Source organism: Pseudomonas sp. 05N432 (assembly GCF_056396945.1).
In genome coordinates this window covers 1-225,037 of sequence record NZ_JBFTMM010000004.1, presented here as the reverse complement: position 1 = coordinate 225,037, position 225,037 = coordinate 1, and the positions used below count along the sequence as shown (strand labels likewise).

General features: G+C 59.1%; 211 protein-coding genes and 1 pseudogene (1 of these 212 cut by a window edge). 95 read left to right on the top strand and 117 right to left on the bottom strand.

Annotated elements, in window-relative coordinates; all coding sequences use genetic code 11:
• Together AC1DHT_RS06690 and AC1DHT_RS06685 are read left to right on the top strand one after the other, a co-directional pair.
• Positions 1-35, top strand: partial view of an acyl-CoA thioesterase gene (locus AC1DHT_RS06690; protein WP_019694314.1) — the 3' portion only. 370 nt of this gene lie to the left of the window's left edge; only the last 35 of its 405 coding nucleotides appear in the window; its start codon lies beyond the left edge, outside the window; it ends in the stop codon at positions 33-35.
• A 73-nt stretch (positions 36-108) separates the two neighbouring features.
• Complete coding sequence (locus tag AC1DHT_RS06685; protein WP_427541221.1) at positions 109-1,008, top strand: D-hexose-6-phosphate mutarotase; 900 nt, start codon at positions 109-111, stop codon at positions 1,006-1,008.
• 132 nt (positions 1,009-1,140) lie between these two features.
• Here AC1DHT_RS06685 and AC1DHT_RS06680 read toward each other — a convergent pair whose 3' ends face one another.
• The 5 genes from AC1DHT_RS06680 to AC1DHT_RS06660 form a co-directional block, all read right to left on the bottom strand.
• Positions 1,141-1,677, bottom strand: coding sequence for a DUF3299 domain-containing protein (locus AC1DHT_RS06680; protein WP_216740919.1), 537 nt, complete (start codon positions 1,675-1,677; stop codon positions 1,141-1,143).
• Positions 1,678-1,766: 89 nt separating this feature from the next.
• Positions 1,767-2,015: a GlsB/YeaQ/YmgE family stress response membrane protein gene (locus AC1DHT_RS06675; protein WP_103314795.1), complete on the bottom strand. Its 249-nt coding sequence runs from the start codon at positions 2,013-2,015 to the stop codon at positions 1,767-1,769.
• Between the two features lie 106 nt (positions 2,016-2,121).
• Positions 2,122-3,204, bottom strand: coding sequence for a 5-(carboxyamino)imidazole ribonucleotide synthase (locus tag AC1DHT_RS06670; protein ID WP_123584419.1), 1,083 nt, complete (start codon positions 3,202-3,204; stop codon positions 2,122-2,124).
• A gap of 11 nt (positions 3,205-3,215) precedes the next feature.
• Positions 3,216-3,707, bottom strand: a complete 492-nt coding sequence (gene purE, locus AC1DHT_RS06665) for a 5-(carboxyamino)imidazole ribonucleotide mutase (protein WP_019694319.1) — start codon at positions 3,705-3,707, stop codon at positions 3,216-3,218.
• A 319-nt stretch (positions 3,708-4,026) separates the two neighbouring features.
• Positions 4,027-4,953 (bottom strand): LysR substrate-binding domain-containing protein, encoded by a 927-nt coding sequence (locus tag AC1DHT_RS06660; RefSeq protein ID WP_427541228.1) that lies wholly within the window; start codon positions 4,951-4,953, stop codon positions 4,027-4,029.
• A 180-nt stretch (positions 4,954-5,133) separates the two neighbouring features.
• On the opposite strand from AC1DHT_RS06660, the gene AC1DHT_RS06655 reads away from it, so the two are divergent.
• The 7 genes from AC1DHT_RS06655 (at position 5,134) to AC1DHT_RS06625 (ending at position 18,068) form a co-directional block, all read left to right on the top strand.
• A complete protein-coding gene (locus AC1DHT_RS06655; RefSeq protein WP_427541231.1) occupies positions 5,134-6,558 on the top strand; it encodes an aspartate ammonia-lyase in 1,425 nt (474 codons plus the stop codon).
• Between the two features lie 484 nt (positions 6,559-7,042).
• Positions 7,043-8,494, top strand: coding sequence for an alanine/glycine:cation symporter family protein (locus AC1DHT_RS06650; protein WP_347928416.1), 1,452 nt, complete (start codon positions 7,043-7,045; stop codon positions 8,492-8,494).
• 164 nt (positions 8,495-8,658) lie between these two features.
• Positions 8,659-9,663, top strand: coding sequence for an asparaginase (locus AC1DHT_RS06645; protein ID WP_427541234.1), 1,005 nt, complete (start codon positions 8,659-8,661; stop codon positions 9,661-9,663).
• 164 nt (positions 9,664-9,827) lie between these two features.
• A complete protein-coding gene (locus AC1DHT_RS06640) occupies positions 9,828-10,820 on the top strand; it encodes an AraC family transcriptional regulator (protein ID WP_427541237.1) in 993 nt (330 codons plus the stop codon).
• A gap of 302 nt (positions 10,821-11,122) precedes the next feature.
• Positions 11,123-12,154 (top strand): histone deacetylase family protein, encoded by a 1,032-nt coding sequence (locus tag AC1DHT_RS06635; protein ID WP_427541240.1) that lies wholly within the window; start codon positions 11,123-11,125, stop codon positions 12,152-12,154.
• Positions 12,155-12,166: 12 nt separating this feature from the next.
• A complete protein-coding gene (locus tag AC1DHT_RS06630; RefSeq protein ID WP_427541243.1) occupies positions 12,167-13,282 on the top strand; it encodes a polyamine ABC transporter substrate-binding protein in 1,116 nt (371 codons plus the stop codon).
• A gap of 160 nt (positions 13,283-13,442) precedes the next feature.
• Entirely contained in the window at positions 13,443-18,068 is a 4,626-nt protein-coding gene (locus AC1DHT_RS06625) for a dermonecrotic toxin domain-containing protein (RefSeq protein ID WP_442114749.1), read from the top strand.
• A 120-nt stretch (positions 18,069-18,188) separates the two neighbouring features.
• Here the strand turns inward: AC1DHT_RS06625 and pdxR are convergent, their stop codons facing one another.
• Entirely contained in the window at positions 18,189-19,739 is a 1,551-nt protein-coding gene (gene pdxR, locus AC1DHT_RS06620) for a MocR-like pyridoxine biosynthesis transcription factor PdxR (protein WP_427541249.1), read from the bottom strand.
• Positions 19,740-19,843: 104 nt separating this feature from the next.
• Here pdxR and AC1DHT_RS06615 point away from each other — a divergent pair, with 104 nt between their 5' ends.
• The 3 genes from AC1DHT_RS06615 to AC1DHT_RS06605 are packed head-to-tail and all read left to right on the top strand — an operon-like array spanning position 19,844 to position 21,620.
• Positions 19,844-20,473: an FMN-binding negative transcriptional regulator gene (locus tag AC1DHT_RS06615; protein WP_427541252.1), complete on the top strand. Its 630-nt coding sequence runs from the start codon at positions 19,844-19,846 to the stop codon at positions 20,471-20,473.
• Positions 20,474-20,475: 2 nt separating this feature from the next.
• The gene (locus AC1DHT_RS06610) at positions 20,476-20,922 is read left to right on the top strand and encodes a GNAT family N-acetyltransferase (RefSeq protein ID WP_427541255.1); all 447 of its coding nucleotides are present in this window, start codon (positions 20,476-20,478) and stop codon (positions 20,920-20,922) included.
• Between the two features lie 17 nt (positions 20,923-20,939).
• Complete coding sequence (locus AC1DHT_RS06605; protein ID WP_427541258.1) at positions 20,940-21,620, top strand: GNAT family N-acetyltransferase; 681 nt, start codon at positions 20,940-20,942, stop codon at positions 21,618-21,620.
• A 39-nt stretch (positions 21,621-21,659) separates the two neighbouring features.
• Here the strand turns inward: AC1DHT_RS06605 and AC1DHT_RS06600 are convergent, their stop codons facing one another.
• On the bottom strand, positions 21,660-22,559 hold the full coding sequence (locus AC1DHT_RS06600; protein ID WP_347928430.1) for a homocysteine S-methyltransferase family protein: 900 nt from the start codon (positions 22,557-22,559) through the stop codon (positions 21,660-21,662).
• Between the two features lie 113 nt (positions 22,560-22,672).
• On the opposite strand from AC1DHT_RS06600, the gene AC1DHT_RS06595 reads away from it, so the two are divergent.
• Together AC1DHT_RS06595 and AC1DHT_RS06590 are read left to right on the top strand one after the other, a co-directional pair.
• Positions 22,673-23,494 (top strand): ABC transporter substrate-binding protein, encoded by an 822-nt coding sequence (locus AC1DHT_RS06595; RefSeq protein ID WP_103314807.1) that lies wholly within the window; start codon positions 22,673-22,675, stop codon positions 23,492-23,494.
• The gene (locus AC1DHT_RS06590) at positions 23,491-24,327 is read left to right on the top strand and encodes an amino acid ABC transporter permease (protein WP_427541261.1); all 837 of its coding nucleotides are present in this window, start codon (positions 23,491-23,493) and stop codon (positions 24,325-24,327) included. The genes AC1DHT_RS06595 and AC1DHT_RS06590 overlap by 4 nt, the downstream gene beginning before the upstream one ends.
• A 4-nt stretch (positions 24,328-24,331) precedes the next feature.
• Here AC1DHT_RS06590 and AC1DHT_RS06585 read toward each other — a convergent pair whose 3' ends face one another.
• Together AC1DHT_RS06585 and AC1DHT_RS06580 are read right to left on the bottom strand one after the other, a co-directional pair.
• Positions 24,332-24,610 carry a helix-turn-helix domain-containing protein gene (locus AC1DHT_RS06585; protein ID WP_429539566.1) on the bottom strand — a complete coding sequence of 93 codons (279 nt, stop codon included), beginning with the start codon at positions 24,608-24,610 and terminating at the stop codon, positions 24,332-24,334.
• Complete coding sequence (locus AC1DHT_RS06580) at positions 24,607-25,932, bottom strand: type II toxin-antitoxin system HipA family toxin (RefSeq protein WP_427541267.1); 1,326 nt, start codon at positions 25,930-25,932, stop codon at positions 24,607-24,609. The genes AC1DHT_RS06585 and AC1DHT_RS06580 overlap by 4 nt, the downstream gene beginning before the upstream one ends.
• 442 nt (positions 25,933-26,374) lie before the next feature.
• Between AC1DHT_RS06580 and AC1DHT_RS06575 the strand changes: the two genes are divergently transcribed.
• Complete coding sequence (locus tag AC1DHT_RS06575) at positions 26,375-27,847, top strand: autotransporter outer membrane beta-barrel domain-containing protein (protein ID WP_427541270.1); 1,473 nt, start codon at positions 26,375-26,377, stop codon at positions 27,845-27,847.
• 77 nt (positions 27,848-27,924) lie between these two features.
• On the opposite strand, the gene oadA is transcribed toward AC1DHT_RS06575, so the two are convergent.
• Both oadA and AC1DHT_RS06565 read right to left on the bottom strand, forming a co-directional pair.
• Positions 27,925-29,733, bottom strand: a complete 1,809-nt coding sequence (gene oadA / locus AC1DHT_RS06570) for a sodium-extruding oxaloacetate decarboxylase subunit alpha (protein WP_427541273.1) — start codon at positions 29,731-29,733, stop codon at positions 27,925-27,927.
• Positions 29,734-29,744: 11 nt separating this feature from the next.
• Positions 29,745-31,160 (bottom strand): acetyl-CoA carboxylase biotin carboxylase subunit, encoded by a 1,416-nt coding sequence (locus tag AC1DHT_RS06565; protein ID WP_427532881.1) that lies wholly within the window; start codon positions 31,158-31,160, stop codon positions 29,745-29,747.
• 189 nt (positions 31,161-31,349) lie between these two features.
• Here AC1DHT_RS06565 and AC1DHT_RS06560 point away from each other — a divergent pair, with 189 nt between their 5' ends.
• Positions 31,350-32,312, top strand: a complete 963-nt coding sequence (locus AC1DHT_RS06560) for a LysR family transcriptional regulator (RefSeq protein WP_427541276.1) — start codon at positions 31,350-31,352, stop codon at positions 32,310-32,312.
• Here AC1DHT_RS06560 and AC1DHT_RS06555 read toward each other — a convergent pair.
• Positions 32,254-32,463, bottom strand: a complete 210-nt coding sequence (locus AC1DHT_RS06555) for a PA3496 family putative envelope integrity protein (RefSeq protein WP_427541279.1) — start codon at positions 32,461-32,463, stop codon at positions 32,254-32,256. The two genes, AC1DHT_RS06560 and AC1DHT_RS06555, sit on opposite strands and share 59 nt — an antisense overlap.
• A gap of 234 nt (positions 32,464-32,697) precedes the next feature.
• Positions 32,698-33,564, bottom strand: a complete 867-nt coding sequence (gene hexR / locus AC1DHT_RS06550; RefSeq protein WP_007954250.1) for a transcriptional regulator HexR — start codon at positions 33,562-33,564, stop codon at positions 32,698-32,700.
• A 429-nt stretch (positions 33,565-33,993) separates the two neighbouring features.
• On the opposite strand from hexR, the gene AC1DHT_RS06545 reads away from it, so the two are divergent.
• The gene (locus tag AC1DHT_RS06545; protein ID WP_427541282.1) at positions 33,994-34,308 is read left to right on the top strand and encodes a hypothetical protein; all 315 of its coding nucleotides are present in this window, start codon (positions 33,994-33,996) and stop codon (positions 34,306-34,308) included.
• A 90-nt stretch (positions 34,309-34,398) separates the two neighbouring features.
• On the opposite strand, the gene AC1DHT_RS06540 is transcribed toward AC1DHT_RS06545, so the two are convergent.
• Positions 34,399-37,266: a putative bifunctional diguanylate cyclase/phosphodiesterase gene (locus AC1DHT_RS06540; protein ID WP_427541285.1), complete on the bottom strand. Its 2,868-nt coding sequence runs from the start codon at positions 37,264-37,266 to the stop codon at positions 34,399-34,401.
• Between the two features lie 261 nt (positions 37,267-37,527).
• Between AC1DHT_RS06540 and uvrD the strand changes: the two genes are divergently transcribed.
• From uvrD to AC1DHT_RS06520, 4 genes are all read left to right on the top strand, one after another.
• Entirely contained in the window at positions 37,528-39,711 is a 2,184-nt protein-coding gene (gene uvrD / locus AC1DHT_RS06535; protein ID WP_427532878.1) for a DNA helicase II, read from the top strand.
• Between the two features lie 173 nt (positions 39,712-39,884).
• Positions 39,885-40,325, top strand: a complete 441-nt coding sequence (locus AC1DHT_RS06530) for an EamA family transporter (RefSeq protein ID WP_019694338.1) — start codon at positions 39,885-39,887, stop codon at positions 40,323-40,325.
• A 178-nt stretch (positions 40,326-40,503) separates the two neighbouring features.
• Positions 40,504-41,376, top strand: coding sequence for a Tim44 domain-containing protein (locus AC1DHT_RS06525; RefSeq protein ID WP_123584394.1), 873 nt, complete (start codon positions 40,504-40,506; stop codon positions 41,374-41,376).
• A gap of 136 nt (positions 41,377-41,512) precedes the next feature.
• Entirely contained in the window at positions 41,513-41,920 is a 408-nt protein-coding gene (locus AC1DHT_RS06520; protein WP_019694340.1) for an SMI1/KNR4 family protein, read from the top strand.
• Between the two features lie 160 nt (positions 41,921-42,080).
• Here AC1DHT_RS06520 and AC1DHT_RS06515 read toward each other — a convergent pair whose 3' ends face one another.
• Entirely contained in the window at positions 42,081-43,844 is a 1,764-nt protein-coding gene (locus tag AC1DHT_RS06515) for a cation:proton antiporter (RefSeq protein ID WP_427541289.1), read from the bottom strand.
• A 259-nt stretch (positions 43,845-44,103) separates the two neighbouring features.
• Here AC1DHT_RS06515 and AC1DHT_RS06510 point away from each other — a divergent pair, with 259 nt between their 5' ends.
• Positions 44,104-44,586: an acyl-CoA thioesterase gene (locus AC1DHT_RS06510; RefSeq protein WP_019694342.1), complete on the top strand. Its 483-nt coding sequence runs from the start codon at positions 44,104-44,106 to the stop codon at positions 44,584-44,586.
• Positions 44,587-44,651: 65 nt separating this feature from the next.
• On the opposite strand, the gene pdxY is transcribed toward AC1DHT_RS06510, so the two are convergent.
• Entirely contained in the window at positions 44,652-45,524 is an 873-nt protein-coding gene (gene pdxY, locus AC1DHT_RS06505; protein WP_427541292.1) for a pyridoxal kinase PdxY, read from the bottom strand.
• Positions 45,525-45,639: 115 nt separating this feature from the next.
• On the opposite strand from pdxY, the gene AC1DHT_RS06500 reads away from it, so the two are divergent.
• Positions 45,640-46,038 carry a DUF3301 domain-containing protein gene (locus tag AC1DHT_RS06500; protein ID WP_427541295.1) on the top strand — a complete coding sequence of 133 codons (399 nt, stop codon included), beginning with the start codon at positions 45,640-45,642 and terminating at the stop codon, positions 46,036-46,038.
• A 13-nt stretch (positions 46,039-46,051) separates the two neighbouring features.
• Here the strand turns inward: AC1DHT_RS06500 and AC1DHT_RS06495 are convergent, their stop codons facing one another.
• The gene (locus AC1DHT_RS06495) at positions 46,052-47,023 is read right to left on the bottom strand and encodes a CobW family GTP-binding protein (protein WP_427541298.1); all 972 of its coding nucleotides are present in this window, start codon (positions 47,021-47,023) and stop codon (positions 46,052-46,054) included.
• A 27-nt stretch (positions 47,024-47,050) separates the two neighbouring features.
• On the opposite strand from AC1DHT_RS06495, the gene AC1DHT_RS06490 reads away from it, so the two are divergent.
• Positions 47,051-47,407, top strand: coding sequence for an NADH:ubiquinone oxidoreductase (locus AC1DHT_RS06490; RefSeq protein ID WP_427541300.1), 357 nt, complete (start codon positions 47,051-47,053; stop codon positions 47,405-47,407).
• A gap of 1 nt (position 47,408) precedes the next feature.
• Here the strand turns inward: AC1DHT_RS06490 and AC1DHT_RS06485 are convergent, their stop codons facing one another.
• A complete protein-coding gene (locus AC1DHT_RS06485; RefSeq protein WP_427541303.1) occupies positions 47,409-48,050 on the bottom strand; it encodes a DUF1826 domain-containing protein in 642 nt (213 codons plus the stop codon).
• Positions 48,050-49,258, bottom strand: a complete 1,209-nt coding sequence (gene zigA / locus AC1DHT_RS06480; RefSeq protein WP_427541306.1) for a zinc metallochaperone GTPase ZigA — start codon at positions 49,256-49,258, stop codon at positions 48,050-48,052. Before zigA ends, AC1DHT_RS06485 begins: the two co-directional genes overlap by 1 nt.
• Before the next feature lie 137 nt (positions 49,259-49,395).
• On the opposite strand from zigA, the gene AC1DHT_RS06475 reads away from it, so the two are divergent.
• Positions 49,396-49,773, top strand: coding sequence for a glutamine synthetase (locus AC1DHT_RS06475; protein ID WP_103314824.1), 378 nt, complete (start codon positions 49,396-49,398; stop codon positions 49,771-49,773).
• Here the strand turns inward: AC1DHT_RS06475 and AC1DHT_RS06470 are convergent.
• Positions 49,770-50,981 (bottom strand): N-acetylmuramoyl-L-alanine amidase, encoded by a 1,212-nt coding sequence (locus AC1DHT_RS06470; RefSeq protein ID WP_427541309.1) that lies wholly within the window; start codon positions 50,979-50,981, stop codon positions 49,770-49,772. The two genes, AC1DHT_RS06475 and AC1DHT_RS06470, sit on opposite strands and share 4 nt — an antisense overlap.
• An 86-nt stretch (positions 50,982-51,067) precedes the next feature.
• Here AC1DHT_RS06470 and folE2 point away from each other — a divergent pair, with 86 nt between their 5' ends.
• From folE2 to AC1DHT_RS06435, 7 genes are read left to right on the top strand one after another with little or no spacing between them, the layout of a single operon-like run.
• The gene (folE2, locus tag AC1DHT_RS06465) at positions 51,068-51,964 is read left to right on the top strand and encodes a GTP cyclohydrolase FolE2 (RefSeq protein WP_427541312.1); all 897 of its coding nucleotides are present in this window, start codon (positions 51,068-51,070) and stop codon (positions 51,962-51,964) included.
• Entirely contained in the window at positions 51,961-52,629 is a 669-nt protein-coding gene (locus AC1DHT_RS06460; protein WP_427541315.1) for a metal ABC transporter ATP-binding protein, read from the top strand. The genes folE2 and AC1DHT_RS06460 overlap by 4 nt, the downstream gene beginning before the upstream one ends.
• Entirely contained in the window at positions 52,629-53,495 is an 867-nt protein-coding gene (locus tag AC1DHT_RS06455) for a metal ABC transporter permease (RefSeq protein WP_427541318.1), read from the top strand. The genes AC1DHT_RS06460 and AC1DHT_RS06455 overlap by 1 nt, the downstream gene beginning before the upstream one ends.
• A gap of 11 nt (positions 53,496-53,506) precedes the next feature.
• The gene (locus AC1DHT_RS06450) at positions 53,507-54,391 is read left to right on the top strand and encodes a metal ABC transporter substrate-binding protein (RefSeq protein WP_427541321.1); all 885 of its coding nucleotides are present in this window, start codon (positions 53,507-53,509) and stop codon (positions 54,389-54,391) included.
• Positions 54,388-54,948, top strand: coding sequence for a gamma carbonic anhydrase family protein (locus tag AC1DHT_RS06445; RefSeq protein WP_427541324.1), 561 nt, complete (start codon positions 54,388-54,390; stop codon positions 54,946-54,948). Before AC1DHT_RS06450 ends, AC1DHT_RS06445 begins: the two co-directional genes overlap by 4 nt.
• Positions 54,949-54,950: 2 nt before the next feature.
• On the top strand, positions 54,951-56,288 hold the full coding sequence (locus AC1DHT_RS06440) for a dihydroorotase (protein WP_427541327.1): 1,338 nt from the start codon (positions 54,951-54,953) through the stop codon (positions 56,286-56,288).
• A gap of 36 nt (positions 56,289-56,324) precedes the next feature.
• On the top strand, positions 56,325-57,245 hold the full coding sequence (locus AC1DHT_RS06435) for a His/Gly/Thr/Pro-type tRNA ligase C-terminal domain-containing protein (RefSeq protein ID WP_427541330.1): 921 nt from the start codon (positions 56,325-56,327) through the stop codon (positions 57,243-57,245).
• On the opposite strand, the gene AC1DHT_RS06430 is transcribed toward AC1DHT_RS06435, so the two are convergent.
• Positions 57,229-57,750: a DUF3617 domain-containing protein gene (locus tag AC1DHT_RS06430; protein WP_054594808.1), complete on the bottom strand. Its 522-nt coding sequence runs from the start codon at positions 57,748-57,750 to the stop codon at positions 57,229-57,231. The two genes, AC1DHT_RS06435 and AC1DHT_RS06430, sit on opposite strands and share 17 nt — an antisense overlap.
• Before the next feature lie 131 nt (positions 57,751-57,881).
• Here AC1DHT_RS06430 and cls point away from each other — a divergent pair, with 131 nt between their 5' ends.
• A complete protein-coding gene (cls, locus tag AC1DHT_RS06425; protein ID WP_427541333.1) occupies positions 57,882-59,321 on the top strand; it encodes a cardiolipin synthase in 1,440 nt (479 codons plus the stop codon).
• Here the strand turns inward: cls and cfaB are convergent.
• The 6 genes from cfaB to AC1DHT_RS06395 all read right to left on the bottom strand — a co-directional run bounded on the left by cfaB (position 59,318) and on the right by AC1DHT_RS06395 (position 67,446).
• Positions 59,318-60,505 (bottom strand): C17 cyclopropane fatty acid synthase CfaB, encoded by a 1,188-nt coding sequence (gene cfaB, locus AC1DHT_RS06420; protein WP_427541336.1) that lies wholly within the window; start codon positions 60,503-60,505, stop codon positions 59,318-59,320. The two genes, cls and cfaB, sit on opposite strands and share 4 nt — an antisense overlap.
• Before the next feature lie 315 nt (positions 60,506-60,820).
• A complete protein-coding gene (locus AC1DHT_RS06415) occupies positions 60,821-62,731 on the bottom strand; it encodes a cation-translocating P-type ATPase (RefSeq protein WP_427541339.1) in 1,911 nt (636 codons plus the stop codon).
• A complete protein-coding gene (hflK, locus tag AC1DHT_RS06410) occupies positions 62,728-63,786 on the bottom strand; it encodes a protease modulator HflK (RefSeq protein ID WP_427541342.1) in 1,059 nt (352 codons plus the stop codon). The genes AC1DHT_RS06415 and hflK (AC1DHT_RS06410) overlap by 4 nt, the downstream gene beginning before the upstream one ends.
• Positions 63,783-64,832 (bottom strand): protease modulator HflC, encoded by a 1,050-nt coding sequence (gene hflC / locus AC1DHT_RS06405; protein ID WP_427541345.1) that lies wholly within the window; start codon positions 64,830-64,832, stop codon positions 63,783-63,785. The genes hflK (AC1DHT_RS06410) and hflC overlap by 4 nt, the downstream gene beginning before the upstream one ends.
• Entirely contained in the window at positions 64,829-66,802 is a 1,974-nt protein-coding gene (gene hflK, locus AC1DHT_RS06400; protein ID WP_427541348.1) for a protease modulator HflK, read from the bottom strand. The genes hflC and hflK (AC1DHT_RS06400) overlap by 4 nt, the downstream gene beginning before the upstream one ends.
• Positions 66,803-66,972: 170 nt before the next feature.
• Complete coding sequence (locus AC1DHT_RS06395) at positions 66,973-67,446, bottom strand: Lrp/AsnC family transcriptional regulator (protein ID WP_054594814.1); 474 nt, start codon at positions 67,444-67,446, stop codon at positions 66,973-66,975.
• A 144-nt stretch (positions 67,447-67,590) separates the two neighbouring features.
• Between AC1DHT_RS06395 and AC1DHT_RS06390 the strand changes: the two genes are divergently transcribed.
• Entirely contained in the window at positions 67,591-68,220 is a 630-nt protein-coding gene (locus AC1DHT_RS06390) for a LysE family translocator (protein WP_427541351.1), read from the top strand.
• On the opposite strand, the gene AC1DHT_RS06385 is transcribed toward AC1DHT_RS06390, so the two are convergent.
• The 7 genes from AC1DHT_RS06385 to AC1DHT_RS06355 all read right to left on the bottom strand — a co-directional run bounded on the left by AC1DHT_RS06385 (position 68,208) and on the right by AC1DHT_RS06355 (position 77,352).
• Positions 68,208-70,364 (bottom strand): hypothetical protein, encoded by a 2,157-nt coding sequence (locus AC1DHT_RS06385; protein WP_427541354.1) that lies wholly within the window; start codon positions 70,362-70,364, stop codon positions 68,208-68,210. The genes AC1DHT_RS06390 and AC1DHT_RS06385 overlap by 13 nt on opposite strands.
• Positions 70,351-71,550, bottom strand: coding sequence for a DUF3142 domain-containing protein (locus AC1DHT_RS06380; protein ID WP_427541357.1), 1,200 nt, complete (start codon positions 71,548-71,550; stop codon positions 70,351-70,353). The genes AC1DHT_RS06385 and AC1DHT_RS06380 overlap by 14 nt, the downstream gene beginning before the upstream one ends.
• 73 nt (positions 71,551-71,623) lie before the next feature.
• Complete coding sequence (locus AC1DHT_RS06375) at positions 71,624-72,457, bottom strand: class I SAM-dependent methyltransferase (RefSeq protein ID WP_427541360.1); 834 nt, start codon at positions 72,455-72,457, stop codon at positions 71,624-71,626.
• A complete protein-coding gene (locus AC1DHT_RS06370; RefSeq protein ID WP_427541363.1) occupies positions 72,451-73,605 on the bottom strand; it encodes an acyltransferase family protein in 1,155 nt (384 codons plus the stop codon). The genes AC1DHT_RS06375 and AC1DHT_RS06370 overlap by 7 nt, the downstream gene beginning before the upstream one ends.
• Complete coding sequence (locus AC1DHT_RS06365; RefSeq protein ID WP_427541366.1) at positions 73,602-74,489, bottom strand: class I SAM-dependent methyltransferase; 888 nt, start codon at positions 74,487-74,489, stop codon at positions 73,602-73,604. The genes AC1DHT_RS06370 and AC1DHT_RS06365 overlap by 4 nt, the downstream gene beginning before the upstream one ends.
• Positions 74,486-75,790, bottom strand: coding sequence for a glycosyltransferase (locus tag AC1DHT_RS06360; RefSeq protein ID WP_427541369.1), 1,305 nt, complete (start codon positions 75,788-75,790; stop codon positions 74,486-74,488). The genes AC1DHT_RS06365 and AC1DHT_RS06360 overlap by 4 nt, the downstream gene beginning before the upstream one ends.
• The gene (locus tag AC1DHT_RS06355; RefSeq protein WP_427541372.1) at positions 75,784-77,352 is read right to left on the bottom strand and encodes a glycosyltransferase; all 1,569 of its coding nucleotides are present in this window, start codon (positions 77,350-77,352) and stop codon (positions 75,784-75,786) included. Before AC1DHT_RS06355 ends, AC1DHT_RS06360 begins: the two co-directional genes overlap by 7 nt.
• A 429-nt stretch (positions 77,353-77,781) precedes the next feature.
• Here AC1DHT_RS06355 and AC1DHT_RS06350 point away from each other — a divergent pair, with 429 nt between their 5' ends.
• From AC1DHT_RS06350 to AC1DHT_RS06315, 8 genes are read left to right on the top strand one after another with little or no spacing between them, the layout of a single operon-like run.
• Positions 77,782-78,696 (top strand): GDP-mannose 4,6-dehydratase, encoded by a 915-nt coding sequence (locus AC1DHT_RS06350; RefSeq protein ID WP_427541375.1) that lies wholly within the window; start codon positions 77,782-77,784, stop codon positions 78,694-78,696.
• Positions 78,693-79,664 (top strand): GDP-mannose 4,6-dehydratase, encoded by a 972-nt coding sequence (gene gmd, locus AC1DHT_RS06345; protein ID WP_427541378.1) that lies wholly within the window; start codon positions 78,693-78,695, stop codon positions 79,662-79,664. Before AC1DHT_RS06350 ends, gmd begins: the two co-directional genes overlap by 4 nt.
• Positions 79,665-79,667: 3 nt before the next feature.
• Entirely contained in the window at positions 79,668-81,110 is a 1,443-nt protein-coding gene (locus AC1DHT_RS06340; RefSeq protein ID WP_427541381.1) for a mannose-1-phosphate guanylyltransferase/mannose-6-phosphate isomerase, read from the top strand.
• Complete coding sequence (locus AC1DHT_RS06335; protein ID WP_427541384.1) at positions 81,111-81,908, top strand: ABC transporter permease; 798 nt, start codon at positions 81,111-81,113, stop codon at positions 81,906-81,908.
• On the top strand, positions 81,908-83,173 hold the full coding sequence (locus AC1DHT_RS06330; RefSeq protein WP_427541387.1) for an ABC transporter ATP-binding protein: 1,266 nt from the start codon (positions 81,908-81,910) through the stop codon (positions 83,171-83,173). The genes AC1DHT_RS06335 and AC1DHT_RS06330 overlap by 1 nt, the downstream gene beginning before the upstream one ends.
• Positions 83,170-84,546 (top strand): glycosyltransferase family 4 protein, encoded by a 1,377-nt coding sequence (locus AC1DHT_RS06325; RefSeq protein ID WP_427541390.1) that lies wholly within the window; start codon positions 83,170-83,172, stop codon positions 84,544-84,546. The genes AC1DHT_RS06330 and AC1DHT_RS06325 overlap by 4 nt, the downstream gene beginning before the upstream one ends.
• Positions 84,530-85,660, top strand: a complete 1,131-nt coding sequence (locus tag AC1DHT_RS06320) for a glycosyltransferase family 4 protein (protein ID WP_427541393.1) — start codon at positions 84,530-84,532, stop codon at positions 85,658-85,660. The genes AC1DHT_RS06325 and AC1DHT_RS06320 overlap by 17 nt, the downstream gene beginning before the upstream one ends.
• Complete coding sequence (locus tag AC1DHT_RS06315) at positions 85,661-86,791, top strand: glycosyltransferase family 4 protein (protein WP_427541396.1); 1,131 nt, start codon at positions 85,661-85,663, stop codon at positions 86,789-86,791. It begins immediately after the preceding gene.
• Positions 86,792-86,803: 12 nt separating this feature from the next.
• Here AC1DHT_RS06315 and AC1DHT_RS06310 read toward each other — a convergent pair whose 3' ends face one another.
• The 5 genes from AC1DHT_RS06310 to AC1DHT_RS06290 all read right to left on the bottom strand — a co-directional run bounded on the left by AC1DHT_RS06310 (position 86,804) and on the right by AC1DHT_RS06290 (position 93,677).
• Positions 86,804-88,834, bottom strand: coding sequence for a pyridoxamine 5'-phosphate oxidase family protein (locus tag AC1DHT_RS06310; protein WP_427541399.1), 2,031 nt, complete (start codon positions 88,832-88,834; stop codon positions 86,804-86,806).
• Between the two features lie 64 nt (positions 88,835-88,898).
• The gene (locus AC1DHT_RS06305; RefSeq protein WP_054594832.1) at positions 88,899-89,522 is read right to left on the bottom strand and encodes a glutathione S-transferase family protein; all 624 of its coding nucleotides are present in this window, start codon (positions 89,520-89,522) and stop codon (positions 88,899-88,901) included.
• Positions 89,523-89,651: 129 nt separating this feature from the next.
• Positions 89,652-90,554, bottom strand: a complete 903-nt coding sequence (locus tag AC1DHT_RS06300) for a LysR family transcriptional regulator (RefSeq protein ID WP_054594833.1) — start codon at positions 90,552-90,554, stop codon at positions 89,652-89,654.
• Positions 90,555-90,597: 43 nt separating this feature from the next.
• Positions 90,598-91,920, bottom strand: coding sequence for an ABC transporter ATP-binding protein (locus AC1DHT_RS06295; RefSeq protein WP_442114751.1), 1,323 nt, complete (start codon positions 91,918-91,920; stop codon positions 90,598-90,600).
• Positions 91,921-91,934: 14 nt separating this feature from the next.
• Positions 91,935-93,677: an ABC transporter permease gene (locus tag AC1DHT_RS06290; RefSeq protein WP_427541406.1), complete on the bottom strand. Its 1,743-nt coding sequence runs from the start codon at positions 93,675-93,677 to the stop codon at positions 91,935-91,937.
• A gap of 667 nt (positions 93,678-94,344) precedes the next feature.
• Here AC1DHT_RS06290 and AC1DHT_RS06285 point away from each other — a divergent pair.
• Positions 94,345-94,530 carry a ribbon-helix-helix protein, CopG family gene (locus tag AC1DHT_RS06285; RefSeq protein WP_427541409.1) on the top strand — a complete coding sequence of 62 codons (186 nt, stop codon included), beginning with the start codon at positions 94,345-94,347 and terminating at the stop codon, positions 94,528-94,530.
• Positions 94,531-94,594: 64 nt separating this feature from the next.
• Here the strand turns inward: AC1DHT_RS06285 and AC1DHT_RS06280 are convergent, their stop codons facing one another.
• Positions 94,595-96,253 (bottom strand): SulP family inorganic anion transporter, encoded by a 1,659-nt coding sequence (locus tag AC1DHT_RS06280; protein WP_427541412.1) that lies wholly within the window; start codon positions 96,251-96,253, stop codon positions 94,595-94,597.
• A gap of 162 nt (positions 96,254-96,415) precedes the next feature.
• On the opposite strand from AC1DHT_RS06280, the gene AC1DHT_RS06275 reads away from it, so the two are divergent.
• Complete coding sequence (locus tag AC1DHT_RS06275) at positions 96,416-96,646, top strand: hypothetical protein (protein ID WP_427541415.1); 231 nt, start codon at positions 96,416-96,418, stop codon at positions 96,644-96,646.
• A 141-nt stretch (positions 96,647-96,787) separates the two neighbouring features.
• Here AC1DHT_RS06275 and glmS read toward each other — a convergent pair whose 3' ends face one another.
• The 21 genes from glmS to rpmH all read right to left on the bottom strand — a co-directional run bounded on the left by glmS (position 96,788) and on the right by rpmH (position 117,163).
• Entirely contained in the window at positions 96,788-98,620 is a 1,833-nt protein-coding gene (gene glmS, locus AC1DHT_RS06270) for a glutamine--fructose-6-phosphate transaminase (isomerizing) (RefSeq protein ID WP_427534453.1), read from the bottom strand.
• Position 98,621: 1 nt separating this feature from the next.
• Complete coding sequence (locus tag AC1DHT_RS06265) at positions 98,622-99,398, bottom strand: DeoR/GlpR family DNA-binding transcription regulator (protein WP_427534451.1); 777 nt, start codon at positions 99,396-99,398, stop codon at positions 98,622-98,624.
• 245 nt (positions 99,399-99,643) lie between these two features.
• A complete protein-coding gene (gene glmU, locus AC1DHT_RS06260; RefSeq protein ID WP_427541418.1) occupies positions 99,644-101,011 on the bottom strand; it encodes a bifunctional UDP-N-acetylglucosamine diphosphorylase/glucosamine-1-phosphate N-acetyltransferase GlmU in 1,368 nt (455 codons plus the stop codon).
• Positions 101,012-101,128: 117 nt separating this feature from the next.
• Positions 101,129-101,554: a F0F1 ATP synthase subunit epsilon gene (locus tag AC1DHT_RS06255; RefSeq protein ID WP_216742487.1), complete on the bottom strand. Its 426-nt coding sequence runs from the start codon at positions 101,552-101,554 to the stop codon at positions 101,129-101,131.
• A 44-nt stretch (positions 101,555-101,598) separates the two neighbouring features.
• Positions 101,599-102,978: a F0F1 ATP synthase subunit beta gene (gene atpD, locus AC1DHT_RS06250; protein WP_427541421.1), complete on the bottom strand. Its 1,380-nt coding sequence runs from the start codon at positions 102,976-102,978 to the stop codon at positions 101,599-101,601.
• Between the two features lie 27 nt (positions 102,979-103,005).
• Positions 103,006-103,866, bottom strand: a complete 861-nt coding sequence (gene atpG / locus AC1DHT_RS06245) for a F0F1 ATP synthase subunit gamma (RefSeq protein WP_054594852.1) — start codon at positions 103,864-103,866, stop codon at positions 103,006-103,008.
• Between the two features lie 50 nt (positions 103,867-103,916).
• Positions 103,917-105,461 (bottom strand): F0F1 ATP synthase subunit alpha, encoded by a 1,545-nt coding sequence (gene atpA / locus AC1DHT_RS06240; RefSeq protein ID WP_054594853.1) that lies wholly within the window; start codon positions 105,459-105,461, stop codon positions 103,917-103,919.
• A 21-nt stretch (positions 105,462-105,482) separates the two neighbouring features.
• Complete coding sequence (locus tag AC1DHT_RS06235; RefSeq protein WP_054594854.1) at positions 105,483-106,019, bottom strand: F0F1 ATP synthase subunit delta; 537 nt, start codon at positions 106,017-106,019, stop codon at positions 105,483-105,485.
• Between the two features lie 12 nt (positions 106,020-106,031).
• Entirely contained in the window at positions 106,032-106,502 is a 471-nt protein-coding gene (locus tag AC1DHT_RS06230) for a F0F1 ATP synthase subunit B (protein WP_054594855.1), read from the bottom strand.
• Between the two features lie 58 nt (positions 106,503-106,560).
• Positions 106,561-106,818 carry a F0F1 ATP synthase subunit C gene (atpE, locus tag AC1DHT_RS06225; RefSeq protein ID WP_019694395.1) on the bottom strand — a complete coding sequence of 86 codons (258 nt, stop codon included), beginning with the start codon at positions 106,816-106,818 and terminating at the stop codon, positions 106,561-106,563.
• Between the two features lie 133 nt (positions 106,819-106,951).
• Entirely contained in the window at positions 106,952-107,821 is an 870-nt protein-coding gene (gene atpB, locus AC1DHT_RS06220; RefSeq protein WP_054594856.1) for a F0F1 ATP synthase subunit A, read from the bottom strand.
• A 16-nt stretch (positions 107,822-107,837) separates the two neighbouring features.
• The gene (locus AC1DHT_RS06215) at positions 107,838-108,245 is read right to left on the bottom strand and encodes a F0F1 ATP synthase subunit I (protein ID WP_123427104.1); all 408 of its coding nucleotides are present in this window, start codon (positions 108,243-108,245) and stop codon (positions 107,838-107,840) included.
• Between the two features lie 148 nt (positions 108,246-108,393).
• Positions 108,394-109,266: a ParB/RepB/Spo0J family partition protein gene (locus tag AC1DHT_RS06210; protein ID WP_054594858.1), complete on the bottom strand. Its 873-nt coding sequence runs from the start codon at positions 109,264-109,266 to the stop codon at positions 108,394-108,396.
• 9 nt (positions 109,267-109,275) lie between these two features.
• The gene (locus AC1DHT_RS06205; protein ID WP_019694399.1) at positions 109,276-110,073 is read right to left on the bottom strand and encodes a ParA family protein; all 798 of its coding nucleotides are present in this window, start codon (positions 110,071-110,073) and stop codon (positions 109,276-109,278) included.
• Positions 110,074-110,091: 18 nt separating this feature from the next.
• Positions 110,092-110,736, bottom strand: coding sequence for a 16S rRNA (guanine(527)-N(7))-methyltransferase RsmG (gene rsmG, locus AC1DHT_RS06200; protein ID WP_123584336.1), 645 nt, complete (start codon positions 110,734-110,736; stop codon positions 110,092-110,094).
• A complete protein-coding gene (gene mnmG / locus AC1DHT_RS06195; RefSeq protein WP_427534566.1) occupies positions 110,733-112,631 on the bottom strand; it encodes a tRNA uridine-5-carboxymethylaminomethyl(34) synthesis enzyme MnmG in 1,899 nt (632 codons plus the stop codon). The genes rsmG and mnmG overlap by 4 nt, the downstream gene beginning before the upstream one ends.
• Before the next feature lie 606 nt (positions 112,632-113,237).
• Complete coding sequence (gene mnmE / locus AC1DHT_RS06190; RefSeq protein WP_427546510.1) at positions 113,238-114,608, bottom strand: tRNA uridine-5-carboxymethylaminomethyl(34) synthesis GTPase MnmE; 1,371 nt, start codon at positions 114,606-114,608, stop codon at positions 113,238-113,240.
• Between the two features lie 79 nt (positions 114,609-114,687).
• Positions 114,688-116,370 carry a membrane protein insertase YidC gene (gene yidC, locus AC1DHT_RS06185; protein WP_216742483.1) on the bottom strand — a complete coding sequence of 561 codons (1,683 nt, stop codon included), beginning with the start codon at positions 116,368-116,370 and terminating at the stop codon, positions 114,688-114,690.
• 2 nt (positions 116,371-116,372) lie between these two features.
• Positions 116,373-116,618, bottom strand: a complete 246-nt coding sequence (gene yidD, locus AC1DHT_RS06180; RefSeq protein WP_052966011.1) for a membrane protein insertion efficiency factor YidD — start codon at positions 116,616-116,618, stop codon at positions 116,373-116,375.
• The gene (gene rnpA, locus AC1DHT_RS06175) at positions 116,611-117,012 is read right to left on the bottom strand and encodes a ribonuclease P protein component (protein WP_031319651.1); all 402 of its coding nucleotides are present in this window, start codon (positions 117,010-117,012) and stop codon (positions 116,611-116,613) included. Before rnpA ends, yidD begins: the two co-directional genes overlap by 8 nt.
• A gap of 16 nt (positions 117,013-117,028) precedes the next feature.
• A complete protein-coding gene (gene rpmH, locus AC1DHT_RS06170; protein WP_003213577.1) occupies positions 117,029-117,163 on the bottom strand; it encodes a 50S ribosomal protein L34 in 135 nt (44 codons plus the stop codon).
• Positions 117,164-117,728: 565 nt separating this feature from the next.
• On the opposite strand from rpmH, the gene dnaA reads away from it, so the two are divergent.
• From dnaA to gyrB, 4 genes are read left to right on the top strand one after another with little or no spacing between them, the layout of a single operon-like run.
• Positions 117,729-119,246: a chromosomal replication initiator protein DnaA gene (gene dnaA, locus AC1DHT_RS06165; protein WP_427546506.1), complete on the top strand. Its 1,518-nt coding sequence runs from the start codon at positions 117,729-117,731 to the stop codon at positions 119,244-119,246.
• A gap of 39 nt (positions 119,247-119,285) precedes the next feature.
• The gene (dnaN, locus tag AC1DHT_RS06160; protein WP_095081049.1) at positions 119,286-120,389 is read left to right on the top strand and encodes a DNA polymerase III subunit beta; all 1,104 of its coding nucleotides are present in this window, start codon (positions 119,286-119,288) and stop codon (positions 120,387-120,389) included.
• A 20-nt stretch (positions 120,390-120,409) separates the two neighbouring features.
• Positions 120,410-121,513: a DNA replication/repair protein RecF gene (gene recF / locus AC1DHT_RS06155; RefSeq protein WP_054594865.1), complete on the top strand. Its 1,104-nt coding sequence runs from the start codon at positions 120,410-120,412 to the stop codon at positions 121,511-121,513.
• Positions 121,514-121,517: 4 nt separating this feature from the next.
• Positions 121,518-123,935 (top strand): DNA topoisomerase (ATP-hydrolyzing) subunit B, encoded by a 2,418-nt coding sequence (gene gyrB / locus AC1DHT_RS06150; RefSeq protein ID WP_019694408.1) that lies wholly within the window; start codon positions 121,518-121,520, stop codon positions 123,933-123,935.
• Between the two features lie 81 nt (positions 123,936-124,016).
• Here the strand turns inward: gyrB and AC1DHT_RS06145 are convergent, their stop codons facing one another.
• A complete protein-coding gene (locus tag AC1DHT_RS06145) occupies positions 124,017-124,736 on the bottom strand; it encodes a response regulator transcription factor (RefSeq protein ID WP_216742480.1) in 720 nt (239 codons plus the stop codon).
• A gap of 180 nt (positions 124,737-124,916) precedes the next feature.
• Between AC1DHT_RS06145 and AC1DHT_RS06140 the strand changes: the two genes are divergently transcribed.
• From AC1DHT_RS06140 to AC1DHT_RS06130, 3 genes are all read left to right on the top strand, one after another.
• Positions 124,917-125,207 (top strand): hypothetical protein, encoded by a 291-nt coding sequence (locus AC1DHT_RS06140; protein WP_427546501.1) that lies wholly within the window; start codon positions 124,917-124,919, stop codon positions 125,205-125,207.
• 430 nt (positions 125,208-125,637) lie between these two features.
• Complete coding sequence (locus AC1DHT_RS06135) at positions 125,638-126,639, top strand: FecR family protein (RefSeq protein WP_427546498.1); 1,002 nt, start codon at positions 125,638-125,640, stop codon at positions 126,637-126,639.
• A gap of 18 nt (positions 126,640-126,657) precedes the next feature.
• Positions 126,658-128,964 (top strand): CHASE2 domain-containing protein, encoded by a 2,307-nt coding sequence (locus AC1DHT_RS06130; RefSeq protein ID WP_427546495.1) that lies wholly within the window; start codon positions 126,658-126,660, stop codon positions 128,962-128,964.
• Between the two features lie 381 nt (positions 128,965-129,345).
• Here the strand turns inward: AC1DHT_RS06130 and AC1DHT_RS06125 are convergent, their stop codons facing one another.
• From AC1DHT_RS06125 to glyQ, 4 genes are all read right to left on the bottom strand, one after another.
• Positions 129,346-130,116 carry a lysophospholipid acyltransferase family protein gene (locus AC1DHT_RS06125; protein ID WP_103314870.1) on the bottom strand — a complete coding sequence of 257 codons (771 nt, stop codon included), beginning with the start codon at positions 130,114-130,116 and terminating at the stop codon, positions 129,346-129,348.
• 63 nt (positions 130,117-130,179) lie between these two features.
• Positions 130,180-130,719 carry a D-glycero-beta-D-manno-heptose 1,7-bisphosphate 7-phosphatase gene (gene gmhB, locus AC1DHT_RS06120; protein WP_427534409.1) on the bottom strand — a complete coding sequence of 180 codons (540 nt, stop codon included), beginning with the start codon at positions 130,717-130,719 and terminating at the stop codon, positions 130,180-130,182.
• 4 nt (positions 130,720-130,723) lie between these two features.
• Positions 130,724-132,778: a glycine--tRNA ligase subunit beta gene (glyS, locus tag AC1DHT_RS06115; protein WP_427546492.1), complete on the bottom strand. Its 2,055-nt coding sequence runs from the start codon at positions 132,776-132,778 to the stop codon at positions 130,724-130,726.
• Positions 132,775-133,728, bottom strand: a complete 954-nt coding sequence (gene glyQ, locus AC1DHT_RS06110) for a glycine--tRNA ligase subunit alpha (RefSeq protein WP_031319418.1) — start codon at positions 133,726-133,728, stop codon at positions 132,775-132,777. The genes glyS and glyQ overlap by 4 nt, the downstream gene beginning before the upstream one ends.
• 81 nt (positions 133,729-133,809) lie before the next feature.
• On the opposite strand from glyQ, the gene tag reads away from it, so the two are divergent.
• The 3 genes from tag to AC1DHT_RS06095 all read left to right on the top strand — a co-directional run bounded on the left by tag (position 133,810) and on the right by AC1DHT_RS06095 (position 135,623).
• Positions 133,810-134,373: a DNA-3-methyladenine glycosylase I gene (gene tag / locus AC1DHT_RS06105; RefSeq protein ID WP_427542226.1), complete on the top strand. Its 564-nt coding sequence runs from the start codon at positions 133,810-133,812 to the stop codon at positions 134,371-134,373.
• A gap of 51 nt (positions 134,374-134,424) precedes the next feature.
• A complete protein-coding gene (locus AC1DHT_RS06100) occupies positions 134,425-135,312 on the top strand; it encodes a lysophospholipid acyltransferase (protein ID WP_427542223.1) in 888 nt (295 codons plus the stop codon).
• A 71-nt stretch (positions 135,313-135,383) separates the two neighbouring features.
• Complete coding sequence (locus AC1DHT_RS06095; RefSeq protein ID WP_054594888.1) at positions 135,384-135,623, top strand: PilZ domain-containing protein; 240 nt, start codon at positions 135,384-135,386, stop codon at positions 135,621-135,623.
• Between the two features lie 16 nt (positions 135,624-135,639).
• On the opposite strand, the gene AC1DHT_RS06090 is transcribed toward AC1DHT_RS06095, so the two are convergent.
• The 5 genes from AC1DHT_RS06090 to def all read right to left on the bottom strand — a co-directional run bounded on the left by AC1DHT_RS06090 (position 135,640) and on the right by def (position 140,369).
• On the bottom strand, positions 135,640-135,954 hold the full coding sequence (locus tag AC1DHT_RS06090) for a tetratricopeptide repeat protein (protein ID WP_427542220.1): 315 nt from the start codon (positions 135,952-135,954) through the stop codon (positions 135,640-135,642).
• A gap of 178 nt (positions 135,955-136,132) precedes the next feature.
• Positions 136,133-137,506, bottom strand: coding sequence for a Trk system potassium transporter TrkA (gene trkA, locus AC1DHT_RS06085; protein ID WP_054594890.1), 1,374 nt, complete (start codon positions 137,504-137,506; stop codon positions 136,133-136,135).
• A 23-nt stretch (positions 137,507-137,529) separates the two neighbouring features.
• Positions 137,530-138,840: a 16S rRNA (cytosine(967)-C(5))-methyltransferase RsmB gene (gene rsmB, locus AC1DHT_RS06080; RefSeq protein ID WP_103314872.1), complete on the bottom strand. Its 1,311-nt coding sequence runs from the start codon at positions 138,838-138,840 to the stop codon at positions 137,530-137,532.
• On the bottom strand, positions 138,837-139,796 hold the full coding sequence (gene fmt, locus AC1DHT_RS06075) for a methionyl-tRNA formyltransferase (protein ID WP_427542215.1): 960 nt from the start codon (positions 139,794-139,796) through the stop codon (positions 138,837-138,839). Before fmt ends, rsmB begins: the two co-directional genes overlap by 4 nt.
• A gap of 66 nt (positions 139,797-139,862) precedes the next feature.
• On the bottom strand, positions 139,863-140,369 hold the full coding sequence (gene def / locus AC1DHT_RS06070; protein ID WP_427542212.1) for a peptide deformylase: 507 nt from the start codon (positions 140,367-140,369) through the stop codon (positions 139,863-139,865).
• 172 nt (positions 140,370-140,541) lie between these two features.
• On the opposite strand from def, the gene AC1DHT_RS06065 reads away from it, so the two are divergent.
• From AC1DHT_RS06065 to tsaC, 3 genes are all read left to right on the top strand, one after another.
• On the top strand, positions 140,542-141,567 hold the full coding sequence (locus AC1DHT_RS06065) for a LysM peptidoglycan-binding domain-containing protein (protein ID WP_429539601.1): 1,026 nt from the start codon (positions 140,542-140,544) through the stop codon (positions 141,565-141,567).
• Positions 141,568-141,647: 80 nt separating this feature from the next.
• Entirely contained in the window at positions 141,648-142,751 is a 1,104-nt protein-coding gene (gene dprA, locus AC1DHT_RS06060; RefSeq protein ID WP_427542206.1) for a DNA-processing protein DprA, read from the top strand.
• 51 nt (positions 142,752-142,802) lie between these two features.
• Positions 142,803-143,360 (top strand): L-threonylcarbamoyladenylate synthase type 1 TsaC, encoded by a 558-nt coding sequence (gene tsaC, locus AC1DHT_RS06055; RefSeq protein ID WP_427542203.1) that lies wholly within the window; start codon positions 142,803-142,805, stop codon positions 143,358-143,360.
• 133 nt (positions 143,361-143,493) lie between these two features.
• Here tsaC and AC1DHT_RS06050 read toward each other — a convergent pair whose 3' ends face one another.
• The gene (locus AC1DHT_RS06050; RefSeq protein WP_054594897.1) at positions 143,494-144,471 is read right to left on the bottom strand and encodes an NADPH:quinone reductase; all 978 of its coding nucleotides are present in this window, start codon (positions 144,469-144,471) and stop codon (positions 143,494-143,496) included.
• A gap of 178 nt (positions 144,472-144,649) precedes the next feature.
• Here AC1DHT_RS06050 and hemF point away from each other — a divergent pair, with 178 nt between their 5' ends.
• Together hemF and aroE are read left to right on the top strand one after the other, a co-directional pair.
• Positions 144,650-145,564 carry an oxygen-dependent coproporphyrinogen oxidase gene (gene hemF, locus AC1DHT_RS06045; RefSeq protein WP_427542200.1) on the top strand — a complete coding sequence of 305 codons (915 nt, stop codon included), beginning with the start codon at positions 144,650-144,652 and terminating at the stop codon, positions 145,562-145,564.
• A 13-nt stretch (positions 145,565-145,577) separates the two neighbouring features.
• Positions 145,578-146,399: a shikimate dehydrogenase gene (aroE, locus tag AC1DHT_RS06040; RefSeq protein WP_427542197.1), complete on the top strand. Its 822-nt coding sequence runs from the start codon at positions 145,578-145,580 to the stop codon at positions 146,397-146,399.
• A gap of 66 nt (positions 146,400-146,465) precedes the next feature.
• Here the strand turns inward: aroE and AC1DHT_RS06035 are convergent, their stop codons facing one another.
• The 3 genes from AC1DHT_RS06035 to betC form a co-directional block, all read right to left on the bottom strand.
• Positions 146,466-148,034 carry a SulP family inorganic anion transporter gene (locus AC1DHT_RS06035; RefSeq protein WP_427542194.1) on the bottom strand — a complete coding sequence of 523 codons (1,569 nt, stop codon included), beginning with the start codon at positions 148,032-148,034 and terminating at the stop codon, positions 146,466-146,468.
• A gap of 155 nt (positions 148,035-148,189) precedes the next feature.
• The gene (choX, locus tag AC1DHT_RS06030) at positions 148,190-149,110 is read right to left on the bottom strand and encodes a choline ABC transporter substrate-binding protein (protein ID WP_427542191.1); all 921 of its coding nucleotides are present in this window, start codon (positions 149,108-149,110) and stop codon (positions 148,190-148,192) included.
• Positions 149,111-149,125: 15 nt separating this feature from the next.
• Positions 149,126-150,640 carry a choline-sulfatase gene (gene betC, locus AC1DHT_RS06025; protein ID WP_427542188.1) on the bottom strand — a complete coding sequence of 505 codons (1,515 nt, stop codon included), beginning with the start codon at positions 150,638-150,640 and terminating at the stop codon, positions 149,126-149,128.
• Positions 150,641-150,754: 114 nt separating this feature from the next.
• On the opposite strand from betC, the gene AC1DHT_RS06020 reads away from it, so the two are divergent.
• Together AC1DHT_RS06020 and AC1DHT_RS06015 are read left to right on the top strand one after the other, a co-directional pair.
• Positions 150,755-151,705, top strand: coding sequence for a choline sulfate utilization transcriptional regulator (locus AC1DHT_RS06020; RefSeq protein WP_427542185.1), 951 nt, complete (start codon positions 150,755-150,757; stop codon positions 151,703-151,705).
• Positions 151,706-151,745: 40 nt separating this feature from the next.
• Positions 151,746-152,072 carry a DOPA 4,5-dioxygenase family protein gene (locus AC1DHT_RS06015; protein WP_054594904.1) on the top strand — a complete coding sequence of 109 codons (327 nt, stop codon included), beginning with the start codon at positions 151,746-151,748 and terminating at the stop codon, positions 152,070-152,072.
• Between the two features lie 136 nt (positions 152,073-152,208).
• Here the strand turns inward: AC1DHT_RS06015 and AC1DHT_RS06010 are convergent, their stop codons facing one another.
• From AC1DHT_RS06010 to trpB, 3 genes are all read right to left on the bottom strand, one after another.
• Positions 152,209-152,640 (bottom strand): anti-virulence regulator CigR family protein, encoded by a 432-nt coding sequence (locus tag AC1DHT_RS06010; RefSeq protein ID WP_427542181.1) that lies wholly within the window; start codon positions 152,638-152,640, stop codon positions 152,209-152,211.
• 124 nt (positions 152,641-152,764) lie between these two features.
• Positions 152,765-153,577, bottom strand: coding sequence for a tryptophan synthase subunit alpha (trpA, locus tag AC1DHT_RS06005; RefSeq protein WP_427531086.1), 813 nt, complete (start codon positions 153,575-153,577; stop codon positions 152,765-152,767).
• A complete protein-coding gene (gene trpB / locus AC1DHT_RS06000) occupies positions 153,577-154,797 on the bottom strand; it encodes a tryptophan synthase subunit beta (RefSeq protein ID WP_054594907.1) in 1,221 nt (406 codons plus the stop codon). Before trpB ends, trpA begins: the two co-directional genes overlap by 1 nt.
• A 126-nt stretch (positions 154,798-154,923) precedes the next feature.
• Here trpB and AC1DHT_RS05995 point away from each other — a divergent pair, with 126 nt between their 5' ends.
• Complete coding sequence (locus tag AC1DHT_RS05995; protein WP_427542178.1) at positions 154,924-155,814, top strand: LysR family transcriptional regulator; 891 nt, start codon at positions 154,924-154,926, stop codon at positions 155,812-155,814.
• Here AC1DHT_RS05995 and AC1DHT_RS05990 read toward each other — a convergent pair.
• A complete protein-coding gene (locus AC1DHT_RS05990) occupies positions 155,811-156,137 on the bottom strand; it encodes an ElaB/YgaM/YqjD family protein (protein WP_427542175.1) in 327 nt (108 codons plus the stop codon). The genes AC1DHT_RS05995 and AC1DHT_RS05990 overlap by 4 nt on opposite strands.
• A gap of 142 nt (positions 156,138-156,279) precedes the next feature.
• Between AC1DHT_RS05990 and AC1DHT_RS05985 the strand changes: the two genes are divergently transcribed.
• Positions 156,280-156,495, top strand: a complete 216-nt coding sequence (locus AC1DHT_RS05985) for a dodecin (RefSeq protein WP_054594910.1) — start codon at positions 156,280-156,282, stop codon at positions 156,493-156,495.
• A 131-nt stretch (positions 156,496-156,626) separates the two neighbouring features.
• Positions 156,627-156,848, top strand: coding sequence for a DUF1161 domain-containing protein (locus AC1DHT_RS05980; protein WP_054594911.1), 222 nt, complete (start codon positions 156,627-156,629; stop codon positions 156,846-156,848).
• Positions 156,849-156,915: 67 nt separating this feature from the next.
• Here AC1DHT_RS05980 and AC1DHT_RS05975 read toward each other — a convergent pair whose 3' ends face one another.
• The gene (locus tag AC1DHT_RS05975; protein WP_427542172.1) at positions 156,916-157,917 is read right to left on the bottom strand and encodes an LLM class flavin-dependent oxidoreductase; all 1,002 of its coding nucleotides are present in this window, start codon (positions 157,915-157,917) and stop codon (positions 156,916-156,918) included.
• A 240-nt stretch (positions 157,918-158,157) separates the two neighbouring features.
• On the opposite strand from AC1DHT_RS05975, the gene AC1DHT_RS05970 reads away from it, so the two are divergent.
• Together AC1DHT_RS05970 and AC1DHT_RS05965 are read left to right on the top strand one after the other, a co-directional pair.
• Positions 158,158-158,589, top strand: coding sequence for an OsmC family protein (locus AC1DHT_RS05970; protein ID WP_427531193.1), 432 nt, complete (start codon positions 158,158-158,160; stop codon positions 158,587-158,589).
• A 127-nt stretch (positions 158,590-158,716) separates the two neighbouring features.
• Entirely contained in the window at positions 158,717-158,950 is a 234-nt protein-coding gene (locus AC1DHT_RS05965; RefSeq protein WP_054594914.1) for a DUF1161 domain-containing protein, read from the top strand.
• 6 nt (positions 158,951-158,956) lie between these two features.
• Here AC1DHT_RS05965 and AC1DHT_RS05960 read toward each other — a convergent pair whose 3' ends face one another.
• Both AC1DHT_RS05960 and AC1DHT_RS05955 read right to left on the bottom strand, forming a co-directional pair.
• Complete coding sequence (locus tag AC1DHT_RS05960) at positions 158,957-159,376, bottom strand: PA0061/PA0062 family lipoprotein (RefSeq protein WP_427542169.1); 420 nt, start codon at positions 159,374-159,376, stop codon at positions 158,957-158,959.
• Between the two features lie 40 nt (positions 159,377-159,416).
• Positions 159,417-159,833 (bottom strand): PA0061/PA0062 family lipoprotein, encoded by a 417-nt coding sequence (locus AC1DHT_RS05955; RefSeq protein ID WP_427542166.1) that lies wholly within the window; start codon positions 159,831-159,833, stop codon positions 159,417-159,419.
• A gap of 59 nt (positions 159,834-159,892) precedes the next feature.
• On the opposite strand from AC1DHT_RS05955, the gene AC1DHT_RS05950 reads away from it, so the two are divergent.
• Positions 159,893-160,969, top strand: coding sequence for an aminopeptidase (locus AC1DHT_RS05950; protein WP_427542163.1), 1,077 nt, complete (start codon positions 159,893-159,895; stop codon positions 160,967-160,969).
• Positions 160,970-161,086: 117 nt separating this feature from the next.
• Here AC1DHT_RS05950 and AC1DHT_RS05945 read toward each other — a convergent pair whose 3' ends face one another.
• Complete coding sequence (locus AC1DHT_RS05945) at positions 161,087-161,737, bottom strand: HAD family hydrolase (RefSeq protein ID WP_427542160.1); 651 nt, start codon at positions 161,735-161,737, stop codon at positions 161,087-161,089.
• Positions 161,738-161,764: 27 nt separating this feature from the next.
• Positions 161,765-162,310, bottom strand: a complete 546-nt coding sequence (locus tag AC1DHT_RS05940; protein WP_427542157.1) for a gamma carbonic anhydrase family protein — start codon at positions 162,308-162,310, stop codon at positions 161,765-161,767.
• An 89-nt stretch (positions 162,311-162,399) separates the two neighbouring features.
• Here AC1DHT_RS05940 and prlC point away from each other — a divergent pair, with 89 nt between their 5' ends.
• Both prlC and AC1DHT_RS05930 read left to right on the top strand, forming a co-directional pair.
• Positions 162,400-164,451, top strand: a complete 2,052-nt coding sequence (gene prlC / locus AC1DHT_RS05935) for an oligopeptidase A (RefSeq protein ID WP_427542154.1) — start codon at positions 162,400-162,402, stop codon at positions 164,449-164,451.
• Positions 164,448-164,738: a YheV family putative zinc ribbon protein gene (locus AC1DHT_RS05930; protein ID WP_019694456.1), complete on the top strand. Its 291-nt coding sequence runs from the start codon at positions 164,448-164,450 to the stop codon at positions 164,736-164,738. The genes prlC and AC1DHT_RS05930 overlap by 4 nt, the downstream gene beginning before the upstream one ends.
• A 134-nt stretch (positions 164,739-164,872) precedes the next feature.
• On the opposite strand, the gene AC1DHT_RS05925 is transcribed toward AC1DHT_RS05930, so the two are convergent.
• Positions 164,873-165,529: a dual specificity protein phosphatase family protein gene (locus AC1DHT_RS05925; RefSeq protein ID WP_427542151.1), complete on the bottom strand. Its 657-nt coding sequence runs from the start codon at positions 165,527-165,529 to the stop codon at positions 164,873-164,875.
• Positions 165,530-165,850: 321 nt separating this feature from the next.
• On the bottom strand, positions 165,851-166,156 hold the full coding sequence (locus AC1DHT_RS05920) for a hypothetical protein (protein WP_427542148.1): 306 nt from the start codon (positions 166,154-166,156) through the stop codon (positions 165,851-165,853).
• Positions 166,157-166,401: 245 nt separating this feature from the next.
• On the opposite strand from AC1DHT_RS05920, the gene AC1DHT_RS05915 reads away from it, so the two are divergent.
• From AC1DHT_RS05915 to AC1DHT_RS05905, 3 genes are all read left to right on the top strand, one after another.
• Positions 166,402-167,460 carry a PA0069 family radical SAM protein gene (locus AC1DHT_RS05915; protein ID WP_427542145.1) on the top strand — a complete coding sequence of 353 codons (1,059 nt, stop codon included), beginning with the start codon at positions 166,402-166,404 and terminating at the stop codon, positions 167,458-167,460.
• 244 nt (positions 167,461-167,704) lie between these two features.
• Positions 167,705-168,436 (top strand): carbonic anhydrase, encoded by a 732-nt coding sequence (locus AC1DHT_RS05910; protein ID WP_427542142.1) that lies wholly within the window; start codon positions 167,705-167,707, stop codon positions 168,434-168,436.
• An 89-nt stretch (positions 168,437-168,525) separates the two neighbouring features.
• A complete protein-coding gene (locus AC1DHT_RS05905; RefSeq protein WP_427542139.1) occupies positions 168,526-170,064 on the top strand; it encodes a SulP family inorganic anion transporter in 1,539 nt (512 codons plus the stop codon).
• A gap of 58 nt (positions 170,065-170,122) precedes the next feature.
• Here the strand turns inward: AC1DHT_RS05905 and AC1DHT_RS05900 are convergent, their stop codons facing one another.
• Entirely contained in the window at positions 170,123-170,773 is a 651-nt protein-coding gene (locus tag AC1DHT_RS05900; protein WP_427542136.1) for a hypothetical protein, read from the bottom strand.
• Between the two features lie 373 nt (positions 170,774-171,146).
• On the opposite strand from AC1DHT_RS05900, the gene coxB reads away from it, so the two are divergent.
• The 4 genes from coxB (at position 171,147) to AC1DHT_RS05880 (ending at position 175,541) form a co-directional block, all read left to right on the top strand.
• Positions 171,147-172,274, top strand: a complete 1,128-nt coding sequence (gene coxB, locus AC1DHT_RS05895) for a cytochrome c oxidase subunit II (RefSeq protein ID WP_427531115.1) — start codon at positions 171,147-171,149, stop codon at positions 172,272-172,274.
• An 82-nt stretch (positions 172,275-172,356) separates the two neighbouring features.
• Positions 172,357-173,952, top strand: coding sequence for a cytochrome c oxidase subunit I (gene ctaD, locus AC1DHT_RS05890; protein WP_427542133.1), 1,596 nt, complete (start codon positions 172,357-172,359; stop codon positions 173,950-173,952).
• A 109-nt stretch (positions 173,953-174,061) separates the two neighbouring features.
• Positions 174,062-174,619: a cytochrome c oxidase assembly protein gene (locus AC1DHT_RS05885; RefSeq protein ID WP_427542130.1), complete on the top strand. Its 558-nt coding sequence runs from the start codon at positions 174,062-174,064 to the stop codon at positions 174,617-174,619.
• Between the two features lie 34 nt (positions 174,620-174,653).
• Positions 174,654-175,541 carry a cytochrome c oxidase subunit 3 gene (locus AC1DHT_RS05880; protein WP_054594932.1) on the top strand — a complete coding sequence of 296 codons (888 nt, stop codon included), beginning with the start codon at positions 174,654-174,656 and terminating at the stop codon, positions 175,539-175,541.
• Positions 175,542-175,549: 8 nt separating this feature from the next.
• Here AC1DHT_RS05880 and AC1DHT_RS05875 read toward each other — a convergent pair whose 3' ends face one another.
• Entirely contained in the window at positions 175,550-175,753 is a 204-nt protein-coding gene (locus AC1DHT_RS05875; protein WP_019694466.1) for a twin transmembrane helix small protein, read from the bottom strand.
• A 69-nt stretch (positions 175,754-175,822) separates the two neighbouring features.
• Here AC1DHT_RS05875 and AC1DHT_RS05870 point away from each other — a divergent pair, with 69 nt between their 5' ends.
• Genes AC1DHT_RS05870 through AC1DHT_RS05850 form a run of 5 tightly spaced genes read left to right on the top strand, consistent with a single transcriptional unit; the run spans position 175,823 to position 179,728 of the window.
• Positions 175,823-176,563, top strand: a complete 741-nt coding sequence (locus AC1DHT_RS05870) for an SURF1 family protein (protein WP_427542127.1) — start codon at positions 175,823-175,825, stop codon at positions 176,561-176,563.
• Positions 176,529-177,119, top strand: a complete 591-nt coding sequence (locus AC1DHT_RS05865; RefSeq protein WP_427542124.1) for a hypothetical protein — start codon at positions 176,529-176,531, stop codon at positions 177,117-177,119. The genes AC1DHT_RS05870 and AC1DHT_RS05865 overlap by 35 nt, the downstream gene beginning before the upstream one ends.
• 10 nt (positions 177,120-177,129) lie before the next feature.
• Positions 177,130-178,209, top strand: coding sequence for a COX15/CtaA family protein (locus AC1DHT_RS05860; protein ID WP_427542121.1), 1,080 nt, complete (start codon positions 177,130-177,132; stop codon positions 178,207-178,209).
• Positions 178,197-179,096: a heme o synthase gene (cyoE, locus tag AC1DHT_RS05855; protein WP_427542118.1), complete on the top strand. Its 900-nt coding sequence runs from the start codon at positions 178,197-178,199 to the stop codon at positions 179,094-179,096. Before AC1DHT_RS05860 ends, cyoE begins: the two co-directional genes overlap by 13 nt.
• Positions 179,093-179,728 (top strand): SCO family protein, encoded by a 636-nt coding sequence (locus AC1DHT_RS05850; RefSeq protein WP_123427008.1) that lies wholly within the window; start codon positions 179,093-179,095, stop codon positions 179,726-179,728. The genes cyoE and AC1DHT_RS05850 overlap by 4 nt, the downstream gene beginning before the upstream one ends.
• A gap of 176 nt (positions 179,729-179,904) precedes the next feature.
• On the opposite strand, the gene AC1DHT_RS05845 is transcribed toward AC1DHT_RS05850, so the two are convergent.
• The 7 genes from AC1DHT_RS05845 to AC1DHT_RS05815 all read right to left on the bottom strand — a co-directional run bounded on the left by AC1DHT_RS05845 (position 179,905) and on the right by AC1DHT_RS05815 (position 185,430).
• Positions 179,905-180,678: a MetQ/NlpA family ABC transporter substrate-binding protein gene (locus AC1DHT_RS05845; protein ID WP_427542114.1), complete on the bottom strand. Its 774-nt coding sequence runs from the start codon at positions 180,676-180,678 to the stop codon at positions 179,905-179,907.
• A gap of 61 nt (positions 180,679-180,739) precedes the next feature.
• The gene (locus AC1DHT_RS05840) at positions 180,740-181,414 is read right to left on the bottom strand and encodes a methionine ABC transporter permease (protein ID WP_103314902.1); all 675 of its coding nucleotides are present in this window, start codon (positions 181,412-181,414) and stop codon (positions 180,740-180,742) included.
• Entirely contained in the window at positions 181,414-182,421 is a 1,008-nt protein-coding gene (locus AC1DHT_RS05835; RefSeq protein ID WP_427542109.1) for a methionine ABC transporter ATP-binding protein, read from the bottom strand. The genes AC1DHT_RS05840 and AC1DHT_RS05835 overlap by 1 nt, the downstream gene beginning before the upstream one ends.
• Before the next feature lie 209 nt (positions 182,422-182,630).
• Entirely contained in the window at positions 182,631-183,344 is a 714-nt protein-coding gene (locus AC1DHT_RS05830; RefSeq protein ID WP_427542107.1) for a PA5502 family lipoprotein, read from the bottom strand.
• 37 nt (positions 183,345-183,381) lie between these two features.
• Positions 183,382-184,170: a zinc ABC transporter permease subunit ZnuB gene (znuB, locus tag AC1DHT_RS05825; protein WP_054594941.1), complete on the bottom strand. Its 789-nt coding sequence runs from the start codon at positions 184,168-184,170 to the stop codon at positions 183,382-183,384.
• Entirely contained in the window at positions 184,163-184,948 is a 786-nt protein-coding gene (gene znuC, locus AC1DHT_RS05820) for a zinc ABC transporter ATP-binding protein ZnuC (protein WP_145017763.1), read from the bottom strand. The genes znuB and znuC overlap by 8 nt, the downstream gene beginning before the upstream one ends.
• Complete coding sequence (locus AC1DHT_RS05815; RefSeq protein WP_427531136.1) at positions 184,948-185,430, bottom strand: Fur family transcriptional regulator; 483 nt, start codon at positions 185,428-185,430, stop codon at positions 184,948-184,950. Before AC1DHT_RS05815 ends, znuC begins: the two co-directional genes overlap by 1 nt.
• 57 nt (positions 185,431-185,487) lie before the next feature.
• Here AC1DHT_RS05815 and AC1DHT_RS05810 point away from each other — a divergent pair, with 57 nt between their 5' ends.
• Positions 185,488-186,417: a zinc ABC transporter substrate-binding protein gene (locus tag AC1DHT_RS05810; protein ID WP_427542104.1), complete on the top strand. Its 930-nt coding sequence runs from the start codon at positions 185,488-185,490 to the stop codon at positions 186,415-186,417.
• A gap of 104 nt (positions 186,418-186,521) precedes the next feature.
• Here AC1DHT_RS05810 and AC1DHT_RS05805 read toward each other — a convergent pair whose 3' ends face one another.
• The gene (locus AC1DHT_RS05805) at positions 186,522-187,472 is read right to left on the bottom strand and encodes a homoserine kinase (protein ID WP_427542101.1); all 951 of its coding nucleotides are present in this window, start codon (positions 187,470-187,472) and stop codon (positions 186,522-186,524) included.
• A gap of 60 nt (positions 187,473-187,532) precedes the next feature.
• Positions 187,533-187,823 carry a DUF2782 domain-containing protein gene (locus tag AC1DHT_RS05800; protein ID WP_427542098.1) on the bottom strand — a complete coding sequence of 97 codons (291 nt, stop codon included), beginning with the start codon at positions 187,821-187,823 and terminating at the stop codon, positions 187,533-187,535.
• 74 nt (positions 187,824-187,897) lie between these two features.
• Here AC1DHT_RS05800 and polA point away from each other — a divergent pair, with 74 nt between their 5' ends.
• Positions 187,898-190,669: a DNA polymerase I gene (gene polA / locus AC1DHT_RS05795; RefSeq protein WP_427542095.1), complete on the top strand. Its 2,772-nt coding sequence runs from the start codon at positions 187,898-187,900 to the stop codon at positions 190,667-190,669.
• Between the two features lie 451 nt (positions 190,670-191,120).
• On the opposite strand, the gene yihA is transcribed toward polA, so the two are convergent.
• Positions 191,121-191,765 carry a ribosome biogenesis GTP-binding protein YihA/YsxC gene (gene yihA / locus AC1DHT_RS05790; protein ID WP_054594948.1) on the bottom strand — a complete coding sequence of 215 codons (645 nt, stop codon included), beginning with the start codon at positions 191,763-191,765 and terminating at the stop codon, positions 191,121-191,123.
• 191 nt (positions 191,766-191,956) lie between these two features.
• Here yihA and AC1DHT_RS05785 point away from each other — a divergent pair, with 191 nt between their 5' ends.
• From AC1DHT_RS05785 to AC1DHT_RS05755, 7 genes are all read left to right on the top strand, one after another.
• The gene (locus tag AC1DHT_RS05785; RefSeq protein WP_103314907.1) at positions 191,957-192,247 is read left to right on the top strand and encodes a c-type cytochrome; all 291 of its coding nucleotides are present in this window, start codon (positions 191,957-191,959) and stop codon (positions 192,245-192,247) included.
• 46 nt (positions 192,248-192,293) lie between these two features.
• A complete protein-coding gene (locus AC1DHT_RS05780; RefSeq protein WP_054594950.1) occupies positions 192,294-192,899 on the top strand; it encodes a c-type cytochrome in 606 nt (201 codons plus the stop codon).
• 199 nt (positions 192,900-193,098) lie between these two features.
• Positions 193,099-193,728 carry a thiol:disulfide interchange protein DsbA/DsbL gene (locus AC1DHT_RS05775; protein ID WP_427531149.1) on the top strand — a complete coding sequence of 210 codons (630 nt, stop codon included), beginning with the start codon at positions 193,099-193,101 and terminating at the stop codon, positions 193,726-193,728.
• Positions 193,729-193,740: 12 nt separating this feature from the next.
• A complete protein-coding gene (locus AC1DHT_RS05770) occupies positions 193,741-194,619 on the top strand; it encodes an endonuclease/exonuclease/phosphatase family protein (RefSeq protein WP_427542091.1) in 879 nt (292 codons plus the stop codon).
• Positions 194,616-196,757, top strand: coding sequence for a GGDEF domain-containing protein (locus AC1DHT_RS05765; protein ID WP_427542088.1), 2,142 nt, complete (start codon positions 194,616-194,618; stop codon positions 196,755-196,757). Before AC1DHT_RS05770 ends, AC1DHT_RS05765 begins: the two co-directional genes overlap by 4 nt.
• 99 nt (positions 196,758-196,856) lie before the next feature.
• Complete coding sequence (locus AC1DHT_RS05760) at positions 196,857-197,636, top strand: N-acetylmuramoyl-L-alanine amidase (protein ID WP_427542085.1); 780 nt, start codon at positions 196,857-196,859, stop codon at positions 197,634-197,636.
• Positions 197,637-197,709: 73 nt separating this feature from the next.
• Positions 197,710-199,326, top strand: a complete 1,617-nt coding sequence (locus AC1DHT_RS05755) for an EAL domain-containing protein (RefSeq protein ID WP_427542082.1) — start codon at positions 197,710-197,712, stop codon at positions 199,324-199,326.
• A gap of 7 nt (positions 199,327-199,333) precedes the next feature.
• Here the strand turns inward: AC1DHT_RS05755 and AC1DHT_RS05750 are convergent, their stop codons facing one another.
• Both AC1DHT_RS05750 and algB read right to left on the bottom strand, forming a co-directional pair.
• A complete protein-coding gene (locus AC1DHT_RS05750; protein ID WP_427542079.1) occupies positions 199,334-201,124 on the bottom strand; it encodes an ATP-binding protein in 1,791 nt (596 codons plus the stop codon).
• A 10-nt stretch (positions 201,125-201,134) separates the two neighbouring features.
• The gene (gene algB, locus AC1DHT_RS05745; protein ID WP_427542076.1) at positions 201,135-202,481 is read right to left on the bottom strand and encodes a sigma-54-dependent response regulator transcription factor AlgB; all 1,347 of its coding nucleotides are present in this window, start codon (positions 202,479-202,481) and stop codon (positions 201,135-201,137) included.
• Between the two features lie 440 nt (positions 202,482-202,921).
• On the opposite strand from algB, the gene AC1DHT_RS05740 reads away from it, so the two are divergent.
• The 4 genes from AC1DHT_RS05740 (at position 202,922) to AC1DHT_RS05725 (ending at position 206,991) form a co-directional block, all read left to right on the top strand.
• Complete coding sequence (locus AC1DHT_RS05740; RefSeq protein WP_427542073.1) at positions 202,922-203,209, top strand: hypothetical protein; 288 nt, start codon at positions 202,922-202,924, stop codon at positions 203,207-203,209.
• A gap of 73 nt (positions 203,210-203,282) precedes the next feature.
• A complete protein-coding gene (locus AC1DHT_RS05735; RefSeq protein ID WP_071552569.1) occupies positions 203,283-203,447 on the top strand; it encodes a DUF1328 domain-containing protein in 165 nt (54 codons plus the stop codon).
• Between the two features lie 772 nt (positions 203,448-204,219).
• Positions 204,220-205,551: a glutamate/aspartate:proton symporter GltP gene (gene gltP, locus AC1DHT_RS05730; RefSeq protein WP_427531165.1), complete on the top strand. Its 1,332-nt coding sequence runs from the start codon at positions 204,220-204,222 to the stop codon at positions 205,549-205,551.
• 210 nt (positions 205,552-205,761) lie between these two features.
• Positions 205,762-206,991, top strand: a complete 1,230-nt coding sequence (locus tag AC1DHT_RS05725) for a nucleoside recognition domain-containing protein (protein WP_054594959.1) — start codon at positions 205,762-205,764, stop codon at positions 206,989-206,991.
• Between the two features lie 107 nt (positions 206,992-207,098).
• Here the strand turns inward: AC1DHT_RS05725 and AC1DHT_RS05720 are convergent, their stop codons facing one another.
• From AC1DHT_RS05720 to AC1DHT_RS05680, 9 genes are all read right to left on the bottom strand, one after another.
• On the bottom strand, positions 207,099-207,737 hold the full coding sequence (locus AC1DHT_RS05720; RefSeq protein WP_442114753.1) for an ABC-type transport auxiliary lipoprotein family protein: 639 nt from the start codon (positions 207,735-207,737) through the stop codon (positions 207,099-207,101).
• On the bottom strand, positions 207,734-208,672 hold the full coding sequence (locus tag AC1DHT_RS05715; RefSeq protein WP_427542067.1) for an MlaD family protein: 939 nt from the start codon (positions 208,670-208,672) through the stop codon (positions 207,734-207,736). The genes AC1DHT_RS05720 and AC1DHT_RS05715 overlap by 4 nt, the downstream gene beginning before the upstream one ends.
• Before the next feature lies 1 nt (position 208,673).
• Positions 208,674-209,477, bottom strand: a complete 804-nt coding sequence (locus AC1DHT_RS05710; protein WP_427531171.1) for an ABC transporter ATP-binding protein — start codon at positions 209,475-209,477, stop codon at positions 208,674-208,676.
• Positions 209,474-210,619 carry an ABC transporter permease gene (locus AC1DHT_RS05705; RefSeq protein WP_427542064.1) on the bottom strand — a complete coding sequence of 382 codons (1,146 nt, stop codon included), beginning with the start codon at positions 210,617-210,619 and terminating at the stop codon, positions 209,474-209,476. Before AC1DHT_RS05705 ends, AC1DHT_RS05710 begins: the two co-directional genes overlap by 4 nt.
• Positions 210,620-210,673: 54 nt before the next feature.
• Complete coding sequence (locus AC1DHT_RS05700; RefSeq protein WP_427542061.1) at positions 210,674-211,717, bottom strand: DUF5924 family protein; 1,044 nt, start codon at positions 211,715-211,717, stop codon at positions 210,674-210,676.
• A 240-nt stretch (positions 211,718-211,957) separates the two neighbouring features.
• Positions 211,958-213,328, bottom strand: coding sequence for a M16 family metallopeptidase (locus tag AC1DHT_RS05695; protein ID WP_427542058.1), 1,371 nt, complete (start codon positions 213,326-213,328; stop codon positions 211,958-211,960).
• Between the two features lie 79 nt (positions 213,329-213,407).
• Positions 213,408-215,066, bottom strand: a complete 1,659-nt coding sequence (locus AC1DHT_RS05690) for a Na/Pi cotransporter family protein (protein WP_427542055.1) — start codon at positions 215,064-215,066, stop codon at positions 213,408-213,410.
• A gap of 209 nt (positions 215,067-215,275) precedes the next feature.
• The gene (locus AC1DHT_RS05685; RefSeq protein ID WP_427542052.1) at positions 215,276-216,043 is read right to left on the bottom strand and encodes a TerC family protein; all 768 of its coding nucleotides are present in this window, start codon (positions 216,041-216,043) and stop codon (positions 215,276-215,278) included.
• A 70-nt stretch (positions 216,044-216,113) separates the two neighbouring features.
• A complete protein-coding gene (locus AC1DHT_RS05680) occupies positions 216,114-217,421 on the bottom strand; it encodes a CitMHS family transporter (protein ID WP_427531182.1) in 1,308 nt (435 codons plus the stop codon).
• Positions 217,422-217,763: 342 nt separating this feature from the next.
• On the opposite strand from AC1DHT_RS05680, the pseudogene AC1DHT_RS05675 reads away from it, so the two are divergent.
• Positions 217,764-217,844 (top strand): annotated as a pseudogene (locus AC1DHT_RS05675) (GFA family protein); the annotation flags it as partial.
• Positions 217,845-217,877: 33 nt separating this feature from the next.
• Here AC1DHT_RS05675 and AC1DHT_RS05670 read toward each other — a convergent pair.
• The 8 genes from AC1DHT_RS05670 to AC1DHT_RS05635 all read right to left on the bottom strand — a co-directional run.
• Positions 217,878-219,839 (bottom strand): DUF7844 domain-containing protein, encoded by a 1,962-nt coding sequence (locus AC1DHT_RS05670; protein WP_427542049.1) that lies wholly within the window; start codon positions 219,837-219,839, stop codon positions 217,878-217,880.
• Positions 219,836-220,156, bottom strand: a complete 321-nt coding sequence (locus AC1DHT_RS05665) for a DUF2388 domain-containing protein (protein ID WP_054594970.1) — start codon at positions 220,154-220,156, stop codon at positions 219,836-219,838. Before AC1DHT_RS05665 ends, AC1DHT_RS05670 begins: the two co-directional genes overlap by 4 nt.
• 26 nt (positions 220,157-220,182) lie before the next feature.
• Positions 220,183-220,491 carry a DUF2388 domain-containing protein gene (locus AC1DHT_RS05660; RefSeq protein ID WP_427542046.1) on the bottom strand — a complete coding sequence of 103 codons (309 nt, stop codon included), beginning with the start codon at positions 220,489-220,491 and terminating at the stop codon, positions 220,183-220,185.
• 106 nt (positions 220,492-220,597) lie between these two features.
• Complete coding sequence (locus tag AC1DHT_RS05655) at positions 220,598-220,915, bottom strand: DUF2388 domain-containing protein (RefSeq protein WP_123427845.1); 318 nt, start codon at positions 220,913-220,915, stop codon at positions 220,598-220,600.
• A gap of 180 nt (positions 220,916-221,095) precedes the next feature.
• A complete protein-coding gene (locus AC1DHT_RS05650) occupies positions 221,096-221,305 on the bottom strand; it encodes a DUF1127 domain-containing protein (RefSeq protein WP_427542043.1) in 210 nt (69 codons plus the stop codon).
• A gap of 269 nt (positions 221,306-221,574) precedes the next feature.
• On the bottom strand, positions 221,575-221,790 hold the full coding sequence (locus AC1DHT_RS05645) for a DUF1127 domain-containing protein (RefSeq protein ID WP_427531189.1): 216 nt from the start codon (positions 221,788-221,790) through the stop codon (positions 221,575-221,577).
• Between the two features lie 319 nt (positions 221,791-222,109).
• Positions 222,110-223,603 carry an acetyl-CoA hydrolase/transferase family protein gene (locus tag AC1DHT_RS05640; RefSeq protein ID WP_442114754.1) on the bottom strand — a complete coding sequence of 498 codons (1,494 nt, stop codon included), beginning with the start codon at positions 223,601-223,603 and terminating at the stop codon, positions 222,110-222,112.
• 192 nt (positions 223,604-223,795) lie between these two features.
• The coding region (locus AC1DHT_RS05635; protein ID WP_442114822.1) for an NAD(P)(+) transhydrogenase (Re/Si-specific) subunit beta at positions 223,796-225,037 on the bottom strand (1,242 nt) is incomplete at its 5' end.

Genomic DNA, 225,037 nt, shown 5'->3' with positions numbered 1-225,037 from the left:
GCCGCACCCGCTCGGTTCCGCCCAGAGCTCGTTAAACCGGGCGAGCGTTAAACCCGGCGGCCGTTTTACGGTCCATTGACGTCATTGATCCTGAACGAGATGTGCAACATGCCGACTCCCAACGTTGAAGCCGTGAAACTGGATGAACTGAACTGCTGGCGCATCCGCCACGGTCAGGCCGAATTGCTGGTGGCCCAGCAAGGCGCGCACATCCTCAGTTATCAACTGGCCGGGCAACCGCCGTTGATCTGGCTCAACGATGAGGCGGTGTTCAAAACCGGCAAAAGCATCCGCGCCGGTGTTCCGGTGTGCTGGCCATGGTTTGGCAACCTGGACCGCAATCCGCCGAGCGTTCAGGCAATGCGCGTCAGCAACGAACCGCCGACCGCCCACGGTTTAGTACGGGCGATGGACTGGGAGCTGGGTGCGATTGAAGCCGAAGGCGAAAGCCTGAAGGTCGAGTTCGCCCTGCCCTACCTCGAAGGCGGCTTGCCGGGTTGGCCGTATGCGGTGGATCTGAAACTGAGCATTCGCCTGGATGAGCAACTGCATATCAACCTGACCAGCCAAAACCAGGGCAGTACGCCCGTCACCATCAGCCAGGCGCTGCACAGCTACTACGCCGTCAGCGATGTACGCAATGTGCACGTCGAAGGCCTGGACGGGCTGAGCTACATCGAAACCCTGGATAACTGGAAAACCGTCACTCAAACCGGCGACCTGCGTTTTGCCGGGGAGACCGACCGGATCTACCTGAATACACCAGCGCAATTGAGCATCGTCGATCCTGCCTGGGAGCGGCGCATCGAGCTGACCAGCAGCGGCTCGCGCTCGGCGGTGATCTGGAACCCGTGGATCGCACGGGCGGCGCAATTCAGTGACATGGCCGACGACGGCTGGCAGCGCATGCTGTGCATCGAAACGGCGAATGTGATGGATGACGTGGTGACCCTGGCACCAGGGGCGAGTCATACGCTGGGTGTGAGCATCGCCAGCAAAACCCTCTGACACCACAAAACCAATGTGGGAGCGGGCTTGCTCGCGATGAGGCCATAACATTCAACATCTATGTTGACTGTTACACCGCCATCGCGAGCAGGCTCGCTCCCACATTGGATTGCACAAGACTTAAGGGTGCGTTTACAGATCCGACTCTTTGACCACCCGTACTTTCGCCGCATCCAGTGCATAGGCTGCATCGGCCAGGTCATTGTTGACCTTCTCGATCTTCAGCGTGCCGGTGACCCACAGCGGTGTGTAGATATCGTCCAGCTTCAAACCCTTCGGATAGCGTACCAGCACCAATTGGTTAGGCGGCGGTGGCGGCACGTGGATGCAGGCGCCCGGGTACGGCACCAGGAAGAACAGCGTGCTGCGACCCTTGGCATCGGTTTCCAACGGCACGGGATACCCGCCGATGCGGATGTTCTTGTCGTTCATCGACGCCACGGTTTTGGTCGAATACATCACCGCCGGCAACCCCTTGCTCTGCTTCAAGCCACCCTTGTCGGTAAAGGTGCCATTGGCTTCGGGCGAGTTGTGGTCGATTTCAGGCATGGCCTCAAGGGCTTTCTGATCCGACTTGGGCATCAGTTCGAGCCAGTCGGTTTCCGGCAGTTCACCGGCATGAGCCAGGCCAGTGCCCAGCAATAGGAGAGTCAGCAGAAGACGGCGCATGAAATGTGCTCGGCAAAAGGGGAGTCAGTAAATCGTCGAGCATTCTAGCCCTCTCTGCCCGTGCGGCAGAGAGGGCTTTGTCGCTTGAATCAGGTGTTCTTCTTGATCAAACCGTAGATCACCAGCAAAACAATCGCGCCCACCAGTGCACCGATGAAACCCGCGCCTTGGCCAGCCTGATAGATACCCAGCGCCTGGCCGCCGTACGTGGCCGCCAGCGAACCGCCGATGCCGAGCAGGATGGTCATGATCCAGCCCATGCTGTCGTCACCTGGCTTCAGGAAACGAGCCAGCAGGCCAACGATCAATCCGATGAAGATGGTTCCAATTATGTGCATGGCGTTTCCCTCTGAATGATGTAGGTATGCCGAAGCCTAGTCAGGCTTTGGCATCCTGCCATCAGAGAACGACGGCGACCGAAGGTTCCGTCGTTGCCAGATGAAACTATTCGGCGATCAGCGCTTCGACCTTGAGGATCTGCTGCTCCAGCGTGGCTTTGTCGGCGCAACGCAGGTTGGCGTGACCGACCTTGCGACCGACCTTGAATGCCTTGCCGTAGTGGTGCAGATGGCAATCGGCGATAGCGATGACCTTCTCCACCGGCGGTACCACACCGATGAAGTTGAGCATCGCGCTCTCGCCGACCTTGGCGGTCGAACCCAGCGGCAGGCCGGCAACGGCGCGCAGGTGGTTTTCGAACTGGCTGCACTCGGCGCCTTCAGTAGTCCAGTGGCCAGAGTTGTGTACGCGCGGGGCGATTTCGTTGGCCTTGAGGCCACCGTCGACTTCAAAGAACTCGAATGCCATCACGCCGACGTAATCCAGCTGCTTGAGCACGCGGCTGGAGTAATCCTCGGCCAGGGCTTGCAACGGGTGGTCGGTGCTGGCCACGGACAACTTGAGAATGCCGCTGTCGTGGGTGTTGTGGACCAGCGGGTAGAACTTCGTTTCACCATCGCGAGCGCGCACGGCGATCAACGAAACTTCACCGGTGAACGGCACGAAGCCTTCCAGCAAGCAGGCCACGCTGCCCAGCTCGGCGAAGGTACCGACCACATCGGCCGGCGTACGCAGGACTTTCTGGCCCTTGCCGTCGTAACCCAGGGTGCGGGTTTTCAGCACGGCAGGCAGGCCGATGGTGGCTACCGCAGCCTCCAGGTCGGCTTGCGAGTGGATATCGGCGAAGGCCGGCGTCGGAATGCCCAGGTCCTTGAACAGGCTCTTTTCGAACCAGCGATCACGGGCAATTCGCAGCGCTTCGGCACTCGGGTAAACCGGGACGAATTGCGACAGGAAGGCCACGGTTTCGGCAGGGACGCTTTCGAACTCGAAGGTCACCAGGTCGACTTCATCGGCCAACTGACGCAGGTGATCCTGATCACCGTAATCGGCCCGCAGATGTTCACCCAGCGCCGCTGCACAGGCATCCGGCGCGGGGTCCAGAAAAGCGAAGTTCATTCCCAGCGGCGTACCTGCCAGGGCTAACATGCGACCCAACTGGCCGCCACCGATTACACCGATCTTCATCGTCAACAACCTCAGGCGATGCGTGGGTCTGGATTGTCCAGGACGCTGTCTGTCTGCTCAGCACGGAAGGTTTTCAGCACCGCGTGGAATTGCGGGTGCTTGGCGCCTAGGATACTTGCCGAAAGCAGGGCTGCGTTGATCGCGCCGGCCTTGCCGATGGCCAGGGTAGCGACCGGGATGCCCGCAGGCATCTGCACGATCGACAGCAGCGAATCGACGCCCGAAAGCATCGACGACTGCACCGGTACGCCCAGCACCGGCAGGTGGGTCTTGGCCGCACACATGCCGGGCAAGTGGGCCGCGCCGCCGGCACCGGCGATAATCACCTCGATGCCACGGGCCTCGGCCTCTTCGGCGTACTGGAACAGCAGGTCCGGGGTGCGGTGGGCAGAGACCACTTTCACCTCGTAAGGGATGCCGAGCTTTTCCAGCATATCGGCGGTGTGGCTAAGGGTGGACCAATCGGACTTGGAGCCCATGATCACGCCAACCAGTGCGCTCATCGTCGTGCCTCTTCTCTCTGGGCGCCCGCAGGCGCGTCAAAAAACAACAAGCCACGCAAATGCGTGGCTTGTTGTACGAATTATGGCCAGACGAACCGGCCGAAGGCCGCGCAGTATACCTCAATGAAGCAGATAAACAGCCCCCCGCGCGACCATCTGTCATACGGCGCAAAGCACCGGTTTTATTGACTTGAAGGTCAATCCAATACAACACGAATCCCTTGTGGGAGCGAGCCTGCTCGCGATAGCGTCAGGACATTCAATATTGATGTTGAATGTTAGTCCGTCATCGCGAGCAGGCTCGCTCCCACAGGGTTCTTCATTGTGCTCCAGAGCCAGGCGTACCCTGCGCTGCGCTGCCTTCCAGCTTGCGCCACAATAACCGTACGTTGGCCTTGCGCACCAGCGCACAGCGGTACAAACGAATTTCCAGTGGCACGTGCCATTGCGGGCCACCGCAGACCACCAGCTCGCCGCGCGCCAGTTCGGCACGCACGCTGAGCTGCGGCACCCAGGCGATGCCCAGCCCTTCCAGCGCCATGCTTTTCAGGCTGTCGGCCATGGCGGTTTCATAAATGGTGGTGAAACGCAGCGCGCGCTGGCGCAGCAGCATGTTCACCGAACGCCCGAGAAAAGCCCCGGCGCTGTAGGCCAGCAGTGGCACGCTGGACTCGCCTTCAAGGTCAAACAGCGGTTTGCCATCCGCATCGGCCGCACAAACCGGGAGCATTTCGGTGTCGCCCAAGTGCAGTGACGGAAAAATCTCCGGGTCCATTTGCATGGCCGCATCCGGGTCGTAAAACGCCAGCATCAGGTCGCAGCCGCCTTCGCGCAACGCGTGCACGGCGTCGCCAACGTTGGTTGCCACCAGCCGCGTGGCAATGTTCAGGCCTTCATTGCGCAACTGCGCGATCCAGCGCGGAAAGAAACCCAGGGCCAGGGAGTGAGCAGCAGCGACTTGCATCACTTCGCCCTGCCCGCCTTCGAGGTGATGCAAATGCCGCAGCACTTCGCCGAGCTGTTCGACCACCGTACGCGCCGTGACCAGAAACAACTGGCCCGCCGCCGTCAGCTCGATGGGTGTGCGCGAGCGATTGACCAGGGTCAGCCCCAGCGCGGCTTCCAGGCTGCGGATCCGCCGGCTGAATGCCGGCTGAGTCACAAAGCGCCGTTCGGCGGCCTGCGAAAAGCTGCGGGTGGCGGCCAAGGCACTAAAGTCCTCAAGCCATTTGCTTTCCAGATTCATCACGTCCTCCCGGACACGCACCAATTTAGGTCACACGCTCGCCGTACACACGGCGTCACACGGGCATTATGCCGAATGTGCATAGGGCAGTGCTTAACAGCATTGGCCCAAAATTTTCCACAAGCCTAGCATTCGCAGCGTTCCGGCACAGACCGGGTCCATATCGAGATGATTTCTATCATGTCTTCCGCTGCATCTTTCCGCACAGAAAAAGACCTGCTTGGCGTACTCGAAGTACCAGCTCAAGCGTATTACGGTATCCAGACCCTGCGAGCGGTGAACAACTTCCGTCTCTCCGGCGTTCCGATTTCGCATTACCCGAAGCTGGTTGTGGGTCTGGCAATGGTCAAGCAGGCTGCTGCTGACGCCAACCGCGAGCTGGGTCACCTGAGCGAAGTCAAGCACGCGGCCATCAGCGAAGCGTGTGCCCGTCTGATCCGCGGCGATTTCCACGAAGAATTCGTGGTGGACATGATTCAAGGCGGCGCGGGCACTTCAACCAACATGAATGCCAACGAAGTCATCGCCAACATCGCGCTGGAGGCCATGGGCCACAGCAAGGGCGAATACCAATACCTGCACCCGAACAACGACGTGAACATGGCGCAGTCGACCAACGACGCCTACCCGACGGCCATCCGTCTGGGCCTGCTGTTGGGTCACGACGCCCTGCTCGCCAGCCTCGACAGCCTGATCCAGTCGTTCGCTGCCAAAGGTGAAGAATTCAGCCACGTCCTGAAGATGGGTCGTACCCAGCTGCAAGACGCCGTGCCGATGACCCTTGGCCAGGAATTCCGCGCCTTCGCCACCACCCTGAGCGAAGACCTGGCACGCCTGAAGACACTGGCACCGGAACTGCTGACCGAAGTGAACCTGGGCGGCACCGCGATTGGTACCGGCATCAACGCCGACCCGCGCTACCAGCACCTGGCTGTTCAGCGCCTGGCACTGATCAGCGGTCAACCGCTGGTACCGGCCGCCGACCTGATCGAAGCGACTTCCGACATGGGCGCCTTCGTGCTGTTCTCCGGCATGCTCAAGCGTACCGCGGTCAAGCTGTCGAAGATCTGCAACGACTTGCGCCTGCTGTCCAGCGGCCCACGCACCGGCATCAACGAAATCAACCTGCCAGCGCGTCAGCCAGGCAGCTCGATCATGCCAGGCAAGGTCAACCCGGTTATTCCGGAAGCCGTTAACCAGGTGGCCTTCCAGATCATCGGTAACGACCTGGCACTGACCATCGCGGCCGAAGGCGGCCAGCTGCAACTGAACGTGATGGAGCCGTTGATCGCCTTCAAGATCTTCGACTCGATCCGCCTGCTGCAACGCGCCATGGACATGCTGCGCGAGCACTGCATCGTCGGCATCACCGCCAACGAAGCCCGCTGCCGTGAACTGGTTGAACACTCGATCGGTCTGGTCACCGCGCTGAACCCGTACATCGGCTATGAAAACGCCACCCGCATCGCCCGTGTTGCTCTTGAAAGCGGCCGCGGCGTGCTGGAACTGGTGCGCGAAGAAGGCCTGCTCGACGACGCGATGCTCGCCGACATCCTGCGCCCGGAAAACATGATTGCTCCGCGTCTGGTACCACTGAAAGCCTAACGCTGTAGTGACTGCTCACCAGGTCGAGGGACTAGACACCTCTCACCTTTTGAGGGCCTGGAGTTCATTCTCCAGGCCCTTTTTTTTAACTCTTTTGCAGGAAAAAGACTTCTGTGGAAGCGAGCCTGATCGCGATGAGCGATAACGCGGAGCCTCTGATAAACCGCGGTGTCTGCATCGCGAGCAAGCTCGCTCCTACATGAGCCTGACTCGAAAAAGTCAGGTGTTTCAAAGCTTCGTTTCGTCGCTTGCACCACAACCGTGCAGACGGACGCCGCACTGATCGGTATAGTGCCGCCCCTCTTCGCGTGAGCGGTCGTCGGTAACGAGGCCATAACCCATGCGGAACCCGAACTAATAACAAACCCGCGATTTGCATCCGGGACGAACATCGCCCCATCCGTTGTGCCGTGCACAGACCGGTGTAACGCGATGTTTCGAACCGCCAACAATCGCCTACACAAAAAACAGCGAGGAATACTCCATGCTCGAAGTCATCAACGACTTCCTCTCAGGGAAAGTACTGATCGTGCTCATTGTCGGGCTCGGTAGCTACTTCACGATCCGCTCGCGTTTCGTCCAATTGCGTCACTTCCTACACATGTTCTCGGTCTTCAAAGAGAGCCTGCGCAGCAGCAGCGAGCAACTCAGCTCGTTCCAGGCCCTGATGCTCAGCCTCGCCGGCCGCGTCGGCGCAGGCAATATCGCGGGTGTCGGCATCGCCGTGACCCTCGGTGGCCCAGGCGCAGTGTTCTGGATGTGGGTGACCGCACTGGTCGGCATGTCCAGCAGCTTCTTCGAATGCTCCCTCGGCCAGCTCTATAAGCGCTGCGACTCCGAAGGTCAGTACCGCGGCGGCCCGTCCTACTACATCCAGCACGGCCTGCAGAAGCGCTGGTTGGGCATGATCATGGCATTCCTGTTGCTGGTGACCTTCGGGTTCGCCTTCAACGGCCTGCAATCCCATGCCGTGACCCACTCGCTCAATAACGCCTTCGGCCTGAACACCACCTACACCGGCCTGGGCCTGGCGGTGCTGTTGGGCCTGGTGTTTATCGGCGGGATCAAGCGGATCGCCAAAGTGGCCGACCTGCTGGTACCGGTGAAGACCCTGGTCTACATCGGCGTGACCATCTACGTGATCGTGCTGCAATTCGACCATGTGCCGGGCATGCTGATGACCATCGTCAAGAGCGCATTCGGTCTGGACCAGGCCTTCGGTGGCCTGATCGGCAGCGCCATCGTCATGGGCGTGAAGCGCGGCGTGTTCGCCAACGAAGCCGGCCTGGGCAGTGCGCCTAACGTCGCAGCCGTGGCTTCGGTCGAGCACCCGGTCGCACAAGGCGTGGTTCAGGCGTTCAGCGTGTTCCTCGACACCTTCGTGATCTGCACCTGCACTGCATTGCTGATCTTGCTGTCGGGCTTCTACACACCAGGCTTCGAAGGCGACGGCATTGCCCTGACCCAGAACTCCCTGGCCGCCGTAGTCGGTGATTGGGGCCGGATGTTCATCAGCGTCGCGCTGGCGTTGTTCGTGTTCACCTCGATCCTCTACAACTACTACCTGGGCGAGAGCAACCTGCGCTTCCTGGTCGGTGAAAACCGCAAGGTGCTGATCGGCTACCGCGCATTGGTACTGGCGTTGATCTTCTGGGGTGCGATCGAAAACCTGAGCACCGTGTTCGCCTTCGCCGACATCACCATGACCATGCTCGCGTTTGTGAACCTGATCGCCTTGTTCCTGCTGTTCAACGTTGGCATGCGCATCCTGAATGACTACGACGCTCAACGCCGCGCCGGGATCAAGACCCCAGTGTTCGATTCGAGCAAATTCCCGGACCTGGACCTGGACCTCAAAGCCTGGCCAGCCAACCCGCCAGCCGCCGCTCCGAAAGCCGAAGCCGAGCCGCAAGGCGTGACCGCAGCGCAACGCTGATCGGTAAACGACGGGCGCATACCCTGCGCCCGTCAGCTAAAGTGAACTACCTGTGGGAGCGAGCCAGCACGCGTTATCGGCCTGACAGTCGACATAGTGGTGTCTGACATCCCGCTATCGCGAGCAGGCTCGCTCCCACAGTCATCTCTTGCGGAGACCACCTGATGATTTCCAATTCCTACCCTGCTGCGCAGCACGTCATGGTGCTCTACACCGGTGGCACCATTGGCATGCAAGCCAGCGCCAACGGTCTGGCCCCGGCGTCCGGCTTCGAAGCCCGGATGCGTGACTACCTGCATAGCCAGCCTGATCTGGTGGTGCCGAACTGGCGCTTCCGAGAAATGACCCCGCTGATCGACAGCGCCAACATGACCCCGGCCTACTGGCAGCGCCTGCGCGACGCGGTCATCGAAGCGGTCGACGTCGACGGCTGCGACAGCGTGCTGATCCTGCACGGCACCGACACCCTGGCCTACAGCGCCGCCGCCATGAGTTTCCAATTGCTCGGCCTGCCCGCACGGGTGCTGTTCACCGGCTCCATGCTGCCGGCCGGTGTGCCTGACAGCGATGCCTGGGAAAACCTCGGCGGTGCGCTTGTCGCCCTCGGCCAAGGCCTGGCACCGGGCGTGCAGTTGTACTTCCACGGCGAGCTGCTGGACCCGACCCGTTGCGCGAAGATTCGCAGCTTCGGCCGGCACCCGTTTGCTCGTTTGAAACGCCAGGGCGGAGGCGTCAAGGCACCTGTTCTGCCAGCAGCGCTTGAGTACCGTCAGAGCAAGCAACTGGCCAAGGTCGGTGTGCTGCCACTGTTTCCCGGAATCGGCGCGCAGCAGCTCGATGGTGTGCTGAATAGCGGCATCCAGGGTCTGGTGCTGGAATGCTTCGGCAGCGGCACCGGCCCGAGCGATAACCCTGAGTTCCTCGCCAGTCTCGCGCGTGCGCGGGATCAGGGGATCGTGGTGGTCGCGATCACCCAGTGCCATGAAGGCGGGGTTGAGCTGGATGTCTACGAGGCCGGCAGTCGTTTGCGCGGCGTGGGCGTGTTGTCCGGCGGCGGCATGACCCGTGAAGCGGCGCTTGGCAAATTGCACGCGCTGTTGGGTGCAGATCTGGATACCGCTGAGGTTCGGCGGCTGGTAGAACTCGACCTTTGCGGCGAACTGATCTGACACCACACAAAACCTGTGGGAGCGAGCCTGCTCGCGATAGCGGTCAACCATTCAACACTGATGTTGACTGATACACCGTCATCGCGAGCAGGCTCGCTCCCACAAGGTTCGTGGCTCGGCATATAACTTGCTCTTTTCCAGCTACCCAAAGGCCGGAATCGCCCATGCTCCACTCCCACCTCACGACCCTTAATGCCGTTTCCCTGGTGCTCAACGCCTTCAAGGCCGATGGGCTTTCAAGTGAGGCGCTGCTGGCCGGCAGCGGCATCAGCGCCGCGGATCTGAGCCGCGCCGACACGCGAATCACCACCAACCAGGAAATGCAGGTTTGCGCCAACGCGGTCGCGCTCAAGCGTGACATCGGCCTGGAACTGGGCCGGCGGATGCATGTTTCGTCCTACGGCATACTCGGTTATGCCCTGCTCACCAGTGCCACCTTCGGTGACGCTTTGCGTCTGGCGCTGCGTTATCCGGCGCTGCTGGGAACACTTTTCGAGCTAAGCCTTGAGGACGATGGCGAGCGAATCTGGTTCGCCGCCGCCGACTACCGGGAAAATCCGGCACTGGCGGTGTTCAACGCCGAGTTCTGCCTGGTCTCGCTGAAAGTCATCTGTGACGACCTGCTCGGTCATCCCCTGCCGCTGTTGGGTGCTCGCTTCGAACATTCGGCACCGGATTATCAGGCCAGCTACGCAACGCACTTTGATTGCCCCCTGCGCTTCGACTGCACCGATAACGCCTTCGCCTTTGACAAACACTGGCTTGACCAGCCCTTGCCGCTGGCCGACAGCATCACCCATCAGGCCATGGCCGAACGCTGTCGCAAGCAGAACACCGAATTCACTGGACGCCAGGCGTGGCTGGGGCGGATCCGCCAACTGCTCACCGCCCAACTCGACGCCGCGCCGGGCCTTGAAGGCCTGGCCGAACAGATGAACTGCTCGGCGCGGACTCTGCGCCGACACCTGAAGGATCTGGGGTGCAGCTATCAGGAATTGCTCGACGAACTGCGCTTCGAGCGTGCCAAGCAGATGCTGTACGAAGATCAGCTGCCGATCTATCGCATCGCCGAGGCGCTGGGCTTCAGCGAGACTGCAAGTTTCCGCCACGCGTTTGTACGCTGGAGCGGCGTGGCGCCGAGCCAGTTCAGGCCTTGAGTGCTGTGGTTTTCTGGCCACCGTCATCGCGAGCAGGCTCGCTCCCACATTGGATCTGTGATCAACGCAAATCCTCTGTGGGAGCGAGCCTGCTCGCGATAGCGCCCTCAAGAACACTCGGAATCCCGCAGACAGCTCAGCATTCCATGCCCTTGGCTGGCGCACACTCGCGCCAATAAGGGGCGAATTCCGGTCACAGGTTTTGGCCATATTTATCCCCTTTTGGCCTTTCCTGCCGTTCTCTGAAACGCTGCACGCCGCAAGACTGTGTTCAACCGAATCAGCCTGCGGAGAACAAGAAAATGCTGACGATCTACTCGGACGATCACCACCTGCACCACGGACGCTGCGAATTGATGGACGGGCAACTGATGCCCTGCTTCGAAATGCCCTCGCGGGCCGACCACGTTCTGGCGCGCGTTCAATCCCGCAGCCTGGGGCCGGTGCAAGCGCCGCAGGATTTTGGCCTGGGGCCGATCCAGCGCATCCACAGCGACGACTACCTGACCTTCTTCAAAGGCGCCTGGCAGCGCTGGACCGAGTTCGAACGCGACGGCGATTTGCTGCCCTATACCTGGCCCGCACGCACCCTGCGCACGGTCATCCCGAAAAGCCTGCACGGCCAACTCGGCTATTACAGCTTCGACGGCGGCGCACCGATCACCGCCGGCACCTGGCAAGCCGCCTATAGCGCGGCGCAAGTCGCGCTGACCGCCCAGGCTGCGATCCAACGCGGTGCGCGCAGTGCGTTTGCCCTGTGCCGTCCACCGGGACATCACGCCGCCAGCGACTTGATGGGCGGTTATTGCTACCTCAACAACGCCGCCATCGCCGCCCAGGCGTTCCTCGATCAAGGCCACCAGAAAGTCGCGATCCTCGACGTCGACTACCACCACGGCAACGGCACCCAATCGATTTTCTATCAGCGCAGCGATGTGCTGTTCACCTCGATCCACGGCCACCCGGAAGCTGAATTTCCATTCTTCCTCGGCTACGAAGACGAGCGCGGCGAAGGTGCGGGTGAAGGATTCAATTTCAACTACCCGTTGCCCGCAGGTTCCGGCTGGGACACCTGGAGCGCAGCGCTGGAACAGGCCTGCAAAGAGATCGAACGCTACGGCGCCGACATCGTGGTCGTGTCCCTGGGCGTCGACACCTTCAAGGACGATCCGATCTCCCAGTTCAAGCTCGACAGCCCGGATTACCTGGCGATGGGCGAACGCATCGGCGCCCTTGGCAAGCCGACCCTGTTCGTGATGGAAGGCGGCTACGCGGTGGAAGAAATCGGCATCAATGCCGTGAACGTTCTCGAAGGTTTCAAAAGCGCCCAATGAGGAATTAGAACAATGAACCGACTCAAGCGTTTGATCGTCCCAGCACTCTTCACCACAGTGGCATGCACCACGGTCCTCAGCGGCGCCGTACACGCCGAAGAGCGCACCTTGCGGGTCTACAACTGGTTCGACTACATCACCCCCAAGGCACTGGAAGACTTCAAGGCCGAGAACACCAAGGTCAAACTGGTCTACGACATTTTCGACACCAACGAAGCGCTGGAAGCCAAACTGCTCACCGGCAATTCCGGTTACGACGTGGTGGTGCCGTCCAACGTGTTTCTCGCCAAGCAGATCGAAGCCGGGGTATTCCAGCCACTGGACCGCAGCAAACTACCGAACTGGAACCACCTCGACCCCAAGCTGATGAAGCTGATCGAAGCCAACGACCCGGGCAACAAATTCGCCGTGCCGTACATGTACGGCACTATCCTGATCGGCTTCAACCCGGACAAGGTCAAGGCCGCGCTGGGTACCAACGCACCGGTGGACAGCTGGGACCTGATCTTCAAGGAAGAGAACATCAGCAAACTCAAGCAGTGCGGCGTGGCCTTGCTCGACTCGCCGTCGGAGATCCTGCCGCTGGCCCTGCAGCACCTGGGTCTGGACCCGAACAGCAAAAAGCCGGATGACTACATCAAGGCTGAAGCGCTGCTGATGAAGATTCGCCCGTACATCACCTACTTCCACTCGTCCAAGTACATGGCCGACATCGCCAACGGTGATATCTGCGTCGCCGTCGGTTACTCCGGCAGCTTCTCCCAGGCCGCCAACCGCGCCAAGGATGCCAAGAACGGAGTCATCGTCGACATGCGGCTGCCGAAGGAAGGCGCACCGATCTGGTTCGACATGCTCGCGATCCCGAAAGGGGCAAAAGACCCGGAAGACGCCTACACCTTCATGAACTACCTGTTGCAACCGAAAGTCATTGCGCCGGTCAGCGACTTTGTCGGTTATCCAAACCCGAACAAGGACGCCACGGAAATGGTCGACCCGGCGATCCGCAGCAACCCGAATCTGTACCCGACCGAAGCGGCCATGAGCACGCTCTACACCCTGCAACCGTTGCCGCGCGATGCGGAACGGGCGCGGACCCGGGCCTGGACCAAGATCAAGTCGGGCACCTGAAACGCTCGCCCCACTGAAACCGAAGACCCGCAACGATGCGGGTCTTTTTGTTGATGGCCCTAAATAAATACCACCAGGCCCTCCCCCCCGCCCTCTACCTTGCGATTTGCCCAATCGGCGGTGCACCCGATCGCCAGCAAAACATCATAAGGAAATGGCCATGCCCGACAGTTCAACCACCAGGCCGGTATCCGGCGCCTCGGTCCCCCTCTTCAGTGATTTGCTAAGGCAACTGTCCTCCGGCCCCTCAATCCGCGAGGTTGCCTCAACCGCACTGCGGCCGGCACTCAAAGCGCTGTACCCTCAACTGGACATCAATCCTGCTCTCGTCTTCGTCGTGACGCCGACATGGCAAATCATCGAGGGGAAAGTGGTGCCCGGCATCCGTCGGGTTGAATCACTCACAGGTACGCTGGTCAGGCACAGCCTGCGCAAAACAGCCGTGACCTATATCGATGGCGAACATTACCTCTCGCGGCAACCGAACGGTGACCCACCGATCCAGCTCCCGGTCAAAATCGATGCGATCGGACGCCTGATCAATGAGCTCGCGCCGTTGCTATTCGTGGCGTATCAAGAACAGCAACTGGACTTCTGGAACCAGACCGGCAGCGCGGCAATGCCCCGTTGGCAGGAACTGTCTCGCTCGCTGCGCAATATCTGGGATGTTCGCGGTGTCAAAGGCTGGGACGACGACCAGTGCGCAATGGCCCGCAACCTCTTCAATTACCCGGACCTGGCGGAACGGTTACCCCACGACAAGTACCTGAGCAGAACCTATCTGATCGATCTGGATATTCAGGATGGCGAGACGTCGAAACACCTGCGCCTCCTCGATATCGCGGTGCTGATTGGCGTTGTCGGGCAACGCACACTGATCCTCACGTATTCGATTGCCAACGATTTCCAGTCGTTCGACTCCCTGGAGCAGTTGGGCGAGTCATTGCTCACCTACCTCGAAACGCCAGTATCTGCCTTGCAATGGCGCCTGTTTGAGCCGAGCGGCAATTTTTTCGACATCCAGGCCTGTACCATGATTGCCCTTCAAAGCGACACAATCGGGGAGATAGACGCCTCCACGCCACTCCCCGGGTCCAACCTCGGGCATCATGTCAGCAGTGTCGCGAATGACTTCGATGGGTTGAGCGCCAAAGAGTATTTGCGCTTCAGCCGAATACACGACTTGCTACCCACCTGGCTCGCGAAGGCCTCGTCAGCGGATCTGAGCTCCTACAGCCGATACTTGATGGACCTGGCACAACTGCAAGCTGAAAACGCCGGCAGATCCTTTCAGGATGGCATCCCGTCGATCCAGGACTTCGCCCTCCAGGCCGTTTGGCGTCAGATGCTCATAGAACATCCCGACGCGGCAAAGCTGAAACTCGAAGACATCGAAATCATCGTCACCAGCCCCGTCGTCTGGGGCACCTTCGTGCTTCCCGGCAAGACCGATATCACCAGAATTCCTCTCACCGAACTCGCACTGGAAAACCTGATTGCGATCCCTCTTGGCAACAAGGTCGTGCATTGCAAAAACGCTGATGCGGTCCCGGTATGGATGACACCCACCTACCTCGAAGGACTGGTGAGTCAGGTAAACATCGGCCAGACCTACCCCGCACTCATCAAGCGCACATTGATCGACGCCACCCTGGACTCACAGCGCAGACAAAACCTCTACACCCGTCATTTGCGTCTGCAACTGCCACTGCTGGCACTGCAAAACAAAATCCGCGGCGAGGCCGGCATCGATGAGCGAGGCTATCGATACGTGGCCGCTGTCATGGCGTCTTCCAGCGAAAACCGCCAAGTGGACGGGCATGAGATCGTCATGCGCCCGCTGGCCTTCTTCCCGAGTCTCGAACCTGACGCAACGCCCGATGAGGTCGATAACATGTTCGTGATCGGCCCAAGGGCTCAGGGCACCGGACCGGTCTTGCTCTACCGGCCATTGCTCGCTCCTGCACTAATCCAGTACCCCTCTACCGAGAATCTGCTGTACGCGATCAAACATTCAAAAGAATTACGCCTGTCGGTGCTCGCCTGGTTACCTGACAGCGCCCGCACCAACTACGCCCGCTACGTTTTCCCTGGTGAGCTGCCCTCGGTCTGGAGCCTGTCGCAATTGCTGGTCGATCCACTGACGCCGCTGACGATGACAGGCCCGATTTCCTTTGGTGAAAGGGTGATCGAAGACGAGCTGATGCCAACGCTCTTCAACGCCAATGCCAGTGCGCTGATCACTCTGGCGGACCGGCAATCGGTATCAAACGCTGAAAATCGTTGGGCCACGCTCAAGCAAAGTGCCTGGATGATCTTCAATGCCGCCTTGCCTTTCCTCGGACGCACGGTGGGCACAGCCGCCTGGATCTGGCAGATCATGGATGACCTGCAACAGGCAGCCGACGCCAGGGAAAATGCCGATAGCCAGCACGAGTGGGCCGCCTTGACCGACGTTTTCCTGACCCTCGCGATGGTGCTCGTCAGTCACGCAACCACGCCACGCGAATCTGCACAGAAAACCACAACACCCCATGGCAGCAGGCCACGAGAGACAGCTCTTCCTGAAAAAGTCAGCGTGACCCGCAAACCCGATGTCGCCACTGACACCCTGCCAGCCTTACACGAAACATCGCTCCACTCAGACACAGCCCTGATCCGTTCTCGCTTGAGCCTGGGACACCTGCTCGATAGCTTCAAGATTCCAAAACCCGAAGGCCTTGGCCAACCCGTGATCGAGCAAGGTCCGCACCAACACCTCTCGGCCCTTGGGCAAAAATGGTACGCCAACGTCGGCGAGCGCTGGTTCGAGGTCACCGTGAACGATAACGACGATGTGCTGATCATTGACTCCCGACAACAAACCTTGCGCACCGGCCCGCTGTTGGTCAACAACCAGACAGGTGAATGGTTCGTCGATACCCGGCTGCGACTGCGTGGCGGCGGCTTGAAAAGTCGCAGGGAACAGATGCAGCGCGAGAACAAAGCGCGCATCGCCGAACTTCGCACACAACTGGCTGCATTCGACCTCGAGATGGACAGCAAACGCGCCGAGCTTACGAGCGCCCATGCGGCCCTGAACAATGCACCCAGTACATCCGTCGAAACCCGACGCCAGCTGTTTCTCGACAAACTGGACGCACGCCTGAAGGACTATGACGCCACGCTCGACCGGTTGAAAACGCTGAACAGGCTCGACACGGTCCCCAATTACCGTACCGCCATGGTCGAACTGCTGGGTACTCAGTTGTTCTTCAATCAAACCGGGATCGATCAACAGCATGCCACCTACACCCAGACGCTACGTCGTACTTTCGAGCTTCTTGAACAAGCGGAGACAGAAGGAAACGAGCTGGACCGCGATACGCTGCTGAAAATGACGGATCTGACCGAAGAGCTCATCAACAAGATCGATTTCGCTCAATCGCGCTTCCAGGAACTGAGCACGCTCGGAAAGAACGCCGCCGAGCTGGCCCACGAGTACAAACAGAAATTACCCACCTTTGACGTGCAGGATCTGAAAGCATTCCAGGTCACTCTGGCCAAGGAGCTGTGCTTGAAAGACGGCAATATCCCCCTCATGGCCGAGGCCAGGATTGCCATGGACAGTATCGGTGAGCATGCCGACCTGACCATTCAGGCATCCATGGAGGTGTCCCTTGAGGATAACGAACTCAACCTTGGTGAACGCATCGAGACCCTCAATACCCTGGTGAGTCAGTTCACAGCCATCGACCAGCGCCTTGAAGACTTCGCAATCGACTACCCCGAGCAACTGATCCAGCAGCAGTTTGACCGTCTGCGTAAGCGAACCAATGAGTTCCATCAGGCGACGGTCAACTACCTGGTGCAGTTGCTGCGCGAGCGAGAGGCCCTGGAGCCCAAGCCTGGTCCCTCACGAGTCGCTGCACCACCGCGCAAAAAAATCATCAAGACCCGTTACAAGGGCATAGTCGTCGGTGAAGTCCGCAAGGACACGCCGGTCGATGAGGTTCTGGTCGACGTCACCGAGCCGATGACGGGCAAAGTCATTGCTACCTTCCATGAGAAAACGCCCGGCGTCTGGCTTGAGCGAGCGACCAGAAAGCCTTCAACGGCAACCGGCCTGGTTCTGGATCTGGGCGCCCAGGTAGAGGTCGGTCAGGCGCTGCTCAATGATCTGGAAACCTTCATCAACCGCACCAGAGCGCACTCAAAACGCCCGAACCGGATTCCGGTGGAAATAGAGGATATGTTTCAGCAGCAAGCTCGAAAACTGCAGCGTGCAGCCAACGGCATTGAAGAGTCCTTGAGTACCGGCAACACCACGGACACTCAATCGGATTCAGCCAAGACCCTGAAAAAACAGCTCACCGAAGCGGTCGCGCGACTTTACTCAGAAGGTCATATGACCCGGCTGGAAATGATCAAACTGCAACCTCCCACTGCCGCACGCATCGAGTGGTTACGCAGCAAAAACGCGGTCGACATCGTCCGCAACGGCGAACGCAAACGACTCAAAGGCCCTGGGAAGGATTACCTTCAGGAATACGAAATTCTTGACCGAAAAACCCGTAAACCGCTGTGGTACGCGCACTTCCATTACGCCGGGCTCACGGGCCCTGCCGACTCGTTTACGGCGGCTCACCTGAAAACCCGTGATCAACGATTATTGAAGGGGCGCTTCGACTGGCATGCGACAACCAGCAATCACGAGCTGATTGCGGTCTATCGCAGTGAGATCAGCCCGCAACAGGCCAAAGCATTGTTCTTCACGCAGGCACCACCCTCTGCCTCAGGGTCGTGAGTCACACGCCCGACTAGAACCTGAGACCCGCGCTGATGCGGGTCTTTTTTGCACGCATATTCAGTTACCGCCTGGGGCTTTCAGTTTTCCCACCTGCCTCACGACTCAGCCCTCCAAATCTCAGCGGCACCAGACCTTTTTCAACCGCCCGAGCGCTGCCTTGATCGCCTCCTCGGGCACCGCCGCGAAACCCAGCACCAGCCCGGCGCGCTGGTCTGGCAGGGTGCATGACTCCGGCAGCCAATAGTTGCTCAGGCCATTGATCTCGACGTCAACACTCGCTGCGGCGTCGATCAATTCGCGCTCGCGGGCCTGAGTGTCGACCGCCACCGTCAAGTGCAGCCCCGCCGCGACACCTGGCAGGCTGCCAACACCCGGGATATCCACAGGCCAACCCGCCAACAGCGTGTTGCGCCGACTCAAGGCCGCGCGCCGCATACGGCGAATATGCCGCTGAAAATGCCCGGCAGCCATGAACTCGGCCATCACTGCCTGAGTGCTCACCTCGGAATGGCGCACATCCACCGCACGACGCTGGGAGAACGCGTCTACCAGGCCCATCGGTAACACCAGATACCCCAGACGCAATGCCGGAAACGCGACTTTGCCGAAGGTGCCGACGTAAAGCACTCGACCCTGTCGATCCAGCGCCGCCAAGGGCGCCAGTGGAGCGCCGCTGTAGCGATACTCGCCGTCGTAGTCATCCTCGATGATCCAGCCGTCAGTGCGTTCAGCCCAGGCGAGCAATTCCAGACGCCGCGCCAGGCTCATGATCACCCCGGTCGGATATTGATGAGACGGCGTGACGTAGGTCAATCGACAGTCGCTCAACTCAGCCAGTTCGGCACAATTGATGCCTTCGTTGTCCACCGAGACCCCATGCAAACGCGCCCCGGCTACGGCGAAGGCATGCCCAGCCGCGCGATAGCCGGGGTTTTCCACAGCCACCCCATCGCCGGGCTCCACCAGCAGCTGTGCACAAAGGCTAATCCCCTGCTGTGCGCCACTGGTGATCACAATTTGCTCAGCACTGCACTGCATGCCGCGCGAACTGCGCAAATAGGCCGCGATCAATCCGCGCAAGCGCTCGTAACCTTCGGGCGCGCCGTAACACAGTTGCTGTAAATCCGGCTTACGCCAGAAAGCCGCATTCAGCTTGGCCCAGACCTCAAACGGGAACAGATCAAAGGCCGGCACACCCACCCGAAAAGCCCTCGGCGGACCACTTGGAGGCCTGGGCAAATGGTGCTTCTCGACCCGCTCCAAAGCACCACTGTGGATAACTTTACTGGATGAAACCCCAGGTAAATCCGGCCATTTTGTGGATAACCCTGTGGGTAAGCCTGTTGGTAACCCTGTGGATACTTTTGTGGATAGTTTTTTCGTCGGTAACGCAGTCTGCGGCAATTGCGCCACGTATGTGCCGTCCCCCACCCGTCCCTCGATGAAACCTTCGGCGTAGAGTTGATCGTAGGCACGGACCACGCTATTGCGTGAAATCGACAACGCCGCAGCCAGATCGCGGCTGGCAGGCAAGCGTGTGCCACTCACCAGCCGACCGTCGAGCACACGCAGGCGCAAGGCCTGATAAAGCTGACGACTCAAGCCCTGACGGCGATCGAGTTCGATACCCGCCGGGTTGAACGACAGGGACAGCGGCGGGTTGTTCATGGCAATGGAGCCTCGCTAATGGACCTACGAAATTGGCTGTTAATGGCTCTTACAACAGACCAATAGCCTGCCTAGGATAAAGGCATTCGCCAAGGAAAATATCCATGTATACCCCCAGCGCATTTGCCATCGAAGACCTTCCCGCCCTGCATCAGCAGATCCTCGACACACGCCTGGCCATCCTCGTCACTCACGGTGAGCAGGGCTTGCAGGCCAGCCATGTGCCGCTGTTGCTCAGCCCGGAACAAGGGCCGAATGGCACCCTTTACGGCCACTTGGCCCGAGCCAATCCACAGTGGCAGGAGCTGGAAGCCGGGGCCGAGGCGCTGGTGATTTTTGCCGGGGCCGATGCTTACGTCAGCCCGTCGTACTACCCCAGCAAAGCGGACCACGGCAAAGTTGTGCCAACCTGGAACTATGTGGCGGTACACGCCTATGGCAACGCCGAAGTGTTCAGCGATGCTCATCGCCTGCGCAATGTGGTCAGCGCCCTGACCGATCGCCATGAACGCGACCGCACCCAGCCGTGGAAAGTCGACGACGCGCCGGCCCATTACATCGACGGCATGCTCAAGGCCATTGTCGGCTTCGCCCTGCCGATCCAGCGTCTGGAAGGCAAGCGCAAGCTCAGCCAGAACCGCAGTACCGCAGACATCACCGGCGTGCGCGAAGGGCTGATCGCCAGCGCCAATCCGCACGACCAGGCCCTCGCCCACCTGATGCCCAAGGAATGATCATGAGTCAGATCGAGATTCGCCGTGTTACCGCCGATGACCACGCAGCCTGGCTGCCGTTGTGGCAAGCCTACCTGCGTTTCTACAACACCGAGCTGCCGGAGGCTGTCAGCCACAGCACCTGGCAACGGTTCCTCGACCCGAGCGAGCCGACTCACGCCGCCCTCGCCTGGGCCGATGGCAAAGCGGTGGGCATGGTGCATTTCATCTATCACCGCTCGAACTGGAGCATCGAAAACTCCTGCTACCTGCAAGACTTGCTGGTGACGCCCGAAACCCGTGGCACCGGCGTCGGCCGCAAGCTGATCGAATTCGTCTACGCCACTGCCAAGGCGGACGGTTGCTGCAAGGTTCATTGGCTGACCCACGAAACCAACGGCACCGCGATCCAGCTCTACGAGCGCATTGCCGAACGTCCTGGTTTCATCCAGTTTCGCAAAGCCCTTTAAGGCTCAAGGAGAGCAACATGTCGACTTCACTCGCTGACTGGAAAGGCGCTCCAGCTCCCTCGGTTCAACTGATCGAAGGACGCTTCATTCGCCTGGAAAAACTCGACCCGGCACGCCACGCCGACGGCTTGTTCAAAGCCCTGCAAGGCCCGGGCGCCGACCCGAAGCTGTGGGATTACTTGCCTTACGGCCCGTTCCCGGAACGCAGCGCGTTCAACGACTGGCTGAACAACCACGCGGCCAACAGCGACCCGTATTTCTTCAGCGTCATCGACCGTACCAGCGGTGAAGTGCAAGGCCTTCTCAGCCTGATGTCGATCGTCCCGGCCCACGGGCGCATCGAAATCGGCCACGTCACCTTTGGCGCCCCGATGCAGCGCTCACCGAAAAGCACCGAAGCGGTGTACCTGCTGGCCAAGGAATCGTTCGCTCTGGGCTACCGTCGCCTGGAATGGAAGTGCAACAACGGCAATGCCCGCTCCAAATACGCCGCCGAACGCCTGGGCTTCAGCTTTGAAGGCGTGTTCCGCCAGCACATGGTGGTCAAGGGCCAGAACCGCGACACCGCGTGGTATTCGATCCTGGACTCGGAGTGGCCGGCGATTGGGGCGGGATTTGAGAAGTGGCTGAGCGAGGAAAATCAGACGGATTCGGGTCAGTTGAAAACGCTGGCTGAGTGCCGGGGTAATGGCGCCTGATGACCGTTCCCACGCGAAGCGTGGGAACATCTTTTGGCTTTACGCCAGCTTCTGCGCCAACACCGCAATATGCTCCGGGCCAATCCCGCAGCAACCACCGAGATGGCTCGCACCGCGTTTCTGCCAATCGGCCGCCCAATGCAGGTAACCGGGCGGATCGAGGTCCTCGCGCAACGGGTCCAGACCATCATTGGCCGTGGCCTCTTTCGGTTGCGGCGGGAAGGCGTTGGCGTATGCGCCGATGTGTACTTTCACACCCAAACGCTCAAAGGTTTCCCGCGCAGCATCAATCGCCGCACCGATTACTTCCGGCTGGCTGCAGTTGAACAGCAGCGTCTCGACCCCCAGCTCTGCGGCCACCGCAGCGGCATCGGCCACGGGTTCACCTGAACGCAAACGCGGTACTTCGTCCGTGTCTTCATCCTTCAAGGTAAACGACAGCCAGAACGGCTTGCCGTCCTTTGGCAAACCGGCATGAATAGCCCGCGCCTCGACAATCGAACTCTGGGTTTCAGCCAGCCACAGATCGACATGAGGTGCCAGCCCCGTCACCAATGGCGTCAGCAATTCAGTCACCCGGGCAGCATCAAAAAGGTCCGGACGATAGGAACCGAACAGCGGCGGCAATGAACCCGCCACACGCACGGGCTGTCTAGCCGCGTCGGCTGCACGCCGTGCCAGCTCCCCCGCCAATGCGGCGAGCGCCTGACCTTCAGCCGCAAAACGTTCTTCACCGATATGAAACGGCACCACCGCGTAGCTGTTGCTGGTGATCACGTTTGCACCGCTTTCGATATAAGCCGTATGGACGGCCTCAACCGCTTGCGGTGCTTCGCTCAACGCCAGCGCGGACCACTCAGGCTGCCTGAACGGCGCGCCTCGGCGTTGCAGTTCGCGACCCATACCGCCATCCAGAATTACCGTGCTGCCTGCGTCCATATGTTTTTTTCTCATATGCTTATGAAAATAACTCACTACCAGAGTCGTCCTTATAACTATTAAATACGCACCATTCAGTTAATAACAACTTCTTTTTTAGTCAGGAACTGCCCGTGAAACTTCAACCGCTACTGGCCCTGGGCCTGACGATTCTCGCTGCCTCTTCCCAAGCCTTTGCCGGCGCCACGCTGGATCGTATCGAGCAAAAGAAAGAGTTGGTGGGCGTGCTGATGGAAAGCTATCCGCCGTTCTCGTTCCTCAACGATCAGAACCAGCTCGACGGTTTCGACGTCGACGTGGCCAAAGCCGTGGCGGACAAACTTGGCGTCAAACTGCGTCTCGAAACGCCGTCCTGGGACGTGATCGCTGCCGGTCGCTGGAGCGGTCGTTATGACATCTGCATCTGCTCCATGACCCCGAGCAAGGCCCGCGCCGAAGTCTTCGATTTCCCGGTGGAGTACTACGCTTCGCCAGCCGTGATCGTGGTCAATGCCAAAGACGATCGCATCCATGGCGCCAAGGACCTGAGCGGCAAAAAAGTCGGCCTCACCAGCGCGTCCAGCTACGAAAGCTACCTGAACAAAAACCTGGTGATCGAAGGCGCTGAAGACACCCGATTGCAGTACCCGTTCGAGGATGTGCAGATCGCTCCGTATGACACCGACAACGTCGCCTTCCAGGACCTGAGCCTGGGCGCCGGCGTGCGACTGGATGCGGTCCTCACCAACCTTGTGACCGCACAACCGCGCCTGACCCAGGACCAGCGCTTCAAGCTCGCCGGCGAGCCGCTGTACTCGGAACCCAACTCCGTGGCCATCGAAAAGGGTGATGCCCAGTGGGATGGCAAAGTGCGCGAAGTCTTTGCCCAGTTGAAACAGGACGGCACCCTGACCCGGCTGTCACAAAAATGGATCGGCGCCGATATCAGCAAATGACTTCTTTCCCCCGCCCTCCTCAGCCACCGCAACCGGTGGCTGAGTCATTGCTCAAACGCGTCTTTGGTTTTCGTACCCGCCTGTACCTGACTTGGGCGACGATGCTGGGTTTGTTCGCGAGTTTCTTCCTGAGCTTCGACCTGAAGTTTTCGATCATTCTCGACAAGCTGCCGAACCTGATCGGCCTGCATCTGGCGCCCAACGGCTTCTTGCAAGGCGCGGCGCTGACACTGTTTTTGTGCCTGTGCTCGATTGTCGCCTCGTCGCTGCTGGGCTTCATCACCGCCCTGGCGCGGTTGTCGAAGAGTGCCGTGGCGTTCGGCATCGCAAGTTTCTACGCATCGTTTTTTCGTGGTACGCCGTTGCTGATTCAGATCCTGTTGATCTACCTCGGCCTGCCACAGCTGGGCATTGTCCCCGGCGCCATTGCCGCCGGGATCATTGCGTTATCGCTGAATTACGGGGCGTACCTGAGTGAAATTTTCCGCGCCGGCATCGTCGGTGTACCGCATGGCCAGCGCGAAGCTTCCCTCGCGCTGGGAATGCGCGAGTCGGTGATCTTCTGGCGAGTCACCCTGCCACAGGCCATGCGCACCATCATTCCGCCCACCACCAACCAATTCATCTCGATGCTCAAAGACTCATCACTGATCTCGGTGATGGGCGTCTGGGAAGTGATGTTCCTGGCGCAGTCCTATGGCCGCTCCAGTTATCGCTACATCGAAATGCTGAGCACGGCAGCGATCATTTACTGGTTGTTGTCGATTGGTCTGGAGTTGATTCAGGCACGGATGGAGCGGCATTACGGGAAGGCGTACAAGCAGCGGAGCTAAGGGTTCAGCTGATCGTACGCCGAATCTTCACCACGCCCATTTGCATCCCGAATGGGCGGAACACGGCGTTAAGTGATTTGAGCGTCTGGTTCCCTTCTCCGTGCTCGATGTGCACCAGCGTACGCACGGAGATTTTGCACATCTTTGCGAACTGGCTTTGGTGTAAACCGGTCACCTCAACTCGCAATTGGCGCACCGCTTCGCCGATAGCCAATGTGTCATTGGCTAACTCTTGCTGAATACTTTCGATCAGCAGTGTTCGCTCTGACACTGTCATGCTCATTGCAGCCCCCACTCCCTTAAACGATGCTCAAGATGTCGCAAAGCAATTCGAGGGTGATTCATCGTCACCTCAGGCAGACCGCTTTCGGTCAGTATGTCCGGCAGCGCCCGCAAGCGATTGGCTTGCTCGCGCAACCGCTCGAAGACCACCTGCGAATCGACAATCCCCGTTAACGCATTACAGACGCCACGCCAATCGACATCCCCCGCCAACTCCAAATCCCGTGGCCATTTTGTGGTCCGGGTGATGCCTTCATCGTCCATGACCATCGGTGCCAGGTCGTAGATCGGTGCTAGTTCAAACGAATTGGCGTGGCGGATGATCGCGGTGTTACGTCCATGGTTATCTGAGTTGCCGAGTATTTTGTTGAGCAGGTCACGACGCAGGTAGTCCACGACCAGATCCTCAATGTGCGCCGCTTGTCCAGTCGACCGCCAAAGGTCGGCAAGGAGCCGGATCACCTCCAAGTGATCCATGGGACTTCCCGGGGTAGTCACTCCGGCCAGTGAGTAAATCGACTCAACCGCCAGTCGCTCGAGGCCCTGCTCGTTTATACGACGGTCAAAACGCTGCATCCACAAACTGGGTTTTGTCGCCTCTTCCAAAGCCAGCCCTGCTGTGGCCACGGTGTCGATGCCAAGCATCTGCAGCGCCTTGTAGTAATGGAACTCGCTTCTGAGGATGTCTTTGTCGGTTTGTGTGCCTTGGTTACGAGCGAACTTCACAAACCAGTGCTGTGCCACTTCGGTGTCATCCAGCATTGCATCCGGATACAGCAGGCCTTCACGGTTTTCTGTCAGCAACAGCTTGGGCGCTTCACCACCTGCCCCCGTCGCACCATCAATGGCTGCACCTTGTTCGTAGGCATATTCCAGAAAGCGATTGTCGCGCGAGATCACGTCGTCACGCTGGAAGCCCACTGCCGGGCGGCTGCTCAGTGTTTCAAGCGACTCCTTGATCCGCATATTGCCAATGGGGGCCGGTGTACTGCGGGCCAGTAAAAACAGGTCGGCGCTAATGCCCTCTGGCTTGTCGCGACCAATGTGCGTCATGAGGAACCGTTTGGCTGCCCCCGCTGGCGCAATGTCGTGCAAGAACGCCGGAGCAGTCGAGGTTCGCTGCCCCTCCCAGGCTACCGGGACATTGGCGCTCACAGCCCCAGCGAAAGGACTTGGTATATCGTTGATGTTGTCGACCAGATAACCCAATTCGTAGCCAAAGTTGCACCGACTGGCGAAGCCTTGCTCCGGGTCATCAAAGCTCAGGACCATGGCATCCTGCCATTCCCCAGCCGAATGAATTTGTAGCGTTAGCGTCAGCATTGCTTGCTCCTGCAATTTAATACATTTGCAAAGGCTTAAAACATGAGGCGATTGCAATATAGTGCATAAATTAAGTTCGCACACGGCAAAAATGTGCATTTAAATGCATACAACAGATAATTCCAGACAATTAAATGCATTAAATTGCGTTTTCGCGCGATTGAACCCCACACATCAATCTGGAAAAAACTTCTGCATGCTAGAAGAATGGCCTGATTGGACAGTGGCAGACGCGTTTCCGAGCCTTCGCAAATCGACACATCCGAGAACGACGTAAGGAAAAACGTCAGCAACGGGAGGCCAATAGTCATGCGGCCTCCAAGGCGGAGCCTTTTCTACAACCGAAGCTCCCACACCTCGCACAAGAGCCGGAAATACCCGGCATCGGGGGATGTGCCCGCCCTTTTAGAGTTCGACTTCCCCAAGGAAGAGGTCGCATTCAATGCCCATTTTGCACATTCATCGTCCACACCATCTCGCCCTGGCAATTGTCCTCGCCTTCGGCTGCAACGAAATGTCCCACGCTCAGCAAACAGAGCCCGAAGTAACCGAGACCAAGCCCCGTCCGGTCAAAGCCCGAAAACCTGCGAAACCCAAACCCGCCCCTCAGGACTCTGTCGAACGGCACTTACCCGACGTCCCCGTCACCACAGCAGTGGCGTTGATCACCCCCGATAACAGACAAGCCGCTCCTGATCCTGATCCTGTTCCTGATCCGCTGCTCGTCGAGAACATGATTGCCCCCAAAGAACCCTCGGCAAGTGAAGGATTGATCGCTGCACTGGCACCTGAACTCCCGGCGGAAGTGATGACCAATGCCCCCCCGGTCGCCAACAGCCTCGACTCCGATAAACCCGGCACAACACAAACGCCGAAGACGGTTGCGAACAATGCCGCCATCAATGCCCTGCTCACCAGCGACACCGCAACGGCCGCCATAGCGCTGGAGCAACTGGCCGGCGTCAGCAACGCCAACCTCGCCTATGCCACGTTGAGCAGTGTCCGGCCGGTCAGCGCGAGCATGCTTTCCGCCATGCGCGAGCTGAGCAACGATGCAAGTCTGCAAGACCGCTCGGCAACTGGTCACGATATCAACGGCAAGGTCTGGGTCCAGGCGCTGGGCAACTCCGCAACCCTTGATGACAAACTGGACGACAGCGCCCTTCGGCAACGCACTCACGGCATTGTGGTGGGGGCCGACTGGTCACTCGACAATGAATGGCGCGCGGGCTTGCTGGGTGGCAAATCACAGACTCGCCTGGACGGGGTGTTACTGGACGGCGATCTCGACAGCTGGCACCTCGGTGCCTATGCCTTGCGTCAAAGCGGCCCGCTGGCATTGCGACTGGGTGCGACTTACAGCAGTCATGACGGAACCACCAAACGCAACATTGCCTTCAATGGTTACAGCGACCCACTCAAAGGCAGCTACGACGCCAGCAGCCAGCAGGTTTTCGCCGAAGTCGGCTACAACCTGAGCAGTGGCGCCCTGCAGGTCGAGCCTTTCGCAAGCCTGGGGTATGAACATTATCAACGTGACAGCTACCGGGAAAAAGGTGGGGATGCTGCGCTGAAAGTCGACAAACAAACCCAACGCAACTTCAACAGCATCTTTGGCCTGCGCCTGGCACACCATAGCGACCTGGAAAACGGCATGCGCCTGACCCCGCGTATGAGCGCTGGCTGGAAGCACACCTACGGCGATGTCAGCAGCCATCTACGTCAGACTTTTTTGGCGGGTAGCGAGACGTTCTACGTCGAAGGCATTCCACTGGATCGCAACAGCCTGACACTGGAAGCGGGGTTGGATCTGAGGATCTCGAAGCAGCAGTCCCTGAGCATTGCCTACAACGGTGAGATGAGCAGCAACAGCCACGAAAACGGCGTGATGGGGCAGTGGCGGATGAACTTCTAACGTCCACAAATCCGCGGTGAAAAAAAAGGGGGGCACATGCCCCCCCGAGGTAAAGCGTTGCAGTCGAGGCTGTTAAATCAGCCTTCGATCTCGATCAGGATTTCGCCCGGATTGACCCGGTCGCCCTTGGCCACGTGGATGGCGGCGACTTTGCCGGCGATGGCCGCTTGAACTTCGGTTTCCATCTTCATCGCTTCGGTGATCAGCACCGCCTGGCCGGCTTTCACGGTGTCGCCTTCCTTGACCAGCACATCGACGATGTTGCCTGGCATGGTGGTGCTGACGTGGCCCGGTGCGCTGGCTTGCTTGCGCTTGCTGCTGCCACCGCTGACGAATTCGTTGAGTGGCTCGAACACCACTTCTTCCGGCATGCCATCGATGGACAGGTAGAAGTGACGCTTGCCTTCGGACTTGACGCCCACACCGGTGATGTCGACGCGGTAGGTTTCACCGTGAACGTCAATGACGAACTCGGTCGGCACACCTTCGCCGCCCGCCGAGGTCACGCCGCCGGCTTCCGGAATCGGCAACAACACTTCCGGAGTCAGGGTGCCGGCTTCGCGTTCTTCAAGGAACTTGCGCCCGATGTCCGGGAACATCGCATAGGTCAGTACGTCTTCTTCAGACTTGGCCAACGCACCGATTTCGCCGCGCAGCTTGGTCATTTCCGGCTTGATCAAATCCGCCGGACGGACATCAATGACTTCTTCACTGCCGATCGCCTGACGGCGCAGCTGCTCGTTAACAACACCCGGCGCTTTGCCGTAGCCACCTTGCAGGTAGAGCTTCACTTCGTTGGTGATGGTCTTGTAGCGCTCACCGGCCAATACGTTGAAGAACGCCTGAGTACCGACGATCTGCGACGTCGGGGTCACCAGCGGTGGGAAGCCGAGGTCTTCGCGAACCCGCGGGATTTCGGCCAACACTTCGCTCATGCGGTTCAGTGCACCCTGCTCTTTCAACTGGTTGGCGAGGTTGGAAATCATCCCGCCCGGTACCTGGTTGACTTGCACGCGGGTGTCGACGGCGGTGAATTCACTTTCGAACTGGTGGTACTTCTTGCGCACGGCGTAGAAGTACAAACCGATTTCCTGCAGCAGCTCCAGACTCAGGCCGGTGTCGAACTCGCTGCCCTTAAGGGCGGCAACCATCGACTCGGTGCCCGGGTGGCTGGTGCCCCAGGCGAAACTGGAGATCGCGGTGTCGATATTGTCGGCACCATTTTCGATGCCCTTGAGTTGGCACATCGCGGCCAGGCCGGCGGTATCGTGAGAGTGGATGAACACGGGCAGCGACTGCTCGCTTTTCAGTGCTTTGACCAACTCGCCAGTGGCATACGGGGTCAGCAGGCCGGCCATGTCCTTGATCGCCACGGAGTCGCAACCCATGGCTTCCATTTGCTTGGCTTGCTCCACGAACGCCTCGATGGTGTGCACCGGGCTGGTGGTGTAGGCGATGGTGCCCTGGGCGTGTTTGCCGGCCGCTTTCACCGCTTCGATGGCCACCCGCAGGTTACGCACGTCGTTCATCGCATCGAAGATGCGGAACACGTCGATACCATTCACTGCCGCCTTGGCGACGAAGGCTTTGACCACGTCGTCGCTGTAGTGGCGGTAGCCCAACAGGTTCTGGCCACGCAAAAGCATTTGCAGGCGAGTGTTAGGCAGCGCCGCACGCAGTTTGCGCAAACGCTCCCACGGGTCTTCTTTCAGGAAGCGTACGCAGGCATCGAAGGTCGCGCCGCCCCAGACTTCCAGCGACCAGTAGCCGACTTTGTCGAGCTTGTCGCAGATCGGCAGCATGTCGTCGGTGCGCATGCGGGTCGCGAGCAGCGATTGGTGGGCGTCGCGCAGGATTGTGTCGGTTACGTGGATTTTCTTGGTCATTGGAATATTCCTCACAGGCCTGCGTGGGCGGCGATGGCGGCGGCGATGGCCAGGGCCAGCTCTTCGGGTTTGCGCTTGATCGAGTAGTTGGTCAGCTCAGGGTTGCTTTCAACGAAGCTGGTGTTGAACTGACCGCTACGGAATTCCGGGTTACGCAGGATTTCCTGGTAATAGGCGGCAGTGGTCTTGACTCCTTGCAGACGCATGTCATCAAGGGCACGCAAGCCACGGTCCATCGCCTCTTCCCAGGTCAACGCCCAGACCACCAGTTTCAGGCACATCGAATCGTAGAACGGTGGAATGGTGTAACCGGTATAGATCGCCGTGTCGGTACGTACGCCGGGACCGCCGGGTGCGTAGTAACGGGTGATCTTGCCGAAGCTCGGCAGGAAGTTGTTTTTCGGGTCTTCGGCGTTGATCCGGAATTGCAGCGCAAAACCACGGTGCTGGATGTCTTCCTGTTTCACCGAGAGCGGCAGGCCGGAGGCGATGCGGATTTGCTCACGGACGATGTCGATACCGGTGATTTCTTCGGTGATGGTGTGTTCCACCTGCACCCGGGTGTTCATTTCCATGAAGTACACCTCGCCCTCGGCGAGCAGGAACTCCACGGTGCCGGCGTTTTCGTAACCCACGGCCTTGGCCGCACGCACCGACAAGTCGCCAATGTAGGCGCGCTGTTCTGGCGTCAGTTGCGGGCTCGGGGCGATCTCGATCAGCTTCTGGTTGCGACGCTGGATCGAGCAATCACGCTCGAACAGGTGCACCACGCTGCCGAAACTGTCACCCAGGATCTGCGCTTCGATGTGCTTGGGATTGACGATGCATTTTTCGAGGAAGACTTCCGCCGAACCAAAGGCCTTGGTCGCTTCGGAAATCACCCGCGGGAAAGCTTGTTCGAGCTCATCGCGGCTGTTGCAGCGACGAATCCCGCGACCACCACCACCGGAGGTGGCCTTGAGCATCACCGGGTAACCGATGCGATCGCCTTCGGCCAGGGCTTCGGCGATGTCGGCGACGTTGCCTTCAGTGCCCGGAGTGACCGGCACGCCAGCCTTGATCATGCTGCGGCGGGCTTCGGTCTTGTCGCCCATGCGGCGAATGACTTCTGCCGACGGACCAATGAATTTGATACCGCGCTCGGCGCAGATATCCGCCAGCTCGGCGTTTTCCGAAAGAAAGCCGTAACCTGGGTGCAACGCGTCGCAACCGGTTTCCACCGCGAGGTTCACCAGCTTGCGCGGGTTCAGGTAACCGGCCAGTGGCTCGGCACCAATGCTGTGGGCTTCATCGGCACGTTTGACATGCAACGCATGGCGATCGGCGTCGGAATAGATCGCGACCGAACGAATGCCCATCTCGGCGCAGGCACGTACGATTCGTACGGCAATCTCACCACGGTTGGCAATCAGGATCTTTTTTATCACTTGGAGGTTCCCTTGAGCCGGTTGCTACCCACGACCTTGGACTGGGTCGGCGCGTGACTAAATGTTTCAAGCCAGTCGCGTAGTCACACTAGCCCGCTCAAGGGATTAACAAAAATCAATAATAATTGGGTTAGGCATAAGCAAAGGCTTATAGTTGAGAGACCCGCTTGTGACCAGAGTCTCTAGATTATGCGTAAGTCTTTGATGCGTATGACATTACGCCAGCTTCAGATCTTCAATGAAGTCTGCGATTTGCGTTCCTACAGCCGCGCAGCCGACGAAATGTCGCTCACACAACCGGCCGTCAGCCTACAGATTCGTCAGCTTGAAGAGCTGATTGGTCAGCCTTTGTTCGATTACGTCGGCAAAAAGCTCTACATGACCGAAGCGGCTGAAGCGTTACAGCGCGCCAGTCGGGATATTTTCGGGCGCCTGGAAAACCTCGATATGCAGCTCTCGGACATGCAAGGTTCATTGCAAGGTCAGCTGAAACTGGCAGTGGAATCCAGCGCCAAGTACTTCGTACCGCACTTGTTTGCCGCCTTCAAGCGCCAGCACCCGGAAGTGAACCTGCAGCTGACGGTGGTCAATCGGGGACAGGTGATCCGGCGCCTGTCCGACAACCGCGACGACCTGGTGATCATGTCCATGGTGCCGCAGGACATGGGCCTGGAGTTCCTGCCCTTCCTCAACAACCCGATCGTTGCCGTCGCGCCACCGGATCATCCGCTGTGCCACATGGGACCGCTGCGCTTGCAGGATCTTGAGCCCTACACACTGCTATTGCGCGAACCGGGCTCCGGGACACGGCTGGCGTGCGAGGAGTATTTCAAAGAGAAGCGCGTGCACTTCAACCAGACCCAGGAAGTCTCGTCGGCCGAAGCCCAGCGCGAATGCGTGGTGGCGGGTCTGGGCCTGGCCTTGTTGACGCGCCACGCCCTGAACCTGGAGTTGGCGACCGGCGGGCTCAAAGAGCTGCCGGTCGAAGAGCTGCCGTTGTACCGCAGCTGGTGCCTGGTGCAGGCCAAGGCCAAACGCCTGTCACCGGTAGCGCATGCGTTCCTGGCGTTTATCCGCAGTGAACGGGTGCAGATCAGCGCGCTGGTTGAGCGTTTCGACGCGAAGCTGCCGGTTTTGCCTGCCAGTAATTAAGTTCCAGATCCGGGTATTCACCGATCTCGGCCAGAAGCTGGCGGTGCTCGCAACGATCTTCAATCGCGCGGCGAAACGCCATGCGACGCTGGTCTTCTTGCTGACGGCGGGTTTTGACTGCGCTGTTGCGTTCTTCGTAGTGCTGGGCCATTTCGAGTCTCCCAAGGCGAGTACGGGAGTTTCAAGATAGGCGCGGGGGATGACGGTTTGGCGGCGCGGGGATTACAGGGATGTGAACTTTCGGCGCTTTCGAGGACGCCATCGCGAGCAGGCTCGCTCCCACAGGTTCTGTGGTGTACGCACGAATTGCGCAACACAGCCGATCTATTTGTGGGAGCGAGCCTGCTCGCGATTAAGGTCGGAACGACCTTCCAGCAATCTCGGATCAATCGTCGAGGGCTTTGACCGACTTGGGCGACAGACGCAAGCTGCGAAGGCTACGTTTGACGCTCTTGAGGTGGTTGACCAGGCTCGGCCCACGCGCCATGGCCACGCCCATGGCCAGCACGTCGATCACCACCAGGTGCGCGATACGCGAGGTCAGCGGCGTATAGATTTCGGTGTCTTCGTGCACATCGATAGCCAGGTTGACGGTCGACAGCTCGGCCAACGGGGTCTGGCTTGGGCACAACGTGATCAGCGAAGCACCGCTTTCACGCACCAGGTTGGCGGTGATCAACAGGTCCTTGGAGCGGCCGGACTGGGAAATGCAGATCGCCACGTCCGTCGGCTTCAGCGTGACCGCCGACATCGCCTGCATGTGCGGGTCAGAATAGGCCGCAGCCGTCAGCAGCAACCGGAAGAATTTATGCTGGGCATCCGCCGCCACCGCGCCGGACGCACCAAAACCATAGAACTCGACGCGCTGAGCCTGGGACATGAGGGTCACAGCCCTCTGCAACTCCAACGGGTCGAGCTTCTCGCGAACTTCCATCAGGGTGTGCAGGGTGGTGTCGAAAATTTTCAGGCTGTAGTCGGCGACCGAGTCGTCTTCGTGAATCGCGAATTGCCCGAAACTCGCCCCTGCTGCCAGGCTTTGCGCCAGTTTCAGCTTCAAGTCCTGAAAGCCCGAACAACCGATGGCCCGACAGAAGCGCACGATGGTCGGCTCGCTGATGCCGACACTGTGGGCAAGATCGGCCATGGAACTGTGCATCACAGCCGCAGGATCAAGCAGCACATGATCGGCGACCTTGAGCTCCGACTTGCGTAACAGATGGCGTGACTGGGCGATGTGCTGCAACAGGTTCAAAGGGCAGGACTCATTGTTATTGGCTGACGCCGGGGATGTAGCAATTTTGTAGTTATACTACAAGAATTCGCTTTTTGCCTGTTCAATCCGTAACTCAATGCCTGTGCTGCCCATGGTTTTGGCCATGCATACGGGATGTAGCTGCCTTCGCACGTGACCCCACCTGCAAGCAGTCACTGCCGTTTTCAACCCCCCCGAAGCGCCTTCATCCCCATCACAGCTTGAAACAAAAACTATCACCCCTCCTCGGCCTTCACTGCTGGCACCTGCACTTACACCAAACTAACAAAGTCAACCAAGACCAAACCAACCCTCGACACACGAACACACTTACAACTTGAATAGATATACCACTCCACAAATAAAACACTTCACGCTAATAATGATCGGGCAGGAAGCACTCAAACTTTAACTTATGGAATACTAAATATGACTATTAAAAACAGTGACTGGGTAGCACAAATCAACCGTATGCCGAAGGACCTCTTCTTCCGCACTTACGGGACCGTGACCGTGGCGCATCCCGGCATTATACCGACGTTGATACTGAGCCCAATGCAGGACAAGTCTTTCAATCTGAGACTTGACCTGGAACTTAAAAACTCTGGCGACATTACAACTCAGGTCGAAACAGAAAAAGCCGTCACCTATAAAAGCCTGGGTGACTCACATGTTACCGGTGTAAGCATTTTCTTCGAAGGCAAACTTCTGCACCATATCAAAGACGTCATGATCACCCATTAAGATAAAAAGACACTCATTATCCCCAAGTCTTTTCCTGCCAGGCTAATCATATTAACTGGCAGGCTTTTTCCGTACATAAAGAAATAAAACTCACTCCGGGCGCTCCCCCCTTAACAAGTTCGCAAGCTTGAACGCCTCCACCGGACGGCTGATCAGATAGCCCTGCACCTCATCGCAGGACTCAGCCTCAAGGAATGCCAGCTGCTCCGCGGTTTCCACACCTTCCGCCACCACTTTCAGCGAAAGCCCATGCGCCATGGCAATGATTGCCCGGGTGATCGCCGCGTCTTCACCGCCCTCACCCAACCCACGGATAAACGCCTGATCGATCTTCACGTAGTCCACGGGAATGCGCTTGAGGTAGCTCAGCGACGAATACCCCGTGCCAAAGTCGTCGATCGCCAGCTTCACACCCAGATCGCGCAACTGCTGGAAGGTCGCGATGATGTGTTCGACGCTGTCCAGCAATTGGCTTTCCGTCAGCTCCAGTTCGAGGTAGTGCGGCGCCAGGCCGGTTTCTTCAAGCACCTGGCGCACCAGGCTGACCAGCTTGCCCTGACGCAACTGGTGGACCGACAGATTGACCGAAACCCGAATCGGCTCCAGTCCCTGACGCTGCCACTCGCACGCTTGCCAACAGGCCTGGCGCAGCACGAATTCGCCAATGGCGCCGATCAACCCGACTTCCTCTGCCAGACCGATAAAATCCCCCGGCGGAACCCGCCCCATGGTCGGATGATCCCAGCGCACCAACGCTTCGGCGGCGTTCAGCCGGCCAGTCGCGAGGCAGAGTTTCGGTTGGTAAAACACTTTCAACTGCTTCTCTTCGATGGCCTTGCGCAGTTGGTTCTCCAGCTGCAAGCGCTCAAGGGTGCTGGCCTGCAGGCTGTCGGTGTAAAACTGGAAATTGTTCCCGCCCAGATGCTTGGCATGTTGCATGGCCATGTTTGACTGGCTGACCAGCGCGGAAATTTCCCGCGCGTTGTCCGGCAACATGCTGATGCCCATCGACGCACTGACCACCAGCTCATGCCCTTCAACAGTCAGCGGCAAGCGCAACTTGGCCGACAATCGGGTGGCGACCCGCGCCAGGCTCGACAGGTTGCCATAAGCGTCGAACAGCACCGCGAACTCGTCGCCGGACAAACGCGCAATGGTGTCGGCCTCCGGCAGCGCATTGACCAGACGCCGAGCCATTTTCTGCAGCATCTGATCGGCGACTTCATGGCCGAGGCTGTCGTTGAGCAATTTGAAGCGGTCCAGGTTGATGTGCAGCAGCGCCAGGCTCCGGCCGCCCTGGCGCACGCGTTGATGGGCTTCATGCAGGCGCTCGCGGAACAATGAGCGGTTGGCCAGCCCGGTCAGTTCGTCGTAGTGGGTCAGGTAGCGCATGCGCTCTTCGGATTCACGGCGGGCTGACAGATCGGCGAAAAAGCCCACGATATGACTGACATTTCCCCGAGAATCGCGCACCACGTTCAGTTGCAGCCATTGTGGATAGAGCTCGCCGTTTTTGCGCGCCTCCACCAACTCACCCTGCCAACTGCCCTGCTGTTCCAGCGCCTGATGGATCACCGAGTAGTGCCGCCGGGCGTCACGACTGCACGGCAGCTCGACCACATTGCGCCCCAGCAAATCTTCAATCTGATACCCGGTGACCCGGCTGAACGCCTGATTGACCGCGATCAGGGCGTAATCCGGGTCGAAAATCACAATGCCTTCGCTGGCGGCTTCAAATACCGTCGCCGCCAGTTGTCGCTGCTCTTCAAGCCCTTTACTGACGCTGATGTCACGCCGAGTGCCGACCATCCGGATCACCCGACCATTGGCCCCCCTCTCCACTGCCCGCCCGCGGTCTTCGATCCAGACCCAGTGGCCATCGCCATGGCGCACGCGGTATTCGATCTGATAATCCTCGGTGCGGCCCTTCAAATGCTCGACCAGCGCCCGCCGCAGCGGCGGCAAGTCCTGCGGGTGCAGGCGCGGTTTCAAATGACTGAGCATCGCCGTGACGAATTCCGGCTCAATGCCGAACAACTCCTTGAGTTGGGTGTGATGCACCTCATCGGTTTGCAGGTTCCAGTCCCAGAGACCCAGCTCACTGGCCTTCAACGCCAGCGCCAGCCGCGCTTCGCTCTTACTCAGGGCCTGGTTGGCGGCGTCCAGTTCGCGGCTCCGCTGGGCCACCCTGCTTTCGAGACCGACCTGAGCCTCACGCAGTTCTTCTTCGGCGTGGCGACGCTGTTCGATTTCCCGCGCCAACTCCTGATTAAGCTGCTCGCTGTGGCTTTGTGCCTGCTGCAAGTGCTCGATCAGTGCCTGATTCTGGAAACGCCGCATCAAGCCGTGCTGGATCAGCCGGTTGACCTGCCACGCGACCACACTGAGAGAGCCCAACAGAATCAGCCCGAGCCAACCCCAGCCTTGCTGCTGTTCATCGCCGCCCCAGAACAAATAACCGATCGCCGGTAACAGACACGGCAAGGTGAACGACAGGAAGGCCGGCAGGCTCACCGCATAGGCGACACTGGCCGAGAGGGTTGCCGCGCCGATCAGGCCGAATACCCAGGCTTGTTGCAGGAAGCTGTCGGTGGGCACCAGGGCAATACCGGCACCGGCCAGCGTCAGGCCGGTCATGGCCGAACCCAGCAGAAACATTCGACGCCAGACTGGCTGCGCCTGACGACTGGGCATCGCCGAGTCGAAGGCTGCGACCTGAATCACCCGCAGCGCCACCAGCGACAGTAACCAGATCAGCCAGATGCTCACCAGGAAGTAGCGCTGCGGGTTCCAGAGCAACCCGGCGCAGACCAGACCATTGATCAACATGAACAGCGTGGGCAGCAACGAGCCCTGATACAGCAGACGCGTGCGCTCGACCGCCATCTCCATGGCGTACTGTTTGCGGATAACCCGCGGTTCCACAGAAGGGCCCGACAGGCTGGGGCTGAGGGTCATAGGCAATATTCTTGTTCTTATAAGGGTGAGCGTGATGAACCCGAAATGTCGATGGAGCATACACAAGCAATGGCCCGGACCAAACTGCTCCAGATCATAAAACCGACAAAACAAATGGCCCGTTGCCAGCGTTCAAAACCACAGAAGCGCGGCCTATCAGGGCTTGCAACGAATGACTGACCGGTCGTCCCCTGCGCTTCTTTCATCGGTTAATGCAAAGCTCGGTTTGCCCGGTGTGGCGCGGCGCCCTAGAATGCCCTGATGCGCGATGATCTCTCCCTTCTGCTGAACTCCCTCAACGATGCCCAACGTCAGGCCGTAGCTGCCTCCGTGGGTCGTCAGTTGGTCCTGGCCGGTGCTGGTTCCGGTAAAACCCGTGTGCTGGTGCACCGTATCGCCTGGTTGATCCAGGTCGAGAACGCCTCGCCACACTCGATCCTGTCGGTGACCTTCACCAACAAGGCCGCCGCCGAGATGCGCCATCGCATCGAGCAGCTGATGGGTATCAACCCGGCCGGCATGTGGGTCGGCACCTTCCACGGCCTGGCGCACCGCTTGCTGCGGGCGCACTGGCAGGAAGCCGGCCTGAGCCAGACTTTCCAGATCCTCGACAGCGATGACCAGCAACGTCTGGTCAAGCGGGTGATCCGCGAACTGGGCCTCGACGAGCAACGCTGGCCGGCCCGTCAGGCCCAATGGTTCATCAACGGGCAGAAAGACGAAGGCCTGCGCCCACAACATATTCAAGCCAGCGGCGATCTGTTCCTGGCCACCATGCGCAGCATCTATGAAGCCTATGAGGCCGCGTGCCTGCGCGCGGGCGTCATCGACTTCTCCGAACTGCTGCTGCGCGCCCTCGACCTGTGGCGCGATCATCCGGGCCTGCTGGCTCATTATCAGAAACGTTTCCGCCATGTGCTGGTGGACGAATTCCAGGACACCAACGCCGTGCAGTACGCCTGGTTGCGTCTGCTGGCCAAGGGCGGCGACAGCCTGATGGTGGTTGGCGACGACGATCAGTCGATCTACGGCTGGCGCGGCGCGAAAATCGAGAACATTCACCAGTATTCGGCCGACTTCCCGGACGCGGAAGTCATTCGCCTGGAACAGAACTACCGCTCCACCGCCGGGATCCTCAAGGCCGCCAACGCCTTGATCGCCAACAACACCGGGCGTCTGGGCAAAGAGCTGTGGACCGACGGCGGCGAAGGCGAAGCGATCAACCTGTACGCCGCGTTCAACGAACATGACGAAGCACGCTACGTGGTGGAAACCATCGAAAGTGCGCTGAAAACCGGCATGGCGCGCAGCGATATCGCGATTTTGTATCGCTCCAACGCCCAATCGCGGGTTTTGGAAGAAGCTTTACTGCGTGAACGCATTCCTTACCGCATCTATGGCGGCCAGCGCTTCTTCGAGCGGGCTGAAATCAAGAACGCCATGGCTTACCTGCGGTTGCTCGAAGGCCGTGGCAACGATGCGGCGCTGGAACGGGTGATCAACGTTCCAGCCCGTGGCATCGGCGAAAAAACCGTCGAAGCGATCCGCGACCACGCTCGTCACAGCGATGTGTCGATGTGGGAAGCCATGCGTCAGCTGGTGACCAATAAAGGCCTAACCGGCCGCGCAGCCGGCGCACTGGGTGCGTTCATCGAGTTGATCGAGCACTTGGCGACCACCACCGCTGAAATGCCACTGCACCTGATGACTCAGACCGTCATCGAGCAGTCCGGCCTGATTGCCTATCACCAAGCGGAAAAAGGCGAGAAAGGTCAGGCGCGGGTAGAAAACCTTGAGGAACTGGTCAGTGCGGCGCGCAACTTTGAAAGCGCCGAGGAAGACGAAGACCTGACGCCACTGGCCGCGTTCCTCGGCCATGCCTCGCTGGAGGCCGGCGACACCCAGGCCGACGAGCATGAAGACAGCATTCAGCTGATGACCTTGCACAGCGCCAAAGGCCTGGAGTTCCCTTACGTGTTCCTGGTGGGCATGGAAGAAGGCCTGTTCCCGCACAAGATGAGCCTGGAAGAGCCCGGCCGCCTTGAAGAGGAACGCCGTCTGGCTTATGTCGGCATTACCCGGGCCATGCAAAACCTGGTGATGACCTACGCCGAAACCCGACGCCTGTACGGCAGCGAAACCTACAACAAGGTTTCACGCTTCGTACGTGAAGTACCTAAAGGCCTTATTCAGGAAGTGCGGCTGTCCAACAGCGTCAGCCGTCCATTCGGTGGCGGCCAGAAGCAAAGCTCGAGCAGCATGTTCGCCGGCACGGAAATCCCGGAAACCGCGTTCAGCCTCGGTCAGCAAGTGCAACATGCAGTCTTCGGTGAAGGGGTGATCCTCAACTTTGAAGGCGCCGGTGCGCAGGCCCGGGTGCAAGTGAACTTCAGCGAAGGCAGCAAGTGGCTGATGCTCGGCTACGCCAAGCTCGAGGCCATCTAACGGCTATCTGTCTGATAGCTTTCTGTGGGAGCGAGCCTGCTCGCGATGAACGATGACGCGGTGCTCCGATACTCCGCAGTGCCGCCATCGCGAGCAGGCTCGCTCCCACAAAATCTTGCGTTGTATCCAACTGCAGGCTCCCACAGGTTGATCTGATAGAAGGCGCAATACACATGGGCTCGGGCTTCTTTTCTTCCTGGACATTCTGGGCCCTGTTATCCGCGGCATTCGCAGCGCTGACGGCGATTTTCGCCAAGGTCGGCATCGAAAACGTCAACTCGGACTTCGCCACGCTGCTACGCACGATCGTGGTATTAGTCAGCCTGGCCTTGATTTTGTACGCAACGGGCCAATATCAGTCATTAGGATCGATATCCGCCAAGAGCTACCTGTTCCTGCTGCTGTCTGGCCTGGCAACCGGTGCCTCGTGGATTTGCTACTTCCGTGCGCTGAAACTCGGGCCAGCCTCGCTGGTAGCACCCGTCGACAAACTCAGTGTGGTGCTGGTGGCCGTGCTGGGCGCGGTATTGCTGGGTGAGCGGCTGGACCTGCGCCAATGGGGTGGAATCGGTCTGATCACGGCAGGCGTGGTGATGTTGGCATTGCGACGTTAAGCAATGTTCCTGCTCAACCAATCCACTTGCCCTACAAACAAAGATTTAGGCGCCTACTTGTACCGACGGAGCTGAACGCAGCCTGTCAGGCAAAAGCCCGAAACACTCTGCCGCTAGCCAGTGTCACTTCACCTGTGCAACATGGCGCGCGTGCCATCCACAAATGGGAATTCCCTTTATGAAACGTTTTCTTAGCATCGCCCTGGCGCTGTGCATCGGCCTGACGATGAGCCTCGACGCCAACGCCAAGCGCTTCGGTGGCGGCAAAAGCGTAGGCGCTGCGCCTACCCACCAGACCAGCCAAATGGCGCCGTCCTCGCCAGGCATGGGTTCTGCTGCCGCGACCGCCGGTGCTGCGGGTGCCGCAGGCGCTGCCGCCAAAGCTGGCGGTGCTTCGCGCTGGCTCGGCCCTCTGGCCGGTATCGCTGCCGGCGGCCTGCTGGCCTCCATGTTCATGGGTGGCGGCTTCCAGGGCATGCAGATTTTCGACATCCTGATCATGGCGGTCATCGGGTTCGTGATCTTCCGCTTCATCGCCGCTCGTCGCCGCAAGCAACAAGAGCATATGGCCCCTGCGGGCGCGCCAATGCAGCGTGAAGTGTACGAACAGAAGCCGGCCATGGGTTCGATCTTCGGCGGTTCGGCTGCCCCTGCTGCCGCTCGTCCGGTGATTAACGCTCCGGCCTGGTTCAACGAAGAGCGCTTCGTTGAAGCCGCACGCAACCACTTCCAGTCCCTGCAACAGCACTGGGACGCCAACGAAATGGACAAGATCGCCGAGTTCGTGACCCCGCAAATGCTGGAGTTCCTCAAACGCGAACGTGCCGATCTGGGTGACGGCTTCCAGTCCACCTACATCGACAACCTCCACGTTCAACTGGACGGCGTGGATGATCGCGCAGACAAGACCATCGCCACCCTGACCTTCACGGGCGTGTCGAAAAACTCGCGCTTCGACCAGGGCGAAGTGTTCAGCGAAAGCTGGAACATGGAACGTCCGCAAGGCGAAAACCAGCCTTGGCTGGTGGCTGGTATCCGTCAGAACGGCTAATACCGCCCTCGTTTCGCATGCTGTAATAAAAACCCCGGACTTGTCTGGGGTTTTCTATTTCGCAGTTGCATCTATAGCGAGCTACTGTATAAACCGCCCCAACCAAACCGCGCCATTGAGCAAGAGGATCCCGGACGTGGAAGAAATCATCGAACAACTGCGAGAAGCCAACGAACCGGTACCGGTGCCCTTGGAGCTGCCAGACGAAGACCTGCTGGTGGAAATCGAAGAACAACTGTTCATCGATATCCCGTTCGTCTTCAGAGAATTCCTGCTGACCGTCAGCGACGTCGTGTACGGCAGCCTGGAACCGGTGACTGTCACCGACCCGCAATCGCACACCTACCTGCCGGACGTTGCCGCCAACGCCTGGGATGCCGGTGTTGATCGCAGCATGATTCCGATCTGCCAGGACGGTGACAACTACTACCTGGTCGAAGAAGACGGCACCGTGGTGCTGTGGCTGGCCGAAGAAGAGCTGTTGGCCGAAGAAACCTGGGAATCGGTGTGGCACTGGGCCCGGGACGTCTGGCTGGAAAGCTGATCTGCCGTGGTCTGTAGCAGCTGGCGTAGCCTGCGTCCGGCTGCGTAGCAGTCGTAAAATCAGGCAAAGAGGTGTTTCAGGTTAACCGAGTGGCCCGGTTTACGGTCGCTACGCAACCGGACGCAAGCTACACCAGCTGCTACGGCTCGTTAACCAGCCCTCAATGCCCGGACGAATCCTTGTGGTTATCCAGGGTTTCCAGCAGGGCGACCTGCATCCGCGTGTGTACGCGGATGAACCAGCGCCAGAGCAAGGCCGCCACTGTGGCGGTTACGACGGCAATCAGTACCAGCAACTTGTTGGTCGGCAAGATACTGGCCGACAAGGCTGCCAGCAGCAGGAAAATCACCAGCAGCGAGAGAATCGGGATCACCTCGGCGATCACCCGACGCACTCGTTGCGTGTGGCGGCCCGCCATCTCCGGCTTCACGCCCATTTCCGCCAGCAACATCGAGAGCGCCTTCAGCTTGCGATAGGCGGCAATCAGGAATGGCAGCGACAGCAGCAACGCCCCACCCCAGATCAGTGCCTTCTGCCAGCTCGGATCATTGATCCAGGCATGCAGATAGCCGGAAATCCGCTCGGCAAAAAAACTGCCCGAGAAGAAGATTGCCATCACCAGCGCCAGATTGACCCCGACCTGCAACAGAATCCGCCGAATCATCGACGCCAGCTGCGCACCCTCGCCCTGCGGTTGAATGCTGCGCAGCCACTCTCCATACATCCCCAACACGCGACCCAAACGCTGCGGGATAACTGCAGCCAGCTTCAACGAAAGCGGATCGGCGGCACGGATCAGGTACGGCGTCAGCAAGGTGGTGATGGCCGAAACAGCGACCGCCACTGGATAAAGGAAATCGCTGGTGACCTGCAAGGTCATGCCCAGCGCCGCGATGATGAAAGAGAATTCGCCAATCTGCGACAGGCCCATGCCGACTCGTAGTGAGGTGCGTCCGTCATTGCCGGCGATAAACGCCCCGAGGCCGCAGGAGAGCATCTTGCCGAGCACCACTGCGACGGTAATCACCGCAATCGGCCAGGCATACTGAAGCAGAATCTGTGGATCGATCATCAGACCGATCGCAACAAAGAAGATGGCACTGAACATGTCGCGAACCGGCTCGATCAGGCGCTCAATTTTCACCAGTTGCCGGGATTCAGCCATGATCGCGCCAATCAGAAACGCCCCGAGCACCATGCTGTATTCAAGCTTGACCACCAGCAGGCAAAAGCCAAAACACAGGCCAAGCACGGTGATCAGCAGCATTTCGTTGCTGTCGAACTTCGCCACATAGGCCAGTAAACGCGGCACCAGCAGGATGCCGATCACCAGTGCAACGATCATGAACAGCGAGAGTTTGCCGACCGTGGAAAACACCTCGCCGGAGCTCACGGTGCCGCTGACGGCGATACTCGAAAGCAAGGCAATAATGCCGATGCCGAGGATGTCTTCGACGATCAACACCCCAAAGATCAGCTGGGCAAAGCGCTGGTTCTTTATCTTCAGGTCGTTGAGCGCCTTGACGATGATGGTGGTCGAGGAAATCGCCAGGATCGCGCCCAGGAACAGCGAATCCATGGTGCTCCAGTCAAACCAGCGACCGATTTCGTAGCCGATCCAGATCATCAGCACGATTTCCAGGAACGCCGCGATAAACGCCGTGGCACCGACCTTGAACAGCTTGCGCAGGCTGAACTCCAGGCCCAGGCAAAACATCAGGAAAATCACTCCGAGTTCGGCAAGGGTCTTGATGGTTTGCTCGTCGTGGATCAATCCGAATGGCGGGGTGTGCGGGCCAATGATGAAACCGGCAACGATGTAGCCAAGGACGACCGGCTGTTTGAGCCGATGAAAAACAATGGTCACCACACCCGCAACCAGCATGATCACTGCCAGATCCTGAATAAAACTGATGGCATGCATGGCGAGGGCTCCTTGGCGGTTGGGTGTGCTGACGTCGTTGAGCGATTACCAGATCGGATGAAAGGGCCCTTGAGGTGGGCTTTTGAAGGGTAACACCGCGACTTAGGGCGCAAAGGCGGTGCAATATATAGAAACAGATCGATTCGGGCGTGACGGCCATCATCGGCGTGGCGTCCCGTTAACGGTGGTTTTGAAAAACCAGCCAGGCACCCACAGAGGTGCTCCCGCAATCCCAGCCTTGAACCGTGAGTAGTGTGCTATGGAACCCGGAAACGCCCAGCTGTCGATGACGGTATTGATGACCCCCGACATGGCCAACTTCTCTGGCAATGTCCACGGCGGCACCCTGCTCAAATACCTCGACGAAGTCGCCTACGCCTGCGCCAGCCGTTATGCCGGGCGCTACGTGGTAACCCTGTCGGTAGATCAGGTGATCTTTCGCGAACCGATCCATGTCGGTGAGCTGGTGACCTTTCTGGCCTCGGTCAACTACACCGGCAATACCTCGATGGAAGTCGGCATCAAGGTGGTGACCGAGAACATCCGCGAGCGCTCGGTACGGCACACCAATAGCTGCTTCTTCACCATGGTCGCGGTCGACGATCAGCGTAAGCCGGCGGCGGTCCCGCCGTTGCAACCGCAGAACAGCGAAGATAAACGCCGATACGCCCAAGCCAAACAGCGTCGGCAGATTCGTCAGGAACTGGATCAGCGTTATCGCGAAATCAAGGCTGACGCCTGACACCGTGCAGATCGCAGCCTCTGTAGAAACTACCGCAGGCTGCGATCTTTCCTGCCACGACGACGTTACAGACTGATCGCCGTCGCCTCGAATTTCACCCGAGGATGGGCAATACGGTCCTGAGCCCGCACCAGCTCCAGTTCATAGCTTGCGCTGGCCTGAGTCTCCAGCAGCACTTCATGCACTGCGGACGCTGCGAACTCAAAGGCCGCGACCAGACTGTCGCCCAACAATACCCGCGCCAGGAACAGACCCGACGTCAGGTCGCCCACGCCCACCGGCTGACGTGGAAACGCCAGCAATGGACGACGCAGATGCCAACTGCCTTCGGCCGTCACCAGCAACATCTCGAAGCTCTCCGCGAACTTGCCGGGATAGTCCAGATGCTTGACCAGCACCGCCTTCGGGCCACGCGCCAGCAGCGCGCGAGCCATCGCCAGGCAATCGAACAATGACTGCGGCTTGCGACCGGAGAAACTGTCCAGCTCCAACTGATTCGGGCACATGAAGTCCGCCACCGCCGCCGCTTCATCCAGCAGGAAGTCGCTGACTTCAGCCGGTACGATGCAACCTTTCTCCGCATGCCCCATCACCGGGTCGCACAGGTACAAGGCGCTGGGGTTGATCGCCTTGATCCGCGCCACACCGCTAAGGATCGCCCGCCCTTGAGCGGCACTGCCCAGATAACCGGACAGCACGGCGTCGCAATTGCCCAGCTCGCCAATCGCCGCAATCCCTTCTACCAGATCGGGAATCTGCTGCGGCGCCAGCACTTCACCGGCCCACTGGCCGTATTGGGTGTGGTTGGAGAACTGCACGGTATTCAGCGGCCAGACGTTCACCCCGACCCGCTGCATCGGGAATACCGCGGCGCTGTTGCCGGCGTGACCGAAAACCACGTGGGACTGGATGGCAAGCAGATGAGGAGTACGTTTCATGCGGGATATCCGTAAACCGATTGAAATTCGAGCCACGCAGTATGCGACTAATCGCGGCCTGTACGACAGACTAGAGACACAGTTAAGCTGATGCTAATTCGTTGGAGCACTGTTCATGCTGACCCTTGGAAATATCTTCGTGCTGATGCTGCTGGCGACCGGTGCCGCCTGGCTGTGGCACAACCATGGCTTGCGCGAGCGGGCCCTGGAACGGGTCAAGCGGCATTGCGCCAAACTCGACATCGAATTGCTCGACGGCAATGTGGCGTTGAAAAAAATCGGCTTCGTGAAGGACGCCAACGGGCGGCGACGTCTGGCACGTGTGTATAACTTTGAGTTCACCGTGACCGGAGAAACGCGTCACATCGGCACCATTACCCAATTCGGTGCCCACAGCGCGCAGATCGAATTGGCACCCTACCCGATCCCGCTTGAAGAAAAACCTGTGCTGCCCAGCGCCGAGGTGATCGAGCTGAGTCAATGGCGCCAGGACCACAACAAGCTGCGTCACTGAGCCCTGAACCGCGTTAAATCAGGCTCACCCGGCAACTCGCAAGTTTCCTCTGCAGTGATTCGGCATCCTGCGGCTTGTCAAAAATCAGCTCGATGCGCGAGTCCTGACGCCATTCACTGGGCTGCCAGCGCAGCGCGGCGTTATCCAGCGAATTGGCCGACACCCAACCCTCGGCGCTGTGGATAACCAGCTTGGCCCGGCGCCAGTCCAACGCCGCCAGACAAGCCTGGACCCGGGAAAGTTCGAACGACTGACTCGGGTGCCAACGCCAACCAATGCTCCAGCCACCTTCCTGTTGCTGACTCAGGCAAATCGGCTGTATCGGATCAGTCCAGACTGCCGGCATTTGCGCCAGACCTTTTGGCACACTGAAGTTATCCACACCCTTGACCGCTCGACGGCTGACACCCGGCAAGTCACTCAATGCCAGAGCGCCCCGCTGCGTCCAATACAGCGGGCATTCCGGCAACTGCGCGGTGATGCGCTGGCGATCTTCATCGCTCAGGTGCTCGGCCTTGTTCAACAGCAACAGACCCGCGCTCGGTAGCGCTTGCTGTTGCGCCTCTGGCAGTGGTTTTCCGTCGGCCAGGGCTTGAGCGTCGAGCACCAGAACGCTTGGCTGAATCGCCAGTACGCCCTGCCACGGCACTTCGCTTAATTGCTTGAGCAACTGCGCCGGGTGTCCCAGCCCCGAAGGTTCGATAAACAAGCGGTCCGGCCGTGATTTACGCAGCAACCGCCCGAGGCCAATCTGAAACGGCGCGCCATTCACGCAACACAAACAGCCGCCAGCCACTTCTCCCAGTGCGATACCATCGGCGCCCGTGGTCAGCAACGCGGCGTCGAGACCGATCTGACCAAACTCGTTGATCAGCACCGCCCAGCGCTCGTTCGCCGGCCGCTGCGTCAGCAGATGCTTGATCAGACTGGTCTTGCCGGCGCCTAACGGTCCGGCGATGACGTGAGTAGGAATGTTCTGCAACATGTTCAGCGGTTTCTTGGGAGGAAAAGGATGCGACTGATTGGCTTGTCGTTGCTGTTGGCCTTCGCTTCGGGCGAAGCGTTGGCCCAGGCCTGCTTGGTTCACAGCCAGGCGGAGCGGCTCGACGTCAAAGTCTGTCAGCAAAACCGCAACATCCCGGAGAAAATGTTCCATGACGGCTTCTGCCAGCCCAATCTCGCGGGGCAGAAGGTCGACGTCGCATTCCTCGAGCAATGCCCCAGCGGTGCCTTCGGAGTGTGCAGCAACGCTCAAGTTGCCAATATGCCTTACCGGCAAGATATTCACTATTACGGCGTGGCTACAGACGCGGCATACCTCAAGCCGTACTGCGAAAGCCAAAGCCAGGGCGCTTGGCTCACGCCTTGAATCAACCGAGCCAGTCGAGGGTCAGGATCAGCCGGCGCTCACCCGGTGCGGGTTGTGGTGAACGATGAATCAGCCCGAAACCCTCGTTGCCGTGCCACTTCTCGCCCTTGAGCAACGCCACTTCACCACAGAGCATTTGCTCACAGCTCTGCGGCTCGGCCTCCGCTCTGGCCAGATTCTTACGATCCATGGCGCCTTCTCTGAGCCACTGACTGCCGATGCCGGCGTAGGTGGTAATCAGCCGCACCGGCACATGATCGACATGAAAACGCGGGCACATGGCGTTATCCAGCACCCGCAAACGCAAGCCGATACGCGTTGCGCCCAGCAAGCAGGCAAACGCGCTGACCAACCATGAAACATCGGCGATAAACCCTTCGTGGCCCTCCAGGTCACTGTAGCTTTCGGCCAGGCCACGCAGATTGGGTTCAGCGTCGTCAGTCGCCAATTCCACCACCAACGACTCGGCCAGCGGCTCGTTCAGCGATAACAGCAATGCGCCGAAGTCAGCGATATGTGCCGGCAAACGACGCTGCCAGAGCGCTAGGTTGGTGCCGTCTTGAAGTATCTGCGTGAAGACGTCAGGAGTTTGGTCCTGTACTTGGCGAATCACCGGGCGCGCTTTCAGGCTCGGCGCCAACATCAGGCCGCCTCCTCTTCGAGCCATGGACCAAACGGGTCTGCCATCAGGCGCCAGCCTTCGACGCCCAGGGACATTTCGTCATCATTGAGCAGGCAGTTATCGAGGTGTGCGGTGAGTTTGGCAAAGTCGATATTCTGGCCAATGAACACCAGTTCCTGACGGCAATCACCGGTGGCGGAGGTCCAGTTTTCCATGATCGCGGCGGTACTTTCCTGATCCTGTGGCCACTGTGCTTTCGGCACAAAGCGCCACCAACGACCGGCAAATCCATGACGCATCAAACCACCGGCCTGGGACCAGCTACCGGCGTCCTGGTGCTTGCTGGCCAACCAGAAAAAGCCCTTGGAACGCAGTAGTTTTCCGTTCACCCACGGCTGATCTATGAAGCTGAAAAAGCGCTGCGGATGAAACGGTCGACGCGCCCGATAAGCCATTGAAGCAATGCCGTACTCGGTGGTTTCCGGCACGTGTTCGCCGCGCAATTCCTGCAGCCAGCCCGGTGCCTGAGAGGCTTTTTCAAAGTCGAAGCGGCCGGTGTTGAGGATTTGTTTCAGCGGCACTTCGCCCATGACCATCGGGATGATGTGCGCCTGGGCGTTGAGCCGTTTGAGGATCGCGATCAACTCTTCGCGCTCGGCGCTGCTGATCAGATCGATCTTGCTGATTAGCAGCACGTCGGCGAATTCAATCTGCTCTATCAACAAGTCCGTGATCGAACGCTCGTCTTCTTCGCCAAGGGTTTCACCCCTTGATGCGAGGCTTTCGGCGGCCTGGTAATCGAGCAGAAAGTTCATCCCGTCGACCACCGTGACCATGGTGTCGAGCCGCGCGATGTCGGCCAGGCTTTGACCTTCTTCGTCGCGAAAGGTGAATGTTTCTGCCACGGGAAGAGGTTCGGAAATACCGGTGGACTCGATCAGCAGGTAATCAAAGCGACCGTCCCTGGCCAGCTTGCTGACCTCTTCCAGCAGGTCTTCGCGCAAGGTGCAGCAAATGCAGCCGTTACTCATTTCGACGAGTTTTTCTTCGGCGCGGTTCAAGGTGACATCGCGCTGAACTTCGCTGCCGTCGATGTTGATTTCGCTCATGTCATTGACGATCACCGCGACCCGAAGATTCTCGCGGTTGCGCAGTACGTAGTTGAGCAGCGTGCTTTTGCCGGCGCCGAGAAAGCCGGACAGCACGGTAACGGGGAGACGATTGGGCATCAGGTGTTCCTCATCAGGAGTGGCCGGTCGGGCGATTTTTTAATGTTATAGTATAACAACATAAAGACGCCAATCCCCTCTTGCTCCCTGCGACGAAGGACGCAATGCTTGAGCCCGTTCGCACAACGAGAAAACCCATGCACAACGCCTTGAAATGCACACTGTTGAGCCTTTCGCTGTTGGTCGCGGCAAACGCCTGCGCGCAGGCATCGAGCCAGGCGAAGTGCACGCGCAGCGCCAATCTGCTGGCCTGCGTAGACCCGGACGGCAACTCTTACAGCGTCGCTACGGCGGGCAGCACGACCTACATGCGCGGGTTTGAAGTGAGCGGTAAACGCTATTGGGCGCAGACCAGCAGCCGTTATGGCCAACTGACGTTCTTCACCGGCTTGGCGTCGGATGGCGAAGCCTGGGTCGGTTACAGCCGCCGCGTTGGCTGGACCACCCTCAATCGGTTTTCCAGCTCTGGCGGTTCCAGCGGCAAGTTCACCTGTAGCCGACTGACGGGCTGCTAGACCTGCGATTTTTGCTGCGACTGTTGCCAGGCCATGTAACTGTTTAGCGGCGGATTCTTCTGAAAATAGCGCTGCAAACCTTCAAAAAGTCCGTCGGCTACCGCCTTTTGATGCCGCGCCGTCACCAGCCTTTGGCTGTCGCGAGCATTGGAAATGAAGCCGGTCTCGACCAGGATCGATGGCACATCCGGTGACTTCAGCACTGCAAATCCGGCCTGTTCCACACGTTTCTGATGCAACGTGGTAATGCCTGCCAGGCTGCCAAGTACCGTGCTGCCAAGCTGCAAACTGGCGGCGATGGTGGCGTTCATCGACATGTCGAGTATCACTCCGGCGAGCATCGGATCCTTGTCCTTCAAGTTGAGCAGACTGCTCGCCCCCAGCAAGTCCGCGCCGTTTTCCCGTTGCGCCATGAAACGCGCCGTGGCCGAGGTCGCGCCACCTTCGGACAATGCGTAAACCGAAGCGCCAGAAGCCGTGAGCCGTGGCGCCGCATCAGCGTGCACCGAGATGAACATGTCGGCCTTGTGCGTACGGGCGATCTCCACGCGCTTGCGTAGCGGCACGAAGAAGTCGTCGTTGCGCACCAGTTTCACATCAAAACCTTTTTCACGCTTCAAACGCTTGGCCAGCAATTGTGCGATGGACAGCACCACGTCTTTCTCGCGCTCACCTTTGGCGCCAATTGCGCCGGGGTCCTTTCCGCCATGACCAGGGTCGACCACGACGATGATGTCGCGCTTGGGGTGAGCCTTGTCAGCCGGTGTTTCACGCTGGACCAAAGGTGCCGCCGCAGCGATCTGCACGGGCGCGGCGTTGAGCAGGTCGAGCACCAGACGATGACCCTGCCCGCCCTGTGGCGGCAGTTGAAAACTATTGAGCCGCACCGGACCGGTAAGGTCGAGCACGATCCGTGTATCGCCTTGCCCGAAGTGCCCTGAGCGGATCGAACGAATCACCGTGTTGGTGAGCGCCAATTGGCTGAAGTCACCACTGAGCTGCGCACCGCTCAAGTCGATGATCAGTCGCTCGGGCGCGCTCAACGAGAAGGTTTTGTACTGCACCGGTCCGCTCAGATCGAGCACAAGGCGAAGCTTGTCATCCGAACGCCAGAGCCGTGCATTGCGGATCTGCGTGGCCGACACGCCGAAGGGTAAAACCAGCGCAGCGCTGGCCAACAACAGGTTGAGCAATTGTCGCCTGTGCATAGTGAAAGACCGCTCGAGAAAAAGGTATCGTCGACTGCATTGTTATAATATAACATGGCAAAACATTTCCAACGATGGACCTGCTCATGAATGCGCTGACTCTGCCGGATATCGCCGCGCAGGCCTCACGCCAAGCCTTGCCACTCGAATGGGTGGGCATGTGCGGCATTGCTCTTCCTGTTGTATTCGACGGTCAGCGATTGAGCGCAAAAGCCGACGCTGGCGTCAGCCTCGATGATGGCGAAGCGCGTGGCATTCATATGTCGCGGCTGTATCTGGCGCTGGAAATGCTTGAGCAAGAAAGCCTCACCCCGGCGTTGTTGCGGCAAGCTCTGCAACGTTTCCTCGACAGCCACGAGGGTTTATCCAATGCCGCTTACCTGCGCATTCACGCTGATTTACTGCTCAAACGCCCAGCCTTGATCAGCCCTTTGGCCGGCTGGAAAAGCTATCCGATCAGCATCGAAGCGCGCTTGGAAAACACAGTGTTCCACGTGGAACTTAAAATTGAAGTTCCTTATTCGTCCACATGCCCCTGTTCAGCCGCGCTTTCGAGACAACTTATTCAGCAGCAATTCATCGATGACTTTGCCAACAAGCCGTTGCAGCACGCCGACGTTTTGACTTGGCTCGGATCGCCAAAAGGCATCGTTGCGACACCCCACAGTCAACGCAGCAGTGCGCAATTGCGGCTACGACTGGATGACTATCTGGACGATCTGCCCTTGATCGCGGCGATCAATGACGCCGAAGCCGCGCTCGGCACCGCCGTTCAAACCGCAGTAAAGCGTGCCGACGAACAAGCCTTCGCTCTCGCGAATGGTCAGAACCTGATGTTCTGCGAAGACGCTGCACGACGTTTGAATCTGGCGTTGAAACGCTCTCCCGGCATCAAGGCATTTCAATTGCGGGTGCTTCACGCTGAAAGTCTTCACGCTCATGATGCGGTCGCCGAAAGTCGTTGGAACTGGGAGGCCGCATGATTCGCTGCCAAGGATTACGCTGGGGGGCTCCTGGCCAACCACTAACTCCCGCCCTCGATTTCAATTTGCCCCGCGGCAGCCTGACGGCAATCATTGGTGCCAACGGCTCGGGCAAAAGCAGCTTGCTGAAAGTCATCGCCGGTCTGCAAAAGCCGCTGGCAGGTAAAGTCGTCCTCGATGTTTCACCACGAGGTGGCTTGTCCTTTTTGCCACAACAACAGCACCTCGACCGACAGTTCCCCATCAGTCTGCAAGAGTTGGTGAGCGCTGGATTCTGGGGCAGCAAGCAAACGCCGGACGTTCGCCGCCAACGCCTCGACAGCGTGCTGAACGACTGGTGTCTGAACGGTTTGGAACAACGCCCGTTGATGGCGCTGTCAGGCGGCGAATTGCAACGCGCCCTGCTCGCTCGTCTGAGCCTCGCCGAAGCGCCACTGTTGCTGCTCGACGAACCTCACGCCGCGCTGGATGAACTCGGTCAGGCGCTGCTGTGGAAACACATCCACACCTGGCACAACGAGGGCCGAACCCTGGTTGTGGTGTGTCATGACCTGGCTGCGGTTCGCCAACACATTCCTCAAGCATTGCTGATCAAAAGCTCGGGCTGCGTCCTGGCGCCTAGCCGTGAACTGATCCTCCAGCAACCACTCACGCAGGTGGCGTAATGCTTGTCGCTGCGCAACTTTGGCAACCGTTCCACGAGTTCGTGTTCATGCGCCGGGCCCTCATCGGTGGTCTGGTATTGGCTTGCAGCACCGCACCGCTTGGGGTGTTTCTGATCCTGCGACGCATGAGCCTGATCGGTGACGCCGTGGCTCACGGCATCTTGCCTGGCGCCGCGTTAGGGTTTTGGTTTGCCGGTTTGAGCTTGCCGGCGCTGACCATCGGTGGCCTCGGCGCTGGCCTGAGCATGGCCGGATTAGCGGCATGGATTACCCGCCGCACCGGCCTTCGGGAAGACGCCAGCCTGGCGGCGATCTACCCCATCTCGCTGGCCAGCGGCGTGCTGATCCTGGGGATCGCCGGCAAACGCCTCGACTTGCTCCACTTGTTGTTCGGCTCGGCATTGGCCGTCGACGGCCCAACGTTGACCGGCATGCTCTGGATCTCGGGGATCAGCCTGATCGCCTTGGCACTGATTTATCGGCCACTGTTGCTGGACACCCTCGACCCATTGTTTCTGCAAACCGTCAGCCGTCTCGGCCCTTTGGCGCACGGCGTATTTTTGACTCTGGTGGTGCTGAATCTAGTGATCGGTTTCCAGGCCATCGGCGCGCTAATGGTGGTCGGATTGATGATGTTACCGGCCGCCGCTTCACGCTTCTGGAGTCGCCGCTTGCCAATGTTGATGGCCATCGCCGGGGTGCTCGGCTGTCTCTCGGTATGGTTCGGTCTGTTGCTGTCGTTCTACTACTCGCTGCCCAGCGGCCCGGCCATCGTGCTGGTAGCCGGCGCGTTGTACCTGCTGTCCGTGGTGTTCGGTCCGGTGCACGGACTGCTGCGGCGCCCGCCTTTGCTCACGTCCCAATGAGGTGTTTCCCGATGCGCGCTCTACTCGTGCTGTTCTGTGTGTGGTTGTCGATGTCGCTTTCAACGGTATCGGCAGCAGAAAAACTGCCGGTGGTCACCAGCTTCAGCATTCTTGCCGACATGGTTCATCAGGTCGGCGGCGAGCACATCCAGATCACCAACATGGTCGGCCCGGACGCTGACGCTCACACCTACGAACCCACTCCGGACGATGCCAAGGCCCTGCTCAAGGCCAAACTGATCTTCAAGAACGGCCTCGGTTTCGAGCCGTGGCTGGACCGCATGGTTGCCAGCACCGCCACCAAAACCCCGGTAATCACCGCTAGCCGCGGGGTGATTCCAAGAACCATGAACGAGGACGGCGAGACCCTCCCCGACCCGCATGCCTGGCACAATCTGGCGAATACCGAACTCTATGTGAACAACATCACCAAGGCGCTGATCGCCGCAGACCCGACGAACAAAGCCGATTACGAACACAACAGCCAGACCTACCTGAAGCAGATCTACCGTCTGCTGGCCGAAGCCAAAACCAAGCTCGGCGCATTGCCTCCGGGCAACCGCAAGATCGTTACGTCTCATGACGCCTTCGGCTATCTGGGTCAAGCGTACGGCATCGACTTCATGGCACCTCAAGGCCTGTCCACCGAACGTGAACCGTCTGCCGCCGAAGTGGCCGCATTGATCACCCAGATCCGTCAGGCCAAGGTCAAAGCGGTGTTCATGGAAAACATCAAGGACGCCCGCCTGCTCAAGCAAATCGCCGATGAAAGCGGCGCGCACATTGGCGGCACCCTGTACTCGGATGCACTCGCCGCCGAAGGTCCGGCCAGCACCTTTGCCGGGCTGTTCGAATACAACCTCAACACGCTTTACAACGCCTTGAGCACGCCATGATCCGCAAGAACCCTTCCGGCGATTTGCCGCGGATTGCCGAGTCCGCCTACGTCGATAAAACCGCGATCATCTGCGGCAAGGTAGTGATTGGCGAGAACGTTTTCGTCGGCCCCTACGCGGTGATCCGCGCCGATGAAGTCGACGATTCGGGCGAGATGGAACCCATCACCATCAGCGCCAATTCGAACATTCAGGATGGTGTGGTGATCCACTCCAAATCCGGTGCAGCGGTGACCATCGGCGAGTTCAGCTCCATCGCTCACCGCTCCATCGTCCATGGTCCGTGCACCGTCGGTAACCGGGTGTTCATCGGTTTCAACAGCGTGCTGTTCAACTGTGCAGTCGGCGATGGTTGTGTAGTGCGGCACAACTCGGTGGTCGACGGGCGAGACTTGCCGGCCGATTTCTATGTGCCGTCCACCACACGCATCGGTCCGAAAACCGACTTGTCCCAGTTCCCACCGGTCAGCATCAGCGCCTCGGAGTTTTCCGAGGATGTGGCGCGTACCAACGTCGATCTGGTGCGTGGCTACAAAGCCCTGCAGAACGAGTTTTGAGCATGAGCAGCGTGTTGATTCGCAACGCCCGACTGGTCAACGAAGGCTGTGAGTTCGACGCCGATCTGTTAGTGGATCACGGGCGCATTGTGAAGATCGCCAGCAGCATCGAAGGTGAAAACGCGATGCTGGAAATCGACGCCAATGGTCAATGGTTGCTGCCGGGAATGATCGACGACCAGGTGCACTTTCGAGATCCGGGTGCACCGAACAAAGGCAGCATCCATACCGAATCGCGGGCGGCCGTAGCGGGTGGCATCACCAGTTTCATGGACATGCCCAACACCCGACCGGCAACCCTGACGCTCGATGCACTGGCCGAAAAAAAGCGCCGGGCAGCGATCCACTCGGTGGCCAATTACGGCTTTCACTTCGGCGTCAGCAACGACAACCTCGACACCGTCGCAGCACTCAACCCCTGCGAAGTCGCCGGGGTCAAAGTCTTCATGGGCGCTTCCACCGGCAACATGTTGGTGGATGACCCGAAAATTCTTGAACGGCTTTTTGCCGAGGTTCCGACGATCCTGCTAGCCCATTGCGAACACACTCCTAGCATTCAGATCAACGAAAACAACCTTGCCGAACTGTTCGGGGAGAACATTCCCGCTGCGGCTCATCCGCTGATTCGCGATGCCGAGGCGTGCTTTCGCTCCTCCTCAATGGCGGTCGATCTGGCCAAACGACACGGCACTCGATTGCATGTTTTGCACCTGACCACTGCTCGCGAACTGGCCTTGTTCGAAGACAAACCGCTGAAGGAAAAACACATCAGCGCCGAAGTCTGCCTGCATCACTTGCTGTTCGATGATCGCGACTATCTGCGCCTGGGTAATCTCATCAAGTGCAACCCGGCGATCAAGACTCAAGCTGACCGCGATGCATTGCGCCAAGCGTTGCTCAGCAACCGACTGGACATCATCGGCAGCGACCACGCGCCCCACACCTGGGCTGAAAAACAGTTGCCCTACCGACAGGCACCTTCCGGGTTGCCGCTGGTACAACACGCCCTCCCCGCGCTGCTGGAACTGGTGGCCGATCAGTTGATTCCACTGACCACCCTGGTGGCCAAAACCAGCCATCGCGTGGCCGATCTGTTTGCCATACCGGATCGCGGTTACCTGCGTGAAGGTTATTGGGCCGACCTCGTTTTGATCAAACCAGAGCCTGCCGGCAAAGCTGTTTCCCGGCAGCCGATTCTCGCTCAATGCGGCTGGACACCGTTCGCCGGGCAGCACTTTCGACACAGCGTCAGCACGACATTGGTTTCGGGGCAAATTGCCTGGCACGCCGAACGTCTAAATGAAGACTGTCAGGGTTTGCCCTTGCGGTTTATGCGTTGAATAGCGTTTTGCATGAGACACCCAGGAAAACCGACGATGATTCACATCACCCTGCCTGACGGCTCGCTGCGCGAGTACGACCAACCACTCTCGGTATTTGAAGTTGCGGCGAGCATTGGAATTGGCCTGGCTAAAGCGGCGGTCGCCGGCCGGGTGAATGGCACGCTGGTGGATTGTGCATTCGTGATCAGTCAGGACGCACGGGTGAACATCGTCACACCGCAGGAACCGGAAGGTCTGGAGATCCTTCGCCGGTCTTGCGTGCGCTTGTTGGCGATGGCGATCAGGCAGCTCTATACCGAGGTAAAGCTGTACGCAGGCGCGGTTGTCGGTGATGGTTTTTACTGTGAATTTGCCCACGAACAATCGTTACAACCTGACGACCTGAAGCTGATCGAAGCGCGAATGTATGCACTGGCAACCACCAACCACTCGATCAATCACGTCCTGTCGCAATCTCGGCTGGGGAACTTCGAAGATGTGCTTGATGGTCCGTACGTGCCTTCAACCAGAGTATTGCAGGCGTTCGCCCTGGCCCATCTTTGTGGAACATCACGGCAACGGATTTACGGCGTGTGCTGGGCTAATCAGCAGGAGCTCGATGAATGGCGAGCCCCACAACAGGTCGTCGTCGTGAACATCGATGAGCGTCAGATCGGCTACGCGCAGTCAGTCACCGAAGCGCTGCGTCGCGCAGGTTTTCGCGCCAACTCCGATGTGCGTAAGAAAAACATCGGGAACAAGATTCGCCACCACACTCTGCTGGCGGTGCCCTACTTGCTGGTGATCGGTGACAAGGAAATGGATGGCGGATTCGTCAGTTTGCGCAGCGGCAAGGGCGAGGATTTTGGGCGGATGAGTGTTGAAGCGGTGTGTGAGCGGCTGCGGATCGAAATGGACACTGTCGCTGGCAAGGCCGCAGCCTTGCCAGCAATAGAGATCAGGCGCGAGGTTTGACCGTTCCGCAATCCTGCCCCAACCACACGGCACGAGTATCCATGCTGCCCTTTTGCTGGATTCCGGTGGCGTTGAACGTACCGTTGACCGTGGTGTTGAACTCACGGTCGCTAAGGAACGTAGCAACGCCGGCGCCCTGGGCTTTCGGGCAGCTGAAGCGGAATTTCCACTGGTTGCCGCTGCGGTCGGTGACCTGCTGCGTGCAGCCTGACTGCGGGTCTTGCAGGGGAATGGTATCGGATTGAACCTGTGCCTGGGTCAGGCACACACGAATCCCTTTACCGCCCATGGTGATGCCTTGTTTCTCCAACGCGGCCTTTTGTGCCGGCGTCATCTGGCTGCCCAACTGGTTAAGGATCAACTGCAGATCCGGGAGGTTCTGGTCATCGACCTTCATGTTGCTTGAGGTCAATTCCCACAAACCCGGTTGCAGCATCTGTGCCTGAGCGACCACAGGAAGTGACAAGCCAACAGCCATGGCCAAACCCAGCAGACGTACGTTCATCGAGTAACTCCTAGACAATAGTGCCCGTTAGACGTCGCCAATCTACTTCGGTTGCATGTCTAATTAAATAGCGACATTCATCGTGGAACATGGTCTGTTAAGCATTGAACTGTCAGGAGCACGGTTGCCCCATGGATTTTTTTGGACCCCATCTTTTCGCGTATCTGATCGCGCTCATCCACTCACTGGGCACGATCGCCGCCATTCACGCCGTATTGACCGTCAGGACCGCTCAGGGCTCGATTGCCTGGGCCTTGTCACTGGTCTTCATACCTTACCTGACGCTTATCCCTTATCTGGTCTTCGGTCGCAGCACCTTCGACGCTTATATCAAGGCTCGTCGGCAGGCCAACGAAGAAATGCACAAGGCCATCGCCGACCTGAACTGGCGTCCGTGGATCGAGGAAGCGCTGACCGCCCGCGCCTCCAAAGCCTACACCTCGTTACGGGCGATGCCGAAGCTGGGGCGGATGCCGTGCCTGGCAAACAATCAGGTACGGCTGTTGATCAACGGCCAGGCAACCTTTGATGCGATTTTCGAAGCGATACGCACCGCCCGTGAAGCCGTGTTGATTCAGTTTTTCATCGTCCATGACGACCAGCTCGGCCGACGCCTGCAAACACTGCTGATGGAAAAATCCGCTGAAGGCGTCGCTATTTACCTGCTCTACGATCGGATCGGTAGCCACTCCCTGCCTCACAGCTATGTTCAACCCTTGCGTGATGCCGGGGTGCAGGTCGAGGCGTTTGCCACACGCAGTGGCTGGCTCAATCGGTTTCAGGTGAACTTCCGTAACCATCGCAAGATTGTCGTGGTCGACGGCGCGCAGGGCTTTGTCGGCGGGCATAACGTCGGTGACGAATACATGGGCCAGAAACCACCGCTGGCACCGTGGCGCGATACGCACATCGCCGTCAGCGGCCCCGTGGTTGCGTGCATGCAGGAGTCTTTCGCGGAAGACTGGTTCTGGGCCTCCCGAAAACTGCCACCGCTGATTCTGCCACAGAGCTACCCCGACGACGGCGTGCTCTGCCAACTACTGGCCAGCGGACCGGCGGACCCTTACGAAACCTGCTCGCTGTTTTTCGTTGAAGCCATCCACTCCGCGACCGAACGCGTGTGGATCACCAGCCCGTATTTCATACCCGATGAAGCGGTATTTGCCGCGCTACGCCTGGCGGTACTGCGCGGTGTCGATGTGCGGCTCCTGTTGCCATCTCGACCGGATCACCGGATCGTCTATGCCGCCTCCAGCCTGTACGCCTTCGAAGCCGTACGCGCCGGGGTTCGGGTGTTCCGGTACCAACCGGGCTTTTTGCATCAGAAGGTCGTGCTGATCGACAGTGAGATCACGGCGATCGGCAGTGCGAATCTGGACAACCGTTCGTTCCGGCTCAACTTCGAAGTGATGCTACTGACCGTCGACAGCGAATTCGCAGGTTTGGTGGAACACATGCTCAACGACGACTTTGCTCAGGCCCACGAAATTGCCAAAGGCGAAAGCCGGAAGACCCACCGCCTGCAACAGCTTGGCATGCGGGTCGCCCGGCTTATCTCGCCGATCCTTTAAGGGTTGTAGATATCGTCACGCGTCCACGGTAGCTCATGGCTGCCGTCGGGGTGGGTCTTGACCGCGAGGATCTGGTGCAAGTTGATCCAGCCCCGTGCGAACGCATAGGCGCAGCCTGCCAGGTACAGTCGCCAGATCCGCAACGCCTGCTCCGGCACCTCTTTGGAAGCGGCTTCAAGGTTGTCCTCCAGCCGCTCGCTCCAGTGGTCCAGCGTACGGGCGTAATGCAGACGCAGGCTTTCGACATCGACGATCTCCAGCCCCGCTTCACTGATTTCAGCCGAAATCATCGACAGGTGCGGTAATTCACCGTTAGGGAATACGTAGCGCTCGATGAAATCGCCCGCTCCGCGTCCGACCGGCCGGCCATCCGTGTGCTTGGCGGTAATGCCATGGTTCATCACCAGGCCGCCTTCACGCACGGCCCCGAACAATGTCTTGCAGTATTCCGCCAGGTTGGCGTGCCCGACGTGTTCGAACATGCCGACGCTCACGATCTTATCGAACCGCCCATCCTGAGGCAGATCGCGGTAATCGAGCAGTTGTAGCTCAACCTGATCCTGCAAACCTTCAGCGATCACCCGCTCCCGGGCCAATGCCAACTGCTCCTTGCTCAGGGTGATGCCAAATACTTTCACCCCGAACTCCCGCGCCGCATAACGCGCCAACCCTCCCCAGCCGCAGCCGACATCCAGCAGGTATTCGCCGGGTTGTAGCCGTAGTTTGCGACACAGGTGGCGGAATTTTGCTTGCTGGGCCTGTTCCAGGGTTTCGCTGCCGGTTTCGAAGTAAGCGCAGGAATACGCCATGTCACTGTCGAGCCAGAGCTGATAGAAAGCATTCGAGAGGTCGTAGTGATAGGAAATCGCCGCTGCGTCGGTGGCTTTGTCATGGACAGAGCGCACCGGCTGCTTGCCGTCGGTATCATCCAGTAGCGCTTGGCTCCACTCATCACAGACCCGGATCACATCGCTGATCTGACCTTCAAGTTCGAGCTTGCCCTCAACGAAAGCGGCGCCCAGCAGGTCGAGGCTTGGGCGAGTGAATTGAGACACTAATTGTGGGTCCTTGACCACAATCGTGACGCTGGGCGCAGGGCCCAGATTGAATTCATGGCCGTCCCACAGTCGCAAGCGAAGCGGTAATTGCAGATTCTGTAAGGCCGGTGGTAGTTGCGCGAGCATGAATAGTCCCCCTTGTTTCAGACGTCTGATTTGAGGGTAGACCATTGTGGAAAATTAGCTGGCTATCGATTTAATAGCCTTTTCCTATGAGTCACGACGGGGCAACAAACTGTCGTAAACCCACTATTTCAGCCACGTAACGGCCTGAAGAAGTGCGCCCTCTTCACAGTTGACTGTCAATTGTGCGCACAGTTCGGCGACGCTTCCGCCTTCACTGACCATGTCGATTCAGAACACGGCACATGACCCTGTAGCAGCCGAACGCAGGCTTCGCCAGCTGCTACAGGTCGCGTTACGAACTGACCGGCCACGTCCTCAACCCTCTTCTTTCAGCTTCAGCAGCGGCTCCTGGAACCGCAACAAACGCCCGGCATTGCCCAACACCAGCAACGTGCTCAGGTTATGCAGGACCGCAGCAATCATCGCCCCTCCCGCCCCCAGCCAGCCAAACGCAGCGAACGCGACGATCGCCAGCGTCCAGCCCAGACCGATGATCACATTGACCTGCAAGGTCTGTCGGCACTGGCGGCTCAAGCGCACGCAGGTACCGAGTCGACGCAGATCGCTGCCGATCAACACGATGTCGGCCGAGGCCAGGGCGATATCTGCTCCGCCTGCGCCCATGGCCACTCCGACTACGCCAGCCTTTAGCGCCAACGAATCATTGATGCCATCGCCGACCACCATCGGCCGGAAGCCATTGTCGATTTCAGTCAGGACGCGATTGAGTTTGTCTTCCGGCAAGGCTTGCGCCTCGACATCGCTAATGCCGACTTCATGGGCCAGTCTGTGGGCGACGCTCTGCCGATCGCCGGTCAACAACAACTGCCGGCCAAGACCCAACTCGCGCAGTTCTCTCATGGCAAAACGCGCTTCCGGTTTGATGCTGTCCGCCAACAACAGCCACGCAAGGAAACGCCCATCCAATGCCAGACCGGCAATCGGCCCATCGTGCACCGGCACCGTCGAGGTGGTGATGCCCAACTGCGCAAACAATTCAGGTCGGCCGAGCGCCGCTTCGCCCTGCTCGGTCATCGCCACCACACCCAAACCCTGACGTTCACGAATATCCGAAAGCAACAGGAAATGCTCCTGAGCGACCAACTCGGCCAATGCCCGACTGACCGGGTGGCTGCTGGCCGAGCCGAGGCTGGCGGCCAGTTTCAGCAAGGTGCTGCGGTCCTCGACCGGGCTGTCGATCGACTGCAAACGCAACGTGCCGAACGTCAGGGTGCCGGTCTTGTCGACCACCAACGACGTCAGGTCCGCCAATTCTTCGAGGAACGCCGAGCTGCGAATCAGGATGCCGTGGCGCGCAGCCACCGCGATCCCGGCAATCGCCGTGGCCGGGGCCGACAGCACCAATGCACATGGGCAGGCGGCAACCAGTACCGCGAGCATTGCTTGCGCATCATTGGTGACGAACCAGGTCACTGCGGCCAACAGCAACACCAGCACCATGTAGCTGCCGGCGTAGCGTTCCAGCAAACGGGTGATCGGTGGCTTGGAGCGCTCGGCACTTTGCATCAGCGCGATGACTTTGCCGAGGGTCGATTCGTTGCCGGTGCGGGTCACTTCCAACCGCAGCAAACCATCGAGGTTGATCGCCCCGCCGAACACTTGCATGCCGACGATGGCCTCAAGCGGCACCGACTCACCAGTGATCGGCGCGGTGTCCAGGCTCGCTTGACCGGACAGCACCCGCCCATCGGCAGGCACTCGATCGCCTGCGCGCACTTCAACGATGTCTCCGGCCTTCAACGCAGCGTTGTCGATTTCGATAATCGAGCCATCGGCCTGAACCTTGCGCGCATGGCTGCGCGTCAGCCGGCCCAGCGCGTGGATCGCTTCCTGAGAGCCAATCACGCTACGCTCTTCCAGCACGTGGCCGAAGATCATGATGATCGGCAACAAGGCAGCGGTCAGCAGATCGCCCGTCGCCCAGGCGCCCATCATCGCCAGAGCGATCAGTTGATCGGTGATCCCGTGCAGGCTCGGATAACGCAGGCTGTACCAGGCCGAACGCATGACCGGAACGGCCACCAGTAATGACGCCAGCCCGAGCAATAACTGGCTGACACCGGTTTGCTCCGGCGACAACCAGCGCCAGACCAGTCCCAGGCCGAGCAAGCCCAAAGCGAGCATTGCCAAGGTCAACTGGCGTGCGGCGCTGCGTTTTTCAGCCGAGCTCAACATGCTTGGCGCAGCGACGGTTTGAGTTGTCATTGTTCGGCTCCCTGAATGATCAGGCGGGAATCGTCTTTAGGGTTGACCGTGGTAACCGAGCCGGCCTGACCGAGAATTTTCGGCATACGCTCGCGATAGATCCGCAGGAGCATTTCCGGGTCGCTGCCCTTCTGCTGCGCCTGCGCCAGGCTAAGCACCGTGGCGGTGTCGGCCGACGCTTTGGCCAGACGTTCGCTCGCTTGAGCGTGAGCCACTTGCAGCGTGCGATCAGCTTGTTGGGTCGCGGTCTGAGTGAGCTTTTCGGCTTCAGTACGTGCGTTCGCTACGGCCTTATCTGCCTGCTGACTGGCGGTCAGTACCGCGTTAAAAGCATTGACCGCAGGTTCGGGCAGACTCGATTGCACGTCGACCCGGGCGACCTCGATCCCCAATCCCTGCCCCGTCGCGGTTAACTCGGCCAAGCGCTGATTGATCCCTTGCACCAGATCACCGCGCAGACGCTCGCGACGTTCGGCGGCCTGATTGTCAGCACCGATCAACTCCGGCCGAGCGACCAGAATGGTGTCCAGGTCTCGCGCAGCCGTCAGCGCCACCGCACTGCGAGTCACCAAACGGTCCAGCGCCGGCAGCACATGTTCACCCTGCAGGACGAAGGCGTAAGGCTCGGTCACTTTGTAAAACACCCGAACGTCCAGTTGCACCACGCCCGAATCGCCAGTGAGCAAATACCCAGAGCCGGCCAGCGCATCGCTCAGTGGATTGGCGAAACTCGCCACACGCTCACCTTGCAGCGCAGCATCGGAGCGCAGCAGATTTTCCACCCGCCGTTCGATCACCCGATCCGCTGCCGGCAACAAAATCACCTGCTCGAACGGACGCGGCCACGCCAACAGCAGGCCGGCGTTCTGGATGCGATCCAGCGCGCCGAAGTGCATCACCACGGCGCGATTCTGCGGATCAATCTGCCGCACATTGGAGAAAGCCCAGGCCAACGCAGCCAACACCGTTACCGCGTAAAGCGCGAGAAATGCCAGACGCCCTGCCTGAATCCACGGGCTGTCGAGTTCATTTGTTCCACGTGGAACCACACTCATGGCTGCGACCCAGATTTGTTATCCAGCGTCGGCGGTCCATCAACCAACACCCGGAATGGCGCAGCATCGGTACGCAGAATCAGCTTTGTGCCTGGCTTTATCATCGTGTCCAAGGTGTCCAGCGAACGCAGCAAGTTGTACAACTGCGGCGAACCCGCGTAAGCCTTGCCGTAGATTTGCGCGGCTTCAACCCGCGATTGGGCCTCGATGTCCGCAGCCTTCACTGTGGCGTCAGCCTGGACGATGCGCGCATCGCGCTCGGCGGCTGAACGGATTTGCGCCGCCTCCCGCTTGCCGATGGCGGTGCGTTCGGTGGCAATGGTTTCACGCTCGGCACGCATGCGATCGACGGTGGCGGTCAGGGTCACTGACGGCAGTGTCAGCCGTTCGATACCCACTTGCAGCACACGCACGCCGTAAGTGGTCAGCAGTTGCTGATCGATCTGCTTGCGCAGTTGCGCCTCGAAATCAGCGATATGCACTTGGTTGGCGTCGGTGTTCACCAGGTTGGCCAGGTCGAAACTGCTGGCAGTGGTTTCCAGCGCGGAGCCGACAAACGTACGAATCTGCCGCGCTGCTTCGTCCGGTTGGTTCTGCACCGCTCGCATGAAGCGTTGCACATTGTCTGGATCACCCTGCACCTGCCACGCGACATAAGCCTGAACGATGATCCGCAAACCATCGCGCGTGCCCACGTCCTGCAAACCGCTGGAGGTGGTGCGCAGACGCAGGTCGACCGGAATCGCCGCCTCGAACGGTGTCGGCCAGCGCCAACCGAGGCCGGGCTCCAGCAGCACCCGCGAAGGATTGCCGAAACGGGTAATCACCGTCGCCTCGCCCGAACGCACTTGCACCAGGCTCGCCGCCGCAATGGCAAACAGCACCAGCAGCGCCGCCCAGCCCATGCGTCGCCACGGGAAGGGGCCCGCCTCTTGCGGGTCACCATGGTGATGATGGTGGTGGCCGTGATGATGCCCGCCATGGCCATGGTCGTGGCCGGCGTGGTCGTGATGATCATGCGGCTCGTGGGAATGCGACGGGCTCAATTGGCGGCTCCTGACTGAACGGGTTGACGTGACGGCGAAGTGTCAGTCGGTAAGGTGGCGGGTAACGTGTAGCTGCGTAAGTCGATGGTCGGCGTACTGTTGCCACCCAAGCGATGATCAAGCACTAGTACCTTGGCGTTGGCCAGGCCTTGCGACAGCTGGGCAAAATATTGCTCCAGCACAAAGGCCCGACCGGCTACGGCGTAGGCTTTGCGCTCGGCAGCGAAACGCAGGTCGGCGGCTTGGGCCGTGGCGTTGACTTCACGGGCCGTGGCCAGCGCCTGGTCATGGGCGACACTGGCCTGCAATTGCGCCTGATTGGTCTGCTCGGCAGCCGCGCCACGCTCGCGCGCGATCAACGCTTGCGCGCCGATCTGCGCGGCTTGCACGCTGTGATAGGCGTTGGCAGCGCCGGCCGGAGGATGAATCGCTTCGACGACCGTGGCGAGGATTTCCACGCCGCTGTCGAGTTTCTGCAAATCAGCCTGCACGGCACGACCAATGTCTTCGGCGAGCCCTACCCGATCGGCCCCAAGCAAACCGTCGAGGGTCCGCGAGGCAAAGTCGTGCACCAGAATCCGGCTGGCAGTGCTGCGAATCAGTGTGGGTACATCGGTGCTGTTGTAGGTTGCCGCCAACGCGGCCTGATCACTCAGACCGATGCGGTAGACAAAACGCACGTCCATGTTGACGATCTGGAAGCTCTGTTTATCGTTGCTGCTACTGGCAATCACCTGGGACTTGTCATTCACGTGGCTGGCGTCCCACAACCGATTGGCAATGGCCGGTGCGGACCCTTCCGCAGGATCAGCCACCGTCACCGCTGGCGTGTCACCGACGCTGGTCGCCAATTCGTGAACCACGCCATTTTCAACGCTCAGCACCCTTCCCAACGGCCAAGGCAGACCGGCATGCAAACCCGGACCAAACACCTGAACCGGCTTGCCAAAGCGCTCGTAGATCCCCCGCCCTTGCAGCGGTATTTCGTGAATCCCGGTGAGCAGCCAACCCACGAACAGCACCACGCTCAGCACAGGCAAGAAGGCCCGACGCATGTAAGTGAAAGCCCAGATCTGCCGCAGATCGATGCCAAAGCGGTTATGCAATTCGTGCTGCAACGCCAACAAAGGTTGTGGCGGCCAGCGCAACATGTCCGCGACAAAACTGCGCGCCAGCAACGTCGGTTCGAGCAGATCGCGACGCGGACTGAACAACGACAACACCGCACGCAGCAACAACTCTGCGGCGACCAGCCCCGGCAGTAAACCGATCAACACCGCCAGGCGCACAGGCCAGACGGCAGTTTCGCTGCTGAACAACAGGCAGAATGCGCCGGTCACCAGACAGATGATCGCCACGCGAGTGAGCTGCGCCAACTGCCCGGCTTCGGGCCATTGCGCGGGAATTTCCTGAGTCAGTTGGCGTTCGCACACCAGCAAACCGAACGCCAGCAGCAACGATAGCGCTGCCCCAACGCTGGCCGAAAGACCCAGCGCAGCGGCGGGTAATGTCAGGTTCCAGAACTGTTCGAGGCTGAACAACGCCAGCAATGACCAACCGGCCAGCCACAACGTCGGCGCGCCGATCTGCGCCAGTAATCCGGTCCAGCGCTCACCCGCTCGCGCCAACAGTCGCTCATACCAGCCGAGCGCCTCGGTGATTTCGATCTGTTCCGCAGCCAGCACAACCACCGGTTCAGCCAGCGCCAGCGCCCGCCATTGGGTGATCCACCAGGCCGATTGCAAACCGGCCACCACCACGATCAACGCCGAGGACTGACTGACCAATAGCGGCGGCCAGATCGATTGCGGTGCAAACAGCCCGACAAAAAACGCCAACAACAATCCTGCTGCTGCGAGACTCGCCAGGCCGATGCCCACCCGCTTCAACCGACGTCCGTGAAACACCGCCTGCTGAAAACGCGGCAGTCCTTCCACGTTCGCCCCCTCAGCCTCCAGATCGACTTGCATACCACCTCAGTACTTGCTGTTACGTGAACCAGACCTGTGGATAAGTCGTCAGGCCGCTGCATTTTTTGCAAATCGTTACGATATAACGATGGTAGTGAATTTTTGGCTCCCCGCCCATCACCCAACCCGCACATATAAAGATGAAAGCGTAGTCGGGCTGAGCAAGGGCATCAGCTCGGCAAATGCCCCAGCGGTAATGGCCCCGGGGTTTTTACCGTATGAATTGCGAAGTTGCTGCGGATATCACTCACACCCGGCAACTTGAGCAGGCTGCCGGTCAAAAAGCGCTCATAACCGCGCAAATCCGGCACCACCACTTGCAGCAGAAAATCCGATTCGCCTGACACCAGAAACGCCGAAATCACCTCGGGCAATGCCGTTACCGCCAGACGAAACGCTTCGGCCTCTTCGTCGTTGTGGCGCTCGACCTTGACCCCGACAAACACGGTCAGCCCCAGCCCCACTTCGTCGCGGTCGAGGTTCGCTTGATAGCCGCGAATCACCCCGGCCTCTTCCAGCATTCGCACCCGGCGCAGACACGGCGAAGCCGACAGGCCGATCTCGTCCGCCAGTTGCACGTTGCTCAGGCGACCGTCGCGTTGCAGCGCGGCAAGGATGCGGCGGTCGTAGGCGTCCAGTTTCATGGTTTGGCAGTTCCCGACTGTTTTTATTCATTGATTGGCAGAAGCTGCCAAGTCTAGCTGTTTCCAGGCGCGACTACGCAACCACCTGCCCTGCCCTTCGGCCCTAGACTTTGATCACCGAATCGCTAACGAATGGGGTGCAGCATGGCAGGACTCTGGATGTTCTTTTTGGCCTTGGCAGTGGTTTACCTGTTGCCCGGCCCGGACATGATTCTGCTGCTGCAAACCGGTGCCCGGCAGGGCAAAGCCGCCGCGCTGGCCACCGCCATTGGCCTGGCGATTGCCCGGGGTTGCCACGTTGCGCTGGCAGCGCTGGGCCTGGCGACGCTGTTCAAGGCTGCACCCTGGACTTTTGAAGTAGTGCGTCTGGCCGGTGCCGCGTATCTGCTGTGGCTGGGGATTCAATGCCTGCGCTCGAACCTGCTGCCGAACCTGAACACCAACGGCACAGTCGCAGCGAAACTTGCGTGGCGCGAGGCGATCCAGCGCGGCTTGTTGACCAACCTGCTCAACCCCAAGGCGCTGCTGTTTTGCTCGGTGCTGTTGCCGCAGTTTATCAACCCGCAGGCAGGGCCGGTGCTGACGCAGTTCGCGACCCTGGGCGTGTTGCTGGTGGTGGCCGGTTTGCTGTTCGACAGCGGTTACGCGCTGATCGGCGCCTGGCTCGGTCGCTGGCTGGAGCGCAGCCCCTCGGCGCAGCGCATGCAGCAATGGCTGTTTGGCAGCCTGCTGATCGGTTTTGCGCTGCGCCTGACGTTCGTTCAGCAGGCTTGACGATTGGCCTTGCGCTTGTGGCGATTGATCAGCCACAGGGCCAATGCCGTGAACACCACCACAGAACCCATTTGCAGCCACTTTTTATAGGGGCGCAAGGTTGAACGCACGGGTTCCAGGACTTGAGTCACGTAACGTTTATCGGCGTTCTGAAAGTCGGGATAAGGGCATTGATGCCCGAAGTTCACCGCCCAATCCACATAAGGTCCTTCTTTGACATAACGTTGGTAGAAGGCCTTTTCCTCCTCAACGCTGGTACCAAAACCCGCGGCGGCACACAGAACCGCCGCGAACGCCTGGCTGCTGTGGGGCAACAGGTCCGCCGCCTTGCTAGCCAGGCCAGTAGCAACGTAACGGTAGTGGAAACGTTCGTCCGGTTTGGCTGAGCTGGCTTGCTGGCGTTGCACCTCCCCTTCAGTGATCAGCGGCCCGACTTTTAACTCAGTCTTCTCAAGGCTGTAGTTGCCATCGAACGTGGCGTAATCCGGGGCCATCTCATAGCCGAGAATCTCCATTCCCCACTTGCGAGCCATCCAGGCGGCGTTGAAATAATCCGCTGCGCGACGGGTTGGCCACCAGCGCGACTCGGCGTCCTGACGCGATTGCCCGTAGGCTCGAGCTTTGGCTTGCAACTCAGGATTATCAAAGTACGCCGGCGCTTCATCGTAGCGCTCCTCGCGCAACAACCGACGCCCGAGCAAGTCGCGCAAACGTGCCGCGATCGGTACCGGCACATAACGCTCGCGCTCCTGCTGGGTCAACGGCGTTGGCGCTGGTACCTGGCGGTCGACAAACTGCTTGAGCTCATCGACCGTCAGCACCCGTTCCGCGACAACAGCCGCGTCTTCCCAGTAGAGATCCTGGCTGCGATACAGCTGCTCAAAGGCTTGCAGATAATCGCCACGTTCCAGCGCCAGCAGCGCACTTTCACCGTCGACCCGGCAGCCGGGCTTGAGCGTTTCGTAGTCACCGCTGGACGCCCTGCGACCACCCCAGTTTTCATCCTGCGGGAAGGCTTTGGCCGCCTTGGCATAGGCGCCGGCAGCCGCCGCTTTGTCACCCTCCCGCAACGCTATTTTGGCTCGCAGCCACCAGGCCAGGCCGCTGTCACCGGCATGTTCGAGCAAGGTTTTGGTGGTGGCGTAATCACCGATCTGATAATTCAGCGCCGCCAGGCGATCAGCGTTATCCAGGCTGCCAACGGTGCTCTGGACCAGCGACTTGATCATTTTTTGTTCAGCGGGTGGTTGTTCACCGTACGACCAACCGACATGGCTGATCAACGCCGCCGTGACCAATTGCTGCACCGCTTTGCCTTTGAGCACCTCGTTGAGCTGCGCCTCCGGCATCTCGCCCAGTTCATTCATCAACTGCTTGAGTGAGCTGTAACCGACTTGCGAGCCTTGCAGGCTCTGCGTCGCGTAAAGCTCGACGGCGGTGTTCCAGTCACCGGCCAGGCGTACCAGCCGCGCTTCTTCGCCGAGGCTGGCGATGCCCAATTCCTGAGGGTCGCTGAAGCCCTCGATACTCAACTGACGAGCCTGCACAAAGGCCTGCCGGGCCTGTTGCAGACTCTCGCGGCGCCCGGTTTCATCGAGGTCATTGGCCTCCTGGCTGATGGCGAACAAGGCCCGTCCCAGCGAGTAAGCCGCCCAGGTGCTGCGCAACGCACGCTGATCGGCCGGCAGCGCCAGCACTTTGCGGAAATACTCAGCCGCGACAGCATGCTCGCCCGCATTGAAGGCCACGGCACCGGCGGTGTACAGGCTGAGTTCAGGCGGCAGGCTGGCGCCCTCGGCTTGCACTTGTTGCGCGTTCTGAAGTGTTCGCAACTGCGCTACCTGCGCGCGCTGAGCGTCGCTCAAACCCGTCTGTTCAGCGGTGTTTCGCGCCTGCACATAAAGATCATTGCCTGCGCCGTAAACATAGTCGCCTGTCATTACCTGTGCAGGCTTCAAACCGGCGATGGCTTTGCCCAGGCGATTCACTTCGAACCGGAAGCTGCCTTCCGGCAATTCGCCCAGGATCTGTGTCCGGTCGCCGAGCAAGCGCAGCGGAAAATCAGGCCCACAAGCCATCGCGCAGCCCAGCGGCAGACAGAGACTTACAGCGAGCAAATGACGCGACACGTTATGGGTGGACATGAGCACTTCCTTGATCAATTTTTGTGCAGCGCGCCCAACCAAGGGAGCGTTCGGCCTCTGCCGGCAATCGGCCGTCTTTGAGGCGGGTAAAGCTGAGTTGTCCGGGTGTCTGCTGCACGGTATAGCCGTTGAGCGCATCCACCGCATCGCATTCCGTGACCGCCAACGTCACGCGCTCGGGCAGACCTGCGTCGAGGTTGCCGCGATTGCTCACCGCAATGTCGTACAGACCGTCATGGCTGGAAAGGTTCAGGTCGAGCTGACTGGCCAACCGATCACCGCGCGCCACCGCACGCAACGTTGCCAGGCTCCACGCGCGTCGGTCGCCCTTGAGTGGCAGACGAAACCAGATCAACCCGGCCAGATGGGGCGGTGGCTCGGCGCGCAATTGGCTGGCGAGTTTCGATAACTGTTGCGGATCAGCCCGTAGCTCACGGCGCTGGCCGATGCGCTCGATCGGCACTTCGCTTTCGACAATCGGCGCCCCACCGTCCCCCGGCAGCAATGCGATACCGTAGGCCGGCAACGCCAGGTAGAAGGGTTTCGCAGTGATCCGGCTCCAGCGCCCGGCCCATTGTTTCGCCTGGGCCGGATCAAACAACCCGTGTTCGGGACTGTTCACCGCGTGCACCTGCAACACGCTGCTGTCGACCACCGCCAGCAACCCCGGCAGTTCGGGACTGTCGAGCCAGGCCGGCAGTGCAGTGATGCTCAGTTTCAACGTAGCCGGCAACACGTTGCGCAACCTCGCAAGAAACTCGCGGTAGGCCGGCAGGCGCGCCGTGCCGGAATCGTGGTCAATTTCGACACCGGCCAGCGTCAGGCCCTGAGCCTGCCACTCGGCAACTACGCTCTGGATCTGCGCCGTGGCTTCGGTTTGATCCAGGGTCTTGAGCTGGCCATCGAGCCGAATCACCGCAATCAGTGGGCGACCATCATTTTTCAACAGCGCAGGGTTGATTCGCGCGCGACGCCAGCCAGCCTGTGGATAAGTCTGCAAGGCCAACACCCGCAACGTTGAAAAGTCCCCGCGCGATTGAGCCAGGGCGTCGTCATGAGCATCAGTCCATTGCCGCTGCCAGACGTAAAGCTGTTGATCGAGCGGCGGCGCGTCCTGCGGCTGGCAACCGTTGAGCAGCACAGCGACTAGCAATAGCGCGCAACGGACGAAAAAAGTCGCTGACATAAAGGCCTGTGGCTGAGTTAATCCCTTAACGCAAAAAGGGCCTCTCAGGGCCCTTGTTGCTCAGCACGTTAGCCTACGCAGCCATAGGCTTGCGGGCAATGATCACCTGACTTTTCGCCACAACTGCGTCCAGCGCCTGCTTGATCTGCGCCCCGCGTGGCGAATCCAGCACGGCCTGCCAGGTGTCAGCCCAGTGATTGAGCAGTGGATGATCAGCGTTGCTGAAATCGACCTTGGCTTCCCAGAACAGCAGCATCCACATCGACCAGTAAAAACCGTACTGGCTGTGACTGATCAGTTCCAGGCCGGCATCGCTGACCATCTGCTTGAACTGCTCTTCGCTGATGATCCGGATGTGGTTGGGCTTCTGGAAATACTCGGGAGCGGCGATGTCTTTTTGCAGGTCTTCCGAGCTGGGATGCGGGACGCTGAGCAAATACAGCGCGCCAGGCTTACCTACGCGCACCAGTTCGGCGAGGAACTGTGCCGGATCGTCGACGTGTTCGATGACCTCGGTGGAGACCACCCGCGTCGCGGTCGCAGTGGCTATCGGCAGTGGATTGCAGTCGGTGACGTGACACTCGACGCTGGGCGCGATGGTGTCGCTGAGACGCTGACGGGTCGCCTCGACCTTGGCTGCATCGATATCGGCAATGATGATCTTTGCACCGCGCGTGGCACAGAAATGCACGTTACCACCGTCACCGCAGCCGACGTCGAGCAACGTGTCCTCGGCGGTCACCGGGAAACCGGTGAACAGCTCGCCGGTTTGCTGGTTGAACCAGCCGCTGAGGATCGCATCGTGCAGCCCCAGCATGTACGGATCGACCTTGGTCGCGGGCGCCTCTGGCTGCACGGGTGCAGGGACGGGCGCACCCGCCGTGAGTTTCTTCAAAAGGCTCAGCATGAGGTCACTCCAGAGGATGGGACGGAGGTTCGGGACGTGCCCAGGCGTAGCACCAGCGCGGCACCGCGATTACGCATGGGCATTTCGATGCAGCGGTAATTGAGCTCACTCAACAGGGCGATCACCCCGCCAGCGATCAGCAGGGTCAGGATTGGATGCCCGGCCGGATTGGGCAGATTGACCGCCTGCAAGCGGAAGATGAATTCACGGACCAGCGAATAGGCCGGAATATGAATCAGGTAGATACCGTAGGAGCGACTGCCGATCCAGGTCATCAGACTCTTCAGCAACCCCCGAGGCATCAAGTAATCACGGTTGTAGGACGCCACCCAGACCAGCACCGCACTGAGCACGGCAATCGCGCCGATTCGGTAGTTGGTGAACGTGAAGCGGTCGGTGGCTAGCACGCTCAACGTCAACGAAATAACCACCAGCGCCGACACCCCGACCCATGGCCGGCGTAAGAACGTCGGTTCCCAGCGCACATAACCGGGTCGCCCACTCCACATGGCCAACAGCACGCCAAGGGCCAATGCGTCGGTTCGGACCACCATCAGGATCGGCGTGCGCAACGTCAGCAACTGCACCGCGACCAGCGCCAGCAGTGCCCACACCAGGTGTTTGCGACAGACCAGAATCAGCAACGGAAACAACAGGTAGAACTGCTCCTCCAGCGACAGGCTCCAGTAGACGAAACTGGTGCCGTACTCATAGTGGTAGAAGCTGTCGGCAAAGCGAAAATTGGCGTACTGCGCAATCCCCGCCAAGGTCGCCTGCACATTCGCGTGCAGCGTGCCGAAGGCCCCGGAGCGGTTGAGAAACACACAGGCCAGCAACATCAGCGCCAGCCACAGCCACGCCGACGGCAACAGTCGAAAGGCTCGGCGCAGCCAGAAGTTGCGCGTCTGCTGCCAGTATTCCTGACGCGTGCTGCAGCCTTGCAACGCCGGTATAAGACTGCGAGCGATGACAAACCCCGAGATGGCGAAAAACAGATCGACGCCCCACCAGGGTTGGCCAAACGCAGTGATGGTTTGCAGCAGTGGCACCGTGTCGGTGAACAGACTGCCTTGCAGGTGATGGAACAACACGCCGAGCACCGCAATGCCACGCAACAACTCGATGTCCATGATCCGTTTGCTGCTCATGCCGTCCTCCTGGACATTGCATCGGTATCCACCGGTTTGCGGGCAATGATCACCTGGCTCTTGGGCATGAATTGATCAAGCACCTGCTTGATCGCCAGCCCGTTGGGTTGCGCCAGCAGGTCTTGCCAGGTTCGCGCCCAACTCTCCATCAACGGCGGGTACGGCGCCTGGATCCGGTCTCGCACCGCGCCCCCGGGATCGCGCCCGGCTGCCCGCTCGCTGGCCCAAAAAAAGATCATGCCCATGACCCAGAAAAAGCCTGTGGCCTGACGATGCTCGATCACCAGCCCAGCGTCTTCAACCAACGCGGCAAAGCGCTCCGGGGTAAAGATCTGTACATGGTTGGGTGACTGGAAATAGCTGGCGGGTGCGATGCCCTGCTGCAAATGTTCACCCACCGGCGCCGGCACACTCAGCAGGTACAACGCCCCGGGGCGTCCCATGCGCACCAGTTCGGCCATGAACGGCTCGGGCTGATCGATGTGCTCAAGCACTTCCATGCACACGACCTTGCTGGCGCAGCCATCGGCCAGCGGCAGCGGCAGGCTGTTGCTGACCAGCCCCAGGCTCGGCTGGTCCGACTGGGCTTCTACTTGCCGGGCGAGGTCGCGGACCTTGTCGTGTTCGCTGTCGGTGAAGATCACCGAGGCGCCCTGACGTACCGCAAACAACGTCGCCACACCTTCACCGCAACCGACGTCCAGCAAGGTGTCGTCCGCCGTGATGGCGAAGCCCTTGAGCAATTCACCGCTGTCACCCAGAAACCAGCCGTCGAGCACGGCGTCACATAAGCCCACATCCCTGGGTGATACAGGGCTTGCCGGAACGGTCACCGGGATGGGGGCAGGTGTCGGACGCAACCACCTGAGCAGCCCGCGAATCATGCTTGGACGGTTTGCGCGGTGAGCGCCTTGGTGCGCTGCAACAGCTGCGCGAAAAAGCTCTCCAGACGCTGTTCGGTACTGGCCTGGCTGCAGAATTTCTCCAGGCTGTTCACGGCATGGGCCGACATGCGCTCATAACGCTCGTCATCCGCCTTCGCCACGTCGTAACTGGCCTGGTACGCCGAACACAGCGAATCCCAGTTGGTGATGTAACGCAGGGTCCGGTAGGCCGCACGCGGATCGTGGGGCCAGGCCGTCAGCTCGTCCGTCGAGTCGACAATGAAGGCGTTGTCGCAGTCAATGTAGTCCGCCATCGCCGTGTTGCAAGGAGCAACGGCCGGTTTGCCGCAGGACATGAACTCCATCAACGGCAGGCACTGACCTTCACCAAACGAGCTGTTGGCCACGTAACTGGTGGCTTCGACCAGACGCTCATAATCCGCATCGGCAAGGAAGCCGTGAATCAGCACAATGCGGCAGCGGTACGACTGGTTCTTGTAAAGATGATGCAGCATGTCGTTCAGCGCATCGGCGATATCGTGGTGCGTCAGCTTCAGTACCAGTGTCGCATCGGGCGTATTGCGGAACGTGGTGCAGAACGCGCTGAGCATGTCCTGCCAGTTTTTGCGGCCATCGTAAGGGTTGAAGACCGAGGTATAGATCACACCGTCGAGCACCAGCTCGCAATCACGCACCGGCCCATCGAACGCCACCGCCTCACCTTCGCGCAACGCCTCGGGTCCGTAAGGCCGCAGGTCCAGTTCACGACTGTCGATCAACAGGCCGCGCAGGTTGAGTTTCACCTGTTCGGCCTGGGGCTTTTTGCTCAAGCCCCGGCCCCGTCCGGCAAAACGGTCCCAGACCGGTGCCGGGATGGCACTGATCGGGTAGTCCGGCCCCATCACGTCGCGCACGGCGTTTACCGTGAAACTGGAATGGGTAATCGCCGCACCCGATGCACCCAGCACCAGGCGCCAGTCATGCCGAGGCTCGCCCTGCCAGCTTTCGGTGGGAATGGTACTGAACTCCCAGGCGAATACCGGGATGGTCGGGCAGGCGTAATGCATCGGAGTGCGATGCGGGGGCGAAAAGGACAGGAACACACAATCCTCGCCACGGCTTTGGCAATCGAAATATAAACGGTCGACCAGTTCGTCGGGATTGCTGACTTCGATGACCTGCCCCAGCCGCTCCAGCACCGGGCGGAACTCCTTGAGCACAAAGTAGTAGCTGTACTCGGGGCGGCCGAGGTTCTGCAGGATGTTACTTTTGTTGGTTTCTGAATGAATGATGATCAGCATGATGCCGTACCCGCTACGGCGGCAGTCGATGCCGGCGTAGGCTCAGTGACCTGGGCCAATTCGAAAAAACCCGTCAGGCGTTTTTGCACCGCCGCGAAACTGCAGTAATCGCGCATGCGTTCGCTCGCCGCCACGGACATCGCCTGATAGCTGGCCGGTTGCTCCTTGGCCATCCGGTAACTGTTCTGATAGGCGGTTTTCAGCGAGCCCCAGTCCGGTCGGTGGCGCAAGGTGCGGAACAGGATGCGCGTGTCCTGCGGCCAGACGGCCGGTTCCTGACTGGACTCGACGATAAAGGCCACGCGGTCGTCGATGTAATCCTGCATCGCCGTATGCGCCGGTGCGATCACCGGTTTTGCGCACGCCATGAACTCCATCAGTGGCAGGCATAGCCCTTCACAGCGCGAGGCATTGACGTAGAAACTGGCGGCCCCGTACAACCGGGCAAACTGCTGGTCATCCAGATAGCCATGCATGACGACCACGCGACAGGCAAAGGGCGACAGTTGCGACAGCAGGGTCAGCATTTCGACGTAGTAGGTGGACAGGTCACTCTGGGTCATTTTCAGCACCAGCGTGGCATCTTCGACGTCACGCATGGCCCAGCAGAACGCGGTAATCAGTTGGTGCCAGTTCTTGCGACCGTCATCAGGGTTGAAAACGCTGACGTAAATCACTCCATCGACCCGGGTTTCGACCACCGCTGTGGTATCGGGAAGGCTGGCTTGCGGGTGCGGGTCTTTAGGCGGCGCCTCGACGGTCACTTCCACTACAGGCTCTGCCATCACCGGACGCTCGGGTCGCAGACTGGCGATCAGCGTACGCAGGCGCTCGGGCAGCAGATCGCGAAAGGCTTCACGATAGGTCTGCCGCACGTAGTGCTTGACGATGAACGCACGTCGACGCCAGGTCAGAGGGGGCGCCTCGTTAACGATTTCGGGTTCTGCTGGCGCTGGCAGTTGCGCCGGTTCGGGCTCTGGCGCAGTGACGATCGGTGCAATCAGCCCGTCAGCCGAAAGACCCAAAACGCGACTGTCGATGATGCAGCCCTTGGTCTGCAACGTCGTGCCCGGGTTGATCGGTACATTCGCAAACTGGTTGCGAACCTCGGCGAAGGTTTCCCACAGCGGTGTCGGCAGGACCAATACCGGGAAGTCCTCGCCCAATGCCCTGCGCACAGCCTGCGCAGTATGGCTGGACAAGGTAATCACCCGCCCATGGCGTGCCAGCGTACGGCTCCAGTCCTGCTGCGGGTCGTTATCCCATGGCTCGTTCGGGATCGAGTCGAACTCCCAGGCAACCACGCAGACTGTCGGGCAGTGCAGGTTGCTCAGGGTTTTGTGGGGGGGCGTGAACGAGAGGAACAGGCTCTCTTCGCCATTGAGCTGAAGCTGCCGATACAGCGGGTCGATCTCGGTGGTCGATTCAACCACGTGGACCCGCCCAAGGCTTTCCAGCACCGGGCGATAAGCCTTGAGGACGAAGTAGTAACTGTATTCGGGACGGCCGAGGCTCTGGCTGATCGAGCGGTCGTTCACGTCCGAGTAAAGAATGAAATTCATGGCATCCCACGATGAAACCGCCGTCCCGGCAGTCTCATTCTTATGACGGTAGCGCCACAGGTCGAGCCGGTATACCGATGCTCGCCCATCCTCTGCCTGCCCGCCTGCGTTCTTGTTTTAGTGGTCAGCTTCGCCTGGTCGGATTACCGCCATGCTGATCGCTGGGCAATCGTGATGAGGGGCATTCTAAACACATCCGCCAGGGCTTCGTGAACCGTCTGGCGAGAATAAATCAGGCTACTAAAACGAGAACTGACCGGTCACGGTGGGACCTGTTGAAATTGCCGCACAATTGGCACAGATTGGCTACCAAACAACTACAACAACGACTTCGCATGTCTGATATGACCGAGAAAGCAGCCCATGCTTTCCGGTTTACCCAGCAAAGACTGGAGGTTGCCGAAGTTTGCTCATTGAGGGGGCCGCTGTTTGAAAAAACGTCTGTTCATTACGGGTCTCAGTGGATTCGTAGGACGTCACATCCAATCCCGTCTGAACACAGACGACTCGGGGTGGGAATTGTCGCCCGTTCCATCCCGTTATGATCTTTGCGAACCCAAGAGCCTCGAAGGCCTGTGGCCGCAAATGCCTGATGCCGTGATTCACCTGGCTGGACAAACCTTTGTCCCCGAAGCCTTTCGTGACCCGGCGAAGACTTTTCAGGTCAACCTGCTGGGTACCCTGAACCTGCTGCAAGCCCTCAAGGCCCGAGACTTCAACGGCACCTTTCTGTATGTCAGCTCCGGCGACGTCTACGGCCAGGTCAGCGAAAGCGCCTTGCCGATCGACGAGCACCAGCCGCCCTGCCCGCGCAACCCGTATGCCGTGAGCAAGCTTTCGGCGGAAATGCTGTGCCTGCAATGGGGCATGACCGAAGGCTGGCCGGTGCTGGTCGCACGCCCCTTTAACCACATCGGTGCCGGGCAGCTGGACAGCTTTGTCATCGCCAGCGCCGCCCGGCAAATTTGCCGGATCAAGCACGGCCTGCAAGCGCCTGAACTGGAAGTGGGTGACATTGATGTAACGCGCGATTTTCTCGATGTCAGCGATGTCGTCTCCGCCTACCTGGCATTGCTTGAACGCGGTGCGCCCGGACAGGTCTACAACATCTGCTCCGGTGTCGAGCAGAGCATCCGCGCCCTGATCGAGCAACTGGCCGATCTGGCCCAGGTCGATATGCAACTGATTCAAGACCCTGCGCGTCTTCGCCGCGCAGAGCAGCGTCGCGTCTGTGGCAGCCATGCCAAGCTGCACCAGGCCACAGGATGGGCGCCTGAACTTACAACACAACAATCCCTGCGGGCGATCCTGTCCGACTGGGAGTCACGGGTACGACAAGAATGACAAAAAGTGCATTGATCACAGGGATCACCGGACAAGACGGCGCCTACCTCGCCAAACTGCTGCTCGACAAGGGCTATAAAGTCCACGGCCTGGTAGCACGGCGCAGCAGCGACTCGCGCTGGCGTCTGCGCGAAATGGGCGTCGAAGGTGACATTGTCTATCTGGACGGCGACATGGCAGACGCCTGTTCGGTGCAGCGCGCGGTGATCAAGTCGGCTCCCGACGAAGTCTACAACCTGGCCGCGCAAAGCTTTGTCGCCGCGTCCTGGGACCAACCCGTGACTACCGGGATCGTCGACGGGCTGGGTGTGACCCACCTCCTCGAGGCGATTCGTCAGTTCAGCCCGCACACGCGTTTCTACCAGGCTTCGACCAGCGAAATGTTTGGCCTGATCCAGGCCGAGCAACAGGACGAAAACACTCCGTTCTATCCGCGCAGCCCATACGGTGTGGCCAAGCTCTACGGTCACTGGATCACCGTGAACTACCGCGAAAGCTTCAACCTGCATGCCAGTAGCGGCATCTTGTTCAACCACGAATCACCGCTGCGCGGAATCGAATTCGTGACCCGCAAAGTCACCGACGCCGCCGCCCGCATCAAACAGGGCAAGCAGCAGGAGTTGCGCCTGGGTAACATCGACGCCAAGCGCGATTGGGGCTTTGCCGGCGACTACGTCGAAGCCATGTGGCTGATGCTGCAACAGGACAAGGCCGATGACTTCGTGGTCGCCACGGGCGTGACGACCACGGTGCGCGAGATGTGCCAGATCGCCTTCGAACACGTCGGCCTCGATTACCGTGATTTCGTGAAGATCGATCCGGCGTTTTTCCGCCCGGCCGAAGTCGACGTGCTGTTGGGTAATCCGGCCAAGGCGAAACGGCTGTTGGGCTGGGAGCCAAAAACAGATTTGCAGACCCTGATCCGCATGATGATGGATGCGGACATGAAGCGCGTCGCCAAGGAGTAGGCCATGCTGATTCCCGTGATTCTTTCCGGTGGTACCGGGACAAGGCTGTGGCCGGTTTCGCGTGAAGGTCACCCCAAGCCGTTCATGACCTTACCCGATGGCCAGACACTGCTGGGCAAGACCTATCAGCGCGCGGCCGGGCTGCTCGGCACACACGGCGATATCGTCACGGTGACCAACCGTGACTACTACTTTCAAAGCAAGGATCACTATCAGGACGCCCATCTGGGTCATCACCGCGGCCACTTCGTGCTGGAACCGGTAGGCCGCAATACCGCGCCGGCCATTGCCACCGCGGCCCTGTCGCTGCAGGCATTGCACGGCAACGAAGCGATTCTGGTGGTGATGCCGGCTGACCACCTGATCCAGAATGAAAAGGCTTTCAAGACCGCCGTCAGCCATGCCGTGAAACTGGCCGAGGCCGGACATTTGGTGACCTTCGGTGTAATCCCGACGGCGCCGGAGACCGGTTTCGGTTACATCGAACGCGGTGAGTCGCTGGACGAGCAAGGCGCGGCCAAGGTCGCACGCTTCGTCGAAAAACCCGACCTGCAAACCGCCATGCACTACCTGGAAAGCGGCAATTTCCTGTGGAACTCGGGCATGTTCTGTTTCTCGGTCGGCACTTTGCTGGCGCAGTTGCAGCTCCACGCCCCGCAACTGCTCGAACAGGCCGACGCGTGCCTGGCGGCCAGCACCACAGTCGAGACCGGCGGCTGCCTGCAACAGGAATTGTCGGCGACACATTTCGCCGAAATGACTGATATTTCTATCGACTATGCCTTGATGGAGCGTTCCGACAAGGTGGTGGTGGTGCCTGCCGGCTTCGATTGGAGCGACATCGGCTCGTGGGGGGCTGTCAGTGCCCTGGTTGCGGCCGACGCACAGAACAACCGCGCCAGCGGCGAAGCGCTGTTCATCGACAGTCACAACAACTTCGTCCAGAGCGATGGCCGCATGGTCGCGACCGTTGGCGTGGATAACCTGATCGTCATCGACACTGCCGACGCCGTACTCGTGGCCCACGCCGACCGCGCACAAGACGTGCGCAAGGTGGTCAAGCAGCTCAAAGAGAAAGAACACGAAAGCTATCGCCTGCACCGCACCGTCAGCCGGCCGTGGGGCACTTACACCGTGCTGGAGGAAGGCCCGCGCTTCAAGATCAAACGCATCGTGGTCAAACCTGGCGCCAAGCTGTCGCTGCAAATGCACCATCACCGTAACGAACACTGGGTGGTGGTCGAAGGCATGGCCAAGGTCACCAACAACGGTTCGGGGTCGCATCTGGTGGCCAAAAACGAGTCCACCTTCATTGCCGCCGGGCACAAGCATCGTCTGGAAAACCCGGGGGTGATCGATCTGGTGATCATTGAAGTTCAAAGCGGTGAGTATCTGGGAGAGGACGATATCGTCCGCTTCGAAGATCAGTACGGCAGGACGGTCTGAATGTTGCTCAATTTGTATCGCTCGCTGTGGAGCTACCGGGGCTTCATCCTCGGTAGTGTCAAGCGAGAGTTCCAGTCGCGGTATCGCAACTCACTGTTCGGTGCGCTTTGGACCGTGCTCAATCCGCTGTCGATGATCGTCGTCTACACGGTGATTTTTTCCCAGATCATGCGCGCCCGATTGCCCGGTGTGGAAGACGGGTTGGCCTACAGCGTGTACCTCTGCGCCGGTCTGCTGACCTGGGGGCTGTTCTCCGAAATCACCCTGCGCAGCCAGGGCATGTTTCTGGAAAACGCCAATCTGCTGAAGAAAATCAGCTTCCCGCGGATCTGCCTGCCGGTGATCGTATTGCTCAACGCGGGGATCAACTTCGCGATCATCCTTGGCTTGTTCCTCGGCTTTTTGCTGATCTCCGGGCGCTTGCCGGGCATGGCGATGCTGGCACTGGTGCCGCTGCTGATACTCCAGGTGATCTTCTGCGCCGGGCTGGGGATGATTCTCGGGGTGCTGAACGTATTCTTCCGCGACGTCGGACAGTTCTTCGGGATTTGCCTGCAGTTCTGGTTCTGGCTGACACCGATCGTCTATCCGATGTCGATCCTTCCCGAGCCCGTTCAACGGCTGTTGGGGCTCAACCCCATGACCGCCTTGATGCAAAGCTACCAGAATCTGTTTCTCTACAACCAATGGCCGGTCTGGAGTTCGCTGACTCCGCTGTTGGTGATTGGCGTGCTGTTCTGCGTGATGGGGCTGCGGCTTTTCCGCCAGCGTGTCGGTGAAATGGTGGACGAGCTCTGATGGGACATATACGCGTCAGTGGCCTGGGCAAGGCCTATAAACAGTATCCAAACCGCTGGAGCCGGCTGTTTGAATGGCTGGTGCCGTTTTCCCGATCCCGTCATCACTTGCACTGGGTCCTGCAAGGTGTCGATTTTGAAATCCAGCCGGGTGAAGCAGTCGGCATTGTCGGGGTCAACGGCGCCGGCAAAAGTACTTTGCTGAAGATGATCACCGGCACCACCCAGCCCACATGCGGGCAGATCCATCTGCACGGGCGCGTCGCCGCGTTGCTTGAGTTGGGCATGGGCTTTCACCCCGATTTTACCGGACGCCAGAACGCTTTCATGGCCGGTCAGTTGCTGGGGATGCAGGTCGAAGAGATCGAAGCGCTAATGCCGGAAATCGAAGGGTTTGCCGAAATTGGCGACGCCATCGACCACCCGGTGCGCACCTACTCCAGTGGCATGCAGATGCGGCTGGCGTTCAGTGTCGCTACGGCGCGGCGGCCGGACATCCTGATCGTCGACGAAGCGCTGTCAGTCGGTGACGCCTACTTCCAGCACAAGAGTTTCGAACGCATCCGCAGCTTCCGTCGGGCCGGGACTACCTTGCTGATCGTGTCTCACGACCGCTCGGCGATTCAGTCGATCTGCGACACCGCCATCCTCCTGGAAAAGGGTCGCATGGCCATGCACGGCAAGCCGGAAGAGGTGATGGACTATTACAACGCCATGCTCGCCGAACGCGAAGGCCAGATCGTACGCCAGGAAATGCTCGCCAATGGCCAGGTGCAAACCATCTCCGGCACCGGCGAAGCGACCATCCACAGCGTGCGCCTGCTGGATCAGCGCCAGCGCTCGGTGGAAGTGGCCGAAGTCGGCCAGCCGATGGTGCTGGAGGTGCAAGTTGACGTCCGCCAGGACATCGAACGACTGGTGTTGGGTTTCCTGATCAAGGATCGCCTGGGCCAGGCGATGTATGGCATCAACACCCATCGGCTCGAACAGGCGTTGACCGACCTGAGCGCTGGCGAACGGGTGACCTACCGCTTTGCCTTTCCCATGCGCCTGGGCAAGGGCAACTACTCCGTCGCCCTGAGCCTGTCGCGCCTGGACTCGCACCTGGACCGAAATTTCGAATGGCGCGATTACGGCCTGGTATTCCATGTCATCAACAACCGTCAGGAAGACTTCGTCGGCTGTTCCTGGCTTGAGGCGCAAACCAGCATTACGCGCTCGTCGGACACCCCAGTAGAACCCATCACCCCGGAGACAGCACCATGACGCGGTTACTGGTCGAATGCACCTATGTGTTCGAACACCCCCAGGCCAACTCCGGAATTCAACGCGTAGTGCGCAATGTCATCCGCGAGTTACCGAAAAAAGATCCGTCGGTGGAATGCATTCCGGTAGTGATGCTCAACGGTGCACTGTATCGAGTGACAAGCCTGGCTCCCCTGCCGACACCGAAGCTGGACCTGATGAGCCTGCGCGTACGGATGGAGCAAGTCGCCAACCACTTCTGGCTGCGCCAGCGAACCCTTGAACGCCGCCGGCCGTTCCGCCAATCGCTGTTTGCCCGTCGCGTGCTGTACATCGGTTGCCGACTCCTTGCGTTTGCCTGCTTGAGTATTCCCCTGCGGATTCTCGATCGCTGTCTGAAGAACCAGGAAATCCCGACCCGTTGCACGCCGCTGCAACACCAACCGGGCGATCAACTGGTGCTGCTGGACTCTTCCTGGCATGCGGATTTTTTCCCCTTGGCCGAACAGCTCAAACGTGACGGCGTGGGTATCGTTTCAGTGATCTACGACCTGATTCCGCTGACCCATCCGCAGTATTGCGACGCCGGGCTCGTCAGGGTGTTCAATGACTGGTTCGACTGGATTGCCCGCACTGCGGATGGCTATATCGCCATTTCCGCGACCATCCGCGATCAGGTTTGCGATGAAATGCTGCGCCGGGTCGGGGCCGAGCAAGTCCGACAACGCTGGTTCGACTACTTCCACCTGGGCAGTGAACTGGACTTGTGCGATGACGCGTCGAAGGTGAACGCAGACCTTCAGCAGATGTTCAAGAGCAAGGACCCGGTGTTCCTGATGGTCAGCACCATCGAGCCACGCAAGAACCACGATTATCTGCTCGATGCGTTCGAACTGGCCTGGGCAAAAGGCTCGCGGGCGCGTCTGTGTATTGCCGGGCGCATTGGCTGGAAGTGCGAGGCACTGATTGAGCGAATTCGTAAACACCCGGAACTCAACACGCGCTTGTTCATGTTCAACTCTCTCTCGGACAAAAGCCTGGAGTACGCATACACCAACGCCACGTCGCTGGTGTTTCCGTCCTACGTCGAAGGTTTCGGCCTGCCGCTGGTGGAAGCAATGCAGCGCGGCCTGCCGGCGATGGGCAGCGACATTCCGGTGTTCCGTGAAATTGGTGGTGAGTTCATGGCCTATTTCGATCTCGCGGCCCCGCAAAGCCTGGTCGACCTGATCACCCACATGGAAAACACCGGGACCTTCCCGGCCGCGCGCAAGGTGAGCGAATGGCGCTGGCTCGGTTGGCGCGAGGCCAGCGCACAACTGGTCGACCGAGTCTTGCGCAACCTGAAGAAGACTCCGGTGGCCGTCGAGAGGCAGCATGCAGATTGCCCTTAACGCACGAATTCTGCAGGCACCCCGAACCGGTATCGGCCACTATCTGGCCGAACTGGTCAATGCACTGACCCATGAACCTGACCTGGAATTGTCATTGTTCCACGGCTGGGGCTGGAGTTCGTCGCTACCGGCAGCAGCAATGCCCGGCTACTCACGGCTGACCCCGTTGCTGCGGCAGATCCCCGGTGCCTATCAGGCACGTCGCTGGCTGGAACAACGGCGCTTCGACCGAGGACTGCCGGCGGCCATCGACCTCTACCACGAGCCGAGTCTGTGGCCCTTGGCGTTCAAGGGCCCGACCATCATCACCCTGCACGACCTGACCCATCTGCACTACCCGTCGACCCAACCGGCAGCGCGGTTACGGGAAATTGAACGTCGACTGGGCCAAGGCGTGCGACAGGCACGTCTGATCCTGACCGACTCACAGTTTATCGCCGACGAAGCCCAGCGCTATTTCGGCCTTGGGCCCGAGCGTTTCGTGGTTGCCCCACTGGGGGCCGCGGCGCGTTTTCATCCACGTTCGAACAAGTCCTTGCAGCAGGCGCTGCAACCTCACGGCGTGCAGCCACAAGGGTACTTTCTGTGTGTCGGTACTCTGGAGCCGCGCAAGAACCTGTCGCTGGCATTGCGTGCTCACGCGCAACTGCCGCTGGCACAGCGTCAGCGTTTTCCGTTGCTGGTAATCGGCATGACCGGGTGGAAGGGTGAGCAACTTGATGATGAACTGCACAAGGCCCTGGCAACTGGCCATGTCCGCCTGTTGGGGTACCTGCCTGATGAGCACGTCGCACAGCTGGTAGCTGGCGCCCGAGCGCTGGTTTTCCCCTCTGTTTATGAAGGTTTTGGTCTGCCGGTTCTGGAGGCCATGACCAGCGGCACACCCGTGATATTGACCCGACGCTCAGCCATGCCCGAAGTCGCAGGCACCGCGGGCAATTATATTGAACCTGATGATGTGCATGGGTTGTGTGAAGTCATGAGTCGTTTGGTCGACGATGAAACGCATCGGCAGGTATGCCGAAAAGCGGGATTGCAACGGGCGAAGCTATTTTCCTGGGAACGCTGCGCGAATCTGACAGTTCACGCCTACCGCCAGGCTTTGGGAGGTTGAATGCGTGTTCTTCATTTTTACAAAACGTATTTGTCAGAATCTGTCGGAGGTATCGAACATGTCATGTTTGAACTATGCGAAAGCGGCGCACCGCATGGCATTCAGAGCAAGGTTCTGACGTTAAGCGCCAACCCGACACCAGCAGTCATCCCGTTTTATCAGCACGAGGTCCATCGCGCCAAACTCGATGTGCAATTCGCGTCTACCGGTTTTTCCTACAGCGTCTTCAAGCAGTTTCGGGAATTGGCCGCAGAAGCCGACGTGGTCAACTATCACTTTCCCTGGCCGTTCATGGATGTGGTGCATTTCCTCAGCGGCATGAACAAACCCTGCGTAGTGACGTACCACTCGGACATCATTCGGCAAAAGCATCTGCTCAAACTCTACCGGCCGTTGATGATGCGCTTTCTTGCCAGCGCTGACCGGATTGTCGCGGCGTCGCCAAACTACCTGCATACCAGTGACGTCCTGAAAAACTTCTCGGACAAAACCCGGGTCATTCCCTACGGCCTGAATAAATACTCTTATCCAAAACCTGACACCGAACGTATGGCTCGTTGGCGCGAGCGCCTGGGTGAGCGCTTTTTCCTGTTTGTGGGCGTCATGCGCTATTACAAAGGCCTGCACATCCTGCTCGATGCGCTCAAAGGCGTCGATTACCCGGTGGTGATTGTCGGTGCCGGGCCTCTGGAAAATGAGCTGCACGCTCAGGCCGCAATGCTGGGTCTACGCAACCTGCATTTCCTCGGGCGCCTGGACGACGAAGACAAAGTCGCACTGTTGCAACTGAGCTACGCGATTGTGTTCCCGTCACACCTGCGCTCCGAAGCATTTGGCATCTCCCTGCTCGAAGGGGCGATGTACGGCAAACCAATGATTTCCAGCGAAATCGGCACCGGCACCAGTTACATCAATATTCACGGTGAGACCGGGCTGGTGGTACCTCCGAGTCATCCACAGGCGTTTCGCGAAGCCATGCGCACGCTGTGGGAAAACCCTGTCCGGGCAGCGGAAATGGGCATGAGGGCTGAAGCGCGTTACCGGCAGCTGTTTACCGCTGACGAAATGGGTCGCAAATGGACCGAGCTGTATCAGGAACTGCTGGAAGAGAAATCGCTGTCTTATGCGTAGCTCCCACACTGATTACAGGTCGAGCACCAGCGGCTGTTGGCCCTCTGCCGGAACCGCACAGCAAATCAACACTTCCCCCGCACCGGGTAACTCCGCCGGGGGCTGTGGATAAGTCACCTGACCGTCGATCAAACGGGTCTTGCAGGTGCCGCAGGAACCACCGCGGCAGCTGAACTCTGGTCGCAACCCCCGACTCTCCGCCAACTCCAGCAAACTGCCGCTGCCTGGCTGCCAGCGAGCATCGACGGCCGAACGCTGAAACATGACTGCGACCGGAGTGGTGGCCGCTGGAGGCTGCTCGATGACTACCACCTCCGGATCCGGCTGCCGACGCAGCGTTGAAGGACCAAAGGTTTCGGCGTGAATCCGCTGATCGCGGATATCCAACCCACGTAAATCGTCGTACAGCCCTTGAGTGAAACTGCTCGGACCACACAAGACGAAATCCAGCTGATCGTAGTCTTCCACCAGCAGGATGGTTTTGAGCAGCGCAAGGTCGATACGCCCGGCCAGGTCAAAATCCTCGCCCTCCCGGACCTGATCTTCCGGCTGGCTGAGCAGTCGAACGACCCGCACAGCGCCATCCGTACCGTCCAGCAAACGGTCCAGCTCAGCCCGAAACGGTTGATCGGCCAGGCTGCGCGAACTCTGGAACAACCAGCTCGGCCGCGTACGTCGGGTGCGCCGGCCCTGGTAAACCACTTCACGCAGCATCGACAACAACGGCGTGATGCCGACCCCGGCCGCCAACAGCACCAGTGGTCGCTGTTCATTGGCGGCTACCGTGAAATGCCCCTGCGGTGCGCGGACTTCAATCAAATCACCGACCTGAATCCCTTCGTGCAGGTGCGAAGACACCAATCCGTCACGCTTCACGCTGATACGGAAGAACTCATCGGAGGGCGCACTCGACAGACTGTAAGTGCGGATATGCACCTGGCCATCAAGCGTGAAGCGCACCGGCAAATGCTGCCCGGCCTGGAACAGCGGTAACCCGGCGCCGTCAGCCGACTCCAGATAGATCGAGCGAATGCTCTGGCTTTCCCGCTCGATCCGGGACACCCGCATTGGCCGCCAGCAATCGCCCAATGCCGCTGCCTGCAACCTGGCGGCAGCCTGTTCCCAGGTGCCGGTCAACAAACTGGTGGGCGAAACCCCATCGAAGCGCCAGCGCAACGCCAACGCTGCGGGTCGCCGAACCACCTGCTGCACATGCAGCTTCCACAGCCGTTCGGCGCCTTGAAAGGCTTCTACTTGTGGGCCATCGAGGATTATTTCGGTACGACCGCTGACCTGCAGCAGATCGCCTGTGGTGAAATCGATAAACAGCAACCCGGCCCGCGGATTGAGCAGCAGGTTGCCCAAGGTATTGAAGTGCAGATTGCCAGCAAAATCAGGGATGGTCAGGCAGTCACCCTCGACCTGAACGAAGCCCGTCTGGCCACCACGGTGGGAAACATCCACAGAACGTGAGTTATCCACATCCACGTAACTGGCGACAAAAAGGGTGTCGGCATCCCGAATCATCGCCTTGGCCGCGTCATCCAGCGAATTCAGGCGTTGTGCGATACGAGTCGACGGATCGGCCAACGGCACCGATTCGAACTGCCGCAATTGAATGTACTGCGGGCAATTACCGAAGGACTGCTCGACCGAGACGCTCAGGCCTTGCGCGCCAATCGCACTGACCCGGCCGTTGATCCGGTTACGCCGCCTTGTGTGCAACTCGATCCCCAGCAAGCCAATCGCCGCCCCGGCGTGTAATTGCGCCGGGTCGTCCAACGTGGGCAGGCTGTCGAGTTGCAACTGCGCAGGTTCGGGGGAATGGGCGAAACCCGGCGGGCCTTCGAGGATGCTCGCCCAGGGGTTACCGTCGGCGTCCACGGCACCGAACACCATGAACGGCAACTGCCGATAGAACTGCCGATGCTGATCCGGCATTTGCTTGCGGATCACCTTGCGCCCGTGCGCTTCCATACGCTCGGCAACCCCTGCATGAGCCTGTAACTGTTTCTCGCCGGCATGCCAAGGTGAAAGCTCCATCACGGTTCTCCCCTGCGCACCCGGCGCAGTGTGAACGGCCCGACATCGCCAGGCCGCAAGCGCTTCAGGCAGTTTGTAAACCGGCCACAGTGCGTGGCATGCCGACAAAACCGGGCAAGGCCTCGATCCGCGCCAGCCAGGCCCGCACGTTGGCATAATCAGCCAGCGACACGTTGCCTTCCGGCGCATGCGCGATGTAGCTGTAGGCAGCAACATCGGCGATGGTCGGCTCATCACCCGCAAGATAGGTCGATTTGCTCAGTTCCTGATCAATCACCTTGAGCAGGTTGTGGGAACGGGTAATCACTTCATCGGCATTGTTAGGTGCACCGAACACCGTGATCAGTCGTGCAATGGCCGGGCCGAAGGCAATCGGTCCGGCCGCTATCGACAACCAGCGCTGAACTCTGGCTGCACCGACCGGGTCGGCGGGCAACCAACGGCCCTTGCCATACTTCTGCGCCAGGTACACCAGAATCGCGTTGGAATCGGCCAGCACCACACCCTGGTCATCGATCACCGGAACCTGACCAAAGGCATTGAGTGCAAGAAAATCCGGCTGTTTGTGTGCGCCTTTCGCCAGATCGACGAAGATCAGTTCGGTTGGCAGCTCAAGCAACGACAGCATCAGCTCCACACGGTGGGCGTGGCCGGAACGTGGGAAGTTGTAGAGTTTGATGGCGTGCATAGTCGACTCCGCGGCTGGATCACGCGGTTCAGGAGGGAACCGCGCTAAGTGGCGTTATCTTCCACCTGCCATCAAATCAACAGAATAACCAGAAAACACAATCGATCATTTCACCCAGCGCAATAACGCTCAGGCGCGCAATGCCGGATGTTCACGTAATGCCTTCACCGCATAGTCCACGAAACTGCGTACCCGCACCGGCGCCTTGCGCCCGCCCTGATACACCACATGGATGGGCAACGGCGGCAGTTCGAAGTCTTGCAGGACGATTTCCAACTCACCGCTGGCCACCTTGCTGGCCACCTGATAGGAAAGAACCCGGGTCAATCCAAGCCCCAGAGCCGCGGCCGTGATTGCCGCCTGATTCGCCGTGACGACCAGACGCGGTTCAGGGCGAATGCTCAACACCTCTCCGGCCTCGCTAAAGGGCCAGTTTCGCTGTTGCCCAATGGACGAGGTGGCAACAATCCGCGCCCGGCCCAGATCATTGGGATGCATTGGCCGGCCATGACGCTTCAGATAATCGGGAGACCCGCAGATAACCCGCCGCACCTCGCCGACCAGAATGGCGTGCTGATTGCTGTCAGGCAGTTCACCGATGCGCACGGCGACGTCGATGCCCTCCTCGACCATGCTCACCACCCGGTCGACCAGCAACGCGTTGATACTGATGTCGGGAAACTGCTCAAGGTAGCCAACCATCACCGGCGTGACGAACAACTCACCGAATAGCACCGGCGCGGTGATCGTCAGTTGACCACGTGGCTGCGCGTGACTGCCGGCGGCTGACGCCTCGGCTTCCTGAATGTCCGCCAGAATGCGTCGACAGTCGTCCAGATAACGCTGACCGGCCTCGCTCAAATGCAGACTGCGCGTGGTCCGTGTGAGCAATTGAGTGCCGATACGCACCTCCAGCGCCGCCACCGCCCGCGTCACGCTGGCCGCCGACAACCCCAGGCGCCGTGCCGCCGCAGAGAAACCCTGCTCTTGCGCCACGGCGACGAATACCTGCATTTCCTGGAGTCTGTCCATGAGCTACCTGTTGCATCGTCGTGTCCGGCCCTGAATGAGCCGGTTACAGACTGCCTTCGACATCTTCCAGACTGAAAGTCTCGGTGTTGTCGTCATAGGAGAATATTTCGGCGTACCGGCCCCAAGTGATCACGTTCTCCAGCGTTTCTTCTATCGCGGTGTCACTGAGCGAGTCTCCCAACTCCTGCTCGAAACGCACACGCGGCGCCCAATGACCGCGTCGTTCCTGCAACACTTGGCGAATACGGGCGGCCAACGGCACATACCTGAGCAGATGATCGGCAAAAATGGTTTTGCGTTCCTGGGTACCGTACTCATCGAACAGCTTGCCGGCGTCGGTCAGCTTGATGTCGGCGCCCTTGAGTTCGGCAAACCCCAGATGCTCGAGCATCTCCGCCACCGGAAACAGGTCGTCGACCTCCAGCAACAGGCGCTCGGCAACATTGGAGAGGCTGTCCTGCCCATAATACGGCTCGGCCGCCAGTGCGGAAATCAGACCCGCCATCAGGTTGGTCGACACCTCAGGCAATGGGCTGCCCAATTGCAATTCGGCCTTGCCCCTGCGGGCGTCGGCACTGCGTCGATTGGTCATCAAGGCATAGATGTCATCGACCATTTTGCGAAAGGCCGGGTCCAGACGGTTGCGCGGATGGGCGAACGGCACACGGATTTGCGCTACGACCCGGCCGGGGTTCGACGACAACACCAACACGCGGTCGCACATCAACACCGCCTCTTCGATGTTGTGGGTCACGATGAGGATGGACTTGATCGGCAACTGGCCGCCGCTCCACAGATCCAGCAAGTCGGTTCTCAAGGTTTCTGCCGTCAGCACATCCAGCGCCGAGAAAGGTTCGTCCATCAGCAGCAAGGTCGGATTGACCACCAGTGCCCGGGCAAAGCCTACGCGCTGGCGCATGCCACCCGACAATTCCCGTGGGTACGCGTTTTCGAAACCGTCGAGGCCGATCAGGTCGATCGCTGCCAGTGCACGCTTGCGCGCAGCTTTGGGTTCGACCTGCAACGCTTGAAGACCGGCTTCGACGTTTTCCAGAACCGTCAGCCAGGGAAACAGGGCAAAGGTCTGAAAGACCATGGCCACGCCTTCGGCAGGTCCGGTCAACACCGAGCCGTTATAGCGAACCTCGCCTGAGGAGGGCAGGATCAGACCGGCAATGATCCGTAGCAGCGTCGACTTGCCGGAGCCGGAACGCCCCAGCATGCCGACGATTTCACCTTCGCGCAGGGTCAGATCGACATCGCTGAGTACCTGTAACTCGTCCTTGCCCTTACCGAAGCCTCGACAGACGTTCTTGAGTGCATAAATCTCGGAGTGCGCGCCTGTTTTTTCAGTCTGGCTATTCATCAAATCGACACCTGTTAATTCAGACGGAGTTTGTTTTCAGCGATCGCGTACAACGGCCGCCACAGCACGCGGTTGAACGCCACGACAAAGAACGACATCACCACCACGCCCAAGGTGATTTTCGGAAAGTCGCCAGCCGCAGTGGTCTGGGCGATATAGGCCCCCAAACCGTGAGCGACCACCTTGTCCTGTCCCCAGGAAACGAATTCGGACACGATACTGGCGTTCCATGCCCCGCCCGAGGCGGTAATCGCGCCGGTCACGTAATACGGGAAAATGCCCGGCAACATGACCTTGCGCCACCACTGCCAGCCGCGAATGCGGAAATTGGTCGCAGCCTCGCGGAAGTCGTTGGGAAAGGCGCTGGCGCCAGCGATTACGTTGAACAGGATGTACCACTGGGTGCCCAACACAATCAGCGGGCTTAACCAGATGTCCGGGTTCAACTGATAGCGCAGAATCACGATGACAAACACCGGAAACAACAGGTTCGCCGGGAACGCCGCGAGGAACTGGGCCAGCGGCTGGATTTTCTCCGCCAGATGCGGACGCAAGCCAATCATCACGCCCAGCGGGACCCAGATCAGCGAGGCCACCAGAATCAACAAGGCCACCCGCAACAGGGTGATGGTGCCCAAACCGATCACATGCCAGAGTTCGCCCAGCGTCACCTCGCTGCCGACGTAAATCACGATGTGATACAGCGCGTACAGGGTCATTAGCGCAATCGCCGCGCCCCACACCCAATCGATAACTCGTGAAACCGTCGGACTGGCCTGAACGGCCACTGCTTTGGAGCGTGGCAGGCTCAGGCGCATGTTGGTGATGCGCACGATGGCCCGGAGAAAAGGCCTCAACAGGCGCTGAACGATCCGGGTACGCTGAATCAGATTCAGTACCCAGGACTCAGGGCTACCGGCTTGGGAAGCGGTGTCTTCCATCCGGAATTTGTCCGCCCAGGCCACCAGCGGCCGGAACAGGAATTGGTCGTAAACCAGGATGACCACAATCATCGCCAGAATGACGTAACCCACGGCGTGCATGTCGCGTTGTTCGATGGCGGTCGCCAGATAGGAACCGACGCCCGGCAAGGTGATGGTCTTGTCACCCACGGTGATCGCTTCCGAGGCCACCACGAAAAACCAGCCACCGGACATGCTCATCATCATGTTCCAGACCAGGCCTGGAATAGCGAACGGCACATCAAGCTTCCAGAATTTTTGCCAGCTCGAAAGCTGCAGGTTGCTGGACACCTCCTCCAGATCCCGAGGCACCGTACGCAGCGACTGGTAGAAGCTGAACGTCATGTTCCAGGCCTGGCTGGTAAAAATGGCAAAGATCGCCGCGCACTCCGCGCCCAGCACACGCCCTGGAAACAGCAGCAGGAAAAATGTCACGGTGAAAGAGATATAGCCCAGCACCGGCACCGATTGCAGAATATCCAGCACCGGCACCAGCAGCTTCTCGGCCCGCCGGCTCTTGGCAGCCAACGTCCCGTAAACCAGGGTAAAAATCAGCGCCGCCACCATGGCCGCGAGCATGCGCAATGTGGTGCGGATCGCGTATTCGGGCAAGTCGGCAGGGTCCAGAGAAATGACCTGCGTCTGCAACGTCGAGATCGGGGCCCAGGTCTCGCGTGCGCCAATCGAGAAAAACAGCAGGAAGCCAATCACCAACGGCATGGCGATCAGGTCCCAACGGTTGGGAAGCAACCGTTGTGCCGTGGCCGGTATGTAATGACGCAATACCTTATTCATGTTCAGTGATTCCAGTAGCGTTCTGGTGGTGATCGTTGACCACCGATCAACAGGTTCTAGAGTGACCGCGCACAGAACGGCTCAACAAGCAGTTGAAGCACAGCTAAGTAAACTCTAGCGGGGTAATAAAACGACGGAGGGAGGCCACACAAACGAACGCTATGGGGCGAGGCAGGAAACTGTTCAACGGCTCAGAACGTTGGGGATCTGAACACATCGTTTACCCTCTGTACCTCACTCGGCATCTCAATGGGCGGCCCGCCGAGAATGGGCAGGATCCATGGCTGGAGTCTCCTGAACGGGAGTGAAAAGGACATTTGGACGGGAAAAACACGACGTCATCCAGCCCGCAGATTCTGCCTGCGGCACACCCAATTGAAATCGATGCCGACGCGCTGTATTTCCGGGGCGGATTGTACGTTTCAAATTGTTACAGAAACATAAACTTGACGTATTTTTTACGCATTTGTGAATGCTCACCATCCCTTTGGCGGGATCAGTGCCAAACCGACAGAGTCAGATACGAATATCCCCAGGGTCAGGAGCGTATCTCCACTGATTGAGCCCAGTTGATCCAGCGAGCCGTCACAAACCTGAACGATGACAAACAAAGCCTCGGCCATTAGAATTTGATTATCATCGAACGCCTTAGGGTACTGGCAACTCCATGGAAAATAAGACTGCACGACTGACTGTGCTCATTGATCCCATCAAGAAAAAAGCCCTTGAGGAGCTCTGTGCATCTCAGGACCTGACGCCTTCACAGGTCGTCCGCCAGCTTATTCGAGACTACCTGGAGACACATGGCGTGTCCTACTCGACCAAAAGCAAAATAGCGGTCAATGATAAGTAGTTCACTCGCCATGGAGCCTGCACATCGGGAGCCCGCTCATCGTTCTGCCGACTAAAGCTCCAGCTCAGCCAAGGCGTGGCGCCTTGTCGATCTCGAAACTGCCCAATGCACCACTGAAGTCGGCATGATAATGCTCTGAACCAAGCGCTTGGAGTATTCCCGCTCTATCCAGCTTGCCCAGGACTTTATCGTTGGCTTCGCACAGTTTTACGACAATGCCGCGCTTGCGTAATTGCTCAATGACTTCGAGCAACGTTTGCAAGCCCGTTATGTCCATGAACGGCACTCGCTTTAGACGAATAATCAATGTCCCCGGATCGGTGTGCGTTTGGGCCAGAACGCGCTCAAAGGTTTCTGCTGCGCCAAAGAAAAGCGGCCCTTCAATGGTGTACACCAAAACGCCAGGCGGCAGACGAACGTGCCCATTGATCCGTAACTCAACCTCAAGCTCCTTTTCGACCATTTGCTGCACTTCGACAGAAGATGCCATCCGACGCATGAATTGCAGCATCGCGAGAATGACACCAATGTTCACTGCAATCGCCAAATCGCTGAAAACGGTCAGGCTGAAGGTGATTAGAAGTATTGCCACGTCGGCTTTCGGGGCGCGCTTGACCATGCGCTGGAAATGCTTCAACTCGCTCATGTTGTAGGCGACCACAAACAGGATCGCTGCCAACGCACACAGTGGAATATCCGAAGCCAACGGCGCCAGGAATAAAATCAGCATTATCAATGTGAGCGCATGTACAAAACCCGCGATGGGACTGTTGCCTCCATTACGGATGTTGGTCGCGGTTCGAGCAATTGCACCTGTCGCGGCAAAGCCACCGAACAAAGGGGTGACCAGGTTAGCGATGCCTTGGCCGATTAACTCCTGATTGGAGTCATGCTTGGTACCGGCCATACCGTCGGCGACAACCGCAGACAGTAATGACTCGATAGCGCCCAACATCGCGATGGCGAACGCCGGGCCAATCAACTCAATCACTTGAGGCAGTGTTATTGCGGGAAGGCCGACCGCAGGCAATCCTCGAGGAATCCCCCCGAAAGCACTCCCGATCGTTGCAACCCCGGCGAACTGAAAATATGACTGCAGCGCCGTCACGACGACCATAGCGATCAAGGGGCCGGGAACACGTCTTACGCCAGGTATTTTGGGGGCGCTGATCACCAGCACCAGACTTGAGAGTGCTAACAGTGTCGTGGGTACATGAAAGCTGGGGAGAGCCTGAACCAGGTGCCAGAGTCGCTCATGGAAATGCTCACCGCTGATTTTCGGCAAACCAAAGAAATCTTTCCACTGCCCGACCCAAATGATCACACCAATGCCGGCGGTGAATCCGACAATCACCGGGTCGGGGATGAACTTGATGATGGCCCCAAGCTTGGTGATACCGAGCAACAGCAAAATCGCCCCGGCCATTATCGTCGCGATCTGCAAGCCATCAACGCCGTATTTGGCGGTCACTCCAGACAAAATGACGACGAATGCCCCTGTCGGGCCTGCGATCTGAAGACGGCTCCCTCCAAAGAGAGAAACCAGAAGCCCACTGATGATGGCTGTGTAAATTCCCTGCTCGGGCTTTACGCCTGAGGCGATGGCAAACGCCATGGCCAAGGGCAGTGCCACAACGCCGACGATGACCCCGGAGACGATATTTCGAAGCCAGTGCTCAGGCCTCAACAGGCCCGCTTTCCAGGCTTCTCGTATCGCAATCATGACTAGCCCTCTGTGGTGGCATGTGCATAATATTTACATGAAGTGATAATAGCAAAGCCACTGAAATACCCTTTGCACAGCATCCGCGACGCTGAAAAAACCAGTGTTGAATGATCCAGAATCATGTTTGTGGACAACATGAGTCCACGCTCGGAGATCCACATGAAACGCGAAGACGTCAAAACCAAACACGGTGAAGGCATGCACTTCGACACGCATGTGATAGCCAACCCGGCCAACACGCGCGAGTGGATCATCCTGTTTAAAAAAGAGGTGGGAAGCAGCTATTTTCTGATCAATGACAAAGAAGAAATCGAGTCATTTCGACACTTGGATGACCTGATCCATGAGCTTCGGGAGATTGGCATCAAGTCCGCGGAGATTCATTTCTGACTGTCCCTCCCCCCTTAGAGAGGGATCATGATCAGAAAAATAGCGCCGACCAGAAACAGAAAAGCCCCTTAAAAAAGGGGCTTAGCCGTTGTGTCAAAATCTGTTTTCAGGAACCACCAAGGTCCTGATCGCCGCTATGACTTACTCCACCGTCACCGATTTCGCCAGGTTACGCGGCTGGTCAACGTCTGTGCCTTTCAGCACAGCAACGTAGTACGAGAGCAACTGCAACGGAATGGTGTAGAGGATCGGCGACAGGATGTCGTGGATGTGCGGCATGTTGACCACATGCGTGCCTTCGCCATTGCTCATGCCGGCTTTTTCGTCAGCAAACACAATCAGCTGGCCGCCACGGGCACGAACTTCCTGCAGGTTGGATTTCAACTTCTCCAACAGTTCGTTGTTCGGTGCCACTGTCACTACAGGCATGTCGTCGTCGACCAACGCCAACGGGCCATGCTTGAGCTCGCCGGCCGGGTAGGCTTCAGCGTGGATGTAGGAGATTTCCTTGAGCTTCAGCGAGCCTTCCATCGCCACCGGGTACTGTGCGCCACGACCGAGGAACAGTGTGTGGTGCTTGTCGGCGAACAGCTCGGCGACTTTTTCGACGGTGCTGTCCATCGCCAGCGCTTCGCCCAGACGAGCCGGCAAGCGACGCAGCTCTTCCACCAACTCGGCCTCCAAGTCTTTGGACAAGGTGCCACGCACCTGACCCAGAGAAAGGGTCAACAGCAGCAGCCCCACCAACTGAGTGGTGAATGCTTTAGTCGATGCCACACCGATTTCGCGACCGGCCTGGGTCAGCAGCGTCAGGTCGGATTCACGCACCAACGAGCTGATGCCGACGTTGCAGATGGCCAGGCTGGCGAGGAAACCCAGCTCTTTGGCATTACGCAGTGCGGCCAGGGTGTCAGCGGTTTCGCCAGACTGAGAGATAGTCACGAACAGCGAATCGGGTTGCACGACCACTTTGCGATAGCGGAATTCGCTGGCGACTTCGACCTGGCACGGGATGCCGGCCAGTTCTTCCAGCCAGTAACGCGCGACCATACCGGCGTGATAGCTGGTACCGCAGGCGACGATCTGCACATTGCGGACCTTGGCGAACAGCTCGGCAGCTTGTGGACCGAACGCTTGGACCAACACCTGATTCGGGCCAAGGCGGCCTTCCAGGGTGCGTTGCACGACCGACGGTTGCTCGTGGATTTCCTTCAGCATGTAGTGACGGAACTCGCCCTTCTCGGCGGATTCGGTGTTATCGCGGTACTGCACCGCTTCGCGCTCGACAACGTTGCCGTCGATATCCCAGATCTGCACGCTGTCACGGCGGATCTCCGCGATGTCGCCTTCTTCCAGATAGGTGAAACGGTCAGTGACCTGACGCAGTGCCAGTTGGTCGGATGCGAGGAAGTTCTCGCCCAGACCCAGGCCGATCACCAGCGGGCTACCACTGCGAGCGGCGACCAGACGATCCGGTTGTTGCGCGCTGATAACGGCCAGACCGTAAGCACCGTGCAATTCCTTGACGGTAGCCTTGAGGGCGACGGTCAGGTCAGGGAGCTCCTTGAGCTTGTGGTTCAGCAGGTGGGCAATGACTTCGGTATCGGTGTCCGAGGTGAACACGTAACCCTGTGCCTTGAGCTGCTCACGCAGGGCTTCGTGGTTTTCGATGATGCCGTTGTGCACCACCGCCAGATCACCGGAGAAATGCGGGTGAGCATTACGCTCGCACGGCGCGCCGTGAGTGGCCCAACGGGTGTGGGCGATACCGAGACGGCCAACCAGCGGTTCTTGTGCCAGGGCCTGTTCAAGTTCGCTGACCTTGCCCGGGCGACGCATGCGCTCGAGTTTTTCACCGTTGGTGTAAACCGCTACACCGGCGCTGTCGTAGCCGCGGTATTCGAGGCGCTTCAGACCTTCGAGCAAAATGGCGGTGATATTACGTTCCGCGACTGCACCGACAATTCCACACATGCTATTTCTCCTGGCTGACTGCCGCGCATATCAAGTTAATGCCGCGGGCCTGAATCTGGTCGCGAGCCTCTTGCGGCAAGCGATCATCGCTAATAAGGGTATGGATGCTGCTCCATGGCAACTCCAGGTTTGGAATCTTGCGGCCGATCTTGTCGGATTCGACCATCACGATCACTTCACGGGCCACATCGGCCATCACTCGGCTCAGACCGAGCAATTCGTTAAAGGTCGTGGTACCACGTACCAAATCAATGCCGTCGGCACCAATGAACAACTGATCAAAATCGTAAGAGCGCAGGACCTGCTCGGCGACCTGCCCCTGGAATGACTCGGAATGCGGGTCCCAGGTTCCCCCGGTCATCAACAGCACCGGCTCATGTTCAAGTTCGCTCAACGCATTGGCGACGTGCAAGGAATTGGTCATGACGACCAGACCCGGCTGTTGCCCAAGTTGCGGAATCATCGCGGCGGTCGTGCTGCCGCTGTCGATGATAATCCTCGCGTGTTCACGAATCCGCGCCACCGCTGCTTGGGCAATGGCTTGCTTGTACTGGGAAACGGGTTGGCTCGGGTCACTGACCAACTCTTGCGGCATGGTGATTGCGCCGCCGTAACGGCGTAACAACAAGCCATTGCTTTCAAGCGCGGCCAAATCCTTGCGAATTGTAACTTCCGAGGTTTCAAAACGCTTGGCCAATTCATCCACACTGACTTCGCCCTGCTCAGTCAGCAAGGCAAGGATATTGTGGCGACGTTGTGGTGTATTGCGCTTTGACATGAGCTGACAAGTTTCGATTCGAAAGATAATCGGAAGCAATCAAAACCTATCAGCGAAACTTCGTCAAGCCAGCACGCGAAAATAAGATCAGTGGTTAATCTATTCGCGAGCAAGCGAACGTCGCCCGGCCCTTCCCACAGATTGATGTGCAATATCTGTGGGAAGGGCCGGGCGAGTTTGCTTGTTCGTGAAGGCAATGGATCAGGCTGTGAATAACTTCGGCCGATCATTGATCTGTGGATAACTCAGCTCTTCTGGACTTTCACCGGACGCTTCCAACCATCGATATTTTTCTGCCGAGCCCGACCAACGGCCAACTGAGACTTATCCACAGTCGAGGTAATCGTCGAACCCGCCGCAGTAGTCGCACCGTCCAGGATATCCACAGGCGCTACCAACGAGTTGTTGGAGCCAATGAATACGTCTTCACCCAGGACCGTCTTCCACTTGTTGACGCCATCATAGTTGCAGGTGATGGTGCCGGCGCCAATGTTGGTGCGCGCGCCGACTTCGGCATCGCCCAGGTAGGTCAGGTGGCCGGCCTTGGCGCCTTCACCCAGATGGGCATTCTTCAATTCGACGAAGTTACCCACATGGGCGCGGGCTTCCAGCACAGTTCCCGGACGCAAGCGTGCGAACGGACCGGCATCGCTGCCCTCGCCCAATACCGCGCCTTCGATGTGGCTGTTGGCCTTGATGATTACGCCCTTGCGCAGGGTGCTGTCCTTGATCACGCAGTTCGGGCCGATGACCACGTCGTCTTCGATGACCACGCGACCTTCGAGAATCACGTTGATGTCGATCAGCACATCACGGCCGACTGTCACTTCACCGCGCACATCAAACCGTGCCGGATCGCGCAATGTCACGCCTTGGGCCATCAGTCGACGGCCTTCGCGCAACTGATAGTGACGCTCAAGCTCGGCGAGCTGTTTGCGGTCATTGGCGCCCTGCACTTCCATCGCGTCGTGAGGTTGCTCAGTGTCCACGATCAGGCCGTCGCTGACTGCCATGGCGATCACGTCGGTCAGGTAGTACTCGCCCTGCGCATTGTTGTTGGAGAGCCGGCTCATCCAGTCCCCCAGATGACTGGCCGGCACCGCGAGAATACCGGTGTTGCCTTCAGTGATCGTACGCTCGGCTTCGCTGGCATCTTTATGCTCGACGATAGCGGTCACCCGCCCGTCAGCGTTGCGCACGATACGGCCATAACCCGTCGGGTCATCGAGCTCGACGGTCAACAGCCCCATCTGCATTGGCGCCACGAGCTTGAGCAGGCGTTGCAGGGTCGGGACTTCGATCAGCGGCACGTCACCGTAAAGGATCAATACGGTATCGGCGGTAATGAACGGCACAGCCTGGGCCACTGCGTGTCCTGTGCCGAGCTGTTTGTCCTGCAACACGAAGTTCAAGTCATCTGCTGCCAGACGCTCGCGTACCGCGTCGGCGCCATGGCCAATCACCACGTGAATGCGCTGTGGATCAAGTTGGCGGGCGCTGTGGATAACATGGCCAAGCATGGAGTTCCCCGCCACCGGGTGTAGCACCTTCGGCAGAGCTGAACGCATGCGAGTGCCTTGACCGGCAGCGAGAATAACGATTTCTAGAGACATGACTGGCTACCAATCCTGGATGGTCAGCGGCTGCGACCAAGAGGTAAATTGCAAAAAAAGAAAAAGGGTAGCCGAGGCTACCCTTTTTAATCAATCACACAACAAGCGGGAGGCTTATCAGCCGCCGAACTTCTTGCGGATCTGCTGGACGGTGCGCAGCTGAGCTGTCGCCTCGGCCAGACGAGCGGCAGCGGAACCGTAGTCGAACTCGGCGCCTCTTTCATGCAAGGCCTTCTCAGCAGCCTGAACGGCTAGCTGAGCGGAGGCTTCGTCCAGGTCGGCAGCACGTTGCACGGTGTCGGCAAGAACCTTGACCATGTTCGGCTGAACCTCGAGGTAACCACCGGAGATGTAAAACACCTCGGTTTCCCCACCCTGTTTTATCAGGCGGATCGGACCTGGCTTGAGTTCAGTGATCAGCGGTGCGTGACCCAGAGCGATACCAAGATCACCCAGGCTGCCGTGCGCAATCACCATCTCGACCAGACCGGAAAAGATTTCTCCTTCCGCGCTGACGATATCGCAATGGACTGTCATAGCCATCTGCTTGCCTCAACCTGATTAGCGCCCGTTGCCGGGCGCCGGGATTACAGTTTCTTGGCTTTCTCGATCGCTTCTTCGATGCCGCCGACCATGTAGAACGCTTGTTCTGGCAGGTGGTCGTAGTCACCGTTGAGGATGCCTTTGAAGCCAGCAATGGTGTCTTTCAGGGAAACGTATTTACCCGATGCACCGGTGAAGACTTCAGCCACGAAGAACGGCTGCGACAAGAAGCGCTGGATCTTACGAGCGCGGGATACCAACTGCTTGTCGGTTTCCGACAGCTCGTCCATACCCAGGATCGCAATGATGTCCTTCAGTTCTTTGTAACGCTGCAGAACATACTGAACGCCGCGAGCGGTGTCGTAGTGGTCCTGACCGATCACGTTCGGGTCCAGCTGACGCGAAGTCGAATCCAGTGGATCTACCGCTGGGTAGATACCCAGGGAAGCGATGTCACGGGACAGAACGACAGTGGCGTCCAAGTGGGCGAAGGTGGTCGCTGGCGACGGGTCAGTCAAGTCATCCGCAGGTACGTATACCGCTTGGATCGAGGTGATCGAACCGTTTTTGGTGGAAGTGATGCGCTCTTGCAGAGTGCCCATCTCTTCAGCCAGGGTCGGCTGGTAACCTACTGCAGAAGGCATACGGCCCAGCAGTGCGGATACTTCAGTACCGGCCAGGGTGTAACGATAGATGTTGTCGACGAACAGCAGAACGTCGTTACCTTCGTCACGGAACTTCTCGGCCATGGTCAGGCCGGTCAGAGCTACGCGCAGACGGTTTCCCGGCGGCTCGTTCATCTGACCGTAAACCAGTGCCACTTTGTCCAGAACGTTGGAATCCTTCATCTCGTGGTAGAAGTCGTTACCCTCACGAGTACGCTCACCCACACCGGCGAACACGGAATAACCACTGTGCTCGATGGCGATGTTACGGATCAGTTCCATCATGTTTACGGTTTTGCCTACACCGGCACCACCGAACAGACCGACTTTACCGCCCTTGGCGAACGGGCAAACCAGGTCGATAACCTTGATGCCGGTTTCCAGCAGGTCGTTGCCGCCAGCTTGCTCAGCGAAGGATGGCGCAGGACGATGAATGCCCCAGCGTTCTTCGGTGTCAATCGGGCCAGCTTCGTCGATCGGGTTGCCCAGTACGTCCATGATCCGGCCCAGAGTCGCTTTACCGACCGGTACGGAGATGGCTGCGCCAGAGTCAGTGACTTCCAGACCGCGCTTCAAGCCCTCGGTGGAACCCATCGCAATGGTACGAACCACACCGTCGCCCAGCTGCTGCTGAACTTCCAGGGTGGTTTCGGCCGCGCTCACTACTTTCAGCGCGTTGTAGATGCTCGGTACGCTGTCGCGTGGAAATTCCACGTCGATAACGGCGCCGATGATTTGAACGATACGTCCGCTACTCATAGCTGGATCCTCTGAATATTTGAACCGTTAAACCGCGGCAGCGCCGCCGACGATTTCCGAGATCTCTTGGGTGATCGCAGCCTGACGCGCCTTGTTGTAGATCAGCTGCAAATCGCTGATCAAGTCACCGGCGTTGTCGGTAGCGTTCTTCATTGCGATCATCCGCGCCGCTTGTTCAGCTGCGTTGTTCTCGACCACCGCCTGGTAGACCTGCGACTCCACGTAGCGGACCATCAAGCCGTCAAGCAGCTCCTTGGCATCCGGTTCGTAGAGATAGTCCCAGTGGTGCTTGAGTTCTTGATCCGGGGTCGCCACCAGTGGAATCAACTGCTCCACGGTAGGCTGTTGCGTCATGGTGTTGATGAACTTGTTGGACACCACGCACAGGCGGTCAATACGGCCGTCCAGGTAGGCATCCAGCATCACCTTGACGCTGCCGATCAGATCATTGATCGACGGCTCTTCACCCAGGTGGCTGATAGCTGCAACGACGTTACCGCCGAAGTTACGGAAGAAAGCCGCACCTTTGCTACCAATCACGCACAGATCGATCTCGACGCCTTGTTCGCGGTTTACCGCCATGTCCTTGACCAAAGCCTTGAACAGGTTGGTGTTCAAGCCACCACACAGACCACGGTCACTGCTCACGACGACATAACCAACGCGCTTGATAGCACGCTCGATCATGAACGGGTGGCGATATTCCGGGTTAGCGTTGGCCAGATGACCAATAACCTGGCGGATGCGCTCCGCGTAAGGACGGCTAGCCGACATGCGCATTTGTGCCTTGCGCATTTTGCTGACCGCCACTTTTTCCATGGCGCTGGTAATTTTTTGCGTGCTTTTGATGCTCGCAATCTTACTGCGAATCTCTTTTGCGCCTGCCATGTAACACCTATCAGGTTAGCAAGCGGGAGCCTCTCGGCCCCCGCTGCGGCTTACCAGGTTTGGGTGGCCTTGAACTTCTCGATACCGGCTTTCAGGCCAGCGTCGATTTCGTCATTGAAGTCACCCTTCACGTTGATCTTCGCCATCAATTCGGCGTGATCGCGGTTGAAGTAAGCAATCATGGCCTGCTCGAAGCTACCGATTTTTGGAATCTCGATGTCTACCAGGAAGCCACGTTCAGCGGCATACAGGGACAACGACATGTCGGCAATGGACATCGGCGCATATTGCTTCTGCTTCATCAGCTCGGTAACGCGCTGACCGTGCTCAAGCTGCTTGCGAGTGGCTTCGTCCAGGTCAGAAGCGAACTGGGCGAATGCAGCCAGTTCACGGTACTGAGCCAGAGCGGTACGGATACCACCGGAAAGCTTCTTGATGATCTTGGTCTGAGCGGCACCACCCACACGGGATACCGAAACACCGGCGTTCACTGCAGGACGGATCCCGGAGTTGAACATGGCCGATTCCAGGAAGATCTGACCGTCGGTGATCGAAATCACGTTGGTCGGAACGAACGCGGAAACGTCGCCAGCCTGGGTTTCAATGATTGGCAGAGCGGTCAGGGAACCGGTCTTGCCAGTCACGGCACCGTTGGTGAACTTCTCTACGTATTCTTCCGAAACGCGGGATGCGCGCTCCAGCAGACGGGAGTGGAGATAGAACACGTCGCCTGGGTAGGCTTCACGGCCTGGTGGACGGCGCAGCAGCAGGGAAATCTGGCGGTAAGCCACTGCTTGCTTCGACAGATCGTCATAAACGATCAGCGCGTCTTCACCGCGGTCGCGGAAATATTCGCCCATGGTGCAACCGGAGTACGGTGCCAGGAATTGCAGTGCAGCCGATTCCGAGGCACTGGCAGCTACGACGATGGTGTTAGCCAAGGCGCCGTTTTCTTCCAGCTTGCGAACCACGTTGGCGATGGTCGATTGTTTCTGACCGATAGCTACGTAGACGCAGAAGATGCCGCTGTCTTTCTGGTTGATGATCGCGTCGATCGCCAGAGCGGTTTTACCGATCTGACGGTCACCGATGATCAGCTCACGCTGGCCACGGCCGACAGGGATCATGGCGTCAACAGCCTTGTAGCCAGTCTGTACAGGCTGGTCTACCGACTTACGCCAGATCACGCCTGGAGCAACTTTCTCGACCGCGTCGGTCTCGGTGTTGTTCAGCGGACCTTTGCCGTCAACTGGGTTACCCAGTGCATCGACTACGCGACCCAGCAGTTCCTTACCAACCGGAACTTCGAGGATGCGGCCAGTGCACTTGGCGCTCATGCCTTCGGCCAGAGTCTGGTAAGAGCCCAATACAACGGCGCCTACAGAGTCTTGCTCCAGGTTGAGGGCCATACCGTAGACGCCGCCCGGAAACTCGATCATCTCGCCGTACATTACGTCGGCCAGACCGTGAATCCGCACGATGCCGTCAGATACGCTGACGACAGTGCCTTCGTTACGGGCTTGGGAGGTCACATCGAGCTTTTCGATGCGGCCCTTGATAATTTCACTTATTTCGGAAGGATTGAGTTGCTGCATTGCTCTGCTGCCCCTTCAAACTCAAGATTTCAATGCTTCGGCAAGGTTCGCGAGTTTGCCGCGAACCGAGCCATCGATAACCAGGTCGCCGGCGCGGATGACAATGCCCCCTATCAGGGATTTGTCTTCCTCGACTTGCAGGCGCACTTCCCGGTTGAGTCGTGCACTGAGAACCTTGGCGAGTTTGTCTTGCTGTTCTTGGTTCAACGCGAAAGCACTGGTCACTTCAACGTCTACCGACTTCTCTTGTTCTGCCTTGTACAGGTCGAACAGAGCGGATATCTCCGGCAAAAGCGGGAGACGGTCGTTTTCGGCAACGACGTTGATGAAGTTCTGTGCCTTGGCATCAAACTTGTCGCCGCACACGTCAATAAACGTGGCGGCCTTGTCTGCGCTCGTCAGTCGCGGGGCCTTGAGCACGCGCTGCATGGTGTCGTCTTGCGACACTGCTGCAGCCAGGCCGAGCATGGCTGACCAAGAGGCCAGTTGCTGGTGGGCCTGGGCATGCTCGAAGGCTGCCTTAGCGTAAGGTCGGGCCAACGTGGTCAGTTCTGCCATGATCGCCCTCGCTTAAATTTCAGCAGCCAGTTTGTTTACCAGCTCCGCGTGCGCGTTTTGATCGATTGTGGCACCCAGGATCTTCTCGGCGCCGCCAACGGCCAGTGCACCCAGTTGGGCACGCAGCGCGTCTTTGACACTGTTCAGTTCCTGTTCGATCTCGGCCTGAGCCTGCAATTTCACACGTTCAGCGTCGACACGGGCTTTATCAACAGCCTCTTCGACGATCTGATTACCGCGCTTCTTGGCTTGCTCAATGATTTCGGCTGCCTGAGCTTTAGCTTCGCGCAGTTGTTGACCCGCTTTATCTTGGGCCAATTCCAGGTCGCGAGCTGCTCGGGCGGCAGCGTCCAGTCCATCCGCGATCTTCTTCTGACGTTCGTGCAAAGCCGCGATGACCGGAGGCCACACGAACTTCATGCAAAACAGTACAAAAATGAAGAACGCAACGGACTGGCCAATCAGGGTTGCATTAATGTTCACGCCAACACCTCGCTCGTTCGTTGTCCATCAGACTTGCTCAACTCGAAAATCCGAGTGATTAGTGAGCGAGTTGACCAACGAAAGGGTTCGCGAAGGTGAAGAACAGAGCGATACCAACGCCGATCATGGTTACGGCGTCGAGCAGACCGGCAACGATGAACATTTTGACTTGCAGCATTGGAACCATTTCTGGCTGGCGCGCTGCGCCTTCCAGGAACTTGCCGCCCAACAGGCCGAAACCAATTGCGGTACCCAGTGCGCCCAGGCCGATCAACAGTGCAACAGCGATAGCGGTTAGACCAACTACAGTTTCCATCTTTCCTCCCGACTTTTACGTCGTATGGTTTAGGTTTTTTAGATTAAAGCGGTAAAACAAATCGTTTCATCGAGCCCGGTACGGGCCCCCTCTCGCCAAGGCGAGAGGGACATCAGACTAGCCGAAGCCGGTCTTAATGGTTCTCTTCGTGCGCCATCGACAGGTAGACGATGGTCAGCATCATGAAGATAAACGCCTGCAGGGTGATGATCAGGATGTGGAACACAGCCCACGCCCACTGCAGCACAATGCCCAGACCGCTAAGCCAGAGCAGGCCGCTGCCGAACATCACGGCGATCAGGATAAACACCAGCTCGCCAGCGTACATGTTGCCGAACAGACGCAGTGCCAGCGAAATCGGCTTGGCAATCAGCGTCACGAATTCCAGCAGGAAGTTCACCGGAATCAGCAGGGCCTGAACAAAAATGTTCTTGCTGCCGAACGGGTGCAGGGTCAGTTCGCCGATAAAGCCGCCGATGCCCTTGATTTTGATGCTGTAGAAAATGATCAGCGCGAATACCGAGAAGGCCATGGCCAGCGTAGCGTTCGGGTCGGTGGTCGATACGGCGCGGAACGGAATCTCGTGGTTGCCGGAAATGGCCGCAGCCAGTTGCGGGATCCAGTCGACCGGTACCAGGTCGATGGCGTTCATCATGAACACCCAGACGAAGATGGTCAGTGCCAGAGGTGCGACCACCGGGCTACGGCCATGGAAGCTGTCTTTCACGCTGCTGTCGACGAATTCGACCAATACTTCAACGAAGTTCTGCAAGGCACCTGGTACGCCGGAAGTCGCCTTCTTCGCCGCCATGCGGAAAAGAAGAACGAAGATCAGCCCCAACGCGACCGACCAGCCGAGGGTATCGACGTGGAAAGCCCAGAAGCCCATCGCCTTGGCTTCTGCTGCGGTGTGGGCAAAGCCCCAGCCGCCGGTAGGTAGCTGACCGAAGGTCAGGTTTTGCAAGTGGTGCTGGATATAGCCCGAAGCGGATTCTGCTGCCATGGTTGCCTCAAACGCCCTAAGGTCTCGAAAGTCTTGTTCTCATCAGCAGGGGAGCGAACCAGCTGACCAGTTGGGTCAGCACGAAGACGCCGAATACAGCTAGCGGCGCCAGTGGCTTCACACCTGCGAACGTCAATGCAAAGAGCACTGCCGTCAAAATCAGTTTGCCCGCCTCACCGGCATAAAAAGACCGGACGATGGCTTGAGCTGCTCGGGCGCCGGAAAACCGAAATGCCCTGTGAGCGAAATAAACATTGGGAAGCAAGGCTATCAGGCCTCCGCAGAGTCCTGAGTATCCGGCTACGACTCCATGCCATCGCCAGAGCGCCAAAGCGGCAAGCAGCAAAACGACAAATTGTGCCAATAACACGGGAAAAACCGCCAAGCGATGGAACGGCAAGCGGTTTGGCGTGCGGGTTTCCATCACTTTTGCTCCTCAAAGGTCGGCTGCCAGAATTCAATAACTTGGCATAATTTGTGCCGACAAAATGCGCGCAGAGTATAGGGGCGGTTCAGCCCCTATTCAACTGTCAGGTAGTGATTTCGAACATCGCGCTACATGAGGAAATGTTTCAGCGGATATGTGCGAGAACGCCTTGAAGCTCATCGAGGGAGTTGTAGCCAATCACCAACTGCCCTTTGCCCTTCTTCCCGTGGCGGATCTGCACCGCAGAGCCTAGGCGCTCTGCCAGGCGCTGTTCGAGACGAGCGATATCCGGGTCAGGTTTCGAGGGTTCGGCAGGCGCCGGTTTACCACTCAACCACTGGCGAACCAGTGCCTCGGTCTGGCGCACGGTGAGGCCACGTGCGACAACATGTCGCGCCCCCTCGACCTGTTGATTTTCCGGCAAACCGAGCAAAGCACGGGCATGACCCATTTCCAGGTCGCCGTGGGACAGCATGGTCTTGATGACTTCAGGCAATGCAATCAGGCGCAACAAGTTGGCTACGGTCACGCGGGATTTGCCCACCGCCTCGGCGACTTGCTGCTGAGTCAGCTGGAATTCCTGCTGCAGACGCTGCAGGGCGACCGCTTCCTCGATCGGATTGAGGTCTTCGCGCTGGATGTTCTCGATCAACGCCATGGCGATTGCGGTTTCATCCGGTACATCGCGCACCATCGCCGGGATGGTTTCCTGGCCAGCCTGCTGGCTGGCGCGCCAGCGGCGCTCGCCGGCGATGATTTCAAAGCGGCCGGCACCGATCGGGCGAACCACGATCGGCTGCATCACGCCTTGAGCCTTGATCGACTGCGCCAGTTCTTCCAGCGCCTGGGGGTCCATGTCGCGACGCGGCTGGTACTTGCCACGCTGGATCAGGTCCAGCGGCAGGTGCTGTAGCTCACGCTGATCGGCCTGCACCGCTTGCTCTTCAAGCGAACTGACAGTCGGACCACTCAGCAGTGCATCCAGTCCACGTCCGAGACCTCGTTTCTTGACGGCCATGGGGATTCCTTAAGTTGCCTGAGCAGCGGCAATGCGTGAATTTTTGCGTTGACGACGAACCATCTCGCCCGCCAGGGCCAGATAGGCCAATGCGCCACGGGATTGTTTGTCATAGGCCAACGCCGGCATGCCATAACTTGGCGCTTCGGCCAGACGGATGTTGCGCGGTATCACGGTGTCGTACAGTTGCTCGCCGAAGTGTTCCTTGAGCTGTGCCGACACGTCGTTCATCAGGCTCAGGCGCGGGTCATACATGGTCCGCAGCAAGCCTTCGATTTTCAGGTTCGGGTTCAGCAGCTCAGCGATACGCTTGATGTTATCCACAAGGTCGCTCAACCCTTCGAGCGCGAAATACTCGCACTGCATGGGGATAATTACCCCGTCGGAGGCAACCAGAGCATTGAGCGTGAGCATCGACAGCGACGGTGGGCAGTCGATCAAAATGTAATCGTAGTTCTCACGGATTGGCGCCAAAGCACTGCGCAGACGGCTTTCCTTCATCTGCATTTCCAGCAGAACGACTTCAGCCGCGGTCAAATCGCGGTTGGCCGGCAACAACTGGTAACCACCGTGTTCGGAGAAGTGCATGGCCTGGGCCAGGTCGCACTCGCCGATCAACAGGTCGTAGACCGAATTTTCCAGACCGTGTTTATCCACACCGCTACCCATGGTGGCGTTGCCCTGTGGATCAAGATCGATCAACAACACCCGACGCTTGGTCGCGACCAGGGATGCTGCGAGGTTGATGCAGGTGGTGGTCTTGCCCACACCACCCTTTTGGTTCGCTATCGCGAATACCTTAGCCATTCTTGCTTGTGTTCCCAATCATGCCGTGCGGCGCAGTATCAGCAGATGGCGTTGGCCTTGGCAACCGGGTACGGCCAGGGCGTGTTCGCTATCGAGGTGGAAGTCTGCCGGCAATGCTACCAGCTCATCGGCCGGATGAACGCCCTTCATTGCCAGCCAACGCGTATCGCTATCGCCCAAGTGGCGAGTCCAGTTACTGAAGTTCTCCATGCTGCTGAATGCCCGGGAAATAATCCCGTTGAACGGCAGTTCAGGCGTGAAGGCTTCGACGCGACTGTGGATAACTTGCAGGTTATCCAGTTTGAGTTCGAGTTTGACCTGAGTCAGGAAGCGGGTTTTCTTGCCGTTGCTGTCCAGGCACGTCACTTGCGACTCGGGAAACAGGATCGCCAGTGGAATACCCGGCATGCCGCCGCCACTGCCAACATCCAGCCAGCGACCGTTTTCGATGAAGGACATCACGCTCAGGCTGTCGAGCAGGTGCCGCGAAACCATTTCGTCCGGATCACGCACGGCGGTCAGGTTGTAAGCCTTGTTCCATTTGATCAACAGGGCCAGATAACCCAGCAGCTGCGCGTGCTGGGTTTCTGTCAGGTTCACACCGAGCTGGCGAGCACCTGTGGATAACTCTTCGGCATGTTGCGAGGTGACCAACGAACTCAAGCGCTTTGCTCCAACTGACGGCCCGCGCCGCGTTTTTTCAAATGAATCATCAACAGCGAAATCGCTGCCGGGGTCACGCCCGGAATCCGCGAAGCCTGGCCCAGGGTCTCTGGACGGGTCGCGCCGAGCTTGCTCTGGATCTCTTTGGAGAGACCGGAAATGTTCGTGTAGTCGATATCCACAGGCAATTTGGTGTCTTCACTGGCCCGCAGGCGAGCAATTTCATCTTGCTGGCGGTCGATGTAACCGGCGTATTTGGTCTTGATTTCGACCTGCTCGGCGACCTGTGGATCTTCTGCACCGGCGCCGGTCACCGAGATCAGACCAGCGTAGTCGATTTCCGGACGGGTCAGCAGGTTCAGCAAGTTGTATTCGTGGGTCAGCGGCGTGCCGAACTTTTCGGCAATCGCATCGCCCTGTTCCGTACCGGGGCGAACCCAGGTGCTTTTCAGGCGCTGCTCTTCCAGTTCGATGCTTTCGCGTTTTTTGCAGAAAGCTGCCCAGCGCACGTCGTCCACCAGACCCAGTTCGCGACCTTTTTCGGTCAAGCGCAGGTCGGCGTTGTCTTCGCGCAGGATCAAACGGTATTCGGCACGGGACGTGAACATCCGATACGGTTCCTGGGTCCCCAGGGTAATCAGGTCGTCGACCAATACGCCGATGTACGCTTCATCGCGACGCGGGCACCAGCTGTCTTTGCCCTGGGCACGCAATGCTGCGTTGGCCCCGGCGAGCAAACCTTGGGCGCCGGCTTCTTCGTAACCGGTGGTGCCGTTGATTTGCCCGGCGAAGAACAGACCACCGATGACTTTGGTTTCGAGGCTGTACTTCAGGTCGCGCGGATCGAAGTAGTCGTACTCGATTGCGTAGCCCGGGCGAACGATATGGGCGTTTTCCATGCCGCGAATCGACTGCACGATCTGCAATTGCACGTCGAACGGCAAGGATGTGGATATCCCGTTCGGGTACAGCTCGTGGGTGGTCAAACCTTCCGGTTCGATGAAGACCTGATGGCTTTCCTTGTCGGCAAAACGGTGAATCTTGTCTTCGATCGACGGGCAGTAACGCGGGCCGATGCCTTCGATCTCACCGGCAGCGGAATACATAGGCGAACGGTCGAGGTTCGCGGCAATGATTTCGTGGGTACGCGCATTCGTATGGGTAATCCAGCAACTGACCTGCTGTGGATGCTGTTCCTTGTTGCCCATGAACGACATCACCGGGATCGGCGTATCGCCCGGTTGCTCGGTCATCACCGAGAAATCCACAGAGCGGCCGTCGATACGCGGCGGAGTACCGGTTTTCAAACGACCCACACGCAATGGCAGTTCACGCAGACGGTGAGCCAGTGCGATCGATGGTGGATCACCGGCGCGACCGCCGGAAAAATTCTGCAAACCGATGTGGATAAGTCCACCGAGGAACGTGCCGGTGGTCAACACCACGGAATCCGCGAAGAACCGCAGGCCCATTTGGGTGACAACACCACGCACTTGTTCCTGTTCGACGATCAGGTCGTCGGCCGCCTGTTGAAATATCCACAGGTTCGGCTGGTTCTCGAGAATCTCGCGCACAGCGGCCTTGTACAGAACGCGGTCGGCCTGGGCGCGAGTAGCGCGCACGGCTGGGCCTTTGCGGCTGTTCAAGACGCGAAATTGAATACCACCTTTATCGGTAGCCATGGCCATCGCACCGCCAAGGGCATCGATTTCCTTGACCAGATGGCTCTTGCCGATCCCGCCAATCGCGGGGTTGCAGCTCATTGCTCCGAGGGTTTCCACGTTATGCGTCAGCAACAGGGTTTTTGCCCCCATACGTGCTGATGCAAGTGCTGCCTCGGTACCGGCATGACCGCCGCCGATGACGATCACTTCAAAACGGGAAGGGAAATCCACCACGCACCTCGTGCCTGCTTCAGTTAGGTAATCAGGAATAGTTTGAGCTCAGGTTTTCGGACCTGATCGACAAGTATAGGGACTTCGCCCTTCCTAAAGAACCCTTTGCACAAAATTTAACCAGCTGTGGGTAAGTCACGAACAATAGAAATTAAAAAGAAAGAAATTTATTAAATCTTTGTTTTTATGTTTATTTCTATAGAGCATCCTTTCTGTGGATAGATCTATACAGCCCTTTATTTTCAATGTGTACAGATGAATGAAAGCCTGTGGTCATGTGCCAAGGAGGCCCTTGGATAACCGGTGTAAGCCTGTGGATGAATGGGGTGGTTATCCACAGATGTGGTTTTCCTCAGTTTTGAGGCCCTGTTATCAACCGTGCTCAGTGGCAGTTATTCACAAGGCTTAATCCACAGAAAAGCGCTGAATGGGGGCAAATTCCGCCCTCGGGGAAACGACCGAAGCGATCGATGCCGCTCGGCGATGCGAAAAATGCGGGGGATACACAGACTTGTGGGAGCTGGCTTGCCTGCGATTTAAGCAATACGGTGTGTCAGACACGCCGCCTCGCGAGCAAGCTCGGCTCCTACGGAGGGAGAGGTGAGGTTATTTACCGATACAGAAGCTGGAAAAGATCCTGCCCAACAGGTCGTCGGAGCTGAATTCGCCGGTAATTTCACCCAACGACTGCTGTGCCTGACGCAAATCTTCAGCCAACAGCTCTCCGGCACCGGCCAGGGTCAGCTGCGCGCGACCATGTTCGAGTGAAGCACTGGCATGGCGCAGAGCTTCCAGGTGGCGCCGACGGGCGCTGAAGCTGCTTTCCGAGGTTTGCTCATAGCCCATGCAGGCCTTGAGATGGTCACGCAGCAGTTCCAGGCCTTCGCCAGCAGACTTGGCGCTCAAGCTGATGGTCACGTGGCCATCGTCGCTGACTTCCAGCGCTATCGCTTCACCGGTCAGGTCTGCCTTGTTGCGGATCAGTGTCACTTTAGCCGGATCCGGGCGCTGCTCGAGGAATTCAGGCCACAAGGCAAACGGATCAAGTGCCTCAGGTGCGGTGGCATCGACCACCAGCAACACCCGATCTGCCTCGCTGATGGCTTTCAATGCCCGTTCCACACCGATTTTCTCGACCTGGTCTTCGGTGTCGCGCAAGCCAGCCGTGTCGACCACATGCAGAGGCATACCATCGATGTGGATATGTTCGCGCAGGATGTCCCGGGTCGTACCGGCAATCTCGGTAACAATCGCCGCTTCACGGCCGGCCAATGCATTGAGCAGGCTGGATTTGCCGGCGTTGGGACGACCGGCAATCACCACGGTCATGCCGTCACGCAGCAACGCGCCCTGCCCGGCTTCACGCAATACGGTGGATAACTCATCGCGCACCGCATCGAGCATCTTCAGCACGTGGCCATCGGCAAGGAAGTCGATTTCTTCTTCAGGAAAGTCGATTGCCGCCTCAACGTAGATCCGCAATGCAATCAGTTGCTCGGTGAGGTTATGCACACGCTGCGAAAATGCGCCTTGCAACGAACGCAAAGCGTTACGAGCAGCTTGTGCAGAACTTGCTTCGATCAAATCGGCGATGGCTTCGGCCTGGGTCAGGTCGAGTTTGTCGTTGAGGAACGCGCGTTCGCTGAATTCACCCGGCCGGGCCAGACGGCAACCCAATTGCAGGCAGCGCTGCAGCAACATATCCAGAACGATCGGACCGCCATGGCCCTGGAGTTCCAGCACATCTTCGCCGGTGAATGAATTAGGTCCCGGAAAATACAAGGCGATGCCTTCGTCCAGCACTTCCTCGTTTTCACTGAGAAACGGGCCGTAATGGGCGAACCGCGGTTTCAGTTCGCGACCGCTGATGGCTTTCGCCGCAACACTCGCCAACGGTCCGGAAATACGGACGATACCGACACCACCACGGCCTTGAGCGGTGGCGACGGCGGCGATGGTTTCACGAGGAGCGCTCATGATTCGATATCCAGATAAAAATGACAGATAGCAAAACGCCCCACTAGGGGGCGTTTTGAGTGGTTATCCACAGAGTAAGTTATGCAGCCGCTTTTTTGGTAGCCGCTTCAATCTTACGCGTGATGTACCACTGTTGGGTGATGGACAGGCAGTTGTTCACAACCCAGTACAGCACCAGACCTGCCGGGAACCACAGGAAGAAGAAGGTGAAGATGATTGGCATCAGCTTCATCACCTTGGCCTGCATCGGATCCGGAGGCGTCGGGTTCAACTGCTGCTGGATGAACATGGTTGCGCCCATGATGATCGGCAGAATGAAGAACGGATCCTTGATCGACAGGTCAGTAATCCACAGCATGAACGGTGCCTGGCGCATTTCCACGCTTTCCAGGAGTACCCAGTACAGCGAAAGGAAAACCGGCATCTGCACGAGGATTGGCAAGCAACCACCCAGCGGATTGATCTTCTCTTTCTTGTACAGCTCCATCATGGACTGCGACATTTTCTGCCGGTCGTCGCCATGTTGTTCTTTCAGCGCAGCCAGTTTCGGCGCCACTGCACGCATGCGCGCCATGGATTTGTAGCTGGCAGCCGACAGCGGGAAGAAGATCCCTTTGATCAGCATGGTCAGGAAGATGATCGACCAGCCCCAGTTACCAACGATCGCGTGGATATGTTGCAACAGCCAGAAGATCGGCTGGGCGATGAACCACAGAATGCCGTAGTCGACCGTCAGTTCCAGACCTGGGGATAACTCTTTGAGTATCGCCTGGCTTTTTGGACCCGCGTACAACGTAGCGCTGGTTTCAGCCTTGGCACCTGGCGCAACGGACAATACCGGGCCAGTGAAACCGATGATGTAGTTGCCTTGGCTGTCTTTGCGAGTCTGCACCACGTTGCTGTCGTTCTTGGCTGGAATCCACGCAGTCACGAAGTAGTGTTGCAGCCAGGCGACCCAGCCACCGTTAACGGTTTCTTTCAACGACGCCTTGTCGATATCTTTCATCGACACTTTTTTGTACGGCTCTGCACTTGTCCACAGGGCAGCGCCCAGGTAAGTCGCAGTACCGGTAGCGGTTGTGGAAGAAGGATCGGCACTTGCATCGCGCTTGAGCTGGGCAAACAGGTTGCCCGTCCAGGCTTTATCGCTGGTGTTATCGATCAGATAGGTGACTTTCAGATCGTACAGACCGCGAGTAAAGCTGAAGCGCTTGATGTAATTGACGCCAGCGTCGCTGAATTTCAGGTCAACGTTGAGCTGGTTCTGGCCATCAGCCAGTTGATAAGTCTTCTGTTCGGTCGAGTAAACCGGACGACCGGTAGCGCGAGCATCCGGACCGTTGGTACCGGTCAGGCCACTTTGAGCCAGGTAAGTACGTTCGCCGCCGTTATCAAACAGCTGGAACGGAATTTCCGGATGGTCCTGACGACGTGGATACAGCGGCAGCATCAGCTGGGCGATATCACCACCTTGAGGATCGATAGCCAGTTCGAGCACATCCGTTTTAACGTGGATGAGGTCTTTATTGGTGACTACCGGCGTTGCGGCAGGAGCACTGATATCGGTATTCGCGCTGGGTACATCGGCACTGGCGGCAGCATTGTTACCAAGTGGCGTGTCCGGAATAGCCGGGGCAGCCTGATTGGAAGCAACATTCTGAGTCGGCAGGGCAGCCTGACCATAGTCCTGGTTCCATTTCAGAACCATAACGTAGGACACGATTGCCAGGGCGACGATCAGGATCGTGCGTTTAATATCCATGATTACTCGGCCATCGAAGAAGAACGGGAGGTAGGGATAGATGGAACCGGGTCATAACCACCGGGATTCCACGGATGACAGCGACCTAAACGACGAAAGGTCAGCCAGCCACCGCGCAGAAGGCCATGATTTTCTATGGCTTCATACGCGTAGCAGGAACAACTGGGGTAGAAACGACAGTGGCTGGCCATCAAAGGACTAATGGCATAGCGATAAAACTGGATCGGAACGAGCGCCAGTTTACGCATCAGTGCTGTCTACCCCTACAGTTTCGGTTTTGACTGCTGGTACCGGCGTGCTGCGTGCCAGACGTTTCCAGAGTTTGCCGAAATGCTGAATCAATTCGGGGTTTTCTACATCGCCCAAACCTTTGCGCGCGACGATAACGATATCCCAACCAACCAGAGAATCCTGGTGGAGGCGAAACGATTCGCGCATCAGACGTTTGAGGCGATTGCGCTCAACGGAGAGCTTCACACTCTTTTTCCCGATAACCAGCCCTAGACGGGGGTGATCAAGATCGTTGGTGCGTGCAAGGAGCAGGAGATTTTTCCCCGGAACCTTGCCGGTAGGGGAGTCAAAGACTGCCTTGAAATGCCGGGGGGTAAGCAAACGCTTTTCCCGACTGAAGTCCTGACTCACCTCCAGTACCGGATTATCAAACTGCCAGACGCGCACGACCTTTGGCGCGACGACGCGACAGGACGGCACGGCCGTTCTTGGTAGCCATGCGAGCACGGAAACCGTGGGTACGAGCGCGTTTGATAGTGCTTGGTTGGAAAGTACGTTTCATGTCGTGTTACCTGGTTCGTCCACAACGGGCCGGAATGGCCCCCGTTTTAAGAGACCGGGGATTCTAGAGAAAGCAAGCCTCTAGGTCAATTTCCAACCAACGTTTCCTTTAAATGGATATCCGCGGGGTTCGTCCTTGAAAGGTGGACAGCTAGATATAAAAATAAAGAAGGGAATTATTTAAAGCTTTTCTGTAAAGCTTATAAAAGCTAGACCCGCCATCCTCTGTGGATAAGTACCTTTAACCCTTCTATTCCGTGCTGTACAGAGAATGACAACTACAGTGGAAAACGGTGGTCAGCCTGTGCTGCGCTGTCGGATAAGCTGTGTGTGGAAAGGGTAGTTATCCACAGGCAGGTTATCCACCGAGTTTGCCCCCCACTTGTACAACGAGCTTAAGTGGGCTTATCCACAGAGCTTATGCACAGACCATTGGTCGTCTTTTTTGCGTATAACGCGTTGATTCTTCGACACCCGTGAGCAACCTACGTGTGGATAAGTCTGCGTCTGGTCGCTACAATGGCCGCTTGTTTTTGCCTCACCGGCTTTCAACTTAGGGGATATCCGTGTCAGTGGAACTTTGGCAGCAGTGCGTGGAGCTTTTGCGCGATGAGCTGCCTGCCCAACAATTCAACACTTGGATCCGTCCACTACAGGTCGAAGCCGAAGGCGACGAGTTGCGTGTCTACGCACCGAATCGTTTTGTTCTCGACTGGGTCAACGAAAAGTACCTGAGCCGCGTGCTCGAGTTGCTGGATGAGCATGGCAATGGCATGGCGCCGGCGCTTTCCTTATTAATAGGCAGCAAACGCAGTTCGGCACCTCGTGCTGCGCCGAATGCACCGTTGGCCGCAGCGGCGTCTCAAGCCCAGGCCGCGGCTGCACCTGCACCCGTCAGCGCATCTGCGCCTGCCGCGTCGACCAAACGTACAACGCAAAAAGCCGTCGAGGTCAGCGAAGAACCGTCTCGCGACAGCTTCGACCCAATGGCCGGCGCCAGCTCGCAACAGGCCCCGGTACGTGCAGAACAACGCACTGTGCAGGTCGAAGGCGCGCTCAAGCACACCAGCTACCTGAACCGCACCTTTACCTTCGAGAACTTTGTCGAAGGTAAGTCCAACCAACTGGCCCGCGCGGCAGCCTGGCAGGTCGCGGACAATCCCAAGCACGGTTACAACCCGCTGTTCCTGTATGGCGGCGTTGGCTTGGGTAAAACCCACTTGATGCACGCTGTGGGTAACCACCTATTAAAGAAGAACCCGAATGCCAAGGTCGTGTACCTGCATTCCGAGCGCTTCGTGGCCGACATGGTCAAGGCTCTGCAACTGAATGCGATCAACGAGTTCAAGCGCTTCTACCGTTCGGTCGATGCGCTGCTTATCGATGACATTCAGTTCTTCGCCCGCAAGGAACGTTCCCAGGAAGAGTTCTTCCACACGTTCAACGCCCTGCTTGAAGGTGGCCAACAGGTCATCCTCACCAGTGACCGTTATCCGAAAGAAATCGAAGGCCTTGAAGAGCGCTTGAAGTCACGCTTCGGCTGGGGCCTGACGGTTGCCGTCGAGCCGCCGGAACTGGAAACCCGCGTCGCGATTCTGATGAAGAAGGCTGACCAGGCTAAAGTTGACCTGCCACACGATGCCGCATTCTTCATCGCCCAACGTATTCGTTCCAACGTCCGTGAACTCGAAGGCGCGCTAAAACGCGTAATCGCCCACTCGCACTTCATGGGTCGCGATATCACCATCGAGTTGATTCGCGAATCCCTGAAGGACCTGCTGGCGCTTCAGGACAAACTGGTCTCTGTGGATAACATTCAGCGTACCGTCGCCGAGTACTACAAGATCAAGATTTCGGATTTGCTGTCCAAGCGCCGTTCGCGTTCGGTCGCACGTCCACGGCAAGTCGCCATGGCGCTGTCCAAGGAACTGACCAACCACAGCTTGCCGGAAATCGGTGACGTGTTTGGCGGCCGCGACCACACTACGGTTTTGCACGCATGCCGCAAGATCAACGAACTTAAGGAATCCGACGCGGACATCCGCGAGGACTACAAGAACCTGCTGCGTACACTGACCACTTGATGAACACCAGCGCAGCTTATTAAGGCAAGGGACTAGACCATGCATTTCACCATTCAACGCGAAGCCCTGTTGAAACCCCTGCAACTGGTCGCAGGCGTCGTCGAGCGCCGACAGACCTTGCCGGTGCTTTCCAACGTGCTGCTGGTTGTCGAAGGCCAGCAGTTGTCGTTGACCGGTACCGACCTGGAAGTCGAGCTGGTCGGTCGTGTGCAACTCGAAGAGCCGGCAGAGCCCGGCGAAATCACTGTCCCGGCGCGTAAGCTGATGGACATCTGCAAGAGCCTGCCGAACGATGCGCTGATCGACATCAAGGTCGATGAGCAGAAACTCGTCGTGAAAGCCGGCCGTAGCCGCTTCACCCTGTCGACGTTGCCAGCCAACGATTTCCCGACGGTGGAAGAAGGCCCGGGCTCGCTGACCTGCACTCTTGCGCAGAGCAAACTGCGTCGTTTGATCGAGCGCACCAGCTTCGCCATGGCTCAGCAGGACGTTCGCTACTACCTCAACGGCATGTTGCTGGAAGTCTCGGCGGGCATCATCCGCGCCGTGGCCACCGACGGTCACCGTCTGGCCATGTGCTCGATGCAGGCTGACATCGGCCAGCCGGATCGCCACCAGGTGATCGTTCCACGTAAAGGTATTCTGGAACTGGCGCGCTTGCTGACCGAGCCGGATGGCAATGTCAGCATCGTTCTGGGCCAGCACCATATTCGCGCCACCACCGGCGAGTTCACCTTTACCTCTAAACTCGTCGACGGCAAATTCCCCGACTACGAGCGCGTTCTGCCAAAAGGTGGCGACAAGCTGGTATTGGGCGACCGCCAGGCACTGCGTGAAGCGTTCAGCCGTACCGCGATTCTGTCCAACGAGAAGTACCGCGGCATTCGTCTGCAACTGGCCAACGGTCAGCTGAAGATCCAGGCGAACAACCCGGAACAGGAAGAAGCGGAAGAAGAAGTTGGCGTTGAGTACAACGGTGGCTCGCTGGAAATCGGCTTCAACGTGAGCTATCTGCTCGACGTTCTGGGCGTGATGACCACTGAGCAAGTGCGTTTGATCCTGTCTGACTCCAACAGCAGTGCGCTGGTGCAAGAGTCCGACAACGACGACTCGGCTTACGTTGTCATGCCGATGCGCCTGTAAACATGTTCAGCAGACGCTAGATGTCCCTCAGTCGTGTCTCGGTCACCGCGGTGCGCAATCTGCACCCGGTGACCTTCTCCCCCTCTCCCCGCATCAACATCCTGTACGGCGCCAACGGCAGCGGTAAAACCAGTGTTCTGGAAGCCATTCATCTGCTGGGGCTCGCCCGTTCGTTTCGTAGCAGCCGCCTTTTACCGGTCATCCAGTACGAGCAGTTAGCGTGCACGGTGTTTGGTCAGGTCGAATTGGCCGAAGGTGGACACAGCGCGCTGGGGATATCCCGGGACCGCCAGGGGGAGTTCCAGATTCGCATCGACGGGCAGAACGCCCGCAGTGCTGCGCAGCTGGCAGAAATCCTGCCGCTGCAATTGATCAACCCCGACAGCTTTCGCCTGTTGGAAGGTGCACCGAAAATTCGCAGACAGTTTCTGGATTGGGGCGTGTTCCACGTGGAACCACGTTTCATGTCCACCTGGCAGCGCTTGCAGAAGGCCCTGCGCCAGAGAAACTCTTGGCTGCGGCATGGTACACTTGACGCCGTTTCGCAAGCGGTTTGGGACAGAGAATTGTGCCAGGCCAGCGCTGAAATTGATGAATACCGCCGCGCTTATATCAAAGCCTTGAAACCAGTCTTTGAACAGACCTTGAGCGAACTCGTCGAACTCGAGGGCTTAACGCTTAGCTATTACCGGGGTTGGGACAAAGAGCGAGAGCTGAGTGCAGTGCTCGCCGCATCCGTTCACCGGGATCAGCAAATGGGGCATACCCAGGCCGGACCACAACGCGCTGATTTGCGTCTTCGATTGGGCGCACACAACGCCGCGGACATCTTGTCTCGTGGTCAGCAGAAGTTGGTGGTCTGTGCATTGCGGATTGCCCAAGGGCATTTGGTCAGCCAGGCCCGGCGCGGCCAATGTATTTATCTGGTGGATGACTTGCCGTCCGAGCTGGATGAGCAGCACCGCCGCGCGCTTTGCCGTTTGCTGGAAGACTTACGCTGCCAGGTCTTTATCACCTGTGTAGATCATGAATTATTGAGGGAAGGCTGGCAGACGGAAACGCCAGTCGCCCTGTTCCACGTGGAACAGGGCCGTATCACCCAGACCCACGACCATCGGGAGTGAAGGCATGAGCGAAGAAAATACGTACGACTCAACGAGCATTAAAGTGCTGAAAGGCCTGGATGCCGTACGCAAACGTCCCGGTATGTACATTGGTGACACCGACGATGGCAGCGGTCTGCACCACATGGTGTTCGAGGTGGTCGATAACTCGATCGACGAAGCTTTGGCTGGTCATTGCGACGACATCAGTATCATCATCCACCCGGACGAATCCATCACCGTGCGCGACAACGGTCGTGGCATTCCGGTAGACGTGCATAAAGAAGAAGGCGTCTCGGCAGCCGAGGTCATCATGACCGTGCTGCACGCCGGCGGTAAATTCGATGACAACTCCTACAAAGTATCCGGCGGTCTGCACGGTGTAGGTGTGTCGGTTGTAAACGCCCTGTCCGAAGAACTGATCCTGACCGTTCGCCGTAGCGGCAAGATCTGGGAACAGACTTACGTCCACGGTGTTCCGCAAGAGCCGATGAAAATCGTTGGTGAAAGTGGGTCCACCGGTACGCAGATCCACTTCAAGCCTTCGGCTGAAACCTTCAAGAACATCCACTTCAGCTGGGACATCCTGGCCAAGCGGATTCGTGAACTGTCCTTCCTCAACTCCGGTGTCGGCATCGTCCTCAAGGACGAGCGCAGCGGTAAGGAAGAGCTGTTCAAGTACGAAGGCGGCCTGCGTGCGTTCGTTGAATACCTGAACACCAACAAGACTCCGGTCAACCAGGTGTTCCATTTCAACGTCCAGCGTGAAGACGGCATCGGCGTGGAAATCGCCCTGCAGTGGAACGACAGCTTCAACGAGAATCTGTTGTGCTTCACCAACAACATTCCCCAGCGCGATGGCGGCACTCACCTGGTGGGTTTCCGTTCGGCACTGACGCGTAACCTGAACACCTACATCGAAGCGGAAGGCCTGGCGAAGAAACACAAAGTCGCCACCACCGGTGACGATGCCCGTGAAGGCCTGACTGCGATCATTTCGGTCAAGGTGCCGGACCCGAAGTTCAGCTCTCAGACCAAAGACAAGTTGGTTTCTTCCGAAGTGAAGACCGCGGTCGAACAGGAAATGGGCAAGTACTTCTCCGACTTCCTGCTGGAAAACCCGAACGAAGCCAAGTTGGTCGTCGGCAAGATGATCGATGCGGCCCGTGCTCGTGAAGCGGCGCGTAAAGCCCGTGAGATGACCCGTCGTAAAGGCGCGCTGGATATCGCCGGCCTGCCGGGCAAATTGGCGGACTGCCAGGAAAAAGACCCTGCCCTGTCCGAACTGTACCTCGTGGAAGGTGACTCTGCTGGCGGCTCCGCCAAGCAGGGACGCAACCGCAAGACCCAGGCGATTCTGCCCCTCAAGGGCAAGATCCTGAACGTCGAGAAGGCGCGTTTCGACAAGATGATCTCTTCGCAAGAAGTCGGCACCTTGATCACCGCGCTGGGCTGCGGCATCGGCCGCGACGAGTACAACATCGACAAGCTGCGTTATCACAACATCATCATCATGACCGATGCTGACGTCGACGGTTCGCACATTCGTACCCTGCTGCTGACCTTCTTCTTCCGTCAGTTGCCGGAACTGATCGAGCGTGGCTACATCTACATCGCTCAGCCGCCGTTGTACAAAGTGAAGAAAGGCAAGCAAGAGCAATACATCAAAGACGACGACGCCATGGAAGAGTACATGACGCAGTCGGCCCTGGAAGATGCGAGCCTGCACTTGAACGAGGAAGCACCGGGTATCTCCGGCGAAGCCCTCGAGCGTCTGGTGAATGACTTCCGTCTGGTGATGAAGACGCTCAAGCGTCTGTCGCGCCTGTACCCGCAGGAACTGACCGAGCACTTCATCTACCTGCCAGCGGTGAGCATGGACCAACTGTCCGATCACGCAGCGATGCAGAACTGGCTGGCCCAGTACGAAGTTCGCCTGCGCACCGTCGAGAAATCCGGCCTGGTCTACAAAGCCAGCCTGCGTGAAGACCGTGAACGTAACGTCTGGCTGCCAGAGGTCGAACTGATCTCCCACGGCCTGTCGAACTACGTCACCTTCAACCGCGACTTCTTCGGCAGTAACGACTACAAGACTGTCGTCTCGCTGGGCGCTCAACTGAGCACCCTTCTGGACGAAGGCGCTTATATTCAGCGCGGCGAGCGCAAGAAAGCCGTCACCGAGTTCAAGGAAGCCCTTGAGTGGTTGATGGCCGAAAGCACCAAGCGTCACACGATCCAGCGATACAAAGGTCTGGGTGAGATGAACCCGGATCAGCTATGGGAAACCACCATGGACCCAGGCTCGCGCCGGATGCTCAAAGTGACCATCGAAGACGCCATTGGCGCGGACCAGATCTTCAACACCCTGATGGGTGATGCGGTCGAACCACGCCGAGACTTCATCGAAAGCAACGCGTTGGCAGTCTCTAACCTGGACTTCTGATCCGGTACGACCTGCAGTAATAAAAAAGGCCAACGCTCAGCGTTGGCCTTTTTTATTGTTCATAAGAAACGGCTGGAGATTTTACTCGCTCGCAGCCGCGACGCTTTCCAGTCGATACCCATACCCGTAGATCGTCAGCAACTGCCAACCCCGATCGGCCGTCAGCCCCAGCTTGTTGCGCAGGCGGTAGATGTGCGTATCCAGTGGCCGTGAAGACACCATCTCTTCATGGGTCCAGAAACGCTCGTAGAGATATTCCCGCGACAGCGGCCGGCCCAGGTTGGCAAACAGGCAGCGGGCCAGACGGTATTCCCGTTCAGTCAGGCTGATGGGTTTTCCAGCGCGGGTCACCGTCAGTTCGGCGTCATCGAAGTTCAGATCGTTGAAACTCAGCACTTCGCTGGCAGCATTGCGCTGCAAGCCGTGTCGGCGCAGTACGGCACTGACACGGGCCTGGAGCTCATTGGGACGGAACGGTTTGCTGACGTAATCATCGGCGCCGGCGTTCAAGGCCTGGACGATGTCACTCTCCGCATCGCGGCTGGTGAGCATGATCGCGGCGGGAGGTGCCTCCATATGTTCACGGGTCCAGCGCAAGAGCGATAGACCACTGAGATCAGGCAACTGCCAGTCGAGTATCAACAGGTCGAAAGTCTCGCGTCGAAGCTGGCGTAACAGGTCTTCGCCGCGCTCGAAGCTGTGCAAGGTCCACGCTTGCTCTCCGGCGCCGGGAATCTGTCGCAGTGTCTGTTCCACCCGGCGTAGCTCGGCGGGTTCGTCATCCAGTATTGCGACACGCATGCGGGGCGTTCCTTCATCTCGTAGAGTGCGATGGGTAAAAATCCTATGTGCGGAGTTTAGGCTGATTGTCTGAATCTGAACAATTGTGGTGAATTGCTCCAGGTTCTTTGCGTCTGGGTAGGCTGATATCAATTGGCCGTCTATCGGCAGATATCAGCTCGAAGACTCGAGGATGCAACGATGAGGAACAGTCGGAATGTTCGTGCACTGATCGTGAAGGTGACCAAGGACAAGGCGCTGACACGCTGCCTGTCGTTGGCATTTTTGGCCTATGTGGGGGTTGCTTCACAAGCTGTGAATTCGAGCGGCGAAGCACGGGATGAACACGTGACACAGCGCTATTTCAGTCCAGCGGTGGTGAATGTGGCGTTCAGTGATTCTCGGGGCTTCGCACCGGTGAGCGCTCCCGCAGACGGCGAGCAACCGGCGCCACTGCGGCTTCCTGAAGAGCAGCAGCGCTGGGTGTTCTAACGGGGGCTCGGGCAATTCTGAACAAATGTGGAGAATTGCCTCATCGAACGTCGGGGTCGGTAAATTCTCAAGCGTTGAGTGGCACAGGAGCATTCGGAAGTGCTCCGACACAGGGAGTGTCATCGCCAACCTGGCGGGACCGCCGATCGCCGGTTCGCTTGCGGTCTGCAGTTCAGGGGGAAAAAAAGGAGTGCCATCTCACATTGTAAAACCGGATCGATACTGACTCGGTTCCGACACACGGATGTGTCACCTCCTCCCCTCTTCGATTTGTTTGCCTTTATGGATATCCACGACTGCTTTTGTAATGGATGTGGGCGTTATGCATAGATGTGGGCTATCTGCCGCAGAGCCCTGTCGGGTAAGGTGCGTAAGGCTGATGAATCAGATGATCGGCCAGATTCTAATAAAAGCGTGAAAAGCGAATCCAATGAGCCAAATGACTTCTTTGCATTGTCGCCACCTGGGCACCTGCCTGTTTCTGGTTATTGGCCTTGTGAGTCCGTTGACCCAGAGCGCCTCCGCAGCGTTCTTCAGCTCAAAGCGCTTGCCGTATATCGATGACAACCAGCAATGCCGTGGACAACCCCTGCCCGCCACTGTCGAACACCTGACGGGCGAAGCCTGGAAGCTTGATCGCAAGGGCAATCAGGTGGCGCTCGAAGAAGGAATGGCGGTTGACGAGCAGGAAGGCGTGAAGACCTCCCCTTCGGCGTTCGTCAGCCTGTCGCTGGGCGATGGATCACGCATCGTTCTACCGTCCAGTTCGCAGGTCACGTTGCGATTAAACGAAGAACTCCTCATCCCTCAGGTGATTCTTGAGCAAGGTCAGGTCGAGTCGTATGTGATCAAGCGCGCCAGCGACTATGATCGTTTTCAGATCGTGACGCCGGTCGGCGTACTTGGGGTTCGAGGCACACACTTTCGGGTGCGAAACAACGACAATGGGCAATCGCTGATCGAAGTGCTGAATGGCCAGGTGGCTGTCGATCGTGGTGAAAACCTTGATGCGCCACCGAAAAAACGCACGGGCAAACCACTTGCAAAAAAAGCCGAAAAACCGGCGGATGAAGTGCAGGTCATGGCTCGCCAGGGATTACGCATTCAGAAGGAAGGCAAGCTGACGCCGAGCGAGCTGTTGCCGGCACCGCAGTTGTTGGGGCAGACCGGTCAAACCGGCCCTGCACCGGTCTGGCAGTTGATCATGAAACCCTTGCACGGGGCCACGCGCTACCGGGCGCAAGTGGCGACCGACACGGACTTCCTGAACATCAAGCAGGAACAGTTTTCCAGCACGCCAGAGATCAACTTCAGTGGGTTGAAGGCGTTTTTCTACCATGTTCGACTCTCTGCGTATGATGAGCAGGGGCTTGAGGGAGAGACCGGGGTATATGACATCTTCTATTACCCCAGGACCACGCGTGTCCAATAACGACTCGGCCCATTGTCGATGAAACACTGGCCAAGGAAGGAGGGGCGCGGGCCGACCCAGGCCCAGCAGCTGTTTCGTCGGATGGTCCGTGAATGGCTGTGGGTCAGCCTGATCCTGCTGCCGTTGACGGCGCTTCTGTCCTTGAACCATGGGCTGACGCTGAGCAATCTGCTGTACGACAACCTGCGTCGGCTCAGTCCGCTACCCGTTGATCCGCGAATCCTTATTGTCACCATCGACGATTACAGCTTGCAGCAACTCGGCCAGTGGCCCTGGTCGAGAACCTTGCACGCCGACCTGCTGGATCGGCTCAGCGATGCAAAGGCCAAGGGCGTGCTGTTCGACGTCATTTTCAGCGAGCCAGACAAACTTCCCGACAACGACCTGCGCCTGGCACACGCTGCATGCCGGGCTGGCAACGTGTTCGTGCCTTTGCTGCGCGAAGGGGTTGCCCGTTATGGGCAGCCGCTGGGTGAAATCGAACCCGTGGCACCGTTGAGGCTCTGTGCCAAAGGTATCGGGCATATCAACGCCGAGGCGGACGCTGATGGCATCGTGCGCAGCGTGTACCTGCGCGAAGGCCCTGAGCGCAACCCAAGGGCGCAACTGGCCTGGCTGCTTTATGAGATGACCACTGATGGCTCGGATTCCCTGCCCGGCTCGCCATTCTCATTGACGGTTCAAGGCTGGCAACGAACCAACGGCATTCGAATTCCCTTTATCAGCGCGAATGCGGGTTTCCCCAGCGTCCCTTACGTCAGCGTGCTGCGGGGCGAAGTGCCACCCGAACTGCTGCGTGATCGCCTGATCCTGATTGGCTCTACGGCGCCTGGGTTGGGCGACCGCTATGTGACACCGCAGTCGGCGAGCATCGGCACCACACCGGGTATCGAGATTCAAGCCAACATCCTCAATGGTTTGCTGCAACACCGCAGCATCGTGGTACTTGCCGATGGCTGGGCGGTCGGGTTGTCGACGGCCATCGTCGCGTTGCTGCTGGCCTTGCTGCTGTTCCGTCCACGGCGTGCCTTGTGGTTGACCCTGGGCTGCATGGCGATGGCACTGGTCGCCTCGGCGTTGTTGCTCCGCGCCGGTTGGTGGTGGTCGCCCAGCGCCAGTTTGCTGGGGATGCTGCTGGGGTATTTGATCTGGAACTGGCGACGCTTGAGCGCAGTGCTCGCTTACTTCGGCTGGGAACTGGCACGGCTTGATAGCGAACCGAAAGTGTTTCCAGAGCGCCGCCGCACGCCGTCACCGGCCGGCGATGTATTGCAGGGGCAGATCGTCGCGCTGGAACAGGCGATGAGCCGGACCCGCGATACCCGACGGTTCATCGCCGACGGTCTGGAATACCTGCCGGTGGCGACGCTGATCAGCGATCCCAACGGACGGATCCTTTTGGCCAACCGCAATGCGCGGGGGGTATTTGGCAGCGATCTGGTCGGCGAAGACCTGCTGCGACGGCTCTCGGAGATTGGTTATCCGGGGCTGCTCGAGCAGGGAAGTCCTGTGTTGTCGACGCTTGAGACCAACGAGTTTCGCGATACCCAAGGGCGAAGTTTGCGTATGGACCTGGCGCCATTGCTGCCGGCTGAAGGCGGAACGGCGATTGGCTGGTTGCTCAGCCTGACGGATCTGAGCGTCGAGCGCGATGCCGAGGAACAGCGCGCGGTGCTGCTGCGGTTTCTTTCCCATGACCTGCGCGCGCCCCATTCAGTGATTCTGGCCTTGCTCGACGTCCAGTATCACCAAGGCACGGGGGACGCGCAGTTGTTCAGCCAGATCGAGTTGCAGGTACGCAAAGCCTTGAGCCTGACCGAGGCCTTTGTGCAGCTGGCCAAAGCCGAATCCGAGGCGTACCAGTTCGAACCGAGCATGTTCGCGATGCTGGTGCTTGACGCGTTTGATCAGGCGATGAGTATCGCGCAACTCAAGCAGATCGAGCTGTTGCACGATCTGGATGAAGAAGCGGAAGGCATGGTCCTGGCCGATCAGTCGTTGCTGACCCGGGCGCTGTTCAACCTGTTGGAAAACGCCATCAAGTACAGCCCGGCGGGTTCGCAGGTCAGCGTGCGGGTGAGTTGCGCACAGGGCTGGCTGACCTGCGAGATCGCCGACCAGGGCAAAGGTATTTCAGCCGACGAACTCCCCGAATTGTTCAGCCAGTACAAGCGCTTTGCTTCATCTCAAGGCAGTGAGGGACTGGGCCTGGGGTTGTCGATGGTCAAGGCCGTGGTGGATCGCCACGGTGGACGGATTTTCTGTGAAAGCCAGGTTGGGCAAGGTACGACGTTCAGCGTTCAACTGCCGTTGCTGGAGGAGTGAAGCATTTCCCTCCGTAGCAGCTGTCGAGCCTGCGAGGCTGCGTTCGAGGCGGACCGCGATCGGGCGAAGTCCTCGCAAATCCTGTGTATGCGGTTTACCTGAAAGAATGCGTTACCTGATTTTACGACTGCTCCGCCCGAGCGCGGACCGAGCCGAACGCTGCCTCGCAGGCTCGGCAGCTGCTACGGATCGCGTGATAACCGGGGGGTTGAAACAGGCATAAAAAAACCGGCGCAAATAGCCGGTTTTTTTTTGCGTCGTGAAAACTTATGCACGTTTTTCAGCGTTTTATGAGCTTAATAAATATCTATATAAATCATAAATTTAGCTAACAAATAAGACGCTTTTCAACAAAACGGTACACAGGTTATCCACAGAACGTCAGACAGTCTCTTTATCCGCCGCAGCAGGCAGTGGCGGTAGCGAACCCATGTCCCGCTGGGTCTGCTCGTTCCAGGCCGCAGCGCGGTCGTTGAGCTCGGCAATCGCCCGTGGGCCGCTGCCCTCTGCATACATCGGTGCACCGATAACAACGGTGATGGTGCCAGGTGTTTTCAGCCAACCGGTTTTCGGCCAGAACTTGCCAGCGTTATGGGCGATTGGCAGCACAGGCAACTGCGCGTTGACCGCCAACGCCGTGCCACCACGGGAGAACTTGCCGACGGTGCCGAACGGAACGCGGGTGCCTTCCGGGAAGATCAGCACCCAGACGTTGTCCTTGAGCAGCTCATCGCCCTTCTTCGCCACATGCTTGAGCGCGGCTTTCGGGTTGTCGCGGTCAATGGCGATTGGTCGCAGCATGGCCATCGCCCAGCCGAAGAACGGCACATACAGCAGTTCGCGCTTGAGCACCTGGCTCAATGGCTCGAAGTAGGCCGACAGAAAGAACGTCTCCCAGGTGCTCTGGTGGTTCGACAGAATCACGCACGGCTGGTCGGGAATGTTCTCGGCGCCTTTGACTTCATAGTCAATGTCCAGGAACACCTTGCTCAGCCACAGCGCGCAGCGGCACCAGTAGACGTTGATGAAACGGTAGCGCGCCTTGAACGGTAAAAAAGGCGCGATAAAAAAGCTCAGGCTGCACCAGAGCAACGAGCTGGTGCCCAGCAGCAGGTAAAAAAGAAAGGTTCTGATTGCCTGCAAGATCGACATAGCGGCATTTGCCTATTAAAAGTGCGCACCCGAACAATCCTTGATCAGGATGTCAGAATCGCCCTAGTTGTGGATAAGTTCTGCGGCAATCGCCGCCAGATCGTCAAAAATCAAAGTACCTACCGGTAGGGTCTTGCCCTGAGTCTTTTCGCCTTTACCGGTTTTTACCAAAACTGGCTGACAGTCGACGGCCTTTGCCGCCTCCAGGTCACCGAGACTGTCGCCGACGAACCATAGATTAGTCAGCGCCACGTCGTAATGTGCGGCAATGGTTTTAAGCATGCCGGGTTTTGGCTTACGACAATCGCAGCCTTCGTCTGGCCCGTGCGGGCAATAGACGATGAGGCCGAGCTCGCCGCCCTGCTCTGCCACCAACGTGCGCAAGCGCTCGTGCATGGCGTCGAGGGTGGCGACATCGTAGTAGCCGCGAGCAATGCCGGACTGGTTGGTAGCGACAGCTACCGTCCAGCCGGCCTTGCTCAACTGCGCGATGGCTTCGATCGAGCCCGGGAGCGGAATCCACTCTTCCACCGACTTGATGTAAGCGTCGGAGTCGTAATTGATCACTCCGTCCCGATCGATAATCAGCAGTTTCAACAGCAGCTCCTCAACCCAGCAACGAGATGTCGGCAACGCCAAGGAACAGACCGCGCAAACGCGCCAGCAGTGCATAACGGTTGGCGCGGACCTTGGCGTCTTCCGCGTTGACCATCACGGCTTCGAAGAACGCATCGACCGGCTCGCGCAACGCGGCCAGACGTGCCAGCGATTCGCTGTACTGACGGGCTGCAGCCATTGGCTGCACCGCTTGATCCGCTTGCTGGATCGCCGAGTACAGGGAGAATTCGGCGGCGTTGTCGAAGTACTTGGCTTCAACGGTGCTTGGCACGCTGCCTTCGATTTTGCTCAGCAGGTTCGATACGCGCTTGTTCACCGCAGCCAGTGCAGCGGCTTCCGGCAGTTTGCGGAACGCTTCCACCGCTTGTACGCGCTGATCGAAGTCCAGGGCCGAGCCCGGTTTCAGGGCACGAACCGACAGGTAAGTGGCGACATCCACGCCTTCGTCTTCGTAACGGGCACGCAGACGGTCGAAGACGAACTCCAGCACTGAATCAGCCAGGCCGGCAGCCTTGACCTTGCTGCCGAACGCATTGACAGCGAACGCCACGGCGTCGGTCAGGTCGAGGTCGAGCTTCTTGTCGATCAGGATCCGCAACACGCCCAGCGCAGCACGGCGCAGGGCATACGGGTCTTTGCTACCGGTTGGCAGCATGCCGACACCGAAGATCCCGACCAGGGTATCGAGCTTGTCGGCGATGGCCACGGCCGCACCGGTCAGGGTGGTCGGCAGTTCAGCGCCGGCACCGCGCGGCATGTACTGCTCGTTCAGCGCCAGTGCGACATCTTCCGGCTCGCCATCGTTGAGAGCGTAGTAGTAACCGGCGACGCCTTGCATTTCCGGGAACTCACCGACCATCTCGGTTGCCAGGTCGCACTTCGACAGCAGTCCTGCACGCGCCGCCCACGAGGCGTTGCCGCCAATGCGTTGAGCGATGAATGCGGCCAGTTTTGAAACGCGCTCGGCCTTGTCGTAGACGCTGCCGAGTTTTTCCTGGAATACCACGTTTTGCAGGCGCAGGTTGAAGTCTTCGAGTTTCTGCTTCTTGTCTTGCTTGAAGAAGAATTCGGCGTCGGTCAGGCGTGGGCGAACCACTTTCTCGTTACCGTCGATGATCTGCTGCGGGTCTTTGCTCTCGATGTTGGCCACGGTAATGAAACGTGGCAGCAACTTGCCGTCGGCATCCAGCAGGCAGAAGTATTTCTGGTTGTCCTGCATGGTGGTGATCAGGGCTTCTTGCGGCACATCGAGGAAACGCTCCTCGAACGAGCACACGAGCGGTACTGGCCATTCCACCAGCGCGGTCACTTCGTCGAGCAGGTCCGACGGAACGATCGCGGTCCCTTCCTGACGAGTGGCCAACTCGGCGGTACGCGTGCTGATCAGCTCGCGGCGCTCATTGGCATCGGCCAGTACGTAGGCTGCGCGCAGGTCGTTCAGGTAGTTGGCTGGCGAGGTGATGCGCACGCTTTCCGGGTGGTGGAAGCGGTGGCCACGGGAGTCGCGACCGGCCTTCTGGGCGAGGATGGTGCAATCGATGACCTGGTCACCGAGCAGCATCACCAGCCATTGGGTTGGGCGAACGAATTCTTCCTTGCGAGCACCCCAACGCATGCGCTTCGGGATAGGCAGGTCGTTCAGCGAGTCTTCGACGATGGTCGGCAACAGGCTGACGGTCGGCTTGCCGGCGATACTTTGGCTGTAACGCAGCTTCGGCCCGCTTTGATCGATTTCGCTCAGCTCTACGCCGCACTTCTTGGCGAAGCCCAGGGCGGCCTGGGTCGGATTGCCTTCGGCATCGAACGCGGCCTGACGTGGCGGGCCGTCGAGGTTGATGCTGCGATCCGGTTGTTGAGTGGCCAGTTTGGTGATCAGCACGGCCAGACGACGCGGTGCGGCGTAGACCTGCTTGGCTTCAAAGCCCAGGCCAGCGGCCAGCAGGCCCTTCTCGATACCGGCGAGGAACGCCTCGGCCAGGGTGTTCAGGGCCTTGGGTGGCAGCTCTTCGGTGCCCAGTTCAACCAGGAAATCTTGAGCACTCATTGTGCAGCCTCCAGCTTAGCCAACACTTCATCACGCAGATCCGGGGTCGCCATCGGGAAGCCCAGCTTGGCGCGAGCCAGCAGGTAGGCTTGCGCAACGGAACGCGCCAGGGTGCGAACACGCAGAATGTATTGCTGACGCGCAGTCACCGAGATCGCCCGGCGTGCATCCAGCAGGTTGAAGGTGTGCGAGGCCTTCAGGACCATTTCGTAGCTTGGCAGCGGCAGCGGTTGATCGAGTTCGATCAGGCGCTTGGCTTCGCTTTCGTAGAAATCGAACAGTTCGAACAGCTTCTCGACGTTGGCGTGTTCGAAGTTGTAGGTCGACTGCTCCACTTCGTTCTGGTGGAACACATCGCCGTAGGTCACTTTGCCGAACGGACCGTCAGCCCAGACCAGGTCGTAGACCGAGTCCACGCCTTGCAGGTACATGGCCAGACGCTCGAGGCCGTAGGTGATCTCGCCGGTCACCGGGTAGCACTCGATGCCGCCCGCCGCCTGGAAGTAGGTGAACTGGGTTACTTCCATGCCGTTGAGCCAGACTTCCCAGCCCAGGCCCCAGGCACCGAGGGTCGGCGATTCCCAGTTGTCTTCGACGAAACGGATGTCGTGCACCAATGGGTCCAGGCCCACGTGCTTGAGGGAGCCCAGGTACAGTTCCTGGAAGTTGTCCGGGTTCGGCTTCAGAACTACCTGGAACTGATAGTAGTGCTGCAGACGGTTCGGGTTTTCGCCGTAGCGGCCGTCAGTCGGGCGACGACTGGGCTGCACATAAGCGGCGTTCCAGGTTTCCGGGCCGATGGCGCGCAGGAACGTGGCAGTATGGAAAGTGCCGGCGCCTACTTCCATATCGTAGGGCTGAAGTACCACACAACCTTGCTCGGCCCAGTATTGCTGGAGGGCGAGGATCAAGTCTTGGAAGGTACGCACGGCTGGCGTAGGCTGGCTCACGAAATTCACCTGTTTCTTGGGCTGCGATTTAAAGAGCGGGAGTATACCCGATTCATTCGTCCGCACGCCCCCTGGAGCCTTATGCCACGCTGCTTTTGGTGTTCCGAAGATCCGCTGTACATGGCTTATCACGATCAGGAGTGGGGCGTACCGCTACGCGATGCGCAGCGCTTGTTCGAGTTGCTTTTGCTCGAAGGGTTCCAGGCCGGCCTGTCCTGGATCACCGTGCTGAGGAAGCGCGAGCGCTACCGTGAGGTGTTGTTCGGCTTCGATGTGCAGCGGGTGGCGCAGATGAGCGACGCCGAAATCGACGATTTGATGCTCGATCCGGGGATCATCCGCAACCGTCTGAAACTAAACGCCGCACGGCGCAACGCCCAGGCCTGGATGGCGCTGGAGGACCCGGTGGAACTGCTCTGGTCGTTTGTCGGCGGCGTCCCGCAGATCAATCATTTCAAGGATCGCAGCGAAGTGCCGGCCGTGACGCCGGCCGCCGTGGAGATGAGCAAAGGTCTGAAAAAAGCCGGCTTCACGTTTGTCGGCCCGACCATCTGCTATGCCTTGATGCAGGCCTCGGGCATGGTCATGGATCACACCACCGATTGTGATCGTTACGCCATCTTGCGCAGTGGGCGGTTAGAATAGCCGGCTCGCGACAAGGTTCATGACGTCGGTTCAGAAGATCAGGAGTGACCTGTGGATAAGTTTAAAGGCGCCTTGCTGGTAGGCGCTCTGCGGTTGTTTGCCCTGCTCCCGTGGCGGGCGGTGCAAACGGTAGGCGCGGCGATTGGCTGGGTCATGTGGAAAACCCCTAACCGTTCCCGCGACGTAGTGCGCATCAACCTCGCCAAGTGCTTCCCCGAAATGGACGCCGCCGAGCGCGAGCGTTTAGTTGGACAGAGCCTGATGGACATCGGCAAATCATTGACCGAAAGCGCCTGCGCCTGGATCTGGCCGGCCCAGCGCTCCATCGATCTGGTGCGTGAAGTCGAAGGCCTCGATGTGCTCAAGGACGCGCTGGCTTCCGGCAAAGGCGTGGTCGGCATCACCAGTCACCTGGGTAACTGGGAAGTGTTGAACCACTTCTATTGCAGCCAGTGCAAACCGATCATTTTCTACCGTCCGCCCAAGCTCAAGGCGGTGGATGAATTGCTGCGCAAACAGCGGGTGCAATTGGGCAACCGCGTGGCGGCGTCCACCAAGGAAGGCATCCTCAGTGTCATCAAGGAAGTGCGCAAAGGTGGTGCAGTGGGGATTCCGGCTGACCCGGAACCGGCCGAATCCGCCGGGATCTTTGTGCCCTTCTTCGCCACCAAGGCTTTGACCAGCAAGTTCGTGCCGAACATGCTGGCGGGCGGCAAAGCGGTCGGCGTCTTCCTGCACGCCCTGCGCCTGCCGGACGGTTCAGGCTACAAAGTGATCCTGGAAGCTGCGCCCGAGGCCATGTACAGCACCGATACCGAGACGTCCTGCGCGGCCATGAGCCAGATCGTCGAGAAATATGTGCGGGCTTACCCGAGCCAATACATGTGGAGCATGAAGCGCTTCAAGAAACGCCCGCCGGGCGAAGCACGCTGGTATTGATCCGGCTGGCATGATCTGTGGATAACCTTGGGCTGGGGTTATCCACAACCGTTCAATCAAGGGCGCAGAAGATGTCCGAACACCGTAAGTCATTTCGAATCAAGATCCAGCACGAGAGCTTCGGCGAGTGCCTGGGCCAGACTCGCAACCTTTCTGCCAGTGGCGTCTACGTGAAGCATCCGACGCTTGCGGCGTTGGCCAAGGGCGCGGTCGTCTATGGTCAGGTGCAGGGGTTGCCGTGCGGTGCGCCGCGAGTGCGCATGGAAGTGGTGCAGGTCGACGCGGAAGGCATCGGCCTGCGTTACCTTTGAGTTGAGCGTTTTTTGATCAGTTGCCTGACCGGTCAAGCTTCTTCAGAAACACCGTCATTTCCTTTTCCGCCTGCTTGTCGCCATGCGCGCGAGCTGCTTCCAGGCCTTGCTCCCAGGCCTGACGGGCAGCTGCATGGTTTGCCTGTGCCAAATAAGCCTTGCCCAGCAACTTCCAGGCTGCCGAGTATTTCGGGTCGAATTCCACGCAGCGGCTGAAATGCTCAGCCGCCTTGGCATTTTCTCCCAGATCCAGATAACCCTTGCCCAGACCGAAGCGCAGCAACGAGTTATCCACACCCTTGGCGAGCATTTTTTCGAGGGATTCGATCATCGGGTGGATTCCTTGTTGAGGAGTGTCAGGGATTGATCTGTTTTAGTGGGGCCGCTATCGCGAGCAGGCTCGCTCCCACATGTGATCTTCAGTGGACACCGATTTTGTGTACAACCGGATCCACTGTGGGAGCGAGCCTGCTCGCGATTGAGCCAGCCCGGCCAATGCGGATTTGGGATCAGAAGAAACTCAACCCCACGTGGAACAGCTTCTCCACATCGCGAATATGCTTTTTATCCACAAGGAACAGAATCACATGGTCGCCGGCTTCGATCACGGTGTCGTCGTGGGCGATCAACACTTCTTCATCGCGAATGATTGCACCAATGGTAGTCCCCGGCGGCAGGACGATGTTTTCGATGGCCTTGCCGATCACCTTGCTCGACTTCGCGTCACCATGGGCAATCGCCTCGATGGCTTCTGCCGCACCGCGACGCAGTGAGTGCACGCTGACGATATCGCCCCGGCGCACGTGGGCCAGCAAAGTGCCGATGGTCGCCAGTTGCGGGCTGATGGCGATGTCGATATCACCGCCCTGGATCAGGTCGACATAGGCCGGGTTGTTGATGATGGTCATCACCTTCTTCGCGCCCAGGCGTTTGGCCAACAGCGACGACATGATGTTGGCTTCGTCGTCGTTGGTCAGTGCCAGGAACAGATCGGCGTCGGCGATGTTCTCTTCCAGCAGTAGATCGCGGTCCGAGGCGCTGCCCTGCAACACCACGGTGCTGTCGAGGGTGTCCGAGAGGTAGCGGCAGCGCGCCGGGTTCATCTCGATGATCTTCACCTGATAACGGCTTTCAATGGCCTCGGCCAGCCGCTCGCCGATCTGCCCGCCACCGGCGATGACAATGCGTTTGTAGCTTTCGTCGAGCCGGCGCATTTCGCTCATCACGGCGCGAATATTCGCTTTGGCCGCGATGAAAAACACTTCGTCGTCGGCTTCGATCACCGTATCGCCTTGCGGCAGGATCGGCCGATCACGACGGAAAATCGCTGCCACGCGGGTATCGACGTTCGGCATGTGCTCGCGCAACTGGCGCAATTGCTGCCCCACCAGCGGTCCGCCGTAGTAGGCCTTGACCGCCACCAGCTGGGCCTTGCCCTCGGCGAAGTCGATGACCTGCAAGGCGCCGGGGTGCTCGATCAGGCGCTTGATGTAGTGGGTCACTACTTGTTCCGGGCTGATCAACACGTCGACCGGAATCGCATCGTTGTCGAACAGGCCGGCGCGGGTCAGGTACGCGGCTTCGCGCACCCGGGCGATCTTGGTTGGCGTGTGGAACAGGGTGTGCGCGACCTGGCAGGCGACCATGTTGGTCTCGTCGCTGTTGGTCACCGCCACCAGCATGTCGGCGTCGTCGGCGCCGGCCTGGCGCAGCACCGTCGGGAACGAGCCGCGACCTTGCACGGTACGGATATCGAGACGGTCACCGAGGTCACGCAGGCGTTCGCCGTCGGTGTCGACCACGGTGATGTCGTTCGCTTCGCTGGCCAAGTGTTCCGCCAGCGTACCGCCGACCTGCCCGGCGCCGAGGATGATGATCTTCATCCGCTCACTCCCTTGAAATCCGCTTAACCGCGTGCGGCGGCAATCTTGATCAGCTTGGCGTAGTAGAACCCGTCGTGACCGCCCTCTTGCGCCAGCAACTGGCGGCCATGCGGTTGCTTGATGCCGGCCTGGCTGGCGATGTCGAGTTCACGAGCGCCCGGCGTGCGAGCAAGGAAGGCTTCGATGACTTCGGTGTTTTCGGTCGGCAAGGTCGAGCAGGTGGCGTAGAGCAGGATGCCGCCGACGTCGAGGGTCGGCCACATCGCGTCGAGCAGTTCGCCCTGAAGCACTGCGAGCGCAGCGATGTCATCCGGCTGGCGGGTCAGTTTGATGTCCGGGTGCCGACGAATCACGCCGGTCGCCGAGCAGGGCGCGTCGAGCAGGATGCGCTGGAACGGCTTGCCGTCCCACCACGCTTGGGTGTCGCGGCCGTCGGCGGCGATCAATTCGGCGCTGAGGCCCAGCCGCTCAAGGTTTTCCCGCACGCGCACCAGACGCTTGGCTTCCAGGTCCACGGCCACTACGCCGGCCAGTTTTGGCTCGACTTCGAGGATGTGGCAGGTCTTGCCGCCCGGTGCGCAGCAGGCGTCGAGCACCCGTTGACCCGGTGCCAGGTCCAGCAGGTCCGCTGCCAGTTGCGCAGCTTCGTCCTGCACGCTGATCCAGCCTTCGGCGAAACCCGGCAGTTGGCGCACATCGCCCGGCGTGTCGAGCACGATGCCGTCCCGACTGAACACGCACGGTTTGGCCGCGACACCGGCATCGCTCAGCAAGGCGAGGTAGGCATCGCGAGTGTGATGACGACGATTGACCCGCAAAATCATCGGCGGGTGCGCGTTGTTCGCGGCGCAAATGGCTTCCCACTGTTCAGGCCAGAACGCCTTGAGGGATTTTTGCAGCCAGCGCGGGTGCGCGGTGCGCACCACCGGATCGTGCTCAAGCTCGGCCAGCAGGGCTTCGCTTTCACGTTGGGCACGGCGCAGCACGGCGTTGAGCAGGGCTTTGGCCCAAGGCTTTTTCAGCTTGTCGGCGCAGCCCACGGTTTCACCGATGGCGGCGTGGGCCGGGACACGTGTGTACAGCAACTGGTAAAGGCCGACCAACAACAGCGCTTCGACGTCAGCATCGGCGGCTTTGAAAGGCTTTTGCAGCAGCTTGGCCGCCAGTGCCGACAAGCGCGGTTGCCAGCGCGCGGTGCCGAAGGCCAGGTCCTGGGTGAAACCGCGATCGCGGTCTTCGACCTTGTCCAGTTGCGTCGGCAACGAACTGTTCAGCGAAGCCTTGCCGTTAAGGACGGCGGCCAAGGCCTTGGCGGCGGCCAGACGCGGGTTCATTGGGCGTCCACCGCTTGGCCCAGGACGGTGCCAACGGCAAATTTCTCACGACGGCTGTTGAACAAGTCGCTGAAGTTCAGCGCCTTGCCACCAGGCAATTGCAGGCGCGTCAGGCACAGCGCCTGTTCACCGCAGGCGACGATCAAGCCGTCTTTGCTGGCGCCGAGGATCTCGCCCGGTGCGCCCTTGCCTTCGGCGAGGCTGGCAGCGAGTACTTTCAAGGCTTCGCCATTGAGCGTGCTGTGGCAGATCGGCCACGGATTGAACGCGCGAACCAGACGCTCCAGCTCAACCGCTGGGCGGCTCCAGTCGATGCGCGCTTCGTCTTTGTTCAGTTTGTGCGCATAAGTAGCGAGGCTATCGTCCTGCACTTCGCCTTCCAGCGTACCGGCGGCCAGCCCGGCAATCGCCTGAACCACTGCTGGCGGGCCCATCTCGGCGAGACGGTCATGCAGGCTGCCACCGGTGTCATCAGCGCTGATCGGTGTGGTGACCTTGAGCAGCATCGGCCCGGTGTCGAGGCCGGCTTCCATGCGCATCACGGTCACGCCGCTTTCAGCGTCGCCCGCTTCGACGGCGCGCTGGATCGGCGCCGCACCGCGCCAGCGTGGCAGCAACGAGGCGTGGCTGTTGATGCAACCCAGACGCGGAATATCCAGCACCACTTGCGGCAGGATCAGACCATAGGCCACGACGACCATCAGGTCCGGCTTGAGCGCGGCCAGTTCGGCCTGGGCCTCAGCGTTGCGCAGGGTTGGTGGCTGCAGCACCTGGATGTTGTGCTCCAGAGCCAACTGCTTGACCGGGCTCGGCATCAGCTTTTGCCCACGACCCGCCGGGCGATCCGGTTGGGTGTAGACCGCAACGATCTCATAAGGGCTGTCGAGCAGGGCCTTGAGGTGTTCGGCGGCAAATTCGGGGGTGCCGGCAAAGACGATGCGCAGTGGCTCAGTCATGGGAATTCTCGGTTGGAAACACGCGGAAAAGAAAAAGGCTTGCCGCAGCAAGCCTTTGGAAGGGCATCAAGCGTTCTGGCGATGGAGCTTTTCCAGCTTCTTCTTGATCCGGTCGCGTTTGAGCGTGGACAGGTAATCGACGAACAATTTGCCGTTGAGGTGGTCGCATTCGTGCTGAATGCACACCGCCAGCAGTTCTTCGGCGATCAGTTCAAAAGGCTGGCCGTCACGGTCCAGGGCATTGATCTTCAAGCGTTGCGGACGGTCGACGTTTTCGTAGAAGCCCGGTACCGAAAGGCAGCCTTCCTGGTACTGACCCATTTCGTCGGTCAGGACTTCGAACTCGGGGTTGATGAACACCCGAGGTTCGCTGCGGTCTTCGGAAAGGTCCATGACCACGATACGTTTGTGCACGTTGACCTGGGTCGCCGCAAGGCCGATGCCGGGTGCTTCATACATTGTTTCAAACATGTCATCGACCAACTGCCGCACTTCGTCGTCCACTACGGCCACCGGTTTGGCGATAGTACGCAGGCGCGGGTCGGGAAATTCGAGGATGTTCAAAATAGCCATAAGCGTAATTGCTGCACGTGTGAAGTAAAGTCTGGGCCGATGGCCTGGCGGGTCCGAAGATGCAGGCTACCGTTGTAAAACGTAGCTCCCTTCTTTTCATTAAGAAAGGGGGGAGTGGGCCACGAGGGCTCTGGCGTTCTACTCGAATGCACATAATAAAGGGATTCACCGCATGAGGAAATCACTACTCGCCTTGCTGCTTCTGGCCTCGGCCGGTTTGGCACACGGACAAGTGCAACTCAAGGAAGGTTTTCCACAGCATTACACGGTGGTGGCGGGCGACACACTTTGGGACATCTCCGGGAAATACCTTCGCGAACCCTGGAAATGGCCCGAACTCTGGCAGGCCAACCCGCAAATCGAAAACCCCAACCTGATCTATCCTGGCGACTCGCTGTCGCTGGTCTATATCAACGGGCAACCGCGCCTGACCCTCAATCGCGGGGCTTCACGCGGCACTATCAAGCTTTCGCCACAAGTGCGCAGCACGCCGATGGCCGACGCCATTCCGAGTATTCCGCTGCGCTCGATCAACAGTTTCCTGTTGAGCAACCGCATCATCGACAACGTCGAAGACTTCAACAAGGCGCCGTACATCGTTGCCGGCGACGCCGAACGGGTACTCAGCGGCATGGGCGATCGCATCTACGCACGCGGCAAGTTCGACCCGGAGCATTCGGTGTACGGCATTTTCCGTCAGGGCAAGGTCTACAGCGACCCGCAAAGCAAAGAGTTTCTGGGGATCAACGCCGACGACATCGGCGGCGGCGAGATCATCGCCACTGAAGGCGATGTCGCCACCCTCGCCTTGCAACGCACCACTCAAGAGGTTCGACTCGGCGATCGTTTGTTCAGCGGCGAAGAACGGGCAATCAACTCGACCTTCATGCCCAGCGCGCCGAAAACCGATATTCATGGCTTGATCATCGACGTGCCACGGGGGGTTACGCAGATCGGTGCGCTCGATGTGGTTACTTTGAACAAGGGCCAGCGCGACGGCTTGGCCGAAGGCAACGTGCTGGTGGTAATGAAAACCGGTGAAACCGTGCGTGACCGGGTTACGGGCGAGCAGGTGAAAATCCCGGATGAGCGCGCCGGTTTGCTGATGATCTTTCGCACCTATGAAAAGCTCAGTTATGGCTTGGTACTCAATGCTTCGCGCTCCCTGGCTGTGATGGACAAGGTGCGTAATCCGTAAAAGACTCAACAAGTTACCAACAGACTTATCCACAGCTTGTTGCTGATTCAACACGACCAATAACGATCAAGGATGATCTTATGCCGCTGTTCGCACCTACGCAGGTTTCACCCGCGGAACTGGAAGCGCGTTTGCGTTTGCATCGTCTTCCGGAGCTCGGCCCTCGACGTTTTCAAAAGTTGCTCGAAGCCTTTGGTTCAGCCTCGAAAGCCATCAGCGCACCGGCCTCTGCCTGGCGTGCGTTGGGGGTGCCAGCGGCAAGTGCCGAGGCCAGGCGTAGCCCTGAAATTCGCGACGGCGCCTACCACGCATTGGCCTGGCTAGAGCGTGAGGGCCAGCATTTACTGATGTTTGACCAGCCGGGCTACCCGGCACTATTGGCAGAAATCAGTGATCCACCACCGCTGCTGTTTGTCGCGGGCGATCCGGGCATTCTGGAAAAGCCGCAGTTGGCGATGGTTGGCAGCCGACGCGCATCGAGGCCGGGAACGGACACCGCCGCGGCGTTTTCCCGCAGCCTGGCGGGCGCCGGTTTTGTCATCACCAGCGGTCTGGCATTGGGGATCGATGCGGCGGCGCATCAAGCCGCGCTGGACGTCGGTGGGCAGACCGTCGGAGTGCTCGGCACCGGTCTGGAAAATTTTTATCCACAGCGCAATCGGCGAATTGCCGACGCGATGATTGCGCAAGGCAGTGCAGTGGTTTCCGAGTTCCCGCTGGACGCCGGACCGCAGGCCAGCAACTTCCCGCGGCGCAATCGGATCATCAGCGGTTTATCCCTCGGCGTGCTGGTGGTCGAGGCCAGTGTCGCCAGCGGCTCGCTGATCACTGCACGGCTGGCGGCGGAACAGGGACGCGAGGTGTATGCCATTCCAGGATCGATCCATCACCCCGGGGCTCGTGGTTGCCACCAGTTGATCCGTGACGGCGCGGTATTGGTGGAAACCATCGAACATATCCTCGAAGGCCTGCGCGGTTGGCAGAATCTGCCGTTATCCACAGACGCTGCGGCGCCCGTCGATCATCCGTTGCTGTGCCTGCTGTTTGCCGCCCCGCATACCAGCGAGGCCTTGGCCGACGCGGCGGGATGGGCGTTGCCGAAGGTATTGGCGGCGCTGACGGAGCTTGAAATGGAGGGTCGAGCAGTGAGTGAAGGCGGACGCTGGTTTGCGCGCGTAAGCTAGGTTCATGAAAGATCGGTAAACTGCGCACAGCCTTATTTTGGAGAGTCGGTAATGGTCAACAGTTGGCGTGTGCAACAAGCCGCACAAGCTATTCGCGCAGGGGCGGTGATTGCCTACCCAACCGAAGCTGTCTGGGGTCTGGGTTGCGACCCTTGGGACGAAGAGGCGGTGTATCGCTTGCTGGCGATCAAGGGCCGTTCGGTGGAAAAGGGCCTGATCCTGGTTGCCGACAATATTCGCCAGTTCGACTTCCTGTTCGAAGACTTCCCGGAGCTGTGGATGGATCGCATGGCCAGCACCTGGCCGGGGCCGAACACCTGGCTGGTGCCCCATCAAAACATGCTGCCGCAATGGATCACCGGAGTGCATGAGACCGTGGCGTTGCGGGTTAGCGATCACCCTCAGGTGCGGGATTTGTGTGCGTTGGTCGGGCCATTGGTGTCGACTTCAGCCAACCTGCAAGGCCGGCCGGCAGCGCGTTCGCGAATTCGCGTCGAGCAGTATTTCCGCGGACAGATCGACCTGGTGTTGGGCGGGAATCTGGGCGGACGTAAAAACCCGAGCCTGATTCGAGATCTGGCGACCGGCAATGTGGTGCGCCCGGCTTGAGACCGAGGTGATCCCATCGCGAGCAGGCTCGCTCCCACACTGGACCTATGTCGTACACAAATTTTGTGTTCACTAAAGATCTACTGTGGGAGCGAGCCTGCTCGCGATGAGGGTCTGACAGACACCATAAACCTTAAGGCAAAAGCACCGTCGACCCGGTAGTACGCCGCGCCGACAATTCAATCTGCGCCTTAGCCGCGTCAGCCAGTGGATAACGCTGGTTGATGTCCACTTTCAACTGGCCGCTGATGATCATCCCGAACAGCTCGTCGGCCATGGTTTGCAGGTTTTCAGCGTTGTTGGCGTAAGTCCCCAGGGTTGGCCGGGTCACGTACAGCGAGCCCTTCGCCGCGAGAATCCCCAGGTTGACGCCGTCCACTGCGCCCGATGCGTTGCCGAAACTCACCACCAGCCCGCGTGGCGCTACGCAGTCGAGCGAAGTCAGCCAGGTGTCCTTGCCAACGCCATCGTAGACCACCGGCACCTTTTTGCCGTCAGTCAGTTCCAGCACGCGCTGTACGACGTTTTCCTTGCTGTAGTCGATGGTTGCCCAGGCGCCGAGGGATTTTGCCAGTGCGGCTTTTTCCGGCGAACTGACGGTACCGATCAACTTCACGCCCAAGGCCTTGGCCCATTGGCAGGCCAGCGAACCGACACCACCGGCAGCGGCGTGGAACAGGATGGTCTCGCCACCCTTGAGTTCGTAGGTCTGACGCAACAGGTACTGCACGGTCAGGCCCTTGAGCATGACGCCCGCGGCCTGTTCGAAACTGATGGCGTCCGGCAGATGCACCAGATTGTCTTGCGGCAACACATGCATCTCACTGTAAGCACCCAGTGGGCCACTGCCGTAGGCCACGCGGTCACCGACCTTGAAACGCGTGACGTCGCTGCCCACCGCGTCAACCACGCCCGCGCCTTCCGCGCCCAGGCCCGATGGCAGGGCGGGCGGCGCGTAGAGGCCGCTGCGGTAATAGGTGTCGATGAAATTCAGACCGATAGCCTTGTTGCTGACGCGTACTTGCTGGGGGCCCGGCTCGGCAGGCTGATAATCCACATACTCAAGCACTTCGGGGCCGCCATGGGCACGGAACTGGATACGTTTGGCCATCTGCACTCTCCTTGGTGTGTTTGCCGTCGGTCTTTCGGCGAAGGCCCCTATCGGACTCCTAAGCTTGATCTTCGTCAACTGCGACGGTCACGAGTGCAGTGTTATGCTACGCGCCCATTTGCGCCGGCCGCCGTTCTGATCGTGCGCCGCGTAGCTTTGCCCGATTCAAGGTGATGCCATGACTACCCGCACCGAGGCCGTAAAAGCCTACCTGCTCGACCTGCAAGACCGCATTTGTGCTGCGCTGGAAGCCGAAGACGGTGGCACTCGTTTCGTTGAAGACGCCTGGACCCGGCCTGCCGGTGGTGGCGGTCGCACGCGGGTGATTGAAAACGGCGCGGTCATCGAGAAGGGCGGAGTCAACTTTTCCCACGTCTTTGGCAGTGGTCTTCCGCCGTCCGCCAGCGCCCATCGGCCGGAACTGGCCGGGCGCGGCTTCGAGGCTCTTGGCGTGTCGCTGGTGATTCACCCGCACAACCCGCATGTGCCGACGTCCCACGCCAACGTGCGCTTTTTCATCGCCGAGAAGGAAGGCGAAGAACCGGTCTGGTGGTTCGGCGGCGGTTTCGACCTGACCCCTTACTACGGCAATGAAGACGACTGCGTGCATTGGCACCGGGTGGCCGCGAAGGCCTGCGAGCCTTTTGGACCAGACGTCTACAGCCGTTACAAAGACTGGTGCGACAGCTATTTCCACATCAAGCATCGCAACGAGCCCCGTGGCATCGGCGGTCTGTTCTTCGATGACCTGAACGAGTGGGACTTCGACACCTGCTTCGCCTTCATGCGCGCTATCGGCGATGCCTACATCGACGCCTACTTGCCAATCGTTCAGCGCCGCAAAGCACAAGCCTTTACCGCGAAACAGCGCGAGTTCCAGGAGTTTCGCCGTGGGCGCTATGTCGAATTCAACCTGGTGTACGACCGTGGCACGCTGTTCGGCCTGCAATCGGGCGGGCGTACCGAGTCGATTCTCATGTCGCTGCCGCCGCAAGTGCGTTGGGGTTACGACTGGAAGCCCGAGCCTGGTAGCGAAGAAGCGCGCCTGACCGAGTATTTCCTGCAAGATCGCGATTGGTTGGCAAACGTCTGAACGAGGAATCCTGATGGACCGTTACGTCGTATTCGGTAACCCGATTGGCCACAGCAAATCGCCGTTGATCCATCGCCTGTTTGCCGAGCAGACCGCTCAGCAACTGGACTACAGCACCTTGCTGGCGCCGCTGGATGACTTTTCCGGTTGTGCCACGGAGTTTTTCCGCGAAGGTCGTGGCGCCAATGTCACGGTGCCGTTCAAGGAAGAGGCCTATCGTCTGGCCAATAGCCTGACGGAACGGGCCCAGCGAGCGGGTGCGGTCAACACCTTGAGCAAACTGGCGGATGGCAGCCTGTTGGGCGACAACACCGATGGCGCCGGGCTGGTGCGGGATTTGACGGTCAACGCCGGGTTCAGCCTGCGCGGTAAACGCATTCTGCTGCTGGGCGCTGGCGGTGCGGTGCGTGGCGCGCTGGAGCCGTTGCTGGCCGAGCAGCCGGCGTCGGTGATCATCGCCAACCGCACGCTGGAAAAAGCCGAGTTGCTGGCTGAACTGTTCGCCGATCTCGGCCCGGTGTCCGCCAGCGGTTTCGACTGGTTGCGTGAGCCGGTGGACCTGATCATCAATGCGACATCGGCCAGTCTGTCAGGCGATGTACCACCGATTGCCAGCAGCCTGATCGAGCCGGGCAAGACCGTTTGCTACGACATGATGTACGGCAAGGAACCGACCTCGTTCTGCCGCTGGGCCAGCGAACACGGCGCCGCAGTGTCGATGGATGGCTTGGGGATGCTCGCCGAACAGGCCGCTGAAGCGTTCTTCCTGTGGCGCGGCGTACGCCCGGACACCGCACCGGTGCTGGCCGAGCTCCGTCGCCAGTTGGCGCTCTAGGCTTTTGTGGCGAGGGAGCTTGCTCCCTCGCCACAGGGGGTGGGCTCGACGTGGTATTTGCGTGTTTCAATCCTCAAACCGGATCGGGCATTTCTCCGGCCCTTCGAGCTTTATCAACTCCTCGACCACATGCCCCCGCGCCCGGCGCAGGATCAGGCTGCGGTTTTCTCTGAGCAGTCGTCGCGCTTCCTGGTGCAGCATCTCTACGCCGGAATAGTCGATGAAATTGATGTACTGCCCTTCGATCACCACCTTCAAGCCTTGAGTGCGTTGCAGGCGGACTTGCAGGTAGTGGCTGGCGCCGAAGAAGATCGAGCCGCCGAACCGTAGAATCTCTTCATCACCTACGCGCCACTGCTGCACGCGGGGTTGAGAGGTGCGTTTGAGGTAGAAAAACAGCGAGGCCAACACCCCGGCGTAGATCGCCGTTTGTAGCTCCAGCAGCAAGGTGGCGACGCACGTCAGCGCCATCACCGCGAATTCGGCATGGCTGACCCGGAACAAGGCGCGAATGCCGCGATGGTCCACCAATCCCCAGCAAATCAGCAAAATGCTCCCCGCCATGGCCGGAATCGGGATATGCGCTATCAGCGTCGCCCCGGTCAGCGCAAACAGCGCCACCCATAGCGCCGAGAACACCCCGGCCAGTGGCGAGCAGGCACCTGCCTCATAACTCAATCCTGAACGGGTAAAGGAGCCAGCTGACAGCGAGCCTGCGAAAAAGCTGCCGACGATGTTCGAAAGCCCCTGCGCGCGGACCTCCTGATTCGCATCGAGTAACTGCTGCGAGCGTTGCGACAAGGAGCGGGCAATCGACAGGCTGGTCACCAGCCCGAGCATGCCGACTGCCACCGCACTGGGCAGCAGGCGCAACACCAGGTCCAGATCCAGCGGCAACGGGCTGAATGGCGGTAATCGGCCCACGAACGAGCTGACCAGCTTCACATGGCCAAACATCGACGGCCACAGCCACACCAACAGGCCGCTGAAGATCAGGCTGATCAACAGGCTCGGCCAGCGTGGCAATAGCAGTTTCAGCACAATACCTACCGCCAGTGTGCCAAGGCCCAGCACCAGCGACGGTTTATCCAGCGCACCGATGTCGCCGATCAAGGACACCAGGCTGTTCAGCGCCGTGGCCTGATTCGGCAGGTCCAGCCCCAACAGGTTCGGCAACTGCCCAAGGGCGATCACCACCGCCGCACCGAGGGTGAAACCCAGCACCACCGAGTGCGAGACAAAGTTCACCAGCGCGCCAAAGCGCAACATGCCCAGCAGCCACTGGAAAATACCGGCGAGGAAGGTCAGCAGCAGGATCAGCGTGATGTAGTCCTGGGAACCGGGCACGGCCAAGGGACTGACGCTGGCGTAAAGAACGATAGAGATCGCGGCTGTCGGGCCACAGATCAAATGCCAGGACGACCCCCAGAGGCAGGCAATCAACACCGGGATGATGGCAGCGTACAAGCCGTATTCGGCGGGTAACCCGGCGATCAGGGCGTAGGCAATGGACTGCGGCAACGCAAGAATCGCCCCGCTAAGGCCAACGACAAGGTCGCGGCCAACGCTGGCGCGGGTTTGCCGGGGCAGCCAACTGAGAAAGGGGAAGAGCTTATGGCGTCTGGAGATTGCCATGGGGCCTCTTGATTGGGGTTTTGGCGAAAGAATATCAGGCCCGGACACTGATCGTGGCCTTGTGGGAGCGAGCCTGCTCGCGATGACGGCAGTACATTCAGCATCATTGTTTACTGATCCACCGCCATCGCGAGCAGGCTCGCTCCCACATAGGGTTAAAGTTTTGCTTTCACGATCGGCAACGCGTCCTTCCCGTCCACGGTCTTCACCCCATCAAGCCACTTGTCCAGCACCGCCGGATTGGCCTTGATCCATGCCTTCGCTGCGTCGGCGTTGCTGACCTTCTTGTTCACCACCTCAGCCATGATGCTGTTCTCCATCTCCTGGGTGAAGCTCAGGTTGGTCAGCAGTTTGCCGACGTTCGGGCAGGCCTGTGCATAACCTTTGCGGGTCAGGGTGTGGACACTGCCGGTGTCGCCGAAGTACTTCTCGCCGCCCTTCAGGTAATGCATTTTCAGCTGCACGTTCATCGGGTGCGGGGTCCAGCCGAGGAAGGTCACGAACTTCTGCTTTTTAACCGCGCGGGACACTTCGGCGAGCATCGCCTGTTCGCTGGATTCGATCAGCTTCCATTGGCCGAGGTCGAAATCGTTCTTCTTGATGATCTCTTGCAGCGAGATGTTCGCCGGTGCGCCGGAGCCGATGCCGTAGATCTTCTTGTCGAACTTGTCGGCGTATTTGTTCAAGTCGGCAAAGTTATGCACGCCGGCGTCCCACACGTAGTCCGGTACCGCCAGGGTGAACTCGGTGCCATCAAGGTTCTTCGACAGTTGGGTGACATCGCCATTGGCCACGAACTTGTCGTAGAAGCCCTGCTGCGCCGGCATCCAGTTACCCAGGAACACATCGACCTGGCCGTCCTTGAGCCCGCCAAAGGTGATCGGCACCGCCAAGGTGTCGACCTTGGCCTTGTAGCCCATGCCGTCCAGCAGGAAACCGGTGATAGCGTTGGTCGCGGCAATGTCGCTCCAGCCGGGGTCCGCCATTTTCACCGTGTCGCAACTCTGCTCGGCGTAGGCCGAAACGCTGCTCAAGGCCAGCAGCCCCGCCGTCAGTACTGTGGATAACTTTTGCATGTTCTTCCCCTTACGTTATTGGTTTTGGCAGGGTTGTGGATAACGTGCTTTGCGCTCCAGATCATCGAGGTCGATGTGGTTGCGCATGTATTGCTGGCTGGCGTCCACCAGCGGCTGGTGATCCCAGCTCTTCAGCTTGCCGAGGGTCAGCGCCTGGGCGACGAAACGTCGTCGACGCTGGCTGGCAAGCACCTGTTGGTGGATTTCCGGGATATTCCATTTAGCCCGTGCTTCGGCGAGAAAATCGTCGAACAACTGACGATGTTGCGTGGATTGGCTGAGTTCCTCCTGTTCATGCGGGTCGTTGTGCACGTCGAAGAGCAGGCACGGGTCGTCTTCGCTGTAGATGAATTTGTACGCGCCACGGCGGATCATCATCAGTGGACTGATGGTGCCTTCGGCCATGTATTCACCAAACACTTCGTCGTGTCCGCCCTGCCCTTGCAGGTGCGGCACCAGCGAGCGACCGTCCAGTGGCAAGCCGGGTTCCAACGTGCCTCCGGCCAGTTCCACCAGGGTCGGCAGCAGGTCGGCGGTGGACACCGCAGCGCCGACTCGCCCAGCGGCGAACTGCCCCGGTGCGCTGACCAGCAGCGGCACGCGGGCGGCCATTTCGAACCAGTGCATTTTGTACCAGAGCCCACGCTCGCCGAGCATGTCGCCGTGGTCGCCGGAGAAGACGATGATGGTGTCGTCGATCAGCCCCGTATCCTCGAGGGTTTGCAGAAGTTTGCCGACGTTGCTGTCGATATAGCTGCACGCGCCGAAATAGGCGCGCCGCGCATCGCGAATCTTATCCACAGGCAGCGGCTTGTCCCACAGGTCGTACACTTTGAGCAGACGCTGGGAGTGCGGATCGAGATCGGTTTGCGCAGGCGTTTCCGGCAACGGGATGTCTTGGTCGTCGTACAGATCCCAAAAGGCCTTGGGAATGGTGTACGGATCGTGTGGGTGAGTCATCGACACGGTCAGGCAAAACGGCTGGTCACCCTCTTCGCGGATGTGATCGAACAGGTACTGCTGGGCCTTGAACACTACCTCTTCGTCGAAATCCAGCTGATTGGTGCGCACGCAGGGCCCGGCCTGCAGCACCGAGGACATGTTGTGATACCAGCTCGGGCGTACGTCCGGTTCATCCCAGTTCACTGCCCAACCGTAGTCAGCCGGGTAGATGTCGCTGGTTAGGCGTTCTTCGTAGCCATGCAACTGATCCGGACCACAGAAATGCATCTTGCCGGACAGCGCAGTTCGGTAGCCGAGGCGTCGCAGGTAGTGGGCATAGGTCGGCACGTCTGCCGGAAAATCCGCCGCGTTGTCGTAGGCGCCGATCTTGCTTGGCAACTGGCCGCTGACCAGGGTGAAACGCGAAGGGGCGCACAATGGGCTGTTGCAATACGCGGCGTCGAACACCACGCCTTGCGCGGCCAGGCGGCTCAGGTTGGGCAGCTTGATCGGCGATGAACCGTAGAATGGCAGCAGGGGCGCGGCCATTTGATCGGCCATGATGAAAAGAATGTTCTTGCGCTTCATGAGATCGCGGCATTCCATAGTGAGCAGTTATGCGAAAGTGCTGTGATCGAGGATGTAGCCCACACACTTCGCGGTAAAGCCCACGCCCGGCAATGACTAGGATAAGCACAGCTTATGTATGACGCCCTTGGTGATTTGTCCCTGGACCTGTTCCGCGCCTTTGAGGCCGCTGCACGTCACCGCAGCTTCACTGCTGCGGCGGTGGAGCTCGGCACCACGCAGCCCGCCGTCAGCCAGCAGCTCAAACGGCTGGAGGAGCAACTTGGCACGCGGCTGTTCGACCGCATCTACCGTGGCATCGAGCTGACTGAAGCCGGAGCGATTCTGTTCGAGCAGGTGCAGGCCGGTTTGCAGAGCATCGACGCCGGGCTGAATGCGATCAGCGCCCAGCATCAGCACGAGGTGTTGCAGGTGGCCACCGACTTCGCCTTCGCCGCGTATTGGCTGATGCCGCGTCTGCACCGCTTCCACCAAGCCAATCCGCAGGTGGACGTCAGCCTGGTCACCAGCGAACGCAGCCACAACATGCTGCGCACTGACATCGACGTGGCTGTGCTGTTTGGTGATGGGCGTTTCAAGCAGGGCGAAAGTCATTGGCTGTTCAGCGAAGAAGTGTTCCCGGTGTGCAGCCCGCTGCTGCTCAAAGACCGCGTGGTGCCCCTACCCGCCCATGCTTTGCAGGAATTACCGCTGCTGCATTTACGCGGCGAAAACAGCAGCCACTGGTTCGACTGGAGCGGCGTGTTCCGCACCTTGGGCATCGCGACCCCACCGGCACCGGGGCAACTGCGTTTCGACAACTACACACTGTTGATTCAAGCAGCGATTGGCGGTCAGGGCGTGGCGATTGGTTGGCGGCACCTTGTGGATAACTTGCTGGCGCAAGGCTTGTTGTGCCGGCCGATTGCCGAGACGGCGATATCGAGCTTCGGCTATTACGTGGTCTTGCCCCAACGCAAACGCCGCAGCGCGCTGATCCAGCAGTTCGTCGACTGGCTGATGACCGAACAGGCCAGCAGCGCGGAGTCGCTGAGAGGTTTGGCGCTGCCATCGATTGCGGTGTAGCGTTGCGGGTGAGGAATGAATCCCGAGACACGAGAACGCTATGCAACGGATCAAGGGCTATCACGCCCATGTGTACTTTGACGCGAACACCATCGATCAGGCGCGGGCCCTGTGTGAGCAGGCTGCGCAGCTGTTTCCGCTGAAGATGGGCCGGGTGCACGAACGGCTGGTCGGTCCACACCCCGACTGGAGTTGCCAGCTGGCCTTCGCACCGGAACTGCTCGGCGAAGTGCTGCCGTGGCTGGCGCTTAATCGCAAAGGTTTGGTGGTATTTGTGCACCCGGATACGGGCGACGACCTGGCGGACCACACCGACCATGCGATCTGGATGGGTGCGGTTCGGCCACTGGATTTGTCGATTTTTTGAGCAGGTTTGAGAGCTGGGTGGCCTGTCAGGGCCTCATCGCGAGCAGGCTCGCTCCCACAGAGGAACGCATTTCAATGTGGGAGCGAGCCTGCTCGCGATGGCGGTGGTTCGGACTACACAAAACCCTGATCAACACTCAATACAACACACCTTCCAGCACCTCATAAACCACCCCGGTGCCTATGGCGATCAGCACGATGTCGCCGCCCATGCGTCGCCATTCGTAACCTGGGTAATACGGCAAGCGTTCGAGGGCCCGGCTGTCCAGGCGTTCGCCGTAGTAGCCGCGCGGCAAAGGTTGGCCTCTGACCCAGCGAACGCCTGGCGGTGGTGGCGCACCGCGTACGAAATACCCGTGGTTGACGCGGATCACCTCGCGCACCGGACCGAAGTCCTGAGGTGGCCGTCTGTATTCAGGACGGTGATCGCGGTGATCATCGCCGCGATGCTCATACCGCGGGCCGCCGCGATCATGATCGTCACGTTCATCGGCGCTTACGTGGAGCAAGGGTGTGGCGCCGAGCATCAATACACCCAGGCTGGCGATCAAGCGTTTGGGCATTTTCATTTGGGTCTTCCTCAGAGCATCCACAGCAAAAAAAGGGGCTCAGAACTCGGTTCCAAACCCCTGGGTCTTGCTATTTAGTCTGCGGTGCCGGGCACTTAATTCCTCTGTATCAGGAACTTTACTCTTAGCTGACGCGGGCTTTACGCACACCTTCGGACAACGCCGAGCACAGGCCGAGTACGCCGTCGATGGCCTGCTCGGGGGTGGTCGCGTTAGCGATGTGGTCGATCAGCGCTGAACCTACCACCACGCCGTCTGCCAGACGGGCGATGGACGCCGCTTGCTCCGGTGTGCGGATGCCGAACCCGATGCTGATCGGCAAGTCGGTGTGGCGACGCAAGCGGGCCACGGCTTCTTCGACGTGTTCCAGGGTCGCTGCGCCAGCACCGGTCACACCGGCCACCGAAACGTAGTACACAAAACCGGAACTGCCATTGAGTACCGTCGGCAGGCGTGCGTCGTCGGTGGTCGGTGTGGTCAGGCGGATGAAGTCGATGCCAGCCGCTTGCGCCGGGTCGCACAGCTCGGCGTTATGTTCTGGTGGCATGTCGACCACGATCAGGCCATCGACACCGGCTTCCTTGGCATCGCTGATGAAACGCGGTACGCCGTAGTAGTGGATCGGGTTGAAGTAACCCATCAGCACCAGCGGCGTGTGGTTGTTGTCTTTGCGGAACTCGCGAACCATTTGCAGGGTTTTCGCCAGGTTCTGCTTGGCGCCAAGGGCGCGGATGTTGGCGAGCTGGATTGCCGGGCCGTCGGCCATCGGATCGGTGAAGGGCATGCCCAGTTCGATCACATCGGCGCCCGCCGCTGGCAAACCTTTGAGGATCGCCAGCGAGGTGTCATAGCTCGGGTCGCCGGCAGTGACGAAGGTCACCAGGGCGGCGCGGTTCTGTTCTTTGAGTTCGGCGAAGCGCGTTTGCAGGCGGCTCATCAGTGTTTCTCCTGCTGGGACTGATCCATATGGTGCATCACGGTTTGCATGTCTTTGTCGCCACGGCCGGACAGGTTGACCACCATCAGGTGATCTTTCGGCAGGGTCGGTGCGCGTTTGAACACTTCGGCCAGGGCGTGGGCGCTTTCCAGTGCAGGAATAATCCCTTCCAGGCGGCAGCATTTGTGGAAGGCGTCCAAGGCTTCGTGGTCAGTCACCGAGGTGTACTGGACGCGGCCGATGTCATGCAACCAGGCGTGTTCCGGACCGATGCCCGGATAGTCGAGGCCGGCGGAGATCGAGTGAGCATCGATGATCTGGCCATCGTCGTCCTGCAGCAGGAAGGTCCGGTTGCCGTGCAGCACGCCCGGTACGCCGCCGTTCAGGCTGGCCGCATGTTTGCCGGTTTCGATGCCATGACCTGCCGCTTCAACGCCGATGATTTCGACGCTTTTGTCATCGAGGAACGGGTGGAACAGGCCCATGGCGTTGGAACCACCACCGATGCACGCCACCAGGCTGTCCGGCAGGCGACCTTCCTTGGCTTGCAGTTGTTCGCGGGTTTCCTTGCCGATCACCGCCTGGAAGTCGCGGACCATCGCCGGATAAGGGTGCGGGCCGGCCACGGTGCCGATCAGGTAGAAGGTGCTGTCGACGTTGGTCACCCAGTCACGCAGGGCTTCGTTCATCGCGTCTTTCAGAGTGCCGGTGCCGGCGACCACGGGGATCACTTCGGCGCCCAGCAGTTTCATGCGGAACACGTTGGCCTGTTGGCGCTCGATGTCGGTGGTGCCCATGTAGATCACGCAATCGAGGCCAAAGCGCGCGGCCACGGTGGCAGTCGCCACGCCGTGCATGCCGGCGCCGGTCTCGGCGATGATGCGTTTTTTGCCCATGCGCCGCGCCAGCAGGATCTGGCCGATGCAGTTGTTGATCTTGTGCGCGCCGGTGTGGTTCAGCTCTTCGCGCTTGAGGTAGATCTTCGCGCCGCCGCAGAACTCGGTCAGGCGCTCGGCGAAGTACAGCGGGCTTGGACGGCCGACGTAGTCGCGCTGGAAGTAGGCCAGTTCTTCTTTGAACGCCGGATCATCCTTGGCCGCTTCGTATTCGCGGGCCAGGTCGAGGATCAACGGCATCAGGGTCTCGGCAACGTAGCGGCCGCCGAACGCGCCAAACAGGCCGTTGGCATCAGGGCCGTTGCGCAGATTAGTCTGGGTCATGGGGCGCTCCAGTTGAATGTCAAAAAGTTAATTCGTAGCAGGGCAATGGCGTTCACTCTACCCCTGACGTCCCGGGCTGAAAACCGATAAGATCGCCGTAACCTGTCAGGAAAACTCACAGATATCATGAGCCACGACCTTCCCCCACTGAACGCCTTGCGCGCCTTCGAGGCCACTGCCCGCTTGAACAGCGTCAGTCAGGCTGCGGAGCAACTGCACGTGACTCACGGTGCGGTCAGTCGACAGCTGAAAGTGCTGGAGGAGCATCTGGGGATGAGCCTGTTCGTCAAGGATGGGCGCGGCTTGAAACTCACAGATGCCGGTGTGCGCTTACGCGATGCCAGCAGCGAGGCCTTCGAGCGTTTGCGCACCGTGTGCGGTGAGCTGACGCAAGGTCACGCCGACGCGCCGTTCGTGCTCGGCTGCTCTGGCAGTTTGCTGGCGCGCTGGTTCATTCCACGTCTGGGCAGGTTGAATGCCGACCTGCCGGACTTGCGTTTGCACCTGTCGGCGGGTGAAGGCGATCTTGACCCACGGCGGCCGGGGCTCGATGCCTTGCTGGTGTTTGCCGAGCCGCCGTGGCCTGCGGACATGCAGGTTTATGAATTGGCCAGCGAGCGCATAGGTCCGGTGCTCAGCCCACGTTTTGCCGGTTACGACAGCCTGCGCCAGGCACCAGCCGCTGCGCTGCTCAACCAATCCTTGTTGCACACCACGTCACGCCCGCAAGCCTGGCCCAGTTGGGCGCAGCGCAACGGTCTCGACGCCAAAGCGCTGAAGTTCGGGCAGGGTTTCGAACATTTGTATTATTTGCTGGAGGCGGCGGTGGCCGGGCTGGGCGTGGCGATTGCCCCTGAGCCGCTGGTGGCCGAGGACTTGAAGGCCGGTCGCCTGGTTGCGCCGTGGGGTTTCAGTGAAACCCCGGCGCAACTGGCACTGTGGCTACCCAAGCGCGCCGCAGACGGGCGCGCTCGGCAGTTGGCGCAGTGGTTGAAAAACGAGCTGCGCCAGCCTTAATGGCCGCGTTTGTATAGCAGATATGCGGCCAGCAAACCCAAGGCACCGACCGCGACGCTGGTGGTAGTCCATGGGTGTTCCTGGGCGTAATCGCGGGTGGCGATCCCGGTTTCGCGAGTTTTGACTTTGACTTCTTCGTACGCATCGCTGAGCAGGTGGCGCGAGTGTTTCAGCGCGTTCTCGGCGTTGCTTTTGAGAGCCTTGAGGGTTTTCAGCGACTCGTCCGAGGCATCGTTCTTCAAGCTTTCCAGCGACTTGAGCAGACTCTCGATCTCGGCTTCCATGCTTTGCAATGAGGCTTTACGCAACGAGGTGTTGGCCATGGTGATTCTCCTTCATTGATTGAGTGCGTGTGTTGGTTGGGACTCCAGCGGTTCGGGAAAGTGCAGTCATTTTGAACCTTCAACGATAGAAGAAATACCGACAATCGCTGCTAGGCTCTAATCACAATTCCAGGAGAACACCATGACTGACCATCACACTTACAAGAAAGTCGAACTGGTTGGCTCGTCCCCTACCAGCATTGAAGACGCCATCAACAACGCATTGGCCGAGGCCAGCAAAAGCATCAAGCTCATGGAATGGTTCGAGGTTACCGAAACCCGCGGGCACATCAAGGACGGCAAGGCGGCGCACTTTCAGGTCACGCTCAAAGTCGGGTTCCGGATTGCCAATAGCTGAGGTTGAGCTAGGCTTCTGAACTTGTGCGCTGGCCGATTGCCATAGGAATGGCGAAGCGCTACTTCGTCTTGGGCGTCAGGCGCCCGAGTGTTAACGCTTACCCCTTTTGATCCGACCAGGGAATGTGACCGATGAAGAAATTTATATTGGCGGTGGGTTTGTTGAGCATTGCGGGAACAACCTTTGCGGCGGGCAAGCCGTGCGAAGAGTTGAAAAGCGAAATTGCGGCAAAAATCGATGCCAAGGGCTCCAAAAACTATTCGCTGGAAATCGTCGATAAAGGCGCGGCCGCGGGTGGCAAGGTGGTCGGAAAATGCGAGGCAGGCAAGAAGGTCATCGTCTACAAGAAGTAGGTTGAGTCAGCTGTTTAGGTAAAGCCGACGCCATGGCGTCGGCTTTTTTGCAGGCGCTTTCCGAGCCTTAGCCCTTCATCACTTGCGCCAGCAGTTCATAGGAATGCAGGCGATCAGCGTGTTCGTACAGGTCACAGGTGAAAATCAACTCGTCGGCTTGGGTCTGCTCGATCAGCACTTCAAGTTTGCCGCGAATTTTCGCCGGGCTGCCGACCATGGCCAGGCCCAGGAAATCACCGACAGCCTCTCTCTCGTGGGGCAACCACAGTCCGTCCATGGTTTTCACCGGTGGCCGCTGAACCAGGCTTTGGCCGCGCATCAGCGCCAGAATCCGTTGGTAGACCGAGGTTGCCAGGTAATCGGCGTGTTCGTCGGTGTCGGCGGCTACCAGCGGCACGCCCAGCATCACGTAGGGTTTATCCAGTACGGCTGAAGGCTTGAAGTGATTGCGGTAAACCCGAATCGCTTCATGCATATAACGCGGTGCGAAATGCGAGGCGAAGGCGTAAGGCAAACCGCGCTCGCCGGCCAGTTGCGCGCTGAACAGGCTGGAGCCCAGCAGCCAGACCGGCACATGGGTGCCGGTGCCGGGCATCGCGATAATGCGCTGGTCCGGCGTACGTGGACCCAGGTAACGCATCAGTTCGGCTACGTCTTCGGGGAAATCGTCGGCGCTGCCGGAGCGTTCACGGCGCAAGGCGCGGGCAGTCATCTGATCGGAGCCCGGTGCGCGACCCAGACCGAGGTCGATTCGCCCCGGATAGAGGCTTTCAAGGGTGCCGAATTGTTCGGCAATCACCAGCGGCGCATGGTTGGGCAGCATCACGCCACCGGAGCCGACACGAATGCTCGACGTCCCGCCGGCCAGATAGCCAAGCAGTACGGAAGTCGCGGAGCTGGCGATGCCATCCATGTTGTGGTGTTCGGCGACCCAGAAGCGGTTATAGCCCCACTTCTCCACGTGTTGCGCCAGGTCCAGCGAATTGCGCAGCGATTGCGCGGGGCTGCCGTCCTCGCGAACGGGCACCAGGTCCAGCGTCGAGAACTTGATATCGGACAGTTGTTTCATAAGCCGGCTTCTCCAATGGGGGACGCAGGCTTTTCTCACCAACGAAAACCTGCCGAATGCATGAGCGTGATCTATGCAATGTGGGCATATACCCGAGTTTCAATAGCAGACATGAATTTACCTACCAGATAAGCGGTTTGATCCGACACGATGAACTTTGCCCAGCCTTCTATCCTCAGAACCCAGGCAACCGAAAACCATGAAGGCGCGACCCTCGCGCCGGATTTTGAGGAGGCACAGATGAGTATCAAAAAGAAAGCATCGGCACATTGGGTAGGTGATCTGAAAACCGGTCTCGGTTCTATCTCGACCGAAACAGGGGTCCTGAAAGATGCACCTTATGGCTTCAAGGCGCGTTTCGAAGGCGGCCCGGGTACCAACCCGGAAGAGCTGATCGGCGCCGCTCATGCGGGGTGTTTCTCCATGGCATTTTCGATGATTCTCGGCGAAGCTGGCCTCAAGGCTGACGCGATCGACACCCAGGCCGAGGTGACGCTGGATCAGGTCGACGGTGGTTTTGCGATCACCGCCGTGCACCTGACGCTCAAAGCGAAAATCCCTGGCGCGAGCCAGCAGCAATTCGAGGAGTTGAGCAAAAAGGCTAAAGTAGGCTGCCCGGTTTCCAAGGTGTTGAACGCTAAAATCACGCTTGATGCGACACTCGTGGGCTGATCGCTCCCTGGTAGCAGCTGGCACGCCAGCTGCTACAAATCAGAACTCGTGAACTGAAACTGTGGTCGAATAAGTGACAGCAGCTTCAGCGCATGACTGTGCGCGCTGCCTCAAGGGAGCTTCAACCATGAAACGTTTTGCCTTGGCGGTTATCTGCAGTGTGCTGGCCACATCGGCCCTGGCGGCAACCAAATCCTGCGAAGAACTCAAGGCCGAGATCGAATCCAAGATCCAGGCCAATAACGTATCGTCCTACACCCTGGAGATCGTCACCAATGACGAAGTGCACGACCAGAACATGGTGGTCGGCACGTGTGAAGGCGGAACGAAGAAAATCATCTATCAGAAGAACGACAGATAATCCGTCTTACGGGATGCAAAAAGTCTGACTCTCTTCGGCGACGAGCTCGCGCTTGGCGTTATACAGCCGGGCGCTGGGCGTGGTGGTCAGCGAGCGAGCTTCGAGCAGGTAACGTTGTCCGGCTTCGAAATGATCGTAGCGCACGGTCAAATAGCACAGTCGATTTGGCGAGTCGAATTGCATGCCAAAACCTCCGTAAAACAGCTCGAAGTCGAAGCGAACCTTCAGTTCATGGCTGCCGGGTGTGACCTGGAAGAATCGCCCGTCTTTCAGGCGCTTATTGTCCAGGCTCTCGGCCATGAGGACCTTGCCCCCGGGCGTCGGCATGGCGAAGTCGACCCAGGCCATGTTCGGGTTTGCGGTGGGCAGCGGGCTCACACAGGCAGTAAGAGAGCTGATAGCGAAAAACAGCAAATACCTGCGCATGATGAATTTCCGAGCGGTCAGGCATTAAGCATAGCGCTGATCAGGTGCGTTGGCAGCCTGCCAGATGCGCTTGGCCAACGACTTTGCGTTGCTGATCGTAGAGCTTGGCCCACGGCCGGAAGCCGATATTCCCCGCTTGCAGTTGATATCGCTGGCCGGCGTTAAAGTCGTTGAACTTCACACTTAACCGGCAATCGCGCCACAGCGGTTTGGCGTCGGGGCCGATATTCGTTGGTGCTACCGCGAACTGATAACGCACCTTCAACTCATGGCTGCCCGGTGGAACCTGGAAGTAGCGCTTATCGGCGGTGGCCTTGGCGTCCACTTCCTGCGCTTGCAGCACGGTGTCATGTTGATGGGGGCCGAGGTCGATCCAGGCTTGTGTCGGGTCGGGTTGAGGCAGTCCAACACAGCCAGCCAGCATCAGCAGGTTTGCAGTCAGCAGTAACGCGCGCATAGCGAAGCTCCAGTCAGGCGAGATAGTCTTGCGGGCAGACTCCCCAAGGATGATTTGATGTGATCAGGCTGCTTTCAAGCCATCGGTTACTTGATCGCGTTTTGCGCGTTTTGTTTCCGGCCGCGTTGCTTTTGTTGCTGAACGGTTGCTCGAGCGTCAGTTACTACGGCCAGTTGGCCAGCGGTCAGTGGCAATTGCTGCACGCGCGTGAACCGGTGAGCGAGGTGATTGCCAACCCTGCACGTGATGCGAAACTGCGTGCGCGCCTGGCTCAGTCACAAAAGGCCCGCGAGTTCGCCAGCCAGCGGTTGCACTTGCCAGACAACGAAAGTTATCGCCTCTACGCCGACATCGGCCGACCGTATGTGGTGTGGAATGTGTTCGCCACGCCGGAATTTTCTCTCAAGCCGCAGAATCATTGCTTTCCGATTGCCGGGTGCGTGGCCTATCGCGGGTACTACAGCCAGAGCGCCGCGCGAGGCAATGCTGCGCTGCTGCGTCTGCAGGGCATGGACGTGTCGATCAGTGGTGTTGAAGCCTATTCGACCCTGGGCTGGTTCAACGACCCGATCATCAGTTCAATGATGAACTGGGGTGACGAGCGCCTGGCGACGCTGATTTTTCACGAATTGGCGCATCAGCGGTTTTATGTGAAGGACGACACTGAGTTCAACGAATCTTTCGCCACCTTCGTCGAACAGGAAGGCACCCGCCAATGGCGCGCGGAGCGCGGCTTACCGCCGGCCGGCAAGGCTCAAGAGCAGCAACGTGATCAACTTACCCGGCTGATTCTGGACACCCGTACGCGACTCGAAAAACTCTATGCATTGCCCCTGGCGCCCGAACAGATGCGCCAGCGTAAAGCCGCCGAGTTCGACCGTTTGCGCAGCGATTATCGAACCCTGCGCGACAGTCAATGGGCCGGCGACAAGCGCTTTGATGCCTGGATCAATGCCCCGATGAACAATGCACGACTGCTGCCATTCGGGCTCTATGACCAATGGGTGCCGGCGTTTTCCGCTTTGTTTAGACAGGTCGATGGTAATTGGGTGGCTTTCTACGCCGCCGTGGAAAAACTCGGCAGGTTGCCGGTTGGAGAGCGCAAGGCTGCATTGAAAGCGTTGGCAGCCCTTTGAGATTTGCGCTGGATGAACTGACGCCATCGCGAGCAAGCTAGCTCCCACATTAGACCGAGGCGTTGGGCAGGTACGCGATCCCCTGTGGGAGCGAGCCTGCTCGCGATGGCGATTCCACTAACGCTGCAAAAACGCCTGATGCAACCCGGCCAGTGTCTCGAAGTGATACGCCGGCTGTTCGGCGCTCAATTCTTCGTGGCTGCCGAAGCCATAACCCACCGCTGCTGCGTCCAGACCGTTGCGCCTGGCGCCGATCAGGTCGTGTTTGCGGTCGCCGATCATCAGTGTGCTGGCCGGGTCCAGGCGTTCTTCGGCCATCAAATGGGCAATCAGCTCGACCTTATCGGTGCGGGTGCCGTCCAGTTCGCTGCCGTAAATCACTTTGAAGTGCCGATCGAAACCGAAGTGCCGGGCGATTTCCCGGGCAAAAATCCACGGCTTCGATGTTGCGATATACAGCTGCCGCCCTTGCCCCTCGAGGGTTTCCAGCAATGGCATGACACCGTCGAACACGCGGTTTTCGTACAGGCCGGTAACCTTGAAGCGCTCGCGATAGAAGTTCACCGCCTCCCAGGCCTTGGGTTCGTCGAAGTCGTAGAACTGCATGAAGGCTTGCAGCAATGGCGGGCCGATAAAGTGTTCGAGCTTGGTCAGGTCAGGCTCGTCGATCCCCAGTTTGCTCAAGGCGAACTGGATCGAGCGAGTGATACCCTCACGCGGGTCGGTCAGGGTGCCATCGAGGTCGAACAAAACGGTTTGGTAATGCATGAACATTCCTGAATAAGTAGGCCGGGATCAGAGCTGGTCGTAGCCTTCGGCCAGATGCAGGTTTTTGAGCTTCACGTAATTCGCCGCGCTGTAGGTGAAAAACGCCCGTTCCTTGTCAGTCAGTGGACGGACCTGTTTTACCGGGCTGCCGACATAGAGGAAACCGCTTTCCAGGCGTTTGCCCGGCGGCACCAGGCTGCCAGCGCCGATGATCACCTCGTCTTCGACTACTGCGCCATCCATGACGATGCTGCCCATGCCGATCAGGATCCGGTTGCCGACGGAGCAGCCGTGCAGCATGACTTTGTGGGCGATGGTCACGTCGTCGCCGATCAACAGCGGGAAGCCGTCAGGGTTGAAGGGCCCGGCGTGGGTGATGTGCAGCACGCAGCCATCCTGCACGCTGGTGCGCTGACCAATGCGGATGCGGTGCATGTCGCCGCGGATCACGGTCAGCGGCCAGATCGAGCTGTCTTCGCCTATTTCGACGTCGCCGATCACCACCGCCGAGCTGTCGACAAAGGCGCCTTTACCGAGCATGGGGGTGTGGTTCTGGTACTTGCGAAGGGACACGATAGGCTCTCTCTCTGTTGTTGATAGCTGCGGTTGGCGTCGATTGTAATTAAGATGGCCGCATGTTTCTTCCAGCCAAGGTGCCAACCGTGAGCGTGAACAATCCTCTTTTGCAGCCCTACGACCTGCCGCCGTTCTCGGCGATCCGCGCCGAGCACGTACAACCGGCCATCGAACAGATCCTCGCGGACAACCGCGCCGCCATCGCCGATATTCTCAAAAGCCAGGGCAAACAGCCTACCTGGGCGGGTCTGGTGCTGGCGATGGACGAACTGAACGATCGCCTGGGCGCAGCCTGGAGCCCGGTCAGTCATCTGAATGCGGTGTGCAACAGTGCCGAACTGCGTGAGGCTTACGAGTCCTGCCTGCCGGCGCTGAGTGCCTACGCCACTGAAATGGGCCAGAACCGCGAACTGTTCCAGGCCTATGAAGCGCTGGCCAATAGCCCGGAAGCGGCCGGTTTCGATGTCGCGCAAAAAACCATTCTGGAACACGCGCTGCGTGATTTCCGTCTGTCGGGTATCGATTTGCCGGCGGCTGAGCAAAAGCGTTACGCCGAGGTGCAGAGCAAGCTGTCGGAGCTGGGCAGCCATTTCTCCAACCAATTGCTCGATGCCACCCAGGCCTGGACCAAACACATCACCGATGAGGCTGCCCTCGCCGGCCTGACCGATTCGGCCAAGGCGCAAATGGCTGCTGCGGCCCAAGCCAAAGATCTGCAAGGCTGGCTGATCAACCTGGAGTTCCCGAGCTACTACGCGGTGATGACCTACGCCCATGACCGCGCGCTACGCGAAGAAGTCTACGCCGCTTACTGCACCCGTGCGTCGGACCAAGGCCCGAACGCCGGTCAGAACGATAACGGCCCGGTGATGGAAGAAATCCTCGACCTGCGTCAGGAACTGGCCAAGCTGCTGGGTTTCGCCAGTTTCTCGGAGCTGAGCCTGGCGACCAAGATGGCCGAGTCCAGCGATCAGGTGCTGAGCTTCCTGCGCGACCTGGCCAAGCGCAGCAAACCGTTCGCTGCGCAGGATCTGGAACAACTCAAAGCCTATGCTGCCGAACAGGGTTGCCCTGATCTGCAAAGCTGGGACAGCGGTTTCTACGGCGAAAAACTCCGTGAACAGCGTTACAGCGTTGCCCAGGAGGCGCTGCGTGCGTACTTCCCGATCGATAAAGTCCTGAGCGGTCTGTTCGCCATCGTCCAGCGTCTGTATGGCATCGAAATCGCCGAGCTGAAAGGTTTCGACGCCTGGCACCCGGACGTTCGCCTGTTCGAAATCAAGGAGAACGGCGAGCATGTCGGGCGCTTCTTCTTCGACCTGTATGCCCGCGCCAACAAGCGCGGTGGTGCCTGGATGGACGGCGCCCGCGACCGTCGTCGCACCGCTGAAGGTGTACTGCAAAGCCCGGTGGCTAATCTGGTGTGCAACTTCACCCCGGCCGACAGTGGCAAGCCTGCCCTGCTGACCCACGATGAAGTCACCACGCTGTTCCACGAATTCGGTCACGGCCTGCATCACCTGCTGACCCGCGTTGAATATTCCGGCGTGTCCGGTATCAACGGCGTGGCGTGGGACGCGGTCGAGTTGCCAAGTCAGTTCATGGAAAACTGGTGCTGGGAGCCGGAAGGCCTGGCGTTGATCTCCGGTCACTACGAAACCGGCGAGCCGCTGCCGCAGGACCTGCTGCAAAAAATGCTCGCCGCGAAGAACTTCCAGTCCGGGCTGATGATGGTTCGCCAGCTGGAGTTCTCGCTGTTCGACTTCGAACTGCATGCCACCCATGGTGACGGCCGTAGCGTGCTGCAAGTGCTCGAAGGCGTGCGTGACGAGGTTTCGGTGATGCGTCCACCGGCTTACAACCGTTTCCCTAACAGCTTCGCGCACATCTTCGCTGGCGGTTACGCGGCGGGTTACTACAGCTACAAATGGGCTGAAGTGCTGTCGGCCGATGCCTTCTCGAAATTCGAGGAAGACGGCGTGCTCAATGCCGCCACCGGCCGTGCGTTCCGCGAGGCGATCCTGGCCCGCGGCGGCTCTCAGGAGCCGATGGTGCTGTTCGTCGATTTCCGCGGACGTGCGCCGTCGATTGACGCACTCTTGCGCCATAGCGGCCTCGACGAGGACGCGGCAGCATGAGTGACGCGCCAGTGAGCAAAACCAAGAAACGCTTCATCGCCGGGGCAGTCTGCCCGGCGTGCAGCGAGCCCGACAAGTTGATGATGTGGAGCGAAGACGAGGTGCCGCACCGCGAATGTGTGGCCTGCGGTTATTCCGACACGCTGAACGAGCAAGGTCTGTCAGTGCCCAAGGAATTGGGTACGCGGGTCAATACCACGGCGTTGAAAGTCCCGGATGCCAAGGTCCAGGCGGTGCAGTTCTTTCCGAATCCGAAGCTGAAGAAAAAGCCCGACGATCACTCCTGATCTCCCGGCGTTTTGTAATCCGCTTTTGAGCCTGAGCGCTCAAGGGCGGTATTGCCGACTGAAGCCACACTCCTCGATTGCAGGTTCACGACCCGCCTTGCCTGTTTGGGTCAGGGCTTGTTGTGGAGCGCCCCTCAGATCTTCGGTTTTTCGGTATTGACCGTTTTTAACCAGCTTTTCATCGAGCAGGTCGCAAATACACTGGTACTGCAATCGCCATTGGCCAGCGCGGTACGCAGTTTGTCGATATCGGCCTTCATCATGTAACGAATGCCGTTCTTGAAGTGGGTATTGTCGTCGAAACCGCCCTGGGTCATTTCGTTCAGGGCGTCTTCCTTGCTCCAGCCTTGCACCACCACGCGGTACATCGCAGCCATCAGGCCGGTGCGATCCGATCCGTGTTTGCAATGGATCAACACCGGGCCTTTGCTTTGACCGATTTGAATGGCCCGTAACGCACTCAGCACCTCGCTGTCATCGACATGGCTGGTCTTGTACGGCAATTGCACCAGGTTGATGCCGGGTGTCGATAGCCAGCTTGCGTCGGACTCGGGCAGAAAGTTGATCACCGTTGTGATCTGGAGTTTTTCCAGCAGTGGCAGTGCTCCGTGATCGGGAAGTGTGCTGCGGTAGAGGGTCGGTGACATCTGGTAAAGGCCGTACTGCGCTTCGACGGGCTGGGCCCATTCTGCGGGACGGATGGATTGGGTTTGCTCGGCCTGAACCTGATCGAACGCAAAGATCGCCATGAACGACAGGCACAGAGCGAGCAAGAGGTGGTTTTTCGACATGAGTCAGGGGGCCGTGGATGAAGGAATGGGCGACTGGAGCCCAGCCTGAACCCTGAGCAGTCAAAGCTCTGTGAGGGGCTTGTCAAAGAATTGTTAAGCCAGACGGCGCCTTCGACTTTACGAGGACGGCATTTGCCGGGTGTTGGTCGATCAGCAGTGGTGATGGGGGTAGCGGTGCAAAAAGGATGAAATGATGTTGAGTGATTAATAAGATGGCATGAAGGTTTTTTATATTGCAATAACTAACGCCTGTGAAACTGTTTTCGCGGGCGCTAGTTTCTGAGTTTTAGCCCGTATTACCAAATACCGAACCAAGTCCCGTCAGGGATTTACAATATTGGCATAGGCTTTGGCCAGCGCCAGCAATTTGGCTTTGTCATCGGCGTCAATGTCGCCATCACCATCCACATCCTTGCTAACAGTTCTGATATTGAAGGATTGACCACCATCACTGGAGACTGCGGTGATGAAAATCGAATCCACCAGTGTTTCGGTCTGCATTGCGTTTTCCGCATCCCAACCCAGTTCTTTTCGTGCAAGTTGCATCGATACTTGTGCTTCCCGTGGACTGACGATGGTCGGTGCCAGCAATTGTAGAAAGACACCGCGTTGATTAAAGAACGACATTGCTAAATCCTTTTAAGGGTTATCCAGTAGGGTGTTGCGTGTGCCAGGAATAATAGGGGCAACTTTTATCGGATGACCAATGGTTATATGTTTCTCGTTCTTACGCATATGGATTGCTTGACAAGTAGTTATATAAAACAGATAGGGTTTAACTTGGCAGCTTTCGCTAAAGCTGCCGAACGGCACTGGCCTGGCATTGGATCTTCCTATACTGTATAAATATACAGCAATGAGGGGTTTTCCCAATGTTCACGCCCTTGCCGCCTCGCGGACGCGGGACCGCCAGCAACCCGCACAATCGCTTTGCACCGAACCGCTCGGTGGCTGAAGACGATGGCTGGTACCAGGAAGCACCGCTGACCCAGGGCACCGAGGTGCGTATCGAGACGGCGAAAACCATCATCACCCGCAACAACTCGCCCGACCTGCCCTTCGATCGCTCGATCAATCCCTATCGGGGGTGCGAGCATGGCTGCATCTACTGCTATGCGCGACCCAGTCATGCCTATTGGGACCTGTCACCCGGGCTGGATTTCGAAACGAAGCTGATTGCCAAAAGCAACGCTGCCGACGTGTTGGAACAGCAGCTTTCCAAGCGGGGTTATCAGTGTGCGCCGATCAACCTGGGCTCCAATACCGATCCCTATCAGCCGATCGAGCGCGAACACAAAATCACCCGGCGGATTCTCCAGGTGCTGCTGCGTTACCGGCATCCGGTGACGATTATCACCAAGGGCTCATTGATTCTTCGCGATCTGGATCTGCTCAGTGAACTCGCCGAACAGCGGCTGGTGGCGGTGATGATCAGCCTGACCAGCCTCGATGACGAGCTCAAGCGCATCCTTGAGCCGCGAACGGCCGCCCCGAAGGCGCGGTTACGGGCCATTCGGGTCATGCGCGAGGTCGGGATTCCGGTGGGCGTTTTGTGTTCGCCGATGATCCCGATGATCAACGACAGTGAACTGGAAAGCCTGCTGACCGAAGCCCATGCGGCTGGCGCGCAGAGTGCGGCTTACATGATGCTGCGCCTGCCGCTGGAAGTGGCACCGTTGTTCGAGGAATGGCTGGCGGCCCACTATCCTCAGCGTGCAGCCCATGTATTGAGCTTGATCCGTCAAAGCCGCGGCGGTGAACTGTATGACAGTCGTTTTGGCGCTCGCATGCGTGGTGAAGGACCGTTCGCCGATCTCTTGGCGCAACGCTTCGCCAAAACAATAAAACGTCTTGGGCTCAATCAACGTGAAGGCTTCAACCTGGACTGCACAGCCTTTTGTCCGCCCGGTGCTCAAATGTCGTTGCTTTAGCAACAATTGGCCTATGGTTGAGTAGTGGAAAACGCTGGGTGTTGGTACGCTGGTCACGTTTTTTGTGACCTGCAACACAGGTTCTAGAGCGGTTTATTCAGTTTGAGTTAAGTTTCGGTGGTTACCTTGTTCATCGAGTGACTGGATGGTCACTGACCGGTGATCTGGATGTTTTCTAACCAGTCGCTGGCTTTATCCCAGGTAAATCGGGAAAATTTCCCTACTCCGTTAAAGAGGATGAATCATGAGTGACAAGGATAAACAGCCTTTGGCTGCGTCGGCTTCCGCCCTGCCCGAGGCCGAAAGCGCCGATGCAGCGCTGCAGCACATCGTTGACGGCTTTTTACACTTCCACCACGAGGTCTTCCCGCAACAGGAAGCACTCTTCAAGAAACTCGCCACGGCTCAGCGGCCCAGAGCGATGTTCATTGCGTGTGCGGATTCTCGCATCGTTCCCGAATTGATTACCCAAAGTGCTCCTGGCGATCTGTTTGTCACCCGCAACGTTGGCAACGTAGTGCCACCCTATGGCCAGATGAACGGCGGGGTATCCACGGCCATCGAATATGCGGTGCTGGCCCTTGGCGTGCAGCACATCATCATTTGCGGACACTCCGATTGCGGCGCCATGCGGGCTGTACTCAATCCGCAAAGCCTGGAAAAAATGCCCACGGTCAAAGCCTGGCTGCGTCACGCCGAAGTGGCAAAAACCATGGTCCAGGAAAACTGCCATTGCGCTGACGAAAACGAAAGCATGCAGGTGCTTACCGAAGAAAACGTCATCGCCCAGTTGCAGCATTTGCGCACTCACCCTTCAGTGGCTTCGCGCATGGCCAACGGTCAGCTGTTTATCCATGGCTGGGTCTACAGCATCGAAACCAGCGAAATCAAAGCCTACGATGCGGATAGGGGCTGCTTCCTGCCTCTGGATGGCAGTCATCCGATTCCCATGGCGACGCCCAAAGCGCGCTTCTAAATCCTCCTAAACACCTTGTCTGGTCTGGCCAAGGCTGCTGAAAAAGCGGTCCGGCTTCGCCACGCCTGAAGAATCTCAGGAGAACGCTCATGCGTGCTGCGCAATTGAAAGCTGTTTTGCCACGGGAGCTGCTGGCTTCGGTGGTGGTGTTTCTGGTCGCCCTACCCTTGTGCATGGGCATTGCAATCGCTTCCGGCATGCCGCCGGCCAAGGGCCTGATCACCGGGATTATCGGTGGCCTGGTGGTCGGCTGGCTGGCGGGTTCGCCGCTGCAAGTCAGCGGTCCGGCTGCGGGCCTGGCGGTATTGGTCTTTGAACTGGTGCGCCAGCATGGTGTGGCGATGCTTGGGCCAATTCTGCTACTGGCCGGGTTTCTGCAACTGGTGGCCGGGCGTTTACGCCTGGGCTGCTGGTTCCGCGTCACGGCGCCAGCGGTGGTTTACGGCATGCTGGCGGGCATCGGGGTGCTGATCGTGCTATCGCAGATGCATGTGATGCTCGACGGAGTCCCTAAACCCTCAGGCCTGGACAACCTCAGCGGGTTTCCGGCAGCCGTTGCCCAAGCCTTGCCGACGCTGGGTGGCGGTCTGGGTTGGCAGGCCGGTGTGCTTGGGCTGTCGACGATTCTGGTCATGGGCCTGTGGGAGAAGTTTCGCCCGCAAGCGCTGCGTTTCATCCCTGGCGCCTTGCTCGGCGTTGGTTTGGCGACCCTTGCCAGTCTGGCGCTGGCATTGAACGTCAAACGGGTCGAAGTCCCGGCTAATCTCGCCGAAGCAATTGACTGGCTGAAGCCGGCCGACCTGTTGAATCTCGCCGACCCCAACCTGCTGATCGCCGCGTTCGCCGTGGCCTTCATCGCCAGCGCCGAAACCCTGCTCTCGGCTGCTGCGGTAGATCGCATGCACAGCGGCCAGCGTTCGGATTTTGACCGCGAGTTGTCCGCTCAAGGTGTGGGCAACATGCTTTGCGGCCTGGTCGGCGCGCTGCCGATGACGGGCGTGATTGTGCGCAGTTCAGCCAACGTACAGGCAGGCGCCAAAACTCGGTTGTCGGCGATTTTTCACGGTGTCTGGCTGCTGGCATTTGTGTTGCTGCTATCGAGTGTGCTGCAAAGCATCCCGGTCGCCAGTCTGGCTGGTGTGCTGGTGTACACCGGGGTGAAGCTGGTGGATTTGAAGGCGTTTCGCGGACTGGGACGGTATGGCCGGATGCCGATGATTACCTACGCGGTGACCGCGCTGGCGATTATCTTCAGCGACTTGCTGACCGGAGTGCTGGTCGGTTTTGGCTTGACCCTGGCGAAGCTGGCCTGGAAGGCTTCGCGACTGAAAATCAGCCTGATCGACCTTCCGGCAGAGGGCGAAATGGAGTTGCGATTGATGGGGGCTGCGACCTTCCTCAAGGTGCCGGCGTTGACCCGGGTGCTGGGGACCATTCCGGCGGGCGCGACGGTGCATGTGCCGCTCAATAACCTGAGTTACATCGACCACTCATGCCTGGAGTTGCTTGAGGAGTGGGGGCGGGCCAACGCCAGCAAAGGCTCGAAACTGCTGATCGAGGCGCGCGGATTGAAGCGCCGGCTGGAGGGGCGATTGCGGACGACCGTAGGAGTGGGTTCCGCCGGATAGATAACAGTGTGGGAGCGGGCAAGCCCGCTCCCACAGGTGTTCGGTTTTTACAGTTGGATCAAGCCGCTGGCTGATCCAGTTCCAGGCCTACGCCCAGCTGGCGCGACAGGCATGGCCAACGCTTCCAGGCGGCGCCGGTGTCCGGACTGTTGAGTTTTTCCCGGTAGGCTTCGACGGACTCCAGCGCGAAGCTTGCTTCGTTCAGCATCTCATCAACGGCGTGATGCACAGCCTCATCCAGTTGATTGGCGAAGTCCTCGCCGATCAGTTGGTGGGCAATCAGGTTGGCGACAGTCATGTCCAATGGGATCAGTGGCTGGCCGAAATGTTTGATGTAGAGGTCATTAACCTCTTCTACCAGGCGATGTGCCAGGTAGGCCTCGTCCAGCAGACCATCCAGGCCTTCGTGACCGGCCATGATCGCCGGTGGCTGGAGGAAGAACTGCTCGGCGATTGTCAGCACCGGTTTGATCTGCGACTCGATACCCGCTTCGCGCGCTACGTCGTTGGCAGCATCGAGCAAGTCCGGCACTTGTTCTATATAAGCGGTGACAAAACGGGTCATCACGCCCTTGGCGTCGATGTCCGGCAATTGAATGGATGAATGCAGGTGCGGCAATTGGACTTCCAGCTGACGGGTCAGCTGACCGGTTTCGGCTTCATGTTGTTGTGCACGTTGAATCTGCTCGCGCAATGCGGCGGTGTTCATGAAAACTCCAGGAAACGAAGGCAAGGAAATAGGGGAAGACATAAGTTAGCCTGCTTATAAACGTGGCTAAGACGTATTTGTCATAATTATTTCACCTTTGATGCCACTGCGTTATATCGATTTGCCATCACCGATCCCACATCCTTCTCCATCCGTGGCCTGTGGCGCAAGTGTCAGGTGTTTCAGCTCATTTACGCCATCGCGTTGCGAGGTCGCACTCGCTGTCTATACTCGGATCTGAATGGAGTTAGCTGATGACGCCCGACTGCGTAGGCAGCAAGGCTCGGCGATTCAAGTTCGTAGTCTGAAAAAGCCGCTCCCTTGCCGTCGGTGTTAGCCGGCGGGATAACAAGAACGATAAGGGGAACCCGCAATGATGCGACATCCACATGTCTGGATGGGCCTCCTGTTGTGGTCGATTTTCAGTCAGGCACAAGCCGCCTGGACTGTGAATATGGCGCCTGGAGCGACTGAGATCAGTCACGCAGTATTCGACCTGCACATGACCATCTTCTGGATTTGTGTGGTGATCGGCATCATCGTTTTCGGCGCCATGTTCTGGTCGATGATGTTGCATCGACGCTCCACCGGGCAGGTCGCCGCCAAATTCCATGAAAGTACGACGGTCGAGATTCTCTGGACCATAGTGCCTTTCATCATTCTGGTGGCAATGGCGATTCCAGCGACCGCAACCATGATCAAGATGTACGACACCAGTGAGCCGGATATCGACATCCAGGTCACCGGTTATCAGTGGAAGTGGCATTACAAATACCTGGGGCAGGACGTCGAGTTCTTCAGCAACCTGGCCACACCGCAAGAGCAAATCCACAACAAAAGTGCCAAAGGCGAAAATTACCTGTTGGAAGTCGATCAGCCGCTGGTGCTGCCGATCGGTGCCAAGGTGCGCTTTCTGGTGACCTCTGCCGACGTCATCCACTCGTGGTGGGTGCCGGCGTTCGCGGTCAAGCGCGATGCGATTCCCGGATTCGTCAACGAAGCCTGGACCCGCGTCGACAAGCCAGGCATCTACCGTGGCCAATGCGCCGAACTGTGCGGCAAGGACCATGGCTTCATGCCGATAGTGGTCGACGTCAAGACCAAGGCTGATTACGACACCTGGCTGACCGAGCGCAAAGCCGATGCCGCCAAGCTCAAGGAGCTGACCAGCAAAGAGTGGACGCTCGACGAGCTGAAGGAGCGCGGCGACAAGATTTATCACACCACCTGCGCTGCCTGTCACCAGCCTGAAGGCCAGGGTATGCCACCGCTGTTCCCGGCACTCAAAGGTTCGCCCATCGCGACCGGTCCAATAGAGGACCACCTGCACCGTGTGTTCTTCGGCAAACCCGGCACTGCCATGGCGGCGTTCGGCAAACAGCTGTCGGAAGTCGATATCGCTGCCGTCGTGACCTACGAACGAAATGCCTGGGGCAACAACAAAGGCGACATGGTCACCCCTAAAGACGTACTGGCCCTCAAACAGGCGGCAAGCAAATGACCCGGTCTATTGCGTGTTCCCTTGAACGTTTGGGGCTAATCACCCCGAGCCGCCCAGCCCACCCGTTTGCAGGAGACAGGCCATGAATGCTGTGAACGATGACCACGGTCATGCAATCGTCGACAACCACGTCCACGGTCCGGCCAAGGGCCTGATGCGCTGGGTGCTGACCACCAACCATAAAGACATCGGCACGCTGTACCTGTGGTTCAGCTTCATGATGTTCCTGCTCGGCGGTTCGTTCGCCATGGTGATTCGCGCCGAGTTGTTCCAGCCCGGCCTGCAGATCGTCGAACCGGCGTTCTTCAATCAGATGACCACCATGCACGGTCTGGTGATGGTCTTCGGTGCAGTGATGCCGGCGTTTGTCGGCCTCGCCAACTGGATGATCCCGCTGATGATCGGCGCGCCGGACATGGCCCTGCCGCGGATGAACAACTTCAGCTTCTGGCTGCTGCCGGCAGCGTTCCTGCTGCTGGTGTCGACGCTGTTCATGCCGGGCGGCGGACCGAACTTCGGCTGGACCTTCTACGCCCCGCTATCGACGACCTACGCTCCGGAAAGCGTGACCTTCTTCATCTTTGCCATCCACCTGATGGGTATCAGCTCGATCATGGGCGCGATCAACGTGATCGCCACCATCCTCAACCTGCGTGCTCCGGGCATGACCCTGATGAAAATGCCGCTGTTCGTCTGGACCTGGCTGATCACCGCGTTCCTGTTGATCGCGGTGATGCCGGTGCTGGCGGGTTGCGTGACCATGATGCTGATGGACATCCACTTCGGCACCAGCTTCTTCAGCGCTGCCGGTGGCGGTGATCCGGTGCTGTTCCAGCACGTGTTCTGGTTCTTTGGCCACCCCGAGGTGTACATCATGATCCTGCCGGCGTTCGGTGCCGTCAGCTCGATCATTCCGACTTTCGCCCGCAAGCCGCTGTTTGGCTACACCTCGATGGTCTACGCCACGGCGAGTATTGCCTTCCTGTCGTTCATCGTCTGGGCGCACCACATGTTCGTGGTCGGCATCCCGCTGGTGGGCGAGCTGTTCTTCATGTACGCGACGCTGCTGATCGCGGTGCCCACCGGGGTCAAGGTGTTCAACTGGGCCAGCACCATGTGGCAGGGCTCGCTGACCTTCGAGACACCGATGCTGTTTGCCGTGGCATTCGTGATCCTGTTCTCCATTGGCGGGTTCTCCGGGTTGATGCTGGCCATCGCCCCGGCGGACTTCCAGTACCAGGACACCTACTTCGTGGTCGCGCACTTCCACTACGTGCTGGTGCCGGGGGCGATCTTCGGGATCTTCGCTTCGGCCTACTACTGGATGCCGAAATGGACCGGCCATATGTACGACGAAACCCTCGGCAAGCTGCACTTCTGGCTGTCGTTCATCGGCATGAACATGGCCTTCTTCCCGATGCACTTTGTGGGCCTGGCGGGTATGCCGCGGCGGATTCCGGACTACAACCTGCAATTCGCCGACTTCAACATGGTGTCGTCGATTGGCGCATTCACCTTCGGGGCAACGCAGCTCTTTTTCCTGTTCATCGTGATCAAGACCATCCGCGGCGGCCCGGCGGCCCCGGCGAAACCCTGGGAAGGGGCAGAAGGCCTGGAGTGGAGCGTGCCGTCGCCGGCGCCATATCACACCTTCGTCACGCCACCGGAAGTGAAATGAACGCCATGACCTTTGTGGGCGCGACGGTGGCGGTATATCAGACACACCGCGTCGACGCCTTCGCGAGCAGGCTCGCTCCCACAGGGTTTTGTGTGGAGGGCTCGCTGTCATGGCTGACTCTATTTCCATGAAGAAACTGGTCACCCGGCTGCTGTTAGTGGTGGCCAGCATGTTTATCTTCGGGTTTGCCCTGGTGCCGATCTATGACGTGATGTGCAAGGCATTCGGCATCAACGGAAAAACCGCCGGGCAGTACGAAGGTGAGCAAGTGGTCGATAAATCGCGGCAAATCCGCGTGCAGTTTCTGTCGACCAATGCCGTGGACATGGTCTGGGAGTTTTATCCCAAGGCCGACGACATGGTGATCAATCCGGGGGCGGTGAACGAGATGATCTTCGTCGCCCGCAACCCGACCGATCACCCAATGAGCGCGCAGGCGATACCGAGTATTTCTCCGGGCGACTCAGCGGTGTATTTCCACAAGACCGAGTGCTTTTGCTTCACCCAGCAGGTGCTGCAACCCGGTGAACGGATCGAAATGCCCGTCCGTTTCATCGTTGACCGTGAGATTTCCAAGGATGTGAAGCACCTGACACTGGCTTACACGCTGTTCGATATCACCGCACGTCATCCACCGGTCGCGGCCAACACCAATGCCGGTCCTTGAGACGTACAAGCGTGCCCGATAAGGAGAACAATAAATGGCAAGTCATGAACACTATTACGTTCCCGCCCAGAGCAAATGGCCGATCATTGCCACGATCGGCATGTTCGTCACGGTGTTTGGCCTGGCCACCTGGTTCAACGACCTCAAGGCCGCGCGCCCGGAATCCCACGGCCCGCTGATCTTTTTCGTGGGTGGTCTGTTGCTGGCCTACATGCTGTTCGGCTGGTTCGGCACGGTGATCAAGGAAAGCCGCGCAGGGTTGTACAGCTCGCAGCTCGATCGCTCGTTCCGTTGGGGCATGAGCTGGTTCATTTTCTCCGAAGTGATGTTCTTCATCGCCTTCTTCGGTGCGTTGTTCTACGTGCGCAACCTGTCCGGGCCGTGGCTCGGTGGTGAGGGCGGCAAGGGTATCGCGCACATGCTCTGGCCGAACTTCCAGTTCGCCTGGCCGCTGCTGCACACCCCTGACCCGACACTCTTCCCGCCGCCCAAGGAAGTCATCAGTCCCTGGGGCTTGCCGCTGCTGAACACGGTATTGCTGGTGAGCTCCAGCGTCACGGTGACCATCGCCCACCATGCCTTGAAAAAGGGCCATCGCGGCGCACTGAAGCTCTGGCTGGCGCTGACGGTACTGCTGGGCTGTGCGTTCCTCAGCTTCCAGGCCAAGGAATACATCCACGCCTATCACGAACTCGGGTTGACCCTGGGTTCAGGGGTGTATGGCGCGACTTTCTTCATGCTGACCGGTTTCCATGGCGCTCACGTGACCATCGGCACGATCATCCTGTTCGTGATGCTGATGCGGATCATGCGTGGGCATTTCGATGGCGATCACCAGTTCGGCTTCGAGGCGGCCAGTTGGTATTGGCACTTCGTCGATGTGGTGTGGATTGGCCTGTTTGTCTTCGTTTACGTGCTTTGAGGTGGCACTTACCAGGGGGCGCTGGACACCAGCTGGCCGCTGAAGAATCCCCAGGCAATCAAGCCGACGGTGATGGCAGCCAGGCCGACACGAACACTCAGGGCGGTGACTAGGCGTTTTGAGCTGCTGTCGTCCTTGACCAGAAAAAACAGGCCGCTGAACAGGCTGACAACCGTGGCAATCAGCATCAGGACGATGGCTGCTTTGAGCATGGTGAGACTCCGGGGGAATGCGATGTACTTGAGTATAGCTACCCTGTTTATCTACTTTTCGGCCGCGCCATGAAGCGCTTTGCGCCGGGCATCGCGCCGACCCTGGTGGTCCTCGTGTTGCTGCCGTTGCTGGTCTTTCTGGGATTTTGGCAATTGAGCCGGGGTGAGCAGAAACGCGTGTTGCTGGCGAGCTACGCCGAACGCCGTGTGGCTGAACCGATGGCCAGCGAACTACTGTCGAACACTCAAGACCCGGCATTTCGACGCGTTCGCCTGCATGGCCAGTTCGATGCAGCCCACAGTTACCTGCTGGACAACCGCACCCGCAATGGCCGGCCAGGGGTTGAGCTGCTGCAACCCTTCCATGACCAGGCGAGCGGTCTCTGGTTATTGCTCAATCGCGGCTGGCTGCCGTGGCCGAACCGGCGCACACCGCCCATGTTCACCACCCCCGAGCAATCGTTGAGTCTCGACGCCTGGGTGTATGTCCCCCCCGGTGCGACCTTTCAACTGCACGCCGATCCGGCGAATGCCAACTGGCCACGGCTGGTGACGGCGATCGATCCGGCCAAGCTCTGGAGCGAGCTGGGCCGAACCGGGTTTGCTTACGAATTACGTGAAGAAGCCGGGCCGGCGTCCTACGAGGCCGATTGGCCGGTCGTGGCCATGGGGCCGGAAAAACACCTCGGTTATGCCGTGCAGTGGTTCGCCATGGCGCTCGCGCTGTTCGGTCTTTATCTCTACTTCGGATGGCACAACGCAAAGGAGAAACAGCATGGGAGCGGCCATGAGTCCACCCAACATGTCTGAAGCGCAGGCACCACAACGTCGTCGTGGGCGTTGGCAACTGGTGCTGATCCTGCTGATGGTGATTGGTCCGATGATCCTCGCCACCGGCATGTACAAGTTGCGGTTCTGGGTGCCGGAAGGTCGCAGCTATCACGGTGAACTGATCGGCAACGGTCAGAGCCGCGCCGACCTGGGGGTGCAGGCGGACGAAGACCGCTGGCAGATGCTGGTGACCACACCGCAGGACTGCTCGGTGGATTGTCAGCAGTTGGTGTACCTGGCCCGGCAGATTCAGGTCGCTCTGGGCCGTGATGCCTCGCGTGCCAGCCACGCATTGGCCGTCGCCCAACCCTTGAGCGCGGACTATGAGGCCAAGCTCAAGCGCGAATACCCGCAGTTGCAGCGTTATCCACTGGACCTTTCGACCTACACTAAAAATGTTCAGGGCAAAGGCTCGGCGCAGCTCTGGATCATCGACCCGCACGGCAATCTGGTGCTGCGCTTCGACCCCACCGTCAAAGGCAAGGACCTGCTCAACGACCTGCGCCACCTGCTGAAACTGTCGAACATCGGATAAGGGCATCGTCATGGCCAAACCTGGATTTCGCCTCGCGCTGTTTGCCACCTTGCTGGCACTGATTGTCGTCTTGCTGGGCGCCTATACCCGGCTGACCCATGCCGGCCTTGGTTGCCCGGACTGGCCGGGTTGCTACGGGTTTATCAGCGTGCCGAAGAGCGAAGCCCAACTGGCCCATGCCGAGTTGCATTTTCCAGACACGCCGGTGGTTGCGCACAAGGGCTGGAACGAGATGATTCACCGCTATTTCGCCGGCACCCTTGGCTTGTTGATTGTGTTGCTGGCGGCGCGTGCCTGGACCCATCGTCATCATCTGGACCAACCCTTGAAGTTGCCGTTGTTCTTGCTCGCGGTGGTGTTTGCCCAAGCGGCGTTTGGCATGTGGACGGTCACCCTCAAGCTCTGGCCGCAGGTGGTGACGGGACATTTGCTGGGTGGCTTTGCGACCTTGAGCCTGTTGTTTTTGCTGACGTTGCGCTTGTCCGGCGTGTTGCCGGCGCTGATCGTGCCGCGACGTCTGCAGTACTGGGCGACGGCCGGGTTGTTGCTGGTGATCGGGCAAATCGCCCTCGGCGGCTGGGTCAGTGCCAACTACGCGGCGGTGGCCTGTATCGACTTCCCGACCTGCCATGGCCAATGGTTGCCACCGGCTGATTTCGCCAACGGCTTTCACCTGACCCAACACATCGGCCCCAATTACCTCGGCGGGCAGCTCGACAGCGATGCGCGCACGGCGATTCACCTGACTCACCGCATTGGCGCTTTGCTGGTCACAGTAGTGCTGCTGGGGCTGGCCTGGCAGCTCAAGGTCGTCGGCATGACCCGACTCGCCGGGTTGGTGCTGGGGGCGTTGGCGGTGCAGATCACCCTGGGCATCAGCAATGTGCTGTTTCACCTGCCGTTGCCGGTGGCCGTTGCCCATAACGCGGGCGGCGCGGCGCTGTTGCTGACGATGGTGCTGGTCAACTATCACGCACGAACGAGCCTGGTTCGAGTCAGGCAGCAGACGCCCGGGCGTTGGCGCTTCAGCCCGCGTAAACACACGGCCGGACCGATAACAACAAAAGGAGAAATGCCATGGCGACTCTGATCGGCGAACGTCACCGCCAAGCGATCTGGCGTGACTATCTGGAGCTGACCAAGCCGAAAGTCGTGGTGTTGATGCTGATCACTTCGCTGGTCGGTATGTTCCTCGCCACGCGTGCCGGGGTGCCGTGGACGGTGCTGGTGTTTGGCAACCTGGGGATCGGCCTGTGCGCGGGCGGCGCGGCGGCGGTCAACCATGTCGTGGACCGGCGCATTGATGCGGTAATGGCGCGCACGCACAAGCGACCACTGGCCGAAGGCCGGGTTTCACCGACCGCCGCACTGACCTTCGCGCTGCTGCTGGCGGTGGCCGGGCAAACCTTGCTACTGGCCTTTACCAATCCGTTGACGGCGTGGCTGACCCTCGCCTCACTGCTGGGCTATGCGGTGGTCTACACCGGTTTTCTCAAGCGGGCGACGCCGCAGAACATTGTTATCGGCGGACTGGCCGGTGCTGCGCCGCCACTGTTGGGCTGGGTCGCTGCCACCGGGCATGTCAGTGCCGAACCGCTGCTGCTGGTGCTGATTATCTTTGCCTGGACCCCGCCACACTTCTGGGCGCTGGCGATTCACCGCAAGGAGGAGTACGCCAAGGCCGATATTCCCATGCTGCCGGTGACCCACGGCGAGCATTACACCAAGATCCACATCCTGCTTTACACCTTTGCCCTGCTGGCCGTGAGCTTGATGCCCTATGTCATTCACATGAGCGGTTTGCTGTACCTGGTTTGCGCCCTGGGACTGGGCGCGAGGTTTCTGCAATGGGCCGTGGTGCTGTACCGTGGCACTCAGCCGCATGCGGCGATCAGTACCTTCAAGTACTCTATTTACTACTTGTTCCTGCTGTTTATCGCCCTGCTCGTAGACCACTACTTATTGTTGAACCTATGACCCGAACCCAGAAAACCGTCTTCATTCTTGTTGCCCTGATCGCGCTGGTCCTGGGGCTTACCGTCAACAAAGTACTGTCTGGCAAAGGCCAGGGCGATCCGACTGCGCTGATCGACGCCGGGATCATCCTGTTGCCGCAAAGCCGCAACCTGCCGGACGTGCAGATGACCAATCAGGACGGTCAACCGGTGACGGTCAACGCCTTGAAAGGCAAGTGGAGCCTGCTGTTCTTTGGTTACACCTTCTGCCCGGACATCTGCCCGACCACGCTGGCGCAACTGCGGCAGATCAAGAGCGAGTTGCCAGCGGATGCGGTCGACAAGTTGCAGATCATTCTGGTCAGCGTCGACCCGAACCGCGACACCCCCAAGCAGCTCAAGCAATACCTGGGCTACTTCGATCCGCAGTTTGTCGGCCTGACGCCGGCTTCGGTCGAAGACCTGCAGAAAGTCGCCAATGCGGTGAGCATTCCGTTCATTCCGGCGGACACCAGCAAACCCAACTACACCGTCGACCACAGCGGCAACTTGGCGGTAATCGGGCCGGACGGTACGCAGCGCGGGTTCATTCGTGCACCGTTGAACAACACGAAACTGGTGGCCCAGTTGCCGGTGATGCTCAAGCGCCAATAACACTGCAAATCCTGAGGTGGGAGCGAGCCTGCTCGCGATAGCGGACTGACATTCAAGATCGATGTCGGCAGTGATGGCCCCATCGCGAGCAGGCTCGCTCCCACAAGGTCAGTGTTTCAGGCATAAAAAAACGGGGACACAGTGATTGTGTCCCCGTTTTGTTTTACATCAGCAGATCAGAACGCCGGCAATACCGCGCCTTTGTACTTCTCCAGAATGAACGCCTTCACTTCCGGGCTGTGCAGCGCAGCAACCAGTTTCTTCATCGCGTCGCTGTCCTTGTCGTCCGCGCGGGCGACAAGGATGTTCACGTAAGGCGAGTCCTTGCCTTCGATCACCAGCGCGTCCTTGGACGGATCGAGCTTGGCTTCCAGCGCGTAGTTGGTGTTGATCAGCGCCAGGTCGACCTGGGTCAGCACGCGTGGGATGGTCGCGGCTTCCAGTTCACGGAACTTCAGGTCTTTGGTGTTCTCGGTGATGTCCTTGACGGTCGACAGGATGTTTTTCGAATCCTTCAACTTGATCAGGCCGGCCTTCTCCAGCAGCAACAGCGCACGGCCGCCGTTGGTGGCGTCGTTCGGGATCACCACGTTGGCGCCGCCTGGCAGTTCGGCAAGGGTCTTGTACTTGTTGGAGTACGCGCCCAGCGGCTCCAGGTGCACACCGGCAACGCTCACCAGGTTTGTGCCCTTGGCCTTGTTGAACTCATCGAGGTACGGCTGGTGCTGGAAGAAGTTGGCGTCCAGGCGTTTCTCGGCAACCTGTACGTTTGGCTGTACGTAGTCGGTGAACACCTTGACCTTGAGGTCGACGCCTTCTTTGGCCAGTACCGGCTTCACGAACTCGAGGATTTCCGCGTGCGGAACCGGAGTAGCAGCGACGGTCAGGGTTTCAGCGGCCTGAGCGGAGAACGCTGCAACGGCAGCGAACGCGACGAGTAGTTTTTTCATCCAGCAAACTCCTTGTGAGGCGCCCTTCCGAGCGCCTGCCAGCCGTGGCTGGCGATTGCATTTATTTTCGGGAAAAGTGCACCACCAGCTTATCGCCGACGGTTTGCAGAACCTGGACCAGCACCAGCAGCAACACCACCGTCACCACCATCACGTCAGTCTGGAAGCGTTGGTAACCGAAGCGAATCGCCAGGTCACCCAAACCACCGGCGCCAACCACACCGGCCATCGCCGTGTAGGACACCAGTGTAATCGCGGTCACCGTGATCGCTGCGAAAATGCCCGGGCGGGCTTCCGGCAGCAGCGCGTTGACGATGATCTGACGGGTCGTCGCGCCCATGGCCTGGGTCGCTTCGATGATGCCGCGATCGACTTCACGCAGGGCGGTTTCCACCAGACGTGCGAAGAACGGCGTGGCGCCCACCACCAGCGGCGGGATCGCACCGCCGACGCCCAGCGAGGTGCCGGTGATCAACACGGTGAACGGGATCATCACGATCAGCAGAATGATGAACGGCAGCGAACGCAGGATATTCACGATCAGCGACAGCAGCGCGTAAACGCCTTTGGCTTCGAGCAACTGGCGCGGGCTGCAGAGGAACAGCAACACACCCAGCGGCAGGCCGAGCAGTACGGTGAACAACAGCGAACCGCCAAGCATCAGCAAGGTGTCGCCGGTAGCCTGCCAGATTTCGAACCAGTCGATATTGGCGAAGAAACTCATCAGGGCTTCCATTAACGCAGCACCTCCATGTGGACGTCGGCTGCGGTGAAGCGGGCAAACGCCGCCTCCATGTCGCCACCGGTGACCGCCAGGGTCAATTGCCCGTAGGGGACGTCTTTGATGCGGTCGATACGACCGGCGAGGATGCTGTAGTCCACACCTGTTTCGCGGGCGACGGTGCCCAGCAACGGCGCGTAGGTTGCATCGCCCTGGAAGGTCAGGCGCACGATACGGCCCGGCACGTGAGCGAAGTCGTCGCGCTGTTCGCTTTCGTCGATCTGCTCGTCTTCCTGCACGAATCGCTTGGTGGTCGGGTGCTTGGGGTGCAAGAACACGTCGGCCACCGGACCTTGCTCGACGATCACGCCGGCATCCATCACGGCGACCTGGTCGCAGACCCGACGAATCACGTCCATTTCATGGGTGATCAGCACGATGGTCAGGTTCAGCTCGCGGTTGATCTCGGCCAACAGTTGCAGGACCGACGCGGTGGTTTGCGGGTCGAGGGCGCTGGTAGCTTCGTCACACAGCAGGATTTTTGGCTTGGTCGCCAGGGCGCGGGCGATGCCGACGCGCTGCTTCTGGCCACCGGACAGCTGTGCCGGGTACTTCTTTGCGTGGTCGGCCAGGCCGACACGCGCCAGCAACTCGGCCACTCGCAGGTCGATCTCGCTGCGCGACAGTTCACCGGCCAGGGTCAACGGCAGCGCGACGTTGTCGGCAACCGTCTTGGAGGCCAGCAGGTTGAAGTGCTGGAAGATCATCCCGACTTGCTGACGGAAGCGGCGCAGCGCATTGGCGTCCAGCGCGGTAACTTCTTCGCCATCGACGATGATCTTGCCGCCACTGGAGTTTTCCAGGCGGTTGATCAGACGCAACAGGGTACTTTTTCCCGCGCCGGAGTGACCGATCAGGCCAAACACCTGACCGTTCTCAATCGACAGATTGGTGGGGTGCAGTGCAGGAATATCCTTACCGGCGACGCGGTAAGTTTTATGGACGTTTTGAAACTCGATCACGTAGCGAACCTTGTGGGGCGCGTTAGAAAAGGGTCAGCGGTTAGCCGGGCGGGCATTTTAGCGTGTCCGTATAGAGGTTCTTAGCATTTATTTCGCATTCATCCAGTCATTTGGAAATAACGCGATAAGCCAAGAAGAACAAAAGATCGCCGCCTGCGGCAGCTCCTACACCGATCCGTAGGAGCTGTCGCAGGCGGCGATCTTCTCTTTTAAGGTTTACGTGGCGTCAGAACCATCTGTGCCGGGACATTGCGCAGAATCTGTCGCTCGATCTTCAGGTCGAAGTCGGCATCCAGCTTCTTCACCCGTTTGGTCAGCAGCGTGGCCAGCCACGGGTAATCTTCGGTGCGCGGCGCCTGAATGCTGACGTCGCACTCATAACTCACCACATCGCTGGCAATCGCATCAAGTTGCCGACGCAATTGCTTGTTATCGGCGATGTTCAGCGCAACGGTGGTGCTCTCGGCCGTTGGGTCGATGACCTTGGCGACACGCTTGGCTTCGGCGGCCTTGAGGGCGGCCTCTGCCTGGTCCAGTTCGGCCTTGCGCGCGTGGCTGATGGCGTTGTTGACGCCACCGGTCAGCGCCGGAGCTTTGGGCATCAACGCACGGGCTCGGCTCAGGGCCGTGGCGGCGGCATTCACGTCGCCTTTTTGCAAAACGATCTGGCTGCGTTGCAAGTAGGCTTCGGCGAGTTGCCGTTGGTATTGCTCCAGCGACTGATCGTTGGGTGATTCGGCCTGCAAGGCGGCCAATTGATCCTCGGCGGTGGCCAGTTCACTGCTGGCCAGGCTTTGCTCCAGCTGCGCGATCGCCGTAGCCCGTGCGTCCGGGACCTTGGGGGCCGGCGGCGTGCTTTGGCAGGCGCCAAGTAGCAGCGAAAATGCAACAAGGAGCAGATAACGGGAGGCGAACGGCTTCATTCCTGCGACTCTCTGATTGCGCAAAAAACGAGCAAGTCTACACCCCTCGACGGGGCAGGACAAAACTCAGCAGAAACAGCGCGGCGGCAGCCACCACAATCGATGGGCCAGCCGGCGTGTCCTTGAACCACGACAGCGCCAGGCCACCGCAGACCGCGAGTATACCGAGCAAACTCGCGCCCAAGGCCATCTGCTCGGGAGAGCGTGCGTGACGTTGTGCCGCAGCCGCCGGGATGATCAGCAAGGAAGTAATCAGCAGCACACCGACGATTTTCATCGCCACCGCGATCACCACCGCAATCAGCAGCATCAAGGTCATGCGCAATGCTGCTACCGGCAGGCCTTCAACCGTGGCCAATTCTTCGTGCACGGTAATCGCCAGCAAGGGGCGCCATAGCGCCACCAACAGCAGCATCACCGCCGCACTGCCGCCGAGGATCCACGCCAGATCGGTCGGGCTGATCGCCAACAAGTCACCGAACAGATAGGCCATCAGGTCGATCCGCACTTCATGCATGAAGCTTAGTACCACCAGGCCCAGAGAGAGCGTGCTCGGCGCAAGAATCCCCAACAAGGTGTCGGAGGCCAGCGGCTGGCGCTGTTGCAAGGTCACCAGCAGCACGGCCAGTAACAGGCAGCCGACGGTCACTGCGATAGTCGGACTGACATCCAGCAGAAAACCCAACGCCACGCCGAGTAACGCTGCGTGGGACAGGGTGTCGCCGAAATAGGCCATGCGCCGCCAGACCACGAACGATCCCAGCGGACCTGCGACGGCGGCCAGGGCCAGGCCTGCGAGCAGGGCGTACAACAGAAAATCAGCCATGCTTGCAGCCATCTCCATGAACGTGGGTGTGAACGGCCGGTGCCGCGCTGACGACCGAGCCATGCAAGTCGTGGGCGTGGTCGTGATGGTGGTGATAGACCGCCAGGCTCTGCGCGTTCTTGCCGAACAGCTCGACGAACGCCGGGTCGCCGCTGACCTGCTCGGGATGCCCGGAGCAGCAGACGTGGCGATTGAGGCAGACCACCTGGTCGGTGGTGCTCATCACCAGGTGCAGATCGTGGGAAACCATCAACACCCCGCAACCGTGGCGGTCGCGCAGGCGGGTGATCAGGCTATAGAGCTCGGCTTGTCCGGCCACATCGACGCCTTGCACCGGCTCGTCGAGTACCAGTAGTTCGGGCTCGCGCAACAGGGCGCGGGCCAGTAATACGCGCTGCATTTCACCGCCGGAAACGCTCTGCACCGGGCTGTCGATCACCTGTTCGGCACCGACTTCCTTGAGCGCTGCCAAGGCGCGCGCACGATCCACGCCCGGCACCAGGCGCAAGAAGCGCAGTACCGAGAGCGGCAAGGTCGGGTCAACGTGCAGTTTCTGCGGCATGTAGCCGACCCGCAGTTTCGGCTTGCGCCAGACGCTGCCGCTGTCGGGCTTGAGCAGGCCAAGTACGGCGCGGACCAGCGTGGTCTTGCCGGCGCCGTTGGGGCCGATCAGGGTGACGATCTGCCTCGGCTCGACGCTCAGTTCGATGTTGTCCAGCACGCTTTGCCCGGCGAAGGTCACCGCAACCTGATTGAGGCGGATTAACGCAGTGCTCATCAAGCCCCCTGGCAACCCGAGCAGAGACCGATCACTTCGACAGTCTGGCCTTCGACCACGAACCCGACTTCGCCGGCGCTGTGGATGATGGTGTCGCTGATGGATTTTTGCTCGAGTTCGATGGCCGCGTGGCATTCGCGGCAAATCAGGAACTGGCCCTGGTGGGCGTGCCCCGGATGATTGCAGCCAACGAAGGCGTTGAGCGAGGAAATGCGGTGGACCAGGCCGTTATCCAGCAGGAAATCCAGCGCGCGATACACCGTCGGCGGCGCGGCGCGGCGGCCATCCTGCTCGCTGAGTACCGCCAGAATGTCGTAGGCGCCCAGCGGCTTGTGGCTTTGCCAGACCAGTTCCAGCACCCGCCGACGCAGCGCGGTCAGACGCAAGCCTTGGCGTGCGCAAATGACATCGGCCTCGGACAATGCACTGTGCACGCAGTGAGAGTGGTCGTGGGGACGGCTGGCTAGCGGTGTTTTAGGCATGAGCGGCGACGAGTTTTGTGAGAGACGTTATTATGTTACCCGTTCTCGCCTACTTGAGTGGTCATCGTGCCCAGACTTTTTGCCATTTTTGTCACATTTACTGCCGGTTTTTTTGCGATCAGCGCCGCTCATGCCGAAGTGAGCGTACTGACCAGCATCAAGCCGCTGCAGCTGATTGCTGCTGCGGTGCAGGATGGCGTCGGGGTTCCCGAGGTCTTGCTGCCGCCGGGTGCATCGCCGCATAACTACGCCTTGCGTCCATCCGACGTACGGAAGGTGCAGTCGGTGGACTTGCTCTACTGGATCGGCCCGGACATGGAAGGTTTCCTTCCGCGCGTGCTCAAAGGCCGTAGCCTGCCGTCGGTTGCCGTGCAGGAGCTGCCGGGTTTGAAACTGCGGCGTTTTGCCGAAGACAGCCACTCCCATGCGGAAGACGCCGATGAGCACGATCACGACCACCGCCCTGGTAGTCTCGATGCTCACCTCTGGTTGTCGCCGGTCAATGCGCGAGTGATCGCGGCAAAAATCGCCACCGACCTCAGTGCTGCGGATCCTGCCAATGCGCCGCGCTATCAGAGCAACCTCAAGGCCTTCGATGAGCGCCTGGACGCGCTGGATCTGCGTTTGAAAGCACGCTTGGCCGGTATCGCGGGCAAGCCCTACTTCGTGTTCCATGAAGCGTTCGATTATTTCGAAGACGCCTACGGCCTCAAGCACACCGGCGTGTTCAGCGTGGCCGCTGAAGTGCAGCCAGGTGCCCAGCACGTTGCAGCGATGCGCTCGCGCTTGCAGGAAGTCGGCAAGACCTGCGTGTTCAGCGAACCACCGTTGCGCCCACGCCTGGCCGAAACGCTGGTGGCCGGTTTGCCGGTGAAACTGGCGGAACTGGATGCGTTGGGCGGTTACACGCCGGCAACGGCTCGCGGCTATGAGCAGGTGCTGGAGAAGTTGGGGAATGATTTGGCGGGTTGCCTGGAGTCGCTTTAACGCCGGGATATCCGGCGCCTCGATCGCGAGCAAACGGAACGCCGCCCGGCTGCTCCCACAGGATTTTCGCTGTCCATGTGGGAGTGAGCCTGCTCGCGATGCTTTTAAAGGGCGAACGGTAACGGCGTGCTGACGTGCTGACGCTGGGCCAGGCGCTGCTGAAACTCCATCGGATCGTGAATCAGCACGTCCTGCCCGGCAAAGGACTCGGCGGCGATCAAGCGTGACAGCCAGAACCGCACGCAGGCTACCCGCAGCATGGTCGGCCACAGCTCCGCCTCGGCGGCGGTAAATGGGCGCAACGCGGCATAAGCCCCGAGCAATGCCCTCGCCCGCGGGCCGTCAATCAAGCCGTCTTCGTCCGAGCACCAGTCATTCAGGGCAATCGCCACGTCGTAGAGCATCGGGCCGGAGCAGGCGTTGTAGAAGTCGATCAGCCCGGTCAGGTGCGTGCCTTCGAACATCGCGTTGTCGCGGAACAGGTCGGCGTGGATGTTGGCCCGAGGCAGCGCCAGGATTTTAATCTTCTGCTCAGTGATTTCGTTCAAGGCGCGTTGCAGCAGATTGCTTTGCGCGGCATTCAGGTGCGACAGCAGTTGCGTGCCTTCTTCGAGCATCCAGTCGAGGCCGCGATCGGTCTTGCGCTTGATCATGTGATCTTTGGTGGCCAGGTGCAGGTGCCCCAGCAATTCGCCAACTTGCGCGCAATGCTGTGCGTTGGCTTCCTTGATGTGCTTGCCGGCCAGCCGTGGCTGCAACAGTGCGGGCTTGCCGGCCAGTTCGCGCAGGGCGATGCCGTCGGTGGTACGCAATGCATAGGGCACCGGCAAGTTGGCGTCGTGCAGCACGTCGAGCAGTTCGATGAAGAATGGCATCTCCTGCACGGGGCCGCGCTCAACCAGGGTCAGGACAAACTCCCCCTGCTCCAGGCTGATGAAGAAGTTGGTGTTTTCGCTACCCGCGGCAATCCCCTGGAAATCAAGCAGGCGGCCGAGCCCATAAGGGGCGAGAAAGGTTTCCAGCTCGGGCCGAGCCAGGGGGGTGAACACAGACATGGTTAAAAACTGCTCAGTTCGGGCGCCGCGGTTGAGCCAGCGCCGATTAAAGTTAAGAAACTACTTCCAGGTAAAAATTTCCCACGACGGAATCAGCATATTCGGCTGATCCGAGCGGATATAGTTTGCCTCCGTTCCGTCCGCACGTATCAGAAAGTACGGTTTTCCGCCCTTCGGTGTGACCTTGATCGCGTACACGAAGCCGTTCTGGCGGTACTCCTGAATGACTTTGTCGCCTTCTGTGTGGATGGTGACTTCCGGTTCTGGCGTCGGTGCATCATCGGCTGCCATGACGGCCAGGGGAGTGAGTGCAAAGAAGCCAGCCAGTAACAAGCGATTGAGTGAGCGCATGATAACCTTGTCCCTTTGTCGTCAACGGTCCCGCTATTCTAGCGCCGGACCCGCCGAAAAGGTTGATCCTGCTCATGAGCCAAGCCCCCCTCGTCCTGGTGGACGGTTCTTCTTACCTGTACCGCGCCTTTCACGCGCTGCCGCCGTTGACCACGTCCAAAGGCCTGCCGACCGGCGCGGTCAAGGGCGTGCTGAACATGCTCAAGAGTCTGCGCAAGCAGTACCCGAACAGTCCGTTTGCCGTCGTATTCGATGCCAAGGGTGGGACATTTCGCGATGACCTGTACGCCGAATACAAAGCCAATCGCCCAAGCATGCCCGACGACATGCGTGTGCAGATCGAGCCATTGCACGCGAGCGTGATCGCCCTGGGCTTTCCGTTGCTGTGCGTCGACGGCGTTGAGGCCGATGACGTGATTGGCACGCTGGCCCGCAGCAGCGCAGCCGCTGACCGTCCGGTGGTGATCTCCACTGGCGACAAGGACATGGCGCAGTTGGTCGATGGGCACATTACCTTGGTCAATACCATGACCGGTAGCGCGATGGACGTGGCTGGCGTGAAGGAGAAATTCGGCGTCGCTCCCGAGCAGATCATCGATTACCTGGCGCTGATGGGTGATTCCTCCGACAACATTCCAGGCGTGCCGGGCATTGGCCCGAAGACGGCGTCCGGCCTGCTGGTGGGTGTGAACGGCGGCCTGACCGAGCTCTATGCGCACCTCGATATCGTCCCGACGTTGCCGATTCGTGGTGCCAAAACGCTGCCGGCCAAGCTTGAAGAGCACAAGGAGATGGCGTTCCTCTCCTATCAACTGGCGACCATCAAGGTCGACGTGCCGCTGGACATTGGTCTGGACGACTTGCACCTGCGTGAGCCGGACCGTGAAAAGCTCGCCGAGCTCTATACCCTGCTCGAGTTCAAGAGCTGGTTCGAGGAAGTTCAGCGTGATGCCAAGCGAGCGGGCCAGGAAGTGGTCGCGGCGGTTGAAGAAGCCGTGGCCGGTGACGATGGGCCCCAGTACACCACGGTCCTCACCCAGGCAGATTTCGATGTCTGGCTGAAGAAGCTGCAAAACGCCAAGCTGTTCGCCTTCGACACCGAAACCACGGGCATCGACGCGCAGCAAGCACAACTTGTCGGGCTGTCGTTCGCTGTGCAGGCCAACGAAGCGGCCTACATTCCACTGACCCATTCCTACATGGGCGTGCCGGATCAACTGGATCGCGACACGGTGTTGCGCGCGCTGAAACCGATTCTGGAAGACCCGAGCAAACTCAAAGTCGGCCAGCACGCCAAGTTCGACATGAACATCCTGGCCAACTGCGCCATCGGTGGTGATCAGAGCTGCGGCATCATGGTGCAAGGCATCGCCTTCGACACCATGCTCGAGTCCTACGTGCTGGATTCGACCGCGACCCGTCACGACATGGACAGCCTGGCGCTCAAATATTTGGGCTACACCACTACCAGCTTCCAGGACATCGCGGGCAAGGGTGTCAAGCAACTGACCTTCGACCAGATCTCGCTGGAGCTGGCCGGGCCATACGCCGCCGAAGATGCCGACGTGACGCTGCGTCTGCATCAGACCCTGCATGAAAAACTCGACGCCATTCCGAGCCTGAGCAAAGTCCTCAGCGAAATCGAGATGCCGCTGGTGCCAGTGTTGGCGCGTATCGAGCGCCAGGGCGCGTTGGTCGACGCCAACCTGCTGGGCATCCAGAGCGTTGAACTGGGCGACAAGCTGGTCGCGCTGGAGCGTGAGGCGTTCGCCATTGCCGGTGAGGAGTTCAACCTCGGTTCGCCTAAGCAATTGGGCGTGATCCTCTACGAAAAACTCGGGCTGCCGATTCTCAGCAAAACTGCCAAGGGCCAGGCTTCGACCGCCGAAGCGGTGCTGGCGGAACTGGCCGAGCAGGACTACCCGTTGCCCAAGGTGCTGATGCAGTACCGTTCCTTGAGCAAGCTGAAAAGCACCTACACCGACCGTCTGCCCGAGCAGATCAACCCGCGCACCGGACGTATTCATACGTCCTACCATCAAGCGGTGGCAGCGACCGGTCGCTTGTCTTCCAGTGATCCAAACCTGCAGAACATTCCGATTCGTACCGCCGAAGGTCGACGGATTCGTCAGGCGTTCATTGCCCCCAAAGGCTACAAGCTGTTGGCGGCGGACTATTCGCAGATCGAACTGCGGATCATGGCCCACCTGGCCAAGGACGAAGGGCTGTTGCACGCGTTCCGCAATGATCTGGACGTGCACAAAGCCACCGCCGCGGAGGTGTTCGGGGTTGAATTGGCGGACGTCACCACCGATCAGCGGCGCAGCGCCAAGGCGATCAACTTCGGCCTGATCTATGGCATGAGCTCGTTTGGCCTGGCCAAGCAGATTGGCGTCGACCGTAAACAGTCCCAAGCTTATATAGACCGTTATTTTGCCCGCTATCCGGGTGTGCTCGAGTACATGGAGCGCACCCGCGCTCAGGCGGCTGAGCAGGGTTTTGTCGAAACCATATTCGGTCGTCGCTTGTACCTGCCGGACATCAACGCGAAAAATCCGGCCCTGCGCAAAGGCGCCGAGCGCACGGCGATCAACGCGCCGATGCAAGGCACTGCGGCGGATATCATCAAGAAGGCCATGGTGGCGGTGGATAACTGGCTGATGACCTCAGGCCTGGACGCCAAAGTGATTCTGCAGGTGCACGATGAATTGGTGCTTGAGGTTCGCGAAGACCTGGTCGACCAGGTTCGCGAAGAAATTCGCGTCCATATGAGCAGCGCAGCGACCCTGGATGTGCCGCTTTTGGTGGAAGTCGGCGTTGGAAATAACTGGGATGAAGCGCACTAAGCCGGTGTGAGGCGCTTTTTCGGGGATGGCGCCGCGGTGTAGTGTCGCGGCAGTCATTGGCTAAGGGTTATTAGTTCGAAAAAATCTGTGGGTTATTCCCAATAGGTTTTGAAATTAACCGGAACTAAATCCGTGAACCGCCACTCAGAGTTACTGAATGGGTGGTGAAGCCCTTCGATGCTCCTATGTTGTGTTAAGTGTTGGCAGATATCTGGACCCCGCCCTAGCGGTCCGGAACTTAGACCCCGAATTACTCTCTCCCCATACGTAATTCGGGGTTTTTTTTGCCAAAAAACTGGCTGTGGAACGGCCATGCTGCGTTAAAAACACGGCTCGAAATGCTCATTTAGGTCCCTAAAGTCGAGCGCGACCCCGGCCGTTTCGAGCCGTGTTTTTGCCTTGCCTGACCGTCCCACAGACAGTTTTCCGTATCTCGGATATCCCCAAAAGCTTATTGAGCTTCTGTCTCGGTGCCCTTGTCGGCCAGTTCCATCCAGTTCGCCAATACCGTGTAGGCATCTTCGAGGCCCAGGCGTTTTGGTGCCGAGAACAGCTGGATTGTCACGGTTTCGCCCCAGCCTTTACGGATTTCTGCCTGGACTTTGAGCAAGGTGTTCTTCGCTGCGCCGTAGGTCAGTTTGTCGGCCTTGGTCAGCAGAATGTGCATCGGCATGCCGCTGGCCACGGCCCAGTCGAGCATCAGCAGGTCGAAGTCGGTCATTGGATGACGGATGTCCATCATCAGAATCAAGCCCTTCAGACTCTCGCGGCTGCCCAGATAGGCTTCCAGGTGGCGCTGCCAGTGTTGCTTCAGAGGGATGGGTACTTTCGCGTAACCGTAACCCGGCAGGTCGACCAGACGGCGTTCATCGTCTAGCTTGAAGAAGTTCAAGAGTTGTGTGCGACCTGGCGTTTTCGAGGTGCGAGCCAGGCTGGCGTGAGTCAACGTGTTCAGGGCGCTGGATTTGCCAGCGTTGGAACGCCCGGCGAAGGCCACTTCAAAGCCTTCGTCGTCAGGACATTGGTCGACTTTGGCGGCGCTGAGCATGAAGGTGGACTGTTGGCACAGACCGAGGATGGGGTTCTTGAGTTGCATGGGATTTCCGATGTGGGCGGTGCCGAGATTGGTCGCAAAGAGCAGCGTCGTTTCCGTTTCAATGACGCCAGTATATAATGCCGCAGATTTTGTGTGCGCTTTGTCCCAGCGTAGGATGAGGTTCACGAGAGCGATTGACCTTGATTGCGCATTAGAACGCAGCACGCTCTCAACCCTGAAAAGGTCGTTTTATGACGAAATGGCTGCTAGCTGCCGGTGTCTTGATGCCGCTTTACAGCGCTCAGGCTACACAGGATCCGGAAGCTGTGTACAACCGTGTTTGTGGAGCCTGTCATTCCGGCCAACTCCCAACGGCGCCTCAAAAGGGCGATAAGGAAGCTTGGGCGCCAAGACTGGCGCAAGGTATGGAGACGCTGGTGCAACACGTGACCCAGGGTTTCAAGGCGATGCCGCCGCGTGGTTTGTGCATGGACTGCAGTGCCGAGGATTACCGAGCAATCATCCAGTGGATGAACGAGTGATCCCGGTCCATAACTCTTTAACCCTTAGCCGTAGTTGGATTAGCTGATGAACAAATTGATCGTGAGTCTGCTGTTGACCCTGGGGATCTCCGGCATAGCCCATGCTGCAGGCGATGCGACTGCTGGTCAGGCGAAAGCCGCAGTATGTGGCGCCTGTCATGGCCCGGATGGTAATAGCATGGCGCCAAACTTTCCAAAACTGGCGGGTCAGGGTGAGCGTTACCTGAACAAGCAACTGCACGACATCAAGTCGGGCAAGCGCACCGTTCTGGAGATGACCGGCCTGCTGACCAACCTGAGCGATCAGGACCTGGCTGACCTTGCTGCCTACTTCTCCAGCCAGAAAGGCAGCGTCGGCGCAGCAGATCCTAAAGTCGTGGCTCACGGTGAAGAGTTGTTCCGTGGCGGCAAACTGGACCAGGGCATGCCATCTTGCACCGGTTGCCACTCGCCTAATGGTGCGGGTAACGCCGCTGCTGCCTTCCCGCATCTGGGCGGCCAGCACGCTCAATACATCGCCAAGCAGTTGACTGATTTCCGTGAGGGTAACCGTACCAACGACGGCGACACGAAAATCATGCAGAGCATTGCTGCAAAATTGAGCAACAAGGACATCGAAGCGGTGTCCAGCTACATTCAGGGCCTGCACTAAGGCTTGTGAGCGGGCGCTGCGCAGGGTGCTGATCTCGCGCAATGTTAACGCTCGATTAATCCTTCGATGCAAACATAAAAAGGGTGGCTTTGGCCGCCCTTTTTTGTGGCCGCTGCCGTTACACTAGAGCACTAATGCCCGCCAAGATCTGCCAGAAAACAGGTCGCGCGAGGCGACCCAATTTGTTCAGGAGTAAAGCATGCGTAATCTGATTCTCAGCGCCGCACTCGTCACTGCCAGCCTGTTTGGTATGACCGCCCAAGCTGCCGAACCGCTTGAAGCCGGTAAACAATATGTCGAATTGGGCAGCGCCGTTCCGGTGGCTGTGCCTGGCAAGATCGAAGTCGTGGAACTGTTCTGGTATGGCTGCCCGCACTGCTATGCATTCGAGCCGACCATCAATCCCTGGGTTGAAAAACTGCCTGCCGACGTGAACTTCGTGCGTATTCCGGCCATGTTCGGCGGTATCTGGAACGTTCACGGTCAGCTGTACATCACCCTGGAAGCGATGGGTGTGGAACACAAGGTTCACAAAGCTGTCTTCGAAGCGATCCACGGTGGCAAGAAGCTCGCTACCCCGGAAGAGATGGCTGAGTTCCTGGCCGGCGAAGGCGTCGACAAGGAGAAGTTCCTGAGCACCTACAACTCGTTTGCCGTCAAAGGCAAAGTTGAAGAAGCCAAGAAAAAGGCTCAGGCCTATCAGATCTCTGGCGTACCGACCATGGTCGTGAACGGAAAATACCGCTTCGATCTGGGCACTGCCGGCGGTCCTGAAGGCACCTTGAGCGTAGCCGATCAGCTGATCGCCAAGGAGCGCGCCGCTAAGTAAGCGGCGCCCACCATGCGCCGCTGGGGTACTGAACGTCTCGTTGGTCTGCATGATCCGCAGGTCAACGAGCATCATCTGGAGTCCTCGGGCTTGCCCGCAGACAGCCGTCTGCGTTTGCTCAGTTTCAACATCCAGGTCGGCATCAGTACCGAGCGTTATCGGCATTACCTGACCCGTAGCTGGCAGCATTTGCTACCGCACACCGGGCGAGCGGATAACCTGCAGAAAATCGGCAATCTGCTGGGCGACTACGATCTGGTCGCTTTGCAGGAGGCCGATGGCGGCAGCCTGCGGTCGGGCTACGTCAATCAAGTCGAACACCTGGCCCAGCTCGGCGCCTTCCCCTACTGGTATCAACAACTCAATCGCAACCTGGGTCGCCTCGCCCAGCACAGCAATGGCGTGCTCAGTCGATTGCGCCCATGGGCGATTGAAGATCATCCGCTGCCCGGGCCCAAGGGCCGTGGTGCGATTCTTGTGCGGTTTGGCGAAGGGCCGGATGCGCTGGTGGTCGTGATGATGCACCTCGCGCTGGGGGCGCGCGTGCGAACGATGCAGTTGGCCTACATTCGCGAATTGATCGGCGACTACAAGCATCAGGTGCTGATGGGCGACATGAACACCCACGCCAGTGACCTGCTGCAAACTTCTCCTCTGCGAGATCTGGGTCTGCTCGCGCCGCAAGTCGGAGCGACTTTCCCCAGCTGGCGCCCGCAACGCTGTCTTGACCATATTCTGCTCAGCCCTACGCTGACCCTCGAGCGGGTCGAAGTGCTGGCGCAACCGATTTCCGATCACCTGCCCGTCGCGGTAGAGATTCGTCTGCCGAGTTCGCTCACGGTCGATGCATTGCCCGCGTTGAGTCCTGCCCTTCGCGGAACCCCTGAATGAGCGACGAAGCACAGCGCTGGAAAGAGAAATACCTCAAAAGTATCGAACAGCAGGAAAAGCTCGAGCGTCGCTGGGATGCCCGCCTCGACTTGCTGCGTCGCGGTTTGGTGCGCAGTACGCTGGCCGCCGAGGGCACCGACCGTGCGGTTGACCAGTGCATGAAGGAAATGCGCGAAGTCATTCGCACCAACGATATGGATGCAGGGCTGGCGGCATTGCTGCCGCGCCTGGAAAAAGCGGTGCTCGACTCCGAGCAGCGGCGCGAGACCCGGGTCAATCAAGTCAGCGCGGCGTTGACCGCCCTGGTCAGTCAGCTCCAGGCCTTGCCGTTGCCGCGCGAGGTCAGTCGTCCGCTCAAGACATTTGCCAAGAAGCTCGACGGACGGGTCGGCCAGGCACGTGAAATTCCCCTGCTGCTCGGAGAACTCAGCGGTCTGCAAGGTCAGGCGCTGAGCCTGCTGGACAACCCTGCCGAGCCAAGCCGCCCGGGTTTGCTGCAACGTTTGTTTGGTGGCAGAGACTCGGATACTCAGGCTTCAGAGGCCGGAGTGCTGCAACACGAAGCGCCTGCTTCGAGTCCTGTTGAGCAAGTGTCGGCACCTGTCGCGGAGGCGACGCCTGAGCGGGTGCATGAATCTACAGCACCGTTGCCGATCCGGGCTAATACACCCGCTGTGCAGGAAGTCCCGGCACCCGCCGTGCAAGTGCCGCCCCCGGTGATTGCAGACTCGGTGCCGGTGGCAGCGCAACCGCCGGAAGAAGCAAAGCCATCACCTGAGGTGGTGGCTTTTGTTCCCCCAGTGCTGGCCATCGAAGCTACGCGTACCAAAACGCTGGTAGCAGAACAGGATCTACCGGATGTGGATACGCCGGAAGCACCGCAAATATTCCCGGCACCCGACCCGGTGCCAGCTACTGATTCAATGGCGATCAATCCTGACGAGCTGACGTCCAACGTCCCTCGAGAGGGGAATGACACTTCGCCGTTAATCGATGGCGTTCCTCCCGCGATGGCAGAAGTTTTGGCTGCTCCGGACCCGGAGCAACCTGAGCAGGATGTTCTTTACGCACTGCCCGACTCGCCGGAGCCGTCTTACAGTTCGGTGGCTAAACACATCGAGAGCACGCTGCTGGGACTGCTGGACGATTTGTCGCTGCCCGAGCGCCACCGGCCGCAAGCCGAGGCGATGCGCGACCGGCTGCAGAATGGTTTGAATTGGTACGAACTGCTGCCGATCCTCGATGATCTGGCAGTTTTGATGCTGGCAATTACCGACAGTGGTCAGCATGAGTTCGAGGTTTACCTCAAGCAACTCAATGAGCGATTGGAGTCCTTCCAAAGCAACCTGCAAGCCGCCAGCGAGGGTCATGCCGACAACCGTTCCGCTGCGCGGGAGATGGACACGCAGATCCGTGAGCAGGTCGATGGCTTGCAGAGCAGCATGCAGGACGCCGCGGATCTGGAGGGCCTCAAGCATGTGCTGGAGAACCATCTGGAAGGGTTGCTCGGCACCATGGATCAGCACCAGAAACAGCGCGACGAGCGTGAGCAGGAAGTTGCGGCACGCCTGCAAGGTTTGGCCGAGCGAGTCGCGAGCATGGAGCAGGAGGCTCAGGGTTACCGAGAGCACCTTGAAGAGCAGCGTCAGAAAGCCCTGGTCGATCCGCTGACCGGTTTACCGAACCGGGCAGCCTGGAGCGAGCGTCTGGAGCATGAGATTGCGCAGTGGCAGCAACACGGCAACTCGCTGTTGCTGGCAATGCTCGATCTCGACCACTTCAAGCGTATCAACGATAACTACGGTCACCTGGCCGGCGACAAAGTGCTGAAGATCATTGCCAGCGTGCTGCGCAAGCGCCTGCGCGGTACGGACTTCATTGCCCGTTTCGGTGGTGAGGAGTTTGTCTTGTTGGTGCCCAACACCTCTTTGGCAGTCGGCGCCAAGTTGGCAGAAACCCTGCGCGCGGCCATCGAAGCCTGCCCGTTTCACTTCAAGGGTGAGCGCGTGACGATCACGGTTTCCATGGGAATGACGACGTTCAAAGCGGGAGAACACAGCGATCTTGTGCTGAAAAGAGCCGATCAGGCGCTTTACCGGGCAAAAAATGCTGGCCGAAACCGAGTGGAGCTAAGCTGACGATAAGTGATCCATCGGGTTAAATGCCAGGCTTTGCCGGTCCAGAAGAAGGCGGTACGTTACACTGTTGCATTACTATCTCAGCGTATTGTCCAGATCATGAAATCGATTCCTCTGCTTTTGGTACTTCTGGTCCTGGCGGGTTGCGCCAGCGGTCCTCGAATCGACACCCGCCATCCTTCGGTGAATTTCGACAATCGCGTGCAGTTTATCGTGGTGCATTACACCACTGCCTCGCAGGAGCGTTCGTTGGCATTGTTGACCCATGGCGAGGTCAGCAGCCATTACCTGGTGGGCGATGACAAGAGCGCCACTATTTTCAAACTGGTGGATGAAAGCCGTCGGGCCTGGCATGCCGGGGAAAGCGAGTGGCAGGGCCGGACCTGGCTGAATTCAAGCTCGATCGGCATCGAAATCGTCAATCCGGGGTTTCGCGATACGCCTACCGGGCGCGTCTGGTATCCCTACAGCGAGGCGCAGGTTCAGTCTTTGATCTTCCTGATCAGGGACATCAGCAAGCGCAACAACATCAGCCCGCGAAACATCATTGGCCACAGCGATATCGCGCCGCTGCGCAAGCTGGATCCGGGTCCGTTGTTCCCATGGAAGCGTCTGGCCGACGAAGGGTTGGTGGTCTGGCCCGATGCCCAGGCTGTAGCGCGTCAGCAAGCGTTATTCGAGGCACAACTGCCGAGCATCACCTGGTTTCAGGAAGAGCTCGCGCGTCTGGGCTATACAACGCCGCAGACTGGTGAGCTGGATGTGGCCACCCGGCATGTGCTGGCAGCTTTCCAGATGCACTATCGACCTTCACGGTTTGACGGTACGCCAGACGCGCAAAGCGCCGCGATCCTGCAAGTGCTCAACCAGACAAAATAATGACGCCCGCCCGACGGTCAGGGCTATTTTCTGATCAGTAGCTATAACTCATTGGTAATCCTTCGGATATTCAATGATGGCAGCCGCTAGCGAGACCCTGCGCAGCTGGTTCTATCGCCCTTGGTTTTTGGCGATGCTAGCGGCTGCGCTGAGTGCGGCTTTGCTCTTGGCCGGTAGCCTTGGCGTGGCACTGCGGCAGGTCCAGCAACGTGAAAGCGAACAGATGAACGCTCAGGGCGAGCGATTTCTGGAGCGGCTGGAGCAACTGTTCGGTCAACTGCGCGAAGGCCTGGATGACCTGGAAGCGCAGTCGTTGCGTAGCTGCGACACGGACATGATCGCGACCTTGCAGCAGGTCAGTTTCAATTACCGCTTCGTATATGAAGCGGCCTATATCGATAGCACGCAATTTTGTTCGAGCCGACCGCGGCAGGATGGGCTTTCGGTAATCCGACCACCGGACATCAAAGGACCGACCTACAGTTATTGGCTCAACACCTCGACCGAGCCCGATGAAGACCGTGCAGCGCTGATGTTGGGGCGCGGAAACTTTCGTGTAGCGACTTCACGCGGTCATTTGACCGACATGGTTGATCTGACGCCCGGCAGCAGCCTGTTGGTAGTGGCCGATCATGGCGCTCGAGCGATCCCGGTACTCGGCACGCCACAAGCCTGGCCACTCAGCGACCCTTGGTCGCCCTTGAGCAGTGAACCGTTGCAGGTCACGAAAACCCGGCTGATCTATCGCATGCCGACCAACAATCCCGAGTACCAATTGGTGTTGATCAGTCCACGAACCGTATCGCACCTGCCCACGCTATGGTGGTGGCTGGTGCCGGCAAGCCTGGTGCTGGGCATGAGCATTGGCGGTTTGGTGTTTCTGCTGGCCCGCCAACGGCAATCGTTGGGCGGTGAGTTGCAGGGAGCCCTCAAGCGTGGCGAGTTACAGGTCCTGTATCAGCCGATCTTCGATCTTAAGAACCGTCATTGTGTCGGTGCCGAAGCCTTATTGCGCTGGCGTCGGCCGGACGGCACGCTGACCAGCCCGGATCTGTTTATTCCCATGGCGGAAGACTCCGGGCAGATCCGTCAGATCACTGACTTTGTGTTGCAGCGATTGCTTGAACAGCTCGGCAAGTTACTTCGCGCCAACCCGCAGTTGTATATTTCGGTCAACCTGGCGGCCTGCGACGTCATGGTGCCCCGGGTCGGCCAAGTCATGGCAGGCTTGCTGGCCACGCACCGGGTCGCTGCGCGGCAGATCGCGTTTGAGGTGACTGAGCGGGGGTTGATCGATGTGGTGGTCGCGCGGGAGAACCTGCAAGCATTGCGCGACGCCGGGCATCAAGTGTTGATCGACGACTTTGGCACCGGTTATTGCAGCCTGGCTTATCTGCAAACCCTGCCAGTGGACTACCTGAAAATCGACAAGGCTTTCATTGATGCGCTGGGCCACGACGCCGCCAGCAGCGGCGTGGCGCCGCACATCATTCGCATGGCGCACGCCTTGCAGCTCAAGGTGATTGCCGAAGGTATCGAACATGAAGCCCAGGCCGCGTTGCTGAGCAGTGAGGGAGTGAATTACGGCCAAGGCTGGTTGTTCGCCCATGCCTTGACTGCGGCGCAGTTCATTGAACTGATCACCCGAGGCCGTCGGTTGGCGTCACGGCGGCTGGATGACGAGGCGTGATCTCCCGTTAGAGTGGCAGTGCCATATAGAACTGAGTGCCCTGCCCCGGCCGGGAATATACGCCCATGCGACCGCCGTGCAGTTGCACGATCTCCTTGCACAATGCCAGACCGAGCCCGGCGCCGCCCTTCTTGCGCCCGACCTGAACGAAGGGTTCGAAAATCCGCCCCTGCTGGCCATAGGCGATGCCTTCGCCATTGTCTTCGACGCTGACGATCACCCGTTCGCCGTGCCGGCGAGCCTGCAAGCGTATCTGCCCATGGTGGCTGGTATGGCGCAGCGCGTTGTCGATCAGGTTGTCCAGCACCCGGTCGAGTTGCGCCTGATCGGCCTGCAGTCGCGGGAGTGGTGTGTGCACTTCCACCAGCAGCTCGATGCTTTGCTCATTGGCCCGCTCGGCGAAACGCCCTTGTGCCTGCTCCAGCAGGTCATCGATGTTGCACGGCGCCAGGGTGAGTTTTTGTAGACCATTCTGATAGCGCGAGAAGTTCAGCAGGTCGTTGATCAACTGCATCAAACGCTGCATTTCCTCATTCACCGTGTTCAACAGGTCGGCTTCGCGAGAGTCATCGGCAAAGTGCGCGCGCTCGCGGAACAGGCCGAAGGCCATGTGCATGCCGGTGACTGGGGTACGCAACTCGTGGGAGGCGCGCAGTACAAACTCACTGCGTACCCGTTCAAAGGCTCGTTGCTCGGTGACATCGTGCAGCACCATCACGGCGCCGAGGATATGCCCTTGGGGATGAATGACCGGCGTCAGGCTGTAGGTCAACAGTCGTGACTCGCCATCGACTTCGATGCCCAGGTCTTCAGGCGCACGCTCCAGTGTTCCGCCGCGCAGTATCGTTTGTAGTTGTTCATCGAGCTCCAGCCGTTTGAGCGCGGTGCCCAGGCCTTGGCCCAGGCGGCTTTCGTCCCAGCCCAACTGACGCTGTGCGACCGGATTAAGGTGCTCCAGCTGGCCCTGACGATCAATCATCAGCAAACCGTCATCGATGCTGTCGAGCACGGCTTGCAAGCGTTGCTGACCGGCGAGCAGTTCATCGACATTGGTTGCCTGATGCTCGCGCAAGGCTTCGGCCATGATCCCGAAGCGCCGGGTGAGCTGGGTCAGTTCCACCGCTGGGGAAATCGGCAGGGTGACATCGAAGTTACCCTGACCGATGTTATCCGCGGCCTTGGCCAGTGCCTCGATCGGCTCACCGAAGCGCCGGGCGATGCCGTGAGCGGTGATGAAACCGATGACCAGTACCGCCAACCCGACCAATCCAAGCAAACCGGCAATCAGCAGCGCATGTTCGCGGGCATTGCGCTGGGTATCGTCGATGTTGTCCAGAGCCTGTTTGTGTTCGGCGATCAGGCCGTTTCGCAGCACGTTGAACTTTTCGGTGAGGTCCCGATTGCCGGCGAGCTTGCCGGACGGTTCCTGCGTGAGGCTGAAGGCTTTGAGAAAGGACAGGTAGTCCGTGCGGGCCTGCTCGAAGCCGTGATGCGCGCCATTGAAACTGTTTTCGTGCTCGATGCCTTGATCCAGCAGCTCGAAGTAGCGCCGTTCAGAGGATTCGAGTGCCTCAAGGTCGGGCTTTATGCTGAGCATGTTGATCAACTGATCGTCCAGGGTCTGGCGCAGCTTGAGTTCCAGATCCAGGGTGATGAAGTTGTCGCGGATCAGCGCTTCCTGGTGACTGGCTATCTGCATCACGCTGACCAGCCCGAGTATCAGGCCGAGCAACGCCACGGTGATCAGTGCCGAGATACTCAGAAACAGCCGTGTGCGCAACTTCATCGCCAGCTTCATAAGGTGCTGCTCACAGGTTGTACTGTTTGCGTTTGCGGTACAGCGTCGAGGCGTCGATACCCAGGGTCTTGGCCGCTTGATCGAGGGTCCCGGCGCTGGCCAGTACCGCACCGATGTGGGCTTTCTCTAATTCATCCAGGCTCAGCGCCGCGCCGATTCTGGGGGTGTTGCTGGTGGTTTGCTCGGCCATGCCCAAATGGCTGATCTCGACTCGCTCCTGTGGGCAAATGATGCTTGCTCGTTCAACCACATTACGCAGTTCGCGGATGTTGCCTGGCCAGCGATAGCCGAGCAGCGCCTCGCGTGCTTCGTCGCTGAAGACACGAGCAGGCCGCGCGTACTCCTTGACGAAACGCGCGAGGAAGCGGTCGGCCAGGGCCAGGATGTCCTCGGCGCGTTCGCGTAGTGGCGGCAGGTGCAAGGTGATGACGTTCAGCCGGTAGAGCAGGTCTTCGCGAAAACGGCCGTCGCGGACCATGTCTTCGAGATTGAGATTGGTGGCGGCAAGAATTCGCACATCGGCGTGACGGGTCACCGGGTCGCCGACCCTTTCGTATTCCTTGTCCTGAATAAAGCGCAGCAGTTTGGGCTGCAAGGCCAGCGGGAAATCGCCGATCTCATCAAGAAACAATGTACCTGCGTCGGCCTGACTGACTCGGCCGAGGGTACTTTCGCTGGCACCGGTAAACGCCCCGCGGCTGTGGCCAAAGAGTTCGCTCTCCATCAGCTCGGTTGTCAATGAAGGGCAGTTGATGGTGACAAAGGATTTTTTCGCGCGTTTGCTCCAGCCGTGAATGGCCCGGGCCAGCTCGCCTTTACCGGTACCGGATTCGCCGAGTATCAGAATGTTGGCGTCGGTGCTGGCGACCTGGCGGGCGGTTTCCAATACGACTTTCATCGCCGGACTGTGGGAGTCCAGGCCATCGTTGGGTTTGCGGACTTCACCTTCGAGGGCTTCAAGGCGTGCCGAGAGCTGGCGCACTTCCAGTTGTTTGGCGGTGGCCAGGCGCAATTGGTCGGGGCTGCAAGGTTTGACCAGATAGTCGGCGGCACCGGCCTGGATCGCATCGACGGCGGTGTCTACGGCCGAGTGTGCGGTGACGATCACTACGCGCATCCAGGGCGCCTGCACACGCATTTGCGCCAAGACGTCGAGACCGTTGTCTTCACCCAGGCGCAGGTCAAGGAAGCACAGGTCGAAGACCTGTCGTTGCAACAAGGCGTCGGCCTGGGCTGCGCTGTTGGCGGTGGCGACGGTATAGCCTTCGTCTTCCAGGCAGTAGCGAAAAGTGCGCAGGATGGCGGATTCGTCATCCACCAGCAAAATGCGGCCTTGATGCTCTTTGGCTGATTCCATTTTTCCTACGCTCCTTAAATGAATGCTCTTAATTTAGTCTCGGAAAAATCGGGCAAGTTGCATGGTTGATTCTGAGCGCTTCTCATCAGAATGGGGTAGCTGTCTGTTCGAAGTTCTATTAACTATATGATTTAAATCGTTTTTGTTTCTGCGACGACGGCCCCGGCGTTTTCCCGCCTCTTTTTCTGACATCCATATCCCTTCATACATTCCAAAAAGTTTCGATTTCCTGCAAACCGATCGTGCATTACGCACGATCCTCTGGGGGCCATCGTGCAGGATGCGTCCGAATGCATTTTGTTAATCGAAATATCTATTTGATTTTATTGAGCTTATTTCAGTGAAGGCGCTGGCATGCAGGCTGCAATGGTCTGGTTAAGCGGGGCATTCAAGAAAGAGCGCCCCCAGACCAATAACTAACAGTGTGGGAGGAGTTTCGGATGATTCGCCAACGTGCCACCCAATTGCGTATCTCGCCACTGACTATCCAGCAAGGGATGTTTGCCGTGTTTGCCTTGCTGATCACTTTGATCGGAGGCCAGCAATTCTTGCGTTGGGAACAAAGCCAGCAGCCGGAGGCAGCGATTGCGCCGACTCATCACTTGACCCAAACCCATTTCAGTGCGGTCGGCAGTCGGCCTGCTGATGCAGCCTCAATGAGAATGATGAGTGTGGACCCGGCCGAACCGGGTGCCGTGGCGCTGCGTCAGGACCGTTGGGTGTTCTAGGTAACTGGCTTGGTGCGATGTTCATGTGCCGGGAATAGCTGCACCTCTTAATAGAAGCGTAAGGAGAATCACCATGTTGAGCTGGGCAATCACATTTTTGATTATTGCCATTGTCGCTGCCGTACTGGGCTTCGGTGGTATCGCGGGCACCGCCACGGGTATCGCCAAGATTCTCTTTGTCGTGTTCCTGGTGATGTTTATTGCTTCGTTCATCTTTGGCCGTCGCGGTCGAGGCTGATGTCGAGGCTGATCGTGAGCATTTGCTTGAAGACAGACCCGAACAGGTACCGGGTTTGAAAAACGAAGGAGGTCAGCAATGCCTTTTTCCTCTGCGCCCACCCGAGGAGGGTGCGCGCATGGCCAAGGGGCCGGGACGTTCTGATTGCTTCAGGATCGGAGTGACCTACGGGTACAGGGAGTGCCCGCGCAAGGGCCGGGTCAGGAAAAGCAGCGCCGCGTATTTGACCGTCAATCATGACGTGACAAATCTGCGGCGCGCTTATATGTGCAAAGCGTTGACCTAGAGCTTCCCAGCGATTTTTTATCGCTGCGCCAGCCGGCAAAAAACCATCAGTGTTCTTCACAAAGCATTTCGCAGTGTTTCGGGCGACCGTATATCGAGAAATTTGGCGGTGATTCCTGCTCCCATTTCACTACGGCGCGTAGGATTTCTCTCTGGTTTTTGTCCATATTCCGTTGCTCAAAAAACGATCAATCTCCTCTGCGATGGCCGGTTCACGGCACTTATACCTGCCGAAATGTCGTATTCGAACCGGTTGGGACGGCGGTTTGGTTTGAAAAATCTCATGCCGATTCGGCATAGGGTAGGCGTTTACGGCATTAGACGTCGCTCTCGTGCATCGGAATAGTTGCGCCTTTTTTATCTGCCAGAGAGCTGTAATTACGCGCTCCAGGCGACTTTATCCGGGGGCAGATGCGCTGACTTTTCCGCCTTGAGCGTTCCAGTTTGTGCATCTTCCCGAATCCATTTATAAGAAAAGGGTAATGATATGAAAAAGGCAAAGCTGAGCCTCGCCTGGCAGATCCTCATCGGTCTGGTACTGGGCATTGCAATTGGCGCGTTGCTCAACCACTTCAGTGCGGAAAAAGCCTGGTGGATCAGTAACGTCCTGCAACCGGCGGGCGATATCTTTATCCGTCTGATCAAGATGATCGTGATCCCGATCGTGATCTCCTCGCTGGTCGTCGGTATTGCCGGTGTAGGCGATGCGAAGAAGCTCGGGCGCATTGGTCTCAAGACCATCATTTACTTCGAAATCGTCACCACCATCGCCATTCTGGTCGGTCTGGTGCTGGCCAACGTGTTCCACCCGGGTTCCGGCATCGATATGAGCACCCTGGGTACTGTGGATATCTCCAAGTACCAGGCGACCGCGGCCGAGGTTCAGCATGAACACGCGTTCATCGAAACCATCCTCAACCTGATTCCATCGAACATCTTTGCCGCCATGGCGCGTGGAGAGATGCTGCCGATCATCTTCTTCTCGGTGTTGTTCGGTCTTGGTCTGTCGAGCCTGCAATCGGACCTGCGCGAGCCGCTGGTGAAGATGTTCCAGGGCGTCTCGGAAAGCATGTTCAAGGTCACTCACATGATCATGAACTACGCCCCGATCGGCGTGTTCGCACTGATCGCAGTGACCGTTGCCAACTTCGGTTTCGCTTCCCTGCTGCCGCTGGCCAAACTGGTGATCCTGGTTTACGTCGCTGTCCTGTTCTTCGCCTTCGTGGTGTTGGGCCTGATCGCTCGCCTGTTCGGCTTCTCGGTGATCAAGCTGATGCGCATCTTCAAGGATGAGCTGGTGCTGGCCTACTCCACCGCGAGTTCCGAAACCGTGTTGCCGCGCGTGATCGAGAAGATGGAAGCCTACGGTGCACCGAAAGCCATTTGCAGCTTCGTGGTGCCAACCGGTTACTCGTTCAACCTCGACGGTTCGACCCTGTATCAGAGCATCGCGGCGATCTTCATTGCCCAGCTGTACGGTATCGACCTGTCGATCAGCCAGCAGTTGCTGCTGGTACTGACGCTGATGGTCACCTCCAAAGGTATCGCCGGCGTGCCGGGCGTGTCCTTCGTGGTTCTGCTGGCAACGCTGGGCAGTGTCGGTATTCCATTGGAAGGCCTGGCGTTCATCGCCGGTGTCGACCGCATCATGGACATGGCCCGTACCGCACTGAACGTGATCGGTAACGCCTTGGCCGTGCTGGTCGTCTCCCGTTGGGAAGGCATGTACGACGACGCCAAGGGCCAGCGCTACTGGAACTCCCTGCCGCACTGGCGCAGCAAAGAGAAGCTGCCGGCTGGCGAAATCACCAGCAACTGAGTGAAGTTTGAACTTTTTGCGGGAGCGAGCCTGCTCGCGATAGCGGTTGATCCGTTGATATAAATGTCGGCTAGCAGTCAGTCATCGCGAGCAGGCTCGCTCCCACAGTGAACTGCACCAGTCCTCACAAACAAACCCCGGAGAAATCCGGGGTTTGTCGTTTCTCCCCACCCCGCTATCATTCGCGGCATCTTCTGGGGGATTTGACTGATGCTCAATGGCCTGTGGCTTGGCTTTTTCATCGTGGCGGCCGTTTCGGCACTCGCGCAGTGGCTGATCGGCGGCAATGCCGGGATCTTCGCGACGATGGTGGAAAGCATCTTCGCCATGGCCAAGCTGTCGGTCGACGTCATGGTGTTGCTGTTCGGCACCCTGACCCTCTGGCTGGGCTTTCTGCGGATCGCTGAAAAAGCCGGGATCGTCGACTGGCTGGCCAAGGCGCTGGGCCCGTTGTTCCTGCGCCTGATGCCCGAAGTGCCGGCGGGTCATCCGGCCATAGGCCTGATCACCCTCAACTTTGCTGCCAATACCCTGGGGCTCGACAATGCCGCTACGCCGATTGGTCTCAAGGCGATGCGTGCGTTGCAGGAGCTCAACCCCAGCACCACGGTCGCAAGCAATGCACAAATCCTGTTCCTGGTGCTTAACGCCTCGTCCCTGACCCTGCTGCCCGTGACTATCTTCATGTACCGCGCCCAGCAAGGTGCTGCCGACCCGACGCTGGTGTTCCTGCCGATTTTGCTGGCGACCAGTTGTTCAACCATTGTCGGTCTGCTGTCGGTATCGTTCATGCAGCGTCTGCGACTGTGGGACCCGGTGGTGCTGGCCTATCTGATTCCGGGTGCGTTGCTGCTGGGTGGCTTCATGGCCCTGTTGACGGCGCTCTCAGCCACTGCGCTGGCGAGCCTGTCATCGATCCTCGGCAACCTGACGATGTTCGGGATGATCATGCTGTTTCTGGTGATTGGCGCGCTGCGCAAGGTCAAGGTCTACGAAGCGTTCGTCGAAGGTGCCAAAGAAGGCTTCGATGTCGCCAAGAACCTGCTGCCATATCTGGTCGCGATGCTGTGTGCGGTGGGCGTATTGCGGGCGTCCGGTGCGCTCGACTTCGGGCTGGACGGGATTCGCCATCTGGTGCAATGGGCCGGATGGGACACGCGTTTCGTCGATGCCCTGCCGACCGCGATGGTCAAGCCGTTCTCCGGCAGCGCTGCACGGGCGATGCTGATCGAAACCATGAAAACCCAAGGCGTCGACAGCTTCCCGGCGCTGGTGGCAGCGACTATTCAGGGCAGTACCGAAACCACGTTCTATGTGCTGGCGGTGTACTTCGGAGCGGTGAGCATTCAGCGTGCGCGACATGCCGTGGGTTGCGCACTGTTGGCGGAACTCGCCGGGGTGCTGGGGGCGATCGGGGTTTGCTACTGGTTCTTCGGCTGAGGCAGAAAAACCTGTGGGAGCGAGCTTGCTCGCGATATCGGTGGGTCAGTCAGCATTGTTTTTACTGTCATGCCCTCATCGCGAGCAGGCTCGCTCCCACATGAACCTCAGGGTTTCATGGTCGCGGTCTTCTGCCCCTGCTCTACCGTCCACGCAATCACCTGCGCCGTGAGCGTATCACTGGCCTGACCAAACCCGGTCACCACAGCGGGCACCTTCACATCGCTCAATGGCTGGCGCACTTCGAAGCGGCGGCTGGCGAGGATCCGCTGGTCATTGCCACGCACCAGTAGCGCATCCAGGCTAATGACCACTTGCGCGGTGTTGCCTTGATATTCCGTCTGGAACGCTTGCAGGTTCCCGCTCAGATCCAGATCCGTCTGCAAGTTGCTGTCGTCGGTGCTGAGCCGCTGTACGCGGCCGTCCTGTGCAAACCCGGCGAGCAGCCGATTGCGCAGCAGGGTCGGCGTAGGATCGCTCCAGCGCGAAGCCTTGTAGCTGCTGATCAGGTCGCCTTGAGGGATTACGGCGATTTTTGAACTGTTGAGCACGTCGCTGGCCTGGGGTTTAGACAGACGTAGCGACCACGGCACCGAGTTGGCGTGCATCGAAGACGCGGCGTTCGGCGTGACAGGCAGACGGTAGACATCCTGGGGGTCAGCCTTGGGTAAAATCGAGCAGGCACTGGTCAGCGCGAAACTTGCCAACAGCGCGCAGTGCGCAAAGGCGCGGTAGACGGGTTTCATGGCGTGAACTCCTTATCCTTGTCGCCGCCCAGCAAGTAACCACTGGGGTTGGAATCCAGGCGACGAGAGATGGCGCGTAACGAACTCAGGGTGTCGCGCAACTCACGTATGGCCGGGGCCAGACTGTTGAGCCCCTGCATGCCGTTATTCAGCGCATCCTGATTGTCGGACAGCAAGCTGTTGATGGTTGCGCTGCTCTGCTCCAGCGACTTCATGGCCTGCTCGGCACTGCCGAACATCTGTTTGCCTTGATCGTTGAGCATACCGTTGGCGTTACGCATCAGCGCAGACGTCTGCTCCAGGGTGGCGCTGGCCTGTTTGCCTACCGACGCCAGTTGCTGCATGGCCTGGCTAAGATCCCCGCGCTGCTCGGCGATGCTTCCGGTGGTTTGCTCCAGGTTCTCGAGGGTTTTGCCCAGACGGTCGACGTTTTCCGGCGACATCATCTGGTTGGCGCTATGCAGCAACAGGTTGACGCTGCTCATCAAGTCGTCGCTGTTGTTCAGCAACCGTGAAATGGGCGAAGGCGAAGCAATAATCTCCGGCAAATTACCGTCCTTGCCTTCCAGCTCCGGGCTTTGCGGGGTGCCGCCACTGAGCTGGATGATCGAGGTGCCGGTAATCCCGGTCAGCGCCAGTTTCGCCTGGGTGTCTTCCTTGATCGGGGTGTCGCCGCTCAGTCGAATCCGCGCCAATACCCGGCGCGGGTCTTTGGGGTCGAGGCGTAATGTCACCACATCGCCGACCTTGATCCCGCTGTACTGCACCGCGCTGCCTTTGGACAGACCGCTGACCGCCTCATTGAAAACCACCTCGTAGTCCTTGAAGGCGGTGTCGACGCTGGACTTGGCCAGCCACAGGCCGAACAGCAATGCACCGGCCACCACCAATACGGTGAACAGGCCGATCAATACATGGTGGGCTCGGGTTTCCATGTCATACCTCGTTGAGCTGTGAAGCGGCCGAAAGCGCCGCGCGGCCGCGTGGGCCGTGGAAGTATTCGTGAATCCACGCGTCGTCGGTTTCCGACACGGTGTCGATGGCGTCGGCCACCAGTACTTTTTTCTGCGCCAGCACCGCGACCCGGTCGGTGATGGTGTACAGCGTATCGAGGTCGTGGGTGACCAGGAAAACACTCAGCCCCAACGCATCGCGCAACGTCAGGATCAACTGATCGAACGCCGCGGCGCCGATCGGATCGAGGCCGGCGGTCGGCTCATCGAGGAACAGGATGTCCGGGTCCAGCGCCAAGGCGCGGGCCAGCGCCGCGCGTTTGATCATGCCGCCGGACAGCGAGGCCGGGTACTTGTCGGCAGCCGACAGCGGCAGGCCAGCCAAGGCCAGTTTAACCGCCGCCAGATGCTCGGCGTCGTTGCGACTCAGGCCGGCGTGCTCGATCAATGGTAAGGCGACGTTTTCGGTCACGGTCAGCGAAGAGAACAACGCGCCCTTCTGAAACAACACGCCGAAGCGTCGCTCGACCAGTGAGCGTTCATGCTCTGTCAGGCTCGGCAGGTTTTTGCCAAACACCTTCACCATGCCTTCGCTGGGCTGGCGCAGGCCAACAATGCTGCGCAGCAACACCGATTTGCCGCTGCCTGAACCGCCGACCACGGCGAGAATCTCGCCCTTGTACAAATCCAGGTCGAGGTTTTCATGCACGCTCTGGCGGCCGAAGCGATTGCACAGCCCACGAACTTCGATCACCGCCTCGGAGGGCGCACGGGGTAAACGACTCACCAGCCCATCTCCATAAAGAACAATGCGGCGACCGCATCGAGCACGATCACCACGAAAATCGACTGCACCACGCTGGACGTGGTGTGGGCGCCAACGGATTCAGCGCTGCCACTGACCTTGAAGCCTTCCAGACAACCAATGGAGGCGATCAAAAAGGCGAAGATTGGTGCTTTGACCATGCCGACCAGAAAATGTTGAACGCCGATGTCCGATTGCAGCAAAGACAGGAACATCGCCGGCGAGATGCCTAGCGATATCGCACAGACCACCCCACCCCCGACAATCCCCGAGAGCATTGCCAGAAAGGTCAGCATCGGCAGCGCCACCAGCAACGCCAACACCCGTGGCACCACCAGCAGCTCCATCGGATCGAGACCCAAGGTGCGGATCGCGTCAATTTCTTCGTTGGCCTTCATCGAGCCGATTTGCGCGGTGAAGGCACTGGCAGTGCGCCCGGCCATCAGGATGGCGGTCAGCAGCACACCGAACTCACGCAGGAACGAGAACGCCACCAGGTCCACGGTAAAAATGCTCGCACCAAAACTGGCGAGTACCGTGGCGCCGAGGAAGGCCACTACCGCGCCCACCATGAAGGTCAGCAAGGCGACGATGGGCGCAGCGTCGAGGCCGGTTTGTTCGATGTGCGCGATCATCGGCGTGATCCGCCAGCGCTTGGGGTGAAACAGGCTGCGAGCGATGGTTTCCAGAATCAGCCCGACAAACCCCAACAGTTGCAGCGTGTCCTGCCAGACCGCATCGACTGCGCGCCCGATGCGGGTCAGCAGTTGAATGCCGACACTGATTTCGGGCTCTTTGATGGGGATGCAGAAGTCAGTCAGCGAGCAATAGACGGTTTGCAGCAGCGCACGGTCGGCTGCGGACAGGCTGCAATCGGGGTGTTCGGCGGACTTGCCGAGGCGTTCGGCACCGAGCAGCTCGACCAGCAGCGAGGCGCCTGCGGTGTCGAGCGCGCCGATGCCATTGAGGTCGATGGGGGTTCGGTCGTCGTACTGACCTTTGAGAGTGTTGCTCAGGCGTTTGAGGTCGGCGTAATGGACAAGCGTCCAGTCACCCGTGACCCGCAACCGCGCAGGGGTGTTCGAAGTATCGAGTTGGGCATTGCCGGCAATCGTGCTGCTCATAATCTCCGTGCTTGTTCGACTGATACGCAGTGCTACGTAATAGCATGATCCCGGTTATTTTGCCTCGCTCGGCGTCGTGCCGTTTTGACTGACGTCGGTCACCTCAAAGCGCAGTACGCCGATCACCTGACCGTCTTCGGTCAGTACCCGCACTTGCCAGTCGCCTGCCGGGTTGCCGGGGAAGTTCTGTTTATGGCTCCAGGCCCGGTACCCTTCCTTGCGCCCGCCGTGGATATCCAGTGCGATGCGGTCGACCTCTTTGCCGTTGAACTGCCAGACGTGATAAATCCGCTCGTCGAGCCCGCGCGGTGCGTTGATCGCGGTGTAGGCGTACAGACCATCAGGGCGCAGTTGGGCGACGCTGACTTCATTGTGGCTGTCGCCGGGTGTACGGTCTTGTAGTTGTGTGCTGATTGCCACTTGCGTCATCCACAACGTGGCCGGCGGCACCCAGGAACGCAGCAACCAGCCGGCGCAGCCGATGGCCAGGGTGATGCTGAGCACGCTCAGGCCGCCGCGGATCGTGCGAATCGGAAAGATCGACGCCAGGCTTGGGAAAGACAGCAGCATCGCGGTGCCAAGAGCCAGTTTGAAACTCTGATCGGTGGTCAGGTTCAGGATGATCGGCAATGCGGTCAGCAGCGCGGCAAACAGCGTCAGCGTATGCATCGCCAGAAACAGCCAGCGGCGCGGCGCCAGCCATTTGTAATACAGCGGATCGGTGATCGAAACCAGCGCCGCCGCCCCGAGCAGTCCGGTGAACACCAATTGCCCGCTGTTCCAGGTGGTGGTGATGAAAAAGAACGGCAAGACAAAGAACAGACTTTCCTGATGAATCATCTGTGTCGCATAGCGCAACAACGGCTGTGGGATCTCACGCTTGAAGACTTTGGTGAACAGCTCCGTCAGGCTGTTTTCCAGCATCAGCCAGAGCCAGCTGACCAGCATGATCACCGCAATCCAGGTCGCCAGGCTTTGTTGACGGTCGACCAAAATGAAACTGCAGACCCCTGAGATGAAGCCACCGAGCGCAATGACCCCGGGGTAGCGCTTCATCAGTTCGAGGATGCGCGTTACGTAATGGGTCAGGATAGGCATTCGGCGATTCGCAATTGTCGTGGGTAAAAACCCCGACAGGATAACGCTGGCACTCTGATGTTGCGAGAAAGCATCAGGTAATACGCAATCCCTGTAGCAGCTGGCGCAGCCTGCGTTCGGCTGCGCAGCAGTCGTGAATCCAGCCTTCACGGTTAACCTGAAAAAATGTGGTGTCTGATTTTACGGCCGCTTCGCAGCCGAACGCCGCCTTCGGCAGCTGCTACAGGGATCGTGGTGTTTTCACTGCTTGTGGTGAATACGCCAGCCCATCAGCGCCATCAACCCCAACACCCCGCCCAGCAACCACAGCACCTCGTCATAACTGAGCAGCGGCTTCTCGATGCGAATGTAACCCTGCTGATCGAGCAGCTTGTGAAGGGCTTGGTTGGCCTGGTCCAGAGTGACTGTTTGCAGGCGTTTGGCCGGGTCGTCGAAATGTCCGTCCTCATAGTCGCCAATGGCACTCCAGTAGTAGTCGGCCAGTCCACTGTTGCCTTGCACGGCCCAGGCCTGTCGGGCGATGGCGACCTGTTTCAAGCGTTCAAAACCAGCGTGATCGAGACCATTCTTGAGCAGATCGGCTTTCAGATCCTCGAGTACCTGCTGCGCTTGTGGCAGATCATCGCGTTCCAGATCGGCGTTCAGGCTGAGGAAACCGACGCTGCCGAACACTTCGCGTTCGGCCCAGGGGCCGTAGGACAATCCGTGAGCCAGGCGCAATTGACGATAAAGCGCCCAGTCGAGGTAGTCCTTGAGCAGGTCGTATGTTTCATCATATTGATCCTCAAGCGCCGGTTCCGGGAACAACCAGTGCAGTTTGGCACCACCCCCTACCCAGCCCTGGATCAGATTGCGTTCGTCGAGCGCCGGGTGCTGGATCTCCGGCAGCGGCAAATGCTCGGTGGGATCAATCGCTTCGAGCTCGCCATAGGTGCGCTCCAGGTAGGCCGGCAGCAGGCGATCGAGCTCGCCGACAATAATCAGCGTCATGTTGTTCGGTGCGTACCACTCCTTGCGGACCTTCTCCAGTTGTTCGCGGGTCAGGTGTTCTACCTGGGCCCGCTCCGAGCACTTCAGGCCCAGCTCCACCGCCAGTTGGTTGCTCGCCGTATGGCCCAGGTCCTGGCGGTCGAGCCAGCGCTGCAAGTGGGAGTAATGGCCGCCATCTTCGCGTTCGACCACCTGTTTGGCCGCACTGATGGCGGTGTCGTCGAGTCGGGTCTGGGTCAGTAGCGCCAGCAACAGGTCGAGGACTTTGCGCTGATTCTTTGCCGGGGCTTCGATGACGAACGTGGTGTCGGCGTTACTGGTGTAGGCGTTCCATTCACCCCCCAGTGCCTGCATGCGCTCCTCGAGCCCGCCTTCCCCACTCGCGTCGACGCCACTGAACAGCAAATGCTCAAGCAGGTGCGGCAGCTCTTTGTCGGCGCAGGCGAAGTCATCCAGGCCAACGCCTACCACCAGGCGAATCGCCACATGCCCGCGTTCGCTGCCGGGCTTGAGCACTACTTGCAAGCCGTTGGGCAGCGAATAACCTTCGACCTGAAAGCGATCCAGGGCAAATGAGCAGGTGGAACTCAATAGCAGGCACATGAACAACAGACAACGCATAACAACCTTCCTGGCGGGTCAATGCGGGCAAAAGGATTTGCCTTCAACCTTTTAAGTGACTTCTTTCAACGCTAGACGTTCAGGGTGAATGGGTGATGTCAGCCGTATCGTCGGCAGCCAATGTACCGGTTTCGGTGGTTTCGAGGACCACATAGGCGCTGCCACAGAACAGCGAGTTCAAGCGTCTCATGTCGGCGATCAGCTCCAGGTGCAGCGAGCTGGTTTCGAGGCTTTGCACGACCTTACGGTGCAAGCGGCTGACATGGGCATGAGCCAAGCGTCTCTCCTGCGCGCGGAAGCGACGTTTCTCACGCAGCAGTTGCCGGGCGCTTTCCTTGTCGGCACTCAGAAACACCGACAGCCCCAGACGCAGATTGGCGATCAACTGATGGTGCAACCCCGCCAGCTCTTCCAGGCCGACGTCGGAAAAGGAGCGGCGTTGCGAGGTCTTCTGCTGCTGGACCTTGCGCAACATGCGTTCGATCAGGTCAGAGGCGAGTTTCAGATTGATCGCCAGTTCGATGATTTCTGCCCAGCGCCGACTGTCCTGGTCGCTGAGGTCTTCGCGGGGCATCTGCGCCAGATAGAGTTTGATCGCGCTGCAGAGGACTTCGACGTCATCGCTCAGGCGGCGCATTTCCTGAGTGACAGCGGTTTGTTTGCCACGCAGTACATCGAGCATGGCTTCGAGCATATTGTCGATCAGGTCACCGATGCGCAGGGTTTCCCGGGCTGCGTTGGCCAAGGCCAGGCTTGGTGTGGTGAGGGCTGTCGGGTCCAGGTGGCGAGGCTTGGCCTGTCCGTTGATTTCCGGGCGCTCTGGCAACAGCCAGGCACAGAGCCTGGCCATCGGACCGACGCTGGGCAACAGCACCAGGCAACGCGCGGTGTTGTAGAGCAGATGAAAGCCGATCACCAGGCCTTGCGGGCGGAAATTGAGGCTGTCCATCCAGTGCACCAGCGGGCCGAGCATCGGAATGATCAGTAGAAGGCCGATCATCTTGTAGAGCAGGCTGCCCAACGCCACCTGACGTCCGGCAGCGTTCTGCATGCTGGTGCTGAGAAATGCCAGGACACCGCTGCCGATGTTGGCGCCGATCACCAGGCCGATGGCCACCGGCAGGCTGATCACTCCGGCACCGGCGAGGGTTGCTGTGAGCAGGACGGCGGCCAGGCTGGAGTAGGAAATCATCGCGAACAGCGCACCGACGAGGGCATCGAGCAGGATGTCGCCCGTCAGTGAGGCAAACAGCACTTTGACGCCGTGAGCGTGGGTGATCGGATTGGCGGCTTCGACGATCAATTGCAGTGCGAGAATAATCAGCCCCAGGCCGATGCCGACCCGGCCAAGCTGGCCTGCCCTCGTCTGCTTGCGTGAGAGAAAGAAAATCACCCCGAGGAAAATCAGCAGCGGCGACAGCCATGACAAATCCAGCGTCAGGACCCGCGCCATCAGTGCGGTACCGACGTCGGCTCCGAGCATGGTCGCCAGGGCGGGCGTCAGTGCCATCAAGCCCTGGCCGACAAACGAGGTCACCAGCATCGCCGTGGCATTGCTGCTCTGGACCATGGCGGTGACGAGAATCCCGGCGATAAAGGCCAGCCAGCGCTTGGACATGTTCTGGCCAATGACATGGCGCAGGTTCGAGCCGTAGACCCGCAGGATGCCGGTTCGGACGATGTGCGTGCCCCAAATGAGCAAGGCAACGGCGGACAGTAGATTGAGCAGGGTCAGCATACTGGGCCCCCTGAATGAACAGCGCCCCAATGGAGCAAGTTGACGATGCCGTGCGACGTTCTACGTTCTGTATTTAAGCTGTAGTTGGCTAACGGTCCGGGCGCCAGCATCGCATAGCTAAAGAGTCGATTGAAACAAAACTGTCATGAAAACAGCTTCGTGCGGGTATGAAAAAGGGGCTCGAAAGCCCCTTGATTCATTATGGCTAGTTATTGACCCGGAATGTCCTTGCGCAGTTTCACCGGCTCCTGCTGTTTCTTCTTTTTCGCGATCGCGGTGCGCATCTTGATGTTGATCGATTCCACGGCCAGCGAGAACGCCATGGCGAAGTAGACGTAGCCTTTGGGGACATGCACACCGAAGGCTTCGGCGATCAGCACGGTACCCACCACCAGCAGGAACGACAGCGCGAGCATTTTCAGCGACGGATGCTTATCGATGAACGCGCTGATAATGCCCGAAGCCATCATCATCACCAGTACCGCAACGATGATCGCAGCAACCATGACCGGAACATGGGACACCATGCCGACCGCGGTGATCACCGAGTCCAGAGAGAACACGATGTCGATGATCGCGATCTGGATGATGGTGTAGAGGAAGTTGCCGCCCTTGCCACCTGGCTCGTCGGCGGTTTCGTCTTCACCTTCCAGTGCATGAAACATCTCCTGGGAGCTTTTCCACAGCAGGAACAGGCCACCGAAGAACAGGATCAGGTCTCGCCCGGAAATACCCTGACCGAAGACCACGAACAAGTCGGCGGTCAGGCGCATGACCCAGGTGATCGACAGCAACAGCAGGATCCGCGTGACCATGGCCAGCGCCAGGCCGAAGATCCGGGTGCGCGCCTGCATGTGCTTGGGCATGCGGCTGACGAGGATCGAGATCATGATGATGTTGTCGATACCCAGTACGATTTCCAGGGCCGTCAGCGTGAAGAAGGCAACCCAGATTTCAGGGTTGGTCAGCCATTCCATGTGTATTCCTTTGAGCGAGTGTTAAACCACGACGCCAGCATTTAGCTGGCGGCGCGGTGAGTTGATGCCGTTACAAGGTGCTGAACAGCGGGAAAATCCCCATCAGCAGTGCAGCGACGAGTATGCACATGCAAACCAGTACTGCCCACTTCAAGGTAAAGCGTTGGTGGTCACCGAATTCGATCCCGGCCAATGCCACCAACAAGTAGGTGGAGGGTACCAGCGGACTCAGCAAGTGGACGGGTTGACCGACGATCGAGGCACGTGCCATCTCCACCGCGGTGATGCCGTAGTGGCTGGCGGCTTCGGCCAGAACCGGCAGTACACCGTAGTAAAACGCATCGTTGGACATGAAAAAGGTGAACGGCATGCTCGCCAGTGCGGTGATCACGGCCAGGTACGGACCGAGGAAATCCGGGATCACGGCCAGCAGGCTTTTCGACATGGCATCGACCATGCCGGTGCCGGACAGGATGCCGGTGAAGATACCGGCGGCAAAAATCAGCCCGACCACTGCCAGCACGCTGCCGGCGTGGGCCGCAACGCGATCTTTTTGCTGTTGCAGGCAAGGGTAGTTGACGATCATCGCGATACTGAACGCGACCATGAACAACACCGGTAGTGGCAGCAGGCCAGCGATCAGGGCACACATCAGGGCCAGGGTCAGGGCGCCGTTGAACCAGATCAGCTTCGGACGACGAGCATCCGGAAACTGCGAAACGCTGATTTCGCTGTGGTCGATTTCGTCGCCGATCAGGTGCAATTCACCCAGGCGCGCGCGTTCACGTTTACCGTACAGGTAGGCAATCGCCAGGATCGCCACTACGCCAGCGAGCATCGCCGGGATCATCGGCACGAAGATGTCCGACGGGTCGACATGCAATGCACTGGCGGCACGCGCGGTCGGGCCGCCCCACGGGGTCATGTTCATCACACCACCGGCGAGGATGATCAGGCCGGCCATGATCCGCGGGCTCATGCCGATGCGGCTGTACAGCGGCAGCATGGCGGCTACGCAGATCATGTAAGTCGTGGCGCCGTCACCGTCCATGGACACCACCAGGGCCAGCACCGCGGTGCCGATGGATACCTTCAGCGGGTCGCCCTTGACCAGTTTGAGGATCTTGCGCACAGCCGGGTCAAACAGGCCTGAGTCGATCATCAGGGCGAAGTAGAGGATGGCGAACATCAGCATCACCCCGGTCGGGGCTAGCTTGGTGATGCCTTCGAGCATCATCGGGCCGATCTTCGGGGCAAAACCACCGAACAGGGCGAACAGGATCGGAACGATGATCAGGGCGATCAGCGCCGACAGGCGCTTGGTCATGATCAGGTACATGAACGTGATGACCATGGCGAAGCCAAGGAAAGTCAGCATGGGAATACTCCAGGCGTAGCGCGGCTAGGGAATGGCGAACCGGGTGGGGTCAGCGCAGAACGGAAAGCACGAGGCGTACGGGGGGAGTCGGGGCAAACAGGCGGGTACGAGCGGACATCAGAATCACCATTGTTGTTGTTAATTGGGCCGCGCGAACGTTGCGACATTCGTTTGGCCAACCGGTCTGTTGCCGGCAGTGCGGGCGATCCTAATGGGCAAACCTTTCAGCCAGCTTTCGCTGGGCAAACACCAGACGAGATGTTCGAAGTGGGCTGGCGCGGCCTGAAGTAGTGGTCAGTACCGCAGTTTGACGGGGTTGAACATAAAGATGGGGGTGTTGGTATGAGCGAGCGACACTCGGGCGGATGCCATTGTGGACAACTGCGGTATCAATTCACCGGGCCATTGCGTGACATTGCCCACTGACAGCCGGTTGTCCGGCTGCAATCTTTTGACTTAAGGCAACTCCAGCCCGCCGGCCGCCTTATGCAACGCTCGCAAATGCTCACCCAATTGCTTGATGTTGGCCTCATTCGCGGCAATCTCAGCCGCTCGGCCAGGCTCAAGCAGCGCCCTGACCTCTTTGTCCAGATCGCCGGTCAACACCTGTAATTTCTTCTGTCGCGTACTGCTCTCCGACTCCAGGCGTTTCCATTCATTGGGCTGTGGCAGGCCGTAACCGCCCCTGTCGAGCAGTTCTGCCGGACGGCTGAGGAAACCACTGTTGACGAGAATCTGCTTCAAGGTCTGATTGGCCTGGTCCATGCCGCCGTTTTTCAACTCGCGGGCGTCCAGATAGCGTTGTTTCACCTCATTCTGGGCCAGCAACAATTGCTGGCGGAAACTCGCCTGCTCCAGCAACAGCAATGCCGCGCTGGTGCGCAGGTCGGCCTGTTGAAACCACGGGCGACGTTCTGCGGCCGTCAGCGCCATCCAGTCTTCAACCTTGTCCTGTTTGATTGGCAGGTGTTTTTTCAGCACCTCGAACATCGCTTGATAGCGATCGCGGAACGAGTCGAAGCGATAGCCCAGGCGCAAGGCCTCGCGCGGATTGTCGAGCACGCTGGTATCCGCCAGTCCGCGGGCCTTGAGTATTTCCAGCAAGCCGTTGGGCATGATGCTGTCCATGCCGACCAGCTGTGGATTGTTGCTGCCACTGCGCAGCAGTTTCAGGCTCTCGACCGCGCAGTTGTTGGACAGGAAGTAATAGTTGCCGTCGTAGCTCCAATGCATTTCGGCGGCGTGTTCGACCAACTCTCCAATTTCACTGCGCGACAGCTTGAGTGGCACCGAGGCCAGGCTGCGCAGTTCAGTCTTGGTGTATTCGTCGATGACTTGCGATAGCGGCAACACGAAGAGTCGCGACGGATACTTGCCGACCAGACCATCCCAGCTCGACAGCTGTACGTCGCCGACAAAGGCGCGGTAGGACAGCACCAGGGAGTATTCCAGGTCCAGTCGGCAATCCGGTCCGCGCGGGCGACCGGGCGCACAAATCACCAGCCGCAACATGCTGTGGCCCCAGCGGCTGACCAGATTCTGATTGGCCTCGGCCAGCAGGTAGTCGACGGAGTAGACCCTTTCCGGATCGACCTGGCCCAGCGGTTGTTTGGCGAAGTCGTTGCCCGCGTTCAGGAAGGCGAAGGATTGGGCGCAGCTGTCCTTGGCCGGCGGAGCCCAGCCGAAGTGTTCCTGGTAATAGCGGTATAGCGCCGGGCGGCGGCAGGCATAGCTCGGATCGAGGAGGAAGTACTCCATGTTGACCGCGACAAATTCCTTGGGGCTGCTCGTCTCGTAGAGGTCCGGGCTGCGGACAATTTGCCGGTTGTGCTGTTCGCGTTCACCGCGTCGGCCGACGTATTGCGGCCAGCCGGCAAGGTCCAGCAGGCGTGGATCGTCGCTCAAGGTGAAACGACGGTCAGTCTGGCCACGGCATTGATCGGGAAGGCCGACCAGGCCTGAACTGTTGCTCTGTCGCGTACAGCGTTGGATCTGCAAACGCTCGGCACTTGTCCACAAGCGCGCACGGTCATAAATGTGCGTGAGTTCATGCAGCACCGTGGCGAGCATTTCGCGGCGAACGGTGCCGTGGGGGCGATTGGTTTTTTTCGTCGCAGCGCTGCCGTCGGTGAGGCTGGCCAGCAGGTTGCGATTGAGGTCCACCTCTGACACCAGAGACGCCTCTCCGTAAGCGTTACCGGGCATTGCGTCGGTCCAGCCAACATCAATCCGGCGGTCCAGTTGCTCGATGAAACGCGGCGGCAAAGCCTGCATCGCTTCATCCAGCAGTGCCTGGCTGGCTTGCTGTTCTGCCGGGCTCAGACCGTCGGTCTTGAGGTGTAGTTGCAGGCTGGCCTGAGCTGTACTGCAAAGCAGCAATACGGCCCCGGCCATCAGCCAGGCGGCTAGTGTCTTCACAGTGCGAGGATGGCTTCGGCGAGGACTTGATCACTGGCGTCGCGGGCTTCCGGCACACGGGTGCGCAAGGTGTCGAAGGCTGCTTCCAGGTGTGCACCACGGATATCGCCATTGCTGGCGACGAAACTGGCCGCGTCATCATGGGCTTCGCGCACGACTTTCAGGTCACGAATCGAGGTGGTGGTGTCGGAGGTGAAATCGAGGGTGCGCTGAGAGGCGCGGATAATCATGTTACTGGTGGCTTCCAGGGTATGTGCCTGGGCCACATCGGCCAATAACAGCAGGCCAAGGGTGGCAGCAATCAGCGGGCTACGCATGGAACGACTCCGGAAAAACAGGATAACTATTGGACGAGAATTGCCTGTGCCAGTTCAAGGTCGCTGGCATGAAGTTTTGGCCGGGTCTGGCGCAGGTAAACCAGGGCGGACTCCAGTTGCGCTCCTCGCAGTTGACCGTCACTGGCAATGAACGCCGCCGCATCATCGTGGGCAGCGAGTAGCAGTTTATGGTCGAAGGGCGCGGAGGTCACCTTGCTTGTCGCATAAGTGGTGACGACGAGGTTCTGTGTAGTCAGGTCCAAGGCATGGGCCGGGCTGCTCCAGCAGGCAGTGATAAACAGGAATGTGATGAATGGTTTTGAAAGAAAATGCATGAGACTCGACGTTTGGAAACGAGCCCCAAGGCTAGCGCAATGCCCGGACCAGAGCCAGCGCTGAGGAATCGGGGCCCAATGTGAGAGCCCCGTTTTCCGACGTCGATCAGATCGCCAGAATGGCTTGAGCGAGCTGTGCGTCAGTGGCTTTCAGCTGTGGCGCCTGTGTGTGGATGTAGTCGAGAGCGCTTTCCAGGCGTACGCCACGGATGGCGCCTTCGCTGGCCACGAAGCTGGCAGCGTCGTCACGGGCGGCGCGAACGATCTTCTTGTCCCGCAGCGAAGAGGAGAGATTGGTTGTGGCGTCGGAGCTGTCCTTGAGTGCACCGACGACAGTATCAGTGGTGATAATGAAGCTGGAGGCATGCGAATTGGCAGCCACGGCCAGCAGTGCTGCAGCGCTGAGCAGACGAAGACGGGACATGGGGTAACTCCTGTGAATAAACCATAAATAGTGACGCCAAAAATAACGTCGGGCCGCCACTGCGTGATGCGTAACGTCTGAGAGATCAGACATACCCTGCGCAGGGCTCGCCACGTTGTCTTCGGATATTAGGCCGTTGTTCAACCGTTCGAATAGCCCTGTCACCCCATCTAGACACAGTTAGCGCCAAAAAGGTTTGTCCAGTTCGACCAGTCGATCGGAATGGCTGATACCTATGTCAGACAGCTGCTGTTCATTAAGTTGCGCGAGCAGGCGGCGGGTGCGCGCTTTTTCCATGCCTTGACCGATAGCGGCAAACAGCCGGGCCATACGCTTGAGCAAGGAAGGCTTGCGAGTAGGCGGGAGCGGAACATCAAGTAACCGATTCATGGTGTATTCCTTACGAACAGGCTGATTGAGCAGCCTTGGGAGACCATGTTCGGCGTTTCGCCGACGCTGGAGCAGCTACACCAATGTTAAATTGTACTGGTTCAGTTTATGTATTTCAGAAACTGTACCTGTCATGCGGCTGCCCTTCTGTACTCGCCGTTTTCAGCCCTGAAACGACAAAACCCGTCGTGGTTTCCCACGACGGGTTTTGTGTGTGCAATTCGGGGTGCTGGCGGTGGACCCGGTGGGTCAGGGCCAGCGACGCTAACTTAGCGCCAGAACGGCTTGCTCAGCTCTTCGTAGCGTTGTGCTTCGCTAATCCCTGCGTCAGCCAGCAGACGCGAATCCAGACGAGCCAGTTGGTGGCGGCTGGAGATGCGGCGCTGCCACAGCATCAGGTTGGCGAGAACGCGAAGAGGCATGGAAGCCTGGGTTTTTACAGCGTTGTCTTCGAAGAACATTTCGGAACTGAGTGTACGTTCCATGGTTGACATCCTTCCGCTTATGGCGGGATTAGGTAGTGGTTTAACTGATGCCAATGATCCTCTCGTTTGGCCAGTCTCTCTAGATACAGTTCACCTGTATTGTGAGGGACCAGTTAACTGTTAATAGGTGCTGTACTGCTCGAAAACGAGGCAACTGTACCTATCCGCACTAGTGTGGTGCGTTTTTAGGTGTTCGGCTCGAAAATGCGGGTAATTACGGTAGGAAATGACCGGTACAGCAGTACAGTTTTTGAAGTATGTTGGGTTGGCAATGGCGAGCTGACGAAATTGTGTTTGCGTCAGCTGCCATCTGTATCAATCACACGGCGAGCATTCTGCCGGTTTCTTCCAGGTTGATGTGCCAGCTGAGGGCGTCGCGCAGGATATGCGGGGTGTGTCCGCCGACGGCGCAGGCCGCCTCGAAGTAGGCATTCAGCGCTTCGCGGTAGTCCGGGTGCACGCAGTTGTCGATTACCACCCGCGCCCGCTCCCGTGGCGCCAGGCCACGTAAATCGGCAAGGCCGATCTCGGTCACGAGAATGTCGACGTCATGTTCAGTGTGGTCAACGTGACTGACCATCGGCACTACACTGGAAATCGCCCCGCCCTTGGCAATCGACTTGGTGACAAAGATCGCCAGGTGCGCGTTACGGGCAAAGTCGCCGGAACCACCAATGCCGTTCATCATCCGCGTACCGCAGACGTGGGTGGAGTTGACGTTACCGTACAGATCGAACTCCAGCGCCGTATTGATGCCGATGATGCCCAGGCGACGAACCACTTCAGGGTGGTTGGAGATCTCCTGCGGACGCAGCACCAGCTTGTCCTTGTAACGTTCCAGGTTGCCAAACACATCGGTATTGCGCCGGCTCGACAGGGTGATCGAGCTGCCCGAGGCGAAGCTCAGTTTTCCGGCGTCGATCAGGTCGAAGGTGGAGTCCTGCAGGACTTCGGAGTACATGGTCAGGTCTTCGAACGGCGAGTCGATCAGGCCGCACATCACCGCATTGGCGATGCTGCCGATACCGGCTTGCAGCGGGCCGAGCTTGTTGGTCATGCGCCCTGCTTCCACTTCCTGCTTGAAGAAGTCGATCAGGTGATCGGCAATGGCCTGGGTGTCGTTGTCCGGCGGCAGCACCGTGGACGGCGAGTCGGACTGGTTGGTGATGACGATCGCGACGATCTTTTCCGGCGGGATCGGGATCGCGGTGCTGCCGATACGGTCGTCGACCTTGACCAGCGGAATAGGCGTGCGGGTCGGACGGTAGGTCGGGATATAGATGTCGTGCAGACCTTCCAGATTCGGGTTGTGCGCCAGATTGATCTCGACGATCACATGCTTGGCGAAAATCGCGAAGCTGGCCGAGTTGCCGACTGAGGTGGTTGGTACGATGTGGCCCTGTTCAGTGATCGCCACGGCTTCAATCACCGCGATGTCCGGCAGCTTGAGTTGCTGGTTGCGCAGTTGTTCCACGGTTTCCGACAGGTGCTGGTCAATGAACATCACCTCGCCGGCGTTGATCGCCTTGCGCAGGGTGCTGTCGACCTGAAACGGCATACGACGGGCCAGCACACCGGCCTCGGTCAGTTGTTTGTCGAGGTCGTTGCCCAGGCTGGCGCCGGTCATCAGGCTGATTTTCAGCGGTGTGACCTTGGCGAGTTCGGCCAGTGCGTGGGGCACGGCTTTGGCTTCGCCGGCGCGGGTAAACCCGCTCATGCCGACGGTCATGCCGTCCTGAATCAGAGCGGCAGCGTCAGCGGCGCTCATTACCTTATCCAACAACGAAGGCAAGCGGATACGATCACGGTACATGGATTGTTATCTCGGGCAACGGAAGCAAGATGTGCAGTCTATTGAATTCAAAAAAATTCGCCCCGCGACCATGGTCGAATGCTGGCCCCTGATTTAGAGCCTTTGGTCGGTTTTCCGCAGTTAATCTTGTGTGCAATAAAAAACCCCAGCCTACAAAGGCCGGGGTTTTCGGTATTGCGGTTTGCGCAGTCTTTACTCGACGGCTTTGACCATGTCTTCGATGACTTTCTTCGCGTCGCCGAAAACCATCATGGTTTTGTCCAGGTAGAACAGTTCGTTGTCCAGGCCGGCGTAGCCGCTGGCCATCGAGCGTTTGTTGACGATGATGGTCTTGGCTTTGAACGCTTCGAGAATCGGCATGCCGGCGATTGGCGATTTAGGATCGTTCTTCGCCGCCGGGTTCACCACGTCGTTGGCGCCCAGCACCAGCACCACGTCGGCCTGGCCGAACTCGGAGTTGATGTCTTCCATCTCGAACACCTGGTCGTAAGGCACTTCGGCCTCGGCCAGCAGCACGTTCATGTGGCCGGGCATTCGACCGGCCACCGGGTGGATCGCATACTTCACGGTCACGCCACGGTGGGTCAGTTTCTCGGTCAGCTCTTTAAGCGCGTGCTGCGCCCGTGCGACTGCCAGGCCGTAGCCGGGAACGATGATCACGGTGTCGGCGTTGGTCAGCAGGAAGGTGGCGTCGTCCGCCGAGCCGGATTTCACCGGGCGGGCTTCTTTCGCACCCGCTGGGCCGGCCGCGTCTGCGCTGTTGCCGAAACCGCCGAGCAGGACGTTGAAGAACGAACGGTTCATCGCCTTGCACATGATGTACGAGAGGATCGCACCGGACGAACCCACCAGCGAGCCGGCAATGATCAGCATCGAGTTGTTCAGCGAGAAGCCGATTCCCGCCGCAGCCCAGCCGGAGTAGCTGTTGAGCATCGACACCACGACGGGCATGTCGGCACCGCCGATCGGGATGATGATCAGTACGCCGAGCACGAAGGCCAGGGCCAGCATCAGGGCGAAGGCGCCGAGGTTGCCGGTCATCATGAAGGTGATACCCAGACCCAGTGTTGCCAGGCCCAGCAGCAGGTTGATTTTATGTTGCCCGCCAAACTGTACCGGTGCGCCCTGGAACAGGCGGAACTTGTACTTGCCCGACAGCTTGCCGAACGCGATCACCGAACCGGAAAAGGTAATTGCACCGATGGCGGCGCCGAGGAACAACTCCAGACGGTTGCCGGCGGGAATCGAATCGCCCAGTTGTTTGACGATACCCAGCGACTGCGGCTCGACCACGGCGGCGATGGCGATGAACACCGCTGCCATACCGATCATGCTGTGCATGAACGCGACCAGCTCTGGCATCTTGGTCATTTCAACGCGTTTGGCCATGATCGAACCAGCAGTGCCGCCGATCAGCAGGCCGACGATGACGTA

What these genes read in the sequence shown, in the direction of transcription:
- AC1DHT_RS06685 (WP_427541221.1), top strand. Translation starts at nt 109, where the DNA reads ATGCCGACTCCCAACGTTGAAGCCGTGAAACTGGATGAACTGAACTGC.
- AC1DHT_RS06680 (WP_216740919.1), bottom strand. Translation starts at nt 1,677, where the DNA reads ATGCGCCGTCTTCTGCTGACTCTCCTATTGCTGGGCACTGGCCTGGCT.
- AC1DHT_RS06675 (WP_103314795.1), bottom strand. Translation starts at nt 2,015, where the DNA reads ATGCACATAATTGGAACCATCTTCATCGGATTGATCGTTGGCCTGCTG.
- AC1DHT_RS06670 (WP_123584419.1), bottom strand. Translation starts at nt 3,204, where the DNA reads ATGAAGATCGGTGTAATCGGTGGCGGCCAGTTGGGTCGCATGTTAGCC.
- purE (WP_019694319.1), bottom strand. Translation starts at nt 3,707, where the DNA reads ATGAGCGCACTGGTTGGCGTGATCATGGGCTCCAAGTCCGATTGGTCC.
- AC1DHT_RS06660 (WP_427541228.1), bottom strand. Translation starts at nt 4,953, where the DNA reads ATGAATCTGGAAAGCAAATGGCTTGAGGACTTTAGTGCCTTGGCCGCC.
- AC1DHT_RS06655 (WP_427541231.1), top strand. Translation starts at nt 5,134, where the DNA reads ATGTCTTCCGCTGCATCTTTCCGCACAGAAAAAGACCTGCTTGGCGTA.
- AC1DHT_RS06650 (WP_347928416.1), top strand. Translation starts at nt 7,043, where the DNA reads ATGCTCGAAGTCATCAACGACTTCCTCTCAGGGAAAGTACTGATCGTG.
- AC1DHT_RS06645 (WP_427541234.1), top strand. Translation starts at nt 8,659, where the DNA reads ATGATTTCCAATTCCTACCCTGCTGCGCAGCACGTCATGGTGCTCTAC.
- AC1DHT_RS06640 (WP_427541237.1), top strand. Translation starts at nt 9,828, where the DNA reads ATGCTCCACTCCCACCTCACGACCCTTAATGCCGTTTCCCTGGTGCTC.
- AC1DHT_RS06635 (WP_427541240.1), top strand. Translation starts at nt 11,123, where the DNA reads ATGCTGACGATCTACTCGGACGATCACCACCTGCACCACGGACGCTGC.
- AC1DHT_RS06630 (WP_427541243.1), top strand. Translation starts at nt 12,167, where the DNA reads ATGAACCGACTCAAGCGTTTGATCGTCCCAGCACTCTTCACCACAGTG.
- AC1DHT_RS06625 (WP_442114749.1), top strand. Translation starts at nt 13,443, where the DNA reads ATGCCCGACAGTTCAACCACCAGGCCGGTATCCGGCGCCTCGGTCCCC.
- pdxR (WP_427541249.1), bottom strand. Translation starts at nt 19,739, where the DNA reads ATGAACAACCCGCCGCTGTCCCTGTCGTTCAACCCGGCGGGTATCGAA.
- AC1DHT_RS06615 (WP_427541252.1), top strand. Translation starts at nt 19,844, where the DNA reads ATGTATACCCCCAGCGCATTTGCCATCGAAGACCTTCCCGCCCTGCAT.
- AC1DHT_RS06610 (WP_427541255.1), top strand. Translation starts at nt 20,476, where the DNA reads ATGAGTCAGATCGAGATTCGCCGTGTTACCGCCGATGACCACGCAGCC.
- AC1DHT_RS06605 (WP_427541258.1), top strand. Translation starts at nt 20,940, where the DNA reads ATGTCGACTTCACTCGCTGACTGGAAAGGCGCTCCAGCTCCCTCGGTT.
- AC1DHT_RS06600 (WP_347928430.1), bottom strand. Translation starts at nt 22,559, where the DNA reads ATGGACGCAGGCAGCACGGTAATTCTGGATGGCGGTATGGGTCGCGAA.
- AC1DHT_RS06590 (WP_427541261.1), top strand. Translation starts at nt 23,491, where the DNA reads ATGACTTCTTTCCCCCGCCCTCCTCAGCCACCGCAACCGGTGGCTGAG.
- AC1DHT_RS06585 (WP_429539566.1), bottom strand. Translation starts at nt 24,610, where the DNA reads ATGAGCATGACAGTGTCAGAGCGAACACTGCTGATCGAAAGTATTCAG.
- AC1DHT_RS06580 (WP_427541267.1), bottom strand. Translation starts at nt 25,932, where the DNA reads ATGCTGACGCTAACGCTACAAATTCATTCGGCTGGGGAATGGCAGGAT.
- AC1DHT_RS06575 (WP_427541270.1), top strand. Translation starts at nt 26,375, where the DNA reads ATGCCCATTTTGCACATTCATCGTCCACACCATCTCGCCCTGGCAATT.
- oadA (WP_427541273.1), bottom strand. Translation starts at nt 29,733, where the DNA reads ATGACCAAGAAAATCCACGTAACCGACACAATCCTGCGCGACGCCCAC.
- AC1DHT_RS06560 (WP_427541276.1), top strand. Translation starts at nt 31,350, where the DNA reads ATGCGTAAGTCTTTGATGCGTATGACATTACGCCAGCTTCAGATCTTC.
- AC1DHT_RS06555 (WP_427541279.1), bottom strand. Translation starts at nt 32,463, where the DNA reads ATGGCCCAGCACTACGAAGAACGCAACAGCGCAGTCAAAACCCGCCGT.
- AC1DHT_RS06545 (WP_427541282.1), top strand. Translation starts at nt 33,994, where the DNA reads ATGACTATTAAAAACAGTGACTGGGTAGCACAAATCAACCGTATGCCG.
- AC1DHT_RS06540 (WP_427541285.1), bottom strand. Translation starts at nt 37,266, where the DNA reads ATGACCCTCAGCCCCAGCCTGTCGGGCCCTTCTGTGGAACCGCGGGTT.
- uvrD (WP_427532878.1), top strand. Translation starts at nt 37,528, where the DNA reads ATGCGCGATGATCTCTCCCTTCTGCTGAACTCCCTCAACGATGCCCAA.
- AC1DHT_RS06530 (WP_019694338.1), top strand. Translation starts at nt 39,885, where the DNA reads ATGGGCTCGGGCTTCTTTTCTTCCTGGACATTCTGGGCCCTGTTATCC.
- AC1DHT_RS06525 (WP_123584394.1), top strand. Translation starts at nt 40,504, where the DNA reads ATGAAACGTTTTCTTAGCATCGCCCTGGCGCTGTGCATCGGCCTGACG.
- AC1DHT_RS06515 (WP_427541289.1), bottom strand. Translation starts at nt 43,844, where the DNA reads ATGCATGCCATCAGTTTTATTCAGGATCTGGCAGTGATCATGCTGGTT.
- AC1DHT_RS06510 (WP_019694342.1), top strand. Translation starts at nt 44,104, where the DNA reads ATGGAACCCGGAAACGCCCAGCTGTCGATGACGGTATTGATGACCCCC.
- pdxY (WP_427541292.1), bottom strand. Translation starts at nt 45,524, where the DNA reads ATGAAACGTACTCCTCATCTGCTTGCCATCCAGTCCCACGTGGTTTTC.
- AC1DHT_RS06500 (WP_427541295.1), top strand. Translation starts at nt 45,640, where the DNA reads ATGCTGACCCTTGGAAATATCTTCGTGCTGATGCTGCTGGCGACCGGT.
- AC1DHT_RS06495 (WP_427541298.1), bottom strand. Translation starts at nt 47,023, where the DNA reads ATGTTGCAGAACATTCCTACTCACGTCATCGCCGGACCGTTAGGCGCC.
- AC1DHT_RS06490 (WP_427541300.1), top strand. Translation starts at nt 47,051, where the DNA reads ATGCGACTGATTGGCTTGTCGTTGCTGTTGGCCTTCGCTTCGGGCGAA.
- AC1DHT_RS06485 (WP_427541303.1), bottom strand. Translation starts at nt 48,050, where the DNA reads ATGTTGGCGCCGAGCCTGAAAGCGCGCCCGGTGATTCGCCAAGTACAG.
- zigA (WP_427541306.1), bottom strand. Translation starts at nt 49,258, where the DNA reads ATGCCCAATCGTCTCCCCGTTACCGTGCTGTCCGGCTTTCTCGGCGCC.
- AC1DHT_RS06475 (WP_103314824.1), top strand. Translation starts at nt 49,396, where the DNA reads ATGCACAACGCCTTGAAATGCACACTGTTGAGCCTTTCGCTGTTGGTC.
- AC1DHT_RS06470 (WP_427541309.1), bottom strand. Translation starts at nt 50,981, where the DNA reads ATGCACAGGCGACAATTGCTCAACCTGTTGTTGGCCAGCGCTGCGCTG.
- folE2 (WP_427541312.1), top strand. Translation starts at nt 51,068, where the DNA reads ATGAATGCGCTGACTCTGCCGGATATCGCCGCGCAGGCCTCACGCCAA.
- AC1DHT_RS06460 (WP_427541315.1), top strand. Translation starts at nt 51,961, where the DNA reads ATGATTCGCTGCCAAGGATTACGCTGGGGGGCTCCTGGCCAACCACTA.
- AC1DHT_RS06455 (WP_427541318.1), top strand. Translation starts at nt 52,629, where the DNA reads ATGCTTGTCGCTGCGCAACTTTGGCAACCGTTCCACGAGTTCGTGTTC.
- AC1DHT_RS06450 (WP_427541321.1), top strand. Translation starts at nt 53,507, where the DNA reads ATGCGCGCTCTACTCGTGCTGTTCTGTGTGTGGTTGTCGATGTCGCTT.
- AC1DHT_RS06445 (WP_427541324.1), top strand. Translation starts at nt 54,388, where the DNA reads ATGATCCGCAAGAACCCTTCCGGCGATTTGCCGCGGATTGCCGAGTCC.
- AC1DHT_RS06440 (WP_427541327.1), top strand. Translation starts at nt 54,951, where the DNA reads ATGAGCAGCGTGTTGATTCGCAACGCCCGACTGGTCAACGAAGGCTGT.
- AC1DHT_RS06435 (WP_427541330.1), top strand. Translation starts at nt 56,325, where the DNA reads ATGATTCACATCACCCTGCCTGACGGCTCGCTGCGCGAGTACGACCAA.
- AC1DHT_RS06430 (WP_054594808.1), bottom strand. Translation starts at nt 57,750, where the DNA reads ATGAACGTACGTCTGCTGGGTTTGGCCATGGCTGTTGGCTTGTCACTT.
- cls (WP_427541333.1), top strand. Translation starts at nt 57,882, where the DNA reads ATGGATTTTTTTGGACCCCATCTTTTCGCGTATCTGATCGCGCTCATC.
- cfaB (WP_427541336.1), bottom strand. Translation starts at nt 60,505, where the DNA reads ATGCTCGCGCAACTACCACCGGCCTTACAGAATCTGCAATTACCGCTT.
- AC1DHT_RS06415 (WP_427541339.1), bottom strand. Translation starts at nt 62,731, where the DNA reads ATGACAACTCAAACCGTCGCTGCGCCAAGCATGTTGAGCTCGGCTGAA.
- hflK (WP_427541342.1), bottom strand. Translation starts at nt 63,786, where the DNA reads ATGAGTGTGGTTCCACGTGGAACAAATGAACTCGACAGCCCGTGGATT.
- hflK (WP_427541348.1), bottom strand. Translation starts at nt 66,802, where the DNA reads ATGCAAGTCGATCTGGAGGCTGAGGGGGCGAACGTGGAAGGACTGCCG.
- AC1DHT_RS06395 (WP_054594814.1), bottom strand. Translation starts at nt 67,446, where the DNA reads ATGAAACTGGACGCCTACGACCGCCGCATCCTTGCCGCGCTGCAACGC.
- AC1DHT_RS06390 (WP_427541351.1), top strand. Translation starts at nt 67,591, where the DNA reads ATGGCAGGACTCTGGATGTTCTTTTTGGCCTTGGCAGTGGTTTACCTG.
- AC1DHT_RS06385 (WP_427541354.1), bottom strand. Translation starts at nt 70,364, where the DNA reads ATGTCCACCCATAACGTGTCGCGTCATTTGCTCGCTGTAAGTCTCTGT.
- AC1DHT_RS06380 (WP_427541357.1), bottom strand. Translation starts at nt 71,550, where the DNA reads ATGTCAGCGACTTTTTTCGTCCGTTGCGCGCTATTGCTAGTCGCTGTG.
- AC1DHT_RS06375 (WP_427541360.1), bottom strand. Translation starts at nt 72,457, where the DNA reads ATGCTGAGCCTTTTGAAGAAACTCACGGCGGGTGCGCCCGTCCCTGCA.
- AC1DHT_RS06370 (WP_427541363.1), bottom strand. Translation starts at nt 73,605, where the DNA reads ATGAGCAGCAAACGGATCATGGACATCGAGTTGTTGCGTGGCATTGCG.
- AC1DHT_RS06365 (WP_427541366.1), bottom strand. Translation starts at nt 74,489, where the DNA reads ATGATTCGCGGGCTGCTCAGGTGGTTGCGTCCGACACCTGCCCCCATC.
- AC1DHT_RS06360 (WP_427541369.1), bottom strand. Translation starts at nt 75,790, where the DNA reads ATGCTGATCATCATTCATTCAGAAACCAACAAAAGTAACATCCTGCAG.
- AC1DHT_RS06355 (WP_427541372.1), bottom strand. Translation starts at nt 77,352, where the DNA reads ATGAATTTCATTCTTTACTCGGACGTGAACGACCGCTCGATCAGCCAG.
- gmd (WP_427541378.1), top strand. Translation starts at nt 78,693, where the DNA reads ATGACAAAAAGTGCATTGATCACAGGGATCACCGGACAAGACGGCGCC.
- AC1DHT_RS06340 (WP_427541381.1), top strand. Translation starts at nt 79,668, where the DNA reads ATGCTGATTCCCGTGATTCTTTCCGGTGGTACCGGGACAAGGCTGTGG.
- AC1DHT_RS06335 (WP_427541384.1), top strand. Translation starts at nt 81,111, where the DNA reads ATGTTGCTCAATTTGTATCGCTCGCTGTGGAGCTACCGGGGCTTCATC.
- AC1DHT_RS06330 (WP_427541387.1), top strand. Translation starts at nt 81,908, where the DNA reads ATGGGACATATACGCGTCAGTGGCCTGGGCAAGGCCTATAAACAGTAT.
- AC1DHT_RS06325 (WP_427541390.1), top strand. Translation starts at nt 83,170, where the DNA reads ATGACGCGGTTACTGGTCGAATGCACCTATGTGTTCGAACACCCCCAG.
- AC1DHT_RS06320 (WP_427541393.1), top strand. Translation starts at nt 84,530, where the DNA reads ATGCAGATTGCCCTTAACGCACGAATTCTGCAGGCACCCCGAACCGGT.
- AC1DHT_RS06315 (WP_427541396.1), top strand. Translation starts at nt 85,661, where the DNA reads ATGCGTGTTCTTCATTTTTACAAAACGTATTTGTCAGAATCTGTCGGA.
- AC1DHT_RS06310 (WP_427541399.1), bottom strand. Translation starts at nt 88,834, where the DNA reads ATGGAGCTTTCACCTTGGCATGCCGGCGAGAAACAGTTACAGGCTCAT.
- AC1DHT_RS06305 (WP_054594832.1), bottom strand. Translation starts at nt 89,522, where the DNA reads ATGCACGCCATCAAACTCTACAACTTCCCACGTTCCGGCCACGCCCAC.
- AC1DHT_RS06300 (WP_054594833.1), bottom strand. Translation starts at nt 90,554, where the DNA reads ATGGACAGACTCCAGGAAATGCAGGTATTCGTCGCCGTGGCGCAAGAG.
- AC1DHT_RS06295 (WP_442114751.1), bottom strand. Translation starts at nt 91,920, where the DNA reads ATGAATAGCCAGACTGAAAAAACAGGCGCGCACTCCGAGATTTATGCA.
- AC1DHT_RS06290 (WP_427541406.1), bottom strand. Translation starts at nt 93,677, where the DNA reads ATGAATAAGGTATTGCGTCATTACATACCGGCCACGGCACAACGGTTG.
- AC1DHT_RS06285 (WP_427541409.1), top strand. Translation starts at nt 94,345, where the DNA reads ATGGAAAATAAGACTGCACGACTGACTGTGCTCATTGATCCCATCAAG.
- AC1DHT_RS06280 (WP_427541412.1), bottom strand. Translation starts at nt 96,253, where the DNA reads ATGATTGCGATACGAGAAGCCTGGAAAGCGGGCCTGTTGAGGCCTGAG.
- AC1DHT_RS06275 (WP_427541415.1), top strand. Translation starts at nt 96,416, where the DNA reads ATGAAACGCGAAGACGTCAAAACCAAACACGGTGAAGGCATGCACTTC.
- glmS (WP_427534453.1), bottom strand. Translation starts at nt 98,620, where the DNA reads ATGTGTGGAATTGTCGGTGCAGTCGCGGAACGTAATATCACCGCCATT.
- AC1DHT_RS06265 (WP_427534451.1), bottom strand. Translation starts at nt 99,398, where the DNA reads ATGTCAAAGCGCAATACACCACAACGTCGCCACAATATCCTTGCCTTG.
- glmU (WP_427541418.1), bottom strand. Translation starts at nt 101,011, where the DNA reads ATGTCTCTAGAAATCGTTATTCTCGCTGCCGGTCAAGGCACTCGCATG.
- AC1DHT_RS06255 (WP_216742487.1), bottom strand. Translation starts at nt 101,554, where the DNA reads ATGGCTATGACAGTCCATTGCGATATCGTCAGCGCGGAAGGAGAAATC.
- atpD (WP_427541421.1), bottom strand. Translation starts at nt 102,978, where the DNA reads ATGAGTAGCGGACGTATCGTTCAAATCATCGGCGCCGTTATCGACGTG.
- atpG (WP_054594852.1), bottom strand. Translation starts at nt 103,866, where the DNA reads ATGGCAGGCGCAAAAGAGATTCGCAGTAAGATTGCGAGCATCAAAAGC.
- atpA (WP_054594853.1), bottom strand. Translation starts at nt 105,461, where the DNA reads ATGCAGCAACTCAATCCTTCCGAAATAAGTGAAATTATCAAGGGCCGC.
- AC1DHT_RS06235 (WP_054594854.1), bottom strand. Translation starts at nt 106,019, where the DNA reads ATGGCAGAACTGACCACGTTGGCCCGACCTTACGCTAAGGCAGCCTTC.
- atpE (WP_019694395.1), bottom strand. Translation starts at nt 106,818, where the DNA reads ATGGAAACTGTAGTTGGTCTAACCGCTATCGCTGTTGCACTGTTGATC.
- atpB (WP_054594856.1), bottom strand. Translation starts at nt 107,821, where the DNA reads ATGGCAGCAGAATCCGCTTCGGGCTATATCCAGCACCACTTGCAAAAC.
- AC1DHT_RS06215 (WP_123427104.1), bottom strand. Translation starts at nt 108,245, where the DNA reads ATGGAAACCCGCACGCCAAACCGCTTGCCGTTCCATCGCTTGGCGGTT.
- AC1DHT_RS06210 (WP_054594858.1), bottom strand. Translation starts at nt 109,266, where the DNA reads ATGGCCGTCAAGAAACGAGGTCTCGGACGTGGACTGGATGCACTGCTG.
- AC1DHT_RS06205 (WP_019694399.1), bottom strand. Translation starts at nt 110,073, where the DNA reads ATGGCTAAGGTATTCGCGATAGCGAACCAAAAGGGTGGTGTGGGCAAG.
- mnmE (WP_427546510.1), bottom strand. Translation starts at nt 114,608, where the DNA reads ATGAGCGCTCCTCGTGAAACCATCGCCGCCGTCGCCACCGCTCAAGGC.
- yidC (WP_216742483.1), bottom strand. Translation starts at nt 116,370, where the DNA reads ATGGATATTAAACGCACGATCCTGATCGTCGCCCTGGCAATCGTGTCC.
- yidD (WP_052966011.1), bottom strand. Translation starts at nt 116,618, where the DNA reads ATGCGTAAACTGGCGCTCGTTCCGATCCAGTTTTATCGCTATGCCATT.
- rpmH (WP_003213577.1), bottom strand. Translation starts at nt 117,163, where the DNA reads ATGAAACGTACTTTCCAACCAAGCACTATCAAACGCGCTCGTACCCAC.
- dnaN (WP_095081049.1), top strand. Translation starts at nt 119,286, where the DNA reads ATGCATTTCACCATTCAACGCGAAGCCCTGTTGAAACCCCTGCAACTG.
- recF (WP_054594865.1), top strand. Translation starts at nt 120,410, where the DNA reads ATGTCCCTCAGTCGTGTCTCGGTCACCGCGGTGCGCAATCTGCACCCG.
- gyrB (WP_019694408.1), top strand. Translation starts at nt 121,518, where the DNA reads ATGAGCGAAGAAAATACGTACGACTCAACGAGCATTAAAGTGCTGAAA.
- AC1DHT_RS06145 (WP_216742480.1), bottom strand. Translation starts at nt 124,736, where the DNA reads ATGCGTGTCGCAATACTGGATGACGAACCCGCCGAGCTACGCCGGGTG.
- AC1DHT_RS06140 (WP_427546501.1), top strand. Translation starts at nt 124,917, where the DNA reads ATGAGGAACAGTCGGAATGTTCGTGCACTGATCGTGAAGGTGACCAAG.
- AC1DHT_RS06135 (WP_427546498.1), top strand. Translation starts at nt 125,638, where the DNA reads ATGAGCCAAATGACTTCTTTGCATTGTCGCCACCTGGGCACCTGCCTG.
- AC1DHT_RS06130 (WP_427546495.1), top strand. Translation starts at nt 126,658, where the DNA reads ATGAAACACTGGCCAAGGAAGGAGGGGCGCGGGCCGACCCAGGCCCAG.
- AC1DHT_RS06125 (WP_103314870.1), bottom strand. Translation starts at nt 130,116, where the DNA reads ATGTCGATCTTGCAGGCAATCAGAACCTTTCTTTTTTACCTGCTGCTG.
- glyS (WP_427546492.1), bottom strand. Translation starts at nt 132,778, where the DNA reads ATGAGTGCTCAAGATTTCCTGGTTGAACTGGGCACCGAAGAGCTGCCA.
- tag (WP_427542226.1), top strand. Translation starts at nt 133,810, where the DNA reads ATGCCACGCTGCTTTTGGTGTTCCGAAGATCCGCTGTACATGGCTTAT.
- AC1DHT_RS06095 (WP_054594888.1), top strand. Translation starts at nt 135,384, where the DNA reads ATGTCCGAACACCGTAAGTCATTTCGAATCAAGATCCAGCACGAGAGC.
- AC1DHT_RS06090 (WP_427542220.1), bottom strand. Translation starts at nt 135,954, where the DNA reads ATGATCGAATCCCTCGAAAAAATGCTCGCCAAGGGTGTGGATAACTCG.
- trkA (WP_054594890.1), bottom strand. Translation starts at nt 137,506, where the DNA reads ATGAAGATCATCATCCTCGGCGCCGGGCAGGTCGGCGGTACGCTGGCG.
- rsmB (WP_103314872.1), bottom strand. Translation starts at nt 138,840, where the DNA reads ATGAACCCGCGTCTGGCCGCCGCCAAGGCCTTGGCCGCCGTCCTTAAC.
- fmt (WP_427542215.1), bottom strand. Translation starts at nt 139,796, where the DNA reads ATGACTGAGCCACTGCGCATCGTCTTTGCCGGCACCCCCGAATTTGCC.
- def (WP_427542212.1), bottom strand. Translation starts at nt 140,369, where the DNA reads ATGGCTATTTTGAACATCCTCGAATTTCCCGACCCGCGCCTGCGTACT.
- AC1DHT_RS06065 (WP_429539601.1), top strand. Translation starts at nt 140,542, where the DNA reads ATGAGGAAATCACTACTCGCCTTGCTGCTTCTGGCCTCGGCCGGTTTG.
- dprA (WP_427542206.1), top strand. Translation starts at nt 141,648, where the DNA reads ATGCCGCTGTTCGCACCTACGCAGGTTTCACCCGCGGAACTGGAAGCG.
- tsaC (WP_427542203.1), top strand. Translation starts at nt 142,803, where the DNA reads ATGGTCAACAGTTGGCGTGTGCAACAAGCCGCACAAGCTATTCGCGCA.
- AC1DHT_RS06050 (WP_054594897.1), bottom strand. Translation starts at nt 144,471, where the DNA reads ATGGCCAAACGTATCCAGTTCCGTGCCCATGGCGGCCCCGAAGTGCTT.
- hemF (WP_427542200.1), top strand. Translation starts at nt 144,650, where the DNA reads ATGACTACCCGCACCGAGGCCGTAAAAGCCTACCTGCTCGACCTGCAA.
- aroE (WP_427542197.1), top strand. Translation starts at nt 145,578, where the DNA reads ATGGACCGTTACGTCGTATTCGGTAACCCGATTGGCCACAGCAAATCG.
- AC1DHT_RS06035 (WP_427542194.1), bottom strand. Translation starts at nt 148,034, where the DNA reads ATGGCAATCTCCAGACGCCATAAGCTCTTCCCCTTTCTCAGTTGGCTG.
- choX (WP_427542191.1), bottom strand. Translation starts at nt 149,110, where the DNA reads ATGCAAAAGTTATCCACAGTACTGACGGCGGGGCTGCTGGCCTTGAGC.
- betC (WP_427542188.1), bottom strand. Translation starts at nt 150,640, where the DNA reads ATGAAGCGCAAGAACATTCTTTTCATCATGGCCGATCAAATGGCCGCG.
- AC1DHT_RS06020 (WP_427542185.1), top strand. Translation starts at nt 150,755, where the DNA reads ATGTATGACGCCCTTGGTGATTTGTCCCTGGACCTGTTCCGCGCCTTT.
- AC1DHT_RS06015 (WP_054594904.1), top strand. Translation starts at nt 151,746, where the DNA reads ATGCAACGGATCAAGGGCTATCACGCCCATGTGTACTTTGACGCGAAC.
- AC1DHT_RS06010 (WP_427542181.1), bottom strand. Translation starts at nt 152,640, where the DNA reads ATGAAAATGCCCAAACGCTTGATCGCCAGCCTGGGTGTATTGATGCTC.
- trpA (WP_427531086.1), bottom strand. Translation starts at nt 153,577, where the DNA reads ATGAGCCGCCTGCAAACGCGCTTCGCCGAACTCAAAGAACAGAACCGC.
- trpB (WP_054594907.1), bottom strand. Translation starts at nt 154,797, where the DNA reads ATGACCCAGACTAATCTGCGCAACGGCCCTGATGCCAACGGCCTGTTT.
- AC1DHT_RS05995 (WP_427542178.1), top strand. Translation starts at nt 154,924, where the DNA reads ATGAGCCACGACCTTCCCCCACTGAACGCCTTGCGCGCCTTCGAGGCC.
- AC1DHT_RS05990 (WP_427542175.1), bottom strand. Translation starts at nt 156,137, where the DNA reads ATGGCCAACACCTCGTTGCGTAAAGCCTCATTGCAAAGCATGGAAGCC.
- AC1DHT_RS05985 (WP_054594910.1), top strand. Translation starts at nt 156,280, where the DNA reads ATGACTGACCATCACACTTACAAGAAAGTCGAACTGGTTGGCTCGTCC.
- AC1DHT_RS05980 (WP_054594911.1), top strand. Translation starts at nt 156,627, where the DNA reads ATGAAGAAATTTATATTGGCGGTGGGTTTGTTGAGCATTGCGGGAACA.
- AC1DHT_RS05975 (WP_427542172.1), bottom strand. Translation starts at nt 157,917, where the DNA reads ATGAAACAACTGTCCGATATCAAGTTCTCGACGCTGGACCTGGTGCCC.
- AC1DHT_RS05970 (WP_427531193.1), top strand. Translation starts at nt 158,158, where the DNA reads ATGAGTATCAAAAAGAAAGCATCGGCACATTGGGTAGGTGATCTGAAA.
- AC1DHT_RS05965 (WP_054594914.1), top strand. Translation starts at nt 158,717, where the DNA reads ATGAAACGTTTTGCCTTGGCGGTTATCTGCAGTGTGCTGGCCACATCG.
- AC1DHT_RS05960 (WP_427542169.1), bottom strand. Translation starts at nt 159,376, where the DNA reads ATGCGCAGGTATTTGCTGTTTTTCGCTATCAGCTCTCTTACTGCCTGT.
- AC1DHT_RS05955 (WP_427542166.1), bottom strand. Translation starts at nt 159,833, where the DNA reads ATGCGCGCGTTACTGCTGACTGCAAACCTGCTGATGCTGGCTGGCTGT.
- AC1DHT_RS05945 (WP_427542160.1), bottom strand. Translation starts at nt 161,737, where the DNA reads ATGCATTACCAAACCGTTTTGTTCGACCTCGATGGCACCCTGACCGAC.
- AC1DHT_RS05930 (WP_019694456.1), top strand. Translation starts at nt 164,448, where the DNA reads ATGAGTGACGCGCCAGTGAGCAAAACCAAGAAACGCTTCATCGCCGGG.
- AC1DHT_RS05925 (WP_427542151.1), bottom strand. Translation starts at nt 165,529, where the DNA reads ATGTCGAAAAACCACCTCTTGCTCGCTCTGTGCCTGTCGTTCATGGCG.
- AC1DHT_RS05920 (WP_427542148.1), bottom strand. Translation starts at nt 166,156, where the DNA reads ATGTCGTTCTTTAATCAACGCGGTGTCTTTCTACAATTGCTGGCACCG.
- AC1DHT_RS05915 (WP_427542145.1), top strand. Translation starts at nt 166,402, where the DNA reads ATGTTCACGCCCTTGCCGCCTCGCGGACGCGGGACCGCCAGCAACCCG.
- AC1DHT_RS05910 (WP_427542142.1), top strand. Translation starts at nt 167,705, where the DNA reads ATGAGTGACAAGGATAAACAGCCTTTGGCTGCGTCGGCTTCCGCCCTG.
- AC1DHT_RS05905 (WP_427542139.1), top strand. Translation starts at nt 168,526, where the DNA reads ATGCGTGCTGCGCAATTGAAAGCTGTTTTGCCACGGGAGCTGCTGGCT.
- AC1DHT_RS05900 (WP_427542136.1), bottom strand. Translation starts at nt 170,773, where the DNA reads ATGAACACCGCCGCATTGCGCGAGCAGATTCAACGTGCACAACAACAT.
- coxB (WP_427531115.1), top strand. Translation starts at nt 171,147, where the DNA reads ATGATGCGACATCCACATGTCTGGATGGGCCTCCTGTTGTGGTCGATT.
- ctaD (WP_427542133.1), top strand. Translation starts at nt 172,357, where the DNA reads ATGAATGCTGTGAACGATGACCACGGTCATGCAATCGTCGACAACCAC.
- AC1DHT_RS05885 (WP_427542130.1), top strand. Translation starts at nt 174,062, where the DNA reads ATGGCTGACTCTATTTCCATGAAGAAACTGGTCACCCGGCTGCTGTTA.
- AC1DHT_RS05880 (WP_054594932.1), top strand. Translation starts at nt 174,654, where the DNA reads ATGGCAAGTCATGAACACTATTACGTTCCCGCCCAGAGCAAATGGCCG.
- AC1DHT_RS05875 (WP_019694466.1), bottom strand. Translation starts at nt 175,753, where the DNA reads ATGCTCAAAGCAGCCATCGTCCTGATGCTGATTGCCACGGTTGTCAGC.
- AC1DHT_RS05870 (WP_427542127.1), top strand. Translation starts at nt 175,823, where the DNA reads ATGAAGCGCTTTGCGCCGGGCATCGCGCCGACCCTGGTGGTCCTCGTG.
- AC1DHT_RS05865 (WP_427542124.1), top strand. Translation starts at nt 176,529, where the DNA reads ATGGGAGCGGCCATGAGTCCACCCAACATGTCTGAAGCGCAGGCACCA.
- AC1DHT_RS05860 (WP_427542121.1), top strand. Translation starts at nt 177,130, where the DNA reads ATGGCCAAACCTGGATTTCGCCTCGCGCTGTTTGCCACCTTGCTGGCA.
- cyoE (WP_427542118.1), top strand. Translation starts at nt 178,197, where the DNA reads ATGGCGACTCTGATCGGCGAACGTCACCGCCAAGCGATCTGGCGTGAC.
- AC1DHT_RS05850 (WP_123427008.1), top strand. Translation starts at nt 179,093, where the DNA reads ATGACCCGAACCCAGAAAACCGTCTTCATTCTTGTTGCCCTGATCGCG.
- AC1DHT_RS05845 (WP_427542114.1), bottom strand. Translation starts at nt 180,678, where the DNA reads ATGAAAAAACTACTCGTCGCGTTCGCTGCCGTTGCAGCGTTCTCCGCT.
- AC1DHT_RS05840 (WP_103314902.1), bottom strand. Translation starts at nt 181,414, where the DNA reads ATGGAAGCCCTGATGAGTTTCTTCGCCAATATCGACTGGTTCGAAATC.
- AC1DHT_RS05830 (WP_427542107.1), bottom strand. Translation starts at nt 183,344, where the DNA reads ATGAAGCCGTTCGCCTCCCGTTATCTGCTCCTTGTTGCATTTTCGCTG.
- znuB (WP_054594941.1), bottom strand. Translation starts at nt 184,170, where the DNA reads ATGGCTGATTTTCTGTTGTACGCCCTGCTCGCAGGCCTGGCCCTGGCC.
- znuC (WP_145017763.1), bottom strand. Translation starts at nt 184,948, where the DNA reads ATGAGCACTGCGTTAATCCGCCTCAATCAGGTTGCGGTGACCTTCGCC.
- AC1DHT_RS05815 (WP_427531136.1), bottom strand. Translation starts at nt 185,430, where the DNA reads ATGCCTAAAACACCGCTAGCCAGCCGTCCCCACGACCACTCTCACTGC.
- AC1DHT_RS05805 (WP_427542101.1), bottom strand. Translation starts at nt 187,472, where the DNA reads ATGTCTGTGTTCACCCCCCTGGCTCGGCCCGAGCTGGAAACCTTTCTC.
- AC1DHT_RS05800 (WP_427542098.1), bottom strand. Translation starts at nt 187,823, where the DNA reads ATGCGCTCACTCAATCGCTTGTTACTGGCTGGCTTCTTTGCACTCACT.
- polA (WP_427542095.1), top strand. Translation starts at nt 187,898, where the DNA reads ATGAGCCAAGCCCCCCTCGTCCTGGTGGACGGTTCTTCTTACCTGTAC.
- yihA (WP_054594948.1), bottom strand. Translation starts at nt 191,765, where the DNA reads ATGCAACTCAAGAACCCCATCCTCGGTCTGTGCCAACAGTCCACCTTC.
- AC1DHT_RS05785 (WP_103314907.1), top strand. Translation starts at nt 191,957, where the DNA reads ATGACGAAATGGCTGCTAGCTGCCGGTGTCTTGATGCCGCTTTACAGC.
- AC1DHT_RS05780 (WP_054594950.1), top strand. Translation starts at nt 192,294, where the DNA reads ATGAACAAATTGATCGTGAGTCTGCTGTTGACCCTGGGGATCTCCGGC.
- AC1DHT_RS05775 (WP_427531149.1), top strand. Translation starts at nt 193,099, where the DNA reads ATGCGTAATCTGATTCTCAGCGCCGCACTCGTCACTGCCAGCCTGTTT.
- AC1DHT_RS05770 (WP_427542091.1), top strand. Translation starts at nt 193,741, where the DNA reads ATGCGCCGCTGGGGTACTGAACGTCTCGTTGGTCTGCATGATCCGCAG.
- AC1DHT_RS05765 (WP_427542088.1), top strand. Translation starts at nt 194,616, where the DNA reads ATGAGCGACGAAGCACAGCGCTGGAAAGAGAAATACCTCAAAAGTATC.
- AC1DHT_RS05760 (WP_427542085.1), top strand. Translation starts at nt 196,857, where the DNA reads ATGAAATCGATTCCTCTGCTTTTGGTACTTCTGGTCCTGGCGGGTTGC.
- AC1DHT_RS05755 (WP_427542082.1), top strand. Translation starts at nt 197,710, where the DNA reads ATGATGGCAGCCGCTAGCGAGACCCTGCGCAGCTGGTTCTATCGCCCT.
- AC1DHT_RS05750 (WP_427542079.1), bottom strand. Translation starts at nt 201,124, where the DNA reads ATGAAGCTGGCGATGAAGTTGCGCACACGGCTGTTTCTGAGTATCTCG.
- algB (WP_427542076.1), bottom strand. Translation starts at nt 202,481, where the DNA reads ATGGAATCAGCCAAAGAGCATCAAGGCCGCATTTTGCTGGTGGATGAC.
- AC1DHT_RS05740 (WP_427542073.1), top strand. Translation starts at nt 202,922, where the DNA reads ATGATTCGCCAACGTGCCACCCAATTGCGTATCTCGCCACTGACTATC.
- AC1DHT_RS05735 (WP_071552569.1), top strand. Translation starts at nt 203,283, where the DNA reads ATGTTGAGCTGGGCAATCACATTTTTGATTATTGCCATTGTCGCTGCC.
- gltP (WP_427531165.1), top strand. Translation starts at nt 204,220, where the DNA reads ATGAAAAAGGCAAAGCTGAGCCTCGCCTGGCAGATCCTCATCGGTCTG.
- AC1DHT_RS05725 (WP_054594959.1), top strand. Translation starts at nt 205,762, where the DNA reads ATGCTCAATGGCCTGTGGCTTGGCTTTTTCATCGTGGCGGCCGTTTCG.
- AC1DHT_RS05720 (WP_442114753.1), bottom strand. Translation starts at nt 207,737, where the DNA reads ATGAAACCCGTCTACCGCGCCTTTGCGCACTGCGCGCTGTTGGCAAGT.
- AC1DHT_RS05715 (WP_427542067.1), bottom strand. Translation starts at nt 208,672, where the DNA reads ATGGAAACCCGAGCCCACCATGTATTGATCGGCCTGTTCACCGTATTG.
- AC1DHT_RS05705 (WP_427542064.1), bottom strand. Translation starts at nt 210,619, where the DNA reads ATGAGCAGCACGATTGCCGGCAATGCCCAACTCGATACTTCGAACACC.
- AC1DHT_RS05700 (WP_427542061.1), bottom strand. Translation starts at nt 211,717, where the DNA reads ATGCCTATCCTGACCCATTACGTAACGCGCATCCTCGAACTGATGAAG.
- AC1DHT_RS05695 (WP_427542058.1), bottom strand. Translation starts at nt 213,328, where the DNA reads ATGCGTTGTCTGTTGTTCATGTGCCTGCTATTGAGTTCCACCTGCTCA.
- AC1DHT_RS05690 (WP_427542055.1), bottom strand. Translation starts at nt 215,066, where the DNA reads ATGCTGACCCTGCTCAATCTACTGTCCGCCGTTGCCTTGCTCATTTGG.
- AC1DHT_RS05685 (WP_427542052.1), bottom strand. Translation starts at nt 216,043, where the DNA reads ATGGAATGGCTGACCAACCCTGAAATCTGGGTTGCCTTCTTCACGCTG.
- AC1DHT_RS05680 (WP_427531182.1), bottom strand. Translation starts at nt 217,421, where the DNA reads ATGCTGACTTTCCTTGGCTTCGCCATGGTCATCACGTTCATGTACCTG.
- AC1DHT_RS05665 (WP_054594970.1), bottom strand. Translation starts at nt 220,156, where the DNA reads ATGCGTAGCCCGCTGATTGCTGCCACCCTTGGCCTGCTGTTATTGGCC.
- AC1DHT_RS05660 (WP_427542046.1), bottom strand. Translation starts at nt 220,491, where the DNA reads ATGCATTTTCTTTCAAAACCATTCATCACATTCCTGTTTATCACTGCC.
- AC1DHT_RS05655 (WP_123427845.1), bottom strand. Translation starts at nt 220,915, where the DNA reads ATGTCCCGTCTTCGTCTGCTCAGCGCTGCAGCACTGCTGGCCGTGGCT.
- AC1DHT_RS05650 (WP_427542043.1), bottom strand. Translation starts at nt 221,305, where the DNA reads ATGAATCGGTTACTTGATGTTCCGCTCCCGCCTACTCGCAAGCCTTCC.
- AC1DHT_RS05645 (WP_427531189.1), bottom strand. Translation starts at nt 221,790, where the DNA reads ATGGAACGTACACTCAGTTCCGAAATGTTCTTCGAAGACAACGCTGTA.
- AC1DHT_RS05640 (WP_442114754.1), bottom strand. Translation starts at nt 223,603, where the DNA reads ATGTACCGTGATCGTATCCGCTTGCCTTCGTTGTTGGATAAGGTAATG.